The organism is Salinisphaera dokdonensis CL-ES53 (assembly GCF_040361215.1).
Classification (GTDB): domain Bacteria; phylum Pseudomonadota; class Gammaproteobacteria; order Nevskiales; family Salinisphaeraceae; genus Salinisphaera; species Salinisphaera dokdonensis.
On sequence record NZ_APND01000002.1, the window covers coordinates 1 to 230,000 of the forward strand.

The following is a 230,000-nucleotide window of genomic DNA, read 5'->3' on the forward strand; positions in this document are numbered from 1 at the left end:
ATAGCCTGCGAGAAGTTTAGCCGGTGGGAGCGTTTTCACACAGCCTGGGTCGTTAGCGGCCTTCAAGTCAGTATTCCTCCAGCCGGTAACGCAACGCGCCGCAGCTCGAACCCAACCGACGTGCGGTCTCCAGTATGTTCTAGCTGGTTTACGGAAACGTGCGCCCTATCAGTCTGCGTTCGTTGTCGGCCAACGCGCTGGCGGATACGGAAGCACCCGGTAGTCATCGCACCGCTCGGTGGAGCGCCAAAGATTCGGCCTACGCAGTTCGGCTTTGAAACGCGTTTTCTGAGATTTGGTGCAAAAAAAACCGGGCACTATCTCGATCAGATAGTGCCCGGCATCGACAGGTGGGGCAGACAAGTCGATTCTTTAGATCAGTTGATGGCGCCGCCTTCGCTGGCCATGCTGCATTCCGAAAGGGCGTTGTTGGCCGAACAACGAATCTTCTTCAGAAGATGCTGTGTTCGATGGCTGTACCAGTTCTGATCCCAGAGCTTCTCTCGCGTATTGCGAAACATCTCGCGATATTCGGCATCACGATCCCCGGAGACTTGCACCCAGTATTTGTCCGGGATGTCGGCATCGGCCCGTTCTACACGCCGCAGGGTGCTGTCGAACATGTTCTGCATGACCCAGGTGCGCGATTTCTGGCCGAAGTCATCAGCAAAACCATCCTGATGTATGACGATTTGAGCGGACAGCATACCCAGTACGAAGTCGGCGATGCCGCCGTTCTCACCCAAGCCCTTGTACAGCTCTAGCGCGTTGTAGGCGAAGGAAGGCGCATAGGCCAGATCCACACTACCGTTATTGAACATCGGGCCGAACGACGCGATCGACGCACCAACCGGAGACGCACCGGCCACGTTCGACAACGTGGATGCCTGCTTGTCGTACGACATCACCGCGATCTTCTTTCCCGCGAGTTTGTTGAGGCTATCCAGACTGCTCTTTTCGCGAGCGAACAGAAACGCCTTGCCGAGTGGCGTGATGCCCGCGACTTCGTAGCCGTCCTGTTGCATGTATTGGGCCGCTTTCGGGCTGGACATTACCTTGATGGCGGTGCGTTCCTGTTCGTAGGTCTGCAGCCCGCCTGCCATGTCGAGGCTGCCCGCAAACTTCACGAAATGAATATTGCGTACGCCTGTGATGGCGGTCATGTCGCATTTGCCGGCTTTGAAATCGTTGGCAGCGACCGCCTCATCCGTGTAGGCGCGGGGATTGAGGTCTACACCCCAGCTACGCGCCTGCACGATGTAATCCTGGAACGACTGATAGATGAAGCCGTTCGCCCCGATGGGGTCATAGATGCAGAACGTTTTCTGCTCTGATTGAGACCAGGCCGGTTGAACGGCACCCATCAGAAAGAATGCGGCACACAGGGTTAACCCTGTCGCTGCGCGTAGACCTGAACGTGCTCTCAGCATGCATATCTCCTCTTAGTGCTTTATTGCTTTATGCCGGTTATCCGAGGCCGGCGCCTCGTCTTTTAGCCAACCCGAAATTTCAGGGCAGCCATAGCCACATGGACTTGCTGGATTCAGGAGCCCGCGGGGATGAAATCGACCTTTTCGCGCACCGCGCATTGCGGGCATGCCCAAGAATCCGGGATACGGGACCACGGCGTGCCCGGCTCGAAGCCTTCGCTCGGGCAGCCTTCGCGCTCGTCGTAGACATAGCCACATTCCACGCACGCGAAGCGCGACGTGCTCGTCGACGGGTGCTCTGGGTTCTCGCCAACGTGTTCTTGCGAGGTCGCGTCGGCCGGCGCCAAGCCGGGGTCATTCGTAGCGGCATCCAACGGTGCCGGGTAACGATTGAACAGCGTCTCGCGCTTGCCCGGCTGTAGGTTGGCGTATCGAAGATCGCCCCGATGATGCGCTACGACGCGCGGGTCCATAATCCGGAACCACAGCGGCGGAATAAACGCCAGCACGATCATGCCGGCGTAACCCGTCGGCAGCTGGGGCGCATCCTCGAAATGCCGCAACGCTTGGTAACGACGGGTGGGATGCGCGTGATGATCGGAATGCCGTTGCAGGTGGTAGAGCAGCACATTCGTGACGACGTGATTGTTGTTCCACGAATGACGCGGCTGACACCGTTCATAACGGCCGTCTGCTGCACGCTGTCGTAACAGCCCGTAGTGCTCCAGGTAATTGACGACCTCGAGCAACGCGGCGCCGAAGAACGCTTGTATCAGCAGGAACGGCAGCACCGCCCAGCCAAACGCGACGGTGAGCGTGCCGTACAAGACCACGGTCATTGCCCAGGCTTGGAGATTGTCGTTGTGCACACTCCAGACCGACTTGCCGCTGCGCTCTAACCGCAGACGCTCAATCTCCCATGCCGAACGAAGGCTGCCGCCCATCGTTCTAGGGAGAAAAGCGTAGAAGGATTCGCCCATTCGGGAGCTCGCCGGATCGTGGGGCGTGGCCACGTGCCGGTGATGACCCTTGTTGTGTTCGACGAAGAAATGCCCGTAGGCCACTGGAGCGAGCGCGATCTTGGAAAACCACCGCTCGATCGCCGGCTTCTTGTGGCCGAGCTCGTGTGCAGTATTGATGGCCACACCGGACACGATGCTGGTTGACCAGGTCAGTCCGACCAACGCAACCCAGCTCAGCATCCCGGTTCCGACGAGCCACGCCGCCCAGATCGTCACCGCGTACTGCACCGGAATGAACAGGTACGTACACCAGCGGTAATAGGGATCGGACTCCAATTGCGTGAGTACGCTTTGGTCGGGGTTCGACGAATCCTCGCCAACCCAGTAGTCGGCAATCGGCACCAGCAGGTAAAGAAAGACCGGCGCAAAGAACCACATCGCCGTCCAGCCCGTGAGTTCAGCCAGGCTCCCGCCTATCAATGGCAGGAATGCTACAACGATGCCCCAAAGCCAGAGGTATCTCTTCGAGTCGGTAGTCCGACCCAGGTCGGCGGCGTTAATACTCATGGTTTTCTCCGTAGGCCGTTTATTGCTTTGACGATGTTTTCAGCCTTATCGCGCTCTAAAATTAAACGATCGATCGTTCAATTACAAGGATGATATTATCCAGCCCCACTCGATAAGATGACTTCATGGCACGGCGCCCAGCCTCCGAGATGGGGGACACCCACACCCATCTACGCAACGTTTCGTTTCGTCTGTTCGGCCAGTTTGGCTACGACGGCGTATCGCTGGTGGCCATTGCCCGTGAGGCTCGCCTGACCAAGTCAGCGCTGTACGGTCATTTTTCCGGCAAGGGCGCACTCTATTCCGACTGCATGATGCAGCTCGTGGCCTTGTTCGACGCGCACGTGCTGCAGTTCGCCTGCTCGTCCAGCGATCCGCTAATGCGTGTGATCCTGCTGTTCAAGGGGTTGCAGCACCTCAGCATGGATAGCCGCATAGCGGACGGTGTCGGCGGCTACTGGCTCAAGCCCAATACCGCCGCGGTCCCCGAAGCGCGAGAAGTGCTGACATCTTTCGAACAGCAGGCACGCAAACAGATCGGTACCTACGTCATCGCCGCTCAGCAAGCCCATCGCCTGAAACAGAACGCGCCCCCGGAAGAAATCGCGCGGGCCTTCATCGCGATTATGGAAGCCGTGGTACTGCCGCTCGGCGAACGCGATACGAGCGGGCAAGCGCAGTTGGTCAGCGTACTGGCCAAGATCTTCTTCGAAGCCTATGCGCCTGATGAAGAGACCCGCTTGACCGCGTCAAACACCATGCTTGGGCATTAGCATTGCTCGATCGAGAACGGCCGGAACCGCCCGAATCAGTCGTGGGCTAAATACGCGGCCAGACTAAAAGACGCTACTGATACCGGCTCCTATTCTCTCTGCGGGCCGTTAGCGCCCTTCCAACCCATACTTCTCTAGTCGGTAACGCAGCGCACCTCGGCTCAAACCCAGCCGGCGCGCCGCCTCGGATATGTTCTGGCGACTTTCGGCGAGCGTGCGCTCGATGAGTACTCGTTCGTTATCGGCCAGCGTGCCCGCCGATGCTGAAGCGCTCGTTGGAATCGAGTCAGTAGCGTCACGAGATAGCGAAACCCACGGCGCGGGTAGCTGCAGGTGTGCGGCTTCGAGCACATCCTCGGCATGCACGAGCACGGCGCGTTCGATTACATGGCGCAGCTCGCGCACGTTGCCGGGCCAGTCGTGGCCGAGCAGCGCATCGCGCGTATCACTCGCCATGCGTGGTGCCGGGCGATCATGTCGGGCCGCGGTACGGGCCACGAAATGCTCGGCCAGCGCGATCATATCGTCGCCACGTTCACGCAGTGGCGGCAAGTGCAGCGTAAGGACGTTGAGGCGATAGTAGAGATCCTGACGGAATTCGCCGGTCTGCATGAGTGCGGCGAGATCGCGATTGGTCGCGGCCACGAACCAGGCATCAATCTCGCGCTCCGTGTCGCTGCCGATCTCGCGCACGGTGCGGGACTCCAGCGCCGTGAGCAGCTTGGCCTGTAGACCCATCGGCAGCTCACCGATCTCGTTGAGAAACGCGGTGCCCCGCCCCGCCGCCGCAAGCAGGCCACGACGGGCGCGATGCGCGTTGGTGAAGGCGCCCTTCTCGTGGCCGAACAGCTCGGCCTCGATCAGATCGCGCGGCAAGGCAGCGCAATCGACCTGCACGAATTCGGCCTCGGCCCGTGCGGACCGGCCATGCAGCACGCGCGCGATCCGGTCCTTGCCGGTGCCCGTCTCGCCGGTGATGAGCACGTTCGGTGGCGCATCGCTCGTCGCCAGCGCGGCAATACGGTCGAGCTGGGCCGCGACCGTACGCATGGCCGCGCTATCGCCGATCAATGCGCTGTCTTCGGTGGGCGTTGCCCCGTGCCTGGTATCCGCAGCGCGCGTGGCGGGCGTCTCATGGGCCAGCGCATCAGCCGCAATCCGGTGCAACGCATCGAGATCGAGAGGTTTCTTGAGGAAATCGACCGCACCGAGACGCATAGCGGCGATGGCATCGTCGAGTTCGCCGAACGCGGTCATGACGATAGCCGGTATATCGGCGACTTCCGCGCGCAGCCATTCGAGAAAATCGAGGCCGTAGCCATCCGGCAGCCGTAGATCGAGCACGGCCAGATCGGGCCGGCGACGACGCGCGGCGAGCTTGGCGTTGGCCAGCGTCTCGCAGACGGCGACGGTATAACCGTCGCGGCGCAGGCGTCGATCCAGCGCACGTGCCAGCGCGCCTTCGTCTTCCAGCAACAGAATATGCGGCGCGCTCATGCGTGTTCGCCCCCGGGCAGCCGGACGCGCACGCGGGTGCCACCGCCCGGCGCGCTGTCGTAGTTCAGTTCGCCATCGTGGGCGTGGATCACCTTGTAGGCAAAAGGAATGCCCAGGCCCGTGCCCCGGCGCTTGGTGGTCGGCAACGGCGCGCTGGCCTGCGGATCGGGCACGACGGCCATGCCCGGGCCCTGGTCGCAGATCGCCAGTATCGCCTGCTCGCTTTCGACCGCGGTCGTCACCTGCAAACACGCCCCCGGCGGCGATGCCTCCAGGGCGTTTGCGAGCAGACCATGCAGCGCCTGTTCCAGCAGCGGCGCATCGACATCGACGTGCACCGGCGCGCGTTCCCGTTCGAGCGTGATATTGGCGGCCGCAAGCCGACCGCCGAGCGCGGCGATCGCGCCGTCGACGATATCGTCCAGCGCATGGCGCTCGCGCTTGAGATCGAGCGGGTGCAGATAGGACAACAGCGCGTTCAGCCAGCGCTCCAGCCGGTCCGCTGCGTCCATGATGTCGGCGCCTGTCTCCTCGATCTCGTCGGCCGGCGCCTGGCGGTCAAGCATCTGAGCGTTGGCACGGATGCCAGCCAACGGATTGCGGATGTTGTGCGCGATTACTGGCACGAGCGCACCGAGCGCGGCCTGGCGTTCGCGTTCGATGAGCGCGCGGCGCTTGTGTTCGAGTTCGGCGGCCATCGCATTGAGCGTGTCGGCTAGTTGGCGCACCTCGGCCACGCCGTTATTCGGCAGGCGATGACTCAGGCGCCCGCTGGCAAGCTCGGATGTGCCCGCAACCAGCCGTTCGAGCGGCTGAAGAAATCCGCGGGCGAAGCGCCGATTGAGCCAGATCGCCAACGCCACGCCCAGTATCAATGGTAGCCAGGCCAGCCACGGTGCGAGCCGATTCCACAGGCTGAGCCGTTCGGCCAGTTGGTCGCGCTGGATCGCGACCTGGCGGGTGAGCTTGTTGTAGGCCGCCTCGAAATCCTCGGTCTGCCAAACCCCGGTGGTCGCTTCGTCCGCCCCGCTATCGGGCGTCGTGACGACACGGTTCATCGCCGCGAGAATCAGCCCGTAAGCGGTTTCCATGCGCGCGATGCTGGCCTGCTCCGCCGACGTATCCGCGTACTCACGCATGCGATAGAAATGCTCGTCGATTCGATAGAGCCGTTGCCAGTAGTCGTCGCGCGGCGCGCCCTCTCGCACGGCATCCACGGCCTTGATCTGGCGGTAGAGGTCGCCACGCACCGCCTGGGCTTCCACCAGCAGACCGTTGAAGCGAAGCGACGTCTGATAACCCGTCTGCCAGAAACTCGCCCAGAGGCCGCCCAAGCCTGCGGCGACTGTCAGCACGACAATCAAGGCCAGCTGGTAGCGGCGAATCAGGTGCTTGAGCGAATCGGCAGGACGTATCCACATGCGATGAGTCTAGATTGCGCAGCGACTACCTGTCTCGTCGGCACGAATATGGCCACTATTGGCCAACTCGGCTGGCCACTATTCGCCGATCACTGGCCAATTGGCCAAGCTGACTCGAAAACCCCGATTCCAGCCAGGAGTTCTTTTTTCAGATCAGCGCCTTGCAGCCACCTCGGACACAGACCGCCACTGGCATGGTCGATGCATCATCGTGTAGTGCCTATTCACAATAATGACAGGAGATCGCCATGAAACAGTGGACCACACCCAAGGCCCATGACCTACGTCTGGGTTTTGAAATCACGATGTACGTCAACAACCGCTAACAGCGATTGTCTGACATGCGGAAGGGGGCTTTTGAGCCCCCTTTCTATTGCGCGACCCCTCGCAGAACTCGTCCTCATGGCTACCGATACCGCCAATCTGCCGACCCGTCACGACGGTGAGACGCCGGCGCGCCCGCTCTGGCTGCTTGCCGAGCTGACCTATGCCTGCCCGTTGCAGTGTCCGTATTGCAGCAACCCCACCGAAATGGCGCGAATCGGCCGCGAGATCGACACCGAGGCGTGGAAGAAGGTGCTGCGCCAGGCGCGCGAGATGGGTGCTGCCCAGCTGGGCCTGTCGGGCGGCGAACCGCTGGTCCGCCAGGATCTTGAGGAGATCGTGGCCGAAGGTCGGCGGCTGGGTTTCTATTCCAACCTGATCACGTCGGGCATCGGCATGGACGATGACCGCGTGGCGCGCCTTGCCGAGGCCGGGCTCGATCATATCCAGATCAGTTTCCAGGCCAGCAACGCCGAGATGAACAACTTCCTCGGCGGCACCGACAGCTTCGAGAAGAAGAAGGACATGGCCCGCTCGATCAAGCGCCACGGCTACCCGATGGTGCTCAATATCGTGCTGCACCGGAAGAACATCGACGATATCGAAGAGATCATCGCGATGGCCGAGGCGCTCGATGCCGACTACGTGGAACTGGCCAATACCCAATACTACGGCTGGGCCTGGCACAACCGCGATGCGCTCATGCCCACCCGCGAGCAGCTCGCCCACGCGGAGCGTGTGACCACCGCATACCGTGAGCGCGGCGGCCGCATGAAGCTCTATTTCATCGTGCCCGATTACTACGAGGACCGGCCCAAGGCCTGCATGAGCGGCTGGGGGGATATCTTCCTCACCATCGCGCCCGACGGCGTCGCCCTCCCCTGCCATGCCGCGCGGCAGCTGCCCGGACTCGAGTTCCCGAACGTGGTCGATCACGATATCGATTGGATCTGGGGCGAATCGCCGGCGTTCAATCATTTCCGCGGCTACGACTGGATGAAGGAACCCTGTCGCAGCTGCTCGGAAAAGACCAAGGACTTCGGCGGCTGTCGCTGCCAGGCCTATATGCTCACCGGCGACATGTATGCGGCGGACCCGGTCTGTGCCAAGTCACCCGAGCATCATCTCGTAACCGACGCGGTCGAGCGCGCCAACAACCGGCCTATCGAGGGGCCGACAGCGCAGCCGATTGTGTTCCGCAATCCCAAGAACTCCAAGCGTCTGCACGCCGAGCATCGCGAAAGCTGAGCCAGGCCAGGCAAGGCGCACAACCGCGCCGCAATAGGCGCGTCCGCTCAGTTGAGCCGCACCCAGCCCTGAGACGCAGCCAGGCGTAGGAATTCGTACACGTCGCCGGTGACATCGGCGCCGTCGAACGCAGCTGAGAGATCGTCGCAAATCACTTGCACGCTACGCTGCCCATCGCAGCGCTGCAGGATTTCCGCCGCACTGGGATTGAGCGTGATCATGCCTTCCGGGTAGAGCAGCACATGGCAGTCCTGCGCCGGCTCGAACTGCATGCGATGACCACGCGCGATCCGCGGCACGGCCTCGGCGTCTATCGCATCCGGCGCGCTCATCGGCTCGCCTCCGGGCAGCTGTGGTACGGCGGCCGATCCTCGACATAGGCCATCCACATCGCGTCGAGCATGGTCCATAGCACGTCGAGCTTGAACTGCAGAATGGACATGGCGTGCTCCTGCTCGGCCCGGGTGGTGAAATGATCGAGCGTGACCCGCAGGCCGTGCTCGACGTCTCGCCGTGCTTCCGACAGGCGCTTGCGGAAATAACTCAGGCCGGAATCGTCGATCCACGGGTAGTGATCCGGCCAGCCGGTCAGGCGTTGCTGGTGGATTTCCGGCGCAAACAACTCGGTCAGCGATGAGCAGGCGGCTTCCTGCCAAGTCGAACGCCGCGCGAAATTCACATAGGCATCGACCGCGAAACGCACGCCGGGCAGCACGTCATCGAGCGAGGCAACACGCTCGCGATCCAGCCCGCAGGCTTCGGCCAGCGCCAGCCAGGCTTCGATGCCGCCGACCTCGCCTTCCGCACCGTCGTGGTCGAGGATGCGCTGCACCCACAGCCGGCGTGCCTCGGGGTCGGGACAATTCGCGAGCACATTCGCATCCTTGATGGGAATGCTCACCTGGTAGTAATAGCGGTTGATCACCCAGCCGCGAATCTGCTCCGGCGTGCAATGCCCTTCGTGCATCATCCGATGATAGGGATGATGGATGTGATACCGCGCGCCCAAGCCCCGGAGCCGCGCTTCGAACTCGTCGCGCGACCAAGGCGTCATCTCGTCGCGCGTGCTCATAACTGGATTTCCATGCCGTCATACGCCACTTCAACGCCCTCGGCCTCGACCGTCGCGCGCTCCGGCGAATCCGGATCGAGGATCGGGTTGGTGTTGTTGATATGGATGAGCACGCGGCGCGTGGACGGAAAATCCGCGAGCCAGGCCAGCATGCCGTTCTCGCCGGACTGCGGCAGATGGCCCATCTCGGCGGCGGGCTTCACGCCTACGCCCTGGTCGATCATCTCGGTTTCGGTAAAAAAAGTGCCATCGACCAGCAGGCAGTCCGACTCGCGCGCAATGTCAGCGATGCTCTCGTCCGGCGCGCCGAGGCCGGGCGCGTAGAACAACGTGCCGCCGGTGGCATCGTCGGTGACGATCAGGCCGATGTTGTCGCCCGGATGTGGATCGCCACGGTGCGGCGAATACGGCGGCGCGGCCGAAGACAGCTCGACGGCCCGGAACGACAGCCCCGGCACGCCGTCGATCGCAAACGACGCCGCCGCGGTATCGATCTCGTGCCAGTCCACACCGCAGTAGTGCTCGAGCACGTTGAACAACGGCAAGCCGGTGGTCAGATCTTCATAGACCGGACGCGTGGACCAGATCGGCAGGGTATCGCCCTCGCGCAGGATGATCAGGCCCGTAGCGTGATCGATCTGGCTATCCATGAGCAGGATCGCGCCGATGCCGGTGCCACGTTTACCGGGTGCCGGTCGCAGGGCGGGGAAATCCAGCACCTGCTGGCGCACATCGGGCGAGGCGTTGACCAGCAGCCAGTGCTTGTAATCGGCGCTGACGGCGATCGACGACTGGGTTCGCGCGGTCGCACGCGTGGTGCCTTCATGCAGTTGGTGGTTCAGCCCGACGTTGGTGTTCCACTGCGGGAAACCGCCGCCGGCGGCCGATCCGAGCACGCGTACATACATGGCTTTCGTCCTTGCGCATCAATAGGTCTGATCCGACTCTCAAGGCAGGAGTCGTGCCAGACCATGATCGCGCACAAGAGCGCACGATCGGGCGCGGATCAACGCTCGCGCGAAGGCGGAATCTCGTGCTTCTTCATCTTCCGATACAGCGTGTTGCGGCTCATCGAAAGCTGCCCCGCAGTATTGGTGATGTTCCAGCGATTCTCGTCCAGCGCCGACAGCAGTGCGGCACGTTCGGCACAGTCGAGCGGATTGGCGCTGGCCGAGTCGGCACTGCAGCCGGCGGTGCCGGATTCGCCGCGATGCGCATCGACTTGGTCGGTGAGCTCTGCCGGCAGATCGGACAGCCGGATGATCGAGTCCTCGCAGAGCGCGAGCGCGGTACGCATCACGTTGCGCATCTGGCGGATGTTGCCCGGCCAGTCGTAGCGCACGAGTGCGGAGAGCGCGTCTTCGGCGACCTTGATCGCGACTTCGCCGTCGTGTTCGAACGCGACAACGCTGCGCAACAAACTGTGCAGATCCGCGCGCTCGCGTACCGCGGGCAGCGTGAGCGTGATGCCATTGAGGCGGTAGTACAGGTCCTTGCGAAAACCACCGGACTCGACCAGATCGGCGAGGTCCGCATGGGTGGCCGAGATCACGTTGAGATCGACCGGGATCGGCGTTTCGCTACCCAGGGGCACCACTTCGCGTTCTTCAAGAACACGCAGCAGACGGGTCTGCAATTCGACCGGCATATCGCCGATCTCGTCCAGAAACAGCGTGCCGCCGGACGACTGCAGAATCTTGCCGCGCATGCCGTCGCGCCGTGCGCCGGTGAACGCTCCCGGCTTGTAGCCAAACAGTTCGGACTCGATCAGCGTTTCAGGGATTGCGGCACAGTTGACGGCCACGAACGGTGACGCCGAGCGCCGGCTCACGCCGTGAATCGCGCGGGCAAAGACTTCCTTGCCGGTACCGGTCTCGCCGCGCAGCATGATCTGAACCTGGCGATCGACCACGCGCCGTGCACAGCGCACATTCTCGGCCATGCGTGGGTCCGACCCCTGCAGGTCGGCAAAGCCGCGCGTCTGATGCCGGCGCGCGGCACTGATTCGCAGCGCCGCATCGTCGTTATGGGCCGCCGTAACACGCTGGCTACGATTGACCTCGGCTGGCGAACGCGCACGAGCGTAGTAACGACGCCCGCGCCGGTGCTCGTGCAGCGGCCAGACGGTCTGTGTCTTGGCGCCGGCCCGCTCGGCGAGCGCCGCCGCGTCCATATCGAATATCTCGTCGATGGCCCGGCCCGTCAGCTCTTCACGTCGATCGCAGCCCAGCTGCATCGCCGCACTGTCGTCGACAGCCACGATATGGCCGCTCTCGTCCACGGCGATCATACCGTCGTGAATAAGGCTGACGAACTCCGGCCGGCTGTGGAAACGCAGCACCAGGTTTTCGCTGTTGGCGTTGAGGAAGATGCACTTTTCGATCAGCCGCGCCGACATGCTCACCAGGGCCACGGTATGGGTCTGGCCGGCACGCGTGCCCTCACATTGCACGGACGAGGCGTCGAGCACCGCGAGCAAGTTGCCCTGCGCGTTGCGAATTGGTGCCGCCGAACAGCTTAACGAGGTGTTGCGGTTGGCGAAGTGATCGGCGCAGTGGATGGTCACCGGACGATGTTCGACGATGCAGGTGCCGATACCGTTGGTCCCCTGGCGAAACTCGCTCCAGTCGGCGCCGTCCCACAGGCCAGCCGCACGAAAGCTGGTACGCAGCGCCTGCTCGACCCGGTTATAGAGAATCACGCCGTGGGCGTCGGTGAGCAGCAACGCATAGCCGGAACCGGCAATCTGAGCGGCGAGGTTCTCCATCTCGGCGCGGGCGATCGAAACCACCTCGCCGAGCTCGTCGCGATGTTCGCTGAGTTTGCTGCGAGAGACGACATCCAGCTCGATCCGGGCCGGATCGAGACCATAGTCACGAATGCATCGGTCCCACGAGCCGGCCACGAGATCCGGCGTATTCGGCCGGGCACGGGCAGACATCGCAGACGGACGCTGCGTCGCTGGGTTGATCATCTGCTCTCCTCCGTGAAGACATGGCCGGGCCACGCTTCTTAATTATTATTTTGTCTGCGTCTATCGAGGTCTTTTATTGACGCGCAGTCTTGCCTTGTTTTAGCAGTTTTGGCGACGCTGCACAACTCGCCGCCGCCGATCTGGCGCAGCGTGCAACACGGCTGTCCCACATGCGTGACAGTCGCCACACACGCCTTTGCCGGATCGCCTGCAAATGCCGCGTTTACGGCGCTTTCCCGCGTGGCCTGAATCTTGCGATTCCCCCGGCAGGCGCGCAGCTGTCCGCAAGTCGACAGCGGGCGCTCGCAACGCAAGCCACGGCGGTATCCAATCGCCGGGTGATTACAAAAATGACCGGAGGAGTAAATAAGATGAGTGCTGTAGCTGCTTCTGAAGTATCGCTCGAACCGAGCGTCCAGCAATTTATCGATAGCCCGCGCAAGATGCTCATCGGCGGCCAGTGGGTCGCTGCCGAGTCGGGCGAGACTTTCGATGTGTACAACCCGTCCACCGACAAAGTGATTGCCCAGGCGCAGTCGGCGTCCAAGGTCGATGTCGACAAGGCCGTGAAAGCGGCCCGCAAGGCGTTCGACGATGGCCCCTGGACCAAGATGGCCCCGGCCGAGCGCCAGCAGATCGTCTGGAAGATCGGCGATCTGATCATGCATTACCAGGAAGAGCTGGCTCAGCTCGAATCCCTGGACAACGGCAAGCCGATTTCCATCTCACGTGCCGCCGATGTGCCGCTGGCCGCGGAGATGTTTCGCTACATGGCCGGCTGGGCGACCAAGCTCACGGGGCAGATGATCACCCCCACGGTGCCTTATGCGCCGGGCGCGGAATGGCATGCCTACACCCGTCGCGAGCCGGTCGGTGTCTGCGGCCAGATCATTCCCTGGAACTTCCCGCTGCTGATGGCGGCCTGGAAGCTGGCGCCTGCGTTGGCGACCGGCAATACCGTCGTCATGAAGCTGGCCGAGGAGACCCCGCTGTCGGGCCTGAAGCTGGCCGAAATCATGCAGGAAGCCGGCGTGCCGGACGGCGTGGTCAACATCATCACCGGTTTCGGTGAAGAAGCCGGCGCCCCGATTGCGGCGCATCCGGATGTCGACAAGATCGCGTTCACGGGCTCGACCGAAGTCGGCCGGCTGATCGTCGATGCTGCCAAGGGCAACCTCAAGAAGGTATCGCTGGAACTGGGCGGCAAGTCGCCGAACATCATCCTAGACGACGCCGATCTCGAGAAGGCGATCCCCGGTGCGGCGAACGCCATCTTCTTCAACCACGGCCAGTGCTGTGCGGCCGGCTCGCGTCTTTTCGTGCACGAAAAGATCTACGACCAAGTCGTGGAAGGCGTTGCGGATTTCGCCCGTAACATCAAGCTCGGCCCGGGTCTGGACCCGGAAACCCAGATGGGGCCCCTGGTTTCACGCACGCAGTTCGATCGCGTGACCGGCTTTCTCGAATCCGGCAAGAGCCAGGGCGCGACAGCAGCGGCCGGCGGCGGACGCGGCGATGGCGAAGGCTACTTCGTACAACCCACTGTGCTCACCGACGTGTCGGATGACATGAAGGTCGTACAGGAAGAGATCTTCGGGCCGGTCGTGACTGCCACGAAGTTCACCGACGTCGACGCGGACCTCGTCCGTCGTGCCAACGACACGGTGTTCGGCCTGGCGTCCGGCGTGTGGACGCAGGACGTCGGTCGTGCCCACAAGCTGGCCGCGAAACTGCGCGCCGGTACGGTATGGGTCAACTGCTACAACATCTTCGATGCGGCGCTGCCGTTCGGCGGCTACAAGCAGTCGGGCTGGGGCCGTGAGATGGGCGAGCAGGTGCTCAATAACTACACCGAGTGCAAGGCCGTGACGGTCGCCCTCTAAACCGGGCGTGTTGCTGCATCCTTGTCTCCCCCAAGGATGCCCCCGAGCCGGCTGCGCCCTTTGGCAGCCGGCTTTTCTTTTACTGGCCACCGCTTAGACGTGACGGATACGCTATCTTGTAGATAGAACGCGCATCACGCGCGCAGCACCACAGGTGCAAAGGGCCGGCATCCGATCCGGCCGGTGGAGGAGAGAACACGCATGACGAGCCAATCGATCCGGGTGCTGCTGGTCGACGACCACGCGGTCGTGCGCGCCGGCTATGGGCGGCTGCTTAAGATGGCCGGCGATATCGAGGTTGTCGGCGAGGCCGACAGCGGCGAACGCGCCTATGCCCTATCTCGCGAGCAGGATTTCGATGTCATCGTCATGGACCTGTCCCTGCCGGGCATGAGCGGTATCGAAGCCACCCGGCGTATCTGCAGTCGCAATCCCGGCACGCGCATTCTGGTGTTCTCCGTCCACGAAGAAGAAATCTTCGTACGCCGCGCGCTGGCTGCCGGCGCCACCGGTTATATCGGCAAGCGCGCCGTTGCCGACGTGCTGATTGATGCCGTACGCCAGGTCGCAAAGGGCAAACGCTATATCGGCGCGGCACTGGTCGACGAAGAGGCCGCGCCCGCGGAAATCGACAGCCCCCTCTCCTGTCTGTCGTCGCGTGAGTTCGAGATCTTTCGGCTGCTCGCCTCGGGCGCCAGCGTCAACGCGATTGCCGACGAACTCTTTCTCAGCCCCAAGACCGTGGCCAACCATGCCTCGCGGCTGCGCGCGAAACTCGGCGTCGGCGGCACCGCCGACCTGACTCGTCTGGCGATCCGTACCGGCGTCGTCGGGCTGTAACCACTCCCAGTGATCGGCCTAGATCTGAAGCGACGGTTGCGGCTGCGCCAGCGATTGATGATCGCGGTCACGCTGCTGCTCGCCGCAATTCTGCTGGCGGCCGGCTGGCTGGTGATCCACAACGCCCAACGCGCCATCGCCGAAGAGATGGATTCAAGCGTGGCGCTGGCCAGCGACCTTGTCGAAACCAGTATCCGCAGCGACGGAGAGGCCCTGGCCGCAGCAAAGCGTCTGGCCGCAATCGGCCATCTGCGCCATCTGTGTTTGTCCCTGGTACCCCTGACGGGGGACGGTGGCGAATGTCCGGCCGGCGACGGCGCCGATGCGCCCGCCTGGTTCGCGGCGATGACCCGGCCAAACAGCCTGCCGAATCGGCGCATCGTCGTCGCGCCCGATTACGCGATCCACATACTCGCCGACCCGGACGACGAGATCGAAGAAGCATGGCAAGACACACGCGGCCTCCTCGCCCTGCTGCTGGTCTTCTACGGCGCCACGATCGTGATCGTCTATCGCCTGCTTGGCCGGGCAATCGTGCCGGTGCAACGCATCGACGCCGCGCTGGCACGTATCGAGCATGGCGACTATGCGATCCGTCTGCCACATTTTTCGTTGCCCGAGTTCGACGGCATCGCGGCCCAGTTCAACCATATGGCCGAAACACTGGCCGCCGCCCGTAGCGAGAACCAGCGTCTGCGAGAACATTCTCTGCGCATCCAGGAAGACGAACGCCGCAGCCTGGCCCGCGAACTGCACGACGAACTCGGCCAGAGCCTGACTGCGATCCGGGCCGACGCGGCCGGCATCCTCGCGCGCCGCGAACGCCTGCCCGACGGCGTGGCCGAATCGGCCGAAGCGATCGCCGAGGTCGCCGCACGCATATACGACCAGACCCGACTGATGATGCGCCGCCTGCGCCCGCCCGGGCTCGACGAGCTGGGCCTGGATGCCGCTTTGGAGGAACACATCGCAGGCTGGCAGCGTACGCATCCAGCCATTGAAATCGCCTATACCGGCGATGACACGCTTTCCGATCTGCCTTCGCCCGCCGCGATCCATGTCTTTCGGCTGGTACAGGAAGCATTGACCAACGCCCTGCGCCACGGCCAACCCAAGCGTATCGACGTTGCGCTTGGCACGAGTGCCGGCAGGCTGCGGCTGACGATCACCGACGACGGCCGCGGCTTCGACCCGGCCGCCCGCCGTCCCGGCCTGGGCCTGTCCGGCATGAGCGAGCGTATCGACCTGCTCGCGGGTCAGCTGCATATCGACAGCAGCCCCGGCGGCGGCACCCGTGTCCGGGCCGACATTCCTCTAGTCTGATCGGCCGCAGCTATTGGCCAGGCATCCGAGCGAAATTGGGAAGATTGCCCATTGAGCTGCCAGGCATTGCGGGCAAGACTCGAAGACGGTGCGAGATTAAAAATAAAGGGGGAGACATGCACTTCAGAAAAGGGCTGTGCCTGACGCTTGGCGCGGCATCGACAATGGCGGCTACGAACATCCACGCACAGGCGCTCGAACTCGGTGGCATCGATGTCATCGGCGCGACGCCGTTCGCGGGCAGCGAGGTCGACGCCGACCGCTACCCGGCCAATGTGCAGCATGTCGACGCCGACGAGGTGGAACGCGCCGAGACGCTCAACCTCAACCAGTACATGCAGCAGGAACTGGGCAGTGTCCACGTCAATGACGCGGTCAATAACCCGTTCCAGCCGGATCTCAACTATCGCGGCTATACCGCCTCGCCGCTCCTCGGCCTGCCGCAGGGGCTTTCGATATATCAGGACGGCGTACGTATCAACGAGCCGTTCGGCGACACCGTCAACTGGGATCTGATTCCGCAGGTCGCGATCGATTCCATCGACCTGATTCCGGGCTCCAATCCCTTGTTCGGCCAGAACACACTCGGCGGCGCGCTTTCGGTCAAGACCAAGACCGGCTTTACCTACCAGGGCGCGGAAGCCGAAGTCTTCGGCGGTGATTTCGGTCGTTTCGGCGGCCATTTCCAGGCCGGCGGCAACAACGGCACCGACGGCTGGTACTTCGCGGCTCAAGGCGTCTCAGAAGACGGCTGGCGCGATTTCTCGGATTCCGATGTGGCGCAGCTGTTTACCCAGTTCTCCACCATCACAGACAACGGCACGCTGGATTTCTCCATCACCGCCGCAGACAACAGCCTGCGCGGCAACGGTGCGATCCCGGCCGAACTCGCCAAAGCCGAAGGCCGGGAGTCGATCTTCACCTATCCGGACGAAACCAATCCGGAAATGGTGATGTTCAACCTGCGCGGCACACGCGACTACACGGACGATTTCTCCATCGCCTGGGGCGCCTACTACCGGCGCAACGAGATCAACACCTTCAACGGCGACGGCTCCGAGTTCGAGGACTGCGAAGACGGCGGCAACGCCGGCCTGCTTTGTGAAGAAGCCGAAGACGGCGGCGAAGAAGAAGTGGTCTTCGATGCCGACGGCAACGCGGTACTCGCCAGCGACGACGTCATCGGCGGCACCGAAAACACCTCGCAAACCAAGGAGAACGGCTTCGGCCTCAACCTGCAGGGCCGCCAGCTCGGCGTGCTCGGCGGCGAGCTCATCGTGGGCACCAGCCTCGATTACGCGAGCAGCGATTTCTATCAGCAGACCGAGCTGGCCAGCCTTACCGACGAGCGCGGCACGGTCGGCAGCGGCATTGTTTCCGGCGAATCGCTCACAGGCGTGTCCGCCCATAACAGCACGGCCAGCCTGTTCTTCCTGCAGCGCGTGCCGGTCACCGAAACGCTCGAAGGCACACTCGCCGGACGCTACAACCGCACCGCGATCTCGCTGCACGACACCTCACCCGAGGTGGAATTCGGCGACGACGATGACGACGCAACAAGCCTCTCCGGCGACCACGAGTTCCGCCGGCTCAATCTGGCCGGCGGCCTGACCTGGCAGATCACCGACAACCTGACCAGCTTCGGCAGCATCTCGCAATCCTCGCGCGCGCCGACGCCGGTCGAGCTGACCTGCGCCAACCCGGACGAACCCTGCCGGCTGCCCAACGGCTTCGTGGACGATCCGCCCCTGGAACAGGTCGTGACCACGACCTACGAGCTCGGCCTGCGCGGCGGCAACGACAACCTGCAGTGGCACGCCGCGGTATTTCGTTCCGACAACCAGGACGACATCCTCTTCATCTCGGCCGAATCTCGTTTCGAGGGCTACTTCGACAACGTCGGCGACACCCGTCGCCAGGGCGTGGAGCTGGGTCTCGACTGGGCATTCGCAGAGCGCTGGCGCCTGTCGGCGAACTACACCTATATCAACGCCGAATTCCGCGATCCGTTCATCACCAATTCGCCCAATCACCCGCAGGCCGACGAGGACGCCGCACCGGGGGAGGATCCGACCCAGCAGGTCGAATCGGGTGATCGCATCCCGTTGATCCCGGAACATCTGTTCAACGTCGGCATCGACTGGGCGCCCACCAGCCGCCTGCGGCTCGGCATGGACGTGGTCGGCAACGGTGACCAGATCTATCGGGGCGACGAGTCGAATACCGATAGCGAGAACATCGACGGCTACGCGATCGTCAACGCCAATGCCGCGTTCAAGATCACCGACCGAATCACGACCTTCGTGCGGGTGAACAACCTGCTCGATTCCGACTACGAGACCTTCGGCCTCTACGGCGAAGCCGACGAAGTGCTCGAAGGCGATCGCTACGAGGACGCCAGTCGCTTCATCGGTCCGGGCGCACCACGTGGCATCTGGGGCGGGGTACGCGTGGAACTCTAGCGCGCCGCCTTTTCATTCACCCACCAGTCTCCTCCGCAGGCGACCGGTCAGCGATACCTCTCCCTACATCTCATCGCTGGCTGGCCGCCTGTTTTTTTTGGCAACCTCCACACACCACTTTCGAAGGGACACGTCATGACCCACAAACTAACGTGCTTATTAGCCACCCTGCCGCTGGCACTCGTCACCACGGCCGCAATAGCGGGATCGAAGAACGATACGGTGCCGCTGGAGCAATGCCTGCACGCTGCGCAAAGCGTGCGCCAGGGCGATATCGTCAAGGTCGAGTACCTGAGCGTCAGTCCGGTCGGCGCCCCGACCTACGAGATCGAGATCCGCGATGACTCGGACAAGGAATGGGAGCTGATGTGCAACGCGCGCAGCGGTGACATCTACGAGCTCGAGACCGAAGCCGAGTCGGCCGATGACGAGATGTTCGCCAGGCACGCCAAGATCAGCGAAGAAGACGCCATCAAGACCGCCCAGGATCGCTTCGGCGGCGAGGTGGTCGAAGTCGAATACGAGATCGAATCGGACGGCTCGCCCAGCTACGAGATCGACCTCGCGCAGGACGGCCAGGACACCGAGTTCAAGGTCGAGGTGGACGCCGTCTCGGGCGAGATCATCGAGCTGTCGGTAGAGCAATGGCAGATCGGCCAGGAGCCTGAAGAAAAGGTCGACGCTTCGAACTGATCGACGGGCCCCGGATTCGCCGTGGATGAATCCGGGAACCGCTTATCGCCCGCCGATCGGCTCATCGAGCCGCTCACGCAACCATTGTGCGACCACGTCGGTCGCAGCGTTGTTGAACGCGCTCGTCGTGGCATAGACCGACAGGCCGGCGGATTGGCGTAGCGTGTCGGGCACCGGGCGAACCAGCTGCCCCGCTTCCAGCAGCGCGGTCAGCCCGCGCCCCCAGCCGAGAATCACGCCCTGCCCCGCGACGGCCGCCTGCACCATCACCGGATAGCTGTCGAACATCTGGGCCGGTTCGCGCAGGGGCTTGTCCACGCCAAGACGCCTGAACCAGTCCTGCCAATCCAGCCACTGATCACCCGGCGGCTCGCGAAAGTGCAGCAGCGGCTGTTCCGCCAGCGCCGTGAGCGTCAGGGAATCCCGCGCAGCGAAGGACGGCGCGCACACCGGAAAGATATCGCCGAATGCAGTGAACAGCGGCTCGAGCCCGCCCGCGGGCCGGTCCGAACTCTGTACCGCGAGGTCGAACTGGCCGCCTGCCCGGGTGAGCGGCTCGGTCGTGGCGCTTACCTGAATCGAGATATCCGGATGCTGGGCATGGAAATTCGGCAGCAGCGGCACGAGCCAATACATCGCGACATACAGCTCGATCAGTACCGTTACTTCGTTCTCACCGCGCCGAGCGCGCAGCGTATCGGCTGCATTGCCGATCTCGGCAAGCCCGCGCCCGATCGCCAGCGCCAGACCGCGGCCCGCGCTGGTGAGCACCACCTGGCGATGGCGGCGCTCGAACAGCACCACGCCCACATCCGCTTCCAGCGCTCGGATCTGACGGCTGATCGCTGCCTGACTGAGATGCAGCTCCTCCGCCGCTGCCTTGAAGCTTTCATGGCGCGCAGCGGCCTCGAACGGGCGCAGCGTGGCGAGCGGCGGTAATGAACGACCTGAGAAACGCATGACTTCACTTTACCTGAGCGTAATCGTGCTTTCGAAAACAGCGTATGACGATTGACAGGACCGCGTCGACAATTACGCCTATCAATACCGAAACCCCCGAGTCAGATGCTGCGTTGGATAGCCGCACCACAGAACCAGCCGATCGTACTCATGGTGTTGTCGTCGTTCCTGATCTCGATCGGCGATGCACTGGTCCATGGCTTCGGCGGGCAGATCGGCATCGGGCAGATCTTCGTCATGCGCGGGCTGTTCGCGCTGCCGCTGCTCCTGCTCATCATCCGGGTGTGGGGCAGTTCGCTGCGCCCGCATCGGCCCGGCTGGCTCGTGATCCGAAGCCTGCTCATGGTCGCGATGTGGTGCCTGTTCTACATGGCGTTACCGACGGTGGGTCTTGCCCTCGCCTCGGCTGGCCTCTACACCTTTCCCCTGATTCTTGCCCTGCTGGGCTGGATGGCAGGCACCCAGAGCGTGAGCCGACATACGATCGCGGCACTCGTACTGGGGTTTGGCGGCGCTGTGATGGTTGTCCAGCCGGCCGGCGCCTTTTCCGCCGCGAGCCTGCTGCCGATCGGCGCGGCGGCCTGCTATGCGCTGCAGGCGCTGATCACGCGCTATCGCTGCGCTTCGGAAAGCCCGTGGACGATGGCTCTGGGCATGAATCTCGCACTGGCGCTGGCCGGCGCGATCCTTCTGGGCATCACCGCAATCGGCGCGCCAATCAATACAACGAACCCGGGTATCGCGCTGCTCGCAAAGGACTGGCATACGCCTGACATGAGCCTCTGGCTCGTAATGGCAATGCTGGCCGCGATCGCGGTCGCAGGCAGCGCGACGATGGCCATGGCATATCAGAACGGGGACCCACCCACGATCGCGACCTTCGATTACACACACCTGCTGTTCGCCGCGGCCTGGGGCGCGCTGTTCTTCGACGAACGGATCGGGCTGATGACGTTGGGCGGTATGATCGCGATTGCATGTGCCGGCATCGTCACCCTACGGCATCAACGGACATCACCACGCGTGACGCAACGTCCCTGGCGTGCTCAGCCTGCGCGAGCCCGAGAATGGGCAAACCGCTATTCCGGCCACCCAATCGCTTCAACCAGCGGGCCGCTCTAGCCCTTGCGTCGAACCAATCCGCGCTGCGGGTCATAGCCCCAAACGGCCGCGGCGAAGAACACGACCAGTGTCCCGGCGACCACCGCCAGCGCCACGCCGTTGATCTGGCCGTACATCGCAAAGCGCACCAATTCCACGCCGTGGGTGAACGGATTGATACGGGACAGCTGGTAGATAACCGTCGCGCCCGACTCTTCCAGTTTCCAGAGCGGATACAGCGCCGGCGACAGGAAGAACATCGGGAAGATCACGAAGTTCATTGTGCCGGCGAAGTTCTCGAGCTGCTTGATATAGACCGACAGCAGCAAACCGAGCGCACCGAGCATCAGCCCGGTGAGAATCAGTGCCGGCAAAACGGTGAGCAGTCCCGGCCACCAGGGCAGATCGACTCCGAACAGCGCGCAGACGACGAGAAACGCATAAGCCTGCAGCACGGACAGAAAAGTACCCGCGAGCAGCTTGCAGGCCAGCAGGGTCGAGCGCGGCAGTGGCGCGGTAAGCAGCAGTCGCATGAGGCCCATCTCGCGGTCGTAGACCATGGCCAGCGACGACTGCATGCCGTTGAACAGCAGCACCATGCCCAGCAGGCCGGGCACCACATAAACCTGATACTCGATATAGCTTTCGTAGGGGGGCAGCACCGAGATGCCGAACACATTCTTGAAGCCGGCCGCGAAGATCAGCAGCCACAGGCTCGGACGGACCACCGCCGAGGCCAGCCGGCCGCGCTGGTGCAGGAACTTGACGGTCTCGCGCGAGGAAACCGCGGTCAGCGCCTGGAGCACGTGGGCAATGCGGGCCATGGATCAGGAACCTTTCTTGTCGTTCGCGAGCGTGCAGGCGGACTCGCGCGGATCGAAGCCGAGCGTGTCGAGATAGTTATCCGGGTGCAGGAAGCCGTCCAGCGGCGCGCGGGCAACCACCCAGTTGCCGGTACCCAGCAGCATGGGTTGGCGCAGCTGGCCGTCCCAGTCGCGAAAGCCCATGCGATAGCCCTTGAAGCCGTCGAGGTTGATCTCGTCGCCCCGCACATAGCTCGCAAGCTCGGCGTAATCCGTACTCTCGGTACGCTGGACGGCCTCGACGATCGATTTCACCGCAACCCAGGCCGCCCAGTCGTAACCGGTCATGTGCCGGTCGGCCTTCTTTTCCAGCCGGTTGTTGAGCTGGCGTGCGCCGTGGCGGATCCAGGCCCAGTGCCACGCCTGCGGAACCAGCCCCGCGCTGCCGACCACTGGCCGCGGCTTCTGGATCGCGAAATTGGCGTTGCGGGCGAACTCGCTCTGGGTATCGGCGATATACACCGCGTCGTAGTCGACACCGGATGTCAGCAGTTTCGGGTTGTTCTTGTCGCGCTCGCGCGGATTGTTGCCGAGCACGAAATCGCGCGTGCCGACGATCTTGAGGCCGAAACGCTTGGCCGAACGCTGGAAAGACTTGGCAACCACCTTGTCCGCGCGTTCCGGGCCCACCAGCAGCAGCACATCGTTCCACTGGCGCGAGACCAGATACTGGGCGAGCGCGTCATTGCGCATCGCATCCGACGGGATCGTATGCAGCAGGTTCGCCTGGCAGTGTGCCCCGCGCAGGCGATCATCGTGGGCGGCGACGTTGAAGAACGTGATCTCGTCGCCGGCGAATTCCTCGGCCACGCGCGAGACCGTGCCCGCAGGCAGGTCCAGCAGGATGAAGCGTGTGCCCGCATCGCGCATGGCGCGTACCGAGTCCAGCACTTCGCGGGTGTTGGCGACCAGCTGCTCTTCGAGGCCGAACTTCACGCCGGCGGCCATGCCCGGAAAACGCGCTTCGTCGATGGCCACGCGGGCGCCGTCGACCGGCCGGCCCCAGGGCTCGCCCTGGTATTCGCGCTCGATACGCGCCTCGGAATAACGCGGATCGTCGTTCCAACCGATATAGCCGAAGTCGAAGGCTTCGAGATCCTGCTGGGCCACGGCCACGCCGGGCAGCGCGAACGCTGCGGCGCCTGCGACCAGGCCCAGCAACGCAACGCGCAGCAGCGACGCGGTCAGCGATCGGTTGTCACGACGCGCCATGGTCACTCGGCGGCCGTGTCGATGACCACGCTATGCGGCACGCGCCCGGCCGGGATCGAACGCAGCGTCTTGCGCTCGGCGATATCGACGATCGACATGTCGTCGGACAGGCCGTTGGTCACATACAACTGCTTGCCGTCGCGGCTCTGGGCAATGCCCCAGGCGCGATCGCCGACCAGCACATAGTCCTCGACCTCGTGTGTCTTTGCGTTCACGAAGGCGACATGGTTTGCCCGGCCGAGGGTGACATAGGCGTTCTCACCGTCTTCCGACAGCTTGATGCCCACCGGGGTCACGTCCTCGGGGCGAAAGCCTTGTGGCTTGAAGTCGATGGTGTCGCTGACTTCGTTGGTCTGGGTATCGATAAGGGACACCGAACCCGAGAGTTCGTTGGTCACCCAAAGCGTGTTGCCGTCTGCCGAAAGCGCGAAACGGCGCGGCCGGTTGCCCACCACGATATTGGCGTCGATCTCGTGGCTGTCGAGGTTCACGCGGTGGACCATGTTGGCCACTTCGGACGTCACGTAGGCGGTCTTGCCGTCGGGGGTGACGAGCACGCCTTCCGGCTCCTGGCCGACATCGACCTGCGAGACGATCTTCTTCTCGCCGATGTCGTAGATGGTGAACTGGGCATCGTCCTCGTTGGAGATGTACAGATGCTTGCCGTCGGGGCCGATGGCGAAGATCTCGGGATCGTCGATATCGGTGAGCCGGTCGGTGACCTTGCCCTCGGCGACATCGATCACGTCGATGGAATCCTCATCGCCGCAGGCCACATAGAGCTTGCTGTGGTCGGGCGAGAACGCCAGCCAGCGCGGGCGTTCGGACACCTCAATGGTATCGATCTTCTCCAGGCTTTCGCCGTCGAAGACGGTGACGACATCGTCGTCTTCGCTGGAGACATACAGATTGCCGGTGCCGGCCGCGAACAGCGCAGGGCTAGCTGCGAGCAGTGCCGCAGCCAGGGCGAGCCGGCCTTGCCTGGATCGATTGAAACGCATTACACGGTCTCCTCTTTTTTCTTTGGCACCTCGCCGGTGAGCTCGAGAAAAGCATCCCCCAGCGACGTCGTGTTGGTTGTCTCGCACAGCGCGCGCGGCGTATCCACCGCGATGCGCTGGCCCTTGTGCACCACGATCACGCGGTGCGCGCGCTCGGCTTCATCGACCAGATGGGTCGCCCAGAGCACGCCCATGCCGCGCTCGGCACAGAGCTTGTGAACATAGTCGACAAGCAACTCGCGCGAGCCCGGATCGAGCCCCACCGTGGCCTCGTCCATGAGCAGCAATGCCGGCTCGTGCAGCAGCGCACGCGCCAGTTCGATCTTGCGGCGGTTACCGCCAGACAATGCGCGCGCGGCGTCCTTCGCCCGTTCGGCCTGGCCGATACGCGCGAGCTCGTCGTCGATCCGCGCTTTCGCCTTGGCGCCCATGCCATGCAGGCGGGCATGGAATTTCAGGTTGGCGACCACGCTCAGGTCCAGATCGAGGGTGGGCTGCTGGAACACCACCCCGAGCTTGGCCAGGGCCGCGCGTGAATCGCGGCGCATATCGTGGCCGGCGACCTCGATCGCGCCCTCGTCGGGCACGAACAAGCCGGTGAGCAACTGGAACAGCGTGCTCTTGCCGGCGCCGTTCGGCCCCAGCAGGGCCACGAACTCACCCTGCTCGACCGCCAGTGAGAGCGTATCGAGCGCCTTCAGCGAGCCATAGGATTTGGTGACCGCATCCACCTTGAGGGCGGCTTCGCTCATGCGTTGTCCTCGTCTTCGTCGGCGTCGGAACGGGCGTTGTCGAGTATGCCGGACAGCAGCTGCGGATACCGCGCCAGCAGGGCCTGCTGGGCACTGGCGACCTCGGCGCTTTCCAAGTCCTTGCCGCGTGCGCCCTCGACCGGATGATCGAGCATGACACGAGCCGGCGTATCGCCCAGAAACAGCACGCGATCGGCCAGCGCCAGCGCTTCGCGCAGATCGTGGGTGACGAACAGCACCAACGGCCGCTGGCGTTCACACAGTCGCAACAACGAACGACGCAGGCGATTGCCCGTGGGCATATCCAGCGACACGAACGGCTCGTCCATGAGCAGTAGCTGCGGCTCGACGACAAACGCTCGGGCGAGTGCCACCCGTCGCTGCATGCCGCCGGATAGATGATTGGGCCAGAAATCGGTCGCATCGCCCAGGCCCACTTCCTCGAGCAGGCGTGCGGCGTTCGATTGGTAATCGTGATCGCGGGCCATGCGTTCGGCTTCGGCCAGCTTGACGTTGTCGAGCGCGCTCAGCCACGGCATCAGCCGCGGTTCCTGAAACATCATGCCCATGTGGGCAGGCGATTCGCCGTGGTTGCTCAACGGTGCGCCGTTCCAGGTGATCTCGCCGTCGTAGTCCTCGTCGAGGCCGGCCACCAGCGACAGCAGCGTGCTCTTGCCGGCGCCGGAGGGCCCGACCAGGGCAATGAACTCACCCGGCTCGGCTTCGACCGTGCATTCGCCGAGCACGGTCTTGCCATCGAAGCGTTTCTCGCGGATATGGATACGCAGGCCGCTCATGTGCGCCACCGCGTCAGCCGATCCTCGAGCGGGCGCATCACCACGGCCTCGACCAGCAGCACCACGCCGGCAAAGGCCAGCGTGTAGGCCAGGATGCTGGTGATATCGAAGAACTGGTAGAACAGGTGCAGCTGAAAGCCCACGCCGTTGCTGCGCCCGAGCAGTTCCACCACCAGCACGATCTTCCAGATCAGCGCGAGACCGCTGCGTGCCGCCCCCATGAGATAGGGATAGAGCTGTGGCAGAAACACCCGGCGCAGGGTCACGAGCTTCGGCACCCGATAGGCCTGGGCCACGGCAAGCAGTTTCGGATCCACCGCGCGGGCGCCTTCGCGCACCATCACCACCACGGTCGGGATCTTGTTCAGCGCGACCGCCAGTATCGCGGCCACGTCGTTCAGGCCGAACCACAGATAGCACAGGATAATGGTGACCAGCGCCGGGATATTGAGCCCCAGAACCAGCGCGCCGTCGAAGACCAGGTCCAGCTGCTTGTAGCGGCCCATGATGATGCCGATCGCGGTACCGATCGCCATCGCCATCAGAAAGGCCACCGCCACTCGCGCGAGTGTGATGACCAGGTGATACGGCAACTCGCCCGAGAGCGTGTGCTCGATCAGGCTGTACAGCACCGCCAGGGGGCCGGGCAGTACGTCGCTTTTCGCGATCAGGGCCACGATCTGCCATAGCAGGACCAGGCCGATCAGCGAGGCGGCACGTACTAGGACCTGTTGCCATTTCATACGAGACCGCGCCAGCGGCTGTTGGGCTGTAAGCCAAGGCGCCGCGAGCGCTGTGTAGTCGCTCTACATGAGCGAGCGGCAACGCTGGATTGCGGCCCAACAGCCGCTGTCCCGAAGGGTTGGGGCCCAAAATCGCGCCATGCGGCGTTACTCGCCTTGATCGTGGCTGGCCACGACCTGCGGCTCGCGCCTTGCCTGACACGATTTTGGGCCTCAACGCGGGCCTCGTATGAAACGGCAACAGGTCCTGACCAGCGGTAGTTCATGGCTGGCGATATCCATCCCAGAACACGTCTGCCGACAGTTGCTCGACGCCGCCGGTGAGCTTGCCACCGCTTTCCTGGGCCAGCAGATCAAACAGCTGGCCGGCGGCCGCGATCTCGGGCGCGCCGTAGTGGTCGATGATGCCCGCGCGATAGCCGTCGCGAATGGCTGCAAATACAGCCTCGCTCTCGGGTTTGATCAGCGGCTTGAGCGGTTCCCACGCCTCGTCGGATTCAGCCAGCAGGCGCTTGGCGTCGCGGCTGGCGGCAAAGAAATGCTGCAGGTCTTCGCGATGTTCGTCGGCCCAGTCCTCGGCGAATACCCAGCCGAGCAGCGGCGGCACAGTATCGATACCCAACCCGGAGAGCATGTCCTGCAGGCTCACCAACGGCTTCATGCCGAGTGCCGAAAGCCGCGCGTTGTAATGCCAGAAGTTGATCGCCGCCGGGATGTCGCCGTTCAGCATGAGCCGGTTGATCATCGGCGGCGCGGCGAAGGTCGGTTCCGTCGACCGTTCGAGACTCATGCCTTCGGTCTTCTGGGCATAAGCCCGCAGCAGCAGCCATGTCTTGTCGACCGGGCCGCCGGCAATACCGAGCTTCTTGCCTTCGAGATCGGCAAGACTCGAAACGCCCGAAGCCGGGTTGACCATCACCGCGCCTACCGCCAGCGAATAAGGCGCGAACTGGTAGTTGCGGTTCTCGGCGCGCTGGCGCGCGGCCCAGAGCCAGTCCGAGACAATCAAATCGACGCGATCGCCCTGGAGGGCGACAGCAAGCGCGTTCTCGGAGGCGAGCGGCACGATCTCGATTGCCACATCGTGCTTATCGGCCAGGCCGTTTCGTTGGACGGTGTCCAGCTCCCAGTTCACGGTGCCGAACTTGAGCACGCCGATCCGCAGCGGCTCGTCGGCGTTGTCCGCTTCATCGGCGGAGCAGCCGGCCACCAGCAAGACGAGGACGATCGTCCACGCAAGCCAGCGGCGTGTTGCAACACGCTCGGGTGTAGTCATTGAAACTCCTGCCTGTGTCCCGGCCCGGGCCGTATCGACACAATCGCTATTGGCCGGCGTGCGAACCACCGACTGTATTCTTTTATTGATTCCGCGGCCGGCGCAACGGCAGCGCGGCGACGGAAACGGGATATGCCCCCGTTTATGAGACTAAATTGCCCGCTAAAGGTTCATCAGCGCAAGCCCCAAGATGGTCGTAGGAGCCACCGCACAACCATTGCACAATGGGCCAAGACACCCGCGCCGAAGGCCTGTTTGCAGAGCGCAGAAAAATCGACTTTGACGAACTTGCCCGCCTTTCAGCGAGGGCGTAGCTTGTGGATCATGAGATATCGCGCAATCGGTGTGGCGACTACGCTGGTCACGACCGGCCTTGTCCTCGGCATGGCTTCGGGGGTGGCAAACGCCGCTGCACCGACCGGCGCAGATCTCGCGAGTGCCTGCACGGCCTGCCACGGTAGCGACGGTCAATCGCAGGGCGCAGTGCCCTCGCTGGCGGGACTGAAACCACAGACGTTCATCGAACGCATGCAGGCCTTTCAGAACGGCGAAGGCACGATCATGAACCGGATCGCGCCCGCCTACGACGATGCCCAGATCGCCGCACTCGCTGAATACTTCGCCACGCGTGACAGCGCAAAAGACGAACACCGTCATGCCCCGTAACGATCGGCGCCGCGTGCTGCGGGGGCTGGCCGGCGCGGCGGCGCTCAGCACGCTCGGCTTGCCCATACATGGCAGTGGCCGCACCCCGGCTCAGGTCGTGATCGCCGGCGGCGGATTCGCTGGAGCATCCTGTGCGCTCGCGCTGCGCCGCTTCGCGCCCGATGTACGCGTGACGCTCGTCGACCGGCAATCGCGATTTATCACCGGTCCGTTCTGCAACACGGTTGTCGCAGGCATGAATCCGACGTCGGCCATCACCCAGGATCACGAAGGCTTGAGTGCTGCCGGCATAAAAGTCGTGCATGCCGATATCGAAGGCGTGGAACCCGAGGCGCATCGCATACGCCTGGCGGATGGCCGCAGCATCGCCGGCGACCGGCTGGTGATCGCCCCAGGTATCGACTTCGACTGGCAGGCGATCGACGGCTACGGCCCGCAGCATGTCGATCGTATTCCCCATGCCTGGCCCGGCGGCGCAACACAGCTGCTCACCCTGCGCGATCAGCTGCGTGCCATGCCGAATGACGGCCGCGTGGTGATCTCGGTGCCGGACAATCCCTATCGCTGTCCGCCCGGCCCCTACGAGCGCGCCAGCCTGATCGCGCATTTTTTGGCGCAGCACAAACCAAAGGCCGAGGTGCTGCTGCTCGACGCCAAGGATCACTTCTCCAAGGAACCGCTGTTTCGTACCGGCTGGGGCGCACGCTATGGCGAGCGTGTGCAGTGGCGCGGCGGCCGCCGCAACGGGGCGCGCGTGGTCGAGGTGGATGCAGCAAGCCGGCGCGTGCGTACCACGGGCGGCGACGAGTACGACGCCGACGTGCTCAATATCATCCCGCCGCAGCGTGCCGGCCGGCTGGCGAGCGACGCCGGGCTGACCGACGCCGCCGGCTGGGTGACGGTCGCCCCGCACGATTTCTCGGTGCCCGGCCATGAAGGCGTACACGTGATCGGCGATGCCACTCGCGCCGAGCCCATGCCGAAATCCGCCTATGCCGCGAACATGCAGGCCAAGATCTGTGCTCATGCGATCGCGCGCGAACTGGCCGGCGAACCGGTCACCGATACGCGCATGATCAACGCCTGCTACAGCCTTGTGGCACCCGATTACGGCATCAGCGTGACCGAGGTCTATACGCTCAACGGCGACACGATTGCCGCGATACAGAACGCCGGCGGCATCTCCGCGCTGGCGGCCGACGAGGCCACGCGCGAGGCCGAGTCGGACTACGCGCGTTCGTGGTACCAGAACATCGTGCGCGACAGCTTCGGCTGATTGACCCATTATGAAGAGCGACGGCCGCCCAGGCGCCCGCTCTCGAACAAAAAACGACTAGAACAACAAGAACGACCGGCGCGTCCCCACGGCGCCGCGGTGCGGAGGATGAGCAATGGCGGTATCGCTGACCCGCTTCAAGGCGGCCCGGCCGGGCGCGGCTTCGGGACATGTGTTCCAGCAGTGGCTGATCATCACCGGCGTGCTCGTGTTCGCGGTGTGGGTGGCACAGCAGTACAACGTCGTGACCACGCTGGTCAGCGGCGACGTCACGCGGGTGAGCCTGCTGATCAGCGTGATCTTTGCGGTGACCTGGGCTTATTGCGGTATCCGCAGTGCCTGGATCTCACGCGAGACTGCGCACTTCGAGACGATCACCGACGGCGTTGACGACGGCAACAGCCTCGCGCTGTCTCACGACGGGCATCTGGCGTTGGGCGGCCGATCACAGCCGGACAGTGCGGCCGGCGCCTATCTCGCCTCGCTGCTGCATTTCTACTCACACCGCGGCGCCGAGCCGCCGGACACGCTCGTCGACGTACTGGGCGAGCGCCTCTCGGGGGCGCACGAGATGGGCTGGTTCATCTGCGGCGCGCTGATCAAGCTCGGCCTGCTCGGCACCGTGATCGGCTTCATCGTCATGCTGGCGACTGTCGACAGCGCCCAGTCCTTCGATGTGGCCGCGATTCAACAGTTACTGGTCGGCATGAGTCAGGGCATGCGCGTGGCCCTCTACACGACGCTCGTGGGCCTCACGACGAGCATGATCCTGAGCCTGCACTACCTGCTGCTCGATCGCGCCGCAGACCGCCTGCAGGCGCGCATCGTGATCTTCGCGCAGCGCCAGCGCCTCGGCTGACCTAGCCACTAGCCGACCATGGCTTTTCGCCGTAAACGCCGCCAGAGCGACAGCGATCCGTTCACGGATCTGCTGTTCAACGCCCTGCTGGGCTTCACCTTCATGTTCCTGATCGCGGTTTTCTTCTTGAACCCGCCCGCGAAGACCGGCGAGATCCCGGCGAAGGCGGAATACATCATCACCGCGACCTGGGAGTCCGGTCGGCCGGACGATGTCGACCTGTGGGTGGAAGGCCCGGGCGGTGACAAGGTCTGGTATCTCAACCCCGAGGCCGGGCTGATGAATCTCGACCGCGACGACCGTGGCCTGATCAACGACGAGATGATCGTCGACGGCGCCCGCATCACCAACGAACTCAATCAGGAGATCGTGACCATCCGCGGTCGCGCGCCGGGTGAGTACACCGTGAACGTGCAGTACTACGCCTCCGAAACCGGGCGACCGATCACCGCCGACGTGACCGTGAGCCGGGTCAATCCAAGGCTGCAGATCGTGTTCAAGGATCAGATCGGGCTCGACTATCCCGGCGAGGAACATACGGCCGTACGCTTCACCGTAAATCCCGACGGCGCGGTCACCAACGTCAACACGCTCGAAAAGTCGATCGTGCGATGACGCATTACAAGCACAGAAGAAACAGCGAGGACAGGCGATGACACAGACCCTCTGGTTGCTCGGCGGCGCGTACGTGGCGCTCGGCGTGCTGGTGCTCGCGCTCAATATCCGCAGCGGCTGGCCGCTGTGGGTACGCCTGAGCTGCATCGTGCTCGTGAGCGCGCTGTATTTCGTCACCTGGCACTCGCTGCAGGACTTGCGCGGCTGGCCGGCACGCATGACGCTGCCGCACCATTTCCTGCTCAATGCATCCTCGGTGGTCGAGCCGGACGATACCCGGGGTGCCTCCGGCCGGATCTATCTATGGGTCACGCCGATCGTGGACGACGAACCCACCGGCGTGCCGCGCGCTTTCACCCTGCCCTACGACCGCGGCATGCATACCAAGCTGCAGCGCGCCCGTGATGCCATGCGCAACGGCGAACTGCAGATGGGCACCGCGAGCCGCAGCGACGGCGACCGCGTGGACACCGAGGCAGGCACCTTCGCGCCCGATCACCAGAACATCGAGCTGCGCGATCTCCCCGAGCCCAGCCTGCCGGAGAAATGATCGTGCGCCGCTCCTCGATACTCGTCGCACCCATCGCTTTCGCGCTCGCTGCAACGCTGCTTGGCGGCTGTGGTTCCCAACCCGATGCCGAGTCGCTTTATCCACTCGAGCCAGGGCTGCGCTGGCAGTACAGCGTGGAAACCCAGCGCAAGGGCAGCGAGCCGGTGCGCAGCACGCGGATCATGGAGAACGTCGAGCGCAGCTATTTCGCCGGCGAGGATGATGTCGCCATCCGCCGTAACGAAAACGGCGCGCGCTACTACATCGCGCAGCGCGAAGACGGCTATTACCGGGTCGCGAAGAAGTCCGTCGCGCGACACACGCCGGTCATGGACCAACCGCCCACCAAGATTCTGCCCCTGCCGGCCGAGGTCGGCGCGAGCTGGCGCGAGCCGGCCCATGCCTACATGCTCGACCGCGCCACCACGTTCATCAGCGAACACGCGCCGGAAAACACCATCACGCTGGAATACCGGATCGAGTCCGACGACGTGACCGTGATCGTGCCGGCCGGGCGTTTCGACAACTGTCTGCTGGTGGTCGGTGCGGTGACCTTCCATCTCGGTTCCGGCGTGGGCTTTGCCCCCTCCGACGTACCGATCGAGCAGCGCGAATGGTATTGCCCGGGCGTGGGACTCGCGCGCCTGGAACGCGACGAGCGCCTGACCAGCGAGAAACGCTTCATCACCGGCGGGCATATCACCATGAAGCTCACGCGCGCGCCGGGGCAATGACGCCCCAGCTCACCCGTAATGCCCTCGGCATCGAGGCCTAGCGCGTGCCGTCTCGTTCCAGGGCAGCCCGCTCGATCGATGGGTAGAGATGCGAGACCGAGCGCCGGTATTCCCCGGGCTCGACCGCCAGCGCGGCCCAGCGTTCGGGCAGCGGCAGGAACATGACCTCGGCGGCACTCGCGCCCCGGGCCGCGGCCTGCTCGAAACCCTGCAGCAGCCAGGTCAGATAATCGCCGGTCTGGGCAAGCGCTTCGCCCCCGTCGACCACCGGGCCGTGGCCGGGCACCAACGTCTTGAAGTTTCGTTGCTGCGTCGCGGCGAGCGTTTCGTGCCAGGCCGCGATATCGGCGTTCGGCGTGGTCGGCGCGCGATCATGAAACGCGATATCGCCGGCAAAAAGCACGCCGGTACTGTGATCAAAAACCATCAGATCGCTTGCGGTATGTCCGCGTGCGGCGACCAGCTCGAGTTCGTGGTCGCCAAACGTCACACGGTTTTCGGTATCAGCCGCGGCGTCCGGCACCACGGCGGTCGTGCCCCGCATGGCAGAGCCGACCAGGTTGTATAGATTGCTGGCCAGATCCGGGCCGATCTCACGGATGGCTGACGTGGTTTCCGCCAGTGCAGCAATCGGCACGTCCTCGAACGCGTTGTTGCCGAGGAAATGATCCGGGTGTGCGTGGGTGATATAGACCTGTACCACCGGCTGGTCCGTGACGTCGGCAATCGCGGCCCGCATGGCTTCGCCGTAGAGACGCGACGGGCCGGTGTCGATCACCACCACGCCGTTGTCGGTGACGATGAAGCCGGTATTGGATATCGCGCCGTGGTTGTCGAAGCTGAAATTCTCCTGCGCGCCGAGGAACACGTACGTGTCATCGGCAACCTGCTCCGGCACCAGCTCGTAGTAACCGTCTGCGGCATTCGCCGATACCGGTACGAACAGGCCCAGGGCCGCAGCCCCTATCAGTAGCCGCCAGACCTGCCGCGCACGCATACGAACACTCATGATGCCGGCTCCGCGACGGTCGCCTCGAAGCGGTTGCCGTTGTTGTCACGCCCGGCGAGCGTGAGCGGACCACGGGCATCGAGATCGAGGGTGATGACCGGATTCTCCGATACCGGTTCGTAGGGCTCGAGTCGGGCGAGTGTCTCGCCGCTATCGTCGGTGATGGTGACTTCGGTGATGAAGAATTCGGGAATACCGGCCGCGAGGCCGGTATCCATGGGATGCACCACGCGGAACTTCAGCCGGTCGCCGCCGCTGTCACGCGACCAGAGCCGTGCCTCGGTCTCGCCGAGCCGGGTCTCCCATATCGGATCCGCGCTGGCGACGCTTGGCGCCGTGCAGCCGCCGCCCTGGGCGTCTACCCAGGTGCCGCCGATATGCCAGGTCCCGTCCGCCGTACGCATGGCCGCACGAATCGGCGTGGCCTGCTGCACCTTGAAGCTGAAGCCGATCGCGGGGTCGGCCTTTACCGGGTAATAGTCGAGCACCTTGGTGATTGGACTCATGTCGGCAAATACCAGCACCTGCTCCACGCCCTCGAGATCCGGCGCACTGACCTGTACCGGGGTGTTGAGCGAATCCTCGGCATAGTCTGGCGCGATCACTTTCACGCGCTCATCGAACACGATGGACGCATCGCGAAAGTACTTGCGGGCCATGTAGCGCCACTGCGACGAGTCCAGCGGGTCGTCCGGCACCTCGGCGGCAGTAGCGCCAAGTGGCATCAGAACGATCAACAGAGCCAGCAAGGGGAGAAACACTAATCGGGCTACACGCATGGTCACTTTGCCTCCGCGGCAACAATCCGCAGGCGCGGGAACGGCGTTTCGGCCATGCCCAGCGCGGTTAGGTCGCCGTCGCCGATCGGGCGGGTGTCACCCGCTTCCGGCTTCGACGCCAGGATGTTCATGTCCACCGCCTGGGCTTCTCCGACAATCGTGTCGCCCTCGCGGCGCAGCCGATAGTAGCGGCCGTTCCAGAAATCGATCCCGAACTCGTCGGCCTGTTTAACCAGAAACAGCAGATCGTATTCGAGATCGCCCAGATCCTCTTCAGTGATACGCCGATCATTGGCATACGGATACGGCAGGTGACACTGTAGTTTCGGCGGCGCAGCCAGACACTGGAAGGGTCGCATGGAAAGGAAGTGCGGCTGGAACGGCGCGTCGCGATAAACCATCTGGTAGCGCCCGTATGCCTCGATAGCCAGGTCGGCCACCGGTACGGGCTCGCCGCGAGCGGGCAGCAGCACGGTCAGCATCTCGCCCGCATGCGCCATGCCCGACATCAGCGTCAGGCATAGCACACCGGCGATCCAGCGGTTCATGACACGCCGCTACAGCGCGGCCGTACGTGCCGCGGTTTCGGGCGCGGCCGGGGCCCGATAAGGCACACCGTATTCCTCGAAGATGGTCTCGATGGTGCCGTCCTCGCGCATCTGCTGAATGGCTTCGTTGATCGCCTTGGCCAGCGCCGGGTTGCTGGCCTTGATCGCCACGCCCACGTCCCAGTTGGTCTGGTACATGCCGCCGAGCTCCACGGTACGTGTGGTGACGTTCAGTTCCTGCAGCATCGTCACCGCACCGGCGAGCTCACCGACCGGCGCCATCACCGCGGCGACTTCGCCGCTGTTGAGCGCCCGCATGGCCGCCGGTACCGATCGAAAATGGACGACGTCGTCACGCAGCGCACCGCGGTAGGCAGAGGTCAGGAAATAGTCGCCCAGCGTATCCAGACCCACGCCGATCGGCTTGCCCTTGAGCGCGAGCGGGCTGTCGACATCGCCGCCGAGACGTTCGGCGTCGTAGGCGAAACCCATCGTCTCGTTGTAGTACGGCGCGAGGAAGGTCGCCTGGTCGTTTTCCTGCTGGAACTCTGGCGCCATGCCGACATGCAGCATGGCATCGGCGGTGCCGCCGCCCAGGTAATGGCCTTTCCAGACCTGGTTGCGGATATCGTCGCCCATGCTTTCGTCGGCGACGAAGGTACGCAGGTTGAAGCCAACATCCAGACGCTTTGCGAGGGCCTTGCCAATGGCCACATCGATGCCGGTGACGCCGCCGCTTTCGGGCTTGTAGGACCAGGGCGGAAACGCCTGGTAGACGGCAATCTCGATGGCGCCCTTCGCACGGATCTGCTCGAGCCGGTCGGGTATGTCATCGTCAGCGACGCGACGTGCACTTGCACCGCTGTCGCCGCGGGCGACTGCCGGGCTGGCTGCAGCCGGTGCCGGCGAGCGCTGGGCCGCGGTGTCGTCCTCGGACTTGCCGCCATCCCATTGTTCATACAGTTCGTCGAGATTCTTGTCCTTATATTCATAGTGGCGCTTGTCGACATAGGCACGGATCGCCCACATGGACTGCTGGTCGAGCACGCCTTCAAAGGGCGGCATGTAGGTCATGCCGTTGCGCTGCACGCCGGCGCGCACCTTGCCGATGAAATAGTCGTCGTAGTCCGGCCCCAGCTCGCGCAGATCCGGCGCGATGCCGCCCGAGATCATGTCGATGCCGTGGCAACGGGCGCAGTTGCCGTCGTATGCCGCCTTGCCCAGTTCCATCGCCTTCTTCGAACCGCGGTAGGGGTTCTCGTCGAGCCAGTTGCCGTCCTCGATCTCGGGCAACGCGCTGGTATCGACGTCACCGGCCTCGCCGCTGGCCGCGGCGTGCGCGTTCGGCGCGACCAGAAAGCCTGCCGCCAGCAGCACGGCGGCCATGCTCGCAATCCTTGTCATCATTCTCTCCTCCTGCGACCTCGTCTGCCCTGCGGGCCGGCTCAGCTGCCGTCTTCGGCCTGTTCGTAGAGCTTTGCGAGATCCTTGTCGTTGTATTCGTAGTGGCGCTTGTCGATATACGCGCGGATCGCCCACATGGCGTCCTGGCTGAGCGTGCCTTCGAACGCCGGCATGTAGGTCATGCCGTTGCGCTGCACACCACCGCGTACCTTGCCGATGAAATAGTCGTCGTATTCGGGGCCGAGTTCGCGCAGGTCCGGGGCGATACCGCCCGACACCGCCTCCAGGCCATGACAGCGCGCGCAGTTCTGACCGTAGGCCGAGCTGCCGATCTCGATCGCCTGCTTGTTGCCGCGATAGGGGTTCTCGTCCAGCCATTCACCTTCCGGCAACGACTTGAGACCCTCGGTATCGACGGCCTGGGGCACCACGTCACCGTGGGCGAGCGCGGCGCCCGAAAGAAAAACCAGCGTGCAGCCCATGGCGAACACGCCGCCCAGAAAATTTGAAGTGCGGTTCATTGTCTTGTTCTGTCCTGTGGAGAAAACGGCGGGACCGCTATCGGCCCCGCCGCAATAACCCGGGATCGGGTTTTTCATCAGGCCTTACATGTTGGCCAGCGCATCCGGGATCTTGAATACCCAGACACTGCCGCCCTGGTTGAGGAACTTGACGCGCTTGGCGACTTCCCCGCCCCACAGCGGTACGGCGCCACCCCAACCGGAGGTCACGGCCACGTACTGGCTACCATCCTGCTTCCAGGTGATCGGCTGGCCGACCACGCCGGAACCGGTCTGGAACTTCCATAGCTCTTCACCGGTACGGGCGTCGACGGCCTTCAGGAAGCCTTCCGGCGTGCCATAGAACACGAGGTTGCCGGCGGTGGTCATCGTGCCGCTCCACAACGGCGCGTTGTTCTTGGCTTCCCACTTGATCTCGCCGGTCATCGGGTCGACCGCGCGGACCGCGCCGATGTAATCCTCATACAGCGGCTGGATGTTGAAGCCGGCACCGAGATAGGCCGCACCGGCCTTGTAGGTGATCGGCTCGTTCCAGATATCCATGCCCCATTCGTTGCTGGGCACGTAGAACAGACCCGTGTTCGGGTTGTAGGACATCGGCATCCAGTTCTTCGCACCGAGGAACGACGGCGTCACGAACACGGAATCGCCTTTCTTGCCATCGGTCTCGGAGGGATCGCCCGGGCGCTTGCCGGTCTCGACCGGCTTGCCGGTCTTCATGTCGATCTTCTCGGCCCAGTTCACCTTGGACACGAACGGCTTGGCCTGCTTGAGCTTGCCGTTGGTGCGATCGAGCACATAGAAGAAGCCGTTGCGGTCAGCCGAGGCACAGTACTTGCCGCCTTCGGCGTCGAACGGCACGCACATGTTCACGCCGTCATAGTCCCAGGCGTCGTGCGGGGTCTTCTGATAGTGCCAGGAGATCTTGCCGGTCTCAGGCTTGATCGCGATGATCGAAGACGAGAACAGGTTGTCGCCGGGACGCGTATGCGCATTCCACGGCGCCGGATTGCCGGCCCCGAAGTAGATCAGGTTGGTGTCGGGATCGTAGGTGCCGCCCAGCCAGGTCGCTGCGCCGCCCTGCTTGTACATGTCGCCCGGCCACGTCGCGTTGCGCGTGCCGCTGATACCGTTCTCGGACTTCTTGCCGTCCTTCCAGATATGGCCCATGTTGCCTTCGACGGTCGGTCGGCTCCAGATCATCTCGCCGGTCTTCGCATCGCGGGCTTCGACACGACCCAGCACGCCGAACTCGCCGCCGGACACACCGGTGACGACCATGTTGTTCACGATCAGCGGCGCGGCGGTGTAGGAATAACCTTCCTTGTAGTCGCCGATCTTCTCGCTCCAGACCACATCGCCAGACTCCTGGTCGAGCGCGACGAGCTTGGCATCGAGCGTGCCGAAGATGAACAGGTTGTCGTAGAGCGCGCCGCCACGGTTGACCACGTCACAGCAGGGCATGATGCCTTCCGGCAGCCGCTGCTCGTACTGCCAGAGCTCTTCGCCGGTCTTGACGTCGATCGCCCAGGCGCGCGAGTAGGAGCCGGTGACGAACATCTTGCCGTCGTAGATCAGCGGCTGGGATTCCTGGCCGCGCTGTTTCTCGCCGCCAAAGGAGAACGACCACGCCGGGTAGAGATGCTTGACGTTCTCGGTATTCAGATCCGTCAATGGACTGTAACGCTGGGTCTTGGTACCCATGCCGTTGTGCAGCACATTGTCGGTTGATTGCTGGTCGTTGTTGATGTCGTCCCAGCTGACGCCGGCGGCGGTCGCGGCGCCCGAGCTCAACAACGCGAGTGCGCCGAGCCCCAGCAGCCCGCTTCGCCAACCGCGTGCGGTAATGGTTTTCATGGTCTCCTCCTGCCTTGGATTTATTATTCGCCCCCAAGCCTCTCCTGTGGGCTTGGAAGGCATGGTCGCAAGAAGAGTGCCAGCGCTCGGCCGTACGGTTTGGACCAAGACGGACACCGCAGATGACCGTTCATCGGACTGTTTTGAATACGTTTATTCGTTTTCGAAAAAAACGTGTCGCACAAAATAAAAGGCGACGAGGCTCAATTGCCCCGTCGCCTTTTTGGCGATCCATCCCGATGTGTCACAAATTCAGGACAGAGTGTCACCCTGACCGCTAGGTGGTCACGGCAGCTGGCTGAGCAGCTCGTCCTTCTTCGATTGATAATCCTGCTCGCTGATCAGATTCTTCTCACGCAAGCGCTTGAGCTGGGTAAGTCGATCCTCGATCCGTGTCCAGTCGCTGCTGGCCGCGGCGCCGCCGGACGCTGCAGCTGCGGCCGTGCCGGTCGAGCTGCTGGAGGCTGCCGCCGGCGCTGGTTTGGGAGTCGGCGCCGCCGTGGTCGATGTCTGAGCCGCCATCGGCGCGGTCGATTCGCTCGCGGAAGCCGGCTCAGCCTGGGGCGCGCTGGCGGCTGCGGGGCCGTACTGCAACGGCTTGGCGGAGCTGCTGGCGCTCGCCTCGATCACGCGGGGCGCCGACTGGCGAGCCGCCTCGATGGCCTGAGCGGTCGCGCTCATCTCGATCCAGTCACGCCGGCCTTCATGCCAGGCCCAGGCGTCGCTGGCCACCAGACGTTCGCCGCCGACGCGAGCCGACTGTGCCCGTGTGCCGTACTTGAATTCGTTGATCGACAAATCGCGGAATTCGCTGAACGCCTGATCGAACTCGCCGAAGATGAGATTGAGTTGATCGCCCTGGTAGAACGCACGGCCGGAAGTCGCATAACGCGAACTGCCGGAGAACAAACCGTTCTGGCCACGCCGATAGACCACGAAGCCCACATCCTGTCGCGGGCTGGCGCGTACCAGTGCCTTGGATACCGCAGCACCCAGGCGTTCGAGGCGCGACGGCGATGAAATCGTCGATGCCGAGCCGTGGTCTTCACCCCGCACCCGCAGCGACATCAGCAGGGCCGCGAGCTGCTGCGGTTCGAAGGCCGCCGGATGATCGTTGCGCCGTGCGGCGCCGCTGTCCTGCGGCACAAGCTGCACCAGCATCTCTTCGGTATTGACCACGTTCACATAGGCCGGCGGCGCACCGTCGCCGCTGGATCCCGGCGCCGCCGGCAAGCCACTGCAGCCGGCTGTGATTGCAGCCACGGCCAGTACGCCGAGCACTCGTTGATATCGCATCTCGCTCCCTCTCTCGCGAATTATTTCGATTCTTCTTTTACTAGGATGACAACCCGCTACGAATACTATGCCCGCCCACGCAGGCCGTCACCTGTCCCCAAAAGAAAAGGCCGGACAGCAATCCACTGCCCGGCCCTGCACGATCCCGTTGCTACGGGTGGGCCGTCCTAGAAGGCAAAGAAAGCGCCAACGTTGACGTTGTTGGCGTCGTACTCGTCGTCCTGATGGTTCTGCGATTCCGCATAAGAATACTCGGCCGTCAGGGTCAGGTTCGGCGTCAAGCTGTAGTAGTAACCTGCCGTGACTTTCTGGTTGGACTCGAACAGATCCGGGACATTGGTCTCGTCAAAGTCGGTCTGGTCGAGATAGGAGACACCGTAGTTCAAGCCGAACTTGTTCTTGCCGGCCGTATACGTGACCTGCGCCAGACCACCGTAGGAATCACGCTTGTCGCCCTGCCCGTCGAAGGAGTCGAACAGATAGGCCACGGAGCCCAGGCCTTCGGTGTAGTAACCCGAGATCAGGAAGTCGATCGCGCCGAGATTCTGCTTGTAGTTCAGATCCACGCCATAGACGCGCTCATCGTCGACGATCTGGGTGCCGGCGTCGATCAGACCATCGCCGTCGGTATCGACATCATTACCATCGACCTCAAGCGTCACCGCGTTCAAGGACACGAACGCGCCGTCCCATTCGTAACGCAACTGGCCGTGGAAGCCGGGCAGGCTTTCACCCACGCCCACGGTCGAAGGCGAACTCAACGAATCGATCGTCTGGAATACACCGGCCGTGGCCGTGAAGCCGCCCATGTCGGGCGTGGTGTAATTGATCTGGCTGAGCGTATCGGTATAGATGTAGCCGAAACCGATCGAACCGAGCGTGGTGTTGCCGGGCGAACCGACCGCCAGGGTCCCTACGCCGACCGCCGGAATAGTCATGTCGTTGATGATCGCGTCATAGCCGAACAGGCCGAAGTCACGACCGGCTTTGACGGTACCGAACTCGGAGTTACCGAACTTCAGGAACACCTGACGAATATCGAGGCTGGTCGAACCCAGGCCGACATTATTGCCGGGTGCGAGGTTCGGTGAGCCGCCACCGCCGCCCGCGTCATCGTTGGTCACGATGCCCGGATAGAGGCCGAAGGTGCCCGAAATGTCCCAGCCGTTCTGCTGCGTGGCGGCAGTGAAAACAAGCGCGGCCGGCAGCAGGCCGGTACGCACCGAGGATACGTTGTCATCGATCGGGCCATTGATATTGCAGGCGCCGACCACGGAGCCCGCGATTGCACCACCGAAACTGATCGGTGCGCCGGTATCGCAGGATGAATAGACATAGTTTGCATTGACGTTGCCGTTGACCGAGAACGTCCAGTCCCCGGCTTCCATGTCGATGGCCTGGGCCGCAGGCACCACGCCGATCAACGCCAGCGATCCCGCCGCTGAAAGCGCCAGTTTTCTCAAACGCATGGGTATCTCCCCTCATTATTTGTCATTATTATTCGGTGATCCCGCAGGCCCGCCGCGCCTCTTTTTGCCGAGACATCGATCGCACCCTTAGCGGCTACCACCGCGTTTTACCAGCGTTCCCAAGAGCGCCGGCTTGGCAAATAAATTTGCAAACGCTATGCCATAGCGGCCTTAGTCAGTAAATTCGCGCTAAATCGGGAGATATTCCATGGCTAAGGCGCCCGGCTGTAACAGAAAAGCATCAGCCACGTGGCGTTTGCGCGAGACAGCGTGCCGCTTTCGATACAGTTCGTGCAGACCGCAGCATGGGCGCTGCAGCCCGCAGCAAAATCAGGCTTTTAACCGCAACGCCTGTAGGCGCTGGTCGCCGGGCGGGTGGGTCGCGAACACCGCGGCGTACCAGCGATCCATGGTCGGCGCGTTCAGGTTGTTCGCCAGCAGCCGCTCCAACGCCGAGACCAGCGCGGCACGCTCGGCGTGGGTCGCGGCGTAGTCGTCGGCCTCGTACTCGTAGCGTCGCTTGCGTGCCGACTGCCAGGGTTTCAACGGCCAACCCAGTGCCGGCAACAGCAGATAGGCCGCCACGGCCAGCACGACCGGCGATACAGCCACGCCAGCGACCGCGACCAATGCGCCGAGCGCCAGATAGCCGCCCAGCAGCAATAATGCCTGGCTCCCGTAGAAGCGCTGCAGGTGACCGCAGCGATAGTGACCCAGTTCGTGGGCCATCACAGCTTCGAGTTCCGCCGGGCTGAGGTGTGCGATGAGCGTGTCGAACAGCACCACCCGTTTCTGGCGACCGAGGCCGGTGAAATAGGCATTGGCAAGGTTGGAACGGCGCGAACTGTCGACCACCAGCACATCTTCGAGCCGCGTACCGCAACGCTGCATCATGGCCTCGAGCCGCTCGCGCAGCTCGCCACACTCGAGCGGAGAGAACCGATGGAACAACGGATCGATCAGATTCGGGCGGGCCCAGAACAGCGCAGCCATACCGCAGATCATCAACAGACCGCTGAGCGGCCATGCCATGGAAAACGGCAGCAGTGCGAACGGCCACAGCGCCCAAATGCCGGCCAGCGCCGCAATGGTCGTGTTAAGCGCGAGACGGCGTGCGCTGTCGCTCGCCATCTCGGCCGGCCCGCTACGCGATACGCCACAGGCCCGGTCGATGAACCACCAGCGCGCCCAGGGCAGGATCTCGCGCAGCAGCTGGTCGCCGACCGCAAACAGGATCACGAAGCCCAGCACGCCGACCACGCCCCCGACTGCAAGGTTGTCGAACAGGCCCGCGAGCAGGCCTAGACCGAGCCAGAACACCACCCGCAGCACACCTTCAAGGTTGGCAAGCCACTGGAACAAGGCACGCCGTTGACCGTAGACGCGCCGCCGCGCGGCGTCCGGTGTTTCTGACTGCGTGTCGGCGGCCAGATGCCGCCACTGGCGAACACAGGGCACGCCCTCGAAGGCCAGTCCAGCGACGAGCCAGAAACCCGCGACCAGCAACAGGAAGTCGGGATCGAGCATGGTCACGCAGCGCGCGTCAGGCGACGCCGGGCCGGACGTGCCCGCGCAAAAACCCATCGGCCTGCACGGCTAACGTCATATTTGACCTGCTCCACTAGCGGCGTAGTGTTGAACGCAGACCGGCGGTCTGCCCGGTTCAATAACCGACCTGAACAATCAGGCATACGAACAGCATAGCGAGGAGCACCCATGAGCATCACGATACATCCCTCCGTGGACAAGGGCATGACCCCGGCGGCGGACAATTTCTCCGGCGGCACCCTGCGCTGCAAATGCAGCAGCAACCCGGTCGAGGTCAGCGTATCGTCGCAGTGCGCGCACAACCACGTCTGTGGCTGCACCATGTGCTGGAAACCCGAAGGCGCGACGTTTGCACAGATTGCCGTGGTCCCGCGCGACAGCGTCAAGGTCTCCCAGAACGAGGACAAGCTCAAGGTCGTCAACGAATCGGCCGCGATCCAGCGCCATGCCTGCAACGAATGCGGCGCGCATATGTACGGGCGGATCGAGGACAGCGGCCATCCCTTCCACGGGCTGGACTTCATCCATACTGAGCTTTCCGACGAGGACGGCTGGGAACCGCCGCAGTTCGCGGCCTTCGTGTCGTCGATCATCGAGGCCGGCACCAACCCCGACAAGATGGGCGAGATTCGCCGCCATCTGCACGACCAGGGCCTCGAGCCCTACGACTGCCTGTCGCCCACCCTCATGGACGTGATCGCCACCCACACGGCAAAACAGAAAGGCGTGCTCTAGCGACCGCTTACAGCGCATACCGGCCGGGCGCCCGCCCGGCCGGTATGCGCTGCCCCGCCACGGGCGCATGGGAACCCTGCGCAAAGGTGCTTTTCCCCAACGGCCTTCAGGGATATTCCGTATTCCCGGCCCAGCGCCTGAGCGGCATGGTAGCTCGCAAAGCATTCACACGAAGACTGCGAGCGTTTCATGAAAGCATTGACCTGGCACGGCACCCACGATGTCCGCGTCGACAACGTCGACGACCCGACGATCGAGCACAATCGCGACGCGATCATCAAGATCACCGCCACCGCCATCTGCGGCTCCGATCTGCATCTGTACAACGGCGTCATGGCCGGCATGCAGGAAGGCGACATCCTGGGCCACGAATTCATGGGTGAGGTGGTGGAGACCGGCTCGGCCGTGAACAACCTCAAGAAAGGCGACCGCGTGGTCGTGCCGTTCACCATCTCCTGCGGCAGCTGCTTCTTCTGCAACAAGCATCTGTATTCGCTGTGCGACGAGTCCAACCCGAACGCCGATCAGGCCGCCGAGGCCATGGGTCATTCGCCGGCCGCGCTGTTTGGCTATTCGCATCTGCTCGGCGGTATTCCGGGCGGCCAGGCCGAATACGTGCGCGTGCCCTATGCCGACGTCGGCCCGATCAAGGTCGAATCCGACCTGCGCGACGATCAACTGTTGTTCCTGTCCGACATCTACCCGACCGGCTATCAGGCAGTCGACAACTGCGATATGGAAGCCGGCGACACGGTCGCGATCTGGGGCTGTGGCCCGGTCGGCCAGTTCGCCATCCGCAGTGCCTGGATGATGGGTGCAGGCCGCGTGATCGCCATCGATCGCGTACCCGAACGCCTGAAACTGGCCAACGAGAAGGCTGGCGCCGAAGTCATCAACTTCGAGGAAGTGGATGTCTACGAGAAGCTGCTGGACATGACCGGCGGCCGCGGTCCGGACTGTGCGATCGACTGTGTCGGTGCCGAGGCCCACGGCCAGGGTGACCCGGAGGCGGTGCGTCGCAGTGCCGATTCCACCGAAGACAACCACCCGCATGCGATCAACGAAATGATCATGTCGGTGCGCAAGGGCGGCCGCCTATCCATGCCGGGTGTCTATACCGACAAGGTCGACGGCTTCGCCATCAATGCGTTGATGAACAAGTCGCTTTCGGTCAAGAGTGGTCAGACCCACATGCAGGGTTATCTCAAGCCGCTGCTCAATACCGTCGAGCAGGGCCTGATCGATCCGTCCTTCATCATCACCCATCGGCATAAGCTGACCGAGGCGCCCGAGGCCTACGCGAACTTCAATGCCAAGCAGGATGGTTGCATCAAGGTCATCATGACGCCGTGATTACGGCCGTCAGCCAGACGCGGGTCTGAACGACCGGCCAAAAAAGGGGGCGAGAAATCGCCCCCTTTTTCTTGCCTGCTCTCGTACTCGCTAGCGCAGGATCAGCACGGGCATGCTCGCCCGCCGGATCATCTCGGTGGTGGTGCTGCCCACCAGCAGATGGCGAATCCGCGAATGGCCGTAGGCGCCCATCACCAGCATGTCGATATCGTGCGACTGCTTGTAGGCGCGCAGGCTGGTTTCCACCTCGCCTTCCAGAATCGCGATGGTCACGCTGGCACAGACACCGTCCAGTGCCGCCTTGGCATCGTCCAGTTTCTTGCGGCAATCGGCACTCGCATCGCCGACGAACACCAGATGGCATTCGATGCCTTTAAACAGGGGACTGTTGGCGATGCGCTCGATCATGGCGCGCGCCGTACGGCTGCCATCGAACGACACCACGATGCGCTCTGGCGCCTTGAAGTTCGGCGGGGTGATCAGGATCGGGCAATGCAGCGACCGGATCACGCGTTCCAGGTTCGAGCCGAGATGCTCGTGGGCGGTGTCCGCGGTTTCGCCGCGCTTGCCCAATACCAATAGCCGCGTCGACGGCTCCATCTCCACCAGGGTCTCGGCCAACTCACCGTGGCGCTGGCGCGACATGGCATTGGCCACACCGTCGGCCGCAGCGCGTTCGCAGGCCGCGTCCAGCATCAGCCGGCCCTGTTCCCGCTCGATACGCGCGCGCTGCTCGTCGAGCTGGGCCAGCTCCTGTAACAGATGCTCTCGCGAACCGAGGCCGATCTGGCCGCTGACATCGGACTCCGCGGCCCGCCCGGTCTTATCGATGACGTGCAGGAAGGTCAGCCCGATATCCAGGCGCAGGCTCGCCCAGGCGGCCGCGTCGCACACGCTCTGGGCATAGGCCGAGCCGTCGATACAGGCAGTGACGTGGCGCTCGCTCATGAAGTCTCCTCGAGTCGTCGTTATTTTCTAGTGGCCGCCGAGCAGCTTCTCGGCGTCGGGCTTGTCGTGAACGGCAATGCGATCGACCAGCGTGGCGCTGGCCTCGTTGAGGCCCACGATATCGACCTCGGCGCCTTCGCGCCGGAATTTCAGCACCACCTTGTCCAGCGCGCCCACCGCGGTGATATCCCAGAAGTGTGCACGGCGCAGATCGATACGCACATGGTCGAGCGCTTCCTTGAAGTCGAAACCGGCCACGAACTGCTCGGCCGAGGTGAAGAAAACCTGCCCCACTACTTCGTATTCGCGCCCACGCCCGTCGGCGCTTTCGGTGCTGCCGATATAAAGCAACCGCCCGACCTTGTTGGCAAAGAACAGCGACGACAGCAGCACGCCCACGAACACGCCAATGGCTAGGTTGTGGGTGGCAACCACCACCACGACCACCGTGACCATCACGATATTCGTGCTCAAGGGGTGCTTGCGCATGTCGCGCAGCGATTCCCAGCTGAAGGTGCCGATCGAGACCATGATCATCACGGCCACCAAGGCCGCCATCGGAATACGCGACACCCAGTCGGACAGGAACACCACCATGATCAGCAGCACCACGCCCGCACAGAGCGTGGAAAAGCGCGTACGCCCGCCCGATTTGATGTTGATCACCGACTGGCCAATCATGCCGCAACCGGCCATGCCGCCGAGCAGGCCGGCGCCGAGGTTGGCGATGCCCTGGCCGCGGCATTCGCGGTTCTTGTCACTGTTGGTGTCGGTGAGGTCATCGACAATCGTGGCCGTCATCATCGACTCCATCAGGCCGACCACGGTCAACATGATCGAGTACGGCAGGATGATCCAGAGTGTTTCCAGATTGAGCGGCACTTCCGGCCACAGGAACACCGGCAGCGTATCCGGCAGCTCACCCATGTCGCCGACGGTGTTGATACCCATGCCGGTCGTCATATAGACGCCGGTAAGCACCAGAATGCAGATCAGCGGCGACGGCAGCATGCGCCCCACCACGGGCACATAGGGAAACAGATAGATGATGCCCAAGCCCGCCGCGGTCATGGCATAGACATGCCAGGTCACGTCGGTCAGTTCCGGCAGCTGGGCCATGAAAATCAGGATCGCCAGCGCGTTGACGAAGCCGGTGACTACCGATCGAGATACGAACCGCATCAGCTCGCCCAGCCGCAGTATTCCGGCGAATATCTGCAGCACGCCTGTGAGCAACGTAGCCGCGAGCAGATACTGCAGCCCGTGCTCGGCCACGAGTGTGGTCATCAACAGCGCCATCGCGCCGGTCGCCGCCGAGATCATGCCCGGCCGGCCGCCGGCGAAGGCGATCACCACACAAATACAGAAAGACGCATAGAGGCCGACCTTCGGATCCACCCCGGCGATGATCGAGAACGCGATCGCCTCCGGAATCAGCGCCAATGCGACCACCGTGCCGGCGAGCACGTCGGCGCGGATGTTGGAGAACCAGGTCTGTCGTATCGATTGGATCATCGTCTCTCGTACCTGCTTGACGATACGGCGCGCGGCGGACCCGGCCGGTCTGCGCGGCGACCGTCTCGACGGCGCCTTTCGGTATGGCGGCCGTATGTGTTCGTTCCGGATGAGCAAACGCCGGGCCGCGAGCCGTGGGAGTCACGGTGCGGCGGTCGCGAAAGCGACAGGCGCGGCTACGCTCGGTCTAGTCCCGACCTGTGGTTACGCACTTTGCGTTACGGGCAGGCCGTTCGAGCGCGCGAATACTAACAGAAGCCTCGGCCCCACGCGCTCCGGGACGGCCTGACCTGACTCGATTTTTACCCGGGCAAACCGGGCCATTCGAGGCGTTATCGGCCCGAACTGGCCCGCCAGTAGCGCTTGAGATGGGTGTCGGCGCCGCCGAACAGCAGCGACAGCGCAGTCAGACGCTTGAAGTAGTGGCCAACGTCGAGTTCGTCGGTCATGCCGATACCGCCATGCAACTGGATCGCCTGCTGACCGATATACCGGGCCGACTGGCTGATACCGGCCTTGAGCAAGGCCGCGGCCGGCGCGGGTACCGTCGCTTTATCGCCGTGCTCAGCCACCGTCTGTTCGAACAGGTTCTCGGCGTTGGTAAGCGCGATATACATATCGACCATGCGGTGCTGGAGCACCTGGAAGCCCGCGATCGGCATGCCGAACTGCTTGCGCGTCTGGGTATAGGCGATGGTCTTGTCGAGCAGCGTTTCCATTGCACCGAGCGCTTCCGCCGCGATCATCAAGCAGCCGGCATCGATGGCACGCTGCAACAGCGCCCCGCCCGCGCCTTCGGCGTTCAGCCGTTGTGCGGTCGTTACGGCAACAGCTTCGAAGCGCACGCGGGCGGCGCGATGGCCGTCCACCGTCTCGAACCCTTCGACCGTGACGCCCGGCGTGTCCATAGCTACCACGAACAGCTCCATACCGGCGTTGTCCGCGATTTCGCCGGCACTGCGTGCCGAGACGATCACATGCGTCGCCTGCGGCGCGTTCAACACGGTGATTTTCTCGCCGTCGATCCGCCAGCCCTCGGCCGTCGCCTGGGCGCGCGTCTCGACATAAGCCGGATTGCCGCGCGATTGCATCTCCTCCCAGGCCAACACCGGCAGAATCTCGCCGGCGATCAGGCCCGGGAGCAACGACGCTTTCAGCTGGGCGTGGCTGCTGTGTGCAATAGCTTGCCCGGCCAGCCCGACCACGCCGAGATAGGGCTCGACCACGAGCGCGCGGCCAAAGCGCCGCATCAGACCCAGCGTGTCGGCAACTGTACCGCCGAGGCCGTCATCGGCCTCTGCGAAGGGAATGCCCAGCCAGCCAAGCTCTGCGAACTGTTGCCAGTGCGCCGGCGAGTAGCCGGCCGTGGATTCGACCAGGCGCCGGCCGGCATCGAAGCTGTAGTGATCGCGCAGGAACTTGTCGACGCTGTCGTCGAGCATGGCGCGCATTTCGGCAGAGAGTGATGACATGGTCTGTTCCGGCAGATCGCGCCGCGCTCAGGGCGCGAGCAGGGTCTTGGCGATGATGTTGCGCTGGATTTCGCTGCTGCCACCGAAGATGGTGGCCGCGCGGTTGTTGAGATATTTCGGCATGGCCGTGAGCGTGTCGGGCGAGCCCATGGGCGGCGTCTCGCTGCCGACCATCAGCGCATCGATCTGCAGCGTAAGCGCCGGCGTGCCGACCGTGTCGATCGCCAGTTCGTTGATACGCTGCAGGGTTTCCATTGCAGTGATCTTGATCATCGAGCTCATCGGCCCCGATTCGGGCGATCCCTTGTCCAGGGCGGCGAACTTCACCTCGGTGGCATCGACCATCGCGACCTCCAGCGCCAGCTGCGAAAAACGCTGCTGGAAAACCGGGTCGTCGCCGAGCGCCCCGCCGAAGCCATCGCCGGTCTCTGCTGCGATGCGGCGAATGAAGGCCAGTTCCTGGCGGAAATGGGCCGCGAACGAGGAACTGCCGCCACGCTCGTGCTCGAGCAGGTATTTGGCCACACTCCAGCCGTCGTTCTCCTCACCCAGGCAGCTGTCCAGCGGCACTTCGACATCGTCGAAGAACACATCGCACTGCTCCGGCAGGCCATCCAGGCCGATGATCGGACGGATCGTCAGGCCGGGCCGATCGAGATCGTCAAGCAGGAAGAAGCTGATGCCCTGCTGTGGCTTGCCGCCGGGCTGGGTCCGCACCAGCAGAAACATGCGATCGGCATGATGGGCATAGGTCGTCCAGGTCTTGCTGCCATTGATCACGTATTGATCCCCGCGGCGTTCGGCGCGACAACTCAGGCTGGCAAGATCCGAACCGGCATTGGGTTCTGAATAGCCTTGGGTCCAGAAATTTTCGCCGGACAGGATGCCGGGCAGATGGGCCGCTTTCTGGGCGTCGGTACCGAAGCGCATGATCGCCGGGCCGACCATCGAGAGCGCCTGCGGCAGCAGCGGTGGCATCTGGGCGGCGCGGCATTCCTCCTCGAAGGCTTTCTGCTGCGCTACGGGCCAGCCCGGGCCGCCGTATTCGAGCGGCCAGGCCGGCGCCGACCAGCCCTGTGCGTGCAGCAGTCGGTGCCAGCGCATAGTCGGTTCAAACGGCGGAAAGAAACTCGTGGTCTTGCGACCGGCCTCGCGTATCTCATCGTCCGCGACGCGATCGATAAAATCACGCACGTCGCGACGAAAATCGGTGAGGTCTGGGGTGTCTTTTTCGGTCATCGAAAATGCTCCGCAGCCAGTCTGGCGAGCGAGACAACGCGCGCCACCCTGTCCGGCCAACGCGCCGAAAACAGCGGCGCGGCTAGTCCGCAGTGTGGCGCGGCCCCAACCCCCTGTTCATCGTCGGACCCGACGATTCGACGGTTCAGCGGCTGTCGTCCGCCGCGGGCGCTTCGCCTGTGGTCTTCGCCCGTCGACTGACACGCTCGGTGAGATTGACCGGCTGCATATTCTCTATCGAATAGCCCGAAGGATAGGTTCGCTGGCGGCGCTTCACGGTTTCGCCTGGATAATCACCGAACGCGAAGAAATAATTGAAAAACCCGACCACACGCAGCGCGGCCTCCACGGCCCGGCGCCGCCATGCCGGCGGCCGCTTGTAGCCGACCGCATCCAAGAACTGCACGGGCATCAGACAGGAAACGATCGGTTTGACGGCAGGCCGCATGAAGGCGGGCAGCCAGTTCTCCATGATGCGTACCGTGGCATCGCTGACACGGGCACTGCTATCGGCGTAGACAAAGTTCTTGTCTTCGTAGCGTTTCACGAACGCATCGAATTCGGCTTTCGTTTCGGGTATGTCGGCCAGGCTCATTCGCCGACCGATCTCGAACCAGAAATTGAACCAGGCCTGTTTTTCGTGCGGCGTCATCGGCCGCCGACCATGACGATCGGTCCAGCGGATCGGGAACTCGATGAACGACCAGAGCACGAACAGAAACTCGTCGTTATGAATCCTGTAGTGCGCATGGGTCTGGTTCATGCGCTCGATCGCGCGCCGGCCTACGTCGCCGCCCCAGCCGGATTCGATGAAATGGCCGATCAGCAGCGCCGTGTCGTCGTAGCGCTTCTGGCCGTGCTTTTCGAATTCTTCGGTCCGGTCCAGCAGCTTCGAGACCGGTTCGCTGCCGTAGGTATAGAACAGCGCGACTTCCAACGCGCGGTTGATGTCCCAGGAGAACTCGTAGCTGCCCATCAGGTGGACGATGCGCTGGACATCATGTTGCGCATCCAGCGCTGCGATCTCGCGCCGCACAGCGGGGTTGTGAAACACACCCCATTTTCTTGCATAAACGCGGCTCATGACGCCTCCGCCAGCGGGTAAGGCGGCGCCGGCCGATACGCGAATACACAACGCGCAACGGCCGGGACGCCCCTCCCGATTCTCTGGTTGCTACAAGCCGTAGCTGCTCACATCCACCTTGGAATAGATCTCGTCCCAGTAGAGTTCAGCCAGATCGTCGGCGTTGTCGACATCGGCCACCCGGTCGACCCACTTGGAGAGGATGCCGCGGAAGGTCTCCACCATTTCGTCAGACCGCTCGATGCCATGACGCTTGGCGTAGTTGTCGGCGATGGTCTGCGCGTCCTTTTCGATGAAGGCCTGGGTCGCGTCGCGGAGGCTGTCGTCGGCGTCATGCACCTCGATGCCTGCGTCCGGGGCGTTGTCCAGTTCTTTCGTGGCGCCGGCCTGATAGTCCCAGCTGATCTCGGCGCCCAGTACGGCGGAAGCATACAGCAAGTCCTTGCGCTGCTTCTCGCTCAGGCTCTGCCAGACTTCGCGGTTGACGTTGTTCACGCCCGTGCCACCGAACACACCGCCCGGCACATCCGGTGTGATGTGCTCGACCACCTCCGAGAGCTTGAAGATGTCCAAATCCACGCTGGAGCTGATCGAACAGTCGAGTACGCCCTGGTTGAGCGCTTCATAAGCGTCGCTCACCGAGATAGTGACCGGCGTGGCGCCGACCGCTTCGGCCCAGCGTGCCCACTGTGCACCGGCGCTGCGCACGCGCTTGCCACGGACATCGGACTGGCTCACGACCTTGTCGTTACACAGCAGCATGTAGGGCGCGCTCGCCGAGGCGCCGGTGAACACCTGGTTCTGGGCGGCGAATTCCTGCACGCACTCCGGGCAATCCTTGAAGATGAATTCGGACATCGCGCCGACATAGGCCAGCCCGGCCTTGCTGGGTTCGACATCGTCGAGTTCCAGCAGCATGGTCAGTTCCGACACCAGATTGGTGTTCGGGAACTCGGCCGGGAAATAGGAGAACAGCACGAAGCCGGAATCCGCCATGCCGTCGCGGATGCCGGGTGCGGCCTCGCTGAAGCTCAGCAGCGACATCGAATAGACCTTGGCCTTGAGATCGCCGTCGGAAATCTTCTCGAGCGCGCTGGCATATTTCATCGCTGCATCGGAGCCGATCGAATTCGGCGGATAGCCGGTCGCGTAGGAAATGCTGCGGGCCTGCGCGGGCAAGGCAACTGCCAACGCGAGCAGCGCAAGCGATGCGGCAATAGTGGACAGGGATCTGTTCATGTCATCTCCTGGATCGCAGCGGCGACAGCCGAACCGCGGTTGTTATTTTGTTCGTCGAAACGGCCTTTGGGGGCATGGTCATCGTTGCCCTTCGCAGCCCCGGGATCATCGTCTTTTCGGACGATTCGAGTCGCCCTAGCCGATCCGCCGACCCTTGTCGGCCCAGTAGGGTTCCTTGAGCTTGTACTTGAGGATCTTGCCAGCGCCGGACAGCGGCAGCTCGTCGACGAAATCGAAGCTGCGCGGGCATTTGTAATTGGCCACCCATTCCTTGCAGTGCGCCACGATGGCTTTCTCGTCGGCACTCTCGCCGTCCTTGAATACGACCACGGCATGCACGCGTTCGCCCCAGGTCTCGTCGGGCACGCCGATCACCGCGCACTGGGCGATCGCCGGCATGCGCAGCAGCGCATCCTCGACTTCCACCGAATAGACGTTCTCGCCGCCGGTGACGACCATGTCCTTGATCCGGTCGACCAGAAACACATAGCCGTCGGCGTCCAGATAGCCGGCATCGCCGGTATGCATCCAGCCGCCGCGCAGCGCCTCTTCGGTCTGTTCAGGCTTGTTCCAGTAACCCTGCATGACCATCGGCCCGCGCACGGTGATCTCGCCGACCTCGCCGCGCTCGACTTCTTCGTCCAGCGGATCCACGACGCGGATCTCGGCCATGTGCGAGGGAATGCCCGCGGCCGACAGCTTGTCGGCATAGGCCGGATCGGTATGACACCAGGTCGGCAGAAAGGCGACCACGGGCGACAACTCGGTCATACCGTAGAGCTGCAGGAATTCGGCCCTGGGCAGATTGTCGATCGCCAGCCGCAGCAGGCTGTTGTCGATCGGCGAAGCGCCGTAAAGCAGCGTATGCAGCGACGACAGATCAAACTCGTCGAAACGCGGATGATTGAGCACCGCACGCAGCATGGTCGGCACGAGAAAGGTCTCGCCGACCTGCTCGCGCGCGATGCCTTCCAGCACTGCAAGCGGGTCGAAACCGGGCAGCACGATCTGCGTGCCCTGGCGCAGCGCGACCTGCAGGATCAGGCCGATACCGGCGACATGAAAGAACGGCGCCGAATGTAGTGCGACGACCCGGTCGCGGCGACAATCCGGCAGGATCGCGCCGAGCGAGCAGCTGTATAGATTGGCATGGCTGAGCATCACGCCCTTGGGCGCGCCGGTCGTGCCGCCGGTGTAAAGAATGGCCGCAAGGTCGTCGTCGCCGCGCAGCGCATCCTCGACCGGCGTGGCGGCGGCCATCAGTTCCCGATAATCCAGCGCGCCTTTGGGGCAGTCGTTCTCGCCGATATAGACGATCGTCTGCACGGCCTCCGACTGCTCGCGGATCGGCTCGATCATCGGCAGAAAGGCATCGTCCACGAGCAGAATGCCGGTGCCGCAATCATCGAGCGAATACACCGCCTCGCGCGCGCTCCAGCGGATATTGACCGTATTGAACACGCCGCCGCCCCAGAGCGCGGCGAATATGAACTCGATGTAGCGGTCCGAGTTCAGCGCCAGAATGCCGACGCGATCGCCCGTACCCATGCCCAGTTCCTGCAGCACGCCAGCGAGGCGCGCCACGCGATCGACATGCTCTGCAAAGGTATGACGACGCTCGCCGAATACGATGGCTTCGGCGTCGGGGCGCTCGCGTTTCGCCTTGTGCAGCGGTTGGGTCAGATACATGGTTGCGCTCCTCGTAGGGCCGCGTCGCCGGCTGAACCGACGCACGGGTCGTCGAACATGAACTACCGGCGAGTATTGTTCAGCGCGCCACCGCTTTGATCGTCGGAACCGACTAGTTTCCGGGGCGTGCTGTTACAGCGAGCGCGAAATCACTTCCTTCATGATTTCGTTGGTGCCGCCGTAGATACGCTGCACGCGCGCATCGATATACATCCGGCCGATCATGTATTCGTTGGTATAGCCGTAGCCGCCGAACAGCTGCAGGCATTCGTCGATCACGCGGTTCTGCAGATCGGTGGTCCAGAGCTTGGCCATGGACGCGCCGACGGTATCCAGCTTGCCGGCGAGCAGATCCTCGATACAGCGGTCCAGATAGGTTCGCGCTACACGTGCCTGGGTGGCGATCTCGGCGAGCTTGAACTTGCTGTTCTGGAACTCGAACACCGATTGGCCGAAGGCTCGGCGATCCTTGGCGTAGTCGATGGTGGCCGCCAGCGCGCCTTCGATCGCACCCACCGCGTTCACCGAAATGATCAACCGCTCGTAGGGCAGATCACCCATGAGCTGGTAGAAGCCCTTGCCTTCCTCGCCGCCCAGCAACTGGTCGCGGTGCAACTCGACCTCGTCGAAGAACAACTCCGAGGTGTCCTGTGCCTTCATGCCGATCTTGTCGAGCACGCGGCCCACGCGATAGCCATCCAGGCCTTCGGTCTCGGCGATCAGGATCGACGTGCCCTTGGCGCCGGCCGACGGATCGGTCTTGCAGACCACCAGCACCAGCCCGGCGAGATAGCCGTTGGAAATCCAGGTCTTGGAGCCCGATAGCTTGTAGTTGTCGCCGTCGGCGACCGCACGGGTGCGGATCGCCTGCAGATCGGAACCCGCGTCCGGCTCGCTCATCGCGATCGCGCCGACCAGCTCGCCGCGCGCCATGCGCGGCAAATAGCGCTCGCGCTGCTCGGCGGTGCCGTGGTTGAGCAGGTAGTGGGCAACGATGCTGTGCACGCCGGTGTTCATGCCGGTCAGGCCGCGCCGGGCCATCTCCTCGAGAAAAACCGCCTCGTGACGGAAATCGCCGCCCGCGCCGCCGTACTCTTCGGGGATATCCGAACAGAGCAGGTTCAGCTCGCCGGCGCGCCGCCAGATCTCGTGGCCGACGTGGCCACGCTTGCGCGAAGCCTCGTCGTCCGGCGCCATTTCGGTATCGAGAAAGCGCGTGACCATGTCGCGGAACAGCTCGATTTCCTCGTCTGCCCAGGGGCATTCATAGGGTTGGCTCTGACGCATGGCATACCTCGTTGTCTAGTTTGTATTGCGGCCGCGCGGGGCCGGGCCGCCCACCATGACAGGCGCCGAATACGCAGGCGCAGCTCAGTCGAAATGGGTCGGCAGGAACAGCACGATATCCGGCACCGTCATCAGCAGCGCGAGCACCACCAGATCCATGATCAGGAACCAGAAGATGCCGCGGAAGATGGCGCTGGTCGATACCAGATCGTCGACCACGCTCTTGATCACGAACACGTTCATCCCGACCGGCGGCGTGATCATGCCGATTTCCAGCATCTTGGTGAGCACGACGCCGAACCAGAGCAAGCTCAGATCCGCGGATTCGATGATCGGCAGCACGATCGGCAGCGTCAGCAGCATGGCGCCGATTGGCTCGAGGAACATGCCGAGCAGCAGATAGACCGCGACCAGGCCCAGCAACAGCATGAGCGTGCTGGTGTCGCTGCCGATCATCAGCTCCGACAAATAATCGCCGGCCCCGGACAGGGTGAGAAAACGCGTGAGCAGGCTCGCGCCGATCGCGATCACCAACAGCGCGCCGGTGGTCAGCAGGGTTTCGAGAATGGCGTTGCGAAAACGCTGCCAGTTGAGCGCGCCCTTGAGCAGCGCCACCACGCAGGACAGGAATGCACCCACTGCCCCCGCCTCGGTGGCCGTGAACACGCCGCCGAACAGACCGCCGAAGATGCCGATCATGATCAGCAGCACCGGCCAGGTATCCTTGAGCGCATCGATCTTTTCGGTCAGCGGCACTTCTTCGCGCACGTCGGGCGCCAGCGCGGGATTCAGTTTCACCCGCACCATGACGACGACGATATAGCCGATCGCAGTAATGACACCGGCACTGATACCGCCCAGGAACAGGCCCGCGATCGAGACCTGCGCGATCACGCCGTAGAGGATCATGATGATCGACGGCGGGATCAGCGCACCGATAGTGCCCGCGACCGCGACCGTGCCGGTGGCCAGCCCCGGGTTATAGCCGTGGCGCACCATTTCCGGCACCGCAATCCGGCCCATAGCGGCAGAACACGCGACCGACGACCCGGATACCGCCGCGAAGCCGGCCGAGCCGAAGATCGACGCCACGGCCAGCCCGCCCGGCACGCCGGACAGCCAGATTCGTGCCGCTCGGAAAAGCCCCTGGGTGAGTTGGGCATGAAAACAGATGAACCCCAGCAGCAGGAACATGGGCACCGAACTGAGCACCCAGTTGGCCGCAAAATGATAGGGAATGAGGCCGACCGAGCCCCAGGCCACGCCCCAGCCCATGAGGTACCAGAGACCACCGAAGGACACGCCGATGAGCGCCACGCCAATCGGCACCCGCAGCGCGATCAGGGTAAAGAGAATGCCCAGCCCGGCCAGGCCGATCTGTACATCGCTCATTGGCGCGGCTCCGGCGGATAGCTGGGTGGCGTCTCGCCGGGCGCGGCACGCGAGCTGTCCAGACCGCTACGCAGCCCGAACAGATAGACAATGAACTGATAGACCAGCACCAGCGTCATCAGGCCCAGCCCGGCCGGCAGCACGAAATAGCTCGGCCACACGGCAATACTGGCATTGCCTTGCACTACGGACGCATCAATAGCGTATTTCGACAGCGCAACTTCCCAGGTGCGAACCGCGACCAGCGCGAATACCGCCGCCGAGAGCAACAGCGTCCAGCCTTCCAGATGGCGTTTGATCGGCCCCGGCAGCATCTCGGTCACGACCTCGACGCTGATATGCGCATTCTTCTGCGCCGCGAAAGCCAGCGGCACGAAGGCCGCAACGATCATGTAGTAGTGCGACACGATCGTAATCGTGCCCGGGATCGGCGTACCGAAGATAAAGCGCCCGGCCACGTCGGCGGTGACGTGCAGCATCATCAGCGCAATCGCCAGCCCGCCGAGAATGGTCATGGCATCGGTGAGTCGCGACAGCCAGCGGCCAAGGGTATACATGGCCGGCCCCTAGACCACTTTGCCCGGGCGATGCCCGCCGAACTGGTCGCGCAGTTTTGTCTTGAGCAGCTTGCCGGTGGCGGTATGCGGCAGTTCGTCGACGAACACGATATCGTCCGGCAGCCACCACTTGGCGACCCGTTCTTTCAAATGCGTCATCAGTTCATCGACCGTGATCGTGGCACCCGGCTTGGGCACGACGATCATCAGCGGGCGTTCCTGCCATTTCTCGTCGGCGATCGCGATCACGGCCGCTTCGGCCACGCCGGGGTGCGAGAAAGCCGCCCCTTCGAGATCCTGCGATGAAATCCATTCGCCGCCGGACTTGATCACGTCCTTGGCACGATCGACCAGCTGTAGATAGCCATCGCGGTCGATGGTCGCGATATCGCCGGTCGGGAAATAACCTTCGGCGTCGAGCACGTTGTCGTCGCGGCCATAGTAGCCGCTGGCAATCCATGGCCCGCGGATATACAGATGCCCTGCCTGCTCGCCGTCGTGTGCGAGCGTGTTGCCCTCGTCGTCGACCAGCTTGAGTTCGACGCCCCAGATGCCGCGCCCCTGCTTGATCTTGACCGCTTCGCGCGCTTCGTCGTCGAGCGCGTCGTGCTTAGGCAGCCAGCGGTTGGCCACGCCCAGCGGGCTGGTTTCCGTCATGCCCCAGCCCTGCACGACCTCGACGCCGAACTCGTCTTCCATGCGCCGAATCATCGCGCGCGGCGGCGCGCTGCCGCCGATGCCGATGGTGTCCAGGCACAGTGCCTCGCCGGATAAATCCGCGTGCGCGTCGAGATACTGGAACAGCATCAGCCACACGGTGGGCACGGCCTGGGAAAAGGTCACACGCTCATCGCGCATCAGGCTGTAGATATTCTCGCCATCGAGACGCGGGCCGGGCAGCACGACCTTGGCGCCCGCGATCGCGGCCGCGTACGGCATGCCCCAGGCATTGGCATGAAACATCGGCACCACGAGCAGCAACACCGAACGGGCGCGTACGCCGAAGCTGTCCGGCGCCATCGCGATGAGCGAATGCAGTACCGTGGAACGATGCGAATAGAGCACGCCCTTGGGGTTGCCCGTGGTGCCCGAGGTATAGCAAAGGCTCGACGCCGTACGCTCGTCAAAGACAGGCCATTCGTAATCCGCCGACTGCTCGGCCATCAGCTCTTCGTAACAGAGCAGATCGACGCCCTCGATTTCCGGCATATGCGCGCGATCGGTGAGCACGATGAAATGGGTCACGTGCTTCAAGCGCGGCGCGAGTTCGGCGACCAGCGGCGCGAAGTCGAGATCGAACAGCAGCACCTTGTCCTCGGCGTGATCGAGGATGTAGTCGACCTGCTCGGCGAACAGGCGCGGATTGACCGTGTGCAATACCGCGCCGCTACCGGACACGCCGTAGTAGAGCTCCAGATGGCGGTCGGTGTTCCAGGCCAGGGTCGCGACCCGGTCCCCTTCGACAACGCCCAACCCAGCCATCAGGTTGGCCGCCTGTTTCGAGCGATCGCGCAACTGGCGATAGTTCATCCGCCGGATCGGCCCCTCGACACTCCGGGTCACGATCTCGGTGTCGCCATGAAACTGCGCCGCGTGCTCGATCAGCGATGAAATGAGCAGCGGGCGGTCCTGCATCAGTCCCAGCATGCGGGTCTCCTGTACACGGGGCGCATCGGCATTACGGTTCTCGGGCGTCGAACGCCCGAGTATTCAATCCAGAGCCTTACGACTACAGCCGTTCGACGATGGTGACGTTGGCCAGGCCACCGCCTTCGCACATCGTCTGCAGGCCATAGCGGCCCTCGCGCTGCTTGAGCGCATGCACCAGCGTGGTCATCAGCTTGGTGCCGGAGCCGCCCAGCGGGTGGCCCAGCGCGATCGCGCCGCCATTGACGTTGAGGCGTTCCGGGTCGGCGTCGAGGGTGCGCGTCCAGGCCAGCGGCACCGGTGCGAACGCTTCGTTGACCTCGTAGAGGTCGATATCGTTGAGCGACAGCCCGGCTTTCTTGAGCGCGCGCTCGGTGGCCGGGATCGGCGCTTCGAGCATGATGACCGGGTCGTGGCCGATCACGCTCAGGTGATGAATCCGCGCCAGCGGCTCGACGCCCAGCTGTTTCAGGCCGCGTTCGTTGACCACCATCACGCCACTCGCGCCGTCGCAGATCTGGCTGGCATTGGCGGCGGTGATCCGCCCGCCTTCCTGCAGCAGCTTCACGCCGCTGATGCCTTCCAGCGAGGCATCGAAACGGATGCCTTCGTCCACGGTATGCATGGCATCGCCGCCGTTGCCGTCGTAATCGCGCACGGGCACCGGCAGGATCTCGTCGTCAAAGCGCCCTGCTTCCGTGGCACGAACGGCTTTCTTGTGGCTTTCCAGCGAGAAGGCGTCGAGCTCATCCTTCGACAGCTCGTATTTCTTGGCCATCATCTCCGCACCCGCGAACTGGGTGAAATCATCCACACCGGGGTAGCGTTTCTGAATCGCCGGGCCGAAGTAGTGACCCATGCCCTGCTTGGCCGGCAGCGCGACCGACGCGCCCATCGGTACGCGGCTCATGGATTCGACACCGGCTGCGATGACGATGTCCTGGGTGCCCGACATCACCGCCTGGGCGGCAAAGTGGATAGCCTGCTGCGAGGAGCCGCACTGGCGATCAACCGATGTGCCCGGCACGGATTCCGGCAACCGCGAGGACAGCACCGCATTGCGCGCGATGTTGAGTGCCTGCTCGCCGAACTGGCCGACGCAACCCATGATCACGTCGTCGATCATTGCCGGATCGGCATCGGTACGATCAAGCAGCGCGTCGAGCACCTGACCGGACAGATCGGCGGGATGCCAGCCGGACAGGCGCCCGCCACGGCGGCCACCGGCAGTACGGGTCGCGGCGACGATATAGGCTTCACTCATGGGGTTTCCTCGCCAAGGCGCGCCGCAGCTGTGCGGGCGCACCTCGTGGTTGGTGCAAACGGTACGGGTTCATCCTCGGTCGCGGGCCGCAGGGCCTGCGTCGTCCGAAGCGACGATTTTGATCGGGGTCGGGCGTGGGCCGGCTAGCGCGGCGCCATCCGGATCGCGCCATCCAGGCGCACGCTCTCGCCGTTCATGTAGCCGTTGTCGATCAACGCCTCGACCAGCGCCGCGAACTCGTCCGGCTGGCCGAGCCGCTTGGGAAACGGCACCGAGGCCGCCAGCGCGTCCTTGACCTGATCCGGCAAGCCGGCCATCAAAGGCGTTTCGAAGATGCCGGGCATGATCGTGTTGATACGGATGCCGTCGCCCATCAAGTCACGCGCGATCGGCAAAGTCATGCCGACCAGCCCCGCCTTGGAGGCGGCATAGGCGGCCTGGCCCATCTGGCCGTCCTGCGCCGCGACCGAGGCGGTATTGATCATCGCGCCACGCTCACCGTCGACACCGGGTTCCAGCGAAAGCATGCCCTGCGCCGACTTGGCGTTGCAGCGAAACGAGCCGATCAGGTTGATCTGGAGCACCTTCTCGAACTCCGCGATCGGAAAATGCTTGGCCTCGCCCGTCTTCTTGTCGCGGCTGGCCGTCTTGAAGGCATTGCCAATCCCCGCGCAATTGATCAGCAGGCGTTCCTGGCCGATCGCCGCGCGTGCCTTCTCGAAACCGGCATCCACGGATTCCTCCGAGGTCACATCGACCTGGCAGAAGATGCCGCCCAACTCATCAGCCAGCGGCTCACCGGCGTCCTTGTTGAGATCGAACAGCGCGACGCGCACGCCCTGGGCGGCCAGCCGGCGTGCCACGGCAGCACCCAGCCCGGAGGCACCGCCGGTGATCACCGCGCTTACGGAAGAATCGAGTTTCATGAGACATCCTTGCTCGAAGACATAGACCAATCGCGTGCAACACCCGGCGGGCGCGACGCGTCGTATGTGCCGAGTCTTTCGAAAGCGCCCCATACGCCGCATCGTCGAAAGCGACGAAATCGCCATTACCGCGCGTGGATGGGCCATGCTGGCGTCGTTGGAAACAGTCAGAGCGCTTGGCCCAACGCACCGGTTGGCCCGAGCTTCCATGCGTTGACGTGGCTGCAGAACCGGGTAAAGGTAGTCGCCGGCGAACGATCGTTCAGGGCTCGATCAACGACGCGCAAGACGTCGATCAAAAGCCCCGGCCACCCAGGCTGGCGGCGATCACAAACCGCATCACGAACAAGCGGCTGTACGCGCCTTCGGAGGAGACAACATGACCACGCCCAATCGTGGCCGCCCGACGGCGGGCGCGCTGACCAGCAAGCTCAACCCGCCGACCGTGCACGCGGCCCAGCTGCTGCGCGACGAGATCGCCGCGAGTCTGCAGGGCGATGGCGCTGTGAAGCTGGTGCTGTGCCAGGGCCCGGCCGGCTTCGGCAAATCCACGCTCATGGCCCAGTGCATGGAAAAGCTGGCCGCCGACGGCACACGAACCGCCTGGCTCACCCTCGACGAGGCCGACAACGATATCCAGCGTTTCCTGCCCTGTCTGGAAGCCGCCATTGCCAATCTGCTGCCGGCTACCGCCGACGAACCGGCCGCGGGCGACGACAGCTCTTCAGCGGGCGACACAGCGCTCAACCTGATCGCCGGACTGGCCGATCATGACGACCACTTCGCGCTGTTTCTCGACGACTTCGAGCGGATCCAGGAACCCACCGTGCTGGGGCTGGTGCGTGAGATCATCGACCATCTTCCGCCGAACTGTCGGCTGGTGATCGGCTCGCGTTCGCTGCCGGACCTGCGCCTGGCACGCCTGCGCACCCGCGGCCAGCTGGTTGAGATCGACAGCAAGCGGCTACGATTCTCGCTCGCCGAGACGGAGCAGTTCCTTAACCACCATCGTGGGCTGGCGCTTGGCGCCGACGAGCTCGCCGAGATCCACGCCAAGACCGAAGGCTGGGTAGCCGCGCTCTGGCTGGCCTCGCTCGCGCTCGAGAAACATCCGGCACCGGTCGATTTCATCACCCGTTTCTCGGGCGAACATCGCGCGGTCGCGGATTACCTGGCCGAGGATGTACTCGCCCAGCAACCCGAACGCGTTCGCAAGTTCCTGCTGCGCACCAGCATCCTGCGTTACCTCAGCGTGCCGCTGTGCAACGCGCTACTGCCGAATGCCGACAGCGCTTCGCTGATCGACCTGCTCAACGAAGCCAATGTCTTCCTGGTGCCGATCGAAAGCGAAGAACGGCTCTACCGCTACCACAGCCTGTTTTCGGATTTCCTGCGCCATCGTCTGGCCGCGGAATGTCCGGACGAGATCGCGCCGCTGCATCGCGCAGCATCAGCCTGGTTCGAGGCCCAGCACCGGCCGGTGCCGGCTATCGATCATGCCTTGGAAGGCGGTGATTTCGACCGTGCGCTCACACTCATGTCGCAGCACGCCGAGCATCTGCTCGCCCAGGGGCGCATGCGCCTACTCGGACGCTGGTTCGACAGCATTCCGGCAGCCGATCTGGCGGCCTGGCCGTTGTTGCAAGCGATCCATGTCTGGGCGCTGTGCTTCAGCTGCAGCCCGCATACCGCGATGGAGAAACTCGAACAGACCGGGCTGGAATACTCGACCGACCCGCGTATCCGCCCCCATGCGCTGGCGCTGCGGCCATCGATTCTCGCGATCATGGACGACTTCGAGCAGGTCTATGCGATCGGCAGCAAGACGCTCGACGCCCTGCCCGCCGGCGAACCCTTTGCCGAGACGACGCTGGTGAACACGCTCGCCAATGCCTATTCGGTGATGGGTGAACACCAACGCGCGCGGGCGCTGCTCGACGGCGCCCGCGATGTGCAGGGCGTGCACGAAAGCGCCTTCAACGCGATGTTCTCGGAATCCGTCGAAGGCATCATCGACCTGCAGGAAGGCCGTCAGCGCCAGGCCGCCGCACGTTTTCGCCTGGCCGCGCGCATCACCCGGCCGCGCTCGGCGTTCTCGCCGATCGGCACCAACGGCAACGCCTGGGCCGGCGTGCTGCATGCGGCCACGGTCTACGAATCGAACGATCTGGATACGGCGACCCAGCTGCTCAATGTCTATGCACCGCTGGCGCGGCATATCGGCCTGCCCGATCACATGATCCTGGCCGATGTGATGCTCGCGCGTATTGCCTTCATCGAAGGCGACATGGACAAGGCGCTACAGACACTCACCGTACTCGAACGCACCGGCCACAACCGCCAGCTGCCGCGCGTGGTTGCCACCAGTCGTCTGCATCGCGCCCAGCTCATGTTGTTGCAAGGCGACGAATACGCAGCGCATGTCGAGATCGAGCGCGCCAGCGACCAGGCCACCTGGGGCCGCCTGCGCCACCTGCGTCTGCTGGCCAATGATGTCGACAACGACCGCATCGGCCAGCTGCGCTGGGAGGCGTTTGTTGGCGACGCGGCGTTCGCGCTACGCGAACTCGGTCCGTATATCGCTGAATCGCAGGCCGAGACCCGCCACCGGCGCGCGTTCAAGCTGCGTCTGCTCCAGGCCGTGGCACAGCAACGCCAGAACGATCTACCGACTGCGCTGAGCACGCTCGAGCAAGCCCTGAAGGAAGGCTGCCGCGAAGGCTATATGCGGCTCGTGCTCGACGAAGGCCCGCGGGTCGGCGCGCTGGTGGTGCGGCTGCAGTCGGACACGCTGGAACGCAAGCTCGACCGCCGCGAGCCGCTGTTTGCCGAGTATCTGCAGTCGCTACTGCAGGGATTTGGCCCGCGCGTGTTCAACGAATATCCGATCGAGGACGACCCGAACGCCACCCTGCTGGAGCCGCTCACGCGCAAGGAGATCCGCGTGCTCAAGCTGCTCGCCGAGGGCAATTCCAACAGTGCGATGGCCGAGAAGCTGTTCGTCTCCGACAGCACCATCCGCACCCATCTGCGCAACATCAACGGCAAGCTCAATGCCAGCAACCGCACCGAAGCGGTTGCGATCGCTCGAAAGGTGGGCGTGGTCTAGATTGGCTGTACAGCCGCGCCGCCACTAGGGCGGCGCGGCGTCAGCGCTATTGCATGCCGTAGCTGGAGGCGTCGACCTTGGAAAAGATCTCGTCCCAGTAGAGCTGTTCCAGCGCATCCAGGCTATCGACATCGCCTACGCGCTCGACCCACTTCTCGAGCAGACCACGGAAGGTGGCGAGCAATTCCTCACCGCGCTCCACGCCGTGGTTCTCGCGGTAATACTCGACGATAGTGTCCAGGTCCTGTTCCGCGAACGCCTTGCTGGCCTGCTCGAGCGACGCGGTGGCTTCGTGGCGTGTCGCGCCTTCGTCCTCAGCGGCGGCAAAGGCTTCCTTCTCTTTCTCCAGATAGCCGTAGGGTACGGCCGCGGACAGACGCGCACCGGCGCGCAGCATCGCCCGGCGCTGATCGTCCGTGAGGCCGCGCCAGGTATCGCCGTTGACGCTGGCCGCGCTGGCGGCGGCATAGACACCGCCCGGCACCGCCATGGTGATATCGGTCACCGCTTCGGTCAGGCGCAGGTTCACGAGCTCCGGCGCCGAGGAAATGGTGCAGTCGAGCACGCCCTGGCTGAGGGCTTCGAGCAGGTCGTTGATCGTCATCGATACCGGCGTGGCACCGAAATGCTTGGACCAGCGCGACCAGTGCGAGCCGGCCACCCGCAGACGCTTGCCGGCGAGCTCGGCTTCGTTGGTCACCGGCTTGTTGCAGAGCAGGCCGTAGTCGGAGCTGGCCGCATTACCGGTATAGACCTGGTTCTGAGCCGCGTATTCGTCCAGGCACTCGGGGCAGTTGAAGAAGGTCAGCTCGGCCATCGCGGCGTTGAACGCGAGCGCGCCCTTGCCCTGAAGCTCGGCCTCGTCGAACTGGGTGAGCTGCATCGACGATTCGTTGACCAGATTCGTGTGTGGATACATGGACGGGAAATAAACGGTGAGCAGATAACCCACGTCCGCGATGCCGTCACGCACGCCGTCCGACGTTTCGGAGGCGTCCAGCAATGACAGCGCATAGACCTTCATCGACAGCGTGTCGTCGGAATAACCCGGCAGCGCCTCGGCGTAGTCCATCGCCGCCTGTGCGGCGACCGAACCGGGCGGAAACCCCGTGGCGTAGCGCAGGGTGCGGGCCTCGGCCGTGCCGGCCAGCATCAGGCCTGCGCATAGCGCCAGCCCACCGATCCTCGAAACGATTGCGTTACCCATTCCCGCTCCCCTGTATTGGTTGTGTACACGCAGCGGCAGGCATGCCGATACGTGCCATTGATACTAGGCAGACGCCGGGGCGTTGTTGTCGTCGATAGCGACGATTTGTGCGCGTCCTTCCGACCGATGAACGCCTAAGCTATTGCCGCCAGAGCGGCCGAAGGCCACGGAAGAACCCAGAATCGCGACAACGATTTAGGTGGCCAACTGCAGTGATACGTTAGGAACGAATCAGCATCTACGAGCGTACACCTTGGCGAAATCCTCACCATCGCCCGGCGTGAGGGAATCGCGCCTTACGCAACCGATGCCGGTTCCATTCGACATGCCAAAGCCATTTCGTTTCCAACGGATGAAGTTCGGCCATCCATTCGGTATTGGAAACACAGTTTGCATGTGAATTATCGCCTCGCTATGGCCTTCGCTTTGTGGCGACTCTATTACTCGATACCTTTTGAATTCGCCGTCTACTTGGTCCAGTACGGCGTAGTGCAACGCATGCCTTGGAGATACTCGAAAGCCACAAAACTCGTTAGCGTCTTTAATCAAAGTGCGCTCATCTAACGAAGGGCTTGGGAATATATTGGCGCGACAATTTAGGTATTGGTGTTGGTTGAGCATTCTTATTTCTTCGGGATTTTTAATCCTCACCCAGCTATTACTTTTGGGAATTGAATAAACATTGTGATCGTATGCAATAAACATCAACCTTGGAGAAATAGGCAAAAGAATTATGTCGCCCGCCGAACGCAGCCCAAATGCCTCTCCACGATATCGACTATCCGCCTGAAACCATCGATTCGCAAGAACTGCGGGATCGTCAGATGTAACAAATGGAACGTTAGTTGCGTTCTTAACAAGACAACTTCGCAGATCGCTGACGATATCAATACATTCGGCGAACGTCTGCATGGCTATGGTCACAGCCTCGCGGACCTCAAGTTGAAATGAGGCATCAGCGCCAGCTGTCGATCTCAATTCACTACTCATCTCAACAGCGCGCCTCGAAGCAGCTTCTGTCCTCAAATATTGAAGCAGCCAGAACCTTTTTAGTATTGAGTCATGCTCTTCGGTAAGAGAGTAGCCCTCTTCTCCAATCAGACGAATTGCCTGCGCGTAAGTCCGTTCCATTAACTGCAGGGCTTCTTCCAGCTTTGGATCTTTGCCGTAAAAATAAGAGCGGGAACATTGATGTTTTACTGCCGCCTTTTCTATTAGCCGATGTCGGTCTAAATTAAAAACACTTATAGACTGGTTGTTTTCGTCCAATGTGAATGGCTTCAAATAGCATCGGGGCACGAAATGTTGATTCTTATTTGTAGCCATCAACGACACTCATTGCAGACGCGATACATCGTGTGTCCTTAATCACGTAGCGCTTCTAGCTTACGCGGATCAACGCCCCAGCCCGTCAGCACGTCGTGCGGATCGCGATCGGTGGCGCTCGCGGCGCCGGGCGTATCGGCTGGCGTACGGGAGAAGCGTGGGGCCGGTGCAGGTTGCAGCACACCGTCGACTTCGACGAACGCTTCACGCTCACGATTGTGCGGGTGCTCGGGGGCTTCGTCCCAGTCCAGCACCGGGGCGACACAGGCATCGCTGCCTTCCAGAATCTCGCACCACTGGTCACGCGTGCGGGTCTTGAGCAGCTCGGCCAGGCGCTGCTTCAGATCCGGCCAGGCAGATGGATCGTTCTGGCGTTCGAAGGCCGGATCATCGATGCCGCAACGCTGCAGCAATTCGGCATAGAACTGCGGCTCGATTGCGCCGACCGCGAGGAACTTGCCGTCGGCACAGGTATAGCTGTCGTAGAAATGCGCGCCGCCGTCGAGCATGTTGGCGCCGCGTGCATTGGTCCACTGACCGGCCGCTTTCATGCCGTACATCATCGACGACAGCAGCGCCGCGCCGTCGGTCATCGCGGCATCGACGACCTGGCCTTCACCGGAGCGCCGGCTTTCGAAAACGGCGGCAAGAATGCCGAAGGCGAGCATCATCGCACCGCCGCCGAAATCGCCCACATAGTTGAGCGGTGGCGGCGGCGGCCCATCGGCACGACCGACGCCGTGCAATGCGCCGCTGAGGGCGATGTAGTTGATGTCGTGACCCGCCGCTTTGGCCAGCGGGCCGTACTGGCCCCAGCCGGTCATGCGTCCGTAGATCAGGCCCGGGCGCCGGGCCAGGCAGGCATCCGGGCCGAGGCCCATGCGTTCCATCACGCCGGGGCGAAACCCTTCGATGAGCACGTCGGCCTGTTCGATCATGGCCAGCACGGTTTCGGCGGACTCCGGCTGTTTCATGTCGAGCGCGACGCGATGGCGCCCACGCGCGAGCACGTCGAAGCGATCCCGCTCGGGGTGAGACGCACCGGGGCGCTCGATGCGCACGACTTCAGCGCCCATGTCCGCGAACATCATGGCGCAGAACGGACCGGGGCCGAGTCCGGCCATTTCGATCACCTTCATGCCCTGCAACGGTCCCGGCATCGCGGCCTCTCCTTTGTCGTTCTGATGTGTCGGTGTCGTCGCGCCGGCCCATCGTCCGGCGTCGGCGTTGCGCTAGCCGCCCGGCGCGGCGCCGGCGGCGCGTGCATCGTCGGCGGATTCGTCGGCAATGAACAACGGCGCCATCGAAGCGCGCAGCGCATCGTCGATCGGCGTGGGGCGGCGTTTATCACGATCGATCAGCACCATGGTGCTGCGCGCGGTCACCAGCCGCTCCTCACCCACCGCGGCCGCACCGGCCAGGGCGAAGGAGCTGTTGCCGATACGGTCGATACCGCAGACGACCTGCACATCCGCGCGCCCGCGATGCCAGCGGTGATAACTCAGATCCACGCTGGCCACGAGCATACCCAGCGACGGGTCGTTGCGAATCGGGCGTAGCGAACCCGCACGCGACTGCTCGATATAGCGTGATACCGCCAGCTCGCCGAGAACCACGTCCGGATCGAGATCCGCATAGCGGCCGGATATCTCGGATTCCGCGGGATAGCCGCTCAGCGGCACGTGTTCCGGGGGAACTTGCGGCCAGTCGTTCACCGGCACGTCATCCGCTGCGCGATTGCTTTCGAGCGCCGCATACACGTCATCCGGTAGAGCGACCCAGCGATCGGTGTGCCAGGCGCCCATGAGGCAGTCCTGTACGCCGACGCATTCGCCCTGCTGAAACAGCCCTGTGACCAGCTGATAGGTATCCGGCGTGACCGCGACGAGCCGCGTGGCGCACACCACATCGTGCGGATAATGCGTTTCGCGCAGGAAATGGGTCACGGTACGGCGCGGGCGCAGCAGCTCGGCGTCCGAAAACAGATGCGCGTGGCCGAGCACCGCCAGCTGGTAGCGAATGCGTGCTTCCACGTGCAGCCCATGGACCGCCACGTTGTTGGCATGCCGGATGGTATCCAGATGTGCGTACTGCAACGCCAGGGTGTGACGAAAATCGTAGCGATCGGGGTCGCTCTGCCAGGCGGGGGTCTTCACGGGCATATCCTTGAAACAAAAAGCGGAGCGCTGCGTGGCCGTCGCTCGCAGGCGAACATCGGACTCACAGCGCGATCGCGATTATGGACCGCTGGCCACGAAAATTTCATGCCCGACCATCCTCTTGCGCGCATCAGTCCTTCCACCGATTCGGCCCCAGGTAGCCGAACAGATAACCGCCGGCCTTGCGCATCTGGATCTCTTCGGCGCCCTCGGTGATGCGATAACGCCGGTGATGGCGATAGATATGCTCGAACGGTTTGTGCCGCGAGTAGCCCATGCCGCCATGGACCTGCATGGCCCGATCGGCCGCCTCGCAGCACAGCCGGTTCGCGCGGTAGTTGCACATGGCGACCTTGTCCGACAGTTGGGCCTCGATCTCGGGCTTGGGCAGCTGATCCATTTCCCAGGCGGTCTTGCGAATGAGCAGGCGCAGCATCTCGGCTTCGCTATGCAGTTCGACAAGCGGAAACTGGATACCCTGATTGCGCGCAAGTGCGACGCCAAACGGCTTGCGCTCGCGCGCATAGGCCACGCTTTCGCGGATGCAGTAGGCCGCCGCGCCCAGACTCGACGCGGCCTGGCGGATGCGGTTTTCGTGCACGAAATGTTGCGCCAGCGACAGGCCGTTGTCCGGCGGGCCGAACGCGGCGCTTTCCGGCACCCAGACGTTGTCCAGCGACAGCCGCGCATGATCCGTGGGCATGTTGAAGGTCCACAGATATTCCTCGATCGTCAGCCCCGGCGTGGGGCACGGCACGAGGAATGCCGTGATGCCTTTCGCGTCGCCGTTCTCGCCGGAGGTGCGCGCGAACATCATGCAGTGGGTCGCCACGTGCATGCCGGTGATCCACATCTTGCGCCCATCCAGCCGCCAGCCATCCACGCCGTCGCGCTGTTCCGGCACGGCACGCGTTTCCATATGGGTCGCGTCGGAGCCATGGTCCGGCTCGGTAAGACCGAAAGCCAGATGATGGGTACCGCCGAGCATGCCGGCAACGAACTCGTCTTCCTGCTCGGGGGTGCCGAAATCGCGAAACATGAGCACGAACGGATTGTTCGCCACGATCGAGTGCTCGTTCTGCAGATCGTTATGCAGACCCAGCCCGCGCGCCGCGAGATGCTCGCGGATCACGGTCATCGCCAGATGCGAACCGTCCTGACCACCGTACTTTTTCGGTAGCGGAAAACGCAGGTGTCCGGCTTCGTCGGCCAGCCGTTTCGCCTCGCCAAGCAGGGCTTCCCATTCCGGGCGCGGCAGGCCGCCCTTGTCGTAGTCGGTGCGGGCCCACTCGCGACGATGATCGAAGAAGCGGATGTTGTCGTCGCGCTGCTCGAGCGGCTGGATGACGTCTTCGATGAAACCGTCCAACTCGTCGAGATAGGCCGCGAGTTCCGGCGGCAGATTGAAGTCCATGATGGTTTCCTTCTATGAATTCGGGCTATGCATCCGGAGGCGCGTCGGCCGGGCTGCGCTCGAGCGCGCGCCGATAGCCGGCATAACGCGGCTGATCGACACGGAGCTTGTTGCGCGTGACCCACCACAGGAAATCGGTGAGGCCCGGGGTTTTGATGGTGATCTCGCCGGCGGCAATGCGATCGCAGAGCACCTGGGTGAGCGTGGGTATGTCGCCGCCCAGATGGAGCAGACTTTCCAGCCTCTGCTGCTCCTCTTCGGCCTGCGCGGCAGGCTGTTCGAGTTCGCGCAGCACGCGATCGACCACGTTCGCCGCCACGCGGGTCTGGAACTGCAGGCTGCCGTCGAGCGCGGGCACCACGTCGCGCCGCAGGAACTCGGCCACGGCGGCAAGCAGTTCGGTATCTCGGGGTGTGTCCTGCATGGCGGTCGCTCCGGTTCGGCTAGGACGCCAACGGCGCCAGGCGGGCCAGCAGATCGATCTCGGTCTCCGAGGCGCGCCGACCTATAGCACCGCGCTCGACCGTGCGGTCCGTACCATCGCTGAAGGAGCGCGCCATCTTCTGGCAGATAATTCCCCACTTCAGGCAGCCGAAGACTTCCCAGAACCAGACCGTTTCGGGGCAGACCGTCACCCCGCTGGCCTCCTCGTAGCCGGCGAACAGCTGCTCGCGGCTGCCGAAACCGCCGACCGGATGATCGATTTCGCCGAAACGCCAGGAATCCACGCAGAGCCAGCCCAGATCCGCCATGGGGTCGCCGATATGGGCCATCTCCCAGTCGAGCACCGCTCGCAGGCCATGGCGATTGATCATGAGATTGCCGTTGCGGAAATCACCGTGCACGAGGGCCGGTTCTGCGGGTTCGCGCGGCAGGTTCTGGCGCAGCCACTGAAACGCGAGCTCGAACACGGGCCGCGGTTCACGATAGCTTCGATATTCGCGGTACTGACGATCCAGCCACTGCGCGACCGAGACCTGCTGTAAATACGGCGCGTCGACCGTCGGCACGCGATGAATCGCGGCCAGCACCTGGCCACATTCGCGGGCCAGCCGATGCCGGGCGTCGGCATAAGCGTCATCGCGCAGTATCCGCTGCGGCAGGGTTTCGCCGTCGATACGCTGCATGATGTAACCCGCGCCCAGTTCGCCGTGCGCATCGAGCACCTGCCATACACCCGGCACCGGCACATCGTGGGCAGCCATGAGTTCCAGCAGGCGCGCCTCGTCAGCGAGAGCGAGTGTGCCCTCGTCGGCGCCGCTGATCGTGCCGGTCAGGCGCAGCACCAGAGCTTCGACACCTGCCGGCGAGGCTAGATCGAACGACCACATCGGCTGGCTCGCGCCGCCGGTCAACCGGGTCAGCTGTTCGACCTGCGCGCCCGGCACGCGCTGCTCGGCCAGGGCCTGCAGCACGGGTCGCACATGCGCGTCGGTCAGCGGCGTATCAGCCATGCCAACGCTTGCCCGGCGCTTCCGCGGCCGCAGTCATTTGCCAGCGCTCCGGTTCTTGAATTCGGCGATGGCGGCGCGGGATTCATCGCTATCCATGCACAGTTGCTGGGCCACGGTTTCGCTTTCGATGGCCTGCGCGAGCGTCGAGGTCGCGGCGGCACGCAGTAGCTTCTTCGCTTCTGCGCTGGCCAACGCAGAACGCTTGGCCAGCTCCGTGGCCCAGGCCTCGGCCGCGGCTTCGAGTTCGTCTCCGGCAATCATCTTGTTCGCTATGCCGGCGGCCAGGCAGGCCTGCGCGTCGAGGCTGCCGCCTTCGACGATCAGCTCGAACGCGCGCTGATAGCCGAGATGCTGATACAGCAGCCAGGTCGCACCGCCATCCGGGACCAGGCCGATAGCGCTGAAGGCCATATAGATCCGCGCCTGTTCGGCCATCATCACCAGATCGCAGGACATCAGAATGGCCGCGCCCACGCCGGCTGCAACGCCGGGCGCGACGCCGATCACCGGCTGTGGCATGCGCGTGATCTTTTCCAGCACCGGCCGGTAGCCTTCCAGCAGTTCTTCCTCGACCGTATGGTCCTCCGGCTTGCCTTCCATGAGGTCGGCACCGGCACAGAAGGCACGCCCGACTGCGCCCAGCAGCACGACCTTCACGGCCGGGTCGCGCTCGGCTTTCTTCAAAGCCGCAAGCAGCGCGTCGCGCAGGTCGGCGTTGACGGCATTGAGCGCTTTGGGCCGGTTCAGGCGAATCCAGGCGATGGCGCCGGCGACTTCGTAGGTGACGGACGGTTGTTCCTGCATCGGTTTCCCCTGCCTGCCGGGCGATTTCACACCCGGCATGACCAGATCGGATCAGGCTTCGATCATCGCGGTAGACACCTGACGTCTGCGTCGTCCGAACCGACGAATTGCGCCAGCCGGCTTGGGCATTTTCGTCGCAACCGACGATTGCGCCCGTCCGCCTGCCCGACGAACCATGGAACCGAATCATCGCCGCCGCCGCGCGGTATCTGTTCAGGGAGTTGATGCATGACCCGTACGGTGCAGCAGTTGTTCGATCTCACCGGCAGGACCGCGCTGGTCACCGGTGGCTCGCGCGGCCTCGGCCTACAGATGGCTCGAGCGCTCGGCGAGGCCGGCGCGCGGCTGGTGATCGTGTCGCGTCATGCGGATGAACTGGGCGCCGCAGTCGCAGCCTTGGCCGACAATGGCATCGATGCGACAGCGCTCTGCCACGACCTGTCCAGCGAGGCGGACGTCATGGCACTCGCCGAAGCCGCGCTGACAGCGCTTGGCGAGATCGACATTCTGGTAAACAACGCCGGGGCCACCTGGGGCGCGCCGGCCGAGGACTACCCGCTCGAAGGCTGGGACAAGGTGATGAACATCAACCTGCGTCATCTGTTCCTGCTCACCCGCGAGGTGGCCAAACGCAGCATGATCCCGCGCGGCGCCGGGCGTATCGTCAATATCGCCTCGAATGCCGCACTGGGTGGTAACCGCGAAATGATGCAGGCGATCGGCTACAACACCAGCAAGGCCGCGGTGGTCGCGATGACCCGCGCGCTCGCCGCCGAATGGGGCACTTACGGGATTACGGTGAACGCGATTGGCCCGGGCATTTTTCCCAGCCGTATGTCGCGCCATCTCACCGAGTCCCACGGCATCGACCAGCTGGCCGCGAAAGTGCCGCTGGGCCAGCTCGGCGACGACGAAAGCCTGAAAGGCGCCGCCCTGTTGTTCGCGTCCGATGCGAGCAAGCACACCACCGGCCAGTTCCTGGTCATCGACGGCGGCATCAGCGCCATGATCGCCGGCTGATTTTTTCTTTAGACTCGAAGTATTAAAGCCGCAAGGACACCTTATGACCGCACCGCAATTCTCGACCATCTCGCTCGATATCGAAGACGGCATTGCCACCATCTGGCTGGACCGCCCCGAGAAGATGAACGCCTTCACGCCGCAGATGAAGGACGAGCTGATCGCGGCCTTCGACCATACCGACGCCAACGACGATGTTCGCGCGGTGATCGTGACCGGTCGTGGGCGTGCCTTCTGTGCCGGCGCGGATTTGTCCTCCGGCGGCGACACCTTCGACTACGACAAGCGTGAAGGCGTGGACGGCCGGCGTGACGGCGGCGGCCAGACCACCCTGCGTATCTTCCGCAGCCTCAAGCCCGTGATCGGTGCGATCAACGGCGCGGCCGTGGGTATCGGCGCGACCATGCAGCTGCCGATGGATATCCGTATCGCCTCTGAAAACGCCAAGTTCGGCTTCGTGTTCACGCGTCGCGGGATCACGCCGGAAGCCGCTTCGTCTTGGTTTCTGACCCGCACCGTCGGCCTGTCCACCGCGCTGGAATGGTGCTACTCCGGTCGTGTCTTCCCGGCTAGCGAAGCCCTCGAGCACGGGCTGGTGCGCTCGCTGCACGCCCCGGACGATCTCTACCCGGCTGCCGTCGCCCTCGCCCACGAACTCACCGACGAGAGCGCGCCGGTCTCGATCGCGATGACGCGCCAGATGCTCTGGCGCATGCACGCCGCCGGCCATCCGATGGATGCACACCGCGTCGACAGCCAGGCCATCATCTCGCGCGGGCGCTCCGCCGATTCGCATGAGGGTGTGTCGTCGTTTCTGGAAAAACGCCCGGCCGAGTTCCCGAACAAGGTCTCCACCGACATGCCGGGCTTCTTCGACTGGCAGGACGAGCCGCCGTTCGAGTAGCTCACAGGGGCCGAGCACCGCGCTGAAAGTATCGAGCCGATGCATGAGCCCGGCCTCGTATTCCGAGGCTCGGGCCCTTGATCAGCCTGGCGCGGCAGTTGGGCTTACTTGCGATCGAGCACTGCATGGGCCTGTGCGATATGGCCGACACGCCAGACATCGTGCGTACGCGTCTGCGCATCCACCATCGGGCCCTTCAGGCCATGACGTTCGGCACGGCGTTTCAAGGCGCCTACGGCGGCATCGCTCGCGGGGCAGCCGTTCATCCGGGACAGGAAGCGCTTGGCCACCGTGCTCGCCACCGCCAGCAGCACCAACACGCCTGCCGGCAACAGACCCTGCAGGTTCATCGAGACGTCGGGGTTGAGCAATACCGCCATGCTGTTGAGCAGGAATGCAGCCAGGGCAAGTATCAACAACCCGCGACACGGCACCTGCCGCAGGCCAAGCGCAAGACTCAGCAGGCGCGACGGCGATTGATCCTCGAACACAAACGGCGCCTCGCCCGGCCAATCGGCCACATTGCCGCTATCCAGCGGCGGCGAAAGCTCGCTTATCAGCATGCGTTCGCTATACATATTCAAAACCTTCTTTATATGGAACCAGCGCGCGACAATTCGCAGCGCTATAGCCCGCCGGTCATGCCGACCCGCGGGGCAAGGAAATCGGAGAATGGGAACGGTGTCGGCGCAAGCGGAAACGCTGCGCCGATCGAGGACGCGCAGCATCGCAATGATCAGGACGCGTGGCTATCCGTAATGGTGACGACGAACCGAGAAAAACACATGCCGCAAGCAATTCGCCGCTCGATAACGAAGACATTAGTCCTTGCCTCGTCAGAGAATGGTCGACTGGGCAGCACGAGTTGCTTTCGGCTAACTTCTGAATCAGCTGCAATTGAAGCCGACAAATAATCAGAAGCGTTCGCGAGCACCGGCTTTAGCGGCCGATTTTCTCGTCGACGCGCTCCGTCGCACCTGTCCCAGCCTCAGCCAATTTCTTTCAGTAATGTTGCGAGCAAGAAGGATTGCGCTATCTTTCGAGAGTATATTGAAGACAAGTCTGGCGCAGCCAAGAGGTGCGGTTCATGTCAGTTAAAAATGGAGACGATCGAGGCCAAAGACTCGCTACTTGGGTCGAAGCAGAGTTCGCCAAGTTCAATACTGAGCAGCAAACGGTGTTCGGTCAGGCCGTGATGATGCTAACCGCCGCAGCGGCGAGCCTGCCGCCCCGCGTCTGTGCGTCCATCCAAACGTCGGAGCCAAGATCCAGCACATGCGATACGCCAGCGTCTCAAGACCGGCGGCCGATCCCGAGCGAGCACAGGTGGCCGCCTAAATCCGAGCTACTGAAATACCTGGAAGACACAAACGCCCCCCTTCGGAGCTTTCTCGAATGCGAGAAGCATTCGAACAAACCAAGGCGAACAAACGCCCCGCATCGTCAGTTCGGAGACGATGCATCCAGCACGTTGCTACGCGGGGCGCTAAAGCGCTTGCAAAAATCACTGGCAAGAACAGCGGCAGACGCCGCAGCCGATTCAGACGACCATGTCTCGCGCGGGCTTCTCAGCAAACAGGAAGCAACGGCGATGATGGACGCTTATACGGAAGCGCCCGACCCTGCACGGACCAAAGGCGAGGACATGCTCGACGCAAAAGCCATGGCACGCTTGCTAGGGGTTTCACGTACGACGGTCTATAAGCGTTTCAACGACGGTCGCATCATCGGCCTGACGCGTGAGGCCGGGGGTCGCGTCTACCCCAAGACACAGTTTGACGATCATGACTCGCCTCGTGGACCGAATTGGCTACCGATCATGGAAAAGATCGTTGCCAATCACGGTAACGGCTGGCGTGCCTGGATCTGGCTAAACAACCCGCGAGATGAGTTTGACGGCCAGAGCGCTCTGGATCGCTTGCACGCTGGGGATGGAGTGGCGGTAGAGATCGCGTTGAATCGGGAGGACGAGGGCGCTTTTCGCTAGTGGTCCATCGGAAGACGCGCTTGCGCTATCGGTGGCGGCCTTGACACCCGATGGCACTTTCAATCGCATACCCGCCGAGATACGGTATTCTTTGTGGCTTTCGATGCCGCACCATCGGCAATTGAATATGGGTGCAGCGCTGCTAATCTTCTCGATCATCGCCACGGCGGGAGTGCTGGTTTGGGGTGCGCTAGAGCACCGTCAATTCATCAAGCGCGACTAGCTCTGACGGCCTGCCGGCGGCATCCGCCAGAGGTTTTGACATGGGTGTAATCCTCGTTTTAGGAACCATGGCGGCTACCGTTGCCGCCCTGATCTACATCGCGCGAGAACATCGCCAGTTCATCAAGCGCAACTAGCTCGGCGACACGCCGATTTCCTCAGCGCCCGCCGCCGGGCGTGTTTTTTTGCCCATAATAGGCCTCACGTCGTTCGGATTTCCCGACCACTTGCGGCACGGGCGATCTAGAGGCGCGTAACGCGATAAGTACATGCGCACCCCGCTAGTTGCATTTTATGATGTCTTGGCGAAGGCATTCCCCCAATGCGCCAGCAACTGGGGCGACACACCCCGCCGCTTGAGTGACCCACCCGTAACGCGCCAAGCGATACGCAATGTTCGAGGACCTTTTCCCTCGCGGCCAGCGCGAGCGATCACACGAGACCGTTTGCATCTAGGAGCGCTTCCATCGCCGAACCATCGCGTCGTGTAAGGTTCGGCACATAGCGGGCATAGATATCGAAAAGCATTTCAGTACTCGTATGTCCCATCTGGCGCGCGATCCACTCTGGGTTCTCACCGGCGGCCAGCCACAAGGTCGCTGCGGTATGTCGCGTTTGATAGGGCGGGCGCTTTTCGAAGCCGAGCTCTTCGAGTAATGGTTGCCAGATACGATTGCGCACGTTGCTGTGGCTCAGGGGCTTGGACCGGGTGTTTGGAAAGACCAAACCGCCTCGCTCCCCCGTAACTTGGAACTGGTCACGCAGCGCTTTTTTTACAGGTGCTGACATTTGAACATCGCGGCGCGAAGCCGGCGTTTTTGGCGTGGTAAAAGCACCTCGCACGAACGTTTCGCGCACCCTGATCTGGGCACGCTCGAAGTCCACGTAACGCCACTGCAGCCCGTCTATTTCGCCGGTGCGCAGGCCTGTAAAAAATCGCACAGTGAAATAGGCTCGAAAGTCAGATCTAACGTGCGCGAGAATCTGCTGAACCTCGTCCAGGGAGAACGGCATGACGTCAGTTTTCGGAACGTGTAAACGCTTGATCGAGTGCAACGGGTTGGCCCAGTCAAACTGCACTGCCGCCTCATCCAGAATACCGTTCAGAACGCTCAATACATGGTTCGCACGCTGGGCCGAGAGCGTTTCGTTACGCCCCCGACCAGGCTGACGAGCCAGCCAGGCACGGAACGCGAGCAGCGCCCGACGATCGATGCTCACGACGCGACAGTTGTCGAATCCCGGGATCAGATAGCCGTCGAGAATTCCGTTTACGGTTTCCAGTTGGGAGGCCTTCCAACGATGCGATTGATTGTCTCGCCACTCACGGGCAAATTCAGCAAAATTTTCAGGCGCTCGATGGGTGGCGTTCAAAGCATTGCGCAGATCTTCGAGGCGTCTCTGGTTGGGCATGGTCGGCTCTTGTATATGTGGTGATGCCACCATCAGCCTTGCCCCGCGCGCCGCAACCTGGCCTCGTCCGTCTTCGAGAAATCCCGCGCTCATACGCGTACCGCCTGGGATGGAGGCCGCCGCACCAGGGCTCCCGGACGGTGACGCAGTTGCGTCGCTGTCGTCTTTCCGACCTGGTAAACATGCGCCACTAGTTGCCACGGGCATTCGAGGTCGGCGCAGTCAGCCAGCCAGAATTCGGCTGTGTTGAGATACGAACGAACCGTCTCGTCCGGGCTGGCATGGCCGAGCACCTCGCTCGTGGTGGTCAATGCAAACGGCGAATTGGGGTGGCACGCGAGCGCCTGCTGAATCGTCGCGATTCGCGCAGGTTCGAACCACGGGTGGCGCGGCGACCAGATAATCCTTCTTGGCGCGATTCGATCGGAGCGGAGTACGTTCAGCAGGTGCATCGCAAAAGCATGTCGCAGCGCATGCAGCCTTATGGTCGGGTCACCCGAGACCCGACGCAGCGTTAATCGAATCGGCCCAAACAGGCCGTTGGCGGTATAAGGACGATTCGTGGCGCCCGGCTTTCCAATGAGCGGGGTGTCATGCGTACCGGTCACATCGATGCGCGTCTTTCGCCAATGCAATAGCGCTCGCCGCTCGCGGTCGTCCAGGAACACACCGGCGGGAATCGTCCGCGTGCCATTTTTCGTTTTGATGGTCCCGAATTTGTTGTCGGCGACCTCAATCGCCAGCGTTTCGTCGCCGATAATTTGATCGACGCACAGACGCGCTACCTCCCCAGCCCGCAACCCACATCGATACACCAGTGTCAGCGCTAACCATCGCTGGAACGCGCGTTGCCTACCCAGGTCTGTGAATGATTTCGGGGCCGCTATGATCTCGCGTGCTTCAATGAATTCACGTTCGCTGACGTACTGCGGATGACGAGTGTGGGTTTTGTAAGCAAAACAGTCGGCGCCGTCCGGCGAGCCGCCGACTTTCAGCGGGTTGATCGATAATTTGAGCGCGAACTGCAGAAATCGCGCGAGCGAGCGGATGGCACTGACCACTACCCGGTCGTCGCTGCGTTGCCGCACTACCAGACTATAGGCACGGAGCAATCGTTCATGGATTGCCACCGGTTCGCGCCAGTCGAACCCCTCGTGCGGCGGGATCACAGCTATGAGCGCAGGAACCAATTCGCGCCAGTAATCGTGCAATGTTTTCACTCTCAGTGGCTTCGAGTAAGGCGGGGCGCCACTGGCAAGCGCGCCCAGCCACTCGATGATTTTTGCCTCCCAGACTGGCGCCTCCGCCCGCAGCTGGCGAATGTTGTCTGCGAGCGCTTCACTGTGAGAGCGCTCGGCCGCATCAGTGCGTAGGGCCTGATCGAGGATCGCGGCAACCTCACGCAATGCCGTCGGCCATACCATCCGCAGAGCCAGTGATTGCTCGGCCGGGCCAGGGATCGATAAGGTTGAACTCACCTTCTCGTCGAGCAACATTTTGAAACGGGGTGACGGCACTGACGCCGGCTGCAACTTGTCGGTCGCCACCGCTGCACACAACCCGCCGTATTCCAACGCGAGGCGCTCGCGCAGGGCATTAACGTATTCGCTCCACCGACTAATCGGCGGATTCTGTTGGCTGAGTTTCAATGCGGCGTCGAGCCTGTCGTACAGCCACACGCCGGCGACGCGGCGATCGCGTGCTCGAGAGATCCGATCAAACGCCGGCCTCGCCATTTCGATAAGCGTGACCGTCAGACCACTGAGCAGTACCCGTCGACCATGTCGTCGCAAATCCAGCGTGCGGGCACCGTCGTCGCGCGCCACATCCACCCATGCGAGATCCCCCGCATGCTGCGCTCCGTCGCGGATAGCGCGCAGCGCTCGCAGAATCAGTCGCGCGTCGAGAAGCCCATCGTTGCGTGACAGGCTGTAAATGACCCACCCCATCGAGGCTCGCTGGCCCCCATCGCCACACTCGGGTAGACAACTCGCGGCACGGGCGTCCAGCAACTCCAATGCGATCTGGCGAGAACGCGTGTTGTAATCCCAACGACGTTGGGCGCGCGCGGAAATAACCTCCGGGAAAAGCTCGATATGCCCTCGCCCCGTCGCGTTCCAGCGTTCGATCTTTTGGTTGAGTGCGACCACCACTGCCGCGTAATGCTCGATATCGGCCTGACAGCCTTCGGTAATCGCATCGCCCAGACGACTCCGGATCGCATCCGTATCGTCCAATTCACCCCGTATCCATTCCGGTGCGTGCGCCTGGAGGTATCGATCGACCTCGGCTTCTAAATCCAATGTGCCCATGGGTCAACCTACCCGACGCGGTATGACCCGCCAGCCCAGGGCACGCAGCTTCTCGTCGACCGCCTTCGCCATCGACTGCAAAACGGGCCGAATAGGCATTGTGGCCGTAGGCGCCGCCACATCGCGCCCGTGAACCTGATGCCCCATCCACGCGTCGATCTCGTACTGAAAAAATCCCTTGTCGTTTAGGAATGTGCGTAGAGCCGACCGAAAACCGTTTCGCTGCATCTGGGTGTAGGTCAGCAAGTCGCGCGGCCGAAGGGTGTACCCACCGGCTGTCGCGGATCCGCCCGTCGAGTCGTCGAGCGCACAGATACCCGGCTCGCGAGCACGCATGAACGTGCGCGCCTGCGCACGTGCTTTTGGCAACCGCGTCGGCGGGGCGTGCCAACAGCGCCACCCCGGATTCGAGGACATCGCCGCCCAACGCTGCTGTAGCTGGCGCAGCGCTTCGACCTGATCCAGCAATAACCGCGGCATCACCAGTGCGCGCGCCATAGAAAAATCATCAGAATCTTTATCTGAACACACGATTGGCTGACGCGAACCGGCATACAGACGCGCCTCCAGCATCGGTAAGCCATGCGGCCGACACCCGGTGGCCGCGAGGAACATCGCGCCGGTGTATTGCACCAGCCGATCATGGGCGCTGCGCCACAACAAGGGCTGATCCAGATCAGCAGAAGCATCAAGCGCGGTGTTCACATAAAAGTCAGCCGCTAGCCTTTGGGTTTCCTGCAATGGGACTCGACGGCTACCGATCGCCGGATCGATAGGCGGCCGACTCGCATCGCCGATACGGTCGGCAGCACGCTCGGGTAGTAGGCCTGCGAGCGTTTCTTCCAATGGTCGCAGCGCCTCGGCATGTGCCCTGCGGTAGGATTCGGACGTGACCGCGGTATAGGCGATTGCGTTCTGGACCACGATCGACGAGCGCCCTGTGAGCCATTTAGCGTGAGTCACCGCGTCTGCAGTGCCCGTGATGAGCCGCCGCCACAGGAAGTGCTCCAGGGCGCCGGCCTGGGCCAAACCGCCTATATCCCTGCACGTCTCAGCTAATGCGTCAGTCCACCATGTGCGCCACACGCGCCGATCCAATTTCAACCACGGAAAGATGGAAGCCCCCTCTGGGGGGGCAGCATTAGACGAGGACAGGACAGCCCCCAGGCACCTCGGCATCGAAACACATGCGAAATCGGCCGTCGGCGATTGCCGGTCAGCGAGTCCATGCGGAGCGGCGGGCATTTCGACACGCGAACACCGCAGCCCGATCCACCCTCCCCCAATATCCACGGTGATCGGCCGCTCCCTTATCGGCTCATGCCAATCAAGGGCGATTCTGGTCCGCACGACCTCGCCGAATGATCGCCCGGTCATCAGTATCATGACGGTGACTGCCAGCAGCCGGCACTCACGCCTAGAGGCTCGGTCTCCGCTCTCTATCCTGCGATGCAGGCGGGCGATCGTGATCGCTGCCTGCGCCTCGGTCAGATGTCCCACGCCAGGCGCCAGACCGAGCCGATTCGCGCGCGCTATGGCTTGTTGTTGCCACCGACAATTGAAATTTATATCGCTGCGTCGATACGCGCCGGTACGGTAAGCCCCGCCCTGACTGAGGGCATAGCCGGCGTGCGTTCGTCCGTCATACGGCGCATCGATATCGATATCCGATGGCCGCTCTGGCGGGTAAAAAACCCGACAACCGCGTGAGCCGGTGCCTCCAGCGCCGCCCGGCCCCACCCACGAAACAACGGGTTGCGGCGGCCGAGCCTCAATATCGCTATCATCAGATTGCGCATTGATATCACCGCCGTCGCTACCGCCGCGCCGGCCGGAACCCGAGCGCTCGACCAGTTCGCGCTGGTCGCGGGCGTATGCGATGGCCTGACAGAGATTCTCGATATGGCCGGCCGCCCGCTTTCGCAGATCGCCCTGCAATCGCCGCCTGGAATCCCTCAACCGCTGGCTCGCATCGCCTAGTTCCGCGACCATGGCAGGTAGAACGGCCGTCGCATTCTGAACATCGGCGCGCGCGTAGAACCGCAGCGATACCAGCCAGCGCACATCATGGGAACCGGCACGCAGCTCCATTCGAAATTTAGCGACAGCTGCCACGATCTGAGCCTGCAGAAGCGCAAATCGCCGTTTTTCCAGAACCTTGTCGCCCTGATGCACCGCCGCGGCGAGCGGATAGTCGCCCATTTCACCGTACAGGCGGTCGAGGTTTGCGACCAGATCCGGGCCGAGGTCTGCGTACTCGGGCTGCTGGCTTATCGCCTCGACCGCGATTTTCCAGGCGCGCGCTATCGCCGGGAATTCATCTACCCGGGCCCATGCCTCAGCCGTCAGAATCTGTGGCCATCGATCCACGATGGCGATCAAATGTCGGATCGTGATCGGTAGATCCCGCGCACTCGGATTCATCGGAAATAGTTCAAAGAAAAGATCCACCTGCGTCCGAGACAGCGCCATATCGCTGCGTACTGATGCGTAGCTTCGAGAGAGGAGCTCGGCTCGCGTTGGGTCGGGATGACCCTCGAATCCCCTATCTCCCGCGTCACTCATCCCCAGCCTCCGGGCCGAGTGATTGCGGCCGTTTAGGCCCGCCACGCCGGCGCGGCGCGAGTCCTGACGGGCGAATTCCCAACGCGCGCTCCCATGCCGAAATCGAACCCAGAGAGCTGAGGTGCGCCACGCGCTGGATGTAATAGCCGATACAGCCGCTGAGCTGCCTGCGCGTGGGCAACGGCTCGAAAATCAGCCATCCAGCGAGTTCGTGCTCGAGGGCCGCCTCGATCGGCCCCGTATCCACCAGGGCTGGGACGCACTCGCCGCGTAGATAGCGCCGCGCGAGGCACCAAGATCTGATGTTGCCGGTCACGACGTACGGCGGTCCCACGCGCCGCCCCGTAGCCTCGACCAGGGGTGGATGCGCTTGCAGATACCGACGGACACGCCGGCGTATATGCTCCGACCGCTCGAGATGCTGACCATGAATAGCCAGCGCAGCCTCGGCATGGCCGCGGGCCCGGTACTCGGGATGCAGATCGACGATATCGGCGACCGCCACGATGAGTAGCGTCGGAGTTTTGGAATTGTCTGCGCACATTGAGAGAAACTCTTTTGTTGAACCTCGTCTCTCTAAAGCGGTGGCGCGACAACCGATTTGCCCCCAATCACGAACTTTTTTGCAAATAATTTTCCTGCGCGGCAGATGAGCGTGCGTAACCCGACCCGCGACCCGGCGCGATGACACACTCGTCAGGCCATCAGTAAATACCCTCGGACCCCGATCGGCCCCTGGGCGCGAGCGCCGTCGCTGCCCATTGATCGCCCCGAGGACAAACCAAAGAAACTGATCCGCGTGTAGCGGGATTTCGAGAAAAAGCGAGGCAGGGGAATCTACGGGGTTTGGCATGGCGAAGACCATGTTGGTGGCTCTCACCCCATGAAAGCGCTCGCAGAGGAGTGTTTCGGCCCGGATTCACCCGAATTTTCTACGACAATGGTCGTATGCCCGATAAGGCGACCCTATAAAACGCCGCTTTCCCCTTATTTACTAAGCCTTACGAGCGTTCGGCGAACCCGTCACCGGATGCGCATGTCGTACAGGCGGCGCCGAAAATCGCCACCCTGTCCTCGCGCCAAACGGCACGACGGGCTCTGCACAGGCCGCAAACGCGCGTGCGCCGTCGCCGGCTGCCATGTGCGTTCGCACCACAAAACCTGATCTGCGTATTCCATAGATCACTGCTGCGCGCGGCGGGCCGTCCGCCCGCACGCGGGCCGCGGTCCTATGTTCGACGATTTTTCAATAGCGGACGCGGTTGGGTTATCATCGCTGCTAGGCAGCGGACACTTCGGCTGGAGAACAAACATGCTCGAGACTTTCAACAACATCGCAATTCCAACCGTGATCGTTGTCAACGTCATCGCGCTTGCCTGGGCCGTGTACAAGATCACGCACTGACCTAGAGCGGAAACCCGGCCGGTGCGGCCCAATTTCCGTGCCTCTCGTTCATGCACAGGTTCGGACTCTGGGGACCGTCTCAATAATCTAGCGCGGCGTTCGCGGTGCGTGGCTAACGGGGATGTATCCTGACAAGGCCTCCTTCGCCGGCGGTACGAGTTGGCTGTCACACCAAGCGACATTCACCCGGTCTCGTTCGCAGCCTCAAGTGCGAGGGAGTGTTTGAGCCGTTCGACAGCAGGACAAGGGGCGCTCCGCCACGGAACAATCCGGGGCCCGATTCTTTTACACGCCTAAATCCACCCATCCTGCCCGCCGTTCTTATTCGGGTAAGGTCGCAGCTCTTCGATTGACGCTTTACACTTTTGACATCAGTCGGAATTGGTGGACACTAATCGTGTGAGTCGTTCAGACAGGGCTAGGTCGTGGATTCCAAAAGTCGAGAAGATCGGATAGATACACTGGCGACCTGGCTCGCGGCCAACATGAGAACGCTAGACCGTCAGCATCAAACTGAACTCGGTCAGTTCCTAATCTCTCTCACGACGAAGTATCTGGACGCATCGACCCGGCCGGGCGAGCCCAGTGCTCGTATGAACGAGCCGAGTCCCGGCGCAACCACGCACGCGACCCAGCCTCGGCCCCAGGCGCACATGGGCACGCACCCGGCTCGCAACACGCAGGCGGTCAGCTCCCACGCCCGAAAGCGCTCTTCACACGCGTTCCGCGGCACATCGGATCGCGAATCAGAACAAGTCGAGCTGAGCGCGCCACTGCGACAGTTTTTCTCCATTCGTGACAACGGACTGCAGCAAAACTATCCCGACGCTTCGGCCGCGGGAACGACGCTCTCAGCACAGGCGCTACGGGTACGCATCGATGCAGCAATCGCGAGAATGCTTGCATGGGCACACTCGCAATCCGAGACAGACACGCGCCTGCAGCGGGGCGCGCCGGATGACGACCCGGACGATATCCTGTCACATGGGCAGGCACTTGAGATGCTGTATCAACGGGCGAGCGTGCCTGCGAAAGAGGAGACTGCCGGGGAGGAGATGCTCAGCGGGCAGATGATGGGCGATTATCTGGGTACGTCGCGCCAAACGATCAACACGCGATATCTGCAGGGTACGATCATCGGCCTGTCTCGTGAGGTCGGCGGTCGCGTGTATCCGAAAACCCAGTTCCACGAGGATGGAACGCCTCGCGGGCCTGTCTGGCTTGAAGGCCTGAACGCCGTAGTCAACGTGCACGGCAATAGCTGGGCCGCGTGGATCTGGCTCAACACTCCGAAGGACGAACTGAACGGCGAATCCGCCCTGGATCGATTGCGTTCCGGCAACGTCCAAGTCGTTAAGGCAGCCCTGGGGCGTGAACAGGACGGCGCCTTTAGCTAATGCCCATTTCGGATGCGCGTGCTGCGCAAACTTGTGACCGCCTGCACTTGCGCGCGCCCGACGTACTCGTACCAGGCAACTTTTAGACTCGGCCGAACACTTGCCGCGCCCGCGATAACAACCGTTTATCGGACGTTACTTTTTCTTTAGTTACTTAGGCTTACAGACATACGGCAGGCGCGTCACTGGACGCACGAGAACACAACCCCATCTGCGTATCTCGCAGATGCGACGCCGAAAGCGCCACCCTCTCCCCGCCCCAAACAACACAACCAGATCTGCACAGGCCGCAGACGCGCGTGCGCCGTGGCCGGCGGACGTGCGCTTTCGCACAACACAACCGAACCTGCGCATTCCACAGGTCACGAGCGCCCATCTAACTCGCTCAGTCGCTAGCCAGAACACAACCGTGTCTGCTGCCGGTACAGATCACCGGAGTTAATTGATCGACAGTTCCTGCTGGCGCAACACAGTCCGCCCTGCTTGATTGACCGAAAACTCGCGAAGATAACGGGCGTCTTCGCGCTGATCGACGGGACGACACGGGCTCTCTATCGCCGCGCTCGCAGACTGCAATCTGCCGAGCGTTTCAGCGGTCGGCGAAATCCGTGCTTCGCGACGCCGGCGTAACGCGGCTAAAGCTGATCAATCAAAAGATGTAAGTGCCGGAAAGCGAACGTCTCGACGGGAGTGATTGTAAACGCAGACGTTGGCGTCGCAGGTCTGCTGGATCGCCACGATTTGGGCATCACGCTGTGGTCGAGCGGAGCGGCGACCTGGATCAGCTTGTCTGAGCTTGGCGTTGTAGCACGCCAACGATGCGATCGATAACACCTTGCAGATCGGCCGGACACCGTGCACGTCGTGGTGAGGATCGATGAAATCGGTCATCACTGGGCGGTCGACACTGATAACGAATAACCGAGCCAAAGTTATGGATCGATAGCTGATTAACTCAACTCATCGACAAGACACGGCGCGGGCTTGGGTAAGCATCGCGCTCCAAGCGGAACTGAAACAGCGCGATCAGCCGCCGGCAAATCAATTAACGCGGCCTCTAGTGTAGCCCCTAGTTTTCCCGTTACTCTATCCAGTCGGGTCGCCAAGCGACTAAACGAAAACAATTAAGAGCAGAAAGCGCGAAGACCAAGAGTTTTGAGCGCCCTCACTGCTGCGCTGTCCGGGGGGACGCACCAGCATGGATCATGAAAGTCTGCAGGCAGCAGCGAAAGTCATCACGTCGCCTACAACATCATTTATTGTTGTTGGCGGAATATTCGCCTGGGCGATCATCGCTTGGATCATCTTTCGGGCGCGAATGCGTCCTGTTATACGCGGGGTGAAATCCGCGCTGGCGACGCTTGGAACGTCTGAGCCCAATGAAGCGTCATTTGCTGAACATTACGACAACATCGGCGAACAACTCGCCAACAACCGGATCGTGTCTCACGCATGGAATGAGTTCCGCGAGATCCTGCTCCCAGACGGATGGTCTGATCCGCCAAAGGTAAGGAACGCCCAGAGTCCCGGCGAGTATTTCTATCGCAGCAGCGTCGTAGGCGGACGGGTCAATCTGCGCTTCTACAACTCACTGCCTAACCTGTTTACGGGTCTCGGTATTCTGGGCACCTTCATCGGCCTTGTCGCGGGCATTTACCTTGCCGGCAATGGACTGGGCTCGGACGACCCCGAGCTGGTACAAGCCGCATTACGGGAGTTGCTGGGCGGTGCATCGCTCGCCTTCATGACGTCGATCGCGGGCCTAGTCTCATCGATCGGCTTCAATGTCGCCGAAAAACGCCGTCTACATGCACTGGACCGTCTGACAGGCCAGTTCGTAGCTGCGCTTGACACCCGGCTAGCGAGAGTAACCGTCGAAGGGCTGGCCAGCGAACAGCTTGAGCAATCGAAACAGCAAACGCTTACTTTTAAACAGTTTTCCAGCGAGCTGGCTTTCCAGATCGCCGACGAGCTGGGCAAGAAGTTCACCAGCGATCTGGGCCCGACACTGGAGAAACTGATTGGCGCTGTGGAGGATATGCGCGACCAGCGCAAGGACGACACCACCGAGTTGCTTGAAAAAATGCTGGGTGAGTTCCAGCAGTCACTATCCGGTTCGGCCGGCAAAGAACTGGAAGCCCTGGGTACAACGCTCGACCGTTTGAACGACAAGCTCGGCGACCAGATTTCCACCATGACGACCCAGCAGGATCAGATGCGGGCTGAAGGCTCTCGTACGCTTGCGCAGTTGCGGGATACGCTCGGCGAAAGCACCAAAGAGTTCCATGCCGAGATGACCCGGACGTTGAGCAACCTCAACGACACGCTCGGGGCGGCCGTGAAAGATGTCGCCCAAGAGCTAAGATCTGCGGGCCAGGACGCGGGCACTCGGTTAACTGAGATGGCCACGCGGCTGAAGGTCACCATAGAGAGCATCAACGAAACGATTCAATCGTCTGCTGCGGCAGCTGAACAGCATCGTCAGATCGCTGAGAGCAATCGCGAAACGATCGCCGAAATGTCCGAAGCGGCGCAGCACTTCGGACGTCTGGCCGAGCCCGTGGCGGAATCGGCCAAGGCGATTGACGCAAGCTCGGCTTCAATGAGCAACGCAGCCGACCAAGTCAATTCTGCACAACAGAATATCCACCAGTCGGTCGAGCGCATCGAATCCATCCAAGCCCAGCTGGCCCAGGACTGGCGAGGTTATGAGGAACGTTTTTCGAGTGTCGACGACAGTCTGGCCAAGGTCTTCACGGAACTAGAATCCGGCCTCGCGCAGTACACGGCAACCGTGAACGGCTTTGTCGGCGGGCTCGATTCGCACACTTCCCAGATCACTCAGAATCTTGCAGGTTCGGTTCAGGAACTCAATGAGACATTGGAGGAACTGCAGGACACGCTCGCTGATAAGCGACGCCGGGCATGAGATACCTCGAAGAGGACATGCTCGAAGATGAAGGCGCCGGCTATCTCGTGTCGGTCAGCGATATCATGGCTGGCTTATTGTTCGTATTCATCATCACGCTTATGGCATTCGTGATTCAGTTCAACGAAGCCAAGCAGGAGCAGCAGCAACAGGTCGACCAGCTGACCAACAACGACGAAATCAGAGCCGATCTCCTTCAGCTAATTCAAAGTGAGCTCGACAAGAGCGGGATAACAGTCACGATCAACGCCGACTCGGGTGTGCTGCTACTCGGCGAGGACACCGTGCCGTTTGAGACAGGCCAGCAGACGCCCGAAATCGCGGGCATCGAGAACCTGAAGTTGATCTCTGAAAAGCTGGCCACGATTATTCCCTGCTACGCGCAAGCGCAACCGGCCAAACTCGAATGCGCGCCTGAGAAACGGGGCAAGCTGGAGTCTATATTCATCGAAGGCCATACGGATGACAATCCGATCATAGGCCGGCCCCACTACTCTAACTGGAATCTATCCTCTGACCGTGCGATCACGAGCTTTCAAGTGATACGCGATGAAGAGCCCGATCTCGTGACTCTCGAAAACACTCGAAGCCAACCGCTCTTCAGCGTTTCGGGCTATGCAGCACAGCGCCCGCGTATCGATCGACCAGATCTCAGCCCTTCGGACGGCAAACAGAGACGTATCGAGATGCGTTTCATAATGACGCCACCTGATGGGGCGGTGGAAGTAGAGCCCAAACGAGACCTGCAGGACGGAGAGCTGCCGTGACCCAGCCTGCGTTAAAACGGGCGCTAGGCGAGAGATCATGGCCGACGACGCTGAGCTCTCCCAAAGAGCCGAGTGAACTCTCGCGGGCAGCAAAACACATAGAACGTCTGCTTGGGCAGGTCGTGCCGAAACAGCCGACACAGTACGACCTCCTCGAGACCTACGCTGCGCTCAGCAATGCTAAAGAATCTCGCAGCCGAATGGACGACCTGCCCCGGCGACACATGCGTCGAGGGCCCTGGGTTCTCTTCAGGTCCATGAAAGAGACACAGGAACCACTGGCGCACGACGGCCACCTGCTGACCAGCTACTACGCTGCACTATCCAGCCACGGCAGCGACCGCACTATCGGAACCTTGGCACACGTCTATCTCCGAGATTACCCAACGCAAGCGTTTGCACGGCAAACTACTCAGAGTTTCCTTGCACAAGAGCTCAGACAACGAGATTCACCGCGGATCATCAGATTCCGGCAGCGTTGCGAGCATTATTCGCTCCTCGAACAAGAGGGCGCGAAAAGATTTGCCAGCCTGCTTAATAGCGTCAACGACTGCGGCGCTCTGCTCTCCGACGCGGGGCTGGAAGGTGAACTCGCAGAACAAGGATTTATCGTGGATGCCGCCGAACAGTGGCTGCCTGTAATCAGCCGCCAACTGGAAGATCGCGACAACGATAGCTCGCTAGGCGGGGACTTGGTGCAACGCAGCCTGCAATTCTACCAGGCGCGCGACGGGGACAAGTCGCTTCGATTCCCCGATCTGAGAATCGAACTGGCGAATGCGCTGCTGCTGCCGTTTCGCCAGATCACGCCTTCAGCATCCATTCGCGAGCCCATCCAGCGCTTCCTGATGGACATTCTTGGCGATCCTAGGCTGGCGCGAGGTCAATGGCATGGCGTTGACCCCGAAGCAAGGGAGGTATTGCTTCGTTGGCTCGTGAATACCACGCTCAAGGATTTCTTCCGAATCGTGAGTCTCGCCAGCAAACGCGATGCAAACGCCGACCGAATGTGGCCGTATCGAGACGCCTTCTGGAGCGCCTATCTCAACAAGAAAGTCATCGATAACGCATGGGTGGTGCTTGGGTCTGAAATCCGGCAATCGGCACAGTCCGCACTGAGCCAACTCGACAAGAGCGCCTATGGGGCCCTGTCGTCCGGTAGCGGTTCGCAGCCAAGCCACGCGGTACTAATTCTTCAGATCGGGGAGCTGATTATCACTGAGTGGAGCCATAGCGGGAAATATCGCGCCTGGCATGTCGACGACACTCAGGGCCCGAAGTTCTATCGTCCGCGTTACCGTCGAGATCAGCTGATCCAAAATCCGCTATTCGAGGGCAGCCATCATCATGCAGAAGGCGGCTCGTGGCAACGCGCCCTGGCCCGAGAAATTCACAACCGAACCGGTATTCAAGTCACTGAGAAGGAGTTCATGCCCCGTGGCTAGTACGCTCGAATGGACCGCGAACGCATCCGGCATTGTTTTCGAGATGAAGAGCGATCAGGGCGCGCTACCTATTTCTCACTGGGCTCGCACGGCGGCAATTGATAAGAATAGGCAGCCACTTAACCTCGCACCGTTGACGCGGGCGATCGAGCGCACCCTGCTCGATGCAGGGGACCAGAGTTCACTGACGGTTTCAAACGTCGAGATCGAGGCGTTGAGCGAACGTCAGCTTTCTCAGATCGGCCTTCCGTCTGCGGCCCCTCTCCGGTTGCGATTAGGCGGCGAAGGCACGGTGACGTCGTCTCAGTTTCGGCTGAAACATCAGTTGGTACGTTCCAACGGTACGCCGGTCATGGGCGGGGCCCGTAATGGGGTATTGCTCAGTGCCGGCGGCAAGCAGATGACCCTGCTTTACCCTCTTTACTCTCTTCTGAGTGGAATCGAGGCTTTCAATGCGGCAGCAGGGGCGGACAACGCCGAATCGCGTCTGCTTCGCTGGGCCGAGCTCAAAGAGCTGCTACCAGAAAGCGCCCAGATCGATGATCACTTGAAGACCGTTAATATCGTTCGCGCCGACGCTTTTACCCTGGATACCGATACGACCGGACGCATTGCGCCTGTGCTGCGTCATCGGATTCCACCCGAGCAAGATGCCGAAGGTGACGGGTCCGATGCAATCGGGGTCGATGAACTATCAAGCTTCGAAGATGCGTTGCCACCGAACCCGCACAAGAGCTTCGCACAACGTTTCGAGCAATCCGGCAAAGTCACTTCGCGCTATACCGCTGAAGGTCATTGGTTCATTGTTCTGCCGCCGATAGTCGAGCGCGGACTGGAAGTCGTAAAACGCTATCAGACCGCCTCGACAGAGGAGCGCCTGGCTTTCCTCGCAAATCCCAAGCGCGCACTCGTGAGTGCCTTGGAAGATGATTTTGATAGCGAGGCGATCGACTCCCTCTTCGAGGAGACGCCTACATTCCTGAGTCAACGGGTCCAGTGCCTCGGCCATTGGCACCCAAAGTCCTTCTCCTACAGCCTGCCTAGTGCAAGCCAATGGTTCCCAGAGGAGAGTGCCGGCGCATTTCTTATTGAACTGGGCGACAGGCTTATACCAATTGCAGGTAGCGAAGCGACGTTGGTACTCAAGCAGATGAAAGACGCGCTCACCGATGGCGAGCAGGAGATCACACACGGCGGACAGACAATTCCCGTATCGGAGGAAACCATCGATCGTTTCGAGTCCGCTGTTGCTGCACACACCACCCAGCAGCCAGCTGGCCCGAGCATCGAGGAACCGCCTCCCAATCGGGAACAAAATGACCCCCGAGACGATTCTGATCTAAAGCCCGTTATCGACGACAATCTTGAATCGTTAGGATTTTCACATCGTCCTCACGCGGCCCGCGGCAAGGCCGGCGGCTTGCCGGCCGTCCTCAAGACAACCAGGCTGTATCCGCATCAGAAAGACGGATTGCGATGGCTTCAGGACCATTGGGCACTAGGCTCCAACGGCGCTCTGCTCGCCGACGACATGGGTTTGGGCAAGACACTTCAGACACTGGCTTTCTTGGCTTGGGTTCAGGAACAGAATGCTCACCGGCGAGACGCCGGACCATTCCTTATCATCGCGCCGACGGGCCTATTAAAGAACTGGGAAGCAGAAGAGATCACGCATCTGGCACGACCGGGGCTTGGTGAACTGCTTCCAGCTTATGGCAAGGGTCTGAAGCAGCTTGCTGGCATGACCTCCAAAGAACGGCGTGAGCGCATGTCTTCAGCCGATTGGGTGATGACAACCTACGAGACGTTGCGCGACAAGATTCAGTATTTCATGGACATAGCCTGGAGCGTGGTTGCTTACGACGAGATCCAGAAGATAAAGAATCCAACATCGCTTATCCACGACATGGCCAAGGCCGTGCATGGCGATTTCTTTCTGGCGCTGACCGGTACTCCCGTCGAGAATCGCGTTTCCGACATCTGGTCGATAATCGACACCATCGCTCCAGGCCAGCTAGGCAGTCTCAAGGATTTTCAATCAACCTACGAGCCAGGCAGCAAGTCCGATAGCATCGACCAGAGCGGCCCGCTTTCGACACTTCGACAGAATCTGTTGGAAGACAATCCGCCGCCGAGAATTCTAAGGCGCATGAAAGCAGATCACTTACGCGGGTTACCAGAAAAGGTCATCCATCGATTGCAGCAACTCATGCCAATCGAACAGGCTAATGCCTACGACCAAGTGCTAGGCACCCTTCGTGGTACCGAGCCAGCACCCGGCCGCGTTTTAAAGGCCTTGCAGCAACTGCGACGCATTAGTCTTAGTCATCACGATCTATCGGCCGATGGCCTTACCGATACGACAGTCCATCAATCAGCACGAGTGAAAGCTCTTATCGGAGAGCTGGACCAAATCGCTGCTAGAGGTGAAAAGGCGCTTATATTCATCGAATATCGAGTTTTTCAGGACCATTTGATCGCCTATCTCCAAAACCGTTACGAGATGTCGATTCCTCCGCGGCGCATCAATGGGCAGACTACCGCACAGAGACGACAAAAGATCGTCACAGACTTCCAGAATGGGCCGGATGGCGAATTCGACGTTCTTGTCCTTTCGCCGAAAGCTGCTGGCGTTGGCCTCACTCTCACCGCTGCAAATCATGTGTTTCATCTATCACGATGGTGGAACCCTGCGGTCGAGGACCAATGCACTGACCGCGTATTTCGGATTGGCCAGAATCGGCCGGTGCACGTCTATTACCCTATTGCCGTACACGCCAACTATCCGGAAAGCAGCTTCGATATCAATTTAGACCAACTGCTTGAACGAAAAAGAGGCCTGAGCAGCGACCTGCTTACACCTGCCGACTCAAGCGCCGGTGAACTCGATGACTTGTTGAACAGCAGTCTTTCCTGATCGCGCCGAGATAATTTGAATGCAACTCCGGATGACCGAAGCCTTCGTCGCCAGCCTGCAAAAGCTAGACCGCCAGTATCAGAAAGCCGTAAAGACAACGGCATTCGACCTGCCGATCAACCGTCACGTCTCTGCATGCAGTTCCACCGCATTGACCATGCTGAGGGCGGACCGTTGGGGGCGTCGTCGCCGAGCAGCCGTTGCACCGGCAACCGGATGATCGATGGGAGAAAGTCTCGCTCGGAGCCACCAGAGCCCATTAAAGCTCGTCTGGTAACGCTTATCTTGGCTTCAGCCCATTCCAGCACGGCGCTCGGCCTCGCCAGTCTCTGTGTTCTAACGCGACAGTGAGACGGCCCGGGCGCACCTAGACATGAATCACGCAACGATCGGACTCGGTGACCTGCCGTGCCAGATCGCACAGATGCTGGTGATGGGTAAAAAACAGTACCTGGGTTTTCTTCGATAACTCAACGAGAACGCGCAGCCCGGCCAGCGCACGTTCGTCATCGAAGTTCACGAACAGATCATCAGCCACGAACGGGAGCACGGTGCCTCGCTCGAGGTACTCTTCGAGGGACGCCAGGCGCAGCGCGAGAAACATCTGGTCTTGGGTACCCTCACTCATCGCCTGCACGCGCACGGCCTCGCCGTCACTCCGGCGCCCCGCGATATGCATTTCCTCGTCCTCGAAGACGGGAACAAGCTTGTCGAACGACCCAAGCGTCAGCGTCGAAAATATCTCCCCAGCCCGCGTGATCAGCGGCTGGAGCTTTTCCAGCCGGTAGCGCTGTGCGGCCCACCGCAGAAGAATGGACGCGGTACCTACCCGTGCGTACGCTTCGGCGGCTTCTCGCATGTCCGCTATCGCTTGAGATCGCTCAGAAGCTGCCACCGCATAGGCGTCGTCGCCGCCTACGGACTCGAAAGCATCGCGCGCTTCGTTTCGGGCCTCCAGCAGGCGCGGCTCTTCGGACTCCAGGTCCGCCGCACGATCCTGGATCTCGGAAGCCGTCTGCGTTAGTTCGTCGGGTGTATATCGGCTGCACTCGTTTATCAGCTCCTGCAGCCCCAAACCGTCGCCGTGGGCCACGGCCGTTTCGTGAAATTCGTGCTTTTGCGCCCGGAGCCGACGTTGTGCGTCCGATCGTTCGATGGCCACTGAAAGCGCGGCGGTATCGGTGGTCCCGGCCACGGCGTGCAGTTCCTGCAACGTATCGCCGGCCTGGCCCCTGGTCTTCTCCAAGTCTCCGACCCGCTGCACGGTGGATTCCAGCTCTTTCGCCCAATCGTCGAGGTTCTGGCGCGCCTGGCGTGCGCGGGTTAATCGGTTTTTCAGTTCGATCGAGGCCGCCAGCGCCGATCGATCGTGCAGGTCACTCGCCAACTCCGTCGACAATTGGGCGACGGCGTCCCCGAATGCCTGCGCGCGCGCCTCGGCCTCGGCGATAGCTCCATCGTGCTGACGCCATTGGGCGACGGTCTGGCGCAGGCGCGTCAACGTGGCCAGCGGCTGTTGCGCGTCGCCTGCGGTCAGCGTCGCATCGAGACCGAGCCGGGCCAAGGCCTGCGCCCAATCCTTTGCCCAGGCGCTCAGCTGGGCCTGGAACGACTCGGCTGATTTGCGGCGCTGCGCGAGTTCGGGATCACGCTCGGCGAGATCACGGTGCAGATTCTGTCGTTCCTGCTCGCGTGCATGCTCGTCTTTCAGCAATTGCTCGGCCCGTGTCATCAGCGTCGCGAAGCCTTCGTCATTCAGCGACGCCGCATTCACTCCCGCGTTGCGAAGCGCCGTGCGCAACCGCTCGCAGTCGTGGACAAGACCGGCCTGAAGCGTCTCGACCTTCGAAGCCGCGGCCTCGCGATCGCTGATCCTGTCCAGCAGTTGGGCCCGCACGTCGAGCCAGTCGTGCATCGCGGCCGGCGGCGCGGGTTCAAACGGGGCGCTCTGCCACAGTTGCCGCCACTCGTGTGTCAGGCGATCTCGGGTTTCCTCGGCCTTTCGCACCTTGGCTTCCAGCATTTCCAATCGCTCGGCCTGGACGGCAATGCCGCGTGCTTTTTCCTTCAGCTGGCCGGCGGTCTCGGCCTTGTCGAAACGGCGATCCGCGGCTGCATCAGCGGCTCGGACCGCACTCTCGTAGGCGGTGACGAGGTTCGGGTGATCCCCGATATAAGAATCCAGATCAGCAGGATCGGGGGCCGTGTTGTCGATATACTGGCCCAGGAGGAAACGCCAGCCCGCCTCGCGTTGGTCACGCAGATCATCGAGTTCCGCTTCCGTGGCCAGTCGCTCGCTCTGCAACACCTGCTCGTAGGCCAGACGATCCAGACGCAGCGTCTGTGCCGCATCGTCGCCCGCATCGCGAACGTTCGAAAGTGTGACATCGGCGTCCTGCATCGATCCGACGAAGGCGTCGACCTCGTATGCGGCCGGCGGCTCGAACGCGCGCAAGGCGGCTTCATCGATACTTGGCGTCAGCCGATCGAGCAGACGATCGATTTCGTTCTGGTAGCGGTCCTTGCTCTCCCGTGCCGCCTCTAGCCGAACCTGCGGCCCGGTATCGCTTTTGAGCGTGGTAACGAGCGCATCCAGACCTTCGACGTCTTCAGACCCACCCAAGGCCTCGAGCCGTGCCCGCATTTGCTGCTGGCGAACCCGCGTCTCCTCTTCGCGCTTGGCCGCATTGTCCGCCCTTTCCACTTTCTCGCCGTAGGCGCTTCGAAGATTCACGGCGTGGTCAAGATCGCTCTGATTCGGCAATCGCTCAATGAGGCCTTCGATCGACTCCGGTGCCCAACGCAGCGATGCCGCATCGTTGTGCAGCGATCTTTCAGTGCCTTCCAATTCGATGCGCGATCGTGTCAGCAGATCCGCGTCATCCGTTATGCGAGTGCGCTTCTCAACCAGCTTGTCGATATCCGCCGCGCGAGCCAATAGCGGCTCGTCGCAAGGCGTATTTGCGATCCTTTCCTTGAGCGCGTCTACGCGCAGATTCTGCTCGCGCATGCCCGCGTCGGCACGATGGATGTCCTTGAGCGCCGCGTTGAGGACCGCACCGGCATCTTTATCCAGCGCCGCCACTTCACCGAGGCCCACGAGCTCTTCGTCGAGATCCAGATAACGCCGGATATGCGGCATCACGCGGCGAATCCGCTCCAGCCTCGTCCGCTCGGCCCGTGTCTCGCGCAGACGCTTCTTCAGCTCTTCATAGTCGTCATCGGCCGTCTGGTACGCCTTTCTCAGTTTCTCCCACTGCGTTGCGCTGACCTCAAGGTCCCGCATCGTCTTTTCTGCCGCTTTCAGCCGGTTCGCGGCCTGCGTATAGGCACGACTCTGCTTTTCGCGTGGACCCCAAAGACTGTCGGCTTCAGCGGCGAGTGCCTGGCGTCTCGCCAGCAAATCGGTGATGCCGGCGCCCGCCGAAAGCAGACCGGTATCGCCGTCCCCACCCTGGCCTGGCAGCTGCGCGGCGCCTTCGCGAAGCCGTTCTTGATCCAGACTGAACATACGCTTGAAGAAATCCAGGTCGGTATTCGGCAAGGCTCGGCTCAGCGCCACCTCGATGGTCGGCGCAGGGGTATCGTCGCGGTCAAGCACCGTATTCTTGCGGCCCTTCTTGCGCACGAAATCCAGCGTCCCTGACTCGGCTTCCAGGACCGCACCAATACGCAATGCGCCGTAGGGGTGAAGAAAGGCGTAGTCCGAGCTCTGACCGAAACCGTATAGGAGGTCAGTCAGTGCGGCGCGCGTCGTAGATTTACCCGCCTCGTTCGGCCCGTAGATCACGCGCAGGTCAGGTTCGCCCGCGGGCAGCTCGATACTCTGATCCGTGAATCGGCCGTAGCGGATCAGATCAAGACGACGCAAACGCATCAGCGATCCCCGTGGGCCGTCAATCGGCCCATGAGATAGTCGCTGGCACCCTGCAGCATCGTCGCCGTTTCGCCGTCGATTGCCGCCTGCAGAATCGGCTCTTCCACCTGCGCCTGAACGTCAGCGGGCAGGCCTCGCACAAGCGCACCGATATCGTCGTCCAGCATTTTCACGAGTTCCGGGTCATCGACCGCGCCGTCCATGAGCCGTCGCAGTTCCCCAAGCGCGTCTTCGCGTGCCCGCATCGCCTCGGCGGTCACGCTCGGCTCGGTGGCGACGACGAGCTTCTCGACGTACGCCACCCCGGCGCCGAGACTTTGCGCCGCATTGCGAGCCTGGGCGATCAGTTCGGTGCCGCGAGCGGTCAGATCGCCTTGTAGTGCACTGGTGCCGACGAGCCGGATGCGCATCGCCAGCAAACGGCCTTCAGCATGCTGCGCCACCGCCGACTGAACCGCCTCACTGATCGCGTCATAGACCTGATTAAGTCGGTCGCAATCATCGATGGGCACGTCCACCACAGCCCATCGCACGACGTCGCAATACAGTGATGTCGTGTCCACGACCCGGCCGTCCTCGACCACGACTTCGAGCGCCTGCTTCGGGCCGGTTTCACGTATAGAGCGCCCCTGAAGATTCCCGGGAAACACCACGTGTGGCGCTTCGCTGAGCAGCTCGTATGCGTGGACGTGGCCGAGCGCCCAGTAGTCGTAGCCCTTATTCTGCAATTCGGCCAAGGTACAGGGCGCGTAGTTCGCATGGCCGGCCCGGCCGTTGAGCGCCGTATGCAGCAGGGCGACATTGAACATGCCCGGTACGGGGGCCGGATAGTGCGGCACCAGATTCTCGGTGACGTCACGGGTCTTGTAGCTATAGCCGTGGATGGCGACGCCGAGATCGTCGAGCGTTTTAGTGGACGGCTTCTTGGAACCGAACAGATGCACGTTCTCGGGCAGCTTCAGGTGCCGGGTCATCTTGCTCTCGGCATCGTGGTTGCCTTGGATCACGAACACCGGTATTTCGGCTGACTTCAATCGCGCCATCTGACGGGTGAAGCACAACCCGGTTCGGTAGTCGCGCCAGTCGCCATCGTAGAGATCGCCGGCGATGAGCATGAAATCAACGGCCCGGTCTGTCGCTTCCGTCACGAGGTTCTCGAGCGCATGCCGGGTGGCTAGACGTATCTGCTCGGCGGCAACCTCGTCATCCGTGGAAAGACCGTTTAGCGGGCTATCCAGGTGGATGTCAGCCGCGTGGATGAACTTGATCTGCGTCATGTCCGTCGGAATGAACCTGATCGTTATTGCCGGCCTCGAACATACCAGCGGGGCGAGGCTTCATGTTAGTTCAATGGTGGCCGAGTCACGTCTGAGGTAACGGCGCGCGAGCATTCCAAGACTTCGTTTGGGCTGAACCGCCGAACTCGATACGGTTCTTCTTGAACCCGTTGCGGCTCCCGGCGAACCCGCGTAGCAATACCGAACTCGGAACAGCTACTGGGCAAAGATCCGTTGGCCGGCATACCGAGTCCGCCAGCGCGCGGCGACTTCGATGTCTGAATACTCGGCGGCAGCAGCCGAACGCACCAACCAGTAACTGAAGCAATAAGCCATGAACCAAAATTCGAACAAAGTCGTCAGTCTTTCCGCCTACCGCTGCGCCGGCACCGGACTGAATGCCTTCGATGAGGCAACGATTCGCTATGTAACGCGCCGCAGCCCAGAACTCATCGAAATCGAAGGGATGCGCTTCAGTGATCTCGGCCAATGGCTCGTCGAACAAACGAGAGTGCGCGACACGATGATGGTTCAGGCTCGGATTCGATTCTCAGGAAATGCCCGCGGCCGCGTGGAATTGCTCACACTTGGCACTCGGCCCGCCTCATCGATGTTCGACGCGATGCCGTTCGAGGTAAGTTCGACCAAAGGGAGCACCGCTATGCTGCACGCTTACGATTATATGGTCGGCCAGAATCGCTATCCGGCCGACACGATCATCGCCGTTTTTCAGGATGGCTGGGTTGCGCTCGAGTCTGCGGACGCATATCACGGCACTTTGCCCAAGCAGGCTTATGAAGCGACGGCTGACTGGCCTGCTTAAGTTAGGCAGAACAGGAAGCGGCCCCGTGGGCGGGCCGTGCCGAATTGTTCTAACTGGCTCTTTTCACGCCCGCGAAGACCTCGGGCGACATAGGACCCGGCCCGATCGGGGAGACGATGCCCGGGCGTGCCTGTCGTCGCGCTCGGACGACGCAACCGAGCGGCGTTCATTTGCCGCGGCGCGTCCAGAGCCACCGGCTGAGGCACAACCACGTACTGCTGTAAGGTCTTGCGGCGGTCGTGCTGTATCCCCTCGGTCGGGCGAAGGCCGAAGGCGGCTTTGGTGGAAGATGTCGGGAACGTCGAACATCTCGCCTATCGCGGTTATTGTGTCCAGTTCTCCAGCTTCAGACCATCGACGCGTTCGAATTCGCGGACATTGTTCGTAACGACCGTCAGATCGGCCGCTCGTGCGTGTGCGGCAATCCACAAGTCATTAGCGCCAATGGGCGTGCCGGCGTCGGCAAGCGTGGCTCGAATATCACCGTAATGTTCGCCAGCTTCCTGCGGCAAGACCAGAATCGGGATCATGGCGATCAGGACATCGAGATTCCGGCGCGTCTTGCGCGGATGCTGGCTGCGCGCCGCGCCATACAGCAACTCGCCCCAGGTAATCAGCGATAGTCCAACGCTGCCAGGCTTTTGTTTCTCAAGATGGGCGCGTACCCGGGCGGGGCGCTCGCGCTGAATATAAATACAGATATTGGTATCGAGCAGATAGCGCGGTGCCATTACAGGCGCTCGCGCTCTTCTGGCAACGGATCGTCGCGGTGTTCCAGTGCGTCGATCATATCGTCGGGCAAATCGGTCAACGCATCGAACGCCGCCGCCAGGTTCGGGCGCTTTTCGCGCAACACGATTTCATCGCCCCGGCGATAGATCTCGACCTCTTGACTGTCGAAACGAAACGCCTTCGGTAGCCGAACGGCCTGACTGTTACCGGACCGGAAGATTTTGGCAGTGGTCATGGCGGCCTCCCTCGATGTATATACGTACCAGGATATACTTCGTCAGGCGCTGTGTCAGCCACTCGCCGGCCACGCACCCCGGCTACTAAGCGCTTCCGGTGTAACGTTTATCCTCTGGGAAGCCGCGCGCCAGTCGCGCCGTATCGCCCCGGCGCAGCGCGCTCGCAATTCGTGGTATATCGCCGCGAACCAGCAGGCGGCGCACCGTTTCGTTCGTGACGGGCTGGGCGAGCCCGCTACGAAAATGGCGTGCAGTCCATTCCACCGTATGGATGTAGGTGCCGAGGGTCGTTCTCGGCGACAGGTGGCCCATCTGCCGGGCGAGCGTGTACAACATCGATCGACACTCGCCCTCGCCTGCCGGGTCGAGATAAGCTATCCGTATCGCCAAACTACGCGCCGTCTCATCAGTTCGGTAGGCGCTCGGAAGCCAGCGGTCGAAGCCGTCCCGATTAGCGTGCGCGCATAACGCCCAGTAGTTGGCGAAACCGTGTCGTAAATGGTGCATGCCCAAAGTGGGGTCGTTCGTGACCTGTCGCAGATCGCGAATCGTGCGCCGGATCGCATGATGCTCTGACAACGGCTGGTTCGGATCGCCATCCGGATGCACGAAAACGGGATCATCAGCGCCGGCGCCACGTGCTCGTCGCCAGTCGCAATGCGACACCAGAGCAACAAGCGTATCGGGGGGCAAAGCCGGCGACAGGTCGAGCGGCCGCCAGCCTGCTGACGTTTTGGGCGTGCTGTACGAGTTCTTGCGAATCTCGAGGCGAGGCGCCACTCGACCACGCAACTGGCCGAGCACCAAATGCGCCGCCTCGCCTCCCCGAAGGCCCACGTGGAACGCCAAGGCCGCAATCAACGCCCGCTGAATTTGCAGTTGATCGGGGCATTGCCAGCGCTGCGAGCCCAACATGCGTTCGATCAGCCGCTCGAACTCGACGGGTGGCACGATATTACGATTCACGAGGTTCGAGCGTGCAAAGCTAAAGAGCTCGAGCGACTCGAGCGCAATGCGCGGAACCTTGTATACGCGTCGCAAAAACTTATGGAATGCATGCAACTGTCGCGACGAAAGCGCGGAGGCCTGGTCGGGGGCCGGCGCGTGCACCGCGAGGACCGTCTCGCAGACGTCGCGCCAGTCGTCACGCGTAAGCTCATCGACGCGATGGTGTCCGAATTCATGAATCAGCGCCGGCGCAAACGCATTGACGTACCCACGTAGCGTGCCGGGCTGTGGTGCCCTGTCTTCGGACAGGCGCCCATCGACCCACCGCCACAGCGCTTTTTCGATCGTATCCGACGATCGAGGACCTGCCGCCAACGCGGGATCGATAGCGCGTATGGCGCGCCGCGCGTCACGTGCGGAAACAGGGCCGCGCGAATCGTCGAGCGCTTCGCGCAGTCGGATCAGACGTACGACGGCATCCGAATTACAACTTTCACCAGCCAGAAATGACCGCGCACCGCCCGCAATCCGTCCAGTAGCGTCAGAGCCGTCAGATTGTTTGCTTGGCTTCAGTCCTGCTTTGCTTTCGAGCGGCCGACCGGTCACGGCGCGTCTGTACGCCTGTGAGTACATCGTTTGATAGCCGATTTCGCCAGTCATCGCGCTCACGATGTATGGCGGCACGCGCAGTCGCGCCCAGATCCGCAGGCCAGCGAAAAACTCGCCCGGCGTGGCCGGTACGGAGTTCGAAAAACCCTCTCTCGCAGCTAGTTTTCGAAACCGCTCAAGGCACGTCGCGGCATCCAGACCTCGGCCGAAATGCTGAAACCCTCGCTGGCGCCAGGCCGCACATAGCAGAACAAACGGCGGGGTGGGTTCGATCCTTAGATGCTGAGTCCAATGGCGGCCCAGGGACCCACGCGACACGGCCAGTTCAAGGAACACTCTGCCCTCGATATGCCGCACCCCCTCCGGCCCGATTGCCAGAAACGCGTCCAGCACGCGTGCATCCCAACCGCAGTCGAACAGGCAGAATCCCATTGCGATGGTGGTTTCCAACGCGTTGCGCCGGGATGCGTCCATGCGCGGCAGAAATTTCTCGAAATCGACGATGAGCCCGTCAATTTGTACCTGAGCCTGGTATTCCGCGGGCGAGATCCGGCCGTCGCGGTAGACCAACGTGTGCGGAATCGCGGGGATACGGATTCGCCAACGGTCACGCGCGTTACCGCGCTCGATACCCCTTGCCAGCCACGCCGCGGTGTCCTCCAAATTCAACACGGTTTCGTCGACACAAACGGCCTGCTCAAGCGCTACGCGCTGCGCCCGGGTGAATTCCTCGGCCTGGCCGCTAAGCCCAGCGGGCCAGTGTTCTTCCAGTAGCATGAGGAATCGCTCATGCGCCGCGGCGTCTGCAACGTCTTCGAGAAACCCCCAGAGCGCTTGGTCAATGGCTGCAATGGCGGTCATCAGTCGCTACCTCGCCAGGCGTGATCACGTTTCTCGATGGCAGCGCGGGCTCGATAAGCCAGCCCGAGCGGCACCGCGGTCGAGGCATCATCCAGAGCGCTCGTGCCCAGCACCCAGTGCCCGAGATAAGCGTCGATGGCAGCTGCACCGACACCTGCAGCGACCAAATTACTGCGAAGTCGATGACGACCCGCGTTCAACGGCAGCCCGTCCGGTAATAGATCGGGCCGTAGGCGTTTTACCGAGGGCACTTGAAAAAGACGTGCCCGTTCGCGCATCGACTCTCGCCGGCGCGCTATTGCAAATTGGTCCGTGTCGAGTTCGACGAACCAGGGCAAACGGTCGGGATGCTGCATCGCCCGCGACCGGCGTACGCCCTCGCCCGGCGAATAGGGGGTGTCTATTAATCGCGTCAGCCCTCCGAGTACCGTCGGGTAGCGCAACGCGAGTTGGCCGCGCTCTCGTTGCAGCGCGCGTAGCGCCTGCGCGGACCATTCCGGCAGACACACAATGCGCGCACCGTCCCAGTCGGCGCCGGCTTTTTCGGCAAGTAGCAGCGTGTTGCTGCCGTGCCACTGGGCGTCGAATGCAATTGGCTCTCGCACCCCGCGTACGCCCACCCCCAATAACAAAGCGAGGTGCGCATGTCTTACTGCGGCATTCATCTCAGCCACGACCCGTTTACCGAGCGCCGCCCGGCCCGCGCGGCGACGCCGGTTGGTATCGCGTGCGACGGCGGCGTCCATGGCCGAATCGCTCGGTGTCACTCGCGACCCGAATCCCGATGACGGCGTTCGCCCAGTTTCCAACCAACGTAGCTCCGAGCCCTCGAGATCGGGCGCCTCGCAGTACGCTTCGTCCAGCAATTCATCAATCGCACGCTGCCAGCTACGAACCAGGAATTCGGTAGTGAGATGCGTGTAATAGATTTGCGATCTGGCGTGAGCCGGGACGCGGCCGGTGATCGTCGCGGACGCACACCAGTCGCCGGCACAGACACGGGCCAAAGCGGAGCCGCAGACCCGAGACAGTTGCGATACCCCGATGCCGTGATCAATAAGACCGGCTGCACCGAGGATCTGATTGATAGCAGCACGCGCGGTGTCCGGCGTGCCCGTCCATAGCTGGGCACCCGACGTGGCCATACGGCCGAGTGCAGCCAATCGCCCGCGAGTGGGCCCCGGCATAGCCAGCCGCAACACGCTTGCTGTTGGGCGCACGGATCCGCTCGCCGGCGTTGTGAGATAAGCCATGGCCGTGGTCGCCGGGAGCGCGACCACACCCTGGCGGTGATCCACACCTATCCCGCGTGTACGCCATGGCAACGCAGCGAGTTCAACAACGTCACGCCCGGTCCATAAGGCCAATTCAGCGAGGCACATAGCTGCGCGGGCTTCGTAAGGCGACTGCTCCCACTGTGTGTCGATGGAGTTCAAAAGTGCAGCAATATCAATTGCCGCAAGCGCGGACGGCGCACTATGCTGGGTATTATTGTGACGTTTTATCGCCTCGGCCTGATGACGAGAGGCGATTGCCGCTTCCGCGGCGCTGCAATACGGACTGTCCAATACACAATTTTGGCGCGCGTGATAAACCGTAGCGTGAGTTTCGGGGTGATCTCCGCCGGGCGCGTCTCCAGCACTACGCGTGCCGCTAGCTCGCTCACCTGGGGAGCGCACCACCGCGCCGCAAACACCACCGCCCGAGCCGTTCCAAGTGCGCCGCGGCGGGCCGTCGCTGTACGCGTGCAGCCAACCGTACTGAGACATGGGGGCAGACTGGGCCGGTGCCGAGGGACGATCGTTATGAACCCGGCGGCGCTTGCCGTGAAAAACAAGGCGCACAAGTTGGGTTAGTTCTCGGACGACTCGCCATCGGGCCGAGTTCTTGATCGCGCCCCGGCCTGCGGCGTCTAGCCACGCCTGCCACAGCCCGGCATCGTCGAAGCCTGCCGGCGCCGCCACGATCCATCCATCGTAATGGCCGTCATCAAGAGCGCGCGCGTAACGGCCTACGCGTACAAAAAATTTCTCGTGCTCGCCGTACGAGGCGGCGGATTTAATGACCGCAGCAATGAGTAGACTGGTCAGAGCAATCACAGGCGATCGATCATCCGGCGACGGCGTATCGGTGTGCATGCACACCGCCCACACCGGGTAGCGCTCGCAATAGCCGCGGGCGCGCGTGCGCCCGGTGGTCGAGGCCGGCATCGCGACAGCAGCCGCCAGCGCCTCATCGTCGAACAGCGCCGCACGGAGCGTGTAAGCGATATCGCGCATGCGAGCGGCAAACGCCGCATCCACCGGCCCGACCCCCACTGTCGGGTCTGCGATCAAATCGAGCGCAGCCCCCCCGATTGACAGCGCCTGAAGAGCACCGCGGGCGGCCGGCGGGCATTGCAGAAGCGACAGCAACAGTTCAGCGCCCGGCGCGTCATCGGCCAACGCCGCTATGCGGTCACGCATCGTCATCAGCTACCCCCAGATCCATCCGTCGTGTCTCCGGATCAAGCGATTCGCGACGTTCCTCCGGCTGCGCCGGGCGCACTTGCTCGGGCGTCAGGCCGTACCACTCGCATAGCAAATTTTTTCGCGGTATCAGTGAGGCCAACTCGGGATGATCACGGCGCAATTGCGTGCAGGCCTTGATCGCATGGCATGCGCTATCCGAGCCGCGCTGTATGCCCATAGCGCGCGCGATGTCCCAAGCGGCTGCGGCGCGGCACTGCGCGGCCGAGACACCGCGAACAACCACTACCGGGATGAGCACACGGGCGTGGCGTGCCGAGATCCAGGTGCGCAAACCCGAAATAATCCGATACCGGGATCCTGCGACTACCGCAATCGGGAGTGGCCCGATCGCGAACTCGATGCCAGCGTCCCCCAGATGCGATGCCAATGGTAGGGGTGGCCACGCGCCCACGGCGAGCCAGTTCTGATCGAATGCGTCGTAAGCGGGATGACGTGTCACCCGTCCGGGCTCTGGCTGGACGATTTCGTAACGGCGTGATCTCGGTACCGGAAGAGGCAGCGAGGTTTGCTGTGAGATGTTCGGCATTGGGCGGTCTTTTTTTGGCTTTCACCCCTTAAAGGGGATAGCCGAGGAGCGTTCTGGCCCAATCCGCCGATTTTTTTCCTGCGACCATAGTAGTAGTCGCCACTGAGAACGCTTCGCCTGCGATCGGCTTACGACATCACCTTTAATTCGCCCGCTCGACGCGCGGCTTGACATATAGACGCAAACGCCGAGCATCCAGCCACTTGCGGCGCGCGAGGCGGGGACGAGCCTGCGATCACCACATCAAGTATCCAGGTGAATCCATGAGCCCTTCCCCCAACTCGCCCTACGAGGTTCATCGAGGTGTCGCGCACGCATTCATGGCACGGGTGAAACTCCGCTACGGATGCTGGCGATTCGAGCCGCGCATGCGCCAAGCGCTGTGCGGACGTATCGACCTATCGGATCTCGACTCTCTGGTTCAGGCGATTGCCGGAATTCACGATGGCCGTTGGCCACCGCGGCTGTTGCGATGTTCGAGCACACGGCGCGTCACTCTGAATCGGCTCGACATCCTGCTCCGCCGCTACGGGGTACTGGTATGAATCACGTGAACCCAACACCCCGCCAGCGGCGCGAAGCCGCGCTCAACGGTCCCTTGCTCGGCCACGCCTGCGCCAACACCGAACGTGCCCGTCGCCGCGATATTGCCTACTTCTGGGCCTGGTGCGAGGCCGCGGGCCTGGGCGGCGAAAATTACCCGGTCGACTACGCAATACTCGCGCAATTCGTCGAAAATCACTTGACCGCCTTGGCGCCCGAGGTGCATCAGCAACTGCTCGACCGGGATAAACGCCGTAAGGGCGCGCTGCGTGTAGGCACGATCCGCCGCATGCTGTCGACCCTAAGCGTCGTGCATCTGGCGCTCGACGAACCCAGCGCCTGTCGTGACCCGCGTCTGCATTATCGTCTGCGCGCAGCCAAGCGCCAGGAGGCGGCGCCACGCAAACGGCGGGCACTGACCCGCGACCTGCTCGAGTTGGTCGTCGACGCCTGCGGTGACGACGCTCGCGGGCTACGCGATCGAGCAATACTGCTGGTGGGCTGGGCGGCGGGCGGTCTGCGCCGAAGCGAACTCTGCGCGTTAGATATCGAAAGCGTACGGCGGACGGCGGACGGCGGACGGCTATGTGCTCAAGCTCACGAGCACGAAAACCCAGGTGGCCGGCACCGAACTGCCCCTCCGCGGGCGAGCAGCCGACGCACTTCGCTTATGGATGAATGCCAGGCACGACAACGAAGGCTCCCTCTTCGTGGGCATCCACCGTAACGGTCGCCAGCTCGCCCGACTAAGCGGGCGGGCAATCGATCGGATCGTGAAACTGCGTGCCGAAGCCGCCAGAATCGATGTCTCGAATATCGGCGCCCACAGTCTGCGTGTGGGTTTTTTAACCGAGGCCGGTCGACGGGGCATTTCCCTTACAGATGCGATGGAAATGTCTCGGCATCGCACTTTGCGAATCGCGATGGATTACTACGAGCGTGGGCGGTTGGAGCGGAATGCGGCGGTCGATTTGCTCAACGACATATAAGTCGAACCAAAACATCTCCTAGTGCTTTGGGTACCGATGTTTGCATGCTCTTCGGTAGAGAGCATTTCGCTCTGCACTTTCCGGACCGGCGAACAAACGCGGCGCAGCGAAGGATCGGTACGCAGGAGATTCATCGTCTGCGATTTGTAGAACAGCGAAGGTTGCTCGGCGTTGTGGCTTCCCATCAATAACGCAACTTAAGAATTCGCTCGGCTTGAATTATCAGACAGGTTGGAGGGGGTTTCAGCAGGCCCCTAGAGAAACCGCTGAGCGTTGATAAAAAAGTCGAAATTGAATCTCAACGCAGAGTTACACTGAGCACAACGTTACATGGTGGCTGCTCGGATTTAGTTTCGGCGTAGAAGTGATCCGGCTGTACAGGTGCGAACGCGGATCTCGAGCACTCTTCAGTCAGCCCATGCCAGTATTCATAGCCGCAGCAATACAAAAGCCGGCATTCTGTCCGCACACAAGCCCTACTACAAAACGTCCAGACTTTTCCCGGCAATAACTCCGACGAATGCACTCTCGCCACCACCTCCGGTATTTAGCCGAACAGCTGGCATCGCGGCCCGGCGGATCAAGTGTCGATCGTCTCGGTACAGCGCTCCACGATGCGCAAGTCGATCTAAATCCACATCAGGTCGATGCGGCGCTCTTCGCTTTTCAGTCGCCGTTACAAGACGGCGTAATCCTCGCGGACGAGGTGGGGCTTGGAAAGACGATTGAAGCGGGACTCGTGATACTACAACGCTGGTCCGAGAACACCCGCCGCATCTTAGTGATATGTCCTGCAAGCCTTCGCAAGCAGTGGGGCCAAGAGTTACGGGAAAAGTTCTTTCTGCCGTCGCAGATTTTTGACGGGCCAAGCTGGAACACGGCAATTCGAGGCGAACAGAGAAATCCGTTCGAGCAGCCCGAGATTGTCATCTGCTCCTATCAATTCGCTGCGGCTCGAGCAGAGGCCCTCGGAGAAATTCTCTGGGATCTTGTCGTGATCGACGAGGCTCACCGCGTTCGCAACGTCTACAAAACAGACAACAAGATCGGCCGTGCATTACGCGGCGCCCTTCGCGGGCGAAAGAAACTCCTTCTTACCGCTACACCGCTCCAGAACAGTCTTATGGAGCTATATGGCTTGGTCAGCTTCATCGATGAATATGCGTTCGGCGACGAACGTAGCTTCCGCCTGCAATACAGCCGGCTTACCGACTCCGGCAGTTTCGATCAGCTGCGACGGCGTCTACAGCCTTACTGTCATCGCACGCTGCGTCGCCAGGTCACGGAATACATCAGCTATACGCAGAGAATTCCTATAACCCAGGATTTTATCCCCGGCAACGACGAGCAACAGCTCTACGAGTTGGTGTCGGCATACCTGCAACGGGAAAAACTGCACGGGCTACCCTCGGGCCAACGCAGTCTGATGACGCTTGTCCTTCGGAAGTTGCTGGCATCCTCGACATTCGCAATCGCTGGTGCGCTGGACTCCCTTCTGCGCCGACTGCATCTTCGGCTAAAAGACGACACCCATGCGAAGCAAGTCAATCTGGACACCGAGCTGGGCGAGGATTACGAGGACCTGACAGAGACCGCTGAAGAATGGGAAGAGAGCTCAACGTTACTCAGCGCCACGGATCGAGAAGCGCTAGAGGCGGAGATCCTCGAGTTGACCGACCTAAGAGATCGAGCGATAGGCATTACGGAGAATGCGAAGGGCCAGGCGTTGGTGGAGGTTCTCCAAGTCGGATTTGCGAAGACAAAAGAACTGGGCGCTGAAGACAAGGTCCTCATATTCACCGAGTCGCGCCGTACCCAGAATTACCTTCACCGGCTGCTGAACGACCACGGTTACGACGACATCGTTTTGTTCAACGGCAGTAACACTGACCCAGGCACGCGCGAAATCTATCGTGAATGGCAGCAGGTGCATCAAGGGTCTGACCGTATCAGCGGATCTCGCACTGCCGACACCCGTGCTGCGCTTGTCGATGCATTCCGGTACAAAGCCCGGATCATGATCGCGACCGAGGCCGCCGCAGAAGGCATAAACCTTCAGTTCTGTTCGCTCATCGTCAATTACGATTTGCCATGGAACCCACAGCGCATAGAGCAGCGCATTGGACGCTGCCATCGCTACGGACAAAAACATGACGTAATTGTCATCAATTTCCTGAACCGGAATAACGCAGCTGACCAACGCGTATTCCAGCTGTTAGCTGAAAAGTTTCAGCTTTTTTCTGGCGTATTTGGTGCCAGCGACGAGATCCTCGGCGCCGTGGAATCAGGCGTCGATTTTCAGCATCGCATTGTCGATATTTACCAGAACGCTCGCAATGCTGGCGAGATCAAGCAGCAGTTCGATCAGCTGCAGCTGGAACTCGAAACGCATATTGACGCTGCCATGCAGCAGACCCGCCAGCAACTGCTTGAACATTTCGACGCAGACGTCCACGATCGCCTGCGCATCAACTTGGCCGAGAGCAAGCACTACCTAGGGAAGCTGGAACAGAATCTCTGGCAGCTTACACGGGGCGTTCTCGCAGACCATGCCCGTTTTGATGATTCGCAGAATAGCTTCCGGCTGGAAAACTGTCCGCCGGGGCTCGCTACATCAAACACGCAAACCCTACTGGGCACCTATCGGATGACCCGCTTCCCGGAAAGCGGGCACAAGTACCGGCTACAGCATCCACTGGCCCAGTGGGTTATCGATCGCGGAAAGGCGCTTGAAACACCAGATGCCAGTCTGGTCATCGATTATTCTAGCCATCGGGCCGCGGGCGGCGCCCGCCGTTCACGAATAGAAGCTCTGACAGCCCAATGCGGTTGGCTACAGCTTGAGCGCCTCGATATCGATAGTGCCGGCGGCCACGAGCGGCACCTTCTACTGGCCGCTGTAGACGACCACGGACAGGCTCTGGATGAAGAAACGACCGCTGACCTGCTACGTGTCGCTGGCGAAATCAATACGGGCTCAACCGGTCCCGCGCCAGAACAATTGCAGGCGGCCGTAGACCGCTGCGCCGACTCCGTCCTGAGCGCAGTCAGCGAGAGAAACCAGCAGTATTTCCTGGATGCGATCGAGAAGCTCGATAATCGCGCGGCCGATCTCAAGAATGGACTGGAGCAAAGCCTCAAAGAGCTTGATCGAGACATCCGGGCGACCAAACAACAAGCGCGCTCGATCGCAGATCTGGAAGGAAAGATTGAGCTCCATCAGAAGATCAACGGCCTGGAAAAACGCCGGAACCAACAGCGGCGCGATCTCTATGCCGCTCAGGACCAGATCGACGAAGACAAGGAACGCCTGATCGACGACGTGCAGTCGCGACTGAAACAGCAGACAGAGCGTGAATCCATCTATCGCCTACGCTGGCACATCCAGACTCAGTAAGCCGCTGCCTTGCAGGCGCCCGTTTACTAAAATCTTTATCAATACATGTTTTATGTAGTTTATTTGCTCGCATTAAACACTGGTATGCGACAGCAACTCAGTTTTTATTTGTCTATTTAGATACAGAATAGTAGTATCTAACTCCCGTGCAGAAAACTGATGCAGGACTCATGGCTGCATCGCAAAATCCACCCGAAATGAAGCCGACATCGGCGATCAACCGTCTCTTACTCGCCGCCCCTTATGGCGTGCCGATGACGAGCGACTGGCTCACCGAGCACGGCATCACACCGCAGATGCTCTGGGGCTACAAGAAAAGCGGATGGCTCGTGCCCCTGGGCCGTGGCGCCTGGATTCGCGCGGGCCAGCCCGTCGATTGGAAGGCCGCCGTGTACGCGTTGCAAAGACAATCGCCCAATAGCGTTTGGCCCGCCGGACAAACTGCGCTCGCACTCCTGGGCCAGGCGCATTACATCCCGCAGGGCAACGACCCGGTCATTCAGCTCTCAACCGTCAGAGGCTACCGACTGCCTACATGGTTCGAGCGCCTGCCCTTCGGTTCCAACATCGTCAAATGCAATGCGACATCGCTATTCGACGTTGTGGATATCGGCCTGGGATCCTGGCGGGGGTCCGCATTCGACCTCGACATCAGTTCGCCAGAGAGAGCAGCAATCGAACTATGCGACATGACGCCAGCCAACGCTGATCCTGAAGAGGTGATGGAGCTCGTTCAGGGCCTGCCGGCGTTGCGCCCCGCCCTGCTGCAAAAACTGCTGACCGCCTGTCGATCCATCAAGGCAAAGCGCCTGCTACTCGTCCTGGCAGAGATTCTCGAACACAGCTGGCTGAATCAGTTGGACATCACACAACTAGACCTTGGAAGCGGCAAACGAAGCCTTAAGGTGCCAGGCAGATTCCATCCACGTTACAAGATCACGGTACCCGCCGCCTGGGAAGAGCATGAGGGCCATGCCCGATTTTAGCGAGACATATATAGGTCAGACGCGGCTTCTGCTGACAGTACTTCCATTCGTCAGCCAACATCCCAGTTTCGCGCTCAAGGGCGGCACGGCGATCAATTTCTTCTACCGCGACGGACCACGCTTATCGGTGGATATCGATCTTCACTATTTACCAGATCATCCACGCGACCAGGCAATCGCAGGCATTCGCTCGAATATGGCAGCGATCGGACAATCGCTGGAGCGTGCGTTGCCCGGGTGCCACTACTCGCTGCATCCAACCACCTCTAACGCGCGCGTTGCCTATCAGAACGCCACTATCAAGATAGAACCCAACGGCGTGATCAGAGGGCAGCTGCTACCCCCAGCAGTCCGGACCCTCAGTACCCGATTGGCCGACCGGTTCAACACGGCGCCGCAAGTCGCCTGCGTGGCGCACGCCGAACTATTCGCCGGAAAACTCTGCGCCGCATTGCAGCGACAACATCCGCGTGATCTGTTCGACGTACACCTGCTGCTCACCGAAGAAGACGGCCTCACACGCGATCTGATAGATGCTTTCATCGTTTATCTCATCAGCCAGGGCAAACCGATATTCGAGTTGCTCGCACCGAATATGCAGCCGATCGACGACTTGTATCGGCGCCAATTCGCCGGCATGACCGCCCAAGCCGTCACGCTAGACCAGCTGAAAGAAATACAACACACATTACCCGAGCTCATAAGGGCCCAGCTTACCGAGGACGATCGATCCTTCCTGCTGGGCTTCAAACGCGGAACGCCCGACTGGCAGCTCATCCGTCACGCTCACGCCGAGGCGCTACCAGCCGTACGCTGGAAGCAATTCAATCTGGAACGTATGGTGGCCCGTAAACGCGAAGACGCCACACAACGATTGGCGCATCTACTTTCAATGTAGCGCGAGGATGAGGGGATTTGGGGAATGGCCGACGAGGATCCGCGAACACTGAGCTTTTCGATCTATCTCCTCAAGACCGACATAGCGTCGCCCGAGGACGCGATGAAGACGGCCGCCCTGCCCGCTCCGGAGGAAATCGAACTGGCGAACGGCTCCATGGCAACCCTCTATATCAAGCGCACGGCGCCCAAGCCGCCAAATTGGATATCGCTGTTCACACCGCATATCGATCTAGCACATGTGTACGGCCGGAGCAACGCGGCCGTCCTGATCGTTCCCGCTGTCGAGCGCCTATTCGCCGTCACGTTTGGCTATGGCAAACCCATGCTCGATCCCAGCAGCTGGGAAGAGAACTTCGGTTTGCTCGTGGTTGCCAACAGCATCGACCCGGACAGGATACGCGTCGCCGACACCCGCAATCTGGGCGCCATCGGCGGCCAAGTCCGCACACAGGCAAGCAGACACAGCGGCATCGGCGAATTCGGCATCAACCCCGAGAGCGACATGCTTCGGGCTCTTGTCGGCAAGACCGGCTATGACGACGAGGCCACCACCCTAGCTGGCTCGGATGGGCTGAAGGTATCACTTAAAACCACGCTCGAAGACCTGCCCGTCCTCTTGGGTGAATATCTCGATCTCTACGGGCAGAAGACCTACCGAGAGAACTTCGATTGGATCGACCATCTCAGGCAGATCAAGTCCCCATCGGAGATCGAGGCGCTCGACGAGCAGCTGCTCGAACAATTGAACGCCGGTGACATCAATCAGAAATGGCTCGCTATTCCAGAACTGATCGAGTGGGCCAATATCTCCGGGTTCCGCTACAGCAAATCGGTTCGGAATGCCCTGCACGATGACATCGAGCTCGAAACGTTTCTGGCTAAAGTCTCGGCTGGCAAAACCCTAACCAAGCAATACCTGACGGCCAAGCACGTGGTCGCTTTCAGCACCGACACCGACCAGCCACGCGATCACTGGCCGGTCTGGCGCTGCCTTTACTGCGAACTCGCTTACGACGGCCATCAATACATACTCAGCGGTGGCCACTGGTACCGAGCCGACGACGATTATATTGCGAGCGTCGATGCAGCGGTGGCCAACATTCCGACGTCGGACGTCGTATTGCCAGACTACGATCACAGCTCGGAAAACCAATACAACGTCGCAGTCAGAGACAGCGACCCAGATAGCTGGGCCCTGATGGACGCCAACAATATCAAGCACGCCGGAATGGTGAGCGCCATCGAGTTCTGCGACCTTATGCATAGGGACGGCAAACTGGTCCACGTAAAACGCTACGGCGGCTCATCGGTCCTCAGCCATCTGTTCAACCAAGGCGTTGTAGCGAGCGAACTATTTGCCAGCGACGCCGAATTCCGGTTGCAGGTCAATGACAAACTACCTGCAAGCCATCAGCTAGCGGATGCGACCGTACGCCCGAACCCCAACGAATTCGAGATCGTCTATGCCATCACCAGCAAATACGACGCCCCACTCACGCTGCCCTTGTTCAGTCGCATCGCCCTCAAGAATGCAAACCAACGTCTACGAGGCTTTGGCTACCACGTCAGCCTCTGCAAGATCATGAATCGCCGCAACGCCACGCCCGCCTGACAAGCCAATACAAGACTGCTCATGCCCAAGAACAAAACCAAGCTCGAACTGACCTGGATCGGCAAGGATCAGCGACCACGATTGGAGCCGCGCATCTTGCTGGAAGATCCGGAGAAGTCCTACCACGCGAATGAGCGTGTCAGTGATCAGGATATTTTCGATAATCGTCTGATCTTCGGGGATAATCTCTTGGCGCTAAAGGCATTGGAGCAGGAATTCGCGGGTAAGGTGAAGTGCGTGTTTATCGATCCGCCCTACAACACTGGCAGTGCCTTCGAACACTACGACGACGGGATAGAACACTCGCTTTGGCTATCAATGATGCGCGACCGCCTGGAGATTATTCGAAACCTTCTCTCAAATGATGGGTCGCTCTGGATCACTATCGACGACAACGAAGGTCACTATTTGAAGGTCTTGTGTGACGAAATCTTTGGAAGAGCTGCCTACCTAGGTTCAGCGGTGTGGGAGAATTTTTACGGTCGCAGCAACGCTGCTGCTATATCTCCGGCGCATAATTACGTGCAGATATATGCGCCTCTCGGCAATGATTGGAAGAGAGTGCGAAATCTTTTACCTCGAGATGAAAAAAGCAGCTCGAAATATAAAAACCCGGATAAGGACCCTCGCGGCCCTTGGCGTGCCGGCCCTATTTTTGCGCCCGGAGAACGCCACGAGGGTTTGATGTACGAGATAAAGACTCCCTCTGGCCGGAGCGTCAAACCACCGCGAGGTAGCCATTGGCGGATGGTTGAAGCGGAATTTAAGAAACTATTCGATGACGGGAGAATCCTCTTCGGGAAAGACGGCAATAACACTCCTGCGATAAAGCTATTCCTAAACGAAGTCCAAAGCGGCTTAGTTCCGCGCACATGGTGGCCACATACCGAAGTAGGACACTCGCAGGAGGGAAAGCGAGAGGCCCAAGCGCTTTTTGACGAGGGGAATTTATTCGACACCCCAAAGCCGGAGCGTTTAATTGAACGAATCATCAATATAGCGACGAATCCTGGCGAAATCATCCTCGACTCCTTCGCCGGATCGGGCACTACTGGGGCAGTAGCTCACAAAATGGGGCGCAGGTGGATCATGGTTGAGCTAGGTGAGCACTGCCAAACCTATATTCTTCCAAGGCTAAAGCAGGTAATCGACGGCACAGACGCTGGGGGTATTACCCAGTCCATCAAATGGCAAGGCGGCGGCGGATTCCGCTACTACCGACTAGCGCCATCCCTGCTTACGAAAGACAAGTGGGATAACTGGGTCATCAGCCCGGATTACGATGCCGCGATGCTAGCTCAGGCCATGTGCAAGCACGAAGGCTTTACCTACGCGCCCGATCCCGAAACTTGGTGGAATCAGGGCCATGCTACGGAAAAAGATTTTATCTACGTCACCACGCAGACGCTGACGCACGAGCAATTGTCTGCTATTCACCAGGAACTCGATGCGGATCAAAGCCTGCTGATCTGCTGCAGTGCATTTCGCGCCGACCCGGATGCGTTTGAACGCATCACGCTGAAGAAGATTCCGCATGCGGTGCTAGGGCAATGCGAATTTGGCCGCGACGATTATTCGCTGGAAGTCGCCAATCTCCCCGACGCGGCGCCTGACGCCGGCTCGGTGGATGATTTGTTCGTCGGAGACGACGCATGAGCCGCGAATCGCAACGCCACGCGAACGCCGTAGCCAACCGGTTGAGCCTGCGAGAGCCCCTGCGCGAGTCACTACATCTGCTTGATCGCGTCTCGGACCTGATTCGTCTGGACAAGAGCCAGGACGTTGCCGCAGCGCTGGAAACCCTATCGGCGGAATTTCCGGAACTGGAAGACTTCGAGCGGGATTTCCCGTCGTTGTGTTTCGCGATCGCCACTGGCGTCGGCAAGACACGCCTGATGGCAGCGTTTGCAGCGTATCTTCATCGCGCCCACGGCATCCGGCATTTCTTCATCCTTGCGCCGAACCTGACGATATACGAGAAACTGATCTCCGATTTCGCGCCTGGCCACGACAAATACGTTTTTCAGGGCATTGCCGAGTTTGCACAGAACCCGCCCGAGATCATCACCGGCGACAACTACGAATCCGGCCGAGGCGTACGCCGGGATCGTGAGGTCACAAGCGATATGTTCGGCCGCGATCAGGCCATTCATATCAACATCTTCAACGTCAGCAAGATCAACACCGAGGTGCGTGGCGGGCGCTCACCGCGTATCAAGCGGCTGAGCGAGTACATCGGCCAGAGCTATTTCGAGTACTTGTCGGATCTCGATGATCTGGTGCTGATGATGGACGAGTCCCATCGTTACCGGGCCAGCGCTGGCGTCGCCGCGATCAACGAACTCAAACCGGTGCTCGGGTTGGAGTTGACTGCCACGCCGCGCGTCGAATCCGGCGGCGGACAGGAATTCCGCAACGTGGTCTATCGCTATCCCTTGTCTGCGGCCATGGACGATGGCTACGTCAAGGAACCGGCGGTCGCCACGCGAGAGAATTTCGACAAAAGCCAATATACGGACGTGCAACTCGAGCGCCTGAAGCTTGAGGACGGCGTACGCGTACACGAAGACGTTAAAGTCGAGCTGGAGGTCTACGCTCGCCAGAACGGCAAGCCTGTCGTCAAACCCTTCATGCTGGTCGTTGCTACCGACACCACCCACGCCGACGACCTCGTTCGCCAAATCCAGGCTGATGATTTCTTTGGCGGCGCCTACCGCGACAAGGTGATCCAGGTGCACTCCAATCAGCGCGGCGAGGAAAAGGAAGAAACGATCGAGCGCCTGCTGAAGGTCCAAAGCGCAGCCGAACCCACCGAGATCGTGGTCCACGTCAACAAGCTCAAGGAAGGCTGGGACGTCAACAATCTGTTCACGATCGTGCCTCTGCGCGCCGCCAAGTCGCAGATTCTCACCGAGCAGACGATTGGCCGCGGCCTGCGCTTGCCCTACGGCCAACGCACCGGTGTAGCCGCCGTCGACCGGCTGACGATCATCGCCCATGATCAGTTTCAGGCGATTATCGACGAGGCGAACAAGCCCGATTCGATCATCCGGAAAGGCGTAGTGATTGGCAAAGACGTGGCGGAGGAGCCCAGAAAGACCGTCACTGTGGCACCCGTATTCACAGCCGCTTTGTTTGGCGAGGCTGCCGACTCAGATGCGCCCCCTGTCGCTGCGGGATCCTCTTCGCCGGAAAGTACGCCTGTTTTTCTGACGGCTCGAGAACGAGATATTGGGCGAGCTACCCTCGCTGCCGTGAAACGGTACGAGACTTTGTCCGGATCTGGCCTATTGCTCGGCAGCGAAGTACGGCAAAAGATTGCCGACGATGTGCGCAGCAGTCTTCCGCCGTATCAGCGTCCCCTGGAGGGCGTAGATACGGACGACGCCGACAAAGAACCGGATATCGAGCAGGTGGTGAAGACCACACTCGAATACGTGGTGCATCACTCGATCGATATCCCGCGCGTTATCGTGCTTCCCAAGGGCGAAGTGCACTATGAGTTCACGGATTTTGACCTCGACTGCCGAAATATCAGCATGCAGCCGGTGTCGGTCGATATCCTCATCGAGCATCTTCGTAACCGGACCCGACATTATCTGAGCGAGGGCGATAGCAAGACCGTCGAGCCGCACCCGGAAAATTATATCGTCCGCGCCCTCTTGGATTTCGACGACATCTCCTACGACCATCATGCAGCCCTGCTCTATAAGCTCGCCGGGCAGGTTGTGGCGCACCTGCGCAGTTATCTGCCGGACGAAGATGCCGTGCTGAACGTGCTTCAGTATCACCAGAAAAATCTGGCGGGGCTGGTACACACCCAGATGCAGCCGCATTACCACGAGGCTGTAACTGAATACGAAGCGCTTGTCAGTAGCGGTTTTACGACCCTGACGACTGCCACCTATGGCGTGCCCGAGAATGAAAACGTTCGCGACTACCGCCAGCAGCCTCGTGATCTAAGTCGTATCCGCCAATATCTATTCGGCGGATTCAAGCGGTGTCTTTATCCGGTCCAGAGATTCGACTCCGACACAGAGCGGCAATTTGCTGTGCTGCTCGAGAAAGAGCGCGAAGAGCTGAAATGGTTGAAACCAGCAGACAACACGTTCCAGATTCGCTTCAGCCACGAAGCGCCGCCGTACGAGCCTGACTTTGTCGTGGAGACCGATTTCGTGAAGTATCTCTGCGAGCCAAAACGTGCCGATCAGATACAGACCGACATCGTGCAAGCCAAAGCGCGGGCCGCCGTCGAATGGTGTGAACACGCCAGCCGACACGAGGCCGAAACAGCCTCCGACAATGTGGGCAAACCTTGGCGTTACCTTTTGATTCCTCACGATGCCATCACCGCCACAGTGACGCTGAAAGCACTCAGTGAGCGTTACGAGGTCAAACCGACCGACTGACCGCTTGGCCGGAATATATAAAAATAAGAGCGTTACGGGGGACAAAACGCCATGGCATCATCACTCAGCTGGCTCGATTTCGATCATGCCGCGCGCGAGCGTAGTCAGGCGCTACTTGCGTTCTTCAATGAGCCCGGAACGCGCGATGAGCTAGGCATCGGCAATATCCGCGACGCGCTGGCTGATCGGCTATTTCCGGGCACGTCTACGATCCAGACACGGCTGCGGTATATGTTGCTGGTGCCTTGGGTCTACCAACAGCTCGAAGTGGAACGCGTGCCGGGCGCTCGATTTCCCGAGCGGGCCCGGCAACTGGAGATCGAGCTCATCGGCGCCCTCATCGCCAACGGTAGCTCGGAGGAAGGATCTCACCACAGCATCATCGGCGCGGCGTCGCGAGCCAGTCTGCAACGGCTACCGAGTTCGGTCTATTGGGCGGGGCTTGGACGCTGGGGTATCCGGCAGTTCGCAGGCTCGCAGAACGACTACCACCAATCGATAGACCCGATTTATGCGGCCCGCCGTGCGGTCGGCCGGAAAGACAATGGGGAGCTGGATGGCCTAAGCACCACCACATGGCACCCCAAACTGCCGAACCCTTCTCCCCGCTTCCCCAGCCAGGAATCTCTGAGGCTAACGCGGCAAGAGGCCGAGTTTCTCCGCGACCAGGTGTTGCAGACACACCGCGGCTCGTATCTGGCGTGGTTGATAGGCCTCGCGATACCCGACGACTCGGCTTTCCCGTGGGAATACACGCGTGCCGCCGACCTACCGCCTGAGATCGCCGACAACGTGCGCCAAGCGCGGTTATTTTCACGCTTGATGCACGGTGCCAGCCTACTCTACAACCTGTTGCTCGCGCGCCTGCAAAGCAGCGAATACTGGATTAAAGCACATGGCGAGGCGCTGGCACGGTGGCAAGAGGGCACGAACTGGGCCGAACTGGCCGATTGGGATCTAGACCAATTTTTCGAGCAGATCTCGTTTACTGGTTATCGAATCCATGGAGGCGCTCAGACCTTTGTAAAGCAGTGGCGTGATACAGCCTGCAAGCACCGGAACGACATCGCCCAAGACACAGATGCTGCGGCGCTCGTACGAAACCGAGAGATCGCGCTCAAGAAGAGCCTGTCCCGGTTCACCAACCCGTCTGCTCTAGCTCGCTGGTCGGGCAGCTCCGGCGGTAGCGCTCTCGAGTATCGCTGGACAACAGTCCGCCAATATCTTTGGGACCTCCGGCAAGGCCTGGACAGCGAGTCATGATGCTTGATCCGAACACACGCAGCCTTTTGACCGACGGCCTAACGCCCCCGTCGGGCATGGTTTTCGATACCGGGGCGGCAACGACGTATTCGCTCGACCCAGCCGCCCTTCTAACACTGCCCTTGCACTTGGCGTGGCTGGCAGATGCGGGGCAATCCGACGAGAGCATGGACCCGATCCGCTTGCTTGAATCGCTCAGACGAGTAGCGGATCGCTTCACGGTCTTTCATGAACACGGCCGACTCGCAGTGCCATCTGCCCCGAATCGATTGTTCGGCCTGTTGGAACCCATGCTGCACCCATGCATTGCGCCGCTGGGCGGGGCTTTCCATCCGAAAGTTATTCTGCTGCGCTTCCGGAGCGAGGATAACGATACTCGTATCCTTCGGCTGCTGGTGCTCTCGCGGAACCTCACTTTCGACAACGCCTGGGATCTCGCCCTGCAACTCGACGGCGTGCCAAGCCCAAAAAGCGAGGCCGAAAACAACGATCCGATAAGACGGCTGTTCCACCTCGCTCGATCGGCTTCTTCCAAAGAGATCGCAAAGGCACGTGCATCGCTTTTCCACGATCTACTAGCCGATCTGGACAACTGCCACTGGGATTTACCGGCTGGCTTCGATTCCGTGGCCTTTCACTTGATCGGCGACACAGATGACCATTGGGAACCGGGGACCTGCGATCGCCTGGCTGTCATCTCGCCATTTTTGGCGGACACTGCGCTGGCGCGTATGGCACAGAACACACAGCAATTTTCCTGGCTTGTGTCGCGGCCTGAAGAGTTGGGTGCCTTGAGCGAATCGGATCGTATGCATGCAGAAGAGCTTCTGGTGCTCTCAGAATCGGCCACCGAGCCCGATGAAACAGCAGATACCGATACGCTGGCGGGCGCCGGGCTGCACGCCAAGTGCTTAGTTCAGGAGCGAGGCACGCGAACGCACTTGTTCGCTGGCTCAGCGAATGCAACACATCCGATCTTCGGCCTTCATTCCCGCATTCGCAATACGGAATTCATGGTCGAGCTGTCCGGCCCCCGGCGCGACGTCGGCGGCATCACGGCAATATTCGGCGATGGCGGCTTGCGCGACATCTGCCAACTCTACGAGCACGTCGCTGCCGAAACGGATGCCGAGCAAGCCCACATCGAACATTGTCTTGAGACAGCGCATCGAGCCGCGACAAGCATCGACTGGCGTCTGCGATGCGAGGGTAGCGTCGATCAGTGGCATCTCACTCTAAGCACCGGCGAGCCACTATCCAATGAACTCGCCGATATCATCATCGACGTGTGGCCATTAACTACCGAGAGCAGTCGGGGCGCGCGCGTACCTGGCGAGCTGCCAATCAAAGTCCGGCTTGGGCCGTTCCAGACCATAGAATTGACCTCGCTACTCGGTTTTGAGCTGTCATATCGCGGCCAGTATCGGCGGTTCGGTCTGGAGATCCCGGTGACGAACATGCCGTCGGCCTCGAGACGCGATCAGGCCACCATGCGTCACGTCGTGCGTAATCGCTCAGCCTTTCTACGCTACCTGGCCATGCTTTTGGGCGAAATGGGTGGCGATGTCAGCTCAAAAGCACTCGCGGCCAGATTGGGCTCGGCAAGCACGCCAGTTGGTGGGAGCGCATCTAGCGAAGCCGTGTTTCCGCTGTTCGAGCAGTTAGCACGTGCCTACGCTCGCGACCCGGCTAGCTTGCGCGCCGTCGCACGCGTTATGCGGCAACTCGAGGACACATCTGACCAAGACGGTGATCCGGTCGTTCCGGACGGCTTTCGCGATCTTTGGACTGTGTTTGAACAAACACTGGCACTGGAATCGAACGATGCGAAAGGATGAAATGTTTTCTGCGGCGCCGATACTGGCCCAGCTGAAGGACTTCCAACGCGGGGCGGTCGAACACGCTTATCAGAGACTCTATGTCGATACAGATGCGACTCGGCGGTTTCTGATCGCTGATGAAGTCGGGCTTGGCAAGACGATGATTGCGAAGGGACTGATCGCGAAGGTGGTCGAGACGCTGCAGCATACGGTGCGGCGGTTGGACGTAATCTACGTTTGCTCGAACGCGGATATCGCGACCCAGAACGTGGCGAGGTTGAACGTCTCGGGCGAGCAAGCTTTCGCGAAGGCCACGCGCCTAACGCTCTTACCGCTCGAAGTACACGAACTCGAAAAACAGTCACTGAACTTCGTCAGCTTTACGCCCGGAACCACATTCGACATGGGGAACCGAACAGGCCACAAGGCCGAGCGGCGATTGCTGTATCAGATGTTGACTTACCGCCGACGCGAACGCTTCTGTCGCGGGCTACAGAACTTGCTGCAATCGCCGGTACGGTCGCACGACACTTGGGTCGCCTACACAGCAGACTGGCAGACATTCGATCCGACCATCGCCCGCGACTTTCGTGACGCTGTGTGGTCTCAGCCCGATTTAGCCCGAGAAATCCTCGCGTTGACGGCTAGGTACTACGACCGACGCCGAGCGATCCCGTCCGACATCAACGAGCGCCGGCTAGCCTTGCTGGCCAGGCTGCGAAAGACACTCGCCAAGCGATGTCTCAATGCGCTTCAGCCTGACCTGATTATTCTTGACGAGTTCCAGCGCTTCCGAGAGCTCATGGATCCGAAAAATCCGGCTGCCGAACTGGCAACGGATCTCTTCTCCTATCGGCACGATGCGAAAGTTGGCGATCCTGCGCCTCGCGTCGTCTTACTGTCAGCTACGCCGTACAAGATGTATACGCGCGACGAAGATGACGAAGACCACTATGCCGATTTTCGCGCGACGCTCGGTTTCCTGGCCAATGGACAACAACACCGCCTAACTGCCATAGAGCAGGACCTCGCCCGGATGCGCGACGGCATGGTCTCGATTAGCAATGACGCTGGCTTCCATGCTGCGCGAGACCGTCTACAAGACAACTTGCTCAAACTGATGTGCCGCAACGAACGCGTCGCACGCACCCAACGCGCCGATGCGATGGTGTCGGAGTGGCGCAAGCCCGCCAGATTGACGTCTCAGGACCTTGGTCAGCTGCAGGCATTGACGCGTATTGGCGAAACGTTTGGCCACCGCGATCTTGTCGAATACTGGAAATCCAGCCCCTACCTGCTGAATTTCATGAAGGGTTACCAGTTCAAAGAACGCTTCGACGCCGCTCGTGCCAGCACAGAGACGCAGACGCTCGTCGACCTCCATCGCGACCACCTTCTCTCTATCGCAAAAATCCAGCGGTTTGAGTCGATCGACCCTGGTAACCCCAAGCTTCGAGCGTTGATCGAGGAGATGGATGACAACGGCCTGTGGCGCCTACTCTGGCTACCACCTTCGCTTGCCTATTGGCGACCCGCCGGCCCATACAGCGATGTGCCCTCGGTTTCCAAGGAGCTGATCTTCTCAAGCTGGAACGTGGTCCCAGACGCCATCGCGGCCATGATGTCTTACGCCGCGCACGCACAGGTCTTCGCGGGGTATGACCGAATAAGCGAATACTCAGAGTTAGGAACGGTGCCGCGGCGATTGAATTACGCGCGACGTGAGACACGCCCGGCCTCGATGAACGTCTTCTCGCTATTCTGTCCATCGCCAACGCTCGTATCACTGATCGATCCCGCTGAGCTTGCACTCCAGAACGACCACGCCACGCCCGATCTGGATCAGGTGCTGGCGCACGTTGCGGAACATGTTCGCCCGCTGATCGAGACTCTTCCGCCGCCTTCAGCACCTATGCCCGATAGCCCGCCTTATTGGCGGCTGGTGGCCTATCTCGCGGGACAAGATACGGGTACCGACTACTTGAACTGGTGTCGCGACGGGATGCTGGCATCAAGCGAATCCGAGGAAGACGATAGCGCAGTGCTGGTTGAACATGCCCAGTTCTTTGCCTCTGAAGCCGAATCAGATAGCCATACCCGCGTGGGTTCTGACAATGCCGATATCGAAACGCTGTCTCGCCTCGCACTGGGCGCGCCGGCTAACTGCGCACTGCGCGCGCTTCATCGTTTGGATCCGATGATGTCGTGGACATCTCGTGCGCTGCTCGATGCCGCGGCCATCGTTGGTGAAGGTTTGCGGTCGCTGTTCAATGCGCCGGACAACACCGCCTTACTTCATCTGGACGAGCACGCGGGCGAGGCTTATTGGCAACGCGTTTTGCGCTACTGCCTCGACGGCAATCTACAGTCCATGCTCGACGAGCACGTCCACGTTTTGTCTGAATCACTCGGCGGACGCGACCAACCTGCCGAAAAGCGGGTCCTTAGAATCGCGGCGGAAATTCGGGACGCATTGTCTCTACGCATGACACGGATCCAGGCGGATACACTCGACGAAGCGGACCCGACTCTCAACATCCGTTGTCGCTATGCGATGCGTTTCGGCGAAACCACCGACGAAGAGTCCGGGAAGACGAATCGCAAGGAACTTGTCCGTATCGCGTTCAACTCCCCCTTCCGGCCGTTTGTGCTCGCATCGACATCGGTCGGTCAGGAGGGGTTGGACTTCCATCAATGGTGTCACTCGATCGTGCACTGGAATCTGCCCTCCAATCCGGTAGACATGGAACAACGCGAAGGCCGTGTACATCGATATAAGGGCTATGCGGTGCGTAAGAACGTTGCACGATCAGCGCTTAGTGATGTCGACGGCGTCACCACGAAGCCGTTTTCCGATCCTTGGAAAGCGCTTTTTGCTCATGCGCTTGCCTGCCGGCCGGCGGGCGCCGGCGATATGATCCCCTATTGGATCTACGAAACCGAAGGTGGGGACAGCGTACGCCGTCGAATCCTCAACCCACCGCTCAGTATCGACGAAACACGCTACGAGCGACTGCAGAAAAATCTCGCGCTGTACCGCATGGCCTTCGGTCAACCGCGTCAGGAAGATCTGCTTCGACATCTCGAGTCACGGTTTACCCTTGAAGAAGCGCAAGATCTTGCAAGCCGCTGGCAGATAAGCCTCTCCCCCACCTTACAGAGCGAGAGCTAAGTCAGAAGTGCCACTATGCCGCCCCAAAGGGGACCATCGAAAAGTCCACTCCCGATTGCCCTAACGTTGGGGCCGTCGGGCTAACTCACAGATGACGATCCCGCGGCCCGGGCTTTGCTTAGTCCGATAACAACCAGTTATCGCCCCCACCCTTCACGTGCCTATTAACAACGCTCCGCCGGTTGGTGAGGAGTAAAATCGTAGCAGAACGATGCGCCCCCTCATCGCGCGAGAGATGGCGCACGGGCGTTTGTGAGGCGCGCGATGTTTTGTTCGCGTTGGATACGGTCGGCTCCCTTACCGGCGCCAGAAGGCTCGTAAAGATATAGAGGCTCCCGAATATAGACGGGTCGGTCTGCTCTTTCGATAATGGGGAGCATGTAGGCCCAATCGTTCGCCAGTTCGACATAGGCGCCATCGAGCTTAAGCATCGCATCGGGCACAGCGTCGAACAGGTGTTTGCGAAAGCTCCGCAGGTGCTGCCAGACATTTCCACCGCGGTTCGATCTCGGCTCTTCCAGCTTGGCTGGATAGTGTGCCGGCTTGTCCGTTCGCAGCATTGTTCCAACGGTGGCGTCCGCACCCGCTCCGTATGCCTCCGTCAGCCTTGCAAGTACGCCAGCGCCTAACAACGCGTCGTCCGCATCGAGCGTCACGATGATAGACGCAGGATTGCCACACATCTCTCGTACGGCAGTTACCAAATTCGCCAGAAGGCCCTTCCGCCGCTTGTTCAGCACCAAGGAAATGCGTTCAGCATAGGGATGACAGAGCACCTCGATTTCGCGCTGGGTTGCCGAAGCCGAACCGTCATCGATAACAACGGCACCCCATCGCTCTATTGATTGATCGGTAACGGACTCCAGGCAACGGCGAAAGCGACTCGGCGCAACGTCGCGACCGCAGATAACGAAAACAAACTCCTCAAAACGCTCAGGCCTTTTCCACGCTCGGATATCGCCTACGCAATCAACCTGATCGTATTGTCTTTCAGGGAAGATCCCGCGCTCCACCTGACCCATGATTTCGAGCCACATTTCCGGGTCCGCTTTCAGCGCGTTGGTCGGATGGACATAGTAGGTCTGCGCACTACCGCCTCTGAGACTTGTTGCGGTGGTTTCGCTTAACCGCGCGTCCAGGGATCTGTGCCATGGCAACGCGAGCCCGTGGTTACTTATCTCGTTCGGTAACGGCCTCAGGTCTCTGAGCATGTCCAGGTCAATCAAGCCGAGCCTGGACTCGACTCTCCAGCAGCCGCTTGCCGATCTCGCGGTGAATGGCGTTGACTGGCGATGAGCGATGTTGAAGGCGACAGTTACAGCCTGGTTTTGCCTAAGGGCGCTGACCATTTCATGGAGGAAATCGTGTCGTCGATCTTGTCTCCCAATGAGGCAGTCCGAATCTGCATGCAGCACATAACGCGTCCGTATGACGGAAAAGCCGGCGAGCGTGGCGGCCACTTGCGCGCCGTTCTCTGCGTGCGACTGCGTGCTGGATAGACCAAACCACTTTTCGTTGATCGCGGCAGCGCCGGCATTGTCGACTGGCGCCTTAACCACCCGGTCGATCCAACCCTCATGCCTCAGAGTGCGAGCTGAATTCTCGACCTCGACCAAGTTCCCTGCGGCATATTGTCTGGCAAATCCCGTTTCGCGCTGATCTATTACCAGAACGCGTTCCGCAAACGCCCTTGGTGTTTCCAGTTGCCGGACAAGGTGTTTGACTTGCGCTTGCAAGGTGGGGGCTTCCATCGCGCAGACCTTGATCATCAAGCTCACCGGCGGCAGATATAGCAATGGCTCTAATTCAAGCACCAGCTGGGAAGCAATCGGCTCGAACCGGTCGAGATCGATGTCAGGTTTTTCAAACCGTCCAATAACGTTCAAGCCAGCGAGCCGAAGAGCACGCCGCAGGACCCGTTCAGGACGATACACGTCGCACCGATCCCGACCTGTGCCGTGAATCCTTTTTTGCCAACAGAACACGCCTTCGCCATCAACGCTCGGGCGGGATATCGGCACCGACTCTGAATTAGACGTAAAAGGCGAATACGCCGGATGGCATACCGAGACTAGAACCCGCCCATCCGCGCTTACGGCAGAGCGAAGATCCCGCAACAGCTCACCGAGTTCGTCGTCGTCATCGACAACACATATGACACGTCTGCAGATGACGAGATCGAAGGGGGCTTTCCGCATTGCGGTCAGCCGATCCGTAGTGGCCTCCAACCCCTTCGATAAACACGCCACGCGATCAATCGACGTCGCCGGATCGAACGCCACGACGAGCGATGAGACCGCAGTCATGGCACGCGCCTCTTTGCCTTTGCCACAACCATAATCCAGCGTCTTCGCCGGCTTGAGGGTGAGGCCTCGTGCCACCAAAGGATCGGACGTCCCGTCCATGCCGCAGACCAGATCGACACCCTGTCGAAAGTACCGGTACCCGGCCATGAAAGGGCCCGCATGCCCGATTCGAGCCAAACGCATGATCCGTTTAAGATCGGGGCGATGCCACCAACGCCAGGTCAACCAGGCGCGCTCGCACATGCTCTCGAATGCCGCCGGCTCATAGGGGCGAATATCCGCACCATAATCCACAAGCTTGAGCCGGTCGCCGCGAACCCTGAGGTTGGATGGGTGGAGATTCCAACAGACCACACCGTATTCCCGGCATTCTTTGATGAGAGCGACCAGCCCCGGACCGTGTCCGCCACGATAGGGATTGGTGGCTTCGTAGGGGTAAACCAATACCGCCCTACCTCTGATGACTCGAAACGCCTCAAGCGAATACAGGGCGCCAGCGTCAGTCCACTGCCCAATCAGACTATTGAGATAGTTTCGCTGGGCACCTTCCGAGACGCCGCTGGAACGGTCGAACACCTTGAAGACACGTTTGCGGTCCGTAAACACCACAGCCTCTGCGCCACAGCCCAGTATTTCGACGCCGCCCGCCTCAGGCAAGAAACGCCCTACCCACTCCCTAGCCAGATCGACCCGGCGGGTGCTCAGAGATGGTCTTTTTGCAAGCAAGCTATCAACGCGGCTTTGGTGAGCTATCAATTGACTCGGCAACTCATCCACAAACCTCACCATCGTCGCTGCGTCCACCTGACCGACCCGGGCTTCGACTTCGCTCAGTGACGCAGCCTCATACTCGACTTCTACTCGAGCCAGAAATTCCTGGATTTTCTGGCTGGATTTCCGTCTTTGTTCATCGGCGGTGAACCAGTGTTGGTTTAACGCTTGGCGTATGGTCTTCAACAGGCCGCGAACGCGCCAGAAGGAAAGCCTCAATGCTGCGAGTCGCTCACTCGCGTATTTATCGAAGAGGGGTACTAACTGAGCAACATCGAATGCATTCAGCTCAGCCGTACCGATCGGTAATTGCTCGCGAAATGCCGTGTGAAACGCATAACCGATAATATCGTCAACGAGCTTGTCGACATCAAAAAGACTGTCGGTTTCGGTTGCTCGATCCTGCCGAACGTAGAAAGGCGCGACGTTCACCTTCCTCAGGAAAAAATTCCGCTGTATCAAAGCCCAGTTCATGTCGGAGCGGCGAGCCGCCCGGCCTAGGACCGTCGGTGACACGTTCGACGCATCGCGAAGCGCCGCGAGGTCGAACACGAGCGTGTTGCCACCACACTGGACCCCCGGTTTCAGGTCGCCCTGCCCGCCGGCAAGCAGCGGTCTGAACACCTGTTGCCCGCTGAGAATACCCGGCACCGACTCGGCGAGCCGGCGAAATACCTCTCGGCACGTCTCATCCTTGCGTTCACGAGCGATTATAAAAGGCGTCTCAAGGCGATCGGTCTCAGATCGCGACAGATCATAATGTGCGTCGCCGCGACCGGCGCGCAGGGCAGAGTTCTCCCGCTCACTGCGCTCCCATGCCTCATCCGCGCCAGTCTGTGCGAGCGCTCTCAGGCTTGCGTCCAGATCCACCATCTGCCCGCGCATCGTGGCGGCAAATGGCAGGGGCGCATCCCCACAATACTGCCCGATTGCGATATCCACGCGGCTGGCACGCAACCATTGAAGCAGAGGGCCAACCTCAAGCTTTTCGAAAACGTGCTGCCCATCTCGTTCTACGAGCCGTTCCAAACGAACGTCGTCATCAAGTACCCAGACGGCGTCGACCCCCAGTTGATTGCCGTATGCGTAGAGGTACGACTGCAGCGCGCTGCGTGCTTGGGAAATCGGAAGCCGACCATCAGCGTCTCCCTTGCACGGAGACCTTCCCACGCCGTCGGCGGCCAGTTGCTCCTGATCAATGATCAGGACGCCCAGACCATCGAGTGTGAAGCGCTCAACTCCGGCCTCCAACCATTGCCTCCGAGACGGGCCGGAGCCGTTTTCCAACAGCAAGACATCGAGCGTCTCGATACCCTGCTCTTCGGATGCTCGCAACAGGTCGTTCAGAAGAGCTTCTGCATTCTGAAAACGGGCCGGATCGACAATGATCCCCACCAACAGCTTCAGCGCACCATAGGCCTTAGAACCTCCATCCTTAGCAGCCTCGGTAGCATCTTCCGTTCGGTCGCCGAGTCCGCTTGGCGAATTTTCCTCTCGAGGCGACCAGCCGAAGAGTGCTTCAGCCCGCTGCGAAAACCAATATTTCTGCGCGGGGCTCATGCGCGGGCGATATTTAGCGAGGAATACGTCCAACGCTTTTAGACGTGATGGAGATCCATACGTCGAGAGACGAACCCATTCGGTCGAGGCATGATGTTCGGCTGTCACTTCCCGACAAGGTTTATACCGCGCATCAGGGCCCATATCGGCCATGCGAATACACAGATCCCTGTCGGTGCACGCTGGAAGTGCTTCATCAAACAGCCCGGCCTCGAGCAATAAAGATAGCCGGACAGCTAGCGTCGTTTGCTGGATTCCCGGGTTGCCCACGAGAAAGTCTTCGGATCGCAACTCGTCAGGCGGGAATATGACCTCATGTTGACCTGGCGCGACGACTCGATAAAAGGCTGAACTGACCCAGTCCAGTTCCGAGACCTTCAGCTCGGCAGAAAGCTTCTCAACATGGCACGGTAACCAACAATCGTCATCGTCCAGAAAGAACACAATTATGTTCTGAAAACTTGGCTCTGCATGTTCGCCAACACGCCGCACAAGGTGGTCGAGTGCCGTATTCCAAGCACCTGCCGCACACGGGGTGCGGCGATTCGACAGAAGCTCGGTCGGGTCTCGGCTCCAAAGATTCTGTGCAGCCAAGGCCGCGACGATTTCCCGCGACCTTTCGGAGCTCGAATCGTCGACAATAATGAGTCGATCGGGAATGCGCGATTGCTGCGTAATGGAGTGAAGCGCTCGCTTGAGGAGTTGCGGCCGATCGGCGGTCGCTACGATCGCTGCAATCTGGAAATCACAAGTCATCAGTCGGCATACGGTTCTGGGGCATCGCCAAAGGTATCAACTTAAAGGCCCGCCGACCGCAACGTTGCGATTCGGTGCTACCGCAGCAGCTTACCGGCAGTTCCACGCGTGTAACTTATCGCGCTACGCATACGCCAGAACCGATTTTATTTCGGCAAAGCACAAGGTATGCCTGCGTTCGCTGATAGCTAAGGACGCATCTTTTGAATAAGATCAAGAAACTTGGCTACCAAGAAAGGGGGACGAGAGCATGACTAATTCGTGTCTTACGCGTTGGCTCGCACTTTTAGCGGCGGTCTTTCTCGCTACAGCCAACAACGCCTACGCCGCAGACGCTAAGCTCAAGGCCGACCGTTTTTTCGAGTCAATACAACCCGACGTCGACGTTAGCGGCTTCGTTGTGGTCGGACTAAGCACCGGTACATTGATCTCAGGCCATGATATTCCGCAACTGCATCTCAAGCCGGACAACTCCATGGCCGGTATGGATGTTTGTCTAACAGTGCAATCCCGAGACGGCATCTATCTATCCCGTAATACCTACGTATTGCCTGCGGTCGCGGACGGGGGGCCAGTTGGCCTCTCTTATGAAGCATCGACCTCGCTCGATCTGCTGGAGAATTACGGCGACCGGCAACTTGCGGTTTCTGTGCTGACAGGTAGCTGCCAAGACCCCCATGGGCTATATCTACGGCCACACGGCGGTCGTCAAGCAGGGAGGGACAATTCGCTTAATCTCATGATTAACGGATTTGGCGCCACTGACGTTTTCTACTCCATACCATCGCTGAATCTGGATGCCGATTGCGACCCTCTCCGCGACGGACGAACAACTGTCTTCGACTTCTGGTGCCAGATTGAACTGCCCCAACCACAAAGCGATCGCCTGACAATTCGAGTAGAGCGCGAGCGCTACGGTCGCGCTCTACCACCGGCAACGCTCACAATTGCCGCAGACGCACAGTGATCAAGATCTCATAAAATCTCGACCGTGAAAAAAGAAATTGCTCCCTCGGATCCTACGACCCACCGGCCAAATCGGCTGGTAGTGGATCGATGGCATAAAATCGTAAGAGCGACCGATCAAGTCGTTGATACGAGCGATAGATTCTGGCTTTTCTTTACTGCATGCTTCTTGCGTGTCGCCCAATGGTTCATCTTTTTTTTCTTGATATGGATTGGCTACTACGCGCTTACGCACGAAAGCGATTGGCCATTCTCGCTTCGGGCACAAACACGGCTGGCCGTGATCCAAATTGACGGCTCAAGGGAAACCGCATGGGATATTTCAGATGCGACGCTATGCGTTCGTGACAAGCTACCCTCGCGCGCCAGCGCCGTTCGCGAGATTACAAATAATGAGACAGTCGCCGCTACGTGTGGCGGAACGCGTTGGCACGCTTATACGTCGGCCACACCAGACGGTTATGTGAGCGAACTCTCGCTATCGTTCGGCGGTGCTGACGCAACCAAGCTGGGTCCCTACACAACACAGTTCGAGAGCTTGGCGGACAATCGTTTCACCGTACGCATTACGCCGATGTCGAACTCCGACGCCCCACCTCTAAGGATCGTGAATGCCAATCATGTGGATGCGGTAATCCACGGTCCAGTCATGCTGGTTTGGCCCACGCCGGCTAGCGGCATATCGTTGATCTTCCCTTTCCGCGGAACCGCCATGGTGGGCAAGGACGTGACCACGCGTCGAAAAGCGCTCCTCGAACAAGGCCGTATCGAGATATACAGCGCCTCTGACGAAGAGGCGACCGGTCAGAGCACCATCAGTTCGGTCGACTTGTTTCCAGGCGATTATGTTGCGATTGCCGACGAAGACTCGCCACAACGCTCGGCTGCATCGGGTTTCATCCGTCTTTCTCCAGATGCTCTGACTAGAGATTGGCCGGCGTTTATGATTACGGCATTCGGCCGATCAGACGATGTTCGCGTTGAACGTTACGGCGAAGCGGGCATCGATTTTCAGCCGAGCATGTGGGCACAATTAACCCATGACCGCTGGTCGGTCATCCTGACGCTTATCTTATTTGGCGGATTGCCCGCCCTCGCCACATTAGCGGAAGCGGCACGGCTTATTCGTCGCACCGGTACATTCGACCGCGATACAAAAAACAGAAAATGACCTCTATCAAACGAACGTTTGCTGCGGCAGCGTTATTCATCGTATGCACAAACGCCATTGCAGCTTCCGATCAGGCTGTGGTTCGAAAATTGGCCGACGTCCCCCTTGAGGTCGGGCAGGCCTTGATAACGCATTATCGCGACCGCTGTATCGCCGTGTTACCGACACATGTGGTAAGTGAAGCGCAATCACCTTCGCTCAGATATGTCGGCACACGGTCAACCAAATTAGGCAACTTAACCGATGTCGTGGATCTCGGCGACGACCTAAGCCTTGGGTTTGTGACCGGCGGTATTACCCAGAATTGCGGCCACGGCCTCGGATCATTCAGCCGTGCTGTCGATGCGCGACTGTCTCAAAGCACGCAAGGCGCGCTGCGTTTCGTCAATGGCGACGGCTCGCTCGGCTTCGAGCCCGTCGTGTGGCTTGACGACGATCGCCGCGAGTTTATACGCGTCAAACCAACATCACCCAGCAGCGTGTTACGCAAAGGAATGAGCGGCAGTCTCCTCATGGGAGATGACAATACGCCTATCGGGATGTTGCTTTCAGTAAGCACCCGGAGCGGCGTAGGCAAAGTCGTGCGCATGGATCGCCTTTTGGAACGGGCTGAACTCGCTCTCTCGAAGACGAAATCCCGCACACCCGAGGCCGATGCCAATGATTTAGGTCACTCGTCGCCCAATCAGTCGAGCGCGCATAGCGCAAAAAAAGTCCTGACGCTTGTAGCTTGGTCCGCTCCTGCTGCTACGCCTGCCAATCAGGCGGAGAATCTCGTTTCTGACGATATAGATTTGCCACCATGGTTGACGGCGACGGTCCATGCACCTGTCACTCTAGATTTCAGAGTGCAGCCGGGAACCACACTTCGGGGTATCGTGCTTGACGCTTCATCGGTTGCAGCAGACCTACGTCCGAGCGCCGCCGAGTTGATACTTGCAAATAATGAAAATATGCACTATGCCCGAAGCGTTTGGGGCGGACCGCTCGATTTTGGAGAAAAAAACGATGTGACATTAAATTTCGCCCCGACAAGACCGCGTGTGGTCAGGTTAATTCTACACCCCTCTGAACGCTCGAAAATTTCGTTTAAAAGCATAAAAGTCTTACGCTAACGAAGTTTCGCGGTCCCTATAAAACGTATGCTGTTAATCGACACCGGGCCTTGCAACACTGCCCCATCCTTAAGCGATAGAGTTCCTGCACGATACGATGTCTTAAAAACAAAATTTATACCCTGTACTTCGGCACCACCTCTGCGACCGTTGGCATTTACCTCCATGGAATCATGTTCAGGGTTTTTTGAGGTTAATTGAATAACCAGCCGCGGCACCTCGTTCCCCAGCATCTCGCGAGCCTTCTTCTGAGCATCTTCGGGCGCGTTTTCGTCGACGCTCAAGTCGATATATAGAGCATCCATATTAAAAATCGTACCCTTTAATGCCAGCGAGCGAAGCAGGTTGTCTGTACTAGACAATCCCGCTTCTATAGCTAGTTCACGATAGACAGAATTATCGCTATTCATCATTAGCTCGAATGCCGACAGACGTAGATTCCTGTCAGGGCTCTCCATTACTTTCTTCAGCTCTTCTATTTCGCGAGAGTCTGCGCGCGCCTTCTCAATCAACTCTGCCGCGGTCATAGACTCCGCGCTAGCAGCGCTCGTGTAGATGAGCAAAACGAAAACCAACAGCGGCCACGCTTTCTTTAGCATCAGATCCCCCCCGTACAACACAATGAGACTATGAGTTAACAACAGTCGCCGCATTTTTGCCAGCCGCGAATCACGTATGGGATATCTGCGGGCAAGCCAAAACTTTCATATCATTATAGTTTCGCGCGTAAAATCTGTTGGCAAGTCGAGCGTTATCTTACTCTTGGCAAGCTGACGAGCTTCCAACCTAGACGCCCGCGCGGCACACCGAGCCCGCATCGTTGCACTCACCGCAAATATTGCAGACCTCGTAGCCAGCTGTGTTTATTCAGTTTCTTCGAGCCAGTGCCAGTTCGTGAGGAGCGATGTCTGACGATCCAGCCGCGGTCGGCGGTAAGGATTGCAAAGCAAACCGCCTTAGCGTGAGTTCACGGTAAATTGCGGCGCTGTCACTACCCTCCTTCGCCTAGGCGCTCTAGTCGGAACAGGCCGCTACCCCATGTACACATAAAACTGTGTTGATTGAGACGCTTGAAGAGCATCACACCTAGGTCCGCCGCACCGTTCGCTAGTGAAGGGCGCGCCCTTCGCGAGGGCCGCTGTAGGACTAGCTTTCCGAACTGGTCACGACCTCCCGGTCACCCGCCGGCAGCCGGTAACAACCAATTAACGGCACGCGAGATCGACCTGCGCTTACGAGCGCGAGGGTGCATCTGCGAGATTCCGTACGACGCGGCTTCGTTCAAGGAAAAAGAAAACAGTACCCGAGCGGGCCGATCGGCGCGGCACTAGCTGTAGCGGTCGACCACGCGCTGGTACTGGCTCGGCGCCGCGCCCAGATGATTGCGAAAAAATCGCGTGAAATGGCCCTGCTCGGGGAAACCGAGGGACTCCGAAATATTGCCTAGCGAGCCACTGCGCGCCGAACTGAGTGATTCGCAGGCTTTCTTCATGCGTATCATGTTGTGCATCAGATGCGGCGTGATACCCGTGTTCTTGCGAAACAACGAGAAAAAGTGGGCGCGCGACAAATTACACCGCGCCGCCAGTTTCTCCATCCGGATATCTTCAGCGTAGTGATCCATAAGATACTGGTTGGCGCGGCGTATCCGGCTATCGTAAAAACTTGCCGGCGCCATGACCCGCATTCTGGCGAGATGACGATAGTCCGAAAAAGATTCACAAATCGATACTGTTAGCTCGGACAGCAGCTCTTGCACCAAGTCCTGGTCGCTGAGCGTCAACGACATCATTTCCGCGATAAGAGCGTCGGCAATCCGACGCATTGGCCGGTTCAACTGCACGCCGCGCTGCAGAAAGAAATCCGGCCGTGCACTCAAGGCCAACGGACGCTGTAACGCGGCAAGCCAGCTGGGCTCGATATATAACGCCAGAATCAACGTACGCGGCGCGTCGGGTTGGTGCGCGTAGTAGTGCGGCTCCCAGGCGTTGACCAGCACGGCGGTTTCGTCCGTGAGCAGCTGCTTCTCACCGTTCACCGAGAAGTACGTGTCCGCGCCCGTCGCCTTGAGCAGCACATGGCACTCGGAGTGGGCATGCGGTACCAGGGGCTTGTCCATATCCAGCAGGGCAACCCGACCGAAGTCGCCGTGCAGCACACGCTGTGCGATCGACATCGCGATATCCTCCGTCGGTGCTCCGAGCACAGCAATGCGCTTCGGCACCGATCTGATTTGTCAGACAGTCACATTACCACTCACCCACGCAGCGCGTGCCAAGGCGCGCGGGCAGCGCCTTCAACACACCGGGACTCAGTGTGTTCCGGTGGCGGCCGTCGACTGCCCCTCGCCGCTCGCGCTCGCCGGGCGCTCGAGTATCAGCGAGACCAGCACGCCAAACACCAGCGCCCAGAATGGCGCACTGATACCGAACAGCGTCATGTTGCTCATGGCCACGACCAGGGCCACGAAAGCACCGGTCTGGTGACCGAGCTGACGGGAGAAGGCCTGCTGGAACGCCAGCAGGAGCACGCTGATCATGGCCAGTCCGCCCACCACCATGATCAAGGGCTTGGGTAACGCAAGCACGAACGGCACGGCGGCACCGGCCACCAGACCGAATACGCCGAACAACACCGCGTTGACAATCGTGGCGCCAAAACGCTTTTCCTTGTCGTCACCGGCTTCTTCGGACGAGCAGATCGCGGTCATGGGCCCGGCGATGTTGGCATTATGGCCGCCGAATATGCCGGCCAGAATGCCGCCGATGCCGCTGATTATGGTCATCGCGTTCACCGGCGGCCGGTAGCCTTCCGCCATGAGCACGCCGGTCGCCTGGGCATTCTCTGCGCCGATGATCAACAGGCTCAACGGCAACGAAATAGCCAGGAAGCCATTGAGAGTGAACGCGGGCGCGGTCAGTTCGGGCCCGGTGAAAGCGAGCGGCACGTCGGCCGGCTGCAGCATGCCGAAGGCAAGCGCAGCCACAAGCCCCACCACGAGCGCGGCCAGCACCGGCGGTACCGAACGCAGCAGCCTAGCGGCGAGCAGATACGCCAGAACAGCCGATCCGGCGACGGCAGGCGCGTTGCCGACCGCATCCACCGCGCCCGTGCCAAAGCGGATCAATGCGCCCGCGATCATCGCCATGACGATCGGCATGGGCAGCCAGCGCATGATGCGCCCGATCACGCCCGACAGCCCCAGCGCCAGGATCACGAAGCCGCTCATGATGAATGCGCCAACCGCCTCGTTGAAATTCACCGTCCCCAGCGCGCCCACTAGAATCGCTGCACCCGGGATTGAATAGGCGCCGGTGATCGGCTGGCGATAGCGCAGCGCCATGACCAGGCTGATCAATGCGCCGAGAATATAGACCGACATCAACCAAGCCACCGTCTGGCCACCACTCAGGTGGCCCGAGTCGGCCGCGCTGATGATGATCAGTGCCGGCCCGGTACAGCCGAAGATCGCCGCTACTGTGCCGGCGCTGAAGGCCTTGAGCGTCAATGCCCCACCTAGTGCGCCCAACCCCTTGCGGAAGCTGGGCTCGCCCGCCATCGCGGAATCCGATGCTATTTGTTGTTCGTTCATCATCTCCTCCTCGCTCATCCGAAGTTCTCGCTAGACCGGTGGCATCACAACGCGTCTCAGCTGCCGCGGAAATTGGCCTTGCGCTTTTCGCCAAAGGCTTCAACGCCCTCACGGAAGTCGTCCGACGTACGCAGACGGGCATAGCAATGCCCTTCCATCTCGATGGCCACTGACAGCGGCGAGTTCTCGCCGTCGTTGATGAGTCGCTTGGCGGTCCGCTGGGCCAGTGGCGAAAAACGACGCAGCTCGTCGACCAGTGCATCGGTCGCGGTTTCGAGCTCGGCGTCCGGCACGCATTCGACGGCAATGCCCCAATCCAGGGCCGTGGCACCGGAAATACGCTTGGATCGCATGACCATGTGCTTGGTGCGGGCGATGCCGATCATCTTCTGCAGTCGCGCGGAGCCGCCCGAACCCGGAATCTGACCAAGATTCTGCTCAGGCAACGCGTATCGGCAGCTTTCGCCGACGACGCGGAAATCGCAGGCCAGCGACAGCTCGAACCCAACGCCGAAACAGTAGCCGTGGTTGACCGCAATCACCGGCTTGCTGCAGCGCTCGGGCGCGGCTACGTTGTCGGCCAGCTTGGAGACATGCTCGGCCGATGCCTCCAGAAAGCCGCGGATATTGCCGCCACTGGAAAAGTGCTCTCCGACCGCGCGCAGCACGATCACCCGCACGCCTTCGTGTGCATCGAGTGCTTCAAACACGGCGCGCAGCTGCTCGCGCTGGGGCATGGAAATAACGTTGAGCGGCGGGCGCTCCAACACGATATCGGCGCGCTCGCGTTCCACGTCCACGCTCACGCTAAAGCCGTCGTGATCAACCTCGAGTGCGCGTTCGATGATTTCCTGATCCATGAGTAGGTTCCTGTCGTTTGATTTCATGACGGTGTGGTCGCGCCCTCGACGACGTAGCGCTCGGCGACCAATTCGCGGCGCAGCACCTTGCCGACAGCGGATTTGGGGATTTCTTCGACGAAGACATAGCGACGCGGACGCTTGAAGTTGGCCAGGCCCGAGCTGAGGCAGTGTTCCTGCAACGTCTGCTCGTCCACGGCCTCGCGACGCTTGATGAAGGCGGTCACGATCTTGCCCCACTGCTCGTCCTCAAGGCCGGCGACTGCGACCTCGGCGACAGCAGGATGCGTGGACAGCGCGTTCTCGACGTCCACGGGGCTGACGTTCTCGCCACCTGTGATGATCAGGTCGTCCAGGCGCCCGGTGACAAACAGATCGCCCTCGGTATCGAAATAGCCGGTATCCCCGGTAAAGAACCAGCCGTCCTTGAGGGATTTCGCATCGGCTTCCGGACGTTTCCAGTAGCCTTCGAATGCTTCATCGCCGGCCATGTCGGCGACAATGGCGCCCTCTTCGCCGACGGCCGCCGACGTGTCCGGGCTTTCGGCCCCGATCGGCACCACGCGGATGCGCTGGTTGAGGGCGGCCCGTCCGGACGATCCCGGTTTGCGCGCAGCCTGCTGGTCGATGGTGTAGGTATAGACCTCGGAGCTGCCGTAGTGATTGACGAACAGCTCGGGCTGGAAGGCGGCCGCCACGCGCTGCATGAGGCCGTCGCTCATCGGCGCGCCCGCGAACCCGATCTTGGTGACGCTCGCCACGCGTTCTTTAGAGAAATCCGCGTGCTCGAGCAGCATGTGATACAGCGTCGGCACGAGATAGAGATTGGTAACCCCGGCGCTCTCGATGGCGCGGATCGTGGCCGCCGGATCGAACCGCGGGATACACACGAAATGCCCATCGATGACGGCCATCGCCAGCAACGAGCGCACCCCCATCGTGTGATACAGCGGCATCACACCCAGGGTGCACTCGTCCTGTCGATAGAGATTCTGGGCGACATGCGCGAGCGCGGCCGCGCGCTCTGCGCGATGCCGGCGCGGCACGCCTTTCGGACGGCCGCTCGTGCCCGACGTATAGAGCATTAGCGACCAGTCATCGGCCTCGGAACGCAGGATGAGTTTCGACGGCGCGTGCGCGGCCAATGCCGAGAACGACTGGGCGCCATCCGCCGACACGTCGTCGGTCACGATCCGGGGCAGATCGCCCACTTCCCGACACTGGGCCATTGCCTCGGCACAGGACGCATCGTATGCGACGGCCTTGGCCTCGGCATCGGCGATGCAATAGTCGATCTCTTCGGCCTTGCTGCGCCAGTTCAGCGGCGTGACGATGATGCCCGCGAACTGACAGGCCCAGTGCAGCGCAGCCATCTGCCAACGGTTCTGCATCACCACAAGCAAGCGATCGCCACGCGCCAAGCCGAGCGTCTCCAGCCCGTTGGCAACGGCCTGGGTCTGCTCGAACCATTCGTGATAGGTGAACCGCACCGCGCCATCGGTAATGGCCGGCGCCTGTGGCCGGCGCTCGACGGCAGCCAGCAGCGTGCGTCCGAGATCAAACATGCGGCGTCTCCGGTTGGGCGCCGCGACGTTGGGCGGCGACTTCGAGTACGGCGGCGACAATGCCCGTGTAGCCGGTGCACCGGCATAGATGACCCGAGAGCATGTCGCGAACGTCCAACTCGCTCGGCTCGGGTGTCTTGTCGAGAAATTCGGCACAGGAGTTGAGGATGCCGGCCGTGCAGAAGCCGCACTGCAGCGCGTGGTGGCGCTTGAAGGCGGCCTGCAGATCGCCGAGCGCGTTGCCGTCGCACAATCCTTCGACCGTATCGATACGCCGGCCCTCGGCCTGTACGGCCAGCATCAGGCAGGCACGAGATGCCACCCCGTCGACACGCACGGTGCAGGCACCACATACCCCATGTTCACAGCCCAGATGCGTACCGGTCGCGCCCAGTTCGTGACGAATGAAGTCACTCAGAAGCATGCGCGACTCGGCCTGGCCCACGCGCTCGCGTCCGTTAAGAATCAAGCGCACCCGGTACGGGGTGGACGCCGAAATACGGGTCATGGCTTGTCCTCCGTCAGTAGCTTGTGCCCCAACTCGCGGACCAGCTGACGCCGGTAAGCGGCCGAGGCGTGGCCGTCGTCCTCGGCGCCGAGCGACCAGGCGAACGTGTTCAGTTCGGTGCCGAGATCCCCGTCGCGCGGTATCCGCCGCACCAACGGTCGATCGGCCACCCCACCGGCGCCCAGAAAGATTTCGTCGGGGCCGATCGCGGCCGCCAGCGCCACCAGCGCGAAATCGCCGTGACGCATGGCCACTTCGGTGAAACGATAGTGATGCTCGGCGTGCGCCAGCGGGAAACGCACCTCGGTGAGCAGTTCATCGGGCTCGCGCGCCGTGGTGAGCAAGCCCTGAAAGAACTCTGCGGCGGGCACCACGCGCCGACCACGACGCCAATGCCGGCGTTCCAGCACGATCTCGCCGCCAAGCACCGCGAGGCTCAACGGCAACTCAGCACTGGGATCGGCATGGGCCACCGAGCCACAGACGGTGCCGCGATTGCGCGTCTGGAAATGGCCGACCCAGGGCATTATCTGGGCCAGCAACGGGACACGCTCGGTCAATCCAGGCCAGGCAACGAGTTCGGCCTGGCGCGTGTTGGCACCGATGCATAGCCGGTCGTCCCGTATCTCGATATAAGCCAGATCGGTGACGCCGCCGATATCGATGACCAGCGTCGGCTCGGCGAGGCGCATGTTCAGCACGGCCATCAGCGATTGCCCGCCGGCGAGCACGCGTGCATCGCTACCCGTATCTGCAAGCAGTTTGAGTACCTCGCTGCGGCTTTCGGGCCGCGCGTAGTCAAAGGCTGCCGGCTTCATTTTTTGCTCCGGCCGAAGAGGCTGAGAATCATGTCGACGATGCGCCGCCACCAGGCGCCGGCGCCCGATCCGCCGCCGAGTTCCGCCGCCAGCCTGGAAAAGATCTGACCGATGATTACGCGCGCTGCGCCCTGCAGCATGCGTGCGCCCACGGCCGCGAACTTGCCGCCCACGGCGGCCTCGTAGTCGTAGTCGAGCCGTGTGCGATTGCCTTCGATCGCGGTCAGGCGCACGCGCGCGCTGCCCTCGGCCGTACCCATGGCGCTACGCCCGACACCGCCCAGCTTCAGTGCATGCGGTGGGTCAAGCTCGCTGAGATTCACGTCCGCCTTGTAGCGGGCGCGAATCATCCCGACACCGACGGTGACATCGGCCTGGTAGGCGTTGTCACCCACCGCCTGCAGGTCGTGACAGCCCGGGATGATCTTGGCCAGCGTCTTCGGATCCAGAATGGCGTTGAAAACCGTTTGCGGGTCGCCCGGCATCTCGACGCTGTCGCTGGCCTGCAACGCGGAGCCGCTACCGGCGGCCGGTTTGATCGGTTCCAGGCCTTCCGGCGCGGCCGGCTCGTCGATACCGATCATCGCGCGAACTCGCGAGGGGGTGAGCGGCAATTCGATCTCGCGCTCGCCCAGCGCATCGGCCACCGCATTGGCGATACAGACCGGCGTGCTCATATTGTTGCCCTCGCCGGCCCCCTTCGCGCCCAGAGGGGTGAACGGCGACGGTGTTTCCATGTGCAGTATCACCGGCTCCGGCACTTCCATGGTGGTCGGAATGAGATAGTCGGCCAGGGTTCCCGCCTGAAAACTGCCATCCGCGCCGTATTCGAACTTTTCCATCAGCGCCGCCCCCAGACCCTGGGCGAATCCGCCGCGCACCTGGCCATCCAGAAGGGCCGGGTTGAGAATCCGTCCGGCGTCGTGAAGGGTGACGTAGCGGTCGAGGCGCACACGCCCCGTTACCGCGTCGATCTCGACCCCGCAGTAGTCGAACACGAAGCCGTAGCACAACGAACTGTTGATATGGTCACCGGCGTCCGGCGCCTCCAACTGCGGCGGGCTCCAGAACGCGGTCTCGCGCAGACCGCCGGCCTCGTTTCCCGGCAACAGCGCCGGCGCCCAGTGCGCGGTGCCAGCCATGCGCCGAAACGAGGCGGAATGACGATCGTCGTCGGCGACCGTCACCTGGCCACCGGCGAACCGGATACGGTCGGCGTCGACCTCGAACTGGTGTGCCGCGATCGCGGCCACACGCTGGCGGATACGGCTGGCCGCCTCATGCACCGTGCCCGCCACCGCACCCGCGAAACGGCTGGAGTAATTGCCGGACGCGTTCGACCAGGGATCTTTCTGGGTATCCAGTTCCACGTTGACGGTTATCGCCTCGAAATCGAGACCGAGGACATCGGCGACCACCTGGGCGGCGACCGTGCGATGCCCCTGACCCTGCGGCGTGGAGGACACGTGCACGGTCACGCCGCCGAGTGGATCGACGCCCACCGTGGCGGTAGCCACCGCGCCGTTCTTCGGACCGGCCTTTTCACGCTCGGCCGGCGTCATTGCAGTGGTGATATAGCCCATGTTGGAAATCGAGGGCTCAACCACCGCGCAGTAGCCAATGCCGTACAGACGGCCCTCGCGCCGGGCCGCGTCACGGCGCTGCTTGAGCTCTTCCAGGCCGCCGTCGGCAACGCCTTTTGCGATCGCGCTCTGGTAGTCGCCCGAATCGAGCAGCGAGCCCGCCGGCGCGCGGTAGGGAAAGGCATCCGCCGGCACAAGATTGCGCCGGATGACCTCGAGCGGGTCGAGATCGAGCTCGACCGCGATGCGCTGCATCAACCGCTCCAGGGCGTAATAGACTTGGGGCCCACCAAAGCCGCGGTTGAGTCCGGTCGGCGTCTTGTTGGTCAGCACGACGCGATTGCGCGCTTCCAGGTGCTGGATGTCGTAGGCGCCGGTGAGCGTGCCGTGCATGCGGTAGAAGGTCGCCGGCTCCGGGGCGCGTAGATAAGCACCGCAGTCATCGAGCTGGTCGTAGCGCAGCGCGCTGATTCGCCCCTCGGCCGATACCGCGGCCTCGATTTCGGTCACTCGGTTGGTGGCCGACGACGAGGCCTGTAGATGCTCGAGCCGGTCCTCGACCCATTTCACCGGGGCCCCGGCCTTGCGTGCCGCCAGTGCCATGAGCACCACGTAGGCGAACACGCCCTGCTTGATGCCGAAACTGCCGCCCGAGTCCGGCGGCGTGCGCAGACGTAGCCCGGAGGCGCCGACCTTGAGCGCGCGTGCCATCACCGAGTGCAGCGCGAACGGGCCCTGGAAATTGGCGGTGACGTCGTAGGTGCCCGCGGCCACGTCGTAATCCGCGATCACCACGTAGCATTCGATAGGCGTGCAGGAGCTACGCGGATAACGCACTTTCAAGGCGATACGATGAGCGGCCTCCGCAAACGCCTTATCAGGCTCCCCGTAGGAAAAGTGCCGATCATTAACGACGTTGACACCTACGTCCTCGTGCAGAACCGGCGCCTCTACCTGCGCAGCGGCTTCGGGATCTATGACCGGATCGAGCAGATCGTAGTCCGCCTCGATGGCGTCGAGCGCGTCTTCAGCAACATAGCGATCACGCGCGACCACTACAGCGACTGGCTCGCCGACATAGCGCACCTTGTCGACCGCCAGACACCAATGCTTCATGGGCTGGCGCACGCCGACCGCGAATGGTGCCGCCCACTCGCGCACGTCCTCGCCCGTAAGCACGGCATGCACACCTTCCATTTCAAGCGCGCCCGAGACCTTTACCGAACGCAAGCGAGCATGGGCATGCGGTGAACGAAGCACCGCCGCTTGGAGTGTGCCGGCGGTTGTCGCGAGATCATCTCCGAAACGCCCGGCGCCGCGAAGCAGCGCCGCATCCTCAGCGCGCTCGCGAGCCCGGCCTACTTCGGTAGGCGCGACGCCTTCCTCGACTGACTGTTCGGCCTGCATATCCTCCTCCAGGCGTCTCCGTTTGAAGTCGGAATAACGCCTGAAAAACAGGCTACGGTCGCGCAACGGTCATTGCTTTGTCGCAGTGACCGAATATTTGTCGCGGGCTCTATGCATTTGCCGCAGAGTCTGATTGGGCACATCGCAGGCTTGCCCGCGTCGCGACCAAGCCTGCCGATTGGCGACCTGGAAGGTGACAATTAAACGGCCCGCGTGCAGGCATTCAACGCGGTGAAGGCCGCAAATTCATCGACGGCGCTAACAGCTGTGCAGACACCTTCGGTGCGCAATACTTCGGGGCGTGACGAAAGCCCGTTATCGGTGGTTATCGGAAATCCGATAATTATTGGATTTCCGATAATGGCGTATAACGCGACACCACAGACAACGGCGTTGATCACCTGAATCGCCCACAGCCACGCCCGTGCGGGGCGGGCCGCGGTTCGAAGCAGCAAGCCAAGCAGGCACTGCTCTCAATATCGCCGTCCACTCGAAACGCTCGATATCCGGCTGGGCGGATTGCGTCGCGATACAAGGGCAAACAAAAGGCGCGTCGGCGTTCACGATGCCCGCACGGATATTGAGCTGGTCGCGATCCAAGGCGACCCGGATCCTGCAACCGGCATGTATGAGGCATTCTCACGGATACCGCCATCTTGGGTCAGCGCACTCGGCATCGGCGTGAACAACCTGGTGGGTTTACACACCTAGGCGTTCTGCCGAACGCAGAAAATATCACTGGAGTGATAAATAAACCATATCAGCAGAGCAAATAAATCAGCGCTAATATCATTTAACTGATATAATTCTTTTATCGCTAAACCCAATAAATGCCTCGGTGTTTGTGTCATGAGAATCACCACGCTCAAACAACTTGGCGCTTTCATTCGCGACCGGCGTCGCCAGCGCAACTGGACGCAGCAGGAGCTCGCAAACGCATCCGGGACGCTGCAGTCCTGGCTGTCGGGCGTCGAGAAAGGTAAAGGCAATCCCGAGTTCGGCAGGCTCATGGCCCTGTTGAGAGCACTGGATGTCACGCTGGATCTCCAGCAACAGCCCTGCGCGTCGATACCCAAGCGCCCTCCCGCCGCAAGTGCACAAGCGACTTCCGTGCAGTCGCTTCGTGCCCGATTCCAAAAAGACGGCACGAAGTAGTCGACATGAAACAGACCGTTGACCTCTTCTTGAATGGCATCCCGGTTGGCGCCGTCACCCGACTAAGGGCTGGCCGGTTCGAGTTCGAGTATGCAGCGTCATATCGCGCCGACGAGACCAATCATCCGCTATCGCTATCCATGCCGATGACGGCGGCCGTGCACCGTGATTCACGCGGTGAGTCGATCGTCCGAAATTTCATGGCGGGCCTACTGCCTGACGACCGCGAGGTTCTGCGCCGCTACGCCGTCCATTTCGATGTGCCTGATAACGACCCGCTGGCCGTACTCGAGGCCATTGGTGGTGATTGCCCCGGCGCGGTGAGTTTTGGGGTGCCCGACCGGGAGCGCGACCTTAAACCACTCAATGATCCGGCACTCGCCGAGCTCATCGCAGGCCTCAGGCGTGGACGTACGCCCGAAATCTTTGGTCGGAACCCTGGCTACTTCTCCCTGGCTGGTGCCCAGCCGAAAACCGCTTTGGTCTACCGGGATGGGCAGTGGTACATGCCCCTTGGCGACGAACCAAGCACGCATATCGTCAAACCGGCGATGCGTGACCTCGAAGATCAACCGCTTAACGAACACTTCTGTTTGCAGCTCGCGCGCGAGGCCGGCTTGGCTACCCCGGACTCCTGGGTCGAGCAGGCGGGTAGCGAGCAGGCGATCGTGGTTGAACGATTCGACCGGCTCGCCGATGACGGCTTCGATACGCTGCGCATCCATATCGAGGATATGTGCCAAGCGCTAGGGTACGCCCCGAACCAGAAATACGAGGACGAAGGCGGCCCGGGGATCCGCGCGATCGGCGAATTGCTTCGAGACAACGCAACGGATCCGGCCACCGATCTCGAACAATTCATGCGGGCGGTGATGTTCAACGTGATCGTGTGCGGAACCGACGCCCACGCGAAGAACTACTCCATCTGGCATGTGGCAGGACCCGAGCTTGCGCTCACGCCGCTCTACGACATTAATAGCGTCTACCCCTACTTTCTACAGCGAAAGGAACGGAAGCTGGCCATGGCCGTCCGGGGCAAGAAAATCCAGTACGACATTCGGCCAGAGCATTTCGAGGCCGAGGGCAACGCCTTGGGTCTGCCGGCCGAACGAGTCAGGAAATGGCTGCACGAAATGGCTGAGCAATTACCCCAGCAAGCTCGGATTACGCGAGATCAAATGCCCTACGAGTCGCCGGTCATCGACCAAATCGTCGACGGGATGACTGCTTACGCAAAGCGCCTTCTCGGACAGTTACGGCGGTGACGAACATTTCGCGTCGCCGCAGCGGCGGCGCCACCCGAGCCATGGCCGCGCGCCTCACTGGCGGGATCTTTTCGGCGCCGGGCCCTGTGCGAGCCTGGTCTCGATCAGTTCTCATACGCTTGCTGCCAAAGGTCAGCCGGTAGCAGATCAAGCCGAATTTTTCGTGGACGGCGATACCGCGGTCGCAGTGATGCGCCCATGCCTCGTTTCAGGCCGTCCCTGGGGCAACTATCGTCAGCACCATATTGCCAACGCAACACTTCGCAGCGCGTCGGGGGATGGTTGGCGATACCGGCTCCGGCCAATCGAAATCGCCGTGGCCGTAAAGCGCGAGGCGCCGCAGCGTATTTCTCGAACATGACACGCGGGCCCTAAGCCCCGAGGCGAGACATTGGTCGACCGCGCCACCCGTTTACACCTGAACGGAATTTCTCGCTGTTGCGAAATGTGACCGGATTTGGGACGCCGCGTTTCGCGATACCGCGCTGCGTTATTTCCTACACCTTTCGCACAGGCAGACTGCGTGATCGGCTGGCGCCGCTAGTGATCTGATTATTAGTGGATTCTTCTGGTCACCGCGCCCGCGTCATCGACACGCGTCACCCTTGCTGGCTCACCCGTTTACACCTGGACGGAATTTTCTCACCGCTGCGAAATGTGACCGGATTTAGGATGCGGCATCTTGCGATTGCTCGCTGCATTATTTTCTACACCTTTCGAACAGGCAGCCTGCGCGATCGGCTGGCGCCGCTAGTGATCTGATTATTAGTGGATTCTCCTGGTCACCGCACCCGCGTCATCGACACGCGTCACCCTTGCTGGCTCACCGGTTTACACCTGAACGGAATTTTCTCGCCGCCCCGAAATGTGAACGGATTTGGGACGCCGCGTTTCGCGATACCGCGCCGCGTTATTTTCTACACCTTTCGCACAGGCAGACTGCGTAATGGGCTGGCGCCGCTAGTAGCCTGATTGTTAGTGGCTTTTCCTGGTCGCCGGAGCCGCTTCGTCGGCACGGGTCACCCCCGCTGCCTCACCGTTTACACCTGAACGGAGTTTTTTCGCCGTCGCGAAATGTGAACGGATTTGGGATGCCGCGTTTTGCGATACCACGCTGCATTATTTCGTACACCTTTCGCGGAAGGCGGCTGCGCAACGGTATAGCGCCGCTCGAAAACTGATTATCAGTTGGTTTTTACCGCTCCCCGCCCTCAATTCTCCCGTACGCGTCGCCCTCACTGGAGCACCCGTTTACACCTGAGCGGAAATTTCTGGTCGGACTGTAATGTGACCGGATCAACGCTGACCCCGAACTAAAAGGCACCGTCCAGACTGACGCCGCGCCGACGGCCGGTTTCCATAGCCGGGGACGAACGGCCGATGACCGATCATGCGCGCCTGGCCACTACAGGGTTGAAGTGCAGCGCGCCTCGGAAATGAAAATCGACACGCCCCAATCCATGATTGGACCGCTCACAGTTCGCCGCGATGCGCGATGGCTCAGGATCGGATTCGATACCGGGACGTCGACCGACGATATTCAGTCGTCGAGACCGACGAGTCACGTCAGCCGGCGACCATCCGTCAGGAGAGCGTTGACCGCCGCGTTTCCAGTGCACGCTGCATGCCCGTTTGAGCGGTGGCGCAACCGACGGCGCCGACGGCAGTTCGCACGGGGGCTGGTTAGCCAGTGCGCGGGAATCTTGAAAATATCAAAGGGGTGCGTTCAGTGCTTCAGAGGCGCCGAAATCCGCGCCAATAGAGCGGCCTGATTTCAAGCCTTTGAGCAGTAAAGGGATTGGTGCGCCCGGCAGGATTCGAACCTGCGACCCTCGGCTTCGGAGGCCGATACTCTATCCAGCTGAGCTACGGGCGCCCTAGCGCCGCAAAGGATACGCACACCACCGCGTCGCGTCCATGCGTAGCATGAGTACGTATCCGTGCCGAAAACAAAATCCGTTATACTGCGCGCTCTCAAGCGCTCGTTCGACCACGCAGACTCAAAGCCTCGCTATGACCGCCAATTCTGACCAGACCTTCTTTCGCGCTTTCACGATTGTGCTGGGCGTACTGTTCCTGATCACGATCGTGGCCATCGTTGGCGCGCGGATGATCACGAATTGGGGTTCGAACGATGACATGCGGCCAGAGCAGCTCACGCGGGTGGAATCGCGGACGGAGCCGGCCTACGCGGTCAACACCGACCCCAACGCGACCTCGATGGCCGCAGCCGGTGGTGAAAGCGGCGGTGGCGAGCCGATGTCCGGTTCCGAGGTTTACCAGAATGTCTGTTCCGCCTGCCACACTTCGGGCGTTGCCGGCGCGCCGAAGACTTCGGACACCGCCGAGTGGAAGAAACGCCTTTCCGACCAGGGCAAGGACACCCTCTACGAACGCGCTATCAATGGTTACAAGGGCATGCCGGCCAGGGGCGGCAACCCGGATCTGAGCGAAGAGGAAATGCACAAGGCGGTCGACCATATCCTCAGCGAGGCCGGCGCCGCCTGATCGGGCGCTGCGATCGATGGCCGAGAAAGCCGCCTTCAACGGGCGGCTTTTTTTATGTCCGGAACCCGGTAACCACCGAGTTGGCTATTCGCCGCTGGCCTCACCGAGCATTGCCTTGAGCGCGGCCAGCTGGTTGCGGCCATGCTCAGCATCTGCCTTGGGATTTCGCTTGCCGGCGTTCGGCCACTCGATCTCATCCTTGGGCAGTTCTTCGAGAAAGCGGCTCGGCGTGCTGTCGGTATTCTCGCCGCCGCGACGGCGCTGGCGCGCATAGCTCAGTGACAGCGTCTTGCGCGCCCGGGTGATGCCGACATAGAGCAGACGCCGCTCTTCCTCGATCTTGTCCTCTTCCATGCAGGCGTGGTGAGGGAGCAGCCCTTCTTCGAGTCCGGCGAGGAAGACATGGTCGAACTCCAGCCCCTTCGCCGCGTGCAGGGTGAGCAGGTGGACCTGATTTTCGACGTCTTTTTCGCTCTGGTTCGCGAAATCCATCAGGCTGAGCCGGCGCACGACTTCGTCGAGGCCGCGCGGCGTACCGTCGCTGTTCTCTTCCATATGGCCGAGCCAGCCGAGAAACTCGTCGACGTTCTCGAGGCGCTTGCGGGCGGCGCGGGTGTTGGCTGCGGTATCGCGTAGCCAGTCGCGGTAGTCGATATCCGCGATCAGCTGCACGACCAGCGTCTTGGCCGGCATGGATTCGCCGTCGCGTGCCAGGCCGGAGGCCCAGTCCACGAATTCGGCCAGACGCCGCCCTGCGCGATCACCCACACCGCCGGACAGCCCTACGCCACGGGCCGCATCGAACAGGCTCAGGTTGCGACTGCCCGCATAGCGGCCGAGCGCTTCCAGCGTGGCCGGGCCCAGCTCGCGGCGCGGCAGGTTGACCACGCGCAGGAATGCCGCGTCGTCGTCGGGATTGACCAACAGCTTGAGATACGCCGCCAGATCGCGGATCTCGCTGCGTTCGAAGAACGACCGCCCGCCGGACACGCGATAAGGAATATTGCGTTCGCGCATGGCCTTCTCGAAGGCGCGTGACTGGAAGTTGCCCCGGTATAGCACCGCATAATCGCCATAGGCGTTGCCGGTGCGCAGATGATGTGACGAAATCTCGCTGGTCACCCGTTCGGCCTCGCCGGCCTCGTCGGCACAGGCCAGCACGCGGATACGGTCACCCGGCCCCATCGCGCTCCACAGGTTCTTTTCGTAAACGCGTTCGTTGGACGAGATCAGCCGGTTGGCCGCCGACAGCACGTGCCCGACCGAACGATAATTCTGCTCGAGCTTGATGACCTTGAGATGCGGAAAGTCGCGTGACAGATCGGCAATATTGCCCGGCCGCGCCCCGCGCCAGGCATAGATGGACTGGTCATCGTCGCCCACCACGGTAAAGGCCGCACGCACGCCGGCAAGCAGGCGCATGAGCTCGTACTGGGCCGCGTTGGTGTCTTGATATTCGTCTACGAGCAGATAGCGAAACCGATTCTGCCAGCGCTCGCGGGCGGCCGCGTCCTCGCGCAGCAGCTGTACGGGCAGGCTCAGCAGGTCATCGAAATCCACCGCGTTGTAGGCCTTGAGACGGCGCTGGTATTCGCCGTAGGCACGAGCGATGGCCTGTTCCGAACCGGCCGCGGTCGACGCGGCGGTTTCCGGATCGATAAGCGCAGATTTCCAGGCGCTGATGGTGAAGCGCGCCGTCTTGCGCTGGTCGGCGTCCTTGCCGACCAGGTCGGCCAGCATCTTGTCGGCATCCTCGGCGTCGAAGATGGAAAAACGCGGCTTGTAGCCAAGCGTCGCGTGTTCCTGGCGGATCATCCGCAGACCGAGGCTGTGGAAGGTACTGACCGTCAATCCACGTGCGGCGTCGCGGTCGATGAGTTTGGAGGCGCGCTGCTTCATCTCGCGCGCGGCCTTGTTGGTGAAGGTCACCGCGGCGATTCGATCGCCGGCATAGCCGCGCTTGATCAGGTGCGCGATCTTCTGGGTGATCACACCGGTCTTGCCGGAACCGGCGCCGGCGAGCACCAGTAGCGGACCGTCGAGATAACGGACCGCGGAGTCCTGCTGCGGATTGAGTTTCGGGGTCGCCATGGGCGGCAGAGTCTAGCAGTTCGGCGTGGCCATTCAGACCGCCGATTCGCGGTCCTGCAGACATAAAAAAGCCGGCCCCGAAGGGCCGGCCGGTGCAATCTCCCGCGGGCGGGTGATTTAGAACGACTTGGCGACCGTGCCTACCGCGGTGGCGCCACACAGGTTGTCGCCGCCGAAGCATTCGTCGTAGCTCAGATCGGTATCGACATAGGCAACCGACCAGTCGAGACCGAACATGGACGTGCCAAGCGAGATCGACCAATCGGCGTAGTCGGGCGTACCAAACGCTTCGTTATCGTCGATCGTCTGATAGCCGGCATGAAGCCCCAGGGCCAGATAATCCGTCAGCGGTACGTCGACCGTGCCGTTGTAGTAGAAGGCATCGCCGGACTCACCGAAGAAGTCGTCGCTATAGGACACGCTCAGGCCCGCGGACAGCGTTTCGCCGCTATAGCTGATGCCCGGCGTGAATTCCCAGTAATCGATCTCGGGCTGGTTACCCGCAGTGCTTGCACCGGGATAGTAGAAGTACAGCGTGTTGAAATCGAAGGAAAGCGTATCGGTTATATCGAATCCGTAGCCCGCATAGAAGTCGAGCTCGGCCTGCGCACCGCCGTCGCCATCGATCGGGTTCGAGCTGAAGCCGTCGACGTTCGACGCCCAGGTACCGATGTAGACACCGGAATCCCATGCATAGTCGAAGCCGCCCTGGAGGGCGAAGTCGCGATCCGTTTGCGAGATGCCGCGGAAACGGTAGTCGGTGGTGAACGCGACGTTTGCACTGGCTTCTGCCGCGATGGCGCCAACGCTGGCCATGGTCATGACAGCCGCCGTCGAGGCGATTAGAAGTTGCTTCTTCATCTTTGGTATTGCTCCCTTTGCAAAAATTCTCGGCTTGAGAAACCCCCAACTCGGGCCATGGCCGTAAGCGGGACAGCGGCGTTAATGCATCAGGCGTGCCAAAGCTTACCCAGCCAGCGTTTGAAAGGCGCTGGAGGCAGGGTCATGACAAAGGGAAGAACGTGCTCAGGAGAAGGATCGGCGCGTTGAAGCAAGCGCTTGGGCGATTGCCTACGCCTTTGTTGCAGAAGATTAAATAGCAGAAGCGCGATCGAGCTGGCGATAACCAATGGCCTCGGCGACATGCGCCGGGGTTATCTGATCCGCCCCACCAAGGTCGGCGATAGTCCGGGCCACGCGAAGCACACGATGATAGGCACGCGCCGACAGGCCCAGACGGGCAATCGCCTGCTCCAGAAGCGTGCGCGCACCGTTTTCGAGCGGGCAGTGCCGGTCGATCTCGGCGGGCGACAAGGTCGCATTGCTGGCATGCCCACGGCTCATGGCTTTCGACCGCGCAGCCACCGCTCGACCTCGCACGACGGTACTGGACTCCGCGTCCGAGTGATCTGCACTGCCCATGAGCACGTCGCGGGCTACCGCTGCGACATTGAGATGCATGTCGATCCGATCGAGCAGCGGGCCGGATATCCGGCCGCGATAGCGCTCGATACGTTCCGGCGTGCAGTGGCAACGCCCGGAAGGATCGCCCAGATAGCCGCAGGGACAGGGATTCATCGCCGCGATGAGCTGGAAAGCAGCCGGAAACTCAGCCTGGCGCGCCGCACGCGAGATGACGATATGGCCGGATTCGAGGGGCTCGCGCAGTACCTCGAGCACGCTCCGATCGAACTCCGGCAGTTCATCCAGAAACAGCACGCCGTTATGGGCCAGCGTGATCTCGCCTGGGCGCGGCGTAGAGCCACCGCCGACGAGCGCCACGCCGGATGCGGTGTGATGTGGCGCCCGGAATGGCCGCTGGCCCCAGTCTTCCGGCTTGAAGCCACCCGCCGAAATGGAGGCAACGGCTGCGACCTGCATCGCCTGTTCGCTGGTCATCTCCGGCAGCAGGCCCGGCAATCGCGATGCCAGCATGGTTTTGCCCGCCCCGGGCGGACCGATCAACAGCAGGGAATGGCCTCCCGCCGCGGCGATCTCCAGTGCTCGCTTGGCCTGGTGCTGGCCGCGGACGTCGGCAAGATCTGCAGTGCCGATTCGCGAAGCGCTCGTTGCAGGCGTGGGGGTCGTCCACCCGACATCATCACCCGCGAGGCTGGTCGTCACCTCGCCGAGATGGGTCGCCGCGCGTACGCCATCGGAATCGGCAAGCGCGGCTTCGGGCCCGTTCTCTTCGGGCACCACGAGTTCTCGTCCGGCCTTCGTCGCGGCCAGCGCTGCCGGTAATGCACCACGTACGCGCCGCAGCGCACCGGACAGCGATAGCTCGCCGAGAAACTCGTAGCGCGAAAGCGCTTCGCCCGGGATCTGGCCCGATGCCGCGAGGATACCTAGTGCGATCGCAAGATCGAACCGGCCGCCCTCTTTTGGCAGATCGGCCGGTGCGAGATTGACGGTGATCCGCCGGGTCGGAAACTGGTAACCGCTGTTGACGATCGCCGCGCGCACGCGATCCTTGCTTTCCTTGACCTCGGTCTCGGGCAGGCCAACGATCGCCAGCGCCGGCAAGCCGCCGGCCAGATCCACTTCTACCGCAACCGCGGGCGCATCCAGCCCGGTCTGGGCGCGGCTGTATACCGTCGCCAGAGCCATCCCGCGCTAGGCGTTGCGTTCGGCCTCGAGCGCAGCGACCTGGCGCTCCAGCGTGTCGAGCTTGCCCCGCGTATGCGCGAGCATCTCGCGGGCGGCTTCGAACTCTTCGCGGGGCACTAGATCGAGCTTGGCCAACTGGCTCTGCAGGATCGCCCGGAAATTGGCGTGGATCTCTTCGCGTAGCGGCGCGACCTGCGGCGGCAGGGCCTGTGACAGGCGGGCCGCGATGTCTTCTATCGAACGCATGGCTGCTGGGGTCAACCTCGATGACTCAAAGACACAGCATGACGGTTGCGTGTCGATCAGGCAAAAGGTGTTCGCACCAAAATGGTGCAGCGCCATTTTTGCGCGTTCGGCGCCGATTCCCGGACACAGCTAAATTGGCGTAACTCCATGATTTTTTTGTGTTGGCACGGTGAGTGCTTAGACCCGTTCGCAATCTCTCGCTTGCACGTCCCGAATGCTTGAATGCGAGGCAACGGGGTGCTGATAACGCATGACAGGAGCACGTCATATGAAATTAATCGCAGCCGTAATCAAGCCGTTCAAGCTCGATGAGGTCCGCGAAGCGCTTTCCGAGGTCGGGGTGCAGGGCATCACCGTTACCGAGGTCAAGGGCTTTGGTCGTCAGAAAGGCCATACGGAACTCTACCGCGGGGCCGAATACGTGGTCGATTTCCTTCCCAAGGTGAAGATCGAAGTGGCGATCGAAGAGCCGGAGCTCGAAGCCGCGGTGGAGGCGATCTCCAAGGCGGCCCATACCGGCAAGATCGGCGACGGCAAGATCTTCGTCACCGAGCTGGAACAGGCCATCCGTATCCGTACCGGCGAGACCGGCAAGGACGCGCTCTAGGCAGCGGCGTCGCCCGTCTAAAATTTCGAGGGAAATAACAAGTCATGGAAAACAATATCTTCGAGTTGCAATACGCAATCGATACCTTCTACTTTCTGGTCTGCGGGGCACTGGTCATGTGGATGGCCGCCGGCTTCTCCATGCTGGAGGGCGGCCTCGTTCGTGCCAAGAACACGACCGAAATCCTGACCAAGAACATCGCGCTTTATTCGATCTCCTGCATCATGTACATGATCTGTGGCTACATGATCATGTACGACGGTGGCCTGTTCCTCGCCGGCATCTCCGGCGGCGACAACGTCGTCCAGGATGCGCTTGCAGCGTCGGCCGAGGCCGGCTTCGACGGCGGCTCGGTCTATGCCGACGCGTCGGATTTCTTCTTCCAGGTCGTGTTCGTGGCGACCGCCATGTCTGTGGTCTCGGGTGCCGTGGCCGAACGCATGAAACTGTGGGCATTCCTTGCCTTCGCAGTGGTCATGACCGGCTTCATCTATCCGATGGAAGGCTCCTGGACCTGGAACGGCGATTCCGTGTTCGGCCTGTTCGTGCTGGGCGACCTCGGCTTCTCGGACTTCGCCGGTTCCGGCATCGTGCATATGGCGGGCGCCTCGGCGGCCTTGGCCGGCGTGCTGCTGCTCGGCCCGCGTAAAGGCAAGTTCCGCGCGGACGGAAGCGTCGGCGCCATCCCGGGTGCCAACCTGCCGCTGGCCGCACTCGGCACGCTGATCCTCTGGATGGGCTGGTTCGGCTTCAACGGCGGCTCGGTGCTCAAGCTGGGTGATATCGCCAGCGCCAACTCCGTGGCCATGGTGTTCCTCAACACCAACACGGCGGCGGCCGGTGGCCTGGTCGCTGCGCTGCTGCTTGCTCGTGTCATGTTCGGCAAGGGCGACCTCACCATGGCGCTCAACGGCGCGCTGGCCGGCCTGGTGGTGATCACCGCCGAGCCCTCCACCCCGACCCCGCTCGTCGCCACGCTGTTCGGCGCGGCCGGCGGCATCCTGGTGGTGTTCTCGATCGTGTTCCTCGACAAGATCAAGATCGACGATCCGGTCGGTGCCATTTCGGTCCATGGTGTCTGCGGCTTGCTCGGCCTGATGGTCGTGCCGCTGACCAATACCGACGTGACCTTCTCCGGACAGGCGATCGGTGCGCTCACGATCTTTGTCTGGGTGTTCGCGACCAGCTTCATCGTCTGGGGCATCCTCAAAGCCGTGTTCGGCATCCGGGTCTCGGAAGAAGAGGAAGTCGAGGGCGTGGACCTCGGCGAGTGCGGCATGGAAGCCTATCCGGAGTTCACCTCCGGCGGCAGCCGCCGCTCCGGCGCCTGATACCGGCGACGGTATTCACGGCAACCAGAGGCCCCGGAAACGGGGCCTCTTTTTTTGTGTCCGCCACACGGGCGTGCCCACGTCGATTCTTCTCAAGGAGCCGGAAGCCACGAAGGGGCTGCGCGTCGGCATCGAGAATGAACAGGTCGGTCTCGATATTCACGAGCACGAACAGCGCGGCTATGATCTGTAAACGAGTGAATCCACTCCGGTTGCAACAGGTCAGCTGTTAGACTCGGTGCTATCAAGAACGAGGAGTTCATCACAATGAAAATGGTTACCGCAGTCATCAAACCGTTCCGTCTGGACGATGTCCGCGAAGCGCTGGCCGAGGTCGGCGTGCACGGCACGACGATGACCGAGGTCAAGGGCTTTGGCCGCCAGAAGGGCCATACCGAGCTCTATCGCGGCGCCGAATACGCAGTGGACTTCCTACCCAAGGTGAAGCTGGAGGTCGCGGTCGCAGACGACCGCGTCGACGCCGTGGTCGAGGCGATCATCGACGCGGCCAAGACCGGCCAGATCGGTGACGGCAAGATCTTCGTGCATACCCTCGAACAAGTGGTTCGTATCCGTACCGGCGAGACCGATCGCGACGCCATCTAGCAGGTGAACCGCCAGCGCGTAGCCGGCGCCACGGCGGCGCCGCGCTTCGAAGCCGAGGCCCTGGCCATCGCTGCGATTGGCCCGATCGACTTCACCTTGGCCGCTGGCGACTGTCTCGGCCTTGCCGCGCCTTCGGGCGCCGGCAAGACCCGGCTATTGCGTGCCATGGCCGATCTCGACGCCCACGCCGGCAGCTGCCGGCTGGACGGACACCCCGCCGAAGTGTTTTCTGCGCCCGACTGGCGGCGCCGTGTGATGTTCCTCCCTGCCGAATCGGCTTGGTGGTTCGACACCCCTCGCCCCCATATCCGACCTGATCGACTGGCCGCGCGCCTAGCCGCGCTCGATCTCGATACGCGTCTGCTCGATCAGCCGATTGAACGAATCTCCTCCGGGCAACGACAACGCCTGGCGCTGATCCGCCTGCTGAGCTACAACCCGGATGTGCTCCTGCTCGACGAGCCCACTGCGAATCTCGATGGCCCCAATATCGAGCGCGTGGAAGCACTCATCGACGAATACCGGCAACAGAACGACGCCTGCTGCATCTGGGTCGGCCACGACCGCGGACAACTCGAGCGTGTCGCCACGCAGCATCTCGTTCTCGATGCCGCAGGCAAACCCACAGATACGCCGTGCAGCTGATCTCCCTGTCATTTTTCGATCTCGGGCTGGCCGCTATCGCGGTGCTCGCGCTCGCCGGCACCGCGTTTGCCATGCGCCTGGGCGTTACTCGCACGCTCCTGATCGCGGCACTGCGAACGACCGCCCAGCTGGCGCTGGTCGGCCTGGTCCTCGAAGCCGTGTTCGCCCAGCGCCAGCTGATCTGGATCGCGCTCATGGCATTCGTCATGCTGTTGCTCGCCGGGCGCGAGGCCGCGGCACGTCAGAAACGACCGTTCGCCGGCGGCTACGGTTTCGCCGCCGGCACGGCGTCGATGTTCCTGTCGTCGTTCGTGACCGCAGTCGCGACGCTGCTGATCGTGATCCGGGTCGAGCCCTGGTATACGCCGCAGTACGCGATTCCGCTACTCGGCATGCTGCTCGGCAACACCATGACCGGCATCGCACTGGCCATGGACCGTCTGACCCAGGAAGTCTGGCGCGGCGCCACGGTCATCGAGACGCGCCTGGCGCTGGGCGCAACCGCCGCCGAAGCCATCGCCGACATGCGCCGGGATGCCATGCGCGCGGGCATGATCCCCATGCTCAACGCCATGGCCGCGGCCGGCATCATCAGCCTGCCGGGCATGATGACCGGCCAGATCCTGGCCGGCAGTCCGCCATGGGAAGCGGTCAAGTATCAGATATTGATCATGTTCCTGATCGCTACCGGGACCGGGTTCGGCACCCTGCTGGCCGTCTCGCTCGGCGCCCGGCGGCTGTTCGACGATCGCCACCGGCTGCGCCTGGACCGGCTGCGCCCGGTCTAATCGCCTGTCGGCCTGGCGGCCTCAGGCCTGTGGGCTGAGCATCCGCCCGAGGTATTCCTTGCAGCGCTGCCACAGCCCGCGCGCCTGCCATTCCTGCAACGTAACCTTGTGGCAACGCTCACGATCGTCGTCAAAATCCGCGCCCAGCGCAGCGATTGTCGGCGCATGAATGATCGAGATCGCAATCTCGTCATCCTTGCCCATCGATCGATGGTTGAAGTTCGCCGAGCCGGTCACCGCGACCGCGTCGTCGACCAGCAAGATCTTGGCGTGCAGCATCGTCGGCTGGTAGCGGTAGAGCTTCACGCCGGCCTCGAGCAGCGGCCCGTAGGCGTCTTCACCGGCGATCCGCGCCACGCGTGAGTCGGTATGTGGCCCGGGCATGAGCACTTCGATCTCCACGCCGCGCTTTGCCGCTTCGCAGAGCATCTCGATCGTGGCCGTGTCCGGCACGAAGTATCCGGTGGTGATCCGCAGGCGCTTCTGGGCCAGCGTGATGACCAGCCGGAACAGCGTCGCGATATCGCTGTAGTTCACCGCCGCGGACGTACGCAGTACCTGGATCAGCGCGGCATCTTCGTCGATCTCTGCCGCCGGAGCGGTCATCGTCCAGCGATCTTCGAAACCGCGCCGGCCGGCCTCGACCCAGTTCGACAGGAACGCGCCGCGCAAGCCATCGATAGCCGGGCCGGTGAGGCGGAAATGCGTCTCGCGCCATTCTCTCGGGTTACGGGCATCACCGTCCCATTCCGCAGCGATGCCGACACCGCCGGTGAACCCGATGCGGTTGTCCACGATGAGGATCTTGCGATGGGTGCGGTTATCGACCTGCCAGAAGCGCCAGCGCTTGACCGGCCGAAACCAGGCGACTTCCGCGCCGGCTGCTTCCAACTCCTGGAGCACCGATTCCGGCATGCTGTGAGCGCCGAAGCTGTCGAGCAGAATACGGACCCGGACCCCGGCCCGTGCCCGCTCGGCCAGGGTATGACCGAACCGTTCGGCGACATCGCCCTGCCAGTAGATGAAAGTGAGGAAATCGATGGATTCTTCGGCCATCTCGATGGCCTCGATCATCGACGGGAAGATGCGCACACCGTTGACCAGTCGCTCAACATGGTTGCCGTCGGTGAACGGAATACCGAGCGTGCCCTCCATGGCGCGGCGGTATGCAGCAGTATCGGGCCGGTCACCGGCAGCGTTGGGTGCGGTCATGGCGAAACTGACGAATGGTTTTCGCGCAGCCTACACCACAGCTGCAACGGCCCGAAGACCAGCGCCAACAGGATGATCATCAGCAGCGCCTGGCCGGGCCGATGCTGAATGAAGCGCCAGAGAACACGATCATGCAGCCGCGTGCCAAGACGCCGGCCGCGACCGGCGACGGGCTCCAGAAGCACATCGATGGCAAAGAAAAGCTGCCAGCTCTGCGCCAGGGTGATACCGGCGATTCGCCAGGCAATCCACAGGCCCGGCCTGAAGCCACATTCACGCCAGAGGCGACGCAGCAATCGGAAGTACGGCATCAGCAACAAGCGGCCGGTATCGCGCTGGCGCGCATAGACGCCGGGCGCGCGATCGAAGAACGCCGAGACGCCCGCGATATGCATGGCCATGATCAGTGACATCAACAGATAGCGCGCGCCCTCGCCTTCCCGCTCGAAACGCCGGGCCGAGGTCGCTAGACGATGCGGGCAAAGCCGCCACGCGCCCGCGCGCTCGATGGCCGAGGCCATGCGCTGATCTTCGAGAAACGGCAGACGCGTATCGAAACCGCCGAGTTCGTCGAAAAAACCCGCCGACAGCAAAAGCCCCTGATCGCCGTTGATCGTATAGCGACGATTGGTCGCGCTCTTGGCTTGCATATGGCGATAGAAGCAGCGCCGCCCGCCGGAGTGGCGCACGAAGCGCAGCGCGAAATGGCCGGCCACCCGTGCATCGCCAGCGGCTTCGAGATGCGCGACCGCATCGGCGAGCTGGCGCGGATGCGTGAGCCGGCTGTCGGCATGCAGAAAACACAGCCAGTCGCCGCCCGCTCTGGCGGCACCCGCATTCATCTGCGTACCGCGGCCCGGCGCGCTTTCGACGACTTCGGCGCCGTGGCTTGCGGCCACGGCGGGTGTGTCGTCGCTGGAGCCGCCGTCTGCGACGATGATCTGCAAGTCAGCGCCCTCCTGGGCGTGCAGATCAGCCAGCAGCGCGGTCAGTGCGAGCGCTTCGTCGATCGCCGGAATGACGACACTGATCGAGATCGTGTCGATGATCAGCCGGCTTCCTGCGCCTCTCGCGCAGACGCGGGAGCTTCGAATCCGTGCAGACGATCACGCAGCCAGGCTGGAATCCGTTGCTCGAGCCAGTACACCGGCACCCCGTAACGCCCGCCGCTCACAAAACCCACATGGCCACCATGGCGCGAGACTTCGAGACGCACCGCGGCCGACAGCATGCTTTCGTCGGGGATGATGTCCGGCGCCATGAACGGGTCGTCCTCCGCGTGGATCACCAGCGTGGGCGTACGGATATGCTTGAGAAACGGGCCGCTGCTCGAGCGCGCGTAGTAATCCTCGGCATCCCTGAACCCGTTCAGTGGCGCGGTGATGGCGTTATCGAAAGCGAAGAAGCTGCGCAGCTCGCGCAGGTCCGGGCGCGGCTCCGGCGCCTCGATGACCTTGAACTTGTTCTCGTAGGCCTCGCGCAGGCCGTTGATCAGATGCGCCTGATAGAAGCGCGACAGGCCTTCCTGAATCGCCTCGGCGCAGCGCTTGAGATCGTAAGGCACGGACACCGCCGTGGCACAGGTCAGCGCCGATTCGCGACCCTGCTCGCCGAGATACTTGAGCAGGACGTTGCCGCCCAGCGAATAGCCGACCGCGGCCAGTGCAGCACGCGGAAATCGCGCCCGCACATGCGAAACCACGGTGTGTAGGTCTTCGGTATCGCCGGAATGGTAGCTGCGCGGCAGCCGGTTGGGCTCGGCCGCACCTCGAAAATGCAGCAGCACGCCACGCGCGCCGTGGGCATCGGCCTGGCGCAGCAATCCACGCGCGTACTTGGATTCGAGCGAGCCGTTCAGCCCATGCAGGACGATGACGACGGGCGCATCGTCGTCCAACCCGCGCTCGGGCAGCCACGACAGATCGAGAAAATCACCGTCCTCGAGTTCCAGGCGTTCGCGCTCGACCTCCAGCGGCGGCGAAGGCCGTAGCTTGGAGGCGAATACGGTCTGCGCATGAGCATTGCGCAGCCAGATTGCGGGTTCGAAATCGCTACGAGTCAGCATGACGAGAGCCTGGCCGGCCACTATTCAAAACAAATGACGATTCGCGTGCATCATACATCAGACTGGTCGACTATCTGCCGAGCATCGGCCTGAGATAGCCGTTGCCGAGTTGGCGCATCTGGCGAAGAATCCAGGCCGACTGCCCCTGGACATAAGGCCCGGGCGAGGCGGCACTGTATTTCACCGGATTGGGCAACACCGCGGCCAGCCGTGCGCATTGGCCTTCGCTGAGCTGGCTGGCCTGGACCCCGAACAGGCGATCCGCAGCCGCACCCACGCCGAATACCCGCTCGCCGAACTGGGCGATATTGAGATACACCTCGATGATGCGCCGCTTGGGCCACAGCACCTCGATCCAGACCGTCAGATAGGCTTCGATCGCCTTGCGGACATAGCTCTTGGCCGGCCACAGAAAGAGGTTCTTGGCGGTCTGCTGACTGATCGTGCTCGCCCCGCGGATGGTACCGCCCTGGGCGTTGTCGGCCAGTGCGTCACCAATCGCGGCCCAGACAAAACCGTGATGCTTGGGAAAGGTCTGATCCTCGGCGGAAACCGCGGCCAGCGGCATGCAGGCGGCGATGGAATCCAGATCGGCCCAACGATAAAAGATCGTCGGGCCGTTGTCGGCCTGTTCGGTCTGGAAGTGCGCCCGCACCATATAGGCGGAGACGGGCGGGTCGACCCAGCGCATGAGCAGAATGAGCACTGCCGGCGCGAGCAGAATCACGCCGGCAGCAATCAGGACATAGCGAAAGGGTCGTCTAAAAAGAAATCTCAATAGTTGCTGTTGGCACCGCTACCGTAGTCGCCGCTACCGCTCCCCTGCGTATTGCTGGCGCCGCCCTGGCCGCTGGCGCCGTTGCCTTGGTTGCCCTGATTATAGTCGTAGCTGTTGTCGTTCGAGCTGCCCTGGTCGTAGCCCGCACCGGCATTGCCGTTGTTGTCGGCCGCGTCATAGTTGCCCTGCTGGACCTCTACACCGCTGCGACCATCATAGGGCACGGCCTGGCCGCGTGCGCTGTCGCCGCTCTGGTAGCCGTTGCTGTTGGCGTTACCGCTGTCTTCCATCTTCGTGCCTTCGGTCGCTGCCTCGCGGTCGAAGTCGCTCGAAGCGGGCATGTAGCGATCCAGCGTGTAGATGAACTTCTGACCGGCCTGGGGCATCTTGGATTCGTCGCCATCACGCAGGATGGTGTAGGCATCGATGCCGGCCTTGTCGTAGAACAGCCAGTTGGCTTCGCGATCGATGCTGATCTTGCCGCCTTCCAGCGACACGCCGGCAAACAGACCACGAGCACGCGAATAGGAATAGACCTCGGCATCGAAACCGAGATTGGTGGAGGCGCCCGCACTACGACCGACCGGGCCGGCAGCGACTGCCGCGTCTGCGCCCAGGTTGATCTGGCCACTGGCGATCTTGTCGATGCTGCGCTGCGTCTTGAACACCAGGATGATGTCGGACGAAGATGCGCCGATCTGCCAGCCGATGGAGCCGCCGGTCAACGAGATGAACGTCGGATTGGACCAGCTGCCGTCCTTGGTACGCACGGTCAGTACGCCCTTGCCGTGACGGCCGCCGACCACGAAGCCGGCCTTGAACACGCTCGGGATCACGGCAATACCGTAAGCCTTGCCCAGCAGTGCCGGCGGGATCGCGTTCTCGGGAATATCGACGAACTGGCTTACCACGGTGGTGGCATCGTCGAGCTTCTGCTGCTGCTCGTTCGCCGCCAGTGCGCTGGTGCTGCTCAGCATCGCCACGGCTACGAACAACGCCGTCATCCATTGTCTCATCTGTGCTTCCCCTGCCTGGAGATTTGGGCCGGCCATGCCGGCGTGAATCGGTGTTACTGCGCGATCAGACCGCCGCGACAACCGCAGGTTCACACGTGTTGCGCGACGCTTATCAGCCCGGCCCCTCCATGAGACGCTTCTGCGCGGCGAGCTCGGCCTCGTCGTCCGCTCGCTGCGCTCTTTCATAGCGCCCGTCACTGCCGAGCAGCCAGGCCTGACTGTTGTCCGACAGATACAGCGCCAGCTCGCGCCGGACCCGATCATATAACGGTGCCGCGGTCACGGGAAAGCAGGTCTCAACGCGCCGGAAGAAATTGCGGTCCATCCAGTCAGCGCTTGCCAGATAGACCTCCGGCGTGTCGTCGTTGACGAAATGGAACACACGCGTGTGCTCCAGAAAACGTCCCACCACCGACCGCACACGGATGTTGTCCGACACCCCGGGCACGCCGGGCCGAAGACAACAGACACCGCGCACGATCAGATCGATCGACACACCGGCCTGCGAAGCCGCATAGAGCGCGCGTATGACCTGGGGTTCCACCAGCGAGTTCATCTTGGCGATGATTCCGGCAGGCCGCCCGGCCTCGGCGTTCTCGGCTTCGCGGGCAATCTTGTCAAGAATGGCCGAATGCAGCCTGAACGGCGCATCGAGCAGACGTGCCAGCCCCGAGACCTTGCCGAGGCTGGTCAGCTGCAGAAACATCTCGTGCACGTCGTTGCCCAGGTGCTCGTCGCAGGAGAACAGGCCGTAATCGGTATACAAACGCGCGGTCTTGGGATGGTAGTTGCCGGTACCCAGATGCACGTAGTTGTGGAGCCCGTCGGCCTCGCGGCGCACGATAAGGGTCATCTTGGCGTGGGTCTTGTAGCCGACCACGCCGTAGACCACATGTGCGCCCGCCGCCTGCAGACGATTGGCCAGTTCGATGTTGTCGGCCTCGTCGAAGCGCGCGCGCAGTTCGACCACCACAGTGACTTCCTTGCCGGCCCGCGCGGCCTCGACCAGCGCATCCACCACCGCGGAGTTCGGGCCGGTGCGATAGAGCGTCTGCTTGATCGCGAGCACGGCCGTGTCCGCCGCGGCGCGACGTACGAAATCGATCACCGGCAGGAACGAGTCGAACGGGTGATGCAGCAGCACGTCCGAGGCACGGATTTCGGCGAACAGGTCGCCGCTCGGGCCGAGCTCGCTGGGCAGGCGCGGCGAGAAGGCCGGGTATTTGAGATCCGGCCGATCGACCGTATCCAGCAGCGACATCAACCGATTGACGTTGACCGGCCCATCGACCTGGAACAGATCCTCGCGCGAAAGCAGGAAGCGGTCGAGCAGGTAGTTCGACAGTGACGTCGGGCAGTTATGGGCCACCTCCAGACGTACGCAGTCGCCATAGCGACGCGACGGCAGCTCGCCTTCGACCGCACGCAGCAGATCGTCGACCTCTTCCTCGTCGACGAACAGATCCGAATTGCGGGTCACCCGGAACTGGTAGCAGCCGCGCGTGCGCATGCTGGGGAACAGATCGCCGACATGCTGATGGATGATCGACGACAGGAACACGAAATCATGCGGCCCGCTGCCGGTTTCCTCAGCCGGCAGCTGGATCACGCGCGGCAGCGCGCGCGGCGCCTGCACCACCGCATAGTCGATCTTGCGCCCGAACGCATCGGTGCCGTCGAGCGAGACGATGAAGTTCAACGACTTGTTGAGAATGCGCGGAAACGGATGCGCCGGATCGAGCCCCAAGGGGCTGATCACCGGCAGCAGCTCTTCTTCGAAGAAATTCGCCAGCCAGGCGCGCTGTTCCGGCTTCCATTCCGCGCGGCGCAGAAAACGGATGCCTTCCTCCTGCAGCGCCGGAATCAGTTCGTCGTTGAGCGTGCTGTACTGTTTTTCCACCAGCGCATGCGCTCGCGCGCTGATCGTGCGCAGCACCTCGCTCGGGGTACGGTTGTCCGCCTCGGTGGGCGAATTCACCAGCTCGGCCTTCTGTTTGAGGCCGGCCACGCGCACCTCGAAGAACTCGTCGAGATTGGTCGACGAGATACACAGAAACTTGAGCCGTTCGAGCAGCGGCACGCGGGTATCGCGACCCTGTTCGAGCACCCGATCGTTGAATTCGAGCAGCGAAAGCTCGCGATTGATGAAAAGATCGGGCGCGTCTAGCGGGCGTTCACCGGAGTCGTTCAAGATCGCACTCATGCAGGATTATCGGGGCCCGTTGCAGGCACGGCAGAAAATGGGCTCTACGGATAGCAACAGCAGATGACAATTCCATGACAGACCAACCGCTGCAACTCGACGCCTATCATATCGATGCCTTTGCCGATCGGGCGTTTACCGGCAACCCGGCAGCCGTGGTGCTGCTCGACGCCTGGCTGGACGATGCGATGCTGGCAGCCATTGCCGCAGAGCACAATCTGGCCGAGACGGCCTTCATCGTGCCCGGCGCCGGGATCCACGAACTGCGTTGGTTCACCCCCACCTGCGAAGTGGAACTGTGTGGCCATGCCACGCTGGCCAGCGCCCATGTACTGCTGCATTGTCGCGACGGCTTTTCCGCGCCGTTACGCTTTGCCACCCGCCACGCGGGCGAACTCGGCGTCGACGAGCACGATGGCATGCTCTGGCTGAATTTCCCGGCTCGCCCGGCTGAACCGGTCGCAAGCGCACCGCCCGATGTCGCCGCCGCTTTGAATGCGGCGCCACAGGCCTGGCGCGTGGGCGTGAATCATCTCGCCGTATTCGACGATGCCGGCACAGTCGCCGCGCTCACACCGGACATGCGGGCACTCAAGGCGTGCGGCGACGCGGACAATCGTGGCGTGATTGCGACCGCGCCTGCGGACGACGGGGTGCACGACTTCGTATCGCGCTATTTCGCACCCGCCCACGGCGTGGACGAAGATCCGGTCACCGGTTCGGCTCATTGCACGCTCGCGCCCTACTGGGGCGAGCGCCTGGGCCGGCGCGAACTTGTCGGCCGCCAGATCTCGCAGCGCGGCGGCACCGTGCGCTGCCGGCTGGAGGGCGAGCGCGTGCATCTGGGCGGCCGCGCCGTACGCTATGCCGAAAGCCGCATCTTCATCGATCAGGAAACTCGCTCATGACTCAATTCGCGCTGGCCGCCGGCAGCATCTACGGCCTAATCGGCGTGCTGCTGGGTGCCTTCGGCGCCCATGCGTTGTCCTCGAGACTCAGCGCCGACATGCAGGCGATCTGGCATACCGCCGTGCAATACCAGTTCTATCACGCGTTCGCATTGCTGGCGGTCGGCGTGCTTGCCCGTCAAGGGCTAGCCGGCGCGAGTCTGGCCACGGCCACGATCTGCTTCGCTCTGGGGACGCTGATCTTTTCCGGCAGTCTTTATGTACTCGCCTTGTCCGGCGTGCGTTGGCTGGGTGCGATCACGCCTTTCGGCGGCGCGCTGCTGATCGTTGCATGGATCGCCCTGCTGCTGGCTGTCGTTCGCAGCTAGGGCAGCGCTTTCAGCGTGGCCAGGGCCCTGTCGACATGTCGGCCCGCGGCCAGCTGGGCCTGATAACGCAGACGCACGATCCCATCGCGGTCGATGACGAACGTCACCCGATTGCCCAGTACACCGAGCGCGCGCCCCACGCCGAAGGCTTTCGACAGCGCGCCGTCGCGGTCGGACACCAGCGCGAAGTCGAGACCGTGCTTCTCGGCAAAAGCGCGATGGCTGGCGTCGTCATCGGCGCTGATGCCAATCACGTCGGCGTCGAGTTCGTTGAACGCCTCGAGCTGATCGCGAAAGCTGCAGGCCTGCCGCGTGCAGACCGGCGTTTCGTCGCGCGGATAGAAATAAATCACCGCCGGGCGCGTGCCGATGAGCGCAGCAGTATCGATACGCCGGCCGTCGTGGGCATCGCGTTCGATCGCGGGCGCGCGATCGCCGGTATCGGGGGAATGGGCCACGTTGACAGTCCTTATGTTCGAGAGTCTATGAACCGGCGCGCATTCGCTGCCGGGCGCGCCGCCTGCGGCGATGCTAGCCAAACATGGCGCGCCAGAGCACGACCGTGACGATGAACGCGCCGGCCAGCCCCAGGCTGATCCCCACGGCCCCGCCCCAGCGCGGTTTTCTGACTTCCGCCTCGGTGACCTGCTCCAGCCACTTGCGCAGCACACGCTCGTTGCGGCGATTGGCTTTCCAGAACATGTCGAAGAGGTCGCCTGCGACCGGCACCAGCCCCACCACGAAGTCCAGCCCGGCGTTCGCGCCCATGCGCATCCAGACCCGGCGCGGCGCGCCCAGGCGCAGCGCTTCGATCACCAGCATGCTCGACAGGCCGGCGCCGACCAGGTCGCCCGCGAAGGGCACGAGCCCGGCCACGCCGTCGATACCGACGCGCTTGTTGATTACCGGAATACGAAAGGCATCGTCCAGCCACCAGGCGATCCGGTCGATACGGCTCAGGCTGGCCTGGCGCTTGGCCAGTAGTGAAGACGAGACGTCGTCGCTCATTTGTGGATAATGCGGCCTCGATATTTGTCGCCCATTGTATGCCGATTCTTTCGTCGATCGCGGCCCGGGCCTGTTTCATGGGCCGAGGAATGAAATGAAGAAACTGCTAGTCCTGCTGCTCATCGCGCTCGTGGCCTTTGTTGGCTATGCCCTGTTCTGGCCGGGCGAGTTCATGCCCCAGCCCTGGACGCCGGCCCCGGCCCAGACCGGTGCAGCGCCGGTCAAAAGCGCGCCGCTGAATCAGGCCCAGCGCCTGGCCGAGAACGTCGCCAACGGTCCGGAAGACGTCGCCATCGACGACCAGGGCCGGCTCTATGCGGGCTACGACGACGGCACAATTCGCCGCTTCGACGAGAACGGCACCAACGGCGAGGTGTTCGCGACCACCAACGGCCGCCCGCTCGGGCTGGCCTTCACCCGCGGCCCGGTCGAGCCGGAAAGCAACGCCGCGCAGAACGGCCGTCCCGCCGAAGACCCCGCCGACACGAATGCAGACGGCGAACCTGCCCAAGTCCTGATCGTTGCCGACGCACAGCGAGGTCTGCTTGCGATCAATACGCAGGGGGACATCAAGATGCTGGCCAGCGGCGCCAACGACACACCGTTCGCCTTCACCGACGACGTGGACGTGGCCAGCGACGGCAGCATCTATTTCACCGATGCATCGAGCAAGTACGGCCAGCACAACTACCGCGCCGACATTCTGGAACACGGTGGTCACGGCCGCCTGATGAAATACGATCCGGCGACCGGCGACGTGACCGTGCTGCTCGGGGGCCTGCAGTTCGCCAACGGCGTGGCGGTGAGCGGCGACGATGCCTTCGTGCTCGTCACCGAAACCGGCAGCTATCGCGTGCTGCGCTATTGGCTCACGGGCGACAACGCCGGCCAGAGCGACGTGTTCATCGACCGCCTGCCCGGCTTCCCGGACGGCATTTCGTACAGCGACGACAGCGACACCTTCTGGCTGGCGCTGTTCGCGCCCCGTAACGAGATGCTGGATTTCGCGGCCGACAAACCCTGGTTGCGGCGCATCATCTTCCGCCTGCCCGAAGCCGTTCAGCCGGCGCCGGCCCACGTCGGGCGGCTGTTGGGACTGAACGCCGAGGGCGCTGTCGTCACCGACCTGCAAGACACCGACCCGAGTGCTTTCGCGCCGATTACCAGCGTGGAACAAAGCGGCAACCAGCTCTATCTCGGCAGCTTGACCGCCAGCGCATTTGCCCGGATCCCGGTACCGGAACGCAACGAAGACGACCCATGAGTTCGAGCGATCTCGAACAGGCGCTTTACCAACTGCGCGACGCGCGCATCGCGCTGGCCGAACGCTCATCGCCTGACTTCAATGAACGGCTGGCTGCCCTGCGGCAGTGGCAATCGCAACGCATCGCGGCCTGGCATCGGCCGCTGGCCCAGCGCTACAAAGGCGATGCGCTGTTGCGGTTTCTTACCCGCAGCTTCTATCTCGAGGCCGACTGGTCGGAGCTGACCGACAAGCCGGACAAGATCGCCGGCCGGATCGGGCGCATCATCAACGACGATCGGCCGCTCGTGATCGCGGTGCGCCTGCAGCACGCGGCGGACACGCTGGACGCGGACCTCGCCGACGCGCTGATCGAGCGATCACCGGCGGGGCCAATCACGGCTGCCGCCTATGTCCGCGCTTTCCGGGACGTCGGCCAGGTAGCAATCCGCGAGCAGCAGATCGCGTGGATCAATGAACTGGTGGACCTGCTGGGCGGCTATGCCGATAATCGCGCCGCTTACTGGGCCTTCAAGCTGGCGGGCTCGCCGGCCAAGGCGTTCGGCATGGGCCAGACCTACGCGCTGCTCGCCGAAGGCTTCGCCGCGATGCGCGAGACCAAGGATCTTGAAGACGCGACGCGCGAAGCCGTGGCAGCCCAACACCGACTGCTCGATCGCCTCGTGGGCCGACCAGTCGGCGCATGACCCCGATCAGGCGTGCGTGATTGCGCGACTTACCGGCTTCACGCATTCTCGACGCGTTTTCCAATCCAAGGCCGATTTCATGACCATCACCATTTCCGACGCCAGCCTGGTGCCCATCGTTTCGCTGGCTGCCGGCATCGGCATCCTGCTCGTGCCGCGCCTGCTCAACTACATCGTGGCCGGCTATCTGATCCTGATCGGCGTGCTGGGCCTGGTGAACTTCTAGCGCGAAGCCTTAGAGCATGCCGACCTGCAGCTTGGCGGCATCGCTCATCATTTCCATCGTCCACGGCGGGTCGAACACCAGTTCGACGCGAACCTGGCCGATGGTGGGCACCATCTTCACCTTGTTACGCACGTCGTCGACGAGGATGTCGCCCATGCCGCAGCCAGGCGCGGTCAATGTCATGTCGATATCGACAACGCGAGCGGTCGGATCGCTGTGGTCGAAATCGCACTGATAGACCAGCCCCAGATCGACCAGGTTGATCGGGATCTCCGGGTCGAAAACCGTCTGCATCTGTTCCCAGACCATGGCTTCGACATCGTCGTTGCCCGCGCCTTCCGGCAGCTTCAATGGCTCGGGCTGTTCCTGGCCGATCGCATCGGCGTTCTCGCCGGCGATACGGATCAGGTTCCCGGCGATATAGACCGTGAACGAACCGCCCAGGGCCTGGGTGATATTGCCGTGCGTCCCGACCGGGATCTCGACCGTATCACCGGCCGGAATCAACACCGCTTCGCAGTCGCGCTGGAAGGTGACGGGTTCATTGGATGGCATCTGCATGACGCGATACCTGATTTGGAAAGATGTGCGCCATTCTACCAAGCACCCGACGGCCTGTCCGACCATTCACGCCACTGCTCTCTGATAGGATTGCCCGCATGAAAAAATCCCTGCTTCTGGTGGCCCACGGCAGCCGCCGCCAGGCCTCCAACGACGAGGTTCGCGCGCTGACCGAGCGCGTGCGCGTCGAGGCCAATGAACGCTATGCGGCTATCGAATGTGCCTTTCTGGAACTCGCCGAACCGTCGATTCCCGACGGTCTGGAGCAACTGATCGACAACGGCGCCGCACAAATCACTGTGCTGCCCTATTTTCTGGCCGCTGGACGGCATGTGATCGAAGACATTCCCGAGGAAGTCGCGGTCGCGCAGGAAAAACACCCCGACATTCATATCGAGATCGCCCCCTACCTGGGCACCTCTGAAACCATGCCGAAACTGCTGTTGACGATGCTCGCCGACAGCGCCACGGCCGACGCGGACTAACCCATGGATTCGATTGCCGACAATCGCCGCTTCTGGCTGGCGCTCAATGCCATATTGCTCGTGCTTCACGGCTTCGGGCTGTATTTCTACGTCACCGCCGGCTTTGCGCATCCGGTTGCCAAACTGTGGGCCATCGTGATGATGATTCACATGCTGGAGTTTCCGCTTGCTTTCATCGCGGTACAGGGTCGTGGGGTACGTTGGGGTACCACGATCATGGCGACGCTGATCTTCGGCTTCACCTGGTGGGTGCCGGCGCGCCGGGGCGTGTTCCATGCGTGAGGGCTTTCAGGCCACACGCGCCGCACTCGTCTGCGGCATCGCGGTCGCGCTCGTATCGTTGACCGGCGCGGTATTCCCGCCGGGCGCCTGGTACGAACAACTCAACCAACCGGGCGGCACGCCGCCGGACATCGCCTTCCCCATCGCGTGGACGCTACTTTATATCGGCATGGCCGTCGCTGCATGGCGGGTCTGGCGCGCGGTCGGCATCGGCCGTGGACTGGCGCTGTTCGCAGCCCAACTGCTGTGTAATGCGTTGTGGATGCCGGTTGCCTTCGGCGCGCATGCGCTGGGTTGGGCGCTGCTGGTCATCGTCGCGCTCTGGCTGCTGCTCGCCGCAACGCTATCCGAATTCTGGCGGGCCGACCGGTTTGCCGGGCTGCTGCTCGTGCCGTATCTGGCCTGGGTCAGCTATGCCGTTTATCTGAATGCCGGACTGCTGTTCCTGAACTGGGGCAGCGCCTAGACCGGAACGACGCCCGTTCTCCGCAAGCCTTCTCTAGCGATCATCCTTCACGCACGGAGCTGATATGGCCTTTGTCGACAAGTACGGCCCCTGGGCCCTGATCACCGGCGCGTCTGCCGGCATCGGCGCGGAATTCGCCCGCCAGATTGCGGCGAAGGGCGTGAACGTGGCGCTGGTCGCTCGTCGGCGCGAACGCCTGGAAGCACTGGGCGCCGAACTCGAATCGCAGTACGGCGTGCGCACGCTGGCGATCGCCGCCGATCTCTGCGCCGACGATTTCCTTGCCACGATCACCGAAGCGCTTGGCACCCGCCATATCGGCCTGCTGGTCAATAACGCCGGCTCCGGCATGACCGGCGAATTTCTCGATCACGATCTCGACACCGAGCTGCAGATGCTCACGCTCAACTGTCGGGCGCCGCTGATCCTGGCGCACCACTTCGGCGCGCGCATGCGAGACGACCGGCGTGGCGGCATCATCATGCTGGCCTCGATCGCCGGCATCGTACCCACGCCGATGTTCTCCAACTACAGTGCCACCAAAGCCTGGAACCGCTATCTTGGCGAAGGCCTGCACGAGGAACTGGGCCGCGACGGCGTCGACGTGGTATCGCTGTGTCCGGGCCTGACCCAGAGCGAATTCTTCGACCACGCCAACGTCGATCCGACGAACTGGCCGGCGCCGATGCGTGCCACGATCATGAGCGCACAGGACGTGGTCAAGGCCGGCCTGAAGGGCCTCGGCAAGCAATCGCAGGTCGTGCCCGGCCTGTCGTATCGCATGCTCATGCGGATGAGCCGACTCGCGCCGGGTGGCGTGCCACCCTGGATCATCGATCGCGTGATGCGGTTCGCCCTGCCCAAACCGTGAGCCTGAGAGCGCCGGTTTGGTGAAGCCGGCGCTCGCATCACGCGGCCAGCTTCCTCTTCCCGTCTGGCCGCTGCGCTCTCGTCATTAGCCAAGCGCTTCAACATGAAGCCTTACTGCGCGCGGCCGACCTCTATACGGCTTAAATCGAATTGAGTCTTTTGTAATTATGAATGCATAATTCAAAACAGAGGAGTAAATAAGAAACGAGACGAACAATGAGCGAACCGACGCTGGCACCAGAGCGCGCCGCCGACACCGATACGTCGCGCACCCCACGATCCGACAAGCGAGCGCCCGGCTCTCAACCGCATTCGTCGCTCGAGCGCCGCCTGCGCAGCGAGCTGCAGGCCGAGGTGCTGTTCGACGACTTCTCCCGCGGGCGTTACAGCACGGATGCCTCGATCTATCAGATGCGTCCCCATGGCGTGGTCGTGCCGCGCACGCAAGCCGATATCGTGGGTGCACTCGAGATCGCGCGCGGCGAGGGCGTACCGGTACTGCCCCGTGGCGGTGGCACCTCGCAGAACGGCCAGACCGTCAACGAAGCGCTGGTACTGGATGCCAGCAAGTATCTTGACTCGCTGGTTTCGCTCGACGTCGAGAATCGCGTGGCCGTGGTCGAGCCCGGCATCACCCTGGATGCCCTGAACAAGAAACTCGCCCCGCACGGGTTGATGTATCCGGTCGACGTATCGACCAGCGCACGCGCGACGCTGGGCGGCATGGCCGGCAACAACAGCTGCGGCACCCGCAGCCTGCGTTACGGCAACATGGTGCATAACGTGCGCGCGCTGGACGCCGTTCTGGCCGACGGCAGCGCCTATCATTTCGGGCGTATCGACGATGCCGATGCGATGGCGAAGGCAGCGCCGGCTTATCGCGCGATCGCCGAGAAGATGAGCGCGCTATACGCCCGCGAAGCCAACGAACTGGCGCGGCATTTCCCCGACGTGAATCGCCGGGTCGGCGGATATAACCTCAACGAACTCGACCCCAACAAGCCGGAGCGTCCACCCAATCTGGCGCGCCTGCTGGTCGGCTCCGAGGGCACGCTCGGTTTCTTCCAGCAGATCGAGATCGACCTGCAGCCCACGGTCCAGCACAAGGTGCTGGGCGTCTGTCATTTCCCGACCTTCCGGGCGGCCATGGAAGCCGCGAAGCCGATCGTAGGCCTCAAGCCGGCGGCGGTGGAACTGGTCGACGCCAAGCTCATCGAGCTCGGCCGCGAGATCGATATCTTCCGCCCGGTCATGGAGCGCTATATCCGCGGCGCCCCGCAGGCGGTGCTGCTGGTGGAGTTCGCCGGCGAGCACTTCGACGAGCAGAAAGCGCATCTCGCCGAGCTGGTCGAACTGATGGGCGATATGGGCTATCCGGACGGCGTCGTCGAGGCGCTGACGCCCGCGCAGCAGACCGAACTCTGGGGCGTACGCAAGGCCGGGCTGAACATCATGATGTCGATGAAAGGCGACGGCAAACCCGTGTCGTTCATCGAGGACTGCGCGGTGCCGCTCGCCGACCTGCCCGACTATACCGAACGCCTCACCGAGGTCTTTCACAAGCACGGCACCGAAGGCACCTGGTATGCCCATGCCTCGGAAGGCTGTCTGCATGTGCGCCCGATCATCAATCTCAAGGACCCGGGAGGCGCGCCGAAGATGCGGGCCATCGCCGAGGAAGCCTTCGCGCTCGTGCGCGAGTACAAGGGCTCACACTCGGGCGAGCACGGCGACGGCATCTCGCGCTCCGAATTCCACGAGGCGATGTACGGCAAGCGCCTGATTACCGCCTTCAACGAGGTCAAGCAGACCTTCGATCCCGACGGGCTGTTCAATCCGCACAAGATCGTGAATCCGTTGCGCATGGACGACACACGGATCATGCGTTTCAACCCGGAATACAAGACGATTCCGGTCAAGACGGCGCTCGACTGGTCGGCGCACGGCAGCTTCGCCTCGGCGGTGGAGATGTGCAATAACAACGGCGCCTGCCGCAAGTTCGACGCCGCTGTAATGTGCCCGTCCTATCGCGCAACCAAGAACGAGCGCGACGTCACCCGCGGGCGCGCCAACTCGCTGCGCCTGGCCCTGTCCGGCCAGCTTGGCGAGGATGCGCTCACCTCGCACGAGATGTACGACACGCTCTCCAAATGCGTGAGCTGCAAGGGCTGCAAACGCGAATGCCCCACCGGCGTCGACATGGCGAAGATGAAGGTGGAGTTTCTCCACCACTACCACGAACGCCACGGGCGCAGCCTGCGCGACAAGGTCATCGCCCACCTGCCGCGCTATGCACCGAAGATTGCCTGGATGGGCTGGCTGCTCAACCTGCGTGACCGCATTCCGGGGCTGGCGAAACTCAGCGAAAAGATCATTGGCGTGTCCGCGCGCCGGCCGCTGCCGGTCTGGCACGCCCGGCCGTTTCGCGACACGGCTTCGATCGGCGAAGCCACGGTCGGCGAGGTCGTGCTGTTTGCCGATACCTTCAACCGCTGGCAGGAGGCCGACAACCTGCGGGCGGCGATCGATGTACTCGTGGCTGCCGGCTACCAGGTCCATATCGCGCAACCAGACAACGGCGGTCGCCCGCTGTGCTGCGGACGTACCTATCTGTCGTCCGGTGATACCGACAACGCACGCGCGGAAGCCGAACGCACGATGGGCGCGGTGATGCCGTACGTACGTCGCGGCGTGCCGGTCGTGGGGCTGGAACCGTCCTGTCTGCTGACGATGCGCGACGAATTCCGTTCGCTGTTGCCCGGTGCCGATGCCGACCGGTTGGCCGATAACGCCCTGCTGTTCGAGGAGTTTCTCGAACGCGAATGCGCGGCCGAGCGCGCGCAGCTGGAACTGAACGGTCTCAACGGCGAACGCGTACTGCTGCACGGCCACTGCCACCAGAAAGCCTTCAATGCCGTATCCGATATCGAACGCCTGCTGCGTCGGATTCCGGACGCCGAAGTCGAGACCATCGGCTCGACCTGCTGCGGCATGGCCGGTGCCTTCGGCTACCAGGCGGAGAACTACGACACGTCCATGGCGATCGGCGAGCTCGGCGTGCTGCCGGCGGTACGAAAAGCCGGCGACAACGTGCATATCGTGGCCGACGGCACCAGCTGCCGGCATCAGATCCGCGACGGCGCCGCGCGTGAGGCCGAGCACGTCGCCGTACTGCTTGCGCGTCAGCTCAAACGCCATGCGGCGCGCTAGCGGGACTCTGCTACCGTCACAGTCTAAAAAATCGACAACCGATCAGGCACCGGCAGGCCAGACGCCGGTGCCGCCAACGGCAACCATTGCATGGAAAAAATAAGACAGGGCTCGCTCTACGGCGAAGCCGCCCAGCGTATTCGCACGATGATCAAGGAAGGTCGCCTGAAGCCCGGCACCCGAGTGCCCGAAAAGCAGCTCTGCGAACAGTTCGGCATATCCCGCACACCGCTGCGTGAAGCACTCAAGGTGCTCGCCTCGGAGGGGTTTGTGGAACTGCTGCCGAACCGCGGCGCCCGTGTGGTCAAGCTCACACGACGCATGCTCAAGGACACCCTCGACGTCATGAGCGCGCTCGAAGGGCTGTCCGGGGAGCTGGCCTGTCAGCATGTCAGCTCGGAAGAGATCGATACCATCCGCCGGCTGCACGAGCAGATGATCGCGCACTACGAATCCGGCGATCTGACAGCCTATTTCGAGGTCAACCGGCGCATTCACGAAACGCTGGTCTCCGCCGCGCGTAACGAAGTGCTGCTGGAGATGTACGACAATCTCAACGAGCGCGTGCGCCGGTTCCGTTTTTCCGAACAGATGTCGCCGGAGCTGTGGAAACAGGTGGTCGGCGAACACGAACAGATTATCGAAGCGCTGGAAAGCCGCGACAGCGCCCGGATGGGCCGCATACTGCGCGGCCATCTCAAGCACAAGCTCGACCGGGTCGACGTCGACGACGACCCGGACGCCGACGAACTGGCCAGCTGACGCGCGTACCGTGGCATTCAACATTCCTGCCGAAGTCGGCATGCCGGTCGCCGAGGTCGACACGCCCTGTCTACTGGTCGATATGGACGCGCTCGATCGCAACATCGCCGCGCTTGCCGACTTCGCCCGGTCGCACGACGTACGTCTGCGCCCACACGCCAAGAGCCACAAGAGCCCGGACATTGCCGCGCGCCAGTTCGATCACGGCGCAGTCGGCCTTTGTTGCCAGACCGTCAGCGAAGCCGAGGCCATGGTGGCAGGTGGCGCGCGCGACGTACTCGTGTCCAACGAGGTGGTCGCGCCGCGCATGATCGGGCGGCTGGCCGCACTCGCGCTCAAGGCCCGCGTGCTGGTCTGCGTGGACGACGCATCGAACGTCACTGTGCTCGAGGAGGCGTCGGCAGCGGCTGGTTCTCGGATCGAGGTACTGGTTGAAATCGATGTGGGCGCGGGCCGTTGCGGCATCGCGCCGGGCGATCCGGCCTGCGAACTCGCACACCGGATCGCCGATAGCTCACATCTTCGTTTCGCCGGCCTGCAGGCTTATCACGGCCCGGCCCAGCATATTCAGGATCACACCGCGCGAGGTGCGGCGATCGATAACGCAATCGCGCTCACCCGCGATACCGTCGATCGACTGGCCATCCATGGCCTGCACTGCGAGATCGTGGCCGGTGCCGGCACGGGCAGTTTCGATCTGGAAGCCGCCAGCGGCCTTTACAACGAACTGCAGTGCGGCTCCTATATCTTCATGGACGCGGACTATGCCGGCGTTCGCGGCGTCGATGGCGGCGCCCTGCCGTTCGAACACAGCCTGTTTCTGCAGACCCGGGTAATCAGCAAGACGCGATCCGGCCGGGCTGTCTGCGATGCGGGTTTGAAATCGCACAGCGTGGATTCCGGCCTGCCCACGGTCTTCGATTGCGACGGCGTTCGTTATACCGGCGCGTCGGACGAACACGGGCAGCTCGACGATCCGCAGGATCGCCTCGCGCTCGGCAAGACGCTGCGCTTAGTGCCCGGACATTGCGACCCAACCGTGAACATGCACGACTGGCTCGTGGCCTATCGCAAAGACCGCGTGGTCGCGCTCTGGCCCATCGCCGCGCGCGGGATGAGCCTCTAGCGCAGCCGGGTCGCGATCATGCGATGGCGCCCTTGTCCCGCAGAGCCGCCAGGCGCTCGGCATCGATACCCATATCGGCTAACACTTCTTCGGTGTGCTCGCCCAGCAACGGACTGGGCCGGCGGATCTGCTGCGGCGTCGATGAGAACTTGCTCGCGAAACCCAGCGTCTTAACGTTGCCGGCCTTCGGGTGCTCGAACTCCTGGACCATGCCGCGCTCGACATAATGCGGGTCCGACAGCGCCTGCGCGAAGGTGTTGATTGGCCCGGCGGGCACGCCGGCTTCATCGCAGCGCTGACGCCAGGTACCGGTGTCGTGCTCGGCGAAGACGAATTCGATGAGGGCTTCGAGTTCCTCGACGTTCGCGCCGCGATCGCTGTTGGTCCGAAAACGCGGATCGTCGATCCATTCGGGCTTGTCGACCACGTCGTTGCAGAAGCGCTCCCAGGTTCGCTGGTTGGCGCAGCCAAGCATGAGATAGCCGTCACGCGTGGCCAGCGCCTGGTACGGCGCCGATACGCGATGACGCCAACCGGTCGGCTGTGGCTCGCGGCCTTCGCCAAAATAGGCGGCCGCTTCCCAAGTGAACCAGGGCATCCCGCATTCGCCGATCGCCACGTCCAGATGCTGGCCTTCGCCGGTTTTCTGGCGATGGATATAAGCCGCCAGAATCGTGTACACGGCGGTGATGCCCGCGCCGATGTCGTAGACTGCCACGCCGGTCTTGAGCGGGCGCCGGCCGGGTTCACCGGTCATCGACATCAGGCCGGTCGCGCCCTGGGCGACCAGGTCGAAGCCGCCCTTGTTGCGATACGGGCCGGTCTGGCCATAGCCCGAAATCGAACAATAGATGATCCCGGGATTGATCTCCTTGAGCGTGTCGTAGTCGACCGACAGCGACTGGGTCACGCCCGGGCGAAAGTTCTCGATGATGACGTCGGCTTCACGGGCCATGTCGTAGAACAGTTCGCGGGCATCCGGGTCCTTGAGGTTGAGCGCGACGCTGCGCTTGTTGCGGTTGATCTGCATGAAGCAGGTCGACTCATCCTCGATATACGGGCCCATCTGGCGCGAGTCGTCGCCACCCTTGATCTTTTCGATCTTGGTGACTTCCGCGCCCATGTCGGCCAGCACCATCGTGCAATAAGGCCCGGCCATGATCTGGGACATGTCGAGCACGCGCAGTCCGTCCAGCGGTAGGCTCATCTTCGTATTCTCCGTATGTGTTCTAGCGGCCCTGCCAGGCGTACTGACGTTTTTCCATGAACGCGTCGACCGCGCCGTGGAAATCGTCGCTGGTATAGCAGGACCGAATCAGATCCTCGCCGTCTTCCGGCGCGATACGCCGGCTTTCGTGGATACGCTGGATCGCGGCCTTGGTCGCGGCCACGGTCAATGGCGCCATCTGCGTGAGGCGATCGGCGATGGCGTCGACCTCGGCCTCGATCGCGTCGGCGGCGAATACGTCATTGACCACGCCGGCGGCGGCGCACTCGTCGGCCTTGAACAGCCGCGCGAGCATGAGCATCTCCTTCGCCTTCGGCGTGCCAAGCAGGTCCACCAGCCGCGCGAAGTTGGCCATCGACAGGCAGTTGCCGAGCGTCTTGGCGATCGGAATACCGAGCTTGAGATTGTCGTCGGCATACCGGAAGTCGCACGCCAGCGCGATCGCCGCGCCGCCGCCCACACATACACCCTGGATCATGGCGATGGTCGGGCGCTTGAGGTGTTCGAGCCGGCTCACGACGCGATCGATACGCTGCTCATAGGCGACGGCATCGTCGCCGGACTCGAAGTCCTGGAACTGACCGATGTCGGTGCCGGCCACGAACGCCTTGCCGCCGGCACCGGAGAGCGTGACCACCCGGATATCGTCGTCGGCATCGATCTCGTCACAGACCGCCTCGAGCCGGTCGTACATCGCCCAGTTCATGGCGTTGTGCACGTCCGGGCGATTAAACACGATGGATGCCTTCGCACCGGATTTCTCGAACAAGAGTTCATCGGTTGCCATCAGCTTCTCCAGATTCCCAGGGCCATCGCTAACCGTAGACCAGGTTGACCAGCGCAAGCGCGATGGTCGGCACATAGGTATTGATCATCAGCAGCGCGAACAGCACGCCGATGAACCACAGGTTCACCTTGCTGGTGCGCCACACATCGGCCTTGGCGATCGAGCAGGACGTGATCAGCACGCTGGCCACCGGCGGGGTCTGCTGACCGATGGCGAGGTTGAGCGTGACGATCAGGCCAAAGTGCACCGGATCGATGCCCACCGAGTGGATCAGCGGCATGACGATCGGCACGACCAGAATGATGGCCGCCGCCGAATGCAGGAACATGCCCAGGATCAGGAAGAACACGTTGAGCAGCGCCAGCACCGCATAGGTGTTGGTGGTGATGCCTTCAATGCTTGCAGCGAGCTGCTGCGGCAGCTGCGCCTCGGTGAAATAGTCACCCACCAGCGCGGAAGCCGCGACCAGCAACATGACCACGGCCGTCTGCACGCCGCCCTCGAGACAGGCCCGGTAGAGCTTGCCCAGGTTCAGCTCGCGATAGATCAGCCCGCTGATCAGCAGTGCGGCAACCACGGCCAGCGCCGCACCTTCCGTGGCGGTGACGAAACCGCCGAAGATGCCGCCCAGCACGATTACCGGAATCGTCAGTGCCCAGAACGCGTTCTTGAACGCCGTCGCCAGACGCGACAGGCGGAACTTGTCCTCGACCGGATAGTTGTTCTTGCGCGCAAGGTAGTAAGCCATGAACGCGAGGCCCAGCGCGCCGAGCAGCCCCGGGAACACGCCGGCGATGAACATCTTCACCACCGATTCCTGTGCCATCACGGCATACAGAATCATCGGAATCGACGGCGGCAGAATGATCGCCAGGCTCGCGGCCGACGACGAGATCGCCGCGGAGAACTCGCGCGAGTAACCACGTTTGCGCATTGCCGGAATCAGCACACTGCCCAGTGCGGCCACGCCGGCCACGGCAGAGCCGGAGATCTCGGCAAAGAAGATGGACGAACCGATCGTCACCAGCGACAAGCCGCCGCGGATGAAGCCGACCATGGCCGAGGCCAGATCGATCAGTCGTCGCGCGATGCTGGATGCGTTCATGATCGCGCCGGCGAACACGAACAGCGGGATCGCGAGCAGCGGGAACGAGGTCGCGCCGTCGTACATGGTCAGGGCGACATTGGGCAGCGCCATCGCGCCGTAGCTCAGGTACATGCCCGCGGCACCGACCACGGCGAGCGCCACGCCGATCGGCACATTGATGAGAATCAGAGCCAGCAGGCCCAGCAGCATGAAAGTGATCGCCATATCAGCGCTCCCCCGTCGCGTCGTGGCGCACGACGGCGCTGTTGTCTTCAATCGTCTCCGCGGACTGGGGCATTTCCTCTTCGAGATCGGGCTCGTGCACGAAGCCGTTGCCACGGGCACAGGCCAGTGTTTCCGGGAAACGCAGCAGCTCGGCCACGATGAACAACACGGACGCAATCGGGATCACCGACTGGGTCAACTGTTGCGACACGAACGGCAGACTGACCAGCGAGCTGCCCTCGAGAATGATCATGACCTGATAGCCCGTCCACGCCAGCAGCACGAAAAACGCGATCGTGAAGACTTCAGCGACGACAATCACCGGCACCCGCAGGGCCGGCGGCATCATGTTCACGATGTTGGGACAGGTGATATGTGCACCCTTGCTCGCAGCAAGCGCGCCGCCGTAGTACGTCAACCACGCCAGACCGGTGGCCGCGACCTCGCCCGTCCAGGACAGAGGCATGTCGAGCAACCGGGAAGCGAAGCCGACGGTGACTACAAGCGACAGCGCCATCATGAGCACGACGACAATCGCTTCCAGCACACGGTCGAGGCTCGCCCGAATGACCGCTAGTGTCTTCACGAGAATTTCTCCCTGGGAGATGATCGATTCACAGCAGGGGCGAATGCCGCGGCCGGCCGTCTGGCCGTGCCGCGGTTCACCGGATAGGGACTACTCGTCCTTGAGGCTGCGGACCTCTTTGATCATCGCCTCGCCGTCGTCGACATCGCTTTCGAACTGGTCGTAGATCGGCGTGGAGGCATCGACAAAGGACTGACGATCAATGTCGTTGACCTTCATACCCTCGTCCTTGAGCTTGGTCAGCAGGTCTTCGTCGAGCTGCGCACCCATCTCGAGGGCCACCGGCTGCATTTCCTGGGCGGTTTCCTTGAGGACCTTGCGGACGTCTTCAGCCATGCGCTGCCAGCTGGCGCCGGCAAGTACATAGGCCGGTGTATAGACGTGGCGCGAGAGGGACAGATAATCCTGCACCTCGTAGAAGCGCGCCGGATAGATCTGGGCCAGCGGGTTTTCCTGGCCGTCGACGGCGCCGGTCTGCAGGGCCACGAAGGTTTCGGAGTACGGCATGGGCGTCGGGTTGGCGCCGTAGGACTTGAACATGCGCACACGCCACTGACCGTTCGGCGTGCGCAGCTTGACGCCCCTCAGGTCGTCCGGCGAGCTGATCGCACGCTCGTTGTTCGTGATGTTGCGAAAGCCGTTTTCCCACACACCCAGGATCTTGTAGTTCTGGGACGCGGCGGCGTCCTCGAGCTTGCCGCTGATGAGTTCGCTTTCGCGGATACGTGCCATGTGCTCGCGGTCGTTGACCAGAAACGGCATCTCGAACAACGCGAACGACGGCGCCACCGAGCTCATCACCGTGGACGGCAGGGACATGTCGATGGTGCCGAGCTTGAGCTTGCGCAGCATCTGCGTATCGCTGCCGAGCTGGCTCGAGCCATACACACGCACCTCGGCCTCATCGCCGAGCTTTTCGTTGGCACGCTTGGCGAATTCCGTAGCGGTCTTGTCCATCAGTGAGCCGGGCTGACCCACATGGCCGAACTTGATCGTCTCTGCGGCCTGACCAACACCGATCGATGCAGTGAACACCCCAAGCGCGGCAACCGCACCCAGAAGGGTTGAAGTACTTCTATTCATGCTCTCCTCCGTTCGTCACTTTCGGTTTTTTTATAAGTTGTTACGGCCTCTTTCGGACCGCGTTTTCTTAGGGCCGGGGCGACGCGTGATGCGCCACCCGCTGCCTGCCTTGGCCCATACGTTCGTCAGGCCAAGACGCACTCCCCAGCGTCTTTTTCCTCAGGCCACTTTTGCGGCGCTACCCGCGGTCTCGGCCAGATAATCCAGCGCGGCCTGCACGCCGCCAGACTGATGCGCGATGCCCGCCCGCTTGAGGCCCATCTCCACGCCGCTGAGCGTGCCCGCGAGGGTCAGGTCATTGAAGTCGCCGAGGTGGCCGATACGGAATGCCTTGCCCTTGAGCTTGGACAGACCGGCGCCCAGCGACATATCGAAGTTTTCGAGGATCGTGCGCCGCAGCGCGTCCGGGTCGACCGAATCGGGCACCAGCACCGCGGTGAGCGCACTGGAGTACTCGGCCGGGTTGGCGCAGACGATGTCGAAGCCCCAGGCCGTCACGGCACGACGGGTCGCCTCGGCATGCCGGTCATGGCGGGCGAAGACATTCTGGAGGCCTTCTTCCTCGAGCATGTCGATGGCTTCGCGCAGCCCATAGAGCAGATTGGTCGCCGGCGTGTAGGGGAAGAAGCCTGCGTCGTTCGGCCCGAGCATCTCCTGCCAGTCCCAGTAGGAGCGCGGATGGCGGGACGCCTTCGACGCGTCGAGCGCCTTGTCCGACACAGCGTTGAAGCTCAACCCCGGCGGCAACATCAGCCCTTTCTGCGAGCCGGACACTGTCACGTCCACACCCCAGGCATCGTGTTCGTAGCGAATCGAGCCGAGCGACGAGATCGTGTCGACCAGCAACAGTGCCGGGTGGTTGGCGTTGTCGATTGCCTTGCGGATCTCGGCGATGCGACTCGTGACGCCCGTCGAGGTCTCGTTGTGGACCACGGCAACCGCTTTGATTTCGTGGTCCCTGTCTTCGGAGAGCCGCTTTTCGATCGCGGCAGGATCCGCACCGTGGCGCCAGTCGCTTTCGATCAGCTCGGGCTCGAAGCCCAGACGCTGGGCCATGTTCTGCCAGAGCTTGGCGAAATGGCCGGTCTCGAACATCAGCACCTGATCACCGGGCGAGAGCGTATTCACCAGCGCCGCTTCCCAGGCACCAGTGCCCGAGGCCGGAAAGATGATGACCGGGTTGGTCGTCCCGAATACCGGCTTGATGCGCTCCAGCACATCGGCACCGAGCGCCTGAAAATCCGGACCGCGATGGTCGATCGTCGGATAGGACATCGCGTGCAGTACGCGATCCGGCACGTTGGTCGGGCCGGGAATCTGCAGAAAATGTCGGCCGCTGTTATAGCTCACCCAATGCTCCTCCACACCACGATTGGCGATTATTTGTGCCGAGCGCGCACTGGCGACGGCTATTCGTTATTCGATTCGATCGTCGCCCCGGTTCTAGCGGCCGGTTCCAGCCCAAGCAATCAACACTCGAAGGCAATACGACGATGACCTGAATTGCAGCGTAGGCGAATCGAATAATGAATGCAATTTGTTTTCTCGCGCCGTAAATTAACTCTTTTTTTTATATAGATCACTGTATTTATTAGTTTTTATAATATATTGAATTGCATGCAATGCCGCTGCAGCGAGAGTGGAGCGACTACGACTTTCGGCCTAGACGAGCCACACGATCACCGCGGGCCGCCCTGCAAGACGCGACCTGTCACTGACGACCGGGCACGCTCTAAGCTACTGTGTCGGCGTCATTACCCATCTTCGAGGTTGAACACGTGACGACGCTCGCGAACAAGACGCTCTTCATTTCCGGGGCCTCCCGCGGCATCGGCCTTGCCATCGCCCTGCGCGCGGCGGCCGACGGTGCCAACGTGGCGATTGCGGCCAAGACCGACACGCCGCATCCCAAGCTGCCCGGCACGATTCATACCGCGGCCGAACAGATCGAGGCAGCCGGCGGCAAGGCCCTGCCGATCGTCTGCGACATCCGCGAAGAGGATCAGGTTGAGGCCGCGGTGAAACAGACCGCCGAGCATTTCGGCGGCATCGATATCTGCGTGAACAACGCCAGCGCCATCTCGCTCACCGGCACGCTGGAAACGCCGATGAAGCGCTATGACCTGATGAACCAGATCAACGCGCGCGGCAGTTATCTGGTCAGCCAGAAATGCATTCCCTATCTCAAGGAGTCCCAGCAAAAAGGCAATAATCCGCACGTGCTCATGCTCTCGCCGCCCCTGGATATGAAGCCCAAGTGGTTTGGCCCGCATGTGGGCTACTCGATCGCGAAATACGGCATGAGCCTGTGCGTGCTCGGCATGGCCGAGGAATTCGCCGAAGACGGCATCGCCTTCAATGCGCTGTGGCCGCGGACCGGCATCGCCACCGCCGCCATCAACCTCATCGGCGGCGAAGAGATGATGTCGCACTGCCGCACCCCCGAGATCATGGCGGACGCCGCGCACATCATCCTCACCAAGCCCAGCCGCGACTTCACCGGCCGTTTCTGCATGGACGACGTGCTGCTGCACGAGAACGGCGTCAACGATTTCGACCAGTACGCCGTCGACGCCAGCAAGGAGCTCTGGCCCGACTTCTTCGTGCCGGATGACGTTCCGCCGCCGCCCGGCTCGATGGGCAACCGCAGCGACTAGGCGGCGGCCCTTACGGCGCGTTGCGGCCGTTGGCTATTCCGATCGATCACGCGTAGAGCAAAGCACGGCCTTGCACGCCGTCGAATGCCCTACCCGATCGACCGGGATTACCCGGTCGATCGCCAGATCTGTCGCAGCGCATGATTGACCAGTATGCGGGCACCGCTCATTGCCAATCGGGCGTTCTGGCCAGCACATCGGCTGCGACCTGCTCGTAGGCCGAAGCCAGCTGCAACACGGCCAGATCCGCCCGATGCGGGCCGATCAGCTGCAGCCCCATGGCACGGCCGCGCGCATCGAAACCGGCGGGCACGCTCATCGCGGGCACACCCGCCAGCGACGCGCCGATCGCCACTTCCATCCAGCGGTGATAGGTGTCCATGGCGCGACCGGCGATCTCGCTGGGCCAGTGGATCCCCACATCGAAGGCAAACACCTGTGCGCTGGGCATGGCGAGGATATCGAAGCGTTCGAACAGCCGCCGCAGAACCTCGTACCATGCCGTGCGGTCGACGTTGGCGCGGTGGATATCCAGCGCACTCAGCACCAACCCCTGCTCGACTTCCCAGCAGGCCTCGGGTTTGAGCCGGTTGCGTGTTTCCGGATTGGCATAAAGCGGCGCGAGCTTTCCGGTTACCGACCACTGCCGCAACGTGTTCCAGCAGCGCCACAGCCGTGCCGGATCGAACGCCGGCACAACCGGCTCGACGACACAGCCGAGCTTCTTCAGTCGGTTCAAACCCTGTTCGCACACCTGCAGCACGCCGTCTTCCGTCGCCAGATGGCCCTGCCAGTCGCCGATCCAGCCAATACGCAGGCCTTCGACATCACGGCTCAAATCTCCGGCAAACGGGGCGGCATCCCCGGCGTTGGATAACGGCGCGCGGGCATCCGGCCCGGCCTGGGTGGACAGCAACCGAGCAACATCGGACACGTTGCGCCCCATCGGCCCTTCCGTACCCAATTGCTCGCCGAACACATCGGGCACCGGCGCCTGCGGCACCCGACCGAACGACGGCCGGAAACCGAACAGGTTGTTGAACGCGGCCGGGTTGCGCAGCGACCCCATCATGTCGCTGCCGTCGGCCACGGGCAGCATGCGCATGGCGAGCGCGGCCGCCGCACCGCCGCTCGATCCGCCGGCGGTCAGGGCGTGATCATAGGCGTTGCGGGTGGCGCCGAAGACCGGATTGTAGGTCTGCGACCCGAGACCGAACTCGGGCGTATTGGTCTTGCCGATGACGATCGCACCGGCCGCTTTCATGCGCTCGACCATCAGCCCGTCGCGGGCGGGTATCTGCTCCGCGCGCAGCGGCGAACCGAAGGTGGTGACAATGCCGGCGGTGGGCGACAGATCCTTGATCGCCTGGGGAATGCCATGCAGCCAACCGCGGGATTTGCCGCTGGCCAACTCGCGGTCACAGGCATCGGCCTCGGCGAGCAGCGTATCGGGATCGCGGCGCGAAACAATGGCGTTGACGCGAGGATTGACCGCGTCGATATGCGCCAGATAGGCCGTCATCACCTCGCGACAGGACAGCGTCCGACCCGCGATCATCCCTGATAGCGCCACGGCGCCGAGCGACACGATCTCCTCATGCGCGACTGCGCGCTGCGATGCGTTATCCGACACGGCGACTCCTATCGATAGGACAGCCCTGGAGTATGACCGCTTGCGATTGAGCGCCCCAAGACCGCGGCGCGCTGACCATCGCATCTGCGCGCCGAGGCGCGGCCGACCGGGGCGACCGGTTCAGCCACTCGACGGCATGTCGATCGTTCACTTATAGCCGTGCAGGCTCAATCCTCGCCCTGGAACGGGGCCACGGTACGGGTTTCGAGTTCCCAGTCCTGACCGAAGCGGGCCTTGAATTTCTCCGGGTAGGACAAGGTGCCTTTCGCGGTTCCGCCATGCCAGAGGTCATAGGCGGGATCGCTGAATTCGGCATAGAAGGCATCCATCCGCTGGGACAGATCGCTGATCACGTCCTTGTAGTCGGCGTCGTCGGCCAGATCGCGAGTCTGCTCCGGATCGTTCTTCATGTCGTATAGGCGATCCTCGCCGAAATCCGCATCCATGCGTTTCCAATAGGCGAAACGATCGGTGCGAATAGCGCGCGTCTCGGTCTGCTCGTAGAAGACCGCATCGTGGAGCGGCTCGCTCGCGCCCTCGTCGAGCATGCGCTCGAAGCTCTTGCCGGGCGATGCTTTCAGATCCTGGTCGATACCGGCGAGCGACAGGATCGTGACCGGAATGTCGTACTGGCCGATCAGCGCGTTCTCGACGCGGCCCTGGGCCGCCCCCGGCTTCTTGACGATAAGCGGCACGTGCATCGCCGTCTCGTGGAGGGTCGAGGGTTCGCTGAGAATGGTGTGCGTCCACAGCCCGTGCTGGCCATAGTAGACGCCCTGGTCGGCGGTATAGATGACGATGGTATTGTCCTGCAGGCCGCTTTCCTCGAGCGCATCGAGCACGCGCCCGACATTCGCATCCACATGGGTGTTCTGAGATGCCATGTTGGCGATCGTTTCCTGCGAGCCGGCCATCTTGCCCATCACGACCCGGATAATACGGTCGAGAAAGGTCAGCTCCTCATCGCCGGCGGAGTCGAGCATCTGATCGATATAGTTCTGGTTGATCGTCTCCCGCGGGAAAGACGTCAGCGGCTGCTTGCTGTAATACGGATAGAACTTGTTTCGTGCCGGGCCCACGTTGGTGGGCGGATTCATGTAGGGGCCGCTGAAGGACAGCTGCATGAAGAACGGCTTGTCGTCGCTTTTTGCGCGGTCCCTCAAATAGGCTGCCGCCTTCTTGCCGAGAAAGTCGTCGATATGCTGATCGGTGACCGGATACTGCTCGCCGTTGTCGATCACGCTCTTGTGCCAGAAATCCATGGTGTGGCCGTGCTCGAACGTAACCCAGTAGTCGTAGCCTAGCTGCGGCTTCCACGGTTGGCCGATATGCCATTTGCCGATCATCGCCGTGCGATAGCCTTTCTGCTTCAAGGTATAGGGAACGGTCCGGAATTCGGAAACAGCCGACCAGTCGGGCGGCAGGGTCGTCATCTGGGCGTCGTTGAGCCAGTCGTGCAGTCCATGCTGATCCGGCATCAGGCCGGTCAGCAGCGTGGCGCGGGTGGGCGAACACATGCCGTTGGCTGCGAACACCCGGGTGAAGCGGGTGCCCTGCGTCGCCAGCCGATCGATATGCGGCGTGAGGATGTCGGGATTGCCGTAGCTGCCGAGCAGGCCGGCCGACTGATTATCGGCAACGATGAACAGGATATTGGGCTTGTCCTGGTTTGCACCGGCGGCATGCGCAGATACCGGGGCGACAGCCAAAGCCGCCAGACAGGCCATGAATACTCGATACTTCATCTCACACCTCGACTGTCGCACCGGCTTGCACCGTGTTCGTTACATGAATAGTTGAGTCGGCTCAGCGGCTTTTACGCCATTGGCCGCAGCCAGCCACGGCTGGCCGCGAACGCCCGGGCCGCTAGAAATTGACGATCGCAATCACCTGCGAATAGATATTGGTGTCGTCGTCGCCGATCTGGGTGCCGCCATCGGCCGCCGAACTGTCGGGCGTGTAGAAACCCACCAGCGGGCTGAGCACGAGATGGTCGTTGACCACCCACTGGGCATAGAGATCGATCTCGTTGCCGTCGAGGAAGCCCTGGCCGGCGTTGTCGAACTCGAAGAACAGCGCGCCGAGTTCGACGGTGGGCGACGGGGCGAGCGCGAGGCCGACGTGGTGAACGTCGGTATCGCTGTTGAACGGCCCGGCATAGTTGGCCGCGACTTCGCCCTGGAACCAGGTGCCGTAACCGCGGTTGAAGCCGAAGAACAGCGGATCGAAGCCGTCCGAGAAGCTGGAGAAGCGATAGGTCAGCTTGGGCGACCAGGGCATCTGCGCGAAGGTCCAGCCGGCTTCGCCGTACCAGGCGTGATCGTCACCGTCGCCAACGTAGTTGTCGCCGTTGTCCTGATCGACGTATTCGCCGGACAAGAACAGGTTCTCGACACCAAGGCTGCCGTTGGCGCGGATTGCCAGTGTTTCCTGGCCGTCGCGATGCTGGTAGCCAAGGAATTCGGCGGACTCGTCATCGACGTCGAGGCCCTTCAGATAGGTCAGCCCGACGGTGCCGTAGGTCTCATCCCGGTATTCGAGATTCGCGCCGGCCAGTTCCATTTCCGCCTGCGACTTGTTGTCGGAATCCAGCCAGAAACCGTCGAAATGTACGCCGGTGTCGCCGCCGATCCGCAGGATCGCGGTCTCGTTGAAGGCCTTGCGGGCCGCCAGCCAATAGGCGCCGCCGCGACTCAACCCGCTCGGCGCGATGCCAGCATCGGACAGCGGCTCGAAGCCTTCGCCGAAGTTAAGGGAATCGCCGTTGACGAGGAAGCCGTCCCCGATCGTGAAACTCTGGCTGCCGAACGACAGGTCGATCCCGTCCTCGCCCAGCCAGGGCACGAGATCGCCCGAGCGCCAGCCGATATAGGCATCCTCGACCTGCGTGTCTTCTTCCTTGCCGGTGGTGAAACCGCCAGCATCGCCGTCGCCCCGGGTCGCCGAGCTGAGCAGATTGAAGGCGCCATAGACGCTGCCGGCACCGTCGAGCGCATGGACCGCGCTCAGTCCGTATTTGGCATAGCCTTCCAGCCAGGTCGGGCTGGCGTCTTCGGTACGCAGCACTTGAGCATAAGCTTTCGAACTGTTGAACCCGCCAAGTGCGACTTCGACATCGAAATTGATCAGCGTGTCGTCGGTTTCGTAGAGCCCGTAGGCGCCGGCCTGCGCCGAGGCCAACAGGGCCGTGCCCGCAAGTACCGCGTACATGCCACGGCGGGTGGTCGATCGATTCATAAGTCCCCCTTCGATAATAGGCGCATGGCACCCGGTTTGATTCGTTACGACACGCCGTCACTAAGGCCGGTCGGCCAGTCCGTCGCGGATCGCGATCTGCTGATCACGCATGCGTTGCAGCAATACGTCGCGCGTGGTGTCGATCTCGTCGAGCGGCGTCGCGCGCAGATCAGCCACTTCCTCGGCCGTATAGGGCACGAAGTGGTCCGGCGTGCTGTCGCCGGCGATATGGCTGGTGAGCATCCAGTTCATCAGCGATGCCAGTTGGGCATCGGTAAAGCTCGATTGCGACACCCCGGGTACGCGTACGAGAAACTCGCGCCCGCCTTCGACTTCGAGAAAATGCCCCACGAAATCCTTCATGCGCGGCACGTCGTTGGCGCGCGAACCCTGGCCGTCTACGCGATGACAGCCCGAGCATTCGAGCTGATAGTTGACCTGCGGCCGGTAGCCGGCGTCGCGCGGTGGCGTTGCCTGGGCCTCGTTGCCCGGTGCCGGACGGTTATGCGGCCCGGGCAGACTCTGCGCGAAACCGGCGCCGGCCATGAGCAACCCCATGGCCAGCACCAGCGCGGCAGCGAACGGCGTGCGACCGGTCATGGACTCAGCTGGCGACGCCGCGGATCGTGGCGATCGTGCAGTTGTAGGTCATGTGCTCGGCGCCCAGACACCAGTTGATGTCGTTGTTGTTGAACGGGCGATAGAGCGGCTGCTCGCTATCGTTGCGGTTACAGGCACACTGCCCGCAGGCCTGCTTACCGCAGCAATCGTTGTAGGCGATGATGTAGTCACGCCCGTCGGCCGGGTTATGGCAGGTGCCGACCCAGGTGACTTCCGACACGTCCGTACCGGGCGGGCAGGCATTGATCGTGCCGCCACAGCAGGTACACAGGAAGCCGTCGATCGAGCAGTAACGCCAGTAGTCGCAGCTCTGCGGGTCGCCCGGATCACCCGGCGTGCCCGATTCGGCCGCATGGGCATTACCGCTGCTGCGGTCCACCGGCAGGATCAGCGGCAGCGCCGTGCCGACCACGACCCAGGAGCCGAACTTGACCAGCGCGTTGCGACGCGAGGTCGAATACGCCACGTGGCGGGTTGAGCGTTCGAAGAAACGATCTATAAATTTCATGGAGTCCCCCGGTGATTATTGCGCTGCACGCGTGTTGCCGTGCATGTATTCCTGCAGCGAAGCCACGCCCATGGCCTGGGCCTCGAACAGGCTTTCCAGATGCTCGCGGTTGTTGACCAGCCCCTTCGCCCGAAGCACGCCGTCGGCATCGATGAGCACCGCGTAGGGCAGCTTGCCGATCTGGTAGGTCATGCCGATCTCGGGGCCGACGACATAAGTGGCGTCCTCAAGACCGTGCTCGGCGATGAGTGCCTGCTGTGAGCCGGCGTCGCCGTCGCTGATATAGACCACGTCGAGATCGCTTCGATACTGGCGGCCCAGCGAGCGCAGGCTCGGCAGCAGCGACTTGCAGATCGGACAGGTCGGCGACAGGAAGAACAGCAGCTGGCCCTTATCGCTCTTGTAGCCGACGTTGACCGGGCGTTCGTGACGATCCGCAGCGGTCACCTGCGGCGCGGGACTGTTCACCGCCACGCCCTTGTCGAGCACGAGCGCGCCAGCCGGCGCGATACGCGAATGCAGTACGCCGACCTGACGCACGAGCGCCATCACCACGAAGGCGAGCGCGACCACCACGATCCAGAGCAGGATCTGGGATATGAGAGCGACATCCATGACTATCTCCCGGAAAGCGACTTGAGGCGCGGCTGATTGGTCAGCAGGCCTTCGGTCGCGGTGTAAAGGATGAGAATGGCGGCCACGCTGGCGCCAATCAGGAACAGGCCGAAGCCGTGTAGCGCGGCCGACCCCGCCGGCAGTGCGGCGATCACGGCCATGACGATCAGCACGCCGTTGCGCACCAGCAGTGCCGGCGAGAGCGGACGCTCCAGGCCCGGGCCGCTGCAGCCGCAGTCGATATCGCGGCGACCGCGAAACAGGTTGATTGCGATCGCGCCGGTATACAGCGCCAGAAGCAGGCCCGCGCTTGCGGCGCCCAAGGCACGCAGACCCGGCACCAGCAGCGCGAGACCGATCAGCACTTCAACGACCGGCACCGCGCGGGCGGCGAGCGCCACCGCCGAGCCCGGCAGCAACGCGTAGTCATCGATCTGGCGGGCGAAACGATGCGGCGCACGCAGCTTGTGGCTGGCGCCCGCGAACAGGATCACCGCCAGCACCAGAGAAAACGCCACCGCAAAGATCGGGTGAATCATCTCGACCTCCTAATGACTGCTGAGCACCAGCGCCGGAATCGCGCTGATGCCATCGACGGTATGCATGTATTCCATCTTGGTGAGATCGAATACATCCAGCCCGCCATCGATGTTCACGCCCAGCAGCAGCGGCTCGTCATCGTGCGTGGCGTTCAGGCTCCAGACATAGTTCTCGGTCTTGAGCTCGCCGACTTTCTCGTGCGTATCCAGATCGAACGCCCAGATCGTGTTGCTGGGATCCTCCCAGTTCCGATCGGCATGCTCCGGATGGACCAGCACATACATCTGGTTCAAGGCCGGCGAGATGGCCATCAACTGCCAGCCACCGACGCCCCAGCCTTCCTCGCGCTGGGCGTCGGTGAACAGCGACCAGCGCTCGCCGACTTTCGGCGCCTCGCCGGACACGTCGATCGGCTGGATGTCGCCGTCGAGCGTGGTGAAGTAGTACATGTCGCCGTCGCGCACCGCGCGTTCGTTCATCGGCGTTTCGTTCGGATCGAAGAATTTCGTGCGGGTACGCGAGACTTCCTGGCCGTCGTCGTCGATCTTGACCTGCTGGAAGCTGCCGTCGCCACAGATCGAGGCAAACGCGCGGTCGCCGATCGGATAGTTCAACGAGCAGCCGGCGATATCGATCTCGCTGGCAACATCCTGCGCCTCGGTATCCACCACCGTGACCGACGTCGCGGGCGTGAAGTTGTAGATATAGACGAAGCGGTCGTCGTTGCTCATGGTCAGCATGTTGCGTTCCATGAGGATATTGGCGCGCTTCGTCGGGATCTCGACTTCCCAGCTCGGCTCCAGCGTCTGGGTATCCCAGGCGGTGAGCACGTCGGTGCGCACCCCGCGCACGCCTCTAGACCAGAACGTATCGGCCGAATACAGCCGCGTGTCGTCATGCGACAGCACCGACGGCGCGAGATAGCCGGTCGGAATCATGCCCAGCATCTTCTTTTCTTCCGGATCGACGACCACGACCTTGCCGGTGGTGGCGTTATCGAACTGCGTATCGATGATGTAGGCGCGATGCGGACCGGGCTCGTCGAGCGTGACGGTGCCGATCTCGTCGGGCGGCAGCTGTGCCGAGGCGCTGGCGGTCCACACCAGGGCGGCAACCGCGGCAACGCCACTGGCACGAAACAGTCGTTTGTTCATAGTTATTCCTCGCTGGAGCTGTTCGATGCAGTCGGCTGCGGCGCGATTTCCCCCGCTGCCACAGCGGACCCATAAAGCCGGTGCGACTGCCCGGCCGGGCCGGCGCATCCCCGTTTGTCCCCTCGCTTTTTATAGCGATGCTTAAAGACTGCGCCGCCGGCACGCATGTCTGCATGTCCGGCGGTGCAATTCGACTTGTCGTGACGTGCATCGGCGCCGGGCGTCGGTGCGACATGAACAGCTATCGCGGACCGCCCATGGACGACACCCGCCGGCCGACCCCGACTGCAGGCGTGAATCACGACGCGTCTTTATCCTTGTCGCCGGCATCAGCCGCCATCTCGTCCGCGAGATCGTGCTGACGCTTGATCAGATACTGATGAATCGCCTCGATATCCGCCTGCGACAGACGATCGGCGAACGACGGCATGCCCTGCCCGCTCAATACACCGCCGGCCACAATGGGCATAAAGGCGTCATGTGCGCTCTTCGACATGTTCCGTAGATTCGGCAGCACGCCGCCGCTATAAGCGCTGAAGCCATGGCAGACGCCGCAATGGGTATTGAACTGATCACGCCCTTTGGCGACGGTCTCTTCATTGGCCGTCAAGGGCGGGATATCCGCGGCGATCGTCGTCTTGAGCTGGGTGGCTGCCGGCAACGAGGCATCGCCGCCGAGTTTGTAGGTCAGCACCCGCGCACGCGGCTCGACCTTCGTATTGTCGGCCAGCCCGCCGAAGCCGGTCGGAAAGATACCGCCCCAGCCGGCCATGAACGTGACGTACTGTTCGCCGTCGACCGTGTAGGTGACCGGGCCGGCCATCACGCCGGTATTCGCGGGCGACCGCCAGAGCAGCTTGCCGCTATCGGCGGCGTAGCCCCGCACCTCACCGTTGGCCGTACCCTGGAAGACCAGACCGCCCGCCGTGGACAGCGTGCCGCCGTTCCAGATCGTGGGATAGTCCTGGCGCCACACTTCCTCCTGGGCAATCGGGTCCCAGGCGATCAGACGTCCTTTGTACATATCCACGATCTGCGCGCGGGCTTCGGGATCCTCGGGTAGTGCCACCGGCTGACTGCCGAGCTGGAGCGTACCCTTGCCCTGCCACGTCGCTTCGTTATCCGGATCGAGCAGCGCGGGGGCGACCTGGGCCGGAATATAGACCAGCCCGGTCTGCGGATTGAATGACATGGGCATCCAGTTATGCCCGCCCAGCGGCCCCGGCATCATCAGCTTCGGGCCTTTCGTCCAATCCGCCTTGTCGTCGTTGACCACCGGCCGCCCGGTCTTCAGGTCGACACGTTCGGCCCAGGTCACCGGTACATATTTCTCGGCCGAGATCAACTCGCCGTCGCTACGATCCAGCACATAGAAGAAACCGTTCTTCGGCGCCTGCATCAGCACCTTGCGTGTCTCGCCGTCGATTTCGAGGTCGGCAAGCGTAATGGTCTGGGTCGCCGTGAAATCCCACTGGTCGCCGGGGGTTTCCTGGTAATGCCAGACGTATTCACCGGTTTCGGGCCGTATCGCGACGATCGAGGCGACGAACAGGTTGTCGCCCTTGCCCTCGCTGCGTGCCTGACGGTTCCACAGGCTGGCGTTACCGACACCGATATAGAGCAGATCAAGCTCCGGATCGTAGGCCATGGAATCCCAGACCGTGCCGCCACCGCCCTGCTTCCAGTAGCGATCCCCGAACCAGGTCTCGCGCGCCATCGCCATGGCCTTGCTTTCCGGCGGCTTGGAGGGATCGCCCGGCACGGTGAAGAACCGCCAGGCCTGATCGCCGGTATCGGCGTCGTAGGCGGTGATATAGCCGCGCACGCCGAATTCGGCGCCGCCGTTGCCGATGATCACACGGCCGTTCACGACACGCGGCGCGCCGGTGATCGTCTGACTGCGTTCGTGGTCGATGAGCGTGTCCACGCTCCAGACCTCGTCGCCGGTTTCGGCATCCAGCGCAATCAAACGACCGTCGAAGGCGCCGACGAAAACCTTGCCCTGCCACACCGCCACGCCGCGGTTGACCGGACCGCAGCAGCCGTCGCGGGCGGCGGTGCGAGCCACTTTCGGATCATGCTTCCACAGGAGTTCCCCGGTCTTCGCATCCAGCGCGTAGACGATGCTGAACGCCGAGGTCGTGTACATCACGCCGTCGACGACGATCGGCGTGGCTTCCACGCCGCGATCGATATCCAGACGGTACGACCAGGCCAGGCCCAGTTCGCCGACATTGCTCTGATCGATCTGCTCGAGGCGGCTGAAACGCTGCTCGTCGTAGCTGCCGCCGTGGGCCATCCAGTTACTCGGCTCGCTCGCCGCGGCGTTCAATCGCTCGGCGTTTACGTCGGGCCGATTACCTGCGGCGGCCACACCGACCCATACGGTCAGACACAGAGCCACCACCAGGCGGACTCGCGCCCGCGCAACATGAATCATGCAATTCTCCTCGACTGTCGCTCGTCGAAAGGCGACGGCGACTTTTTTATCGGTTTGGTGTGCCGGGTCGCGCTGGCGAAAGCCGGCCCGGCACTGCAGCCCCACGACCAGCCACACGGCCCGGCCGAGACAACATGTCGACTGGCTAGAGCACCACGGTGGTGACTTTTTCTTCCGTGTACGCCAGCACGCCGGCCAGGCCACATTCACGGCCAATACCGCTTTGCTTGACGCCGCCCCAGGGCAGCTGCGGATCGATCGGGGCCCAGGCGTTGACGCCTACCGCGCCCGCTTCGATCTGGCGCGCAACCCGATGTGCGCGGGCGACATTCGACGTCCACACGGTGGCTGCCAGGCCGTAACGCGTGTCGTTGGCGATCGCGATCGCCTCGGCCTCGTCGCGGAAGGTGATCACCGTGCCGACCGGGCCGAAGATCTCGTCGCGGGCGATGCTCATGTCGTTCGTGGCCTCGGCGAATAATGTCGGACGGACATACCAGCCCGAGTCGCCGTCTTCGGATGGGCCACCGGCAAGCACCTTGGCGCCCTCATCGCTGCCGCGACGGATATAGTCGTTGATCTTGTCGTACTGGCCCTTACTGGCCACGGCGCCCATCTGGGTTCCTTCCTGATCGGGATTGCCCACCTGGATGCTGCGCGCCACTTCAGCCAGGTTGTCGGTGAACGCAGCGGCGATATCCTCGTGTACGAGCAGACGCGTGCCGGCCGCGCACACCTGGCCCTGATTGAAGAACAGGCCCATTGCACAGCCGCCCACGGCGGCTTCGAGATCGGCATCGTCGAACACGATCTGCGGGCTCTTGCCACCGAGCTCGAGCGCCACGTGCTTGAACAGCGGTGCCGCCACGCTCTGGATCGCCGCGCCCGTCTCGGGGCTGCCGGTAAACGTGATCTTGGTGACCTTCGGATGCTTGCAAAGCACCGGCCCAAGCGTCGCACCCTCGCCGGTCACCACGTTGACCACGCCGTCCGGAATGCCGGCTTCCTGACAAAGCTTTGCCAGGTGGAGCGCCGACATCGGCGTCTGCTCCGCGGGCTTGATCACCACCGTGCAGCCCGCGGCGAGCAGCGCGCCCAGCTTCCAGCAGGTGATCATCAGCGGCGTGTTCCACGGCACGATCGCCGCCACCACGCCCACCGGCAGCCGCTCGGTATAGGACAGCGTCGGCTGGCCCATATAACCGGCAGTCGGAATCGTGCGGCCTTCGATCTTGTCGGCCCAACCGGCGGCATGACGCAACGTGGCGATCGCATTGGGCAGATCGAGCATGCGCGGCTCGGCCGGCGGGCGGCCGATCGCGTTGGCGTCCATATCGGCCATCTGGTCCGCATCACGCTCGACCAGGTCCGCCAGGCGATGGATACACAGGCCGCGTGAGGCGCCGTTCATCTGCGACCATTCGCCGCCCTTGAGCTGGGCATGGGCGGCTTCGATTGCCCGCTCAGCGTCGGCGGCGGTGCCTGCAGCCGAGGTGGCCAGCGTGTCGCCCGTCGCCGGGTTGGGCAGGGTCATCGTCGCCCCGTCGGAGGCGGGCATTGCCTGGCCGGCAATGAAATGTTCGTAGGCCTGGGTCACGTCGTCTCCTCGGTCAGTCGAAACACTGCAGCAGCACACTCGCGGCGGGCGTGCTCGTTGTGGTTGTGGATTGCAGCGATGGATTGCATGCCTTCGAGACTGCGCCTGCCGCGGCGCGATCGCATGCTGCTGCGTGCAGATCGACTTGTGCCTGCGTGCACATCACGCCGCCTCGCACCGCCTTTTGACAGGGCCGCGACAGTGGCGTACACAAAAAGAAAAGACGCTGCATGCAGCCCAGACCATGGATGGCCCGCAATTTGCAGCCGAAAAGCCCGTACAAACCGGGCACTACGGCGGAGGACCGTTGCATTCAATGTCATATTCCCAGCCCATAGCTGCGGCGCAGGACAACCACCGATTTCACGATCTCGGCGGCTGGCAGGATTACGTCAATCAGCACTTCCCGGCCTTGGAAATGGCGAGTCGGACGACCGCCGGTTTCCAGGCCCAGGCCCGCAGCTGTGCGCTCGGCGATTACACGCTTACGCATATCGGCAGCGCCGCGTCCGACGTCGACCGCACGCCCGCGCTCACGCGCCGTGCCAATGCGGGATTTCTCAAGGTGATGTGGCAGCTCTCCGGGCAACTGGAGCTCAACCAGGATCGGCGCTCGGTGTGCCTTACGGCGGGCCGCGCGACGCTGTGCGACACGACCCGGCCCTACCGCATCCGCCTGAGCGATGGCGCCCACCTGGCCGTACTGCTGATCCCCTACGACGTCGACAATCGGCTGCCGCGCTATGCCGAACGCGTGAGCGCAACGGAACTCACCGACATGCCGACCATGCAGGCAGCGCTGGGTGCGATCACCGCCCTTGCGCGTTCGCGCCCGGCGCCCAACGACCCGGGGATCAGCGATGTCATGCAGGGTGTCGGGACGATGCTGGCAGCCACCTTTGCGCGTGCGGCCGAGCGCGACGAGTGCGGCCTCGACACGCAGCGTATCGGGCGCGCCGAACACTTCATCGCCACCCATATGGCCAGCAGCGATCTCACCCCGGATCGCCTTGCCGCGGCGCTGTGTGTATCGCGACGCACGCTCTACGGCCTGCTCGCCCGACACGGCACGACGCCGGCCCGTCTGATCACCGAAACGCGGCTGAGTCATGCTCGAGATGCACTCGCACACGACCCGGGCGCGAGTCAGTCGATCACCGATATCGCTCTTGCCCACGGCTTTGCAGACAGCGCCCGTTTCAGCCATGCCTTCAAGGATCGCTTCGGTGCCGCGCCCAGCGTATGGCGGACTCGTCACGCCGGCAGCTGACCGAAGTACGCCCCGGCAAGCCACCGCCGGGGCAACACGTCCGGGTTAGTCCTTGCCGCCAAGCCGGCGATCGATCACGTGCTTGGCCTTGCCGAGCGAGCGCTCGAGCGTGCCTACGGCCGACAGCGTCACCTTGGTGCTGATGCCGATATAGGACTTGATGTGCTGCTGCAGGCTGCTCAGTGTCTCGTCCTCGGTGCTGTGCTCGTCGAAATCGTGGCCGCGTTCGACGGTCAGCGCGACGTGGTCGAGATTGCCTTCGCGGGTGAGTTCGATCAGGTAATGCGGCGCCAGCCCCTTCTGCTTGCAGATGATCTCTTCGATCTGGGTCGGGAAGACGTTCACACCGCGGATGATGAGCATGTCGTCCGAGCGGCCGGTGATCTTGTCGATACGCCGCATGGAACGCGCCGTGGGTGCGAGCAGACGGGTCAGATCGCGGGTGCGATAGCGAATGATCGGCAGCGCTTCCTTGGTCAGCGAGGTGAACACCAGCTCGCCCGGCTCGCCGTCGGCGACGACTTCGCCCGTTTCGGGATTGATGATTTCGGGCAGGAAGTGGTCCTCCCAGATCACCGGGCCGTCCTTCGTCTCGACGCATTCATTGGCCACGCCCGGCCCCATCACTTCCGACAGGCCGTAGATATCCACCGCATCGATGCCGGCACGGCGTTCGATCTCCTCGCGCATGGCGTTGGTCCACGGCTCGGCGCCGAAGATGCCGATCTCCAGCGACGATTCGCGCGGGTCCAGGCCCTGGCGCTCGAACTCCTCGATGAGATTGAGCATGTAGGACGGCGTGACCATGATGATCCGCGGTTTGAAGTCCTGGATCAGCTGGACCTGTTTCTCGGTCTGGCCACCGGACATCGGCACCACCGTGCAGCCGAGTTTCTCGGCGCCGTAGTGCGCGCCCAGGCCACCGGTGAACAGGCCGTAGCCGTAGGCGATATGCACGATATCGCCCGGCAATCCGCCGGCGGCACGGATCGAACGCGCGACCAGGTTGGCCCAGGTCTCGATATCGTTGTGCGTATAGCCGACCACGGTGGGCTTGCCGGTCGTCCCGCTCGACGCATGGATACGCGATACCTGCTCCCGCGGGACCGCAAACATGTCGAACGGATAGGCGTCGCGCAGATCCTGCTTGGTGGTGAACGGAAACTTGGCCAGATCGGCCAGCGTTTCCAGATCATCCGGGTGCACGCCGGCTTCGTCGAACTTGGCCTTGTAGCGCGGCACGTTGTTGTAGGCGTGCTGCAGCGACCACTTCAGTCGCTCGAGCTGCAGCGCCTGAAGCTCATCGCGGCTGGCGGTCTCGATCGGTTCGAGCAGCGATGTCGGTTTGAGTTGGGCGGCCATGGGTCATCTCCTCGGTCTCGGTGCCGCGCTGCGGCGTTGCTATCCTTGGTCAGCGTCGTGCCGATGGGGCCAACGCTTGCTTTTGTTGCGACCCGGCGCTCGAGACCGAGCGCCGGCATGCATGTCGTACACCTGCATCAGGCGTCGGCGGCCATCACCTCGAGCACTTCGCCGCGCACCTGGTGCGAACGGCCGCGAAAGAGCACGACCGTCTCGTCGTTCTGATTGCGCACGGTGACGTCATAGACACCGGTTCGCCCGGAGCGCGAACGCTGCTCGGCCTCGGCGGTGAGCACGTCGCCAATGAAGGCCGGGCGCAGATAATCGACGTTGCAGGCCGCGCCCACGGTGTTCTGATTGCCGCTGTTGCAGGCAAAGGCAAAAGCACTGTCGGCGAGCGAAAAGATCAGGCCGCCGTGGCAGGTCTGGTGGCCGTTGACCATGTCGTCGCGCACCGGCATCGACACACGCGCATAGCCCGGCGCCATGGCTTCGACTTGCATGCCGAGCATGCGTGAGGCCGCGTCGCGGGCGAGCATGGCCTCGCCGACGCGGTCGGCCAGCGCCTGCGGGTCGTCTTCCACGGACGCTGCGGGCGCCCCGTTCTGGCTGGACTGCATGGTTCGACTCCTCCGATAAGGCCTGTTGGTGCCGGTGCGCGTCCTGTTGTTGTTCTAGTAACGCGCTACCGGCTTGTTCGTTATTTCTTAGCGCCCCTTGAACTCGGGCGTGCGTTTTTCTGTGAACGCGGCCACGCCTTCGGCATAGTCCGCACTGCGGCCGAGCTCGCCCATGGCATCGCGCTCGGCATCGAGCTGCTCATCGAGACCGGCATTCGCACCGGCATACATGAGCTGCTTGGTGCGGGCGAGACCTTTGGTCGGTGCTTTCGACAGGTGCACGACGAGCTTGTCGATTTCGCTATCGAATTCCTCGTCGTCCACGCAGCGCCAGATCAGGCCCCAGTCGGCGGCGGTGGCCGCATCGATCGGCTCGCCGAGCATGGCGATGCCCATCGCCCGCGCCATACCGATACGGCGGGCCAGAAAATAAGTGCCGCCGGTGTCCGGAATCAGGCCCAGCTTGCAGAAGCTTTCGATGAATTTGACCGAACGCCGGGCCACCACCAGATCACAGGCCAGCGCCAGATTCGCGCCCGCGCCAGCGGCCACGCCATTGACGCCGCAGACCACCGGCAGGGGCAGCGCACGCAGGCGGCGTACCAGCGGCGCGTAATAGGTGTCGACCGAATAGGCCAGATCCGGCGCTTCGCCGCTGTCCGACGACACCGCGCGATCACCCAGATCCTGGCCGGCGCAGAAGCCCTTGCCGGCGCCGGTGAGCAGCAGCACGCGAACCGACTCATCCGCCTCGACCGTGTCGAGCGCTTCGGCCAGCGCTTCGTGCATGGCCACGTTGAAGCTGTTGAGCTTGTTCGGCCGGTTGAGCGTGATGCGGGCAATGCCGGCATCAATGCTCAGGACAATGGAATCGTCTGCCATCTCGATCTCTCCTCAGGCCGCGGCCGTTTCTTCGGCTTCCGGCGTCCAGGCGGTGGTCGCCACCATGGTCAGCACGTCGTACTGGGCCACGACCTCGTCTTCCTGATTGGTCACTGTGGCGTCCCAGCGCACTTCGCCGTATTCAGTGTTCTCGCGCTTGGTCTTCTGCTTGCAGGTGAGCGCGACCTTGAGCGCGTCGCCCGGATAGGCCGGGGTCATGAAGCGCAGGTTGTCGACGCCGTAGTTGGCCAGCACCGGGCCCGGATTGGGCTCGACGAACAAGCCGGCCGCCAGCGACACGATGTAGTAGCCGTGGGCCACGCGGCCGTCGAAGAACGGGTTGGCCTTGGCGGCCTCCTCGTCCATATGCGCGTAGAAGGTGTCGCCGGTGAAATGGGCGAAATGCTCGATGTCCTCGAGGGTGATCTCGCGCGCATCGGTGAGAATCGCGTCGCCGATCTCGAGTTCGTCGAAATGCTTCTGGAACGGGTGGCGATCGGTTTGCTGGCGGCTGCCGCCGGGCAGCCAGTGGTCGATGACGCCGGCGAGCATGTCGGGCGAACCCTGCAATGCCGATCGCTGCATGTAATGAAATACCGCACGCATGCCGCCCAGTTCCTCGCCGCCGCCGGCACGTCCCGGGCCGCCGTGTACGAGCATCGGCATGGGCGAGCCGTGGCCGGTGGATTCCTTGGCACAGTCGCGATTCAGCACGAGCAGGCGGCCGTGATACGGCGCACAGCCAAGCGTCATCGCGCGGGCGAAATCGGTATCGTGCGTCACGACCGAGCCGACCAGGCTGCCGCCGCCCAGACGCGCCAGTTCGATGGCCTCGTCGGTGCTGTCATAGGCCATCACCGTGACCACCGGGCCAAAGGCCTCGATGGCGTGAATGTCCTTGTGCTCGAGTGGGGCATCGGCCGAGAGCACGACCGGGCCGACGAACGCGCCCTTTTCGGCGTCGGCATCGACGACATCGCATTGTGCCGGATCGCCGTAGACGATCTTCGCGCCCTGCTGCAGATCGGCAATGCGCGCGCGCACCTCCTCGACCTGATCGCGGCTGGCGAGCGCCCCCATGGTCACGCCTTCGGCGTCCGGGTGGCCGACCACCACCTTGGCGAGCTTCTCGGCGAGCGCGTCGATGAAAGCCTGCTGATGTTCACGCGGCACGAGCACACGGCGGATGGCGGTACATTTCTGCCCGGCCTTGACCGTCATCTCGCGCATGGTCTCTTTCACGGCAAGCTTGAATTCGGGCGTTTCCGGGCCGGCATCGGGACCGAGGGCCAGGAAGTTGAGCGAATCGGCTTCCATGGAGAACCGCGTGGCGTTCTCGACGATCGCCGGGTGCTGCTTGAGCTTGCGCCCGGTGGTCGCCGAGCCGGTGAAGGTGACCACGTCCTGACAGGTCACGTGCTCGAGCAGATCGCCCACACCGCCGCTGATCAGCTGCAGCGCGCCCTCCTCGATCAGGCCGGAATCGACAATCGCACGCACCATGTCCTCGGTGACGAACGCAGTCTGGGTGGCCGGTTTGACGATCGCCGGCAGGCCGGCGAGATAGTTGGCCGCGAACTTCTCCAACATGCCCCAGACCGGAAAGTTGAAGGCGTTGATATGCACGGCCACGCCTTCCAGCGACGTGCAGATATGCTGGCCGATGAAGCTGCCGTGGCGCGACATCGGTTCCGGATTGCCGTCGATGGCGAAGGTGGCGTTCGGAAGCTCTCGCCGGCCCTTGCTGGCATAAGTGAACAGCGTGCCGATGCCGCCGTCGATATCCACCCAGGAATCCGTTCGGGTGGCGCCGGTCGCGGTCGACAACTTGTAGAAGCGCTCCTTGTCAGCCATCAGCGTCTGCGCCAGCGCCTTGAGCTGCAGCGCGCGCTGGTGGAAGGTCAGCGCCCGCAGCTTGGGACCGACCTGGGTGCGCGCATAGTCGAGCATGCCGGCGAAATCGATACCGTCGCTGGAGACGCGGGCGACCGGTTCGCCGGTCACGGCGTTCAACACGGTCTTGCCGCCTTCGCCGGTGACCCACTGGCCCTGGACGTAGCTGCTGGATTGCATGGCTGTGCTCCTCGAATCGTATGGGCGGCTCGCGGCGCCGCCGGAATCTTGTGTTGTGCTCTTAAAGAGGTTTACAGAACGTTGCGAGCGCGGTCAGTTCGGACACGCCGGGAGCGCAAAAAGCGCAACGTATAAGCAATACGTGAGCATTTTGAGCACGGGACGGGTTCGAAATGACAAGCACAGTAGTTCTGTAGACCTCTTTCAGGTTTCGGCGTCGAAATCGATCACCACGTTGTCGGTCACCGGAAAGCTCTGGCAGCTGAGAATGAAGCCGCGTTCGACCTCGTAATCCTCGAGCGCGAAGTTGGTATCCATCTCGACCTCGCCTTGGACAAGCTTGCAGCGGCAGGTCGAGCACACGCCGGACTTGCAGGAGTACGGCAGTTCGATCGACTGCTCGAGCGCGGCGTCGAGCAAGTTTTCCTGGCCGCGGGCGAGATCGTATTCGTGGGTGCGCCCGTCGATGACGACCTTCACGCTCGCGCGATCGGTGGCATCGGTGACGACCGGCGCGTTGGCACGGGCCTGGGCCGCGGACTTGGTCGCGGCGAAGACCTCCATCTTGATCGTGTCCTTGGCCACGCCGCGTTCCATGAGCACGTCACGGGTGGCTTCCATCATGTCGAGTGGCCCGCATATAAAGGCGGCGTCAATATCCGACGGGTCGATCCAGTGCGTCAGCAGCTGTTCGACCTTGGCGCGGTCGATCCGGCCGTTGAACAGTTCGATATCGAGCTGTTCGCGGCTCATGATGTAGACCAGATTGAAGCGGCCGAGATAGCGGTCCTTGATATCCGAAAGTTCCTGGCGGAACAGCGTGCTGCCGGAGGCGCGGTTGCCATAGAAAAGCGTGAAGCGGCTGTTCGGCTCGGCCATGAGTGTGGTCTTGATGATCGACAGCAGCGGCGTGATCCCGCTGCCGGCGCCGAAGGCGACATAGTGCTTCTCGTGATCTTCGGAGAGCGCTAGATTGAAGCGCCCCGCCGGCGGCATGACTTCGATCGCCTCGCCGGCCGCCAGATTGTCGTTGACCCAGTTGGAGAACAGGCCGCCCTGCACGCGCTTGACCGCGACCCGCAGCTGCTCGTCCTGTACCGCCGAGCACACCGAATAGGAACGGCGCACTTCCTCGCCGTCGATCTCGGTGCGCAGGGTCAGGTACTGGCCCTGGGTATAGGCAAAGGTGTCGCGCAGCTCGCCCGGCACGTCGAAGGAGACCACCACCGCATCGCGGTTCTGTTTCTCGACGGCGCTGACGGGCAATGAATGAAACTGGGGCATGGCGTGCTACCTGAAGACGCGTGCAGGCTGGTAATGGCCTGGCTGAAAGCGGTTTGCCTGGAATGGCTTGCCTAAAAAGGTTTGCCTAGAACGGTTTGCCTAGAACGGTTTGAAATAGTCGAACGGCTCGGCACAGTCGAGACAGCGATGCAGCGCCTTGCAGGGCGTGGAGCCGAACTCGCTGACCCGCTCGGTGTGCTTCGAGCCACAGTGCGGACAGGTCTGCGGCAACACGTTGCGGCCGCTGCGGGTGATGCGACTGATGTCGATCACCTGGGTACCGGCGCTCTCGCCCGGCGGCGCGATGCCGTAGCCGCGCAGGTTTTCCTTGCCGCGCTCGCTCATCCAGTCCGTGGTCCAGGCCGGCGACAGCTGCACGTCGAGCCGTGCGTCATCGACGCCGTTTTCACGCAGGGCTTCGAGAATGTTGTCCTCGATCACCTGCATGGCCGGGCAGCCGGAATAGGTCGGCGTGATCGTGACCACGAGCTGTTCGTCCTCGAACCGAACATCGCGCACGATGCCGAGGTCGATCACCGACACCACCGGGATTTCCGGGTCCGGCACGGCATCGAGCCACTGCCAGACATCATTGATATCGAAACGGGTTTGTTCGCTGACGGTCATGGCTAAGCCTCCGTGCCTCGCGGCTACCAGCGCGCGCCGGGATAGCTGCGCTGCAGATGCTGCATTTCGGCCAGCACATAACCCAGATGCTCGGTGTGCTCGCCATGCTTGCCGCCGCACTGCATGGGCTGATCGCCCGGCAGCTCCAGCGTGGCTTCTTCGAACAGCGCCTGCATGTGCGCGCGCCACGGTTCGTAGAGCGTGGCGACATCTACCGCGATGCCGGCCTCGACCAGCGCCTGCTCGGCTTCGGAGCTGCGGAACAGCTCGCCGGTATAGCGCCAGAGCTTGTCCACCGCGGCCTGGGTACGGCGATGGCTTTCCTCGGTGCCATCACCCAGACGCACGACCCAGTCGCCACTGCGTTCGACGTGGTACTGCACTTCCTTGATCGACTTGGCGGCGATATCGGCAATACGCGTATCGGTGGACTGCATCAAAGCCTGAAGCACGAAGAAATGCCAGACGTCGTAGAAACACTGGCGCACGATGGTGTGGCCGTAGTCCCCGTTGGGCTGCTCGACGAGCAGCACGTTGCGATAGGCCGGCGCGTCGCGCAGGAACGCGAGTGTGTCCTCGTCGGCGTCGGCGCCCTTGATCTCGGCCGCGTAAGACAGCCAGAACCGGGCCTGGCCGATCAGGTCCAGCGCCACGTTGCTCATGGCGATGTCCTCTTCCAGCGCCGGGCCGTGGCCGCAGAGCGCGGCCAGCCGCTGGCCCAGGATCAGATCGCTGTCGCCGAGCTGCAGCAGGTATTCGTAGCGTGCTTCGTCCAGAGTCATGGCCGCCCCGCTCAGATGTGCTCGACGCCGTCGGGCATCGGGAAGAAAGTCGGATGGCGATAGACCTTGCTGCGGGCCGGCTCGTAGAGCGGCTCGCGATCGCCCGGGCTGCTGGCCGTGATCTGCTCCGCCGGCAGCACCCAGATGCTCACGCCCTCGTTGCGGCGCGTGTACACGTCGCGGGCGTTCTTGATCGCCATCTCGGCATCCGGCGCGTGCAGGCTGCCGACATGCTTGTGCGACAGGCCGTGCTGGCTGCGAATGAAGATTTCCCACAGGGGCCAGTTGTTTTTCATGTCGATATTCTCCTGTGGGCTCAGGCCGCTGCGGCTTCGCGGCGACGGGCCTGTTTCTCGGCGTGGGCGGCCGCGGCTTCGCGTACCCAGGCGCCACCCTCGTGGGCGTCGATACGCGCCTGCAGACGTTCCTGATTGCAGGGGCCATAGCCCTTGAGCACGTTCCAGAACTCGTCCCAATCCGGCTCGCCGAAATCGTAGTGGCCCGTTTCCTCGTTCCACTTCAGATCGGGATCGGGAATGGTCAGGCCAAGGAAATCGGCCTGCGGCACGGTCTGGTCGATGTACTTCTGACGCAGTTCGTCGTTGGTGAACAGCTTGATCTTCCACTGCATGGACTGAGCGGTGTTCACCGAATCGGCGTCACGCGGGCCGTGCATCATCACGGACGGCCACCACCAGCGATTGAGCGCGTCCTGGGCCATATCTTTTTGTTCCTGCGTGCCGGTGCATAGCTTGTGCAGGATGTCGAAGCCCTGGCGCTGGTGGAAACTCTCTTCCTTGCACACGCGCACCATCGCGCGGGCATAGGGGCCGTAGGAGCAACGACAGATCGGGATCTGGTTGATGATCGCCGCGCCGTCGACCAGCCAGCCGATCGCACCGATATCGGCCCAGGTCAGCGTCGGGTAGTTGAAGATCGACGAATACTTGGCCTTGCCGGAGAGCAGGTCGGCCTGCATGTCGTCACGCGAAGCGCCCAGCGTTTCCGCAGCGCTGTACAGATACAGGCCGTGACCGGCTTCGTCCTGCACCTTGGCCAGCAGGATCAGCTTACGTTCGAGCGTGGGCGCACGCGTGAGCCAGTTGCCTTCCGGCAGCTGGCCGACGATTTCGGAATGCGCATGCTGGGAGATCTGGCGTACCAGCGTCTTGCGATAGGCATCCGGCATCTCGTCCTTGGGCTCGATCTTGATGCCTTCATCGATACGTGCCTGAAAGGCCGCCTCTTCCGGCGCCATTTCATCGGTGCTGCGCACGCGCTTGGCGCCGGTGTCTACGTTCTGTGCATACATGGCTCGCACTCCCGCCTTTGGAAAGGCTTGTTGGTTGTCACGCGTTCCGTCGCGGAACCGCGTCCGCGGCAGCGCCAACGCCGCCACGTCCTGATACAAATCAATCTACACGGTATCGCATTTTGTATCAAATAAATATTGTGCGCGGGCGAGTGTGATGCAGCGTCTCGCAGATCACTGGTTCGGAATGATTTATTCGGTATATGCCGTTAGTTACAAGACAGAGGGAAGCTGCCCACGGCGGCGATTTCGACGAATCGCGCCCGTCTGAAACGCGATCGTTGCGCGTCGCGATACAGTAAAGCCGGGCTTTGTAGAAAGCTGTGTCTGTTTTTCTGCGCTCTACGGGGCCAGCACAGCCCTGGCGTCTAGAGGCCGCCGAAACGCTCGAAGAAATAGGCGGCCGGTTCCGGCAGAGGGCCGTCGGCCGTCTCCAGCACCTCGCCGAGATAGGCCTCGGCCTGGCGATACGTCGCGCGATAGAGATTGCGACACAGCAGGCGCGCCGCCGCACCGTGCCAATCGCCCGGCAGGACGTCGTCCGGCAATTGGGGATCTCGCAGGAGCAGGCGCCGGATCTCGTGAATCAACAGCGTGCGAATGAGAAAAGCATCCTGCGGGGCGAGCGTTGCCCTGCCCTCGACAGCCCGCCAGACCGGCCGAAAGCGATCGAGAAAATCCGCGTAGTGCACGCCGAGCGCTTCGAGATTCCAGCACTCGCGCACCAGCCGGTTGAGCGGCGCCGACGTAGGCAGGCCTTCGTTGCGCGCGCGCATGAGCACCACGCGTCGTTGCAAATCGAGATCCTGGAGCACGGAGGTCAGCGCAGCCCGTGGCGGCATCGGGTGCGCCAGCATATCGCTCGAAAAAGCGCCAAAGCCCAGCGTGGACAACTCCTTGCGCAACGTCTCGCGCTTGCGCTGTGGCACCTGCGCGGTCAGCACCAGCGTCCACTCGCCATCCCAGGACACCCGCGGCTCGCTGTAGACCCGCTCGTAGGCGCGCTCGAAACTGCGCCAACCGCTGCGGGTGAGACTGTAGTAGCTGCGCCGGCCGATCTGCTCCGAGCTCAACCAGCCTTCCTTAGATAACCGATACACCGACGTGCGAACCAGCCGCTCGTTCAAGCCCAGCGGCTCGAGCAGCTTGATGAGACTGCCCAGCCAGACCGTGCCGCCCCGCGGTGCAATGGCATCGCCATAGACCGAGATGATCAGCGACGTCGCACGCAGCGATCGCCGGCTACGGAAATCTTCGATCAGCGTATCGACGGGTCGGGATCGGGCCAAGATGCGTTCTCCGCACGGGTCGGTCGAACCGCCACGCGACAGGAATCGGCCGAGCCACCGGCTACGGGCGCCTGCACACGCGCGGCATAAAAATGCCCGCGAAGCATGGTTCGCGGGCACTGTATCGCCCTGATTCTAGGGCCTGCGGGTGTTTCATGCGACCGAGCAGGAGTTAGCCCCGCCTTCCCGGCGCGCCGAAACACGGCGCGTCAGTCGATCAACGTCCAGGCGCCGTCATGAATCTCGAGCATGCGGAATGCCGACAGGTCGAGACCCATGTGGTCGTCTGCGCTCATATTGAACACGCCGCCCACGCCGACGAAACCGTCGGTCTTTTCGATCTCGTCGCGGATCGCCGAGCGGTCGGTGCTGCCGGCGGCCTCAATCGCCTTAACCGCGATCATCAGGCCATCGTAGGCATGACCGCCGAACTGCGAGATCGACTCGTTGAAGGTGCTTTCGTACTCCTGCTTGTACGCCATCGCGACGTCCTTCTGCGGGTCACCGTCGGGCAGCTTCGACGCCACCAGCAACGCACCGGCGGGCAGGCGTACGCCTTCGGCCGCATCACCGGCGAGTTCGATGTATTTCTCCGACGCCACGCCGTGCGACTGGTAGAACGGCAGGTCCAGACCCAGCTGGCTGTAGTTGCGGGTCACGATCGCCGGCCCCTGGCCGAAGCCGAAGTTCAGAATCGCCTGCACACCGCTCGTATTGGCGATATTGGTGAGCTGGGCGGTCATGTCTGTGTCGCTGTTGTTATAGCTTTCGTCCGCTACGATCTCGATATCGAACTCGGAGGCGGCTTCCAGCGTCTGGGTACGGCCCGACTGGCCGAAACCGCCGGAACCCGAGATCAGCCCGACCTTGGTGAAACCGCGATCCTGCATGTCCTTGAGGATCTTGCGTGCCGCCATGCGATCGGTATGTGGCGTCTTGAACACCCATTTCTTGACCGGATCGATGATCGGGATACCGCCGGCCAGCGAGATCATCGCGATACGCGAACGCTCGACCAGCGGTACGGCTGCCATGGTGGTGCCAGTGGTGCTGCCGCCCACAATCACGTCGACCCGGTCGGAGTTGATCAGGCGCTTGACGAAGGTGCGCGCCTTGCCGGCGTTGCCGGAGGTGTCGTAATGCACCAGTTCGAGCGGGCGACCCAGTACGCCGCCGTCGTCGTTGATCTTGCCGACCCAGTGCTCAAGCGTCTTGAGTTCCGGATCACCGAGAAACGAAGCCGGCCCGGTCACGGACAGGAAGGTACCGATCTTGATCGGCTTGCCATCGGGCGCGGCGAAGGCGGCCCCGCTGGCGGTCACGAGTGCGAGCAGCAGCGCTGCCCCTATTTTTTTAATTCGCATAACGTCTCCTTGGTTTCTCCCACCTTGCGCATGGCCGACTGTCGCCAGCCTTATCTATTCGTTCTGTTCGGCGTTACATCGGGTCTTCGACCGGCTCGTCGGTCATGCCCAGATAGGCACGCTTGACGTCCGGATGATCGGTCAGCTCCTGGCCGGTGCCGCTGAGCGTGATCTCGCCGGTCTCGAGCACGAAGCCGCGGTCCGCGATCGCCAGCGCACCGGCGGCGTTCTGCTCGACCAGCAGAATGGTGATGCCGTCGGCATTGAGCGTGCGCACGATCTCGAAGATCTCTTCGATCAGCAGCGGCGCCAGGCCCATGCTGGGCTCGTCGAGCAGCAACAGGCGCGGCCGCGCCATCAGCGCACGACCGATGGCCAGCATCTGCTGCTGGCCGCCCGAGAGCATGCCGGCGGCCTGGCGACGCTTTTCCGCGAGGATCGGGAACAGTTCGTATATCCAGTCCAGATCGCGATCGACGGCTGCGCCGGTACCGCGGGTATAGGCGCCCAGCGCGAGATTGTCAGCCACCGACATCGGGCCGAAGACCTGTCGGCCTTCCGGCACCTGGGTGATGCCGCGAGCGACGCGCTTTTGCGCCTTGACCCGGCCGATATCCGCGCCGTCGAAATGGATATCGCCCTGACTGTGCGGCTGGATACCGGAGAGCGTGTTGAGCAGCGTCGTCTTGCCTGCGCCGTTCGCCCCGACCAGGGCGACCAGTTCACCCTCGGCCACATCGAGATCGATATCGCGCAGCGCGGTCACCGCGCCATAACGGGTATGCAGCCCGCGGATGCTCAAAAGCGGCGCAGCGCGTCCGGTCGTTTCTGCAGCGTTCATGCGCCCCCCAGATAAGCAGATACGACTTCGGGGTCGTTCTGCACGGATTGCGGCGTGCCTTGCGCCAGCCGGCGGCCATAATTGAGCACCAGCACGCTGTCGGAGATGTCCATCACCAGGCGCATGTCGTGCTCGACGAGTACGACAGTCACGCCCCGCTCGGCCACTTCGCGGATGAGCGCGCCGATGGCATGGGTTTCGTTGGCATTCAGACCGGCCGCCGGTTCGTCGAGGAACAGCAACTCCGGCTCGGCGGCCAGGGCCCGCGCGATTTCCAGGCGTTTGAGCGCGCCATAGGACATTTCGCCGGGATGTGCGTCGATCTGTTTTTCCAGCCCGGTAAAGCGCATCAGTTCGGCCGCGCGTTCGCGGCAATCACGATCACCCGTGCGTACCGACTTCAAGCGCAGCAGCGAGGGTATGAACCGACGGTTCAGACGCAGATGGCGGCCGACCATGACGTTCTCGATCGCCGACATGTTCATGCACACCTGCAGGTTCTGGAAGGTACGCCCCAACCCGCGGCGGGCAAGCTTGTACGGCGCCAGTCCGCGGGTGTCCTGATCGGAGAGCAGAATGCTGCCCTTGGTCGGCGTATAGATACCGGTCAAAAGATTGATCAGCGTGGTCTTGCCGGCGCCGTTCGGACCGATGATCGAATGGATATGGCCGCGTTCAATCGAGAACGACAGATCGGCGACCGCATCGACACCACCAAAGGATTTGGTCAGCTCGCGGCATTCGAGGATCGCGTTCATCGGCGGCCTCCCGGCATCAGCCGGCCGAGGGTTGGCACGAGGCCGGTCGGCATGAAGATCACGACAACCATCAGGATCAGGCCGAGGACCATCATTTCCAGCTCGTCCACGCCGGTCAGAAACTGCGGCAGCAGCGTGAGGATGACGGCGCCAATCAACGCCCCGTAGGTCGAGGCCATGCCGCCGAGCACCACCATCGTCACGAACTCGATCGAATAGATGAAGTTGGCTAGATCCGGGGTCACGAAGCCGGAGTAATGCGCGGTCAGCACGCCGGCCAGCGCGGCCAGTACCGCCGAGACGACAAAGATCAGCACCTTGTAGCCGAGCGTATGCACGCCCACCACCTCGGCGGCCACTTCCGAGCCGTGCACTGCACGCAGCGCCCGGCCCACGGGCGAGTCGATGAGATTGAGCGCCAGCCAGACGGTGATGAGCAGTAGTACCGCGATCAGCGCGTACCAGTATCGCTCGTCGTAGATCGGCGTGTCACCCACCGACAGCGGCGGCGCCATCATGCCGTCCGGTCCGCCGGTGATGCCGGCTTCGGTACGCAAGACGATGGAAATGAGAATCCCCAACCCGAGGGTCGCCATGGCCAGATAATGGCCGGACAGCCGCAGGATCGGGCGCGCCACCAGGAACGCGAGGATGGCGACAACCACCAGCGCGGCGGGCATCGACAGATAGACCGGCCAGCCATAGTTCGCACTCAGAACAGCGGTCACATAGGCGCCGAGGCCGAAAAAGCCCGCATGGCCCAGGCTGATCTGGCCGGCATAGCCCATGAGCAGATTGAGGCCGACCGCCACCATCGCATTGAGCAGCACATGAATGGCGACGTCGTACTGATAGGGATTGGAGAAGGCCAGCGGCGCCGCGGCGAGGATCAGCGCCACGACGATCAACCCCATGCGCGGCGTACGCAGTGTCTTGAGCATACCCATTACACCCGCTCCGTCGCGCGCGAGCCGAACAGCCCGCTCGGCATCAGGAACAGCACCAGCAGCACGATCACAAAGGGCACGGCGTCCTTGTACTCGGAGGACACATAACCCGCCGTGAATGCTTCCATTATGCCCAGCAGCAGGCCACCGGCCACCGCCCCCAACGGGCTGCCGAGGCCGCCGAGCACTGCGGCAACGAAGCCTTTCAGGCCCAGCATGACGCCGACGTCATAGGCCGTCAGCGTGATCGGCGCGGCGACCGCACCCGCGATGGCGCCGAGGGCTGCTGCCAGCGCAAACGACAGCATGAGGATGAAACGCGGGTTGATCCCGACCAGCCGTGCCGCATCCGGATTGTGGGACACCGCGAGCATCGCCTTGCCGGTAAGCGTGCGCTTGAAGAACCACGCCAGCAGGCAGACGACCACCGCACCGACACCCAGCACCCACAGGCTCTGCGGCAGGATCGTGGCGCCCGCGATATTGATCGGCGTATTACCGCTGAATGCCGGCAGCGCATGGATCGACTTGCCCCAGAAGAACTGGGCGCCGCCACGCAGGAACAGCGAAGCACCGATCGTGATGATGATCAGCGGCACGATATCGTTTGTGCCGGCTCGCTCGATCGCCAGCTTTTCCACCAGGATGCCGGCAACGACGGCCACGACGATCGCCCCCACCACGGCAACCGGCATCGGCAGGCCGTACTGCATGAGCATGACCGAGCCCAGCCCGCCGATCATCAGAAACTCGCCCTGGGCGAAATTGATGATGTGGCTGGCGTTATAGATGATGGTGAAACCCAGCGCGACGAGCGCATAGGTCGAGCCGGCGGTCAGCCCCGAGAACAGGTACTGCATGAATTCAGCGAACACGGCGGGCGCCCTCCGACAGACCTGACGAAGCCGCATTCGGCCATGCGCTCCGAACAGCCACCACACCATGCCAGCCGTCGAGCGCGTGTATCGCGCTCGGGCAATCGATCCCTCTCAATGCCGTCTCCTCCGTCTGGCGAGTCGGCAGGAACCGGACCGGCCCTATGTGGCCAATCGCCCGATCCCTGCTTTGCCCCCTTGGGCCTCGCTCGCAATATCTATCGATGATTCGTCACATCGGCCCCCGGGCTCGAACGCGACGAACGCTCTTGTAGTTATCGGACGGCCTTGGTCAGCCGCCTCGCTTCGGGAACCAAATCCCGACGTGATACTGCGACTCCGCAGATCACGGCCTATAAGTATCACGATTAGATCGGCGGATGCGACTCATGCACATGGCATTGAGTCGAGGTCTCGGCTCACAGCTTTGAGAACAGTCGCTTGGCGTTCTCGCCCAGAATATTGCGCTTCGCCTTTTCGGACAGAAACGGCAGATTCGCGATTCGTGCCGGCGTATCGAAATCCCAGTGCGGCCAGTCCGAGGAGTACAGAAGCTGGGTCTCGGCGTTGATCGCCGTGAACGTCGACTCCAGCAGCTTCATGTCGGTGACTTCGAGCGGCTGCGAGGTGTAATACATCTCGCGCATGTACTCGCTGGGCAGCTTGGTGAGCTGCGGCGCATCCGACTGGCGCATGAGATATTCGTGGTCGAGGCGCTGCATCATGAAAGGCATCCACGCCAGACCCGACTCGATCCAGATCACATCCAGATTCGGGAATCGCTCCGGCATCGCATTCATCACCCAGTTGGTGAGATGGATCATGTTGCAGGTCACGAACGACAGCGCATGCACCGAAATGAACCGGTTCATTGCCTGGGCGACGTTGTAGTCGGGCCCCGCATGGAAGCCGATCGGCAGGCCGCGCCGTTCGAGTTCGGCATAGATCTGCACGTACTGCGGCTCGAATACGGCTTCGTCGCGCTGGCTGGTCACCAGAAAGCCGATCACCTGCGGATGATCCGCATACTGTTCGATGGTCTGCATGCAGGCTTCGGCGTCGGAAAACGGCAGCGCGAGCATCGTCTTGATACGCGGCTCGTAGTGCAGAACGCGTTCGACGAACCACTTGTTGTAGGCCTTGATGAGCTGGGTCTGGGTCGGCTTGGACGGGTGCAGGCCGATCTCGAGCATCGGCTGCGGGAACACGATCTGCACGTCGAGGCCGAGCGAATCCATCACCCGGCGTACCAGGGTGATATCGCGTGGTTCCTCACTGTCGGGCACGTCTTCGGCCAGCTCCGCCTGATGCGGAATACGCCCGGCCACATCCTGCTGCGTCAGCCCCGGCGGATGGTTGGATAACGCCACGTTGCCGGCATTGGGCCAGTTCTTGGACATGGCCTTGCCGTTGTAGCGCAGCACCGGGTCCTCGATGCACTCGAGAATCTCGTCCCAGTTATCGAGTTCGACGTGGTGGGCGTCGATATCGGCGATGAAGTAGTCGTCGAGGTTGTAGCGCTCCACGTCGCGGCGGGCATTGGCGAGAATGTCGCGCGTATCGGTGCGGGTAGTGATTTCCTGCACGTCGAGCGGCTTGGCGCGACGTGCCTCGTTCTTGTTTACGGAATCATCCATGAGTCGTTCTCCTCGGCGCCGCGCTTCAGCTGCGGCGCAGTTTCGATTGCCAGAGGGCCAGATCGAAGGTGTTTAGATCCTGGGCGTGCATCAATGCGCTGATCGCGCTGACGGCCTCCGTGGTCGACACGCCCTTGGCGCTCAGCTCGACGCCGGCCTCGTGCGTGCTGAGCGTCGCGGAATAGAGCCGCACAGCCATGGTCATCAGTGCATCGACGCTTTCGGCGCTCAGATCGTGCCCTGCCCCGTCCAGACCAATGCCCTCGGTCGCGGCACGCAACTGTTCGATCAGCGGATCCACATCGGTCGCGACGGCGCGTGCGGCCGGCGACTGCGATTCAGATGTGGACATAGACCTCACCCTCGTCGGTTTCCTCGACCGTGACCGGGCGCAGGCCGATGCTCTTCTTGCCGGCATGGCGGCCGGTCTTGAGGCTGTATTCGTAGCCGTGCCAGGGACAGGCGATATGCATGTCCGATTCATCGAATGCATTGCCGACCGGCCGGCCTGCGTCGTCGAACTGCTCGTATACACGCGGCACGATCAGGCCTTGGCAGATCGGCCCGCCCATATGGGCACAGCGGTTTTCGTAGGCGACCAGATCGCCGCCAACCCGAAACACGCCGACGGTCTTGTCGCCGGCATCGACGACCATGCGACCGTGCTCCGGAATATCTTCGCTGCGCCCGACGTGCCAGGCCTGTTTTTGCGGCGCTGCCGTTGTCGTTTCACTCATGGGTCTGCTCTCCTTGTCGCTCGCGTGGCGCACCGAAGCCGGCGCCAACGCGCTTGTTGTCTGCTCGTGGGATCAACCGGTGTTCGTAGTCATCGGTGGGCATCGCCCCAACCGGCGCCGACGGGCGGGCCGTTCACGGCTGGGGCGTGCCGATAAAGCGTGGGCAATGCCGGCATGAATTCTCCTCGGTGCGCACACGATCGATCTTTATGGAATGGTCGCGCCCGCTGCGCGGCTGCCGTGTGTCGCTATCTAGAAAAGCAGCCTCCCCAGGACGGGTAAAGAACTTTTTCAGTCACGAACCTGACCGAATCAGTCAGTGCGACCTTCGTCGGATGCATCGACCGAATCATCGTGCAGGAGCGCACAAAAGCGCTCGACCACCATGCTGCGCTGGATGTCGGCCTTGTGGATGACGACGAGTTCGGCGTTCGGGTCCGGCAGTCCGGACACGCCGTGGCGGCGCAGGCCGGCGTCGGCGCTCGCTTCGTCTTCCGACGGATTCACGGCAATCAGGGCAACGCCCACACCGCGGCGCACCAGCGCATGGAGTATCGGCACGTCGGAACATTCACTCACCACGCTCGGTGTGAGCCCACGCGCGTAGAAGGCGTCGAGCACCCGCTCGAAAGAGCCGAAACGACTGTTCCGGTGCAACAGCAGCAGCGGACAATCGGCCAGTTTCGCCAGATCGACCGGATCTTCGAGGCCGCTATCCGGCCGTGCCAGGGCTACATACCGCAGCGGCGTGAGATGTCGGGAAACCAAGCCCGGCGTCTCGATCGGCCGGGGAACGACGGCCAGATCCAGCGTGCGGCAGTCGACCATGGTCTGCAAAGCATGCGGCTCGCCCTGCCAGCATACGAACCGTATATCGGGATAGTCCCGGTTCAGCGCCGCGATCGTGCGGGCAACGGGCTCGACGCCTGCGGCCGTCGTGCCCACGCGAATCTGGCCCGCCACACCCTTCGACAAGGCCTGCATGCGCGTATCGATATCGTCGGCCAGCTGCAGCAGTTCGCAGGCATGGGCATAGAGAAAGCGCCCTTCGTCGCGCAGATGCAGCCGGTGGTTGATGCGCTCGAACAGGGCGACGTCCCAGTCCGCTTCGAGTTGCCGGATCTGCTTGCTGAGCGGCGGCTGGGCGACATGCAGCGCCTCGGCGGCGGCCGCGATCGTGCCGTGTTCGACGACGGCCTTGAAATAGCGAAGCGGCCGCAGCTTCATTTCCATGCTTTTCCCCTTCTGGCGCGCGCTTTTGGCATCGGATCGATCATAGCCGGGCCGGCGGCCGGCTTCGAGCCGTCGTCTCCGATACACCGCTGGCCGCACGCGCTCGCGGTCACTACAGTACGCACGACCATGACAAGCACGAAAAAACGCGACTACATCACCCGGGCCGGCTGGCAGAAGCTGGCCGATGAGCTCGACTATCTCTGGCGCGAGAAGCGCCCGCACGTCACCCGCGAGCTGTCGGCGGCGGCCGCCGAGGGCGATCGCTCGGAGAACGCGGAATATATCTACCGCAAGAAAGAGCTGCGCGAGATCGATCGGCGGGTGCGCTACCTCGGCAAGCGCATCGACGAGCTCACCGTAGTCGAGACCACGCCCGACGATCCGGACAAGGTGTTCTTCGGCGCCTGGATCGACGTAGCCGACGACAACGACCAAACCCATCGCTACCGCATTGTCGGCGCCGACGAGACCGAGGCGGCCACGGGTGCGATCAGCCTCAACTCGCCGGTCGCGCGGGCACTGATTGGCAAGCGCCTGGGCGACGTGATCGTGGTCACCCTGCCGCAAGGCGAACGCGAACTCGAGATCATGGCGATCCACTACGAGCCGCCCACAGCCTGACCGGCATCACGATCCGCCGACCGGTGTAGCATACAGCCGGCCATGATCCGCTCATTGACACCCGAAGCCGACAGCGTGCTGCGCGACCGCGCTTTCGTGCAGCTGCTCACCGGCCGTATTACCGCGACGCTGGCGACCCAGATCCAGTCGGTCGTGGTCGGCTGGCAGTTGTACGACATGACCCGCGACCCGCTCACCCTCGGCTGGGTGGGCCTGGCGCAGTTCCTGCCGATGGCGCTGCTGGTGCTGCCAGCCGGCGACGCGGCGGATCGACTACCGCGACGCCTGATCCTGACCGCGAGCTGGCTCGTGCAGGCGATCGCCGGCCTGCTGTTCCTGGCGCTGACACTGTCGGGCAGCCAATCCCCGGTGGGATTTTTCGGCGTGCTGGTACTGTTCGGCATGGCCCGCGCCTTTGCCGGGCCGGGCATGCAGTCACTGCTACCGCAGATCGTGGGCGAGGCGCGCCTGCCGAAAGCGATCGCCTGGAATTCGTCGGCGTTTCAGGTGGCGGTGATCGGCGGCCCGGCGCTGGGCGGCGCGGTGTATCTGCTTGGCCCGGCTTTCGCCTATCTGCTCTGCGCCCTGCTGTTCGCCAGCGCCGCGGTGTCGATCGCGATGATCCGGCGCCGCCTGCCGGCCCGTGCCGACACCACCCGCCAGAGCGCATTCGCACGCTTCACCGCCGGCATCGTCTATGTGCGCACGCGGCCGATCATTCTCGGCGCGATCTCGCTGGATCTGTTCGCCGTGCTGCTCGGCGGCGCGACCGCCCTGCTACCCGTCTATGCCCACGAGATTCTGCATGTCGGCCCGGCCGGGCTGGGCCTGCTGCGCAGCGCGGTGGCCATCGGCGCGTTCGCGATGGGCGTCTATCTCGGACGCAACGCGCTCGAACGCCGGGCCGGCGCGATCATGTTCGCGGCCGTGGCGATCTTCGGTTTCGCGACCATCGTGTTCGGCCTGTCGAGCAGTTTCGTGCTCTCGTTCTTCGCGCTGATGATCATGGGCGCGGCCGACATGATCAGCGTGTTCGTGCGGTCCTCGCTGATCCAGCTGGCTACGCCGGACGCCATGCGCGGGCGGGTGAACGCGGTGAACATGCTCTTCATCGGCGCCTCCAACGAGCTGGGAGAATTCGAGTCCGGCGTGACGGCGGCGCTGTTCGGCACCGTGGGCGCGGTCGTGATCGGCGGTGCCGGCACGTTGGCGGTGGTCGGCATCTGGATGGCGCTATTTCCGGCCCTGCGCCGGGTGGACCGCCTCAGCGACGTGGCAACAACACGCACGACGCCCGACTGATCACGCGCCGTCGAAATCGCCTGGCGGCTTGACGAGGCCGTCGTGCGGTGACGATGCACTCTCGGTATCGCCCCCGTCATCCGGGTCCACATGCACGGTGGCCGACAGCCCGACCGTGAGCGCCAGGTCGGCCGGCAGCGCATCGAAGGCGATGGTCACCGGTACGCGCTGGGCCAGGCGCACCCACTGAAAAACCGGATCGACATTGGGCAGATTGCGCTCGCCGGACACGTTATTGGCGACCGCTATACCGCGGCCGATACTCGCCACATGCCCGGCAAGCCTGTGGTCGCTGGCCATGAGATCGATACGCACCGGGTCGCCAATCTCGATATGCGGCAGCTTGGTCTCCTCGAAATAGGCGGTGATACGGAAGGTTTCTGCGTCCACCAGCGTCATCATCGCCTCGCCCTGGCGGGCATAGTCGCCCTCGTCGAGCAGCAGATGGGTCACGAAACCGTTGACCGGGGAACGCACCGTCGCCCACTCAAGATCCTGACGCGCTTGCGCCAGCCGGGCCTTTGCCTGGCTCACCGAAGCGTTTGCGGTGCCCAGATCGGATTGGGCCTGCTGGCGCGCCTGGGTGGACACGCTGCCACGCGGCAGGCGTTCGAGCCGCTGTTCGTTGCTGCGCGCGAAACGCTGTCGGGCGGCGGCCTGCTCGAGCGCGGCCTCAGCTTCTGCCACCGCGTTCTCGAAACGTACCGGCTGGATCTTGAACAGCAGGTCGCCCTTCTCGACATAGTGGTCATCCGGCACGGCCACCTCGGCCACCGTGCCCGAAACCTCGGGCGCGATATTGATCACGTTCGCCTGTACCCGCGCGTCTCGCGTCCACGGCGCATAGACATAGTGCTGCCAAGCGAACCACGCCAGCACGCCCGCCACGGCCACAACAGTGAGCGTTGTAAGCACTCGCAAAACGATCGCCACAGAAGCTCTGGAACTCGCCATTCAATAAAACCCTGAAAACAGATCGAGCAAACGTATCGGCGCGCCGCTCATGGCCCGAACACGAGCAGCAAGCTCGCCAACACGATGATGAACAATGCCGCGCCGGCCAGCGCCGGATGCCAGAACAGGCGATAGGCGCGTACCCGCAACAAAGCGAAGCGCAATGCGAGATACACCAGCCCCGCCGCGGCCAGAAAGGCCAGGAATGCCGGCAGATAGATGCCGCCGAACGCGATCTGCTCAAACCACACGATCGGATGCCCCCAGCCGTATGCGCGTTCCGTCGGCATTCTCGCGCGCCATGCCGTAATCGGCCAACGCGGCTGCCACCAACTCGGCGGCCACACCCGCGCGCACGCCATGGCGCAGCCGTCGGCGCGGCGTGAATACCAGCGACTCCTTCAACAAACGCTGCGCCAGTGTGTTGGCGCGGGTCTGTACGGAAAACACGTCGTCGACCGCGGGATAGCCGTGTCTGAACAGGGCTTCGAGCTCGGCGAGCAGATCCTGTACGGCGGCCTGGGTGCCCGCCGCGAACCCGGCATGGCCGGCCATCACCCGCAGCGAACGCGCTTCCAGCCCCATGTTCACTGCCGAGAACGCGGCCTGGCGGGCGCTGACATGGGTTTCGCCCTGGTCAGCCGCGACCGGCAGACGCAACAGGCGATCGTATATTCGGGTCTCGAAGCGTTCACGCGAGCCGGTGAAGCCCTTGGCCAATTCGCCGAACATGCCGGCCAGACGCTCGCGCAGCAGCCCGCGTGGTGAAACCGGCAGAATCAGAGAAAAGGCGACCAACGCCAAGATCACCGCAAGCGAAATCCCCATGAAAGCTTCGGCAAAGGTGATGAAGTCTTGGCGGCTGCCATTGGCCGGATTCACCAGCAGCGCGAACTGCACGAGACTGATTCGCCCGACCAGCGCCAGACTGGGGGTCGCCATGGCCAGCCCGGCCACGAATACGAAGGGCAACAGCACGACCATGAGCATGACGAAGCCGTTGACTGCGGGCAGCAATACGAAATTGGCGACAAACGCCGACACAAAGGCGCATACCGACCCGATCGCAAAGCCACGCGCTCCAGCGACGGGATTGTCGCCAAGCGCGAACAGCGTGGTCAGCACGGCGAGCAGTACCATCATGCCGCTCAGAGCCGGATCGTTATGGGTGGCCCAGATTGCCGCCCCCACCGCGATAGCCGTGCCCGCTCGCACCGTCGTGCGCAACGATTCGCGTAGCGACACGGGCGCCGAAAACTCGTTGCGACGCGAGGCCCGGGCCGTGCCGGCGCCGCGTTCGGCCAAGAGCATGCCGTGCTTGATCACCGCGGCGCGCATGCGGTTGGCCAGGTCCAGCGCGCGGCTGATGATCACCCAGTCGACCAGCGAGCGGCGCGCATCGTTACCGCGGTCGGCGCGCGCGTCCGCCAGGATCGCGTTATAAGCCTGACCAAAGGCGTGCTTGATGGGGCCCGTGTCGTTCGGATCGCGGGCGAGCAGCGCTGCCGCGTCGTCGAGCTTTCGCAGCGGGCCGACATCGACCCGGCTCCCGAACTTGCCCAGATAAACCTGTAGCGAAGCCATGCTGCTGACCAGCGCCAGCAGCTCGTAATCGAGCCGGCGCGCGAGCCGGTCGTATTCAGAGAAGGCGGGCTCGTCGTAGCGCGCGTACTGGCGCGTCTGCTCCAGTGCCAGCGTCTTGCTGACGAGCTCGTGCAGTAGCGGATGGGGCGCAGTGGGATCGCCGTGACCCACCCCTTGACCTGCATCGCGTTCGTCGGGGCCACAACCGATACGGCGGAACTGCCGCCCCATCGCCTTCATCGCCGCCACGCGCGCTTCGAGATACTTGCGTGCGGTCACACCCGGCGCGAGCAGCACGCTCACGAATGCGGCCACGACTGCCGCCAGGCCGGTTTCTGCGGTTCGCGCCACAGCCACGGAGAACACCGTGTCCGGATCGGCCATCGCACGCACGCCCACGATCATGGTCACGTAACCGGCCAGCACGAAGCCGTAGGACAGGTTGTTCCGAAACAAACTGGCACAGAACACCATCAGGCTGACCCACACGACCAGGCTGACGCAGAACAACACATAACTCTGCGCAAACAGCGCGACCAGCACGATGGAGATCACGCCGGCGACGAACGTACCCAGCAGCCGCGAGAACGCGCGAACCACCAGAAAACCCGGCAACGGCTGGATCAGGATCGCGACGTTGATGAATGCCCAGTAGGCGTTGTCGAGCTGCAGCCAGAACGCCAGGTACAACACGAGCGCCACGGACACGCAGCAACGGATCGCGAACGACACGCTCTCGGCGCTCGGAAGGAAAAGCCAGGCCAGACGATGCATAGCTGCATTATACAATCGGATCACCCCGCGCCTCTAGGCGCGCTGGCCCGGGTTGCGCAAACGCGCTGCTAGGCTGTGGCTTGCACGGCCGAAGGCACCGTCGTCGGCAGCAGGATGTCGAGCACCCGATCGAGATTTGCTTCGAGTGCTTTGGTATCGAGCACCGAACAGGTCGGCAGCTCGTTGTGCAGCGATACCAGACCATGGACGCTCGACCAGAGCGTGAGCACCAGCCCGTCGCGATCCTCCACCGCCAGCGTGCCCGCCTGCTGGCCACTGATCACGGCGTTCTGCAGGACATAGAACGCGCGCTCGGCTGCGGCGGTCATGTCCGGATACTCGTCGACCTCGAAATCGCTGGCAAACATCAGCCGATAGAGATGCGGATCAGCGGCGCCGAAACGGGCGTATTCATGAAGCAGCCGCCGCAAGGCCGCGACGTCCCGTGTGCGGTAGTCGGCGAGCAGGCGCGCCGCTGTCTGACTGAGCTGCTCGAAACCGTGTCGGGCGCAGGCGGCAAGCAGGCCGCGCTTGTCGGCGAAATGCCGGTAAGGCGCGCTGCGCGAGACATTTATACAGCGCGCGACTTCGCGCAGCGTGACGCCGGATAGCCCGTGATCGTGCAGCAGCGAAAGGGCCGCGCGCACGCAGGCATTGGCGAGATCGCCGTGGTGGTAAGGGTCGCCGCCGACCTGCGCTTTGCCGCTCATTCGCCAGAGGCTAACACGTTGTTGACACTGTCAACATGAAAACCTAGCGTTAGCCCCGCGGCGCGAATCGCGCCTTCGATCCGGGGAATCGATTGCTTATCAAGAACAATAAACGCGGCGTGTGGCCGGTGCGTGCCGGCGCGCTTCTATTGACCGCCCTGCTGGGTCTGAACGTGACGGCTTGTTCCGAGACCGACGCGTCCGACAAGAACGCGCAGGGCGCCATCGCAGAAAAAGCCGTGCGCGTGGCTTCGGTCGAGGCAAACGAACGCGCACGCATATTTTCGCTGACCGGTATCACCCGGGCAGCCAGCCGTGCGCAGCTGGCGTTCCAGGTCAGCGGCCAACTCGCCGAGCGGCCGGTACGCATCGGCAGCACGGTCGAGAAGAACGATCTCATCGCCCGGCTGAGCCAGCCCGAACTCGGCCCCGCTGCGACCGCTGCCAAGGCCGATGTCCGACAGCTGTCGACCCAGTTGGCCCAGGCACAACGCGACCTGGCGCGCGTCGAGAAGCTGGTCGCGCAGGATGCCGCCACGCGACAGGAGTTGGAAAACACCCAGGCACGTCGCAATACGCTGTCTGCACAACTGGCAAGTGCCCGCGCGCAAAGCGAACGGGCCCAGAACTCGGCCGACGAGCAACGTCTGACCGCGCCGATCGCCGGCACGATCGAGCAGGTTTTCTTCGAGCCCGGCGAGTTCGTGCCCGCCGGTCAGCCGGTGGTGGCACTGAGCGGTGAGCAGTCACTGGAAGTCGAAATCGGCGTGCCTGAGAACCTGCTTGCGGCGGTCGCGCCCGGGAACCGGGCAGTTCTCACGCTGCCGTTCTTCGATAATCGCGAAATCGAAGGCACGGTCAGCCAGCTCGCCCGTGCCGCCCAGGGCGCCGGGCAGTTGTTCGCGGCGGTGATCACGGTCGAGCCCGATGAAGAACTGCGCGCCGGCCTTAGCGTGAAATGGGGAATCGAGGCCAAACCCCCGTCGAGTCTCATGGTGCCGGCCACAGCGGTCGCCAGCCCTGGCGGCACCGATGCGCCCCGTGTCTACCGGGTGCGAGACAGCGTAGCAACCGCAGTGCCAGTGGTACCCGGCGAGATCGTTGGCGAAAACGTGCTGGTCACCGGCGATCTGGAGATCGGCGATTCGGTGGTCACCGTCGGGCTCAACAATCTCAGCAGTGGCCGCAAGGTTCGCGTTCTCGATGACTGACCCGCTGGAACGCCTGCTGGGCCAAGGGCGGCTTATCTTCACCCTGGTCACGGTCTTCGTGCTCGCGGGCCTCGCTGCCTTTCTCTACATGGATCGGCAGGAAGACCCGTCGTTTCCCTACCGCGCGGGCCTGATCACCGTGCCCTTCCCCGGCGCTGCACCGGACCGCATCGAGCGGCTGGTCATCAAGCCGCTGGAGGAACAGATCGCCGAGGTGGAACAGGTCGACCTGATCAAATCGACTGCACGCCAGGGCGTCGCGATCGTGACCGTGGAACTGGCAGGCTCGGTTTACGATACCGACAGCGGCTGGGATCGGGTACGCGTCGCGATGGACGATGCCAGCCGTGACTATCCAGACGGCGTCGGCCCGGCGCGCCTGAACGATCGCGTCATCGATGCCTCGACAGTGCTGCTGGCGATTACCGGCAGCAACGACCCGCTGGTGCTCGTCGATGCCGCGAAGAAGCTGCGCAAGCGCTTGATTGGGGTCGACGAGGTGGCCTCCACCAATCTGTTTGGCGACCCCGGCAAGCAGATCACCATCGCAACCGACGATGCGGCCATCGCCCGCTACCGACTGTCGCCCCGGCAGATCGCCAACGATATCCGGGCCAGTAACAGCGTGGCAGCAGGCGGTTCGATCCTGCTCGCGGGCGCGTCGGTTAACCTCAAACCAAGCACCGATTTCGGTTCGATCGAAGACATTCGGGCGACGGCTATCGGCCTGCCGGGCGGTGGCACCGTGCCGCTGTCGGCGATCGCTCATGTGTATGAGTCCAGCGCCCAGCCGCCGCAGGAGCGGGTGTGGTTTCAGGGCGAACGAGCGGTCGCGGTGGAAGTGGTCGCCGTACGCGAAACCACCGACGTGGTGACCTTCGGCCACCGCGTACGTGCGGCAGCGGACGAAATGCGGGCCGATCTCGCACCGCTGCAGATCGAAGAGATGTTCTACCAGCCGGCGCAGACCGAGCAACGACTGGAGAACCTCACCTTCAACCTGCTCGCGTCGATCGCGATCATCCTCGGCATCCTCTTCGTGTTCATGGGCTGGCGGATGGGCGTGATCGTCGCGGTGCTGTTGCCGCTCGTTACGCTGACCGCAATCGCGCTCTATGCGCTTGGCGGCGGCGTATTACAGCAGATGGCCGTTATCGGCCTGGTCGTCGCGCTCGGCATTTTGGTCGATAACGCGATCGTCATGACCGAGAACGTACAATGGCATCTCAACGGCGGCGCGTCGCCGCATGATGCCGCCATGCGCTCGGTACGCGAACTTGCCGGTCCATTGCTGGCCGCCACCGGCACGACGCTGGCGGCCTTCGTGCCCATGCTTCTCGCCGACGGCAACTCGGCGGATTTCATCCGCGCCCTGCCGATCACGATCATGATCGCGCTGACCGTGAGTTACGCCTATGCGATCACGGTGACGCCACTGATCAGCCGGCGCTTTCTACGCCCGCAGGTACAGAGCCGTCGCGATCCGGTACAGCGTCTTGCGGACGGGCTGGCACACGTCACCGCTCGACACCCGGCCGCATGGCTCGCGCTGGGCATTGCGGCGATCGTGATCGCGCTCGGCTGCATGCGCTTCGTCGATCAGGAGTTCTTCCCCAAGGCCGACCGTGCGACCGTGATCGTCGACATCACGTTGCCAGAAGGCACCCATCTGAGCACCACCCAGGACACCGCACGCCAGCTCGAACAGGCGCTGCACGAAATGGACGGCGTGCAGACCGTGCACGGCTTCATTGGCACCGGTGGGCCGAAATTCTATTACAACCTCCAGCAGTTACCCGAGGCGCCGCAACGGGCCCGACTGGTGGTGAAGACCGATGGCCTGGAACGCAATCACGGCATCATCGACGCCATCGAACATTACAGCGCCGACCATCTGCCTGCGGCCGACGTCGTGGCATCGGTACTCAGCCAGGGCCCGCCGGTCACCGCACCGATCGAGCTGCGTGTTTTCAACGACGCCCCGCAGCGGCTGGTTCAGGCCACCGAACAGATCTTCAACGCCGCGCTCGCGATCAACGGCACCCGCGATGTACGCCACGATCTCGGCACCGGGGTACCGAGCCTTGATTACACCATCCAGCCCGCGGTGGCGCGCAGTTTTGGCGTGACGCCCGTTGATGTCGCCGAGGCGCTGCGCGGCCGCAGCCACGGATTGATCGTCGGCCAGTACCGCGCCGGCGAGGATCCGGTGCCGATCAAGCTGCGCAGCCCCGAGGGCGAGCGTTTCTCGCCCACTTCGCTGCAGACGACCAGCGTCTATAGCGCCCAGGGCGACTCGGTGCCATTGATGCAGGTCGCGGTCACGCGACTGGCGATCGAACCGGGCGCGATTCGTCACCACAACCAGCGCCGGGTGGCCCACGTGTACAGCGAGCTCATCGAAGGCCATGTCTACAGTCAGGTGCTCACGCCGCTCAAGGCAACGGTCGCCGATCTGGATTTGCCGGCGGGCACGGAAGTGGAATACGGCGGTGACGCCGAGGAATCCGGCAAGGCCAACGCGGCGCTATTCACGGCCGCCCCGTTGGGCATCGCGTTGCTGCTGTTCTTTCTGCTGGTGCAATTCAACTCGTTCATTCGCGTCGGTCTTGTACTACTGACCGCGCCTTTCGCGCTCGTCGGCGTCGTGCCGGGCCTGCTGCTTCTGCAAATTCCGTTCGGATTTCAGCCGTTGCTCGGCCTGTTCGCGCTGACCGGCATCGTAGTGAATAACGCCATCGTCCTGATCGATGTCATCGATGATCGCTGGGCAAAAGGATCGGCATTGCCGGAAGCCATTGCGGAAGCAGTAAGACGCCGTACGCGGCCGATCCTGCTGACTACGGCGACCACGATTGCCGGTCTGCTACCACTGGCGTTTTCCGATACGACGCTCTGGCCGCCGCTGGCCTGGCCGATCATCACAGGCCTGCTCGCTTCGACGCTGCTGACACTCATCGTGCTGCCGGCCGTATGTCGCTTGACCATGAAGCCGCCGCCCCGCGCCCTCGCGACGGTGGGACTGGTGGCCGCAGCTGTGCTCAGCGCGATGGTGCTAGCGCCGCAGCCGGCGATGGCGCAGACGCATTCCGACGAAGCCGTTCACAGGATCAGTTTCGGCGACAGCATTCGCCTCGCTCCTCAACGCGCACGCGTTCTGGCCGACAGAATGCAGGCCACCGCCGCAGGCGCGGCCGCCGATCGGGTGCGCCGTGCCGGTCGCTACCCGACCCTCTCGGCGAGCGCCTATGTGTCGCGCAGCGATGAAGTCGCGCGCCTCGATACAGCCGATGCCGCTGAAGCGTTCGGTCAGTCGCTGAACTTCCCCGAGGAATCGATACCGGTCGGGTCACGTGATAAACGCGGCGCGACGGTAGAGCTACGCCAACCGCTGATCAACGCGGCCAGCCAACTGTACGAGGGGCCTGCAGCCGCTGCTACTGCAGGCGCCGCGGGACACACGCTCGAACGCTCCCGACTAACCAGTATGGCGGACGGAGCGAACGCCTATCTCGACGTGCTGACGGTGCAGGCCCGCGCTGAGGCGAATCGAGCGCTTGTCGAGAACCTCGTCGCGCGCGCCGCCAAGATCAAGGCCCTGCAAGCAGACGGGCGAGCGCTACGCAGCGATGTACTCGAAGTCGACTATCGCGAACGCGAAGCGAAACAGCAGCAACTCACTCTGGAACAAGATCTTCACGTCGCCGAGGCAGCGCTTGCGCGTGCGCTTGGGCTCGAAGCTCGCGCGAGCGCCATACCGCTGACATTCACGCCACCAGCGATCACCAAGACCCCCGATGCGCTGGTCGAAGACGCCATTCGCCAACGTAATGATCTCGCCTCGCTCGACGCACGGATTCGCGCTGCAGCGCTGCAGGTGAAATCATCCTCTGCGCAGCGCTTACCGACCCTCGATGCGGTAGCAAGCCTCCACTACAACGAAGGGAACGCGTTCCTACCGGAACGCGAGGGCCGCATCGCTGCCCAGGTCAATTGGACGCCGTTCGCCGGCGGCACAATCAGCGCCGCACGGCGTGAAGCCGAAGCGCGCCTGGAAGCTTTGCGAGCCCAGCGAACGGAATTGGTTGCCGGGCTGCGGGTCGAGATTGCCCGCGCGGTCTCGACGCTCCAGGACAACCGTGAACGCGTCGAACTAGCGTTGCTCGGTGTAGCTAGTGCCGAGGCCACCCGCCAGACGCGTGCCGCGCGCCTGGAAGCAGGTCGTGCAAATATCGATGATCTTCTTGACGCCGAAACCACCCTTGCTGACCGCCGAGCCCAAGTCGCGATCGCCCGTTACGAGGTGCTCCGGGCCTGGGTACAGTTGAAAACCGCGACCGGCAATGCGGCCGCACTGAGTCATGCCGGTGCGTAACGCCAGTGCACAAGTGATCGAGAGCGATGATCGCGTTCAGCGAGCCTCTATCCAGATAAAGCTCAAACGATCAGCTGGGTGTGCCCGGTACGGGTGTTCCAGTAAACGATTACCGAATGAGGCCGACCTCACTCTCTGACCTAAAGAACCGCATGCTGCGTTAGCACAAAGGGTGTTCGCCCAACCTATTCGACCCGAGCGCGCGAGACATAATCTGCAATCGCGACACCAATGATCATCGCAGGGTCATAAAACGAAACGACTGGCTTGGACGACGTGTTCTGAAGGCTGACCTGCATACCGATGCTCAACCCGCTCCCGCTATCCGCC

Annotated in this window: 187 protein-coding genes and 1 tRNA gene; 67 read left to right on the forward strand and 121 right to left on the reverse strand. The window is 62.4% G+C overall.

Annotation, left to right across the window (positions count from 1 at the left end; genetic code table 11):
- Positions 1 to 377: 377 nt before the first annotated feature.
- Positions 378 to 1,430, reverse strand: coding sequence for a putative solute-binding protein (locus tag SADO_RS06010; RefSeq protein WP_353110100.1), 1,053 nt, complete (start codon positions 1,428 to 1,430; stop codon positions 378 to 380).
- A 113-nt stretch (positions 1,431 to 1,543) separates the two neighbouring features.
- The gene (locus tag SADO_RS06015) at positions 1,544 to 2,959 is read right to left on the reverse strand and encodes a fatty acid desaturase (RefSeq protein ID WP_353110101.1); all 1,416 of its coding nucleotides are present in this window, start codon (positions 2,957 to 2,959) and stop codon (positions 1,544 to 1,546) included.
- 125 nt (positions 2,960 to 3,084) lie between these two features.
- Between SADO_RS06015 and SADO_RS06020 the strand changes: the two genes are divergently transcribed.
- Positions 3,085 to 3,732 carry a TetR/AcrR family transcriptional regulator gene (locus tag SADO_RS06020; RefSeq protein WP_353110103.1) on the forward strand — a complete coding sequence of 216 codons (648 nt, stop codon included), beginning with the start codon at positions 3,085 to 3,087 and terminating at the stop codon, positions 3,730 to 3,732.
- A gap of 108 nt (positions 3,733 to 3,840) precedes the next feature.
- Here the strand turns inward: SADO_RS06020 and SADO_RS06025 are convergent, their stop codons facing one another.
- The gene (locus SADO_RS06025; RefSeq protein ID WP_353110105.1) at positions 3,841 to 5,229 is read right to left on the reverse strand and encodes a sigma-54-dependent transcriptional regulator; all 1,389 of its coding nucleotides are present in this window, start codon (positions 5,227 to 5,229) and stop codon (positions 3,841 to 3,843) included.
- Entirely contained in the window at positions 5,226 to 6,650 is a 1,425-nt protein-coding gene (locus tag SADO_RS06030) for a sensor histidine kinase (protein WP_353110107.1), read from the reverse strand. The genes SADO_RS06025 and SADO_RS06030 overlap by 4 nt, the downstream gene beginning before the upstream one ends.
- 248 nt (positions 6,651 to 6,898) lie before the next feature.
- On the opposite strand from SADO_RS06030, the gene pqqA reads away from it, so the two are divergent.
- Together pqqA and pqqE are read left to right on the forward strand one after the other, a co-directional pair.
- The gene (gene pqqA, locus SADO_RS06035) at positions 6,899 to 6,976 is read left to right on the forward strand and encodes a pyrroloquinoline quinone precursor peptide PqqA (protein WP_209059483.1); all 78 of its coding nucleotides are present in this window, start codon (positions 6,899 to 6,901) and stop codon (positions 6,974 to 6,976) included.
- Between the two features lie 76 nt (positions 6,977 to 7,052).
- Positions 7,053 to 8,222 (forward strand): pyrroloquinoline quinone biosynthesis protein PqqE, encoded by a 1,170-nt coding sequence (pqqE, locus tag SADO_RS06040; RefSeq protein WP_353110109.1) that lies wholly within the window; start codon positions 7,053 to 7,055, stop codon positions 8,220 to 8,222.
- Between the two features lie 47 nt (positions 8,223 to 8,269).
- Here pqqE and pqqD read toward each other — a convergent pair whose 3' ends face one another.
- From pqqD to SADO_RS06060, 4 genes are all read right to left on the reverse strand, one after another.
- Positions 8,270 to 8,554: a pyrroloquinoline quinone biosynthesis peptide chaperone PqqD gene (pqqD, locus tag SADO_RS06045; protein WP_353110110.1), complete on the reverse strand. Its 285-nt coding sequence runs from the start codon at positions 8,552 to 8,554 to the stop codon at positions 8,270 to 8,272.
- Positions 8,551 to 9,294 carry a pyrroloquinoline-quinone synthase PqqC gene (gene pqqC, locus SADO_RS06050; protein ID WP_353110112.1) on the reverse strand — a complete coding sequence of 248 codons (744 nt, stop codon included), beginning with the start codon at positions 9,292 to 9,294 and terminating at the stop codon, positions 8,551 to 8,553. Before pqqC ends, pqqD begins: the two co-directional genes overlap by 4 nt.
- Complete coding sequence (gene pqqB / locus SADO_RS06055; RefSeq protein ID WP_353110113.1) at positions 9,291 to 10,202, reverse strand: pyrroloquinoline quinone biosynthesis protein PqqB; 912 nt, start codon at positions 10,200 to 10,202, stop codon at positions 9,291 to 9,293. Before pqqB ends, pqqC begins: the two co-directional genes overlap by 4 nt.
- A gap of 98 nt (positions 10,203 to 10,300) precedes the next feature.
- Positions 10,301 to 12,268, reverse strand: a complete 1,968-nt coding sequence (locus tag SADO_RS06060; RefSeq protein WP_353110115.1) for a sigma-54-dependent Fis family transcriptional regulator — start codon at positions 12,266 to 12,268, stop codon at positions 10,301 to 10,303.
- 371 nt (positions 12,269 to 12,639) lie between these two features.
- Between SADO_RS06060 and SADO_RS06065 the strand changes: the two genes are divergently transcribed.
- The 5 genes from SADO_RS06065 to SADO_RS06085 all read left to right on the forward strand — a co-directional run bounded on the left by SADO_RS06065 (position 12,640) and on the right by SADO_RS06085 (position 19,469).
- A complete protein-coding gene (locus SADO_RS06065; RefSeq protein ID WP_353110117.1) occupies positions 12,640 to 14,151 on the forward strand; it encodes an aldehyde dehydrogenase family protein in 1,512 nt (503 codons plus the stop codon).
- Positions 14,152 to 14,352: 201 nt separating this feature from the next.
- Positions 14,353 to 14,991 (forward strand): response regulator, encoded by a 639-nt coding sequence (locus SADO_RS06070; protein WP_353110120.1) that lies wholly within the window; start codon positions 14,353 to 14,355, stop codon positions 14,989 to 14,991.
- Positions 14,992 to 15,000: 9 nt separating this feature from the next.
- Positions 15,001 to 16,314 (forward strand): HAMP domain-containing sensor histidine kinase, encoded by a 1,314-nt coding sequence (locus SADO_RS06075; protein WP_353110122.1) that lies wholly within the window; start codon positions 15,001 to 15,003, stop codon positions 16,312 to 16,314.
- Positions 16,315 to 16,430: 116 nt separating this feature from the next.
- Complete coding sequence (locus SADO_RS06080; protein WP_353110124.1) at positions 16,431 to 18,776, forward strand: TonB-dependent receptor; 2,346 nt, start codon at positions 16,431 to 16,433, stop codon at positions 18,774 to 18,776.
- A gap of 135 nt (positions 18,777 to 18,911) precedes the next feature.
- Positions 18,912 to 19,469 (forward strand): PepSY domain-containing protein, encoded by a 558-nt coding sequence (locus SADO_RS06085; protein WP_353110125.1) that lies wholly within the window; start codon positions 18,912 to 18,914, stop codon positions 19,467 to 19,469.
- Positions 19,470 to 19,511: 42 nt separating this feature from the next.
- On the opposite strand, the gene SADO_RS06090 is transcribed toward SADO_RS06085, so the two are convergent.
- Positions 19,512 to 20,429 carry a LysR substrate-binding domain-containing protein gene (locus SADO_RS06090; protein WP_353110127.1) on the reverse strand — a complete coding sequence of 306 codons (918 nt, stop codon included), beginning with the start codon at positions 20,427 to 20,429 and terminating at the stop codon, positions 19,512 to 19,514.
- A 105-nt stretch (positions 20,430 to 20,534) separates the two neighbouring features.
- Here SADO_RS06090 and SADO_RS06095 point away from each other — a divergent pair, with 105 nt between their 5' ends.
- Positions 20,535 to 21,551, forward strand: coding sequence for a DMT family transporter (locus SADO_RS06095; protein WP_353110129.1), 1,017 nt, complete (start codon positions 20,535 to 20,537; stop codon positions 21,549 to 21,551).
- Here the strand turns inward: SADO_RS06095 and SADO_RS06100 are convergent.
- The 7 genes from SADO_RS06100 to SADO_RS06130 all read right to left on the reverse strand — a co-directional run bounded on the left by SADO_RS06100 (position 21,548) and on the right by SADO_RS06130 (position 28,174).
- Positions 21,548 to 22,354, reverse strand: coding sequence for an ABC transporter permease (locus tag SADO_RS06100; protein ID WP_353110131.1), 807 nt, complete (start codon positions 22,352 to 22,354; stop codon positions 21,548 to 21,550). The two genes, SADO_RS06095 and SADO_RS06100, sit on opposite strands and share 4 nt — an antisense overlap.
- Positions 22,355 to 22,357: 3 nt before the next feature.
- Positions 22,358 to 23,605, reverse strand: a complete 1,248-nt coding sequence (locus tag SADO_RS06105) for a type 1 periplasmic-binding domain-containing protein (protein WP_353110133.1) — start codon at positions 23,603 to 23,605, stop codon at positions 22,358 to 22,360.
- Positions 23,606 to 23,607: 2 nt separating this feature from the next.
- Positions 23,608 to 24,606, reverse strand: coding sequence for a PQQ-dependent catabolism-associated beta-propeller protein (locus SADO_RS06110; protein ID WP_353110135.1), 999 nt, complete (start codon positions 24,604 to 24,606; stop codon positions 23,608 to 23,610).
- The gene (locus SADO_RS06115) at positions 24,606 to 25,358 is read right to left on the reverse strand and encodes an ABC transporter ATP-binding protein (RefSeq protein WP_353110137.1); all 753 of its coding nucleotides are present in this window, start codon (positions 25,356 to 25,358) and stop codon (positions 24,606 to 24,608) included. Before SADO_RS06115 ends, SADO_RS06110 begins: the two co-directional genes overlap by 1 nt.
- Complete coding sequence (locus tag SADO_RS06120; protein ID WP_353110139.1) at positions 25,355 to 26,155, reverse strand: ABC transporter ATP-binding protein; 801 nt, start codon at positions 26,153 to 26,155, stop codon at positions 25,355 to 25,357. The genes SADO_RS06115 and SADO_RS06120 overlap by 4 nt, the downstream gene beginning before the upstream one ends.
- Positions 26,152 to 26,898 carry an ABC transporter permease gene (locus SADO_RS06125; protein WP_353110140.1) on the reverse strand — a complete coding sequence of 249 codons (747 nt, stop codon included), beginning with the start codon at positions 26,896 to 26,898 and terminating at the stop codon, positions 26,152 to 26,154. The genes SADO_RS06120 and SADO_RS06125 overlap by 4 nt, the downstream gene beginning before the upstream one ends.
- A 262-nt stretch (positions 26,899 to 27,160) precedes the next feature.
- Entirely contained in the window at positions 27,161 to 28,174 is a 1,014-nt protein-coding gene (locus SADO_RS06130) for an ABC transporter substrate-binding protein (RefSeq protein WP_353110141.1), read from the reverse strand.
- 324 nt (positions 28,175 to 28,498) lie between these two features.
- Between SADO_RS06130 and SADO_RS06135 the strand changes: the two genes are divergently transcribed.
- The 6 genes from SADO_RS06135 (at position 28,499) to SADO_RS06160 (ending at position 32,874) form a co-directional block, all read left to right on the forward strand.
- Positions 28,499 to 28,840 carry a c-type cytochrome gene (locus SADO_RS06135; RefSeq protein WP_353110143.1) on the forward strand — a complete coding sequence of 114 codons (342 nt, stop codon included), beginning with the start codon at positions 28,499 to 28,501 and terminating at the stop codon, positions 28,838 to 28,840.
- Positions 28,830 to 30,116, forward strand: a complete 1,287-nt coding sequence (locus tag SADO_RS06140) for an FCSD flavin-binding domain-containing protein (protein WP_353110145.1) — start codon at positions 28,830 to 28,832, stop codon at positions 30,114 to 30,116. Before SADO_RS06135 ends, SADO_RS06140 begins: the two co-directional genes overlap by 11 nt.
- A 115-nt stretch (positions 30,117 to 30,231) precedes the next feature.
- Complete coding sequence (locus tag SADO_RS06145; protein WP_353110147.1) at positions 30,232 to 30,975, forward strand: MotA/TolQ/ExbB proton channel family protein; 744 nt, start codon at positions 30,232 to 30,234, stop codon at positions 30,973 to 30,975.
- Positions 30,976 to 30,993: 18 nt separating this feature from the next.
- Entirely contained in the window at positions 30,994 to 31,590 is a 597-nt protein-coding gene (locus SADO_RS06150; protein ID WP_353110148.1) for a DUF2135 domain-containing protein, read from the forward strand.
- Positions 31,591 to 31,627: 37 nt separating this feature from the next.
- Entirely contained in the window at positions 31,628 to 32,140 is a 513-nt protein-coding gene (locus tag SADO_RS06155; protein ID WP_353110149.1) for a hypothetical protein, read from the forward strand.
- Positions 32,141 to 32,142: 2 nt separating this feature from the next.
- Positions 32,143 to 32,874, forward strand: a complete 732-nt coding sequence (locus SADO_RS06160; RefSeq protein ID WP_353110151.1) for a hypothetical protein — start codon at positions 32,143 to 32,145, stop codon at positions 32,872 to 32,874.
- 37 nt (positions 32,875 to 32,911) lie between these two features.
- Here SADO_RS06160 and SADO_RS06165 read toward each other — a convergent pair whose 3' ends face one another.
- From SADO_RS06165 to SADO_RS06205, 9 genes are all read right to left on the reverse strand, one after another.
- Complete coding sequence (locus SADO_RS06165) at positions 32,912 to 33,883, reverse strand: quinoprotein relay system zinc metallohydrolase 1 (protein WP_353110153.1); 972 nt, start codon at positions 33,881 to 33,883, stop codon at positions 32,912 to 32,914.
- Positions 33,880 to 34,608 carry a quinoprotein dehydrogenase-associated SoxYZ-like carrier gene (locus tag SADO_RS06170; RefSeq protein WP_353110154.1) on the reverse strand — a complete coding sequence of 243 codons (729 nt, stop codon included), beginning with the start codon at positions 34,606 to 34,608 and terminating at the stop codon, positions 33,880 to 33,882. The genes SADO_RS06165 and SADO_RS06170 overlap by 4 nt, the downstream gene beginning before the upstream one ends.
- Before the next feature lie 56 nt (positions 34,609 to 34,664).
- Positions 34,665 to 35,210 carry a hypothetical protein gene (locus tag SADO_RS06175; protein WP_353110155.1) on the reverse strand — a complete coding sequence of 182 codons (546 nt, stop codon included), beginning with the start codon at positions 35,208 to 35,210 and terminating at the stop codon, positions 34,665 to 34,667.
- A 9-nt stretch (positions 35,211 to 35,219) separates the two neighbouring features.
- Positions 35,220 to 36,617, reverse strand: coding sequence for a cytochrome c-550 PedF (gene pedF / locus SADO_RS06180; protein WP_353110157.1), 1,398 nt, complete (start codon positions 36,615 to 36,617; stop codon positions 35,220 to 35,222).
- A gap of 38 nt (positions 36,618 to 36,655) precedes the next feature.
- Positions 36,656 to 37,135, reverse strand: coding sequence for a cytochrome c-550 PedF (gene pedF / locus SADO_RS06185; RefSeq protein WP_434547887.1), 480 nt, complete (start codon positions 37,133 to 37,135; stop codon positions 36,656 to 36,658).
- A gap of 84 nt (positions 37,136 to 37,219) precedes the next feature.
- Positions 37,220 to 38,992 (reverse strand): PQQ-dependent methanol/ethanol family dehydrogenase, encoded by a 1,773-nt coding sequence (locus SADO_RS06190; protein ID WP_353110159.1) that lies wholly within the window; start codon positions 38,990 to 38,992, stop codon positions 37,220 to 37,222.
- Between the two features lie 285 nt (positions 38,993 to 39,277).
- Complete coding sequence (locus SADO_RS06195) at positions 39,278 to 40,288, reverse strand: SHOCT domain-containing protein (RefSeq protein WP_353110160.1); 1,011 nt, start codon at positions 40,286 to 40,288, stop codon at positions 39,278 to 39,280.
- A 167-nt stretch (positions 40,289 to 40,455) separates the two neighbouring features.
- Positions 40,456 to 41,757: a porin gene (locus tag SADO_RS06200; protein ID WP_353110161.1), complete on the reverse strand. Its 1,302-nt coding sequence runs from the start codon at positions 41,755 to 41,757 to the stop codon at positions 40,456 to 40,458.
- Between the two features lie 330 nt (positions 41,758 to 42,087).
- On the reverse strand, positions 42,088 to 43,284 hold the full coding sequence (locus SADO_RS06205; RefSeq protein ID WP_353110957.1) for a M48 family metalloprotease: 1,197 nt from the start codon (positions 43,282 to 43,284) through the stop codon (positions 42,088 to 42,090).
- Between the two features lie 189 nt (positions 43,285 to 43,473).
- Here SADO_RS06205 and gfa point away from each other — a divergent pair, with 189 nt between their 5' ends.
- Entirely contained in the window at positions 43,474 to 44,040 is a 567-nt protein-coding gene (gene gfa, locus SADO_RS06210) for an S-(hydroxymethyl)glutathione synthase (protein WP_353110162.1), read from the forward strand.
- Positions 44,041 to 44,229: 189 nt separating this feature from the next.
- Positions 44,230 to 45,393: a zinc-dependent alcohol dehydrogenase gene (locus SADO_RS06215; protein ID WP_353110164.1), complete on the forward strand. Its 1,164-nt coding sequence runs from the start codon at positions 44,230 to 44,232 to the stop codon at positions 45,391 to 45,393.
- Positions 45,394 to 45,483: 90 nt separating this feature from the next.
- Here SADO_RS06215 and SADO_RS06220 read toward each other — a convergent pair whose 3' ends face one another.
- From SADO_RS06220 to SADO_RS06280, 13 genes are all read right to left on the reverse strand, one after another.
- Positions 45,484 to 46,341, reverse strand: a complete 858-nt coding sequence (locus SADO_RS06220; RefSeq protein ID WP_353110165.1) for a universal stress protein — start codon at positions 46,339 to 46,341, stop codon at positions 45,484 to 45,486.
- A 27-nt stretch (positions 46,342 to 46,368) separates the two neighbouring features.
- A complete protein-coding gene (locus SADO_RS06225) occupies positions 46,369 to 47,856 on the reverse strand; it encodes a SulP family inorganic anion transporter (RefSeq protein WP_353110166.1) in 1,488 nt (495 codons plus the stop codon).
- Positions 47,857 to 48,188: 332 nt separating this feature from the next.
- Complete coding sequence (locus SADO_RS06230) at positions 48,189 to 49,328, reverse strand: acyl-CoA dehydrogenase family protein (RefSeq protein WP_353110168.1); 1,140 nt, start codon at positions 49,326 to 49,328, stop codon at positions 48,189 to 48,191.
- A gap of 27 nt (positions 49,329 to 49,355) precedes the next feature.
- Positions 49,356 to 50,567, reverse strand: a complete 1,212-nt coding sequence (locus SADO_RS06235; protein WP_353110170.1) for an acyl-CoA dehydrogenase family protein — start codon at positions 50,565 to 50,567, stop codon at positions 49,356 to 49,358.
- Positions 50,568 to 50,712: 145 nt separating this feature from the next.
- A complete protein-coding gene (locus SADO_RS06240; RefSeq protein WP_353110172.1) occupies positions 50,713 to 51,651 on the reverse strand; it encodes an oxygenase MpaB family protein in 939 nt (312 codons plus the stop codon).
- Between the two features lie 90 nt (positions 51,652 to 51,741).
- On the reverse strand, positions 51,742 to 52,890 hold the full coding sequence (locus SADO_RS06245) for a C4-dicarboxylate TRAP transporter substrate-binding protein (protein WP_353110173.1): 1,149 nt from the start codon (positions 52,888 to 52,890) through the stop codon (positions 51,742 to 51,744).
- Between the two features lie 135 nt (positions 52,891 to 53,025).
- On the reverse strand, positions 53,026 to 54,579 hold the full coding sequence (locus SADO_RS06250) for a long-chain-fatty-acid--CoA ligase (protein WP_353110175.1): 1,554 nt from the start codon (positions 54,577 to 54,579) through the stop codon (positions 53,026 to 53,028).
- Between the two features lie 132 nt (positions 54,580 to 54,711).
- Entirely contained in the window at positions 54,712 to 55,866 is a 1,155-nt protein-coding gene (locus SADO_RS06255) for an acyl-CoA dehydrogenase family protein (protein ID WP_353110177.1), read from the reverse strand.
- 84 nt (positions 55,867 to 55,950) lie between these two features.
- Positions 55,951 to 57,258: a TRAP transporter large permease gene (locus SADO_RS06260; protein ID WP_353110179.1), complete on the reverse strand. Its 1,308-nt coding sequence runs from the start codon at positions 57,256 to 57,258 to the stop codon at positions 55,951 to 55,953.
- The gene (locus SADO_RS06265; RefSeq protein ID WP_353110181.1) at positions 57,255 to 57,815 is read right to left on the reverse strand and encodes a TRAP transporter small permease; all 561 of its coding nucleotides are present in this window, start codon (positions 57,813 to 57,815) and stop codon (positions 57,255 to 57,257) included. Before SADO_RS06265 ends, SADO_RS06260 begins: the two co-directional genes overlap by 4 nt.
- Before the next feature lie 9 nt (positions 57,816 to 57,824).
- Complete coding sequence (locus tag SADO_RS06270; protein ID WP_353110183.1) at positions 57,825 to 59,462, reverse strand: long-chain-fatty-acid--CoA ligase; 1,638 nt, start codon at positions 59,460 to 59,462, stop codon at positions 57,825 to 57,827.
- 82 nt (positions 59,463 to 59,544) lie between these two features.
- Complete coding sequence (locus SADO_RS06275; protein ID WP_353110185.1) at positions 59,545 to 60,726, reverse strand: acetyl-CoA C-acetyltransferase; 1,182 nt, start codon at positions 60,724 to 60,726, stop codon at positions 59,545 to 59,547.
- A gap of 143 nt (positions 60,727 to 60,869) precedes the next feature.
- Positions 60,870 to 61,652, reverse strand: coding sequence for an SDR family NAD(P)-dependent oxidoreductase (locus SADO_RS06280; protein WP_353110187.1), 783 nt, complete (start codon positions 61,650 to 61,652; stop codon positions 60,870 to 60,872).
- A 379-nt stretch (positions 61,653 to 62,031) separates the two neighbouring features.
- On the opposite strand from SADO_RS06280, the gene SADO_RS06285 reads away from it, so the two are divergent.
- Positions 62,032 to 64,761, forward strand: coding sequence for a winged helix-turn-helix domain-containing protein (locus tag SADO_RS06285; RefSeq protein WP_353110189.1), 2,730 nt, complete (start codon positions 62,032 to 62,034; stop codon positions 64,759 to 64,761).
- A gap of 46 nt (positions 64,762 to 64,807) precedes the next feature.
- Here SADO_RS06285 and SADO_RS06290 read toward each other — a convergent pair whose 3' ends face one another.
- The 8 genes from SADO_RS06290 to SADO_RS06325 form a co-directional block, all read right to left on the reverse strand.
- Entirely contained in the window at positions 64,808 to 65,968 is a 1,161-nt protein-coding gene (locus tag SADO_RS06290; protein ID WP_353110191.1) for a C4-dicarboxylate TRAP transporter substrate-binding protein, read from the reverse strand.
- A gap of 231 nt (positions 65,969 to 66,199) precedes the next feature.
- The gene (locus tag SADO_RS06295; RefSeq protein ID WP_353110193.1) at positions 66,200 to 67,294 is read right to left on the reverse strand and encodes a DUF4238 domain-containing protein; all 1,095 of its coding nucleotides are present in this window, start codon (positions 67,292 to 67,294) and stop codon (positions 66,200 to 66,202) included.
- A gap of 38 nt (positions 67,295 to 67,332) precedes the next feature.
- Complete coding sequence (locus SADO_RS06300; RefSeq protein ID WP_353110195.1) at positions 67,333 to 68,454, reverse strand: CaiB/BaiF CoA transferase family protein; 1,122 nt, start codon at positions 68,452 to 68,454, stop codon at positions 67,333 to 67,335.
- Between the two features lie 72 nt (positions 68,455 to 68,526).
- Entirely contained in the window at positions 68,527 to 69,450 is a 924-nt protein-coding gene (locus SADO_RS06305; RefSeq protein WP_353110197.1) for an acyl-CoA thioesterase, read from the reverse strand.
- A gap of 133 nt (positions 69,451 to 69,583) precedes the next feature.
- On the reverse strand, positions 69,584 to 70,867 hold the full coding sequence (locus tag SADO_RS06310; protein WP_353110198.1) for an acyl-CoA dehydrogenase family protein: 1,284 nt from the start codon (positions 70,865 to 70,867) through the stop codon (positions 69,584 to 69,586).
- 25 nt (positions 70,868 to 70,892) lie between these two features.
- Positions 70,893 to 71,291, reverse strand: coding sequence for a DUF6285 domain-containing protein (locus SADO_RS06315; RefSeq protein WP_353110200.1), 399 nt, complete (start codon positions 71,289 to 71,291; stop codon positions 70,893 to 70,895).
- 19 nt (positions 71,292 to 71,310) lie between these two features.
- Positions 71,311 to 72,255, reverse strand: a complete 945-nt coding sequence (locus SADO_RS06320; RefSeq protein WP_434547894.1) for a phosphotransferase family protein — start codon at positions 72,253 to 72,255, stop codon at positions 71,311 to 71,313.
- Positions 72,256 to 72,354: 99 nt separating this feature from the next.
- Positions 72,355 to 73,125 carry an enoyl-CoA hydratase/isomerase family protein gene (locus tag SADO_RS06325; protein ID WP_353110204.1) on the reverse strand — a complete coding sequence of 257 codons (771 nt, stop codon included), beginning with the start codon at positions 73,123 to 73,125 and terminating at the stop codon, positions 72,355 to 72,357.
- Between the two features lie 228 nt (positions 73,126 to 73,353).
- Here SADO_RS06325 and SADO_RS06330 point away from each other — a divergent pair, with 228 nt between their 5' ends.
- Positions 73,354 to 74,145 (forward strand): SDR family oxidoreductase, encoded by a 792-nt coding sequence (locus SADO_RS06330; RefSeq protein WP_353110206.1) that lies wholly within the window; start codon positions 73,354 to 73,356, stop codon positions 74,143 to 74,145.
- Positions 74,146 to 74,188: 43 nt separating this feature from the next.
- On the forward strand, positions 74,189 to 75,049 hold the full coding sequence (locus SADO_RS06335) for a crotonase/enoyl-CoA hydratase family protein (RefSeq protein ID WP_353110208.1): 861 nt from the start codon (positions 74,189 to 74,191) through the stop codon (positions 75,047 to 75,049).
- 104 nt (positions 75,050 to 75,153) lie between these two features.
- On the opposite strand, the gene SADO_RS06340 is transcribed toward SADO_RS06335, so the two are convergent.
- Positions 75,154 to 75,627 carry a hypothetical protein gene (locus SADO_RS06340; RefSeq protein WP_353110209.1) on the reverse strand — a complete coding sequence of 158 codons (474 nt, stop codon included), beginning with the start codon at positions 75,625 to 75,627 and terminating at the stop codon, positions 75,154 to 75,156.
- A 509-nt stretch (positions 75,628 to 76,136) separates the two neighbouring features.
- On the opposite strand from SADO_RS06340, the gene SADO_RS06345 reads away from it, so the two are divergent.
- The gene (locus tag SADO_RS06345) at positions 76,137 to 77,036 is read left to right on the forward strand and encodes a helix-turn-helix domain-containing protein (RefSeq protein ID WP_353110211.1); all 900 of its coding nucleotides are present in this window, start codon (positions 76,137 to 76,139) and stop codon (positions 77,034 to 77,036) included.
- 654 nt (positions 77,037 to 77,690) lie between these two features.
- On the opposite strand, the gene SADO_RS06350 is transcribed toward SADO_RS06345, so the two are convergent.
- Genes SADO_RS06350 through SADO_RS06365 form a run of 4 tightly spaced genes read right to left on the reverse strand, consistent with a single transcriptional unit; the run spans position 77,691 to position 84,092 of the window.
- On the reverse strand, positions 77,691 to 78,764 hold the full coding sequence (locus SADO_RS06350) for a tyrosine-type recombinase/integrase (RefSeq protein WP_353110213.1): 1,074 nt from the start codon (positions 78,762 to 78,764) through the stop codon (positions 77,691 to 77,693).
- Positions 78,761 to 80,983 carry a tyrosine-type recombinase/integrase gene (locus tag SADO_RS06355; protein WP_353110215.1) on the reverse strand — a complete coding sequence of 741 codons (2,223 nt, stop codon included), beginning with the start codon at positions 80,981 to 80,983 and terminating at the stop codon, positions 78,761 to 78,763. The genes SADO_RS06350 and SADO_RS06355 overlap by 4 nt, the downstream gene beginning before the upstream one ends.
- Before the next feature lie 3 nt (positions 80,984 to 80,986).
- Positions 80,987 to 83,548, reverse strand: a complete 2,562-nt coding sequence (locus SADO_RS06360; RefSeq protein ID WP_353110217.1) for a hypothetical protein — start codon at positions 83,546 to 83,548, stop codon at positions 80,987 to 80,989.
- On the reverse strand, positions 83,541 to 84,092 hold the full coding sequence (locus tag SADO_RS06365; protein WP_353110218.1) for a hypothetical protein: 552 nt from the start codon (positions 84,090 to 84,092) through the stop codon (positions 83,541 to 83,543). Before SADO_RS06365 ends, SADO_RS06360 begins: the two co-directional genes overlap by 8 nt.
- A 1,514-nt stretch (positions 84,093 to 85,606) precedes the next feature.
- Here SADO_RS06365 and SADO_RS06370 point away from each other — a divergent pair.
- The gene (locus tag SADO_RS06370) at positions 85,607 to 86,350 is read left to right on the forward strand and encodes a hypothetical protein (RefSeq protein WP_353110220.1); all 744 of its coding nucleotides are present in this window, start codon (positions 85,607 to 85,609) and stop codon (positions 86,348 to 86,350) included.
- 645 nt (positions 86,351 to 86,995) lie between these two features.
- Here the strand turns inward: SADO_RS06370 and SADO_RS06375 are convergent.
- A complete protein-coding gene (locus tag SADO_RS06375) occupies positions 86,996 to 87,241 on the reverse strand; it encodes a hypothetical protein (protein WP_353110221.1) in 246 nt (81 codons plus the stop codon).
- A 307-nt stretch (positions 87,242 to 87,548) separates the two neighbouring features.
- Here SADO_RS06375 and SADO_RS06380 point away from each other — a divergent pair, with 307 nt between their 5' ends.
- The 4 genes from SADO_RS06380 to SADO_RS06395 are packed head-to-tail and all read left to right on the forward strand — an operon-like array spanning position 87,549 to position 94,408.
- Positions 87,549 to 89,279: a hypothetical protein gene (locus SADO_RS06380; RefSeq protein WP_353110223.1), complete on the forward strand. Its 1,731-nt coding sequence runs from the start codon at positions 87,549 to 87,551 to the stop codon at positions 89,277 to 89,279.
- A complete protein-coding gene (locus SADO_RS06385) occupies positions 89,276 to 90,046 on the forward strand; it encodes an OmpA/MotB family protein (protein WP_353110224.1) in 771 nt (256 codons plus the stop codon). Before SADO_RS06380 ends, SADO_RS06385 begins: the two co-directional genes overlap by 4 nt.
- Positions 90,043 to 91,491 (forward strand): EH signature domain-containing protein, encoded by a 1,449-nt coding sequence (locus SADO_RS06390; protein ID WP_353110226.1) that lies wholly within the window; start codon positions 90,043 to 90,045, stop codon positions 91,489 to 91,491. The genes SADO_RS06385 and SADO_RS06390 overlap by 4 nt, the downstream gene beginning before the upstream one ends.
- Positions 91,484 to 94,408: a DEAD/DEAH box helicase gene (locus tag SADO_RS06395; RefSeq protein WP_353110228.1), complete on the forward strand. Its 2,925-nt coding sequence runs from the start codon at positions 91,484 to 91,486 to the stop codon at positions 94,406 to 94,408. Before SADO_RS06390 ends, SADO_RS06395 begins: the two co-directional genes overlap by 8 nt.
- A gap of 367 nt (positions 94,409 to 94,775) precedes the next feature.
- On the opposite strand, the gene SADO_RS06400 is transcribed toward SADO_RS06395, so the two are convergent.
- Positions 94,776 to 98,285: an AAA family ATPase gene (locus SADO_RS06400; RefSeq protein ID WP_353110230.1), complete on the reverse strand. Its 3,510-nt coding sequence runs from the start codon at positions 98,283 to 98,285 to the stop codon at positions 94,776 to 94,778.
- Entirely contained in the window at positions 98,285 to 99,562 is a 1,278-nt protein-coding gene (locus SADO_RS06405; RefSeq protein ID WP_353110231.1) for a metallophosphoesterase family protein, read from the reverse strand. Before SADO_RS06405 ends, SADO_RS06400 begins: the two co-directional genes overlap by 1 nt.
- 334 nt (positions 99,563 to 99,896) lie before the next feature.
- On the opposite strand from SADO_RS06405, the gene SADO_RS06410 reads away from it, so the two are divergent.
- Positions 99,897 to 100,385: a hypothetical protein gene (locus SADO_RS06410; RefSeq protein WP_353110232.1), complete on the forward strand. Its 489-nt coding sequence runs from the start codon at positions 99,897 to 99,899 to the stop codon at positions 100,383 to 100,385.
- Positions 100,386 to 100,708: 323 nt separating this feature from the next.
- Here SADO_RS06410 and vapC read toward each other — a convergent pair whose 3' ends face one another.
- From vapC to SADO_RS06435, 5 genes are all read right to left on the reverse strand, one after another.
- Positions 100,709 to 101,116: a type II toxin-antitoxin system tRNA(fMet)-specific endonuclease VapC gene (gene vapC, locus SADO_RS06415; protein ID WP_353110234.1), complete on the reverse strand. Its 408-nt coding sequence runs from the start codon at positions 101,114 to 101,116 to the stop codon at positions 100,709 to 100,711.
- Positions 101,116 to 101,352, reverse strand: coding sequence for an antitoxin (locus SADO_RS06420; protein WP_353110236.1), 237 nt, complete (start codon positions 101,350 to 101,352; stop codon positions 101,116 to 101,118). Before SADO_RS06420 ends, vapC begins: the two co-directional genes overlap by 1 nt.
- Positions 101,353 to 101,437: 85 nt before the next feature.
- Entirely contained in the window at positions 101,438 to 103,771 is a 2,334-nt protein-coding gene (locus SADO_RS06425; RefSeq protein WP_353110237.1) for a site-specific integrase, read from the reverse strand.
- On the reverse strand, positions 103,771 to 106,242 hold the full coding sequence (locus SADO_RS06430; protein WP_353110238.1) for a hypothetical protein: 2,472 nt from the start codon (positions 106,240 to 106,242) through the stop codon (positions 103,771 to 103,773). Before SADO_RS06430 ends, SADO_RS06425 begins: the two co-directional genes overlap by 1 nt.
- Positions 106,229 to 106,828 (reverse strand): hypothetical protein, encoded by a 600-nt coding sequence (locus SADO_RS06435; RefSeq protein WP_353110240.1) that lies wholly within the window; start codon positions 106,826 to 106,828, stop codon positions 106,229 to 106,231. Before SADO_RS06435 ends, SADO_RS06430 begins: the two co-directional genes overlap by 14 nt.
- Positions 106,829 to 107,369: 541 nt before the next feature.
- Here SADO_RS06435 and SADO_RS06440 point away from each other — a divergent pair.
- The 11 genes from SADO_RS06440 to SADO_RS06490 all read left to right on the forward strand — a co-directional run bounded on the left by SADO_RS06440 (position 107,370) and on the right by SADO_RS06490 (position 125,919).
- Complete coding sequence (locus SADO_RS06440) at positions 107,370 to 108,098, forward strand: site-specific integrase (RefSeq protein ID WP_353110980.1); 729 nt, start codon at positions 107,370 to 107,372, stop codon at positions 108,096 to 108,098.
- On the forward strand, positions 107,989 to 108,360 hold the full coding sequence (locus SADO_RS06445) for a tyrosine-type recombinase/integrase (RefSeq protein WP_353110958.1): 372 nt from the start codon (positions 107,989 to 107,991) through the stop codon (positions 108,358 to 108,360). Before SADO_RS06440 ends, SADO_RS06445 begins: the two co-directional genes overlap by 110 nt.
- 520 nt (positions 108,361 to 108,880) lie before the next feature.
- Positions 108,881 to 111,757: an SNF2-related protein gene (locus tag SADO_RS06450; RefSeq protein WP_353110242.1), complete on the forward strand. Its 2,877-nt coding sequence runs from the start codon at positions 108,881 to 108,883 to the stop codon at positions 111,755 to 111,757.
- A 146-nt stretch (positions 111,758 to 111,903) separates the two neighbouring features.
- Positions 111,904 to 112,743, forward strand: a complete 840-nt coding sequence (locus tag SADO_RS06455) for a type IV toxin-antitoxin system AbiEi family antitoxin domain-containing protein (RefSeq protein ID WP_353110244.1) — start codon at positions 111,904 to 111,906, stop codon at positions 112,741 to 112,743.
- The gene (locus tag SADO_RS06460; RefSeq protein ID WP_353110245.1) at positions 112,730 to 113,641 is read left to right on the forward strand and encodes a nucleotidyl transferase AbiEii/AbiGii toxin family protein; all 912 of its coding nucleotides are present in this window, start codon (positions 112,730 to 112,732) and stop codon (positions 113,639 to 113,641) included. The genes SADO_RS06455 and SADO_RS06460 overlap by 14 nt, the downstream gene beginning before the upstream one ends.
- Before the next feature lie 24 nt (positions 113,642 to 113,665).
- Complete coding sequence (locus tag SADO_RS06465) at positions 113,666 to 115,255, forward strand: TIGR04141 family sporadically distributed protein (RefSeq protein WP_353110246.1); 1,590 nt, start codon at positions 113,666 to 113,668, stop codon at positions 115,253 to 115,255.
- Between the two features lie 21 nt (positions 115,256 to 115,276).
- On the forward strand, positions 115,277 to 116,911 hold the full coding sequence (locus SADO_RS06470) for a site-specific DNA-methyltransferase (RefSeq protein WP_353110248.1): 1,635 nt from the start codon (positions 115,277 to 115,279) through the stop codon (positions 116,909 to 116,911).
- Positions 116,908 to 119,664, forward strand: coding sequence for a DEAD/DEAH box helicase (locus tag SADO_RS06475; RefSeq protein WP_353110250.1), 2,757 nt, complete (start codon positions 116,908 to 116,910; stop codon positions 119,662 to 119,664). Before SADO_RS06470 ends, SADO_RS06475 begins: the two co-directional genes overlap by 4 nt.
- A gap of 51 nt (positions 119,665 to 119,715) precedes the next feature.
- Positions 119,716 to 120,927 (forward strand): DUF6361 family protein, encoded by a 1,212-nt coding sequence (locus SADO_RS06480; protein ID WP_353110252.1) that lies wholly within the window; start codon positions 119,716 to 119,718, stop codon positions 120,925 to 120,927.
- Entirely contained in the window at positions 120,924 to 122,765 is a 1,842-nt protein-coding gene (locus SADO_RS06485) for a phospholipase D family protein (protein WP_353110253.1), read from the forward strand. Before SADO_RS06480 ends, SADO_RS06485 begins: the two co-directional genes overlap by 4 nt.
- Entirely contained in the window at positions 122,752 to 125,919 is a 3,168-nt protein-coding gene (locus SADO_RS06490) for a helicase-related protein (RefSeq protein ID WP_353110254.1), read from the forward strand. Before SADO_RS06485 ends, SADO_RS06490 begins: the two co-directional genes overlap by 14 nt.
- A gap of 221 nt (positions 125,920 to 126,140) precedes the next feature.
- Here the strand turns inward: SADO_RS06490 and SADO_RS06495 are convergent, their stop codons facing one another.
- Positions 126,141 to 131,312: a glycosyltransferase gene (locus tag SADO_RS06495; RefSeq protein WP_353110256.1), complete on the reverse strand. Its 5,172-nt coding sequence runs from the start codon at positions 131,310 to 131,312 to the stop codon at positions 126,141 to 126,143.
- 250 nt (positions 131,313 to 131,562) lie between these two features.
- On the opposite strand from SADO_RS06495, the gene SADO_RS06500 reads away from it, so the two are divergent.
- Genes SADO_RS06500 through SADO_RS06510 form a run of 3 tightly spaced genes read left to right on the forward strand, consistent with a single transcriptional unit; the run spans position 131,563 to position 134,564 of the window.
- Entirely contained in the window at positions 131,563 to 132,279 is a 717-nt protein-coding gene (locus tag SADO_RS06500; protein WP_353110258.1) for a hypothetical protein, read from the forward strand.
- A 24-nt stretch (positions 132,280 to 132,303) separates the two neighbouring features.
- Complete coding sequence (locus tag SADO_RS06505) at positions 132,304 to 133,449, forward strand: hypothetical protein (protein ID WP_353110259.1); 1,146 nt, start codon at positions 132,304 to 132,306, stop codon at positions 133,447 to 133,449.
- Positions 133,446 to 134,564, forward strand: coding sequence for a hypothetical protein (locus tag SADO_RS06510; protein WP_353110261.1), 1,119 nt, complete (start codon positions 133,446 to 133,448; stop codon positions 134,562 to 134,564). The genes SADO_RS06505 and SADO_RS06510 overlap by 4 nt, the downstream gene beginning before the upstream one ends.
- Here SADO_RS06510 and SADO_RS06515 read toward each other — a convergent pair.
- From SADO_RS06515 to SADO_RS06550, 8 genes are all read right to left on the reverse strand, one after another.
- Positions 134,561 to 135,091: a hypothetical protein gene (locus SADO_RS06515; protein ID WP_353110263.1), complete on the reverse strand. Its 531-nt coding sequence runs from the start codon at positions 135,089 to 135,091 to the stop codon at positions 134,561 to 134,563. The genes SADO_RS06510 and SADO_RS06515 overlap by 4 nt on opposite strands.
- A gap of 800 nt (positions 135,092 to 135,891) precedes the next feature.
- Positions 135,892 to 136,740: an AraC family transcriptional regulator gene (locus SADO_RS06520; RefSeq protein WP_353110265.1), complete on the reverse strand. Its 849-nt coding sequence runs from the start codon at positions 136,738 to 136,740 to the stop codon at positions 135,892 to 135,894.
- Between the two features lie 135 nt (positions 136,741 to 136,875).
- Complete coding sequence (locus SADO_RS06525; RefSeq protein ID WP_353110959.1) at positions 136,876 to 138,123, reverse strand: benzoate/H(+) symporter BenE family transporter; 1,248 nt, start codon at positions 138,121 to 138,123, stop codon at positions 136,876 to 136,878.
- A gap of 89 nt (positions 138,124 to 138,212) precedes the next feature.
- The gene (locus SADO_RS06530) at positions 138,213 to 139,016 is read right to left on the reverse strand and encodes an enoyl-CoA hydratase/isomerase family protein (RefSeq protein WP_353110267.1); all 804 of its coding nucleotides are present in this window, start codon (positions 139,014 to 139,016) and stop codon (positions 138,213 to 138,215) included.
- 23 nt (positions 139,017 to 139,039) lie between these two features.
- A complete protein-coding gene (locus SADO_RS06535) occupies positions 139,040 to 140,581 on the reverse strand; it encodes an AMP-binding protein (protein ID WP_353110268.1) in 1,542 nt (513 codons plus the stop codon).
- Positions 140,574 to 141,089: a (2Fe-2S)-binding protein gene (locus SADO_RS06540; protein ID WP_353110270.1), complete on the reverse strand. Its 516-nt coding sequence runs from the start codon at positions 141,087 to 141,089 to the stop codon at positions 140,574 to 140,576. Before SADO_RS06540 ends, SADO_RS06535 begins: the two co-directional genes overlap by 8 nt.
- Positions 141,086 to 141,907 (reverse strand): FAD binding domain-containing protein, encoded by an 822-nt coding sequence (locus SADO_RS06545; RefSeq protein WP_353110271.1) that lies wholly within the window; start codon positions 141,905 to 141,907, stop codon positions 141,086 to 141,088. Before SADO_RS06545 ends, SADO_RS06540 begins: the two co-directional genes overlap by 4 nt.
- Positions 141,904 to 144,897 (reverse strand): xanthine dehydrogenase family protein molybdopterin-binding subunit, encoded by a 2,994-nt coding sequence (locus SADO_RS06550; RefSeq protein WP_353110273.1) that lies wholly within the window; start codon positions 144,895 to 144,897, stop codon positions 141,904 to 141,906. The genes SADO_RS06545 and SADO_RS06550 overlap by 4 nt, the downstream gene beginning before the upstream one ends.
- A gap of 849 nt (positions 144,898 to 145,746) precedes the next feature.
- Between SADO_RS06550 and SADO_RS06555 the strand changes: the two genes are divergently transcribed.
- Complete coding sequence (locus SADO_RS06555) at positions 145,747 to 146,052, forward strand: helix-turn-helix domain-containing protein (RefSeq protein ID WP_353110274.1); 306 nt, start codon at positions 145,747 to 145,749, stop codon at positions 146,050 to 146,052.
- A gap of 5 nt (positions 146,053 to 146,057) precedes the next feature.
- A complete protein-coding gene (locus SADO_RS06560; RefSeq protein WP_353110276.1) occupies positions 146,058 to 147,317 on the forward strand; it encodes a type II toxin-antitoxin system HipA family toxin in 1,260 nt (419 codons plus the stop codon).
- A gap of 1,799 nt (positions 147,318 to 149,116) precedes the next feature.
- Here SADO_RS06560 and SADO_RS06565 read toward each other — a convergent pair.
- Positions 149,117 to 149,193: transfer RNA gene (locus tag SADO_RS06565), tRNA-Arg, on the reverse strand.
- Between the two features lie 137 nt (positions 149,194 to 149,330).
- Here SADO_RS06565 and SADO_RS06570 point away from each other — a divergent pair.
- Positions 149,331 to 149,825, forward strand: a complete 495-nt coding sequence (locus SADO_RS06570) for a c-type cytochrome (RefSeq protein WP_353110278.1) — start codon at positions 149,331 to 149,333, stop codon at positions 149,823 to 149,825.
- 84 nt (positions 149,826 to 149,909) lie between these two features.
- Here SADO_RS06570 and SADO_RS06575 read toward each other — a convergent pair whose 3' ends face one another.
- The 4 genes from SADO_RS06575 to SADO_RS06590 form a co-directional block, all read right to left on the reverse strand.
- Complete coding sequence (locus SADO_RS06575) at positions 149,910 to 151,916, reverse strand: UvrD-helicase domain-containing protein (RefSeq protein WP_353110280.1); 2,007 nt, start codon at positions 151,914 to 151,916, stop codon at positions 149,910 to 149,912.
- 117 nt (positions 151,917 to 152,033) lie between these two features.
- Entirely contained in the window at positions 152,034 to 152,777 is a 744-nt protein-coding gene (locus tag SADO_RS06580) for a TorF family putative porin (protein WP_353110281.1), read from the reverse strand.
- A gap of 231 nt (positions 152,778 to 153,008) precedes the next feature.
- Entirely contained in the window at positions 153,009 to 154,526 is a 1,518-nt protein-coding gene (locus SADO_RS06585; protein ID WP_353110283.1) for a YifB family Mg chelatase-like AAA ATPase, read from the reverse strand.
- A 6-nt stretch (positions 154,527 to 154,532) separates the two neighbouring features.
- On the reverse strand, positions 154,533 to 154,772 hold the full coding sequence (locus SADO_RS06590; RefSeq protein WP_353110285.1) for an accessory factor UbiK family protein: 240 nt from the start codon (positions 154,770 to 154,772) through the stop codon (positions 154,533 to 154,535).
- A gap of 268 nt (positions 154,773 to 155,040) precedes the next feature.
- Between SADO_RS06590 and glnK the strand changes: the two genes are divergently transcribed.
- From glnK to SADO_RS06615, 5 genes are all read left to right on the forward strand, one after another.
- Positions 155,041 to 155,379, forward strand: a complete 339-nt coding sequence (glnK, locus tag SADO_RS06595; protein ID WP_209058774.1) for a P-II family nitrogen regulator — start codon at positions 155,041 to 155,043, stop codon at positions 155,377 to 155,379.
- A 44-nt stretch (positions 155,380 to 155,423) separates the two neighbouring features.
- Positions 155,424 to 156,710 carry an ammonium transporter gene (locus SADO_RS06600; RefSeq protein WP_353110288.1) on the forward strand — a complete coding sequence of 429 codons (1,287 nt, stop codon included), beginning with the start codon at positions 155,424 to 155,426 and terminating at the stop codon, positions 156,708 to 156,710.
- A gap of 267 nt (positions 156,711 to 156,977) precedes the next feature.
- The gene (locus tag SADO_RS06605) at positions 156,978 to 157,316 is read left to right on the forward strand and encodes a P-II family nitrogen regulator (protein ID WP_353110289.1); all 339 of its coding nucleotides are present in this window, start codon (positions 156,978 to 156,980) and stop codon (positions 157,314 to 157,316) included.
- 3 nt (positions 157,317 to 157,319) lie between these two features.
- Positions 157,320 to 157,961 carry an ABC transporter ATP-binding protein gene (locus SADO_RS06610; protein WP_353110290.1) on the forward strand — a complete coding sequence of 214 codons (642 nt, stop codon included), beginning with the start codon at positions 157,320 to 157,322 and terminating at the stop codon, positions 157,959 to 157,961.
- Positions 157,952 to 158,749: an ABC transporter permease gene (locus tag SADO_RS06615; RefSeq protein WP_353110292.1), complete on the forward strand. Its 798-nt coding sequence runs from the start codon at positions 157,952 to 157,954 to the stop codon at positions 158,747 to 158,749. The genes SADO_RS06610 and SADO_RS06615 overlap by 10 nt, the downstream gene beginning before the upstream one ends.
- A 21-nt stretch (positions 158,750 to 158,770) precedes the next feature.
- On the opposite strand, the gene SADO_RS06620 is transcribed toward SADO_RS06615, so the two are convergent.
- The 6 genes from SADO_RS06620 to ppk1 all read right to left on the reverse strand — a co-directional run bounded on the left by SADO_RS06620 (position 158,771) and on the right by ppk1 (position 166,023).
- The gene (locus SADO_RS06620) at positions 158,771 to 159,961 is read right to left on the reverse strand and encodes a phospholipase D-like domain-containing protein (RefSeq protein ID WP_353110294.1); all 1,191 of its coding nucleotides are present in this window, start codon (positions 159,959 to 159,961) and stop codon (positions 158,771 to 158,773) included.
- Positions 159,958 to 161,055 (reverse strand): TIGR04283 family arsenosugar biosynthesis glycosyltransferase, encoded by a 1,098-nt coding sequence (locus SADO_RS06625; RefSeq protein ID WP_353110960.1) that lies wholly within the window; start codon positions 161,053 to 161,055, stop codon positions 159,958 to 159,960. Before SADO_RS06625 ends, SADO_RS06620 begins: the two co-directional genes overlap by 4 nt.
- On the reverse strand, positions 161,010 to 162,026 hold the full coding sequence (locus SADO_RS06630; protein ID WP_353110295.1) for a hydrolase: 1,017 nt from the start codon (positions 162,024 to 162,026) through the stop codon (positions 161,010 to 161,012). Before SADO_RS06630 ends, SADO_RS06625 begins: the two co-directional genes overlap by 46 nt.
- Positions 162,027 to 162,096: 70 nt before the next feature.
- On the reverse strand, positions 162,097 to 162,804 hold the full coding sequence (gene mtgA / locus SADO_RS06635) for a monofunctional biosynthetic peptidoglycan transglycosylase (protein ID WP_353110297.1): 708 nt from the start codon (positions 162,802 to 162,804) through the stop codon (positions 162,097 to 162,099).
- The gene (locus SADO_RS06640) at positions 162,801 to 163,820 is read right to left on the reverse strand and encodes a lipid-binding SYLF domain-containing protein (protein ID WP_353110299.1); all 1,020 of its coding nucleotides are present in this window, start codon (positions 163,818 to 163,820) and stop codon (positions 162,801 to 162,803) included. Before SADO_RS06640 ends, mtgA begins: the two co-directional genes overlap by 4 nt.
- Before the next feature lie 112 nt (positions 163,821 to 163,932).
- Positions 163,933 to 166,023 (reverse strand): polyphosphate kinase 1, encoded by a 2,091-nt coding sequence (ppk1, locus tag SADO_RS06645; protein WP_353110301.1) that lies wholly within the window; start codon positions 166,021 to 166,023, stop codon positions 163,933 to 163,935.
- 74 nt (positions 166,024 to 166,097) lie between these two features.
- Here ppk1 and SADO_RS06650 point away from each other — a divergent pair, with 74 nt between their 5' ends.
- Both SADO_RS06650 and SADO_RS06655 read left to right on the forward strand, forming a co-directional pair.
- Positions 166,098 to 166,931: a PhzF family phenazine biosynthesis protein gene (locus tag SADO_RS06650; RefSeq protein ID WP_353110304.1), complete on the forward strand. Its 834-nt coding sequence runs from the start codon at positions 166,098 to 166,100 to the stop codon at positions 166,929 to 166,931.
- Positions 166,928 to 167,299: a DUF423 domain-containing protein gene (locus SADO_RS06655; protein WP_353110306.1), complete on the forward strand. Its 372-nt coding sequence runs from the start codon at positions 166,928 to 166,930 to the stop codon at positions 167,297 to 167,299. Before SADO_RS06650 ends, SADO_RS06655 begins: the two co-directional genes overlap by 4 nt.
- Here the strand turns inward: SADO_RS06655 and SADO_RS06660 are convergent.
- Both SADO_RS06660 and SADO_RS06665 read right to left on the reverse strand, forming a co-directional pair.
- The gene (locus SADO_RS06660) at positions 167,296 to 167,757 is read right to left on the reverse strand and encodes a peroxiredoxin (protein WP_353110308.1); all 462 of its coding nucleotides are present in this window, start codon (positions 167,755 to 167,757) and stop codon (positions 167,296 to 167,298) included. The two genes, SADO_RS06655 and SADO_RS06660, sit on opposite strands and share 4 nt — an antisense overlap.
- A 73-nt stretch (positions 167,758 to 167,830) precedes the next feature.
- Entirely contained in the window at positions 167,831 to 168,307 is a 477-nt protein-coding gene (locus SADO_RS06665; protein ID WP_353110309.1) for a DUF4112 domain-containing protein, read from the reverse strand.
- Between the two features lie 94 nt (positions 168,308 to 168,401).
- Here SADO_RS06665 and SADO_RS06670 point away from each other — a divergent pair, with 94 nt between their 5' ends.
- From SADO_RS06670 to SADO_RS06680, 3 genes are all read left to right on the forward strand, one after another.
- The gene (locus tag SADO_RS06670) at positions 168,402 to 169,571 is read left to right on the forward strand and encodes an SMP-30/gluconolactonase/LRE family protein (protein WP_353110311.1); all 1,170 of its coding nucleotides are present in this window, start codon (positions 168,402 to 168,404) and stop codon (positions 169,569 to 169,571) included.
- Complete coding sequence (locus tag SADO_RS06675) at positions 169,568 to 170,257, forward strand: FFLEELY motif protein (RefSeq protein ID WP_353110313.1); 690 nt, start codon at positions 169,568 to 169,570, stop codon at positions 170,255 to 170,257. Before SADO_RS06670 ends, SADO_RS06675 begins: the two co-directional genes overlap by 4 nt.
- Before the next feature lie 79 nt (positions 170,258 to 170,336).
- Entirely contained in the window at positions 170,337 to 170,483 is a 147-nt protein-coding gene (locus tag SADO_RS06680; protein ID WP_353110315.1) for a DUF3096 domain-containing protein, read from the forward strand.
- A gap of 9 nt (positions 170,484 to 170,492) precedes the next feature.
- On the opposite strand, the gene sufT is transcribed toward SADO_RS06680, so the two are convergent.
- The gene (gene sufT, locus SADO_RS06685; protein ID WP_353110317.1) at positions 170,493 to 171,044 is read right to left on the reverse strand and encodes a putative Fe-S cluster assembly protein SufT; all 552 of its coding nucleotides are present in this window, start codon (positions 171,042 to 171,044) and stop codon (positions 170,493 to 170,495) included.
- A 23-nt stretch (positions 171,045 to 171,067) separates the two neighbouring features.
- Here sufT and SADO_RS06690 point away from each other — a divergent pair, with 23 nt between their 5' ends.
- From SADO_RS06690 to SADO_RS06720, 7 genes are all read left to right on the forward strand, one after another.
- Positions 171,068 to 171,529 (forward strand): sirohydrochlorin chelatase, encoded by a 462-nt coding sequence (locus SADO_RS06690; protein ID WP_353110319.1) that lies wholly within the window; start codon positions 171,068 to 171,070, stop codon positions 171,527 to 171,529.
- Positions 171,530 to 171,532: 3 nt separating this feature from the next.
- Positions 171,533 to 171,811, forward strand: a complete 279-nt coding sequence (locus SADO_RS06695) for a hypothetical protein (RefSeq protein WP_353110321.1) — start codon at positions 171,533 to 171,535, stop codon at positions 171,809 to 171,811.
- Complete coding sequence (locus tag SADO_RS06700) at positions 171,804 to 172,277, forward strand: TspO/MBR family protein (RefSeq protein ID WP_353110323.1); 474 nt, start codon at positions 171,804 to 171,806, stop codon at positions 172,275 to 172,277. The genes SADO_RS06695 and SADO_RS06700 overlap by 8 nt, the downstream gene beginning before the upstream one ends.
- A 64-nt stretch (positions 172,278 to 172,341) precedes the next feature.
- Positions 172,342 to 173,148, forward strand: a complete 807-nt coding sequence (locus tag SADO_RS06705) for an SDR family NAD(P)-dependent oxidoreductase (protein ID WP_353110324.1) — start codon at positions 172,342 to 172,344, stop codon at positions 173,146 to 173,148.
- 215 nt (positions 173,149 to 173,363) lie between these two features.
- A complete protein-coding gene (locus tag SADO_RS06710) occupies positions 173,364 to 176,357 on the forward strand; it encodes an FAD-binding and (Fe-S)-binding domain-containing protein (protein ID WP_353110326.1) in 2,994 nt (997 codons plus the stop codon).
- Positions 176,358 to 176,447: 90 nt separating this feature from the next.
- Positions 176,448 to 177,119, forward strand: coding sequence for a GntR family transcriptional regulator (locus tag SADO_RS06715; protein WP_353110328.1), 672 nt, complete (start codon positions 176,448 to 176,450; stop codon positions 177,117 to 177,119).
- 10 nt (positions 177,120 to 177,129) lie between these two features.
- Positions 177,130 to 178,245 carry a DSD1 family PLP-dependent enzyme gene (locus SADO_RS06720; protein ID WP_353110330.1) on the forward strand — a complete coding sequence of 372 codons (1,116 nt, stop codon included), beginning with the start codon at positions 177,130 to 177,132 and terminating at the stop codon, positions 178,243 to 178,245.
- Between the two features lie 16 nt (positions 178,246 to 178,261).
- Here SADO_RS06720 and SADO_RS06725 read toward each other — a convergent pair whose 3' ends face one another.
- From SADO_RS06725 to SADO_RS06750, 6 genes are all read right to left on the reverse strand, one after another.
- Entirely contained in the window at positions 178,262 to 179,452 is a 1,191-nt protein-coding gene (locus SADO_RS06725; protein WP_353110332.1) for a CaiB/BaiF CoA transferase family protein, read from the reverse strand.
- A gap of 22 nt (positions 179,453 to 179,474) precedes the next feature.
- Positions 179,475 to 180,260: an enoyl-CoA hydratase/isomerase family protein gene (locus SADO_RS06730; protein ID WP_353110334.1), complete on the reverse strand. Its 786-nt coding sequence runs from the start codon at positions 180,258 to 180,260 to the stop codon at positions 179,475 to 179,477.
- Positions 180,261 to 180,288: 28 nt separating this feature from the next.
- Positions 180,289 to 181,572, reverse strand: a complete 1,284-nt coding sequence (locus tag SADO_RS06735) for a TRAP transporter large permease (RefSeq protein ID WP_353110336.1) — start codon at positions 181,570 to 181,572, stop codon at positions 180,289 to 180,291.
- Position 181,573: 1 nt separating this feature from the next.
- Positions 181,574 to 182,158 carry a TRAP transporter small permease gene (locus tag SADO_RS06740; protein WP_353110338.1) on the reverse strand — a complete coding sequence of 195 codons (585 nt, stop codon included), beginning with the start codon at positions 182,156 to 182,158 and terminating at the stop codon, positions 181,574 to 181,576.
- Positions 182,159 to 182,248: 90 nt separating this feature from the next.
- Positions 182,249 to 183,241: a TRAP transporter substrate-binding protein gene (locus SADO_RS06745; RefSeq protein WP_353110339.1), complete on the reverse strand. Its 993-nt coding sequence runs from the start codon at positions 183,239 to 183,241 to the stop codon at positions 182,249 to 182,251.
- A gap of 159 nt (positions 183,242 to 183,400) precedes the next feature.
- The gene (locus tag SADO_RS06750) at positions 183,401 to 184,591 is read right to left on the reverse strand and encodes a pyridoxal-phosphate-dependent aminotransferase family protein (protein ID WP_353110341.1); all 1,191 of its coding nucleotides are present in this window, start codon (positions 184,589 to 184,591) and stop codon (positions 183,401 to 183,403) included.
- Positions 184,592 to 185,019: 428 nt separating this feature from the next.
- On the opposite strand from SADO_RS06750, the gene SADO_RS06755 reads away from it, so the two are divergent.
- Entirely contained in the window at positions 185,020 to 185,898 is an 879-nt protein-coding gene (locus tag SADO_RS06755; protein ID WP_353110342.1) for an SDR family oxidoreductase, read from the forward strand.
- 166 nt (positions 185,899 to 186,064) lie between these two features.
- On the opposite strand, the gene SADO_RS06760 is transcribed toward SADO_RS06755, so the two are convergent.
- The 10 genes from SADO_RS06760 to SADO_RS06805 form a co-directional block, all read right to left on the reverse strand.
- The gene (locus SADO_RS06760; RefSeq protein WP_353110344.1) at positions 186,065 to 187,531 is read right to left on the reverse strand and encodes an amidase; all 1,467 of its coding nucleotides are present in this window, start codon (positions 187,529 to 187,531) and stop codon (positions 186,065 to 186,067) included.
- A gap of 167 nt (positions 187,532 to 187,698) precedes the next feature.
- On the reverse strand, positions 187,699 to 189,276 hold the full coding sequence (locus SADO_RS06765; protein ID WP_353110345.1) for a sulfatase family protein: 1,578 nt from the start codon (positions 189,274 to 189,276) through the stop codon (positions 187,699 to 187,701).
- A 121-nt stretch (positions 189,277 to 189,397) separates the two neighbouring features.
- Positions 189,398 to 190,768 carry an alginate export family protein gene (locus SADO_RS06770; protein ID WP_353110347.1) on the reverse strand — a complete coding sequence of 457 codons (1,371 nt, stop codon included), beginning with the start codon at positions 190,766 to 190,768 and terminating at the stop codon, positions 189,398 to 189,400.
- Between the two features lie 60 nt (positions 190,769 to 190,828).
- Positions 190,829 to 191,368 carry a cytochrome C gene (locus SADO_RS06775; protein ID WP_434547888.1) on the reverse strand — a complete coding sequence of 180 codons (540 nt, stop codon included), beginning with the start codon at positions 191,366 to 191,368 and terminating at the stop codon, positions 190,829 to 190,831.
- Between the two features lie 4 nt (positions 191,369 to 191,372).
- The gene (locus tag SADO_RS06780; protein ID WP_353110349.1) at positions 191,373 to 191,897 is read right to left on the reverse strand and encodes a methylamine dehydrogenase light chain; all 525 of its coding nucleotides are present in this window, start codon (positions 191,895 to 191,897) and stop codon (positions 191,373 to 191,375) included.
- A gap of 15 nt (positions 191,898 to 191,912) precedes the next feature.
- Entirely contained in the window at positions 191,913 to 192,512 is a 600-nt protein-coding gene (mauD, locus tag SADO_RS06785) for a methylamine dehydrogenase accessory protein MauD (protein ID WP_353110351.1), read from the reverse strand.
- A gap of 2 nt (positions 192,513 to 192,514) precedes the next feature.
- Positions 192,515 to 193,051 (reverse strand): MauE/DoxX family redox-associated membrane protein, encoded by a 537-nt coding sequence (locus SADO_RS06790; RefSeq protein ID WP_353110352.1) that lies wholly within the window; start codon positions 193,049 to 193,051, stop codon positions 192,515 to 192,517.
- A 9-nt stretch (positions 193,052 to 193,060) separates the two neighbouring features.
- Positions 193,061 to 194,206 (reverse strand): amine dehydrogenase large subunit, encoded by a 1,146-nt coding sequence (locus SADO_RS06795; RefSeq protein ID WP_353110354.1) that lies wholly within the window; start codon positions 194,204 to 194,206, stop codon positions 193,061 to 193,063.
- Between the two features lie 298 nt (positions 194,207 to 194,504).
- Positions 194,505 to 196,646 carry a PQQ-dependent dehydrogenase, methanol/ethanol family gene (locus tag SADO_RS06800; RefSeq protein ID WP_353110356.1) on the reverse strand — a complete coding sequence of 714 codons (2,142 nt, stop codon included), beginning with the start codon at positions 196,644 to 196,646 and terminating at the stop codon, positions 194,505 to 194,507.
- 145 nt (positions 196,647 to 196,791) lie between these two features.
- Positions 196,792 to 198,243: an aldehyde dehydrogenase family protein gene (locus tag SADO_RS06805; RefSeq protein ID WP_353110358.1), complete on the reverse strand. Its 1,452-nt coding sequence runs from the start codon at positions 198,241 to 198,243 to the stop codon at positions 196,792 to 196,794.
- A 316-nt stretch (positions 198,244 to 198,559) separates the two neighbouring features.
- On the opposite strand from SADO_RS06805, the gene SADO_RS06810 reads away from it, so the two are divergent.
- Positions 198,560 to 199,513: a helix-turn-helix domain-containing protein gene (locus SADO_RS06810; protein ID WP_353110360.1), complete on the forward strand. Its 954-nt coding sequence runs from the start codon at positions 198,560 to 198,562 to the stop codon at positions 199,511 to 199,513.
- A 45-nt stretch (positions 199,514 to 199,558) separates the two neighbouring features.
- Here the strand turns inward: SADO_RS06810 and paaK are convergent, their stop codons facing one another.
- The 19 genes from paaK to SADO_RS06905 form a co-directional block, all read right to left on the reverse strand.
- Positions 199,559 to 200,875 carry a phenylacetate--CoA ligase PaaK gene (paaK, locus tag SADO_RS06815; protein WP_353110362.1) on the reverse strand — a complete coding sequence of 439 codons (1,317 nt, stop codon included), beginning with the start codon at positions 200,873 to 200,875 and terminating at the stop codon, positions 199,559 to 199,561.
- A gap of 137 nt (positions 200,876 to 201,012) precedes the next feature.
- Positions 201,013 to 201,495, reverse strand: coding sequence for a hydroxyphenylacetyl-CoA thioesterase PaaI (gene paaI / locus SADO_RS06820; protein WP_353110364.1), 483 nt, complete (start codon positions 201,493 to 201,495; stop codon positions 201,013 to 201,015).
- An 87-nt stretch (positions 201,496 to 201,582) separates the two neighbouring features.
- On the reverse strand, positions 201,583 to 202,377 hold the full coding sequence (gene paaG, locus SADO_RS06825; protein ID WP_353110365.1) for a 2-(1,2-epoxy-1,2-dihydrophenyl)acetyl-CoA isomerase PaaG: 795 nt from the start codon (positions 202,375 to 202,377) through the stop codon (positions 201,583 to 201,585).
- A gap of 12 nt (positions 202,378 to 202,389) precedes the next feature.
- A complete protein-coding gene (gene paaZ / locus SADO_RS06830) occupies positions 202,390 to 204,450 on the reverse strand; it encodes a phenylacetic acid degradation bifunctional protein PaaZ (RefSeq protein ID WP_353110367.1) in 2,061 nt (686 codons plus the stop codon).
- Positions 204,451 to 204,654: 204 nt separating this feature from the next.
- Positions 204,655 to 205,734 (reverse strand): 1,2-phenylacetyl-CoA epoxidase subunit PaaE, encoded by a 1,080-nt coding sequence (paaE, locus tag SADO_RS06835; protein WP_353110369.1) that lies wholly within the window; start codon positions 205,732 to 205,734, stop codon positions 204,655 to 204,657.
- A gap of 99 nt (positions 205,735 to 205,833) precedes the next feature.
- Complete coding sequence (gene paaD / locus SADO_RS06840) at positions 205,834 to 206,361, reverse strand: 1,2-phenylacetyl-CoA epoxidase subunit PaaD (RefSeq protein ID WP_353110371.1); 528 nt, start codon at positions 206,359 to 206,361, stop codon at positions 205,834 to 205,836.
- A 23-nt stretch (positions 206,362 to 206,384) separates the two neighbouring features.
- Positions 206,385 to 207,137: a 1,2-phenylacetyl-CoA epoxidase subunit PaaC gene (paaC, locus tag SADO_RS06845; protein WP_353110962.1), complete on the reverse strand. Its 753-nt coding sequence runs from the start codon at positions 207,135 to 207,137 to the stop codon at positions 206,385 to 206,387.
- A gap of 17 nt (positions 207,138 to 207,154) precedes the next feature.
- Positions 207,155 to 207,439, reverse strand: a complete 285-nt coding sequence (gene paaB, locus SADO_RS06850; RefSeq protein WP_353110372.1) for a 1,2-phenylacetyl-CoA epoxidase subunit PaaB — start codon at positions 207,437 to 207,439, stop codon at positions 207,155 to 207,157.
- A gap of 20 nt (positions 207,440 to 207,459) precedes the next feature.
- The gene (gene paaA / locus SADO_RS06855) at positions 207,460 to 208,455 is read right to left on the reverse strand and encodes a 1,2-phenylacetyl-CoA epoxidase subunit PaaA (protein WP_353110374.1); all 996 of its coding nucleotides are present in this window, start codon (positions 208,453 to 208,455) and stop codon (positions 207,460 to 207,462) included.
- Positions 208,456 to 208,823: 368 nt separating this feature from the next.
- On the reverse strand, positions 208,824 to 209,744 hold the full coding sequence (paaX, locus tag SADO_RS06860; protein WP_353110376.1) for a phenylacetic acid degradation operon negative regulatory protein PaaX: 921 nt from the start codon (positions 209,742 to 209,744) through the stop codon (positions 208,824 to 208,826).
- Between the two features lie 209 nt (positions 209,745 to 209,953).
- The gene (locus SADO_RS06865; RefSeq protein WP_353110377.1) at positions 209,954 to 211,108 is read right to left on the reverse strand and encodes an ABC transporter substrate-binding protein; all 1,155 of its coding nucleotides are present in this window, start codon (positions 211,106 to 211,108) and stop codon (positions 209,954 to 209,956) included.
- Positions 211,109 to 211,181: 73 nt separating this feature from the next.
- Positions 211,182 to 211,949: an ABC transporter ATP-binding protein gene (locus SADO_RS06870; RefSeq protein WP_353110379.1), complete on the reverse strand. Its 768-nt coding sequence runs from the start codon at positions 211,947 to 211,949 to the stop codon at positions 211,182 to 211,184.
- The gene (locus SADO_RS06875) at positions 211,946 to 212,707 is read right to left on the reverse strand and encodes an ABC transporter ATP-binding protein (protein ID WP_353110380.1); all 762 of its coding nucleotides are present in this window, start codon (positions 212,705 to 212,707) and stop codon (positions 211,946 to 211,948) included. Before SADO_RS06875 ends, SADO_RS06870 begins: the two co-directional genes overlap by 4 nt.
- On the reverse strand, positions 212,704 to 213,654 hold the full coding sequence (locus tag SADO_RS06880) for a branched-chain amino acid ABC transporter permease (protein ID WP_353110382.1): 951 nt from the start codon (positions 213,652 to 213,654) through the stop codon (positions 212,704 to 212,706). Before SADO_RS06880 ends, SADO_RS06875 begins: the two co-directional genes overlap by 4 nt.
- Entirely contained in the window at positions 213,654 to 214,529 is an 876-nt protein-coding gene (locus SADO_RS06885; protein WP_353110384.1) for a branched-chain amino acid ABC transporter permease, read from the reverse strand. The genes SADO_RS06880 and SADO_RS06885 overlap by 1 nt, the downstream gene beginning before the upstream one ends.
- Before the next feature lie 419 nt (positions 214,530 to 214,948).
- On the reverse strand, positions 214,949 to 216,166 hold the full coding sequence (locus SADO_RS06890; RefSeq protein ID WP_353110386.1) for an amidohydrolase family protein: 1,218 nt from the start codon (positions 216,164 to 216,166) through the stop codon (positions 214,949 to 214,951).
- 25 nt (positions 216,167 to 216,191) lie between these two features.
- Positions 216,192 to 216,518 (reverse strand): hypothetical protein, encoded by a 327-nt coding sequence (locus SADO_RS06895; protein ID WP_353110388.1) that lies wholly within the window; start codon positions 216,516 to 216,518, stop codon positions 216,192 to 216,194.
- Positions 216,505 to 216,903 carry a Rieske (2Fe-2S) protein gene (locus SADO_RS06900; protein ID WP_353110389.1) on the reverse strand — a complete coding sequence of 133 codons (399 nt, stop codon included), beginning with the start codon at positions 216,901 to 216,903 and terminating at the stop codon, positions 216,505 to 216,507. Before SADO_RS06900 ends, SADO_RS06895 begins: the two co-directional genes overlap by 14 nt.
- Positions 216,904 to 217,215: 312 nt before the next feature.
- Positions 217,216 to 218,136: a LysR family transcriptional regulator gene (locus SADO_RS06905; RefSeq protein WP_353110391.1), complete on the reverse strand. Its 921-nt coding sequence runs from the start codon at positions 218,134 to 218,136 to the stop codon at positions 217,216 to 217,218.
- Between the two features lie 129 nt (positions 218,137 to 218,265).
- Between SADO_RS06905 and greB the strand changes: the two genes are divergently transcribed.
- The gene (gene greB / locus SADO_RS06910) at positions 218,266 to 218,760 is read left to right on the forward strand and encodes a transcription elongation factor GreB (RefSeq protein WP_353110393.1); all 495 of its coding nucleotides are present in this window, start codon (positions 218,266 to 218,268) and stop codon (positions 218,758 to 218,760) included.
- Between the two features lie 42 nt (positions 218,761 to 218,802).
- Entirely contained in the window at positions 218,803 to 220,062 is a 1,260-nt protein-coding gene (locus SADO_RS06915; protein ID WP_353110395.1) for an MFS transporter, read from the forward strand.
- Here the strand turns inward: SADO_RS06915 and SADO_RS06920 are convergent, their stop codons facing one another.
- From SADO_RS06920 to SADO_RS06935, 4 genes are all read right to left on the reverse strand, one after another.
- On the reverse strand, positions 220,063 to 220,995 hold the full coding sequence (locus tag SADO_RS06920) for an efflux RND transporter periplasmic adaptor subunit (RefSeq protein ID WP_353110397.1): 933 nt from the start codon (positions 220,993 to 220,995) through the stop codon (positions 220,063 to 220,065).
- Positions 220,996 to 221,063: 68 nt separating this feature from the next.
- Positions 221,064 to 221,267 (reverse strand): DUF1656 domain-containing protein, encoded by a 204-nt coding sequence (locus tag SADO_RS06925; RefSeq protein WP_353110399.1) that lies wholly within the window; start codon positions 221,265 to 221,267, stop codon positions 221,064 to 221,066.
- Positions 221,257 to 223,389 carry an FUSC family protein gene (locus SADO_RS06930; protein WP_353110401.1) on the reverse strand — a complete coding sequence of 711 codons (2,133 nt, stop codon included), beginning with the start codon at positions 223,387 to 223,389 and terminating at the stop codon, positions 221,257 to 221,259. Before SADO_RS06930 ends, SADO_RS06925 begins: the two co-directional genes overlap by 11 nt.
- Before the next feature lie 53 nt (positions 223,390 to 223,442).
- Positions 223,443 to 224,084, reverse strand: a complete 642-nt coding sequence (locus SADO_RS06935) for a TetR/AcrR family transcriptional regulator (RefSeq protein WP_353110403.1) — start codon at positions 224,082 to 224,084, stop codon at positions 223,443 to 223,445.
- 92 nt (positions 224,085 to 224,176) lie between these two features.
- On the opposite strand from SADO_RS06935, the gene SADO_RS06940 reads away from it, so the two are divergent.
- Together SADO_RS06940 and SADO_RS06945 are read left to right on the forward strand one after the other, a co-directional pair.
- Positions 224,177 to 225,295, forward strand: a complete 1,119-nt coding sequence (locus tag SADO_RS06940) for an efflux RND transporter periplasmic adaptor subunit (protein ID WP_353110405.1) — start codon at positions 224,177 to 224,179, stop codon at positions 225,293 to 225,295.
- On the forward strand, positions 225,288 to 229,670 hold the full coding sequence (locus SADO_RS06945; RefSeq protein WP_353110407.1) for an efflux RND transporter permease subunit: 4,383 nt from the start codon (positions 225,288 to 225,290) through the stop codon (positions 229,668 to 229,670). Before SADO_RS06940 ends, SADO_RS06945 begins: the two co-directional genes overlap by 8 nt.
- The last annotated feature ends 330 nt before the right edge of the window (positions 229,671 to 230,000 follow it).

Excerpts from the sequence above, each read along its gene's own strand:
- SADO_RS06880 (WP_353110382.1), bottom strand. The coding sequence starts at position 213,654 with ATGGGTATGCTCAAGACACTGCGTACGCCGCGCATGGGGTTGATCGTC.
- SADO_RS06295 (WP_353110193.1), bottom strand. The coding sequence starts at position 67,294 with ATGGCTACAAATAAGAATCAACATTTCGTGCCCCGATGCTATTTGAAG.
- SADO_RS06695 (WP_353110321.1), top strand. The coding sequence starts at position 171,533 with ATGGATTCGATTGCCGACAATCGCCGCTTCTGGCTGGCGCTCAATGCC.
- SADO_RS06235 (WP_353110170.1), bottom strand. The coding sequence starts at position 50,567 with ATGACCGAAAAAGACACCCCAGACCTCACCGATTTTCGTCGCGACGTG.
- SADO_RS06465 (WP_353110246.1), top strand. The coding sequence starts at position 113,666 with ATGGCCGACGAGGATCCGCGAACACTGAGCTTTTCGATCTATCTCCTC.
- SADO_RS06245 (WP_353110173.1), bottom strand. The coding sequence starts at position 52,890 with ATGAACAGATCCCTGTCCACTATTGCCGCATCGCTTGCGCTGCTCGCG.
- SADO_RS06435 (WP_353110240.1), bottom strand. The coding sequence starts at position 106,828 with ATGCCGAACATCTCACAGCAAACCTCGCTGCCTCTTCCGGTACCGAGA.
- SADO_RS06790 (WP_353110352.1), bottom strand. The coding sequence starts at position 193,051 with ATGATTCACCCGATCTTTGCGGTGGCGTTTTCTCTGGTGCTGGCGGTG.
- SADO_RS06410 (WP_353110232.1), top strand. The coding sequence starts at position 99,897 with ATGAACCAAAATTCGAACAAAGTCGTCAGTCTTTCCGCCTACCGCTGC.
- SADO_RS06535 (WP_353110268.1), bottom strand. The coding sequence starts at position 140,581 with ATGTTTGATCTCGGACGCACGCTGCTGGCTGCCGTCGAGCGCCGGCCA.
- SADO_RS06670 (WP_353110311.1), top strand. The coding sequence starts at position 168,402 with ATGAAGAAACTGCTAGTCCTGCTGCTCATCGCGCTCGTGGCCTTTGTT.
- SADO_RS06765 (WP_353110345.1), bottom strand. The coding sequence starts at position 189,276 with ATGAAGTATCGAGTATTCATGGCCTGTCTGGCGGCTTTGGCTGTCGCC.
- SADO_RS06310 (WP_353110198.1), bottom strand. The coding sequence starts at position 70,867 with ATGGACTTCAATCTGCCGCCGGAACTCGCGGCCTATCTCGACGAGTTG.
- SADO_RS06165 (WP_353110153.1), bottom strand. The coding sequence starts at position 33,883 with ATGAGTGTTCGTATGCGTGCGCGGCAGGTCTGGCGGCTACTGATAGGG.
- paaZ (WP_353110367.1), bottom strand. The coding sequence starts at position 204,450 with ATGCAATCCAGCAGCTACGTCCAGGGCCAGTGGGTCACCGGCGAAGGC.
- SADO_RS06400 (WP_353110230.1), bottom strand. The coding sequence starts at position 98,285 with ATGCGTTTGCGTCGTCTTGATCTGATCCGCTACGGCCGATTCACGGAT.
- SADO_RS06460 (WP_353110245.1), top strand. The coding sequence starts at position 112,730 with ATGCCCGATTTTAGCGAGACATATATAGGTCAGACGCGGCTTCTGCTG.
- SADO_RS06530 (WP_353110267.1), bottom strand. The coding sequence starts at position 139,016 with ATGGATCAGGAAATCATCGAACGCGCACTCGAGGTTGATCACGACGGC.
- SADO_RS06140 (WP_353110145.1), top strand. The coding sequence starts at position 28,830 with ATGCCCCGTAACGATCGGCGCCGCGTGCTGCGGGGGCTGGCCGGCGCG.
- paaA (WP_353110374.1), bottom strand. The coding sequence starts at position 208,455 with ATGTATGCACAGAACGTAGACACCGGCGCCAAGCGCGTGCGCAGCACC.
- SADO_RS06155 (WP_353110149.1), top strand. The coding sequence starts at position 31,628 with ATGACACAGACCCTCTGGTTGCTCGGCGGCGCGTACGTGGCGCTCGGC.
- SADO_RS06355 (WP_353110215.1), bottom strand. The coding sequence starts at position 80,983 with ATGGGCACATTGGATTTAGAAGCCGAGGTCGATCGATACCTCCAGGCG.
- SADO_RS06070 (WP_353110120.1), top strand. The coding sequence starts at position 14,353 with ATGACGAGCCAATCGATCCGGGTGCTGCTGGTCGACGACCACGCGGTC.
- SADO_RS06275 (WP_353110185.1), bottom strand. The coding sequence starts at position 60,726 with ATGAGTGAAGCCTATATCGTCGCCGCGACCCGTACTGCCGGTGGCCGC.
- SADO_RS06680 (WP_353110315.1), top strand. The coding sequence starts at position 170,337 with ATGACCATCACCATTTCCGACGCCAGCCTGGTGCCCATCGTTTCGCTG.
- SADO_RS06895 (WP_353110388.1), bottom strand. The coding sequence starts at position 216,518 with ATGTCCACATCTGAATCGCAGTCGCCGGCCGCACGCGCCGTCGCGACC.
- SADO_RS06510 (WP_353110261.1), top strand. The coding sequence starts at position 133,446 with ATGACCTCTATCAAACGAACGTTTGCTGCGGCAGCGTTATTCATCGTA.
- SADO_RS06780 (WP_353110349.1), bottom strand. The coding sequence starts at position 191,897 with ATGAAATTTATAGATCGTTTCTTCGAACGCTCAACCCGCCACGTGGCG.
- SADO_RS06515 (WP_353110263.1), bottom strand. The coding sequence starts at position 135,091 with ATGACCGCGGCAGAGTTGATTGAGAAGGCGCGCGCAGACTCTCGCGAA.
- SADO_RS06085 (WP_353110125.1), top strand. The coding sequence starts at position 18,912 with ATGACCCACAAACTAACGTGCTTATTAGCCACCCTGCCGCTGGCACTC.
- SADO_RS06265 (WP_353110181.1), bottom strand. The coding sequence starts at position 57,815 with ATGTATACCCTTGGCCGCTGGCTGTCGCGACTCACCGATGCCATGACC.
- SADO_RS06585 (WP_353110283.1), bottom strand. The coding sequence starts at position 154,526 with ATGGCTCTGGCGACGGTATACAGCCGCGCCCAGACCGGGCTGGATGCG.
- SADO_RS06200 (WP_353110161.1), bottom strand. The coding sequence starts at position 41,757 with ATGCGTTTGAGAAAACTGGCGCTTTCAGCGGCGGGATCGCTGGCGTTG.
- SADO_RS06915 (WP_353110395.1), top strand. The coding sequence starts at position 218,803 with ATGATCCGCTCATTGACACCCGAAGCCGACAGCGTGCTGCGCGACCGC.
- SADO_RS06350 (WP_353110213.1), bottom strand. The coding sequence starts at position 78,764 with ATGAGCGCGGGATTTCTCGAAGACGGACGAGGCCAGGTTGCGGCGCGC.
- SADO_RS06555 (WP_353110274.1), top strand. The coding sequence starts at position 145,747 with ATGAGAATCACCACGCTCAAACAACTTGGCGCTTTCATTCGCGACCGG.
- glnK (WP_209058774.1), top strand. The coding sequence starts at position 155,041 with ATGAAATTAATCGCAGCCGTAATCAAGCCGTTCAAGCTCGATGAGGTC.
- greB (WP_353110393.1), top strand. The coding sequence starts at position 218,266 with ATGACAAGCACGAAAAAACGCGACTACATCACCCGGGCCGGCTGGCAG.
- SADO_RS06260 (WP_353110179.1), bottom strand. The coding sequence starts at position 57,258 with ATGAGCGATGTACAGATCGGCCTGGCCGGGCTGGGCATTCTCTTTACC.
- SADO_RS06665 (WP_353110309.1), bottom strand. The coding sequence starts at position 168,307 with ATGAGCGACGACGTCTCGTCTTCACTACTGGCCAAGCGCCAGGCCAGC.
- SADO_RS06605 (WP_353110289.1), top strand. The coding sequence starts at position 156,978 with ATGAAAATGGTTACCGCAGTCATCAAACCGTTCCGTCTGGACGATGTC.
- SADO_RS06935 (WP_353110403.1), bottom strand. The coding sequence starts at position 224,084 with ATGAGCGGCAAAGCGCAGGTCGGCGGCGACCCTTACCACCACGGCGAT.
- SADO_RS06010 (WP_353110100.1), bottom strand. The coding sequence starts at position 1,430 with ATGCTGAGAGCACGTTCAGGTCTACGCGCAGCGACAGGGTTAACCCTG.
- SADO_RS06065 (WP_353110117.1), top strand. The coding sequence starts at position 12,640 with ATGAGTGCTGTAGCTGCTTCTGAAGTATCGCTCGAACCGAGCGTCCAG.
- SADO_RS06375 (WP_353110221.1), bottom strand. The coding sequence starts at position 87,241 with ATGACCGATTTCATCGATCCTCACCACGACGTGCACGGTGTCCGGCCG.
- SADO_RS06225 (WP_353110166.1), bottom strand. The coding sequence starts at position 47,856 with ATGATCCAATCGATACGACAGACCTGGTTCTCCAACATCCGCGCCGAC.
- SADO_RS06110 (WP_353110135.1), bottom strand. The coding sequence starts at position 24,606 with ATGCGTTTCAATCGATCCAGGCAAGGCCGGCTCGCCCTGGCTGCGGCA.
- SADO_RS06335 (WP_353110208.1), top strand. The coding sequence starts at position 74,189 with ATGACCGCACCGCAATTCTCGACCATCTCGCTCGATATCGAAGACGGC.
- SADO_RS06215 (WP_353110164.1), top strand. The coding sequence starts at position 44,230 with ATGAAAGCATTGACCTGGCACGGCACCCACGATGTCCGCGTCGACAAC.
- SADO_RS06875 (WP_353110380.1), bottom strand. The coding sequence starts at position 212,707 with ATGAACGCGATCCTCGAATGCCGCGAGCTGACCAAATCCTTTGGTGGT.
- SADO_RS06600 (WP_353110288.1), top strand. The coding sequence starts at position 155,424 with ATGGAAAACAATATCTTCGAGTTGCAATACGCAATCGATACCTTCTAC.
- SADO_RS06500 (WP_353110258.1), top strand. The coding sequence starts at position 131,563 with ATGACTAATTCGTGTCTTACGCGTTGGCTCGCACTTTTAGCGGCGGTC.
- SADO_RS06550 (WP_353110273.1), bottom strand. The coding sequence starts at position 144,897 with ATGCAGGCCGAACAGTCAGTCGAGGAAGGCGTCGCGCCTACCGAAGTA.
- SADO_RS06475 (WP_353110250.1), top strand. The coding sequence starts at position 116,908 with ATGAGCCGCGAATCGCAACGCCACGCGAACGCCGTAGCCAACCGGTTG.
- SADO_RS06440 (WP_353110980.1), top strand. The coding sequence starts at position 107,370 with ATGAATCACGTGAACCCAACACCCCGCCAGCGGCGCGAAGCCGCGCTC.
- SADO_RS06145 (WP_353110147.1), top strand. The coding sequence starts at position 30,232 with ATGGCGGTATCGCTGACCCGCTTCAAGGCGGCCCGGCCGGGCGCGGCT.
- SADO_RS06735 (WP_353110336.1), bottom strand. The coding sequence starts at position 181,572 with ATGGCGATCACTTTCATGCTGCTGGGCCTGCTGGCTCTGATTCTCATC.
- gfa (WP_353110162.1), top strand. The coding sequence starts at position 43,474 with ATGAGCATCACGATACATCCCTCCGTGGACAAGGGCATGACCCCGGCG.
- SADO_RS06570 (WP_353110278.1), top strand. The coding sequence starts at position 149,331 with ATGACCGCCAATTCTGACCAGACCTTCTTTCGCGCTTTCACGATTGTG.
- SADO_RS06430 (WP_353110238.1), bottom strand. The coding sequence starts at position 106,242 with ATGACGATGCGTGACCGCATAGCGGCGTTGGCCGATGACGCGCCGGGC.
- SADO_RS06015 (WP_353110101.1), bottom strand. The coding sequence starts at position 2,959 with ATGAGTATTAACGCCGCCGACCTGGGTCGGACTACCGACTCGAAGAGA.
- SADO_RS06800 (WP_353110356.1), bottom strand. The coding sequence starts at position 196,646 with ATGATTCATGTTGCGCGGGCGCGAGTCCGCCTGGTGGTGGCTCTGTGT.
- SADO_RS06630 (WP_353110295.1), bottom strand. The coding sequence starts at position 162,026 with ATGCTGACTCGTAGCGATTTCGAACCCGCAATCTGGCTGCGCAATGCT.
- SADO_RS06220 (WP_353110165.1), bottom strand. The coding sequence starts at position 46,341 with ATGAGCGAGCGCCACGTCACTGCCTGTATCGACGGCTCGGCCTATGCC.
- SADO_RS06730 (WP_353110334.1), bottom strand. The coding sequence starts at position 180,260 with ATGGCAACCGATGAACTCTTGTTCGAGAAATCCGGTGCGAAGGCATCC.
- SADO_RS06330 (WP_353110206.1), top strand. The coding sequence starts at position 73,354 with ATGACCCGTACGGTGCAGCAGTTGTTCGATCTCACCGGCAGGACCGCG.
- paaG (WP_353110365.1), bottom strand. The coding sequence starts at position 202,377 with ATGGCAGACGATTCCATTGTCCTGAGCATTGATGCCGGCATTGCCCGC.
- SADO_RS06705 (WP_353110324.1), top strand. The coding sequence starts at position 172,342 with ATGGCCTTTGTCGACAAGTACGGCCCCTGGGCCCTGATCACCGGCGCG.
- SADO_RS06270 (WP_353110183.1), bottom strand. The coding sequence starts at position 59,462 with ATGCTGGGACTGATGCAGGACCGCCCGCTGCTCATTTCATCGCTGATC.
- SADO_RS06385 (WP_353110224.1), top strand. The coding sequence starts at position 89,276 with ATGAGATACCTCGAAGAGGACATGCTCGAAGATGAAGGCGCCGGCTAT.
- SADO_RS06525 (WP_353110959.1), bottom strand. The coding sequence starts at position 138,123 with ATGGCGGGCGAGCCCAGCTTCCGCAAGGGGTTGGGCGCACTAGGTGGG.
- SADO_RS06370 (WP_353110220.1), top strand. The coding sequence starts at position 85,607 with ATGGGCACGCACCCGGCTCGCAACACGCAGGCGGTCAGCTCCCACGCC.
- pqqD (WP_353110110.1), bottom strand. The coding sequence starts at position 8,554 with ATGAGCGCGCCGGATGCGATAGACGCCGAGGCCGTGCCGCGGATCGCG.
- SADO_RS06900 (WP_353110389.1), bottom strand. The coding sequence starts at position 216,903 with ATGAGTGAAACGACAACGGCAGCGCCGCAAAAACAGGCCTGGCACGTC.
- SADO_RS06150 (WP_353110148.1), top strand. The coding sequence starts at position 30,994 with ATGGCTTTTCGCCGTAAACGCCGCCAGAGCGACAGCGATCCGTTCACG.
- SADO_RS06090 (WP_353110127.1), bottom strand. The coding sequence starts at position 20,429 with ATGCGTTTCTCAGGTCGTTCATTACCGCCGCTCGCCACGCTGCGCCCG.
- sufT (WP_353110317.1), bottom strand. The coding sequence starts at position 171,044 with ATGCAGATGCCATCCAATGAACCCGTCACCTTCCAGCGCGACTGCGAA.
- SADO_RS06170 (WP_353110154.1), bottom strand. The coding sequence starts at position 34,608 with ATGCCACTTGGCGCTACTGCCGCCGAGGTGCCGGACGACCCGCTGGAC.
- SADO_RS06470 (WP_353110248.1), top strand. The coding sequence starts at position 115,277 with ATGCCCAAGAACAAAACCAAGCTCGAACTGACCTGGATCGGCAAGGAT.
- SADO_RS06425 (WP_353110237.1), bottom strand. The coding sequence starts at position 103,771 with ATGACCGCCATTGCAGCCATTGACCAAGCGCTCTGGGGGTTTCTCGAA.
- SADO_RS06905 (WP_353110391.1), bottom strand. The coding sequence starts at position 218,136 with ATGGAAATGAAGCTGCGGCCGCTTCGCTATTTCAAGGCCGTCGTCGAA.
- SADO_RS06865 (WP_353110377.1), bottom strand. The coding sequence starts at position 211,108 with ATGCGAATTAAAAAAATAGGGGCAGCGCTGCTGCTCGCACTCGTGACC.
- paaK (WP_353110362.1), bottom strand. The coding sequence starts at position 200,875 with ATGGCCGCCCAACTCAAACCGACATCGCTGCTCGAACCGATCGAGACC.
- SADO_RS06580 (WP_353110281.1), bottom strand. The coding sequence starts at position 152,777 with ATGAAGAAGCAACTTCTAATCGCCTCGACGGCGGCTGTCATGACCATG.
- SADO_RS06250 (WP_353110175.1), bottom strand. The coding sequence starts at position 54,579 with ATGTATCTGACCCAACCGCTGCACAAGGCGAAACGCGAGCGCCCCGAC.
- SADO_RS06640 (WP_353110299.1), bottom strand. The coding sequence starts at position 163,820 with ATGAGACAATGGATGACGGCGTTGTTCGTAGCCGTGGCGATGCTGAGC.
- SADO_RS06205 (WP_353110957.1), bottom strand. The coding sequence starts at position 43,284 with ATGCTCGATCCCGACTTCCTGTTGCTGGTCGCGGGTTTCTGGCTCGTC.
- SADO_RS06405 (WP_353110231.1), bottom strand. The coding sequence starts at position 99,562 with ATGACGCAGATCAAGTTCATCCACGCGGCTGACATCCACCTGGATAGC.
- SADO_RS06190 (WP_353110159.1), bottom strand. The coding sequence starts at position 38,992 with ATGAAAACCATTACCGCACGCGGTTGGCGAAGCGGGCTGCTGGGGCTC.
- SADO_RS06020 (WP_353110103.1), top strand. The coding sequence starts at position 3,085 with ATGGCACGGCGCCCAGCCTCCGAGATGGGGGACACCCACACCCATCTA.
- pqqB (WP_353110113.1), bottom strand. The coding sequence starts at position 10,202 with ATGTATGTACGCGTGCTCGGATCGGCCGCCGGCGGCGGTTTCCCGCAG.
- SADO_RS06030 (WP_353110107.1), bottom strand. The coding sequence starts at position 6,650 with ATGTGGATACGTCCTGCCGATTCGCTCAAGCACCTGATTCGCCGCTAC.
- SADO_RS06540 (WP_353110270.1), bottom strand. The coding sequence starts at position 141,089 with ATGACCCGTATTTCGGCGTCCACCCCGTACCGGGTGCGCTTGATTCTT.
- SADO_RS06485 (WP_353110253.1), top strand. The coding sequence starts at position 120,924 with ATGATGCTTGATCCGAACACACGCAGCCTTTTGACCGACGGCCTAACG.
- vapC (WP_353110234.1), bottom strand. The coding sequence starts at position 101,116 with ATGGCACCGCGCTATCTGCTCGATACCAATATCTGTATTTATATTCAG.
- SADO_RS06285 (WP_353110189.1), top strand. The coding sequence starts at position 62,032 with ATGACCACGCCCAATCGTGGCCGCCCGACGGCGGGCGCGCTGACCAGC.
- SADO_RS06290 (WP_353110191.1), bottom strand. The coding sequence starts at position 65,968 with ATGGGTAACGCAATCGTTTCGAGGATCGGTGGGCTGGCGCTATGCGCA.
- SADO_RS06495 (WP_353110256.1), bottom strand. The coding sequence starts at position 131,312 with ATGACTTGTGATTTCCAGATTGCAGCGATCGTAGCGACCGCCGATCGG.
- SADO_RS06115 (WP_353110137.1), bottom strand. The coding sequence starts at position 25,358 with ATGAGCGAAGCCGCCCTCAAGGTGGATGCGGTCACCAAATCCTATGGC.
- SADO_RS06080 (WP_353110124.1), top strand. The coding sequence starts at position 16,431 with ATGCACTTCAGAAAAGGGCTGTGCCTGACGCTTGGCGCGGCATCGACA.
- paaI (WP_353110364.1), bottom strand. The coding sequence starts at position 201,495 with ATGCAGTCCAGCCAGAACGGGGCGCCCGCAGCGTCCGTGGAAGACGAC.
- SADO_RS06575 (WP_353110280.1), bottom strand. The coding sequence starts at position 151,916 with ATGGCGACCCCGAAACTCAATCCGCAGCAGGACTCCGCGGTCCGTTAT.
- SADO_RS06120 (WP_353110139.1), bottom strand. The coding sequence starts at position 26,155 with ATGAGCGGCCTGCGTATCCATATCCGCGAGAAACGCTTCGATGGCAAG.
- SADO_RS06130 (WP_353110141.1), bottom strand. The coding sequence starts at position 28,174 with ATGACTACACCCGAGCGTGTTGCAACACGCCGCTGGCTTGCGTGGACG.
- pedF (WP_353110157.1), bottom strand. The coding sequence starts at position 36,617 with ATGATGACAAGGATTGCGAGCATGGCCGCCGTGCTGCTGGCGGCAGGC.
- SADO_RS06240 (WP_353110172.1), bottom strand. The coding sequence starts at position 51,651 with ATGAGCCGCGTTTATGCAAGAAAATGGGGTGTGTTTCACAACCCCGCT.
- SADO_RS06650 (WP_353110304.1), top strand. The coding sequence starts at position 166,098 with ATGACAGACCAACCGCTGCAACTCGACGCCTATCATATCGATGCCTTT.
- SADO_RS06690 (WP_353110319.1), top strand. The coding sequence starts at position 171,068 with ATGTGCGCCATTCTACCAAGCACCCGACGGCCTGTCCGACCATTCACG.
- SADO_RS06545 (WP_353110271.1), bottom strand. The coding sequence starts at position 141,907 with ATGAAGCCGGCAGCCTTTGACTACGCGCGGCCCGAAAGCCGCAGCGAG.
- SADO_RS06365 (WP_353110218.1), bottom strand. The coding sequence starts at position 84,092 with ATGTGCGCAGACAATTCCAAAACTCCGACGCTACTCATCGTGGCGGTC.
- SADO_RS06560 (WP_353110276.1), top strand. The coding sequence starts at position 146,058 with ATGAAACAGACCGTTGACCTCTTCTTGAATGGCATCCCGGTTGGCGCC.
- SADO_RS06175 (WP_353110155.1), bottom strand. The coding sequence starts at position 35,210 with ATGAACCGCTGGATCGCCGGTGTGCTATGCCTGACGCTGATGTCGGGC.
- SADO_RS06325 (WP_353110204.1), bottom strand. The coding sequence starts at position 73,125 with ATGCAGGAACAACCGTCCGTCACCTACGAAGTCGCCGGCGCCATCGCC.
- pqqA (WP_209059483.1), top strand. The coding sequence starts at position 6,899 with ATGAAACAGTGGACCACACCCAAGGCCCATGACCTACGTCTGGGTTTT.
- SADO_RS06725 (WP_353110332.1), bottom strand. The coding sequence starts at position 179,452 with ATGAGCCTACCGCTGGACGGACTGCGCGTGCTCGACATGTCCCAGATC.
- SADO_RS06300 (WP_353110195.1), bottom strand. The coding sequence starts at position 68,454 with ATGCCGGGACCGTTGCAGGGCATGAAGGTGATCGAAATGGCCGGACTC.
- SADO_RS06100 (WP_353110131.1), bottom strand. The coding sequence starts at position 22,354 with ATGGCCCGCATTGCCCACGTGCTCCAGGCGCTGACCGCGGTTTCCTCG.
- pqqE (WP_353110109.1), top strand. The coding sequence starts at position 7,053 with ATGGCTACCGATACCGCCAATCTGCCGACCCGTCACGACGGTGAGACG.
- SADO_RS06360 (WP_353110217.1), bottom strand. The coding sequence starts at position 83,548 with ATGAGTGACGCGGGAGATAGGGGATTCGAGGGTCATCCCGACCCAACG.
- SADO_RS06770 (WP_353110347.1), bottom strand. The coding sequence starts at position 190,768 with ATGAATCGATCGACCACCCGCCGTGGCATGTACGCGGTACTTGCGGGC.
- SADO_RS06810 (WP_353110360.1), top strand. The coding sequence starts at position 198,560 with ATGTCATATTCCCAGCCCATAGCTGCGGCGCAGGACAACCACCGATTT.
- SADO_RS06745 (WP_353110339.1), bottom strand. The coding sequence starts at position 183,241 with ATGAATAGAAGTACTTCAACCCTTCTGGGTGCGGTTGCCGCGCTTGGG.
- SADO_RS06520 (WP_353110265.1), bottom strand. The coding sequence starts at position 136,740 with ATGTCGATCGCACAGCGTGTGCTGCACGGCGACTTCGGTCGGGTTGCC.
- SADO_RS06230 (WP_353110168.1), bottom strand. The coding sequence starts at position 49,328 with ATGTCATCACTCTCTGCCGAAATGCGCGCCATGCTCGACGACAGCGTC.
- SADO_RS06675 (WP_353110313.1), top strand. The coding sequence starts at position 169,568 with ATGAGTTCGAGCGATCTCGAACAGGCGCTTTACCAACTGCGCGACGCG.
- SADO_RS06620 (WP_353110294.1), bottom strand. The coding sequence starts at position 159,961 with ATGACCGCACCCAACGCTGCCGGTGACCGGCCCGATACTGCTGCATAC.
- paaB (WP_353110372.1), bottom strand. The coding sequence starts at position 207,439 with ATGAAAAACAACTGGCCCCTGTGGGAAATCTTCATTCGCAGCCAGCAC.
- SADO_RS06655 (WP_353110306.1), top strand. The coding sequence starts at position 166,928 with ATGACTCAATTCGCGCTGGCCGCCGGCAGCATCTACGGCCTAATCGGC.
- SADO_RS06480 (WP_353110252.1), top strand. The coding sequence starts at position 119,716 with ATGGCATCATCACTCAGCTGGCTCGATTTCGATCATGCCGCGCGCGAG.
- pqqC (WP_353110112.1), bottom strand. The coding sequence starts at position 9,294 with ATGAGCACGCGCGACGAGATGACGCCTTGGTCGCGCGACGAGTTCGAA.
- SADO_RS06490 (WP_353110254.1), top strand. The coding sequence starts at position 122,752 with ATGCGAAAGGATGAAATGTTTTCTGCGGCGCCGATACTGGCCCAGCTG.
- SADO_RS06135 (WP_353110143.1), top strand. The coding sequence starts at position 28,499 with ATGAGATATCGCGCAATCGGTGTGGCGACTACGCTGGTCACGACCGGC.
- SADO_RS06450 (WP_353110242.1), top strand. The coding sequence starts at position 108,881 with ATGCACTCTCGCCACCACCTCCGGTATTTAGCCGAACAGCTGGCATCG.
- SADO_RS06775 (WP_434547888.1), bottom strand. The coding sequence starts at position 191,368 with ATGACCGGTCGCACGCCGTTCGCTGCCGCGCTGGTGCTGGCCATGGGG.
- paaD (WP_353110371.1), bottom strand. The coding sequence starts at position 206,361 with ATGACCGTCAGCGAACAAACCCGTTTCGATATCAATGATGTCTGGCAG.
- SADO_RS06340 (WP_353110209.1), bottom strand. The coding sequence starts at position 75,627 with ATGTATAGCGAACGCATGCTGATAAGCGAGCTTTCGCCGCCGCTGGAT.
- SADO_RS06125 (WP_353110140.1), bottom strand. The coding sequence starts at position 26,898 with ATGAAATGGCAACAGGTCCTAGTACGTGCCGCCTCGCTGATCGGCCTG.
- SADO_RS06420 (WP_353110236.1), bottom strand. The coding sequence starts at position 101,352 with ATGACCACTGCCAAAATCTTCCGGTCCGGTAACAGTCAGGCCGTTCGG.
- paaE (WP_353110369.1), bottom strand. The coding sequence starts at position 205,734 with ATGCCCCAGTTTCATTCATTGCCCGTCAGCGCCGTCGAGAAACAGAAC.
- SADO_RS06710 (WP_353110326.1), top strand. The coding sequence starts at position 173,364 with ATGAGCGAACCGACGCTGGCACCAGAGCGCGCCGCCGACACCGATACG.
- SADO_RS06890 (WP_353110386.1), bottom strand. The coding sequence starts at position 216,166 with ATGGATGATTCCGTAAACAAGAACGAGGCACGTCGCGCCAAGCCGCTC.
- SADO_RS06060 (WP_353110115.1), bottom strand. The coding sequence starts at position 12,268 with ATGATCAACCCAGCGACGCAGCGTCCGTCTGCGATGTCTGCCCGTGCC.
- SADO_RS06345 (WP_353110211.1), top strand. The coding sequence starts at position 76,137 with ATGTCAGTTAAAAATGGAGACGATCGAGGCCAAAGACTCGCTACTTGG.
- SADO_RS06715 (WP_353110328.1), top strand. The coding sequence starts at position 176,448 with ATGGAAAAAATAAGACAGGGCTCGCTCTACGGCGAAGCCGCCCAGCGT.
- SADO_RS06700 (WP_353110323.1), top strand. The coding sequence starts at position 171,804 with ATGCGTGAGGGCTTTCAGGCCACACGCGCCGCACTCGTCTGCGGCATC.
- SADO_RS06945 (WP_353110407.1), top strand. The coding sequence starts at position 225,288 with ATGACTGACCCGCTGGAACGCCTGCTGGGCCAAGGGCGGCTTATCTTC.
- SADO_RS06195 (WP_353110160.1), bottom strand. The coding sequence starts at position 40,288 with ATGCGATATCAACGAGTGCTCGGCGTACTGGCCGTGGCTGCAATCACA.
- SADO_RS06255 (WP_353110177.1), bottom strand. The coding sequence starts at position 55,866 with ATGCGTCAGAGCCAACCCTATGAATGCCCCTGGGCAGACGAGGAAATC.
- SADO_RS06590 (WP_353110285.1), bottom strand. The coding sequence starts at position 154,772 with ATGCGTTCGATAGAAGACATCGCGGCCCGCCTGTCACAGGCCCTGCCG.
- SADO_RS06795 (WP_353110354.1), bottom strand. The coding sequence starts at position 194,206 with ATGAACAAACGACTGTTTCGTGCCAGTGGCGTTGCCGCGGTTGCCGCC.
- ppk1 (WP_353110301.1), bottom strand. The coding sequence starts at position 166,023 with ATGAGTGCGATCTTGAACGACTCCGGTGAACGCCCGCTAGACGCGCCC.
- mauD (WP_353110351.1), bottom strand. The coding sequence starts at position 192,512 with ATGGATGTCGCTCTCATATCCCAGATCCTGCTCTGGATCGTGGTGGTC.
- pedF (WP_434547887.1), bottom strand. The coding sequence starts at position 37,135 with ATGAACCGCACTTCAAATTTTCTGGGCGGCGTGTTCGCCATGGGCTGC.
- SADO_RS06095 (WP_353110129.1), top strand. The coding sequence starts at position 20,535 with ATGCTGCGTTGGATAGCCGCACCACAGAACCAGCCGATCGTACTCATG.
- SADO_RS06105 (WP_353110133.1), bottom strand. The coding sequence starts at position 23,605 with ATGGCGCGTCGTGACAACCGATCGCTGACCGCGTCGCTGCTGCGCGTT.
- SADO_RS06870 (WP_353110379.1), bottom strand. The coding sequence starts at position 211,949 with ATGAACGCTGCAGAAACGACCGGACGCGCTGCGCCGCTTTTGAGCATC.
- SADO_RS06025 (WP_353110105.1), bottom strand. The coding sequence starts at position 5,229 with ATGAGCGCGCCGCATATTCTGTTGCTGGAAGACGAAGGCGCGCTGGCA.
- SADO_RS06380 (WP_353110223.1), top strand. The coding sequence starts at position 87,549 with ATGGATCATGAAAGTCTGCAGGCAGCAGCGAAAGTCATCACGTCGCCT.
- SADO_RS06315 (WP_353110200.1), bottom strand. The coding sequence starts at position 71,291 with ATGCAGGACACACCCCGAGATACCGAACTGCTTGCCGCCGTGGCCGAG.
- SADO_RS06280 (WP_353110187.1), bottom strand. The coding sequence starts at position 61,652 with ATGAAACTCGATTCTTCCGTAAGCGCGGTGATCACCGGCGGTGCCTCC.